We start from the raw sequence: 227,294 nt of genomic DNA on the forward strand, positions 1-227,294 counted from the left end.
ATGCGAGTGGACCTTTTTTATTTGTTTCTCTCTTGCTTATCCCTTTGCTCTTAAAGTTTTAAATGTGGAAACTTATAAATCAGTTTTTGAAAAATATGCAAAACAACCAGTCAGTCAATAAAAAATAATTACATAATATACGCTTTTGTAATATTTCGTTCTGTATAAAAGGAATGGCACCTCGTCTAAACTGAAAAGACGAGGTGTTTTTTATGAAAATCAAACGGAGAATTATCATCACCTTATTATGCTTTACATGCATCATGTTGCTATTGCTTGGAAGATTGGTACAAATACAGCTTATATATACTGAATCATTTACAGATAAACATATAAATTTAATTGAAAAGAGTGTTACCCAGCGTACACAAGCAGTTACAGTGGATGATGGTAGGGGACGTTTTATTGATCGAAATGGAGTAGAACTTGGTGAAGAAAAGTATCCAGTGTTAATTATTTTTCCATTTCTACAAATAAAAAATGACATGTTAGAGAAAATTGCGCATATCATTAGTGTGCCGGGACAAGACATAAATCTGCAAATGAAAGACAAACGAAAACCATTTATATTTCAAAGAGGTGATAAACCGTTTCAATTAACGAAAGAACAGGTGGAAAAGATTAATCGTGCGGATATGTTAGGCATGGTTGCAACTGAAGTAAGGGTGAAACAAATACCAGAAGCAGAACATTTAATTGGTGCAGTAGGAGAAAACGAGAATGAATTTCAAAAGCGATACGGGGAAATGAAGAAGTTACCTATTCAAACACCGATTGGTATTTCAGGACTTCAACAATCATTTGATGAATTTTTAATGACTGATGGTGAAACGAAAGTGTTGTATCCCGTAGACAGACAGGGCGAACCGATTTTTGGGAAACGTGCAAAATATACATCTCCTGGAAATCCTTTTTATCCAGTTACGATTCAAACAACGATAGAAAAGTCTTTGCAACAAAAAGCAGAAGAGCTTGTGCAAATGCATGGAATAAAAAACGGTGGATTAGTACTACTTGATGTGAAGAAGAGTGAAATTTTAGCAATGGTGAGTAAACCATCTTTACAGACGAATGATAAGCGTGCGTATCAAAAAACGATGGAAAACCAAATGCTAATTCCTCATTTTCCTGGTTCTGTTTTTAAAACAGTTATAGCGGCCGCGGCAATTGATAATGATATAATTCAATCTCATCGTATGTTTAACTGTGATACAGATCCGTATGGCGAAAATACTCCGCAGGTTATGATGGGGAAATTAAGCTTCACCGAGAGCTTTGCTAGGAGTTGTAACAGGACATTTGCGGTGCTTAGTGATGAATTGATGCAAAAGGATAAACATGTAATGGAAACGTATTTAGAAGCGCTAGGAGCGGGTGAGACGGTAGGATGGAAAGGGCAAGTGTTTCATACACCTGGATTTAAACAGTTGATAGAAGAGAAAAAAGCAACTGTTTGGAATGGTGAAGAAAATAAGGTGAGTCACAAAGCAATTGCTCAAACAGCAATTGGACAAAAAGATGTAAGAATATCTCCTTTAGCTGTTGCAAATATGATGGCGACGATTGCAAGAAATGGAGAGAAGAAAGAAGTAAAAGCTGTAAAAGAAATACGGTACAAAAATGGCACAAGATTTTTTCATTTTGAAGATCATAAATTGGAGGGGCGGCAACTCTCTTATCATACAGTGAAACAAGTGCAATCACTATTAAGAAAAGTAGTAACGATGGAGAAAGGAACAGGTACTACTTTTCAGTCATTACCGCTATCTGTTGCCGGAAAATCTGGGACGGCACAAACAGGAAAAGGAAATCGTGTAAATCGTTGGTTTGCGGGTTACTTCCCGTATGAAAACCCAAGATATGCGCTAGTAGTTGTTGACTTAGAAACGAATAATGAACAAAATACTGTAACACCGATTTTTAAAGAATTTGTAGAAGAGATTGCTCACTTGGAAAGTAGAAGGTAATCTTGCAATTTATTATCAAATGTTTTCATTTCGTGAAAAAATTACTGTAGTTGTTCAACCTTTTAAGATTTAGTGTTACAATAGCAAGTAGGAAAAACTGCATGGAGGTTTGAAGAATGGCAGGAGGATCTAGATTCCAACAGAAACAACAAAAACGTCGTCAAAACGGTGTTTTAAATATTGCAATTGCTATTGTGCTATTAACAGTACTTGTTGTAGCGTACCAAGTATTCTTTACTTCTGATACAACAGAGCAAGCATCTTCTCCAGACAAGAAAGTATCTCAGCAAACAACGAAAGATAATAAAACTGAGAAAACGAAAGAGAAAGAAGAAGCTAAGAAACAGGAGCAAGCAGCAGCGAAGAAAAAAGAGGACGAAGAGAAACAAAAAGCTGAGGAAGAAGCAAAAGCAAATGAAAAGGTCCCAGCTGAAAAAACACAGCCTAAAGCAACAGATGCTTATACGAAACCTTCTTGGAAGCCAGCTGGTACAACGCAAGGTGCAACACCGGCAATGACATTTCAACAAGGATCAGCAGATTGGAATGAGATGAAACAAGCAATTTCCGCTGCAATCGAAGTTCCAGTGGAACAATTGGTTATTCACCGCATTGGGAATAACGGTAAGCAAAAAGCGTACGGTAATGTTCAAGATAAACAAACTGGTAAAAGGTACTATGTAAATATTGATTGGGTAGAAAATGAGGGTTGGAAACCAGCACTTGTTCAAACGCTAAACTAAAAAAGAGAGAGGTTCTTAGAACCTCTCTCTTTTTTAGTTTAGCGTAATTTTTTTAATTTAAAATGAACAACTGCGCTGTAATAAGGTCTTTTGCTCTCGGGATCCATAACCATTTGATGAGAAATATGATGAACTTCCAGCATAAGTGCTTTGTTATTGTCAATTTGTTCGTTAATTTTCTTTTCTAAGGAAACTAAGTTTGGTGCTTCAAAAAATTCTACTTTATCTTCCAGCATTTCAAACGTAAATGACACAAAAAACGCTCCTCTCCATATAATCATGTTAAGTGTAACAAAGAAAAGAAGGAAATACCATTTCCGTTTCAATTGACATTTTCGTAAAGAAAGCATATCATACTGATAAAACCGATAAGAAAAAGGGGAATTTTATATGGGTATAGAATTTAACGGTTTATTTGATGAGTGGGCTCATACGTACGATTCATTCGTACAAGGCGAAGATATACAATATAAAGAAGTTTTCGCTCGTTATGAGGAGATTTTAGAGGATGTAGTAAATAAATCATTTGGAAATGTATTAGAATTTGGTGTTGGTACTGGCAATTTAACAAATAAATTATTACTTGCCGGCCATACTGTTTACGGCATAGAGCCGTCACGTGAAATGCGTACAATCGCAAAGCAAAAGCTACCAGAAGGATTTTCAATTACAGAGGGAGATTTTCTTTCTTTTGATGTTCCCGATTCTATTGATACAATTGTAAGCACTTATGCGTTTCATCATCTAACAGATGAAGAAAAAGATGTAGCAATTGCGAAGTATAGTCAATTGCTTCATAAAGGTGGTAAAATAGTGTTTGCTGATACGATATTTGCAGATCAAGAAGCGTATGATAAAACTGTTGAAACTGCAAAACAAAGAGGTTTTCATCAGTTAGCAAACGATTTGCAAACAGAATACTATACACGTATTCCGATCATGCAATCTATTTTTGAAAACAATGGCTTCCATGTAACATTTACGAGATTAAATCATTTCGTTTGGGTAATGGAGGCAACTAAGCAATAGAAAGAGGGATTAGATTGAGAATTGCTGTAATTGGAGCAATGGAAGAAGAAGTACGTATTTTACGTGACAAATTAGAACAAGCAGAAACAGAAACCGTTGCAGGTTGTGAATTTACGAAAGGGACATTAGCAGGACATGAAGTAATCTTGTTAAAGTCTGGTATTGGTAAAGTAAATGCAGCTATGTCGACGACAATTTTATTAGAGAGATACCAACCTGAAAAAGTAATTAATACAGGCTCAGCTGGTGGATTCCATCAATCTTTAAATGTTGGGGATGTTGTCATCTCAACAGAAGTTCGCCATCATGACGTGGATGTAACTGCATTTGATTACGAATATGGTCAAGTGCCAGGGATGCCACCAGGATTTAAAGCGGATGAAGCACTAATAGCATTAGCTGAGAAATGTATGAAATCCGAAGAGAACATTCAAGTTGTGAAAGGAATGATTGCAACAGGGGATTCATTTATGAGTGATCCAAACCGAGTTGCAGCAATCCGTGATAAATTTGAAAATCTTTACGCAGTAGAAATGGAAGCAGCAGCGGTTGCACAAGTATGTCATCAATACAAAGTACCATTTGTAATTATTCGTGCACTTTCTGATATTGCTGGTAAAGAATCAAACGTTTCATTTGATCAATTTTTAGATCAAGCAGCTCTTCATTCTACAAACTTTATTATAAAAGTGTTAGAAGAGTTAAAGTAATGTAACAAAAAGGCAACTGTCTCATATAAAGAAGATACATACAGTTGCCTTTTCTTTATTGGCAAATAAGGAGGAGAACACGATGAAGGTGTATCGTGGAGTTCATGAATTAATCGGTCATACACCGATTGTAGAAATTACTCGTTTTTCACTTTCAGAGGGCGTTCGTTTATTTGCAAAGCTTGAATTTTATAATCCAGGTGGAAGCGTGAAAGATCGCTTAGGAAGAGAATTGATTGAAGATGCACTAGTAAAAGGACTTGTAAAGCCAGGGGGAACAATTATTGAACCGACGGCAGGGAATACTGGCATTGGACTGGCACTTGCAGCACTAGAGCATGATTTACATGTAATTGTTTGTGTTCCAGAAAAATTCAGTATTGAAAAGCAAGAGCTGATGAAAGCACTTGGTGCAACAGTTGTGCATACGCCAACTGAACAAGGGATGACTGGTGCGATTGTAAAGGCGAAAGAATTAGTAAAAGAAACGCCCAATTCATACTCTCCAAGCCAATTTGCAAATGACGCAAATCCACGTGCCTATTTCAAAACATTAGGACCAGAGCTGTGGGAAGCGCTAGATGGAGAGATTAACATATTCGTAGCAGGTGCAGGTACTGGTGGTACATTTATGGGAACTGCCTCCTATTTAAAAGAACAAAATCGTGAAATTAAAACGGTGATTGTAGAACCAGAAGGATCTATTTTAAATGGTGGTGAAGCAGGTCCACATGAAACAGAAGGAATCGGTCTTGAATTTATTCCGCCATTTTTAAAATCATCATATTTCGATGAAATTCATACCATTTCTGATCGAAATGCATTCAGACGTGTGAAAGAATTAGCGCAGAAAGAAGGCCTTCTTGTTGGTAGTTCTTCAGGAGCAGCATTTCATGCAAGTTTATTAGAAGCTGAAAGGGCAAAACCAGGTACAAATATTGTAACGATTTTTCCAGATAGCAGTGAGCGTTATTTAAGTAAAGATATATACAAAGGGTGGGAATAAAAATGAGAGCAAAAACAAAGTTAATTCATGGTATTCGCATAGGAGAACCTTCAACTGGATCTGTAAACGTACCGATTTATCAAACAAGTACGTACAAACAAGAAGCAGTTGGTAAACATCAAGGATACGAATATTCACGTACAGGTAATCCAACGCGTGCAGCATTAGAAGAAATGATTGCCGTATTAGAAAACGGTCACGCAGGGTTTGCATTCGGATCAGGGATGGCTGCGATTACAGCAACGATTATGTTATTCTCCAAAGGAGATCATGTCATTTTAACAGATGACGTATATGGCGGAACATATCGTGTGATTACAAAAGTATTGAATCGATTCGGTATTGAACATACATTTGTAGATACAACAAATTTAAATGAAGTAGCAGAAGCAGTTCATCCGAATACGAAAGCAATCTATGTAGAAACACCAACAAACCCATTATTAAAAATTACAGATATTAAGCAAATTTCCGCGTTTGCAAAAGAAAAAGGTTTGCTAACAATTATTGATAACACATTCATGACGCCATACTGGCAGTCACCAATTTCTTTAGGAGCAGATATTGTACTTCACAGTGCAACGAAATATTTAGGTGGACATAGCGATGTTGTTGCCGGATTAGTTGTTGTAAATAGCCCACAATTAGCAGAAGACCTTCATTTCGTTCAAAACTCAACAGGTGGTATTCTTGGACCACAAGATAGCTTCTTGTTACTTCGTGGTTTAAAAACATTAGGAATTCGTATGGAAGAACATGAAATAAATTCACGCGCGATTGCTGAGTTTTTAAATAATCATCCAAAAGTTAATAAAGTATACTATCCAGGCCTTGAATCACATCCGAATCATGCATTAGCAACTGAACAAGCGAATGGATACGGTGCAATTATTTCATTCGATGTAGACAGTGAAGAAACGCTAAATAAAGTACTTGAGAAACTGCAGTATTTTACGCTTGCTGAAAGTTTAGGAGCAGTAGAAAGCTTAATTTCTATTCCAGCTCAAATGACACATGCATCTATTCCAGCAGATCGTCGTAAAGAGCTAGGAATTACAGATACATTAATTCGTATTTCTGTCGGTATTGAAGATGGCGAAGATTTAATTGAAGATTTAGCACAAGCGTTAGCATAATGAAAAAGCACTGCTAAGAGGGCGGTGCTTTTTTAAATTCTTATTGTGAATGTTTTCACAAATTAGACACACACAAATGAAAATATTTCGTGTATATTGAAATCATGAAATAATACTTCACACATAAATATGTGAAACATTTCACAAACGATAGGATTCATGTAGGAAAAGTAACTCTATTTTTTTACGCTAATAGGGACGTATTAAGACCCTTAGGGGCTATTTAAGTCCATATAGCAGAATAGGAGGAAATTACATGGTAGTCAAAGAGAAAGTTGTAAATGAAACGCAAGAAGTGGTAGAAATGATTGAGACGTTAGTAAAGAATGGTAAAAAAGCTTTACAAGCATTAGAAGGTTTTACACAGGAACAAATTGATAAAATTGTACATGAAATGGCACTTGCGGGCGTGGATCAACATATGCCGCTTGCAAAAATGGCTGTTGAAGAAACGGGACGCGGTGTGTATGAGGATAAATGTATTAAAAATATTTTTGCAACTGAATATATTTGGAATAGCATAAAAAATGACAAAACAGTGGGGATTATTCGTGAGGATCCACATGAGGAAGTAATAGAAATTGCAGAGCCGGTCGGTGTGGTTGCTGGGGTAACGCCAGTAACAAATCCAACGTCAACAACGATGTTTAAAGCAATCATTGCGATAAAAACGAGAAACCCAATTATTTTTGCATTCCACCCTTCAGCGCAGCAATGTTCTATCGCAGCTGCAAAAACAGTGCGCGATGCTGCAGTGAAAGCTGGTGCACCAGAGAACTGTATTCAATGGATTGAAAAGCCTTCTGTTGAGGCAACAAAACAATTAATGAATCATGAAGGTGTAGCGCTTGTTTTAGCAACTGGAGGAGCAGGAATGGTGAAATCAGCATATTCTACTGGTAAACCAGCCCTAGGGGTAGGACCAGGTAACGTTCCATGCTACATGGAAAAATCAGCGAACGTGAAACGTGCTGTAAATGATGTGATTTTATCGAAAACGTTTGATAATGGTATGATTTGTGCTTCTGAGCAAGCAATCATTGTAGATAAAGAAATCTATGACGCTGTGAAAAAAGAAATGATAGCAAACAATTGTTACTTTGTAACAGAAGAAGAACGAAAAAAATTAGAGAAGCTTGTTATTAATGAGAATACATGTGCAGTAAATAGTGATATCGTTGGGAAATCCGCACATTATATTGCAGCCTTAGCTGGGATTACAGTACCTGAAGACACAAAGATACTTGTAGCTGAAATTAAAGGAGTCGGCGCAGCCCACCCGTTATCTCGTGAAAAATTAAGTCCAGTATTAGCTTGTATAAAAGCAAATTCATTAGAAGAAGGATTGCAGCATTGTGAAAACATGTTAGAACTTGGCGGTTTAGGACATTCCGCAGTTATTCACTCTACAAATACAGAAGTACAAAAACAGTTTGGTTTACGTATGAAAGCATGTCGTCTTATCGTAAATGCTCCGTCAGCACAGGGCGGAATTGGTGATGTATATAATGCTTTCATTCCGTCTCTTACACTCGGATGTGGATCATACGGAAAGAACTCTGTATCTCAAAACGTAACGGCAACACATTTAATGAACGTAAAGAGACTTGCAAATAGAAAAAAGAATATGCAGTGGTTCAAGTTACCACCAAAAATTTATTTTGAAAAACACGCTACGCAATATTTAGCAAGTATGCCGAACATTTCACGCGCATTCATTGTAACAGATCCTGGAATGGTACAGTATGGATATATTGATGTAGTAACGCATTATTTAGCTCAACATAGAAATGATGTGAAAGTAGAAATATTCTCTGAAGTAGAACCAGATCCGTCAGATGAAACTGTATTTAAAGGTGCAGAAATGATGAGAAGCTTCAAACCGGACGTTATTATTGCTCTTGGCGGCGGATCAGCGATGGATGCAGCAAAAGGAATGTGGCTATTTTATGAGCACCCAGAAACAGAATTCTTTGGTATAAAACAAAAGTTTTTAGATATTAGAAAACGTACATGTAAATATCCAAAACTAGGAAATAAGGCGCAGTTTGTTGCAATTCCGACAACATCTGGAACAGGGTCAGAAGTGACACCATTTGCGGTTATTACAGATAAAAAGAACAATATCAAATATCCGCTCGCTGATTATGAATTAACACCAGATGTTGCCATTGTGGATCCGCAGTTTGTTATGACAGTACCACCGCATATCACTGCTGACACAGGAATGGACGTTTTAACACATGCAATTGAAGCGTACGTATCAATTATGGCAAATGATTATACAGATGGATTAGCCTTAAAAGCAATGGACCTTGTCTTTAAATATTTACCACGTGCATATAAAGATGGCAATGATGAAGAGGCTCGTGAAAAAATGCATAATGCATCAGCAATGGCTGGTATGGCATTTGCAAATGCATTTCTTGGAATTAACCATAGCTTAGCGCATAAACTTGGACCGGAATTCCATATTCCGCATGGCCGTGCAAATGCTATTTTAATGCCACATGTTATTCGCTATAATGCAATCAAACCAAGAAAACATGCACTATTCCCAAAATACGAGTACTTTGTTGCAGATGAGCGCTATGCACATATTGCAAGAATGCTTGGACTTCCAGCGCGTACAGTGGAAGAAGGCGTAGAATCATTAGTACAAGCTATTATTGCCCTTGGAAAAGAATTAAATATTAATATGAGCATCGCTGGCCAAGGTGTTGAAAAAGAAGCATTTGAAGCAGTTGTTGGCACGTTAGCGGAAAGAGCTTTTGAAGATCAGTGCACAACAGCAAATCCGAAATTACCGCTTATTTCAGAGCTGAAAGAAGTGTATACGCAAGCTTATAAAGGTGTATAGAAAATTTGAAAGAGCCGTTTAGCAGCGGCTCTTTTTCTGTTGGAAAACTTCTCCCTCATTGGCTGTATTTACTTGCCTCAGAAATGATTAGAATATGATAGAGTGAGAGGGAGGAGTGGTAGAAGTATGAAAGAATTACAACAGAAAATAGCAGATTATATTCGCTTCGGTCAAGTTCTTCTTGCGCTAGCCACATTTTTAATGATTGGTTTATTAATCCCAAATGGAGGAGGAGAAACTATACAATCCTTTGCGATGATGGGTGTTATTGTTTTATTTTTAGGGATGTCATTTTTCTTCTTCAAACGTGTTAAAGTATTGCGTGACAGGTTAGAGGAGAACCAGTATGAATAAGATTGATAGATGAAACGTTACGAAAAGATAGTATCTTTTTGTAGCGTTTTTTATTATAAGTAAAATTTTGTAGAAAATTTATGTGTTTTATACTGACAATAATAATCTTTATCAATTAAAATGAAATAGAACTAAGTTCTAATCCAATGTCATTTGTGAACGGGAAGTTCTTGTCTGTTGTTAGAACAAGATAAATATCTAGTATATAAGTGAAAAACCTCCCCCCTCAATTGTAGTTTTCGTTGTACTAGTTATAATATGGATGCAGTAGACAAGTCTTTGTCTACTGTCTTTTTTATTAAAAACATCTTATAAAATTCCGGTTCGTGCGGATTGATTAAAGTTACATCCTTATCTAAGGAAACAGCTTTTACTCTAATAAATCCCTTGAATTTTGAATTTTCCCCTTATTTCATATTACCTCGTTTATAATAGATGTAAAAGTTACCATACATTGTACATTCTGAAATGTATTCAGGCAAAGGGGGGAGGATGATATGTTCCATACGGATCGTTTGCAATTTCGCAAATATACAATGGCTGATTTAGAGTTTTATGCTTCTTTATGGGGAAATGAGAAAGTGATGCGTTACATTGGGAACGGAACTCCGAAAACATATATGCAGTGTAAAAAAAGTCTTGAAAGCTGGGTTCTTCCTAGTTATAAAAACGGTTTAGGATTATTTCTAATGATTGAAAAGGAAACAGATACACCAATTGGTCACGCAGGACTCGTTAGGCAACAAGTAGATGGAAGAGAAGAAATTGAAATTGGGTACTGGTTACTTCCAGAGTATTGGGGAAAGGGATATGCAAAGGAAGCAGCAACAGCTTTTCGAGATTATGGTTTTCAAGTGTTAAGTTTGAATAAGCTCATTTCTCTTATTAATCCAGATCATCCTGCTTCTATCTTTGTTGCTCGAAAAACAGGAATGAGTTATGAGAAGACAGCATCATTTCATGGAATAGATGTTCTTGTATATGCAATTAAAAGAACAGGATAAATCCTGCACTTTTAAAGAATGAGACCACTAAATACCATTAATATGTTTAAAATTATATGCCATATAATAGCTGGAATGATGCTATTTGACTTCACAACTATTCCTCCATAAAATATACCAGCTATAATAAAAGCGGTGGAAACACTCCAAGAAAAACCTAAGGAGTAATGCTGCAAACCAAAACCAATGCTTGTAAGCAAAATAGCCCATTTTTCATCAAACTGATTTGTAAACTGATGTAGTAAGATTCCCCGCCAAATACATTCTTCTAATACGCCATTGATAATAGAAAATAATACGGGAACATGATATGTTGTATATAAGATATTTCTTTTTGTAGTAGAAGTAGTAATGTAAGGATCCATAAACAAAAGAATGCTATATTAGTAGTTTGTACAGTAATGACAAGAAGTGTAAAAGAAAATAATAATAATTTCCCCATCTTTTTCTCCTTTTAAAAAGGTAATATTCAACTTTTAAAGAATAGTATATAACAATAAAAGGGGGATTGGGATTGTATATTTATCATAACGGACTCATTATTCGAGAAGGAACGACAGGTGTACCAGCTTATGCGATTAAAAGTTTATTTGAGGATGCAGGCTGGAGTAACAATAGCATTCCATCTTGGCAAATTGAAAAATTTACGATAGCATTTGAAAATTCTACGTGGGCTTTTACGATTTGGGATGAGGAAGAAATGATTGCGATGGTTCGTGTTATTTCTGATCAGATAATGGCTGCCAATATTATGGATTTAGTTGTGAAGTATGAATATAGAGGAAAAGGATTAGGAAAGAAGCTCGTTTCCCTTTGTATGCAGAAACTCCCTCATGGAGATTGGTTTGCTCATACTTATGCGAATAATTTTGATTTTTATCGTAGTTGTGGTTTTGAGGTACGGGATTTATCTCAAAATGGGACGTGTGCTTATTATGGTTATAATGAAGCGAAAAAACAGGGACATAGATAGCCCCATTAGATAATAGAAAGAATGTAGAAAAAGATTGCTAGGCGATAGCAATCTTTTTTCGTTTATACAGATACAATATTTTACTGTACAAAAAAGAAATAGTGGACTGCGAATGAGAGAGTAAACAAGGGGAGTAGGAATATCATTTTCTTTTTTAAATCTTTAAAGAAGGAGTTATTATTGGGAGCAAGCCAAACTTCTAATGTGGAATAGAAGAGTAATGAAACTGCCAATAATATGCTACTAACTAATTCAAATGTCATTATTAAGGCCTCCAATTTCATCAAAGATAATTAAATAATAACATGCAAATGTTAATTATTAACAGTTTGTAACAGCACCTTTAGTGATTAAAATGAAGGAATATTCATTTTGTGGTAAAATAATAAAGAAAATTCGGAATTTTAAAAAGGGGGATGAAATTGAATATTAAAGTAGGAGATACGTTTCGGTATGAAAGAACATTTACAGAAGAAGAGGTTTTGGAATTTGCTCATCTTACAGGTGATAAAGGGAGACATCATATGGAACATGATGAGCAGGGACGTTTAATGGTGCATGGTTTATTAACTGCAAGTATTGGAACGAAAATTGGTGGAGAGGTACATTACATAGCACGGGAATTAGTAAGTGAATTCATCAGGCCTGTTTTTACTGGAGATACAATTACTTGTGATGTAAATCTTACAAGTGTGGAACAAATGGAAGGGTACAAAAAGGTATCGATAGAGTCGATTTATCGTAATCAAAAAGGGAAAGAAGTATTAGTAGGATCAAGCTATGGAATTATACGAGAATAATGCAAAAAGCCTGTTTTTCATTTTTGAAAACAGGCTTTTTGTATTGCATTTTAATATACACGTTTTCGATTTTCAGCATGGCTCGAGATGAGTAATAATGCGGAGTCTTCGCCAATATTACGCACAATATGTGGCACACATGCACTCCAGGAGAAAGAATCTCCTTCTTCCACAATCGCGATATCTTCTCCGTGCTGTACTTCTAATTTACCGCGCAAAACAAGATGGCATTCTTCACCTTCATGAGCATTTGGTATATTTTCTTTTGGGAATCCAGCTGGGATTTCTACTAAAGATAAACGAAGGCCTCCTTGCTCAGCGACATGCTCAATCCTTTGTTCATCTTTTCCATACACACTGTATTTTCGTTCTTCCTTTTTTACAATTTTCATGTGATCTTTTTGCTCAAGCAATAAATAAGGGAGAGGAACGTTCAAAAATTTGGAAATTGTTTCTAAAGTTGAGATAGATGGAGAAGTTTTATTATTCTCGACCTGGCTCATAAAACCTTTAGAAAGTCCTGTTCCTTCACAAATTTGGGCGATAGTGACGCCTCTGCGCTGACGAATTTCACGTATTGCAGAACCGATATTCATAATAATCAAGCTCCTTTTTTGTAGACAACTATTTGTATCATAGCAAAAAAAAACATTTTTTTCTCAAGAAAAATAAATTGACGAATAAAAAAAATTATTGTATGTTTTGTAATGTAAACAAAAGTTTTATATTATAAAACATAAAAGGAGATAACAAAATGAATCAACATATTGGTAATTTAATTATTCGTATCGTATTAGGAGTAACGTTTTTTATGCATGGTTTGGCAAAGTTCCAATCAGGCATTGATAATATTGCAGGATGGTTTACAAGTATCGGTTTACCAGGTGCTCTTGCATACGGCGTAGCGACAGTAGAATTAGTTGGTGGTCTGTTATTGATTATCGGTTTAGGTGTACGTTATATTGGATTATTATTTGCACTTATTTTAGTTGGAGCAATTGTAAAAGTAAAATGGTCTGCTGGTTTATTAGGAGATGGAAAGAATCCAGGATACGAATTAGACCTTGCATTGTTAGCAATGGGTCTTTACTTATTCGTTGTTAAAGCTGAAGGTTTTGTAGATAACTTCTTAAAAGCGACTGTATTCAAAAAAGACTAATCGAAATGGGGGCATAACAATATGGACTTTCGACTTCATCCCAGTACAACACTCGGTACAGTTCATTTATATGTATCGAACTTACAACAGTCTCTAGCATTTTATACAGATGTGTTACGATTGAAAGTGGTAAGAGAAGAGGAGCATATCGTTACACTTGGTAATGAAAGTAATGAACCGCTTCTTATAGTAGAAGAGAAAGAAAATACTCTTCCAAAACAAAGAAATCGCACTGGTTTATATCACTTTGCAATCTTACTACCAAGTAGACAAGATTTAGCAAATATTCTTCTTCATCTTGTGCAGAAAGTGTATCCGTTACATGGCGGGGCAGATCATTACTTTAGCGAAGCAATTTATTTAGCTGACCCAGATGGAAATGGAATCGAAATTTATCATGATCGTCAAAGAGAAGTATGGCGTGATGAAAAGGGAGAGCTTCCGTTTGTTAGCAACCCATTAGATGGAGAAGGATTATTACAACAAGGAAATGAGTGGAATGGATTTCCAAGCGGAACAGTAATGGGACATATCCATTTACATGTTGCTGATTTAGAAGAAGCAAAACGTTTTTATGTAGATGGGCTTGGATTTGAAGTGACGATTCCAGTCCGAAACGGTGCATTATTTGTTTCAGCAGGTGGCTATCATCACCATGTTGGTTTAAATACATGGCAAGGTGAAGGTGTGCCGCCGCAGATGCTAAATTCCGTTGGCTTGAAATATTTCACAATTGTACTAGTAGATGAAAAAGAAAAAGAGCAAGTGTGTGAAAGCTTAAAATATATTGGCGCGATTGCTACGTATAAAGATGGAATAATGCAAGTAGAAGATCCGTTTGGTCACTGTATTCAATTGATTGTAAAAGGAGAAGCCTAAATAAAGGCTTCTCCTTTTTTACTTTCTTATAATTGCTTTTTCATTTTGTAAAAAGAGTTCATTAAACTGTCTTGCTAGCTCGAAATCAAGTTTTGTTAAACCTTTTGCATTCCAGGATGACAAAGTAATAATGACTGCTTTATACTGGATAAGGATAAATGGATGGTGATTGTGTTCTTCTGATAGTTTGGCGGCTTCAGAGACAAATTCGACACCTTTTAAGTAGTCGGAAAACATATATTTTCTTTCAATCCATTTTTCATCTTTCACTATCCATTTATCTAGCTTTGCTAATTCCTCTTGTACTTCTTCATCTGTTAGTCGTTGCATTGTTGTTCACATCCTTTATTGGGAGTAGGGCAAGACCATTGCTAATCAAACGCTTTACAGATTCATTTTCTGTAAAAGTGGAAAGTTGTTGTAATAGAGCATCAGATGCTTCGTTTCCTTTGTTATGCTCTAAAAGTAATTCTAAAATTTCAAGGCGAAGTAACCATTCTTTCGTATAGAACTTATTTAGTACCTCTTGAATTGCTACTAATTGTTCCACATATGAATCTTGTAACACACCTTCATTTCGAATATCACGAACGGTTTGATACATACGATCCAGCTCAGTTAATGTAAGTGGTTCTGGTGTTTCTTCTACTTCTTCATTCACTCCGAAGAATGCGGCTGCATCGGCTGCGCCTGGGAATACAGAAGTGATTTTTGAACCAACTGCCATGTCAAAAGCTCCCCATGAAGCATCAAATAATAGACGATCTTTGTAAACCACTGTGCAATCTGTAAATGAAATAAGAGTGATTTTTTCATCGTTTTTCACAATATCGGTTACTGTTCCTTTTACATGAACACCGCTTGCAAAGGATAGTTCCGTACGATTACCGATGATAATGCCTAATGCTTGTAACTCCTCATCTGTGCAATCTTCGAGTGAAACATTGCCTTCTAATAAACCAACTGGTGTACCAAAGCCATCTTGATGTACAGCTGTAGAATGACTCGGTAGTTGTTTATTGTTTAGTGCTAATGCAGTCGGTGTATTTGTTTTCATGTAAATCACTCTACCCGCATCATTTTGAATCTTTTCTGCAAATGTACCTGTAATTTGTAACCCGCTACTTAATTGAGCAGTTGCATTGTTTTCAGAACGAATTGCTTTTTCTAATCCTTCTGCGCCACCTGTTTTAAAAGCCATTGTTTCAGAGAAGTTCTCAAGTGCCTCTGTTAATTCTTCAAATGACTTGCATACAAATAGCTGTGGCTGCATTTTCGTAACATCATATGTCGTTTGTATGCAAGCTTCAATTGAGAATGGAACTTTTTCTACAGCGTTTGTTAAGCAATGTTTACTTTCGCCAACAGAAGAAAGTAAGCCAGCACCGTAAATTTTCGGGTTATTTATATCTCCAATTAAGCCATACTCGACTGTCCACCAGAAAAGACGAGAAATTTGTTCTGCTTCTGATAAGCCAGAAACAAGCTTTTGCTTTTCGGCAACTTCTTTTTCCGCTGCTACAACTTCTTCTGGTGTAGAAGTTGGGCTTTCTTTCACAATTGTTAAAGTACGCACAGCTTCAAAAGCATCGTGTTCTTCTTTAGTTGAAAATGCTTTTGCTCCAATTTGGCCAAATTGTTTTACATATTTTGCATATGTAGAATCAAGTAAAATCGGTGCATGTCCAGCTGCTTCATGAACGATATCAGGAGCTGGAGTATATTCAATGTTTTCCACTTTACGAATATCTGTCGCGATTGGTAATAAACCATGTCCTTGGAAATCAAAGAACGCTACGCCGGGAATAAGGCCGTCAATCGTTACTGCACCCCAACCACTTGGTGCTAAGCATTCATTCATTTCTTCAACCTTTGGAATTGCATCTATATTAATACCAGATGATTGTAGTCCGTTAACATAGGCTGGATGAGCAACATCTTTTAAAAAGTTATGGTTTTGTCTCATAATGTAACGCCACACAGCGTGATTAACCGGTGTGTACTGATCGTAATGCTGCGTGGATACAAATGGTTTTAAATGTGATGGAATTTCTGTTTTCTTTGTCATTAATACATCCTCCTTTTTATCTGTAAAAACTGCTGTGATTACTTTGGGGTATATCACCCCCTTTTATTTTTTGTAAGCGCTTATAAAATTTTATCATAAGATTCGGAATTATTTAACATTTGTTTTTGTGAGAAATAGAAAAAGCCCCTATCGGAAAATCCGATAGGGGCGAAGAAATCGCGGTACCACCCTATTTGTAAGTGAAAATTCACCTACTTCTCAGTTACTGATAACGGAAAAATCCGTCTTTTCCTTCATGCAAAAATAGCACTACGAAAAAGAAACTCCAGAATTGTAATTCGCACTTGTATATGTACTGATTCGCACCAAACATCAGCTCTCTGAAACAGGGATATAAGTTACTACTGCGATTCTTTCAACGCGTAATATATGAAATTGTTTAAAAGGGGAAGACGCAAAAAAGCCCCTATCGGAAAATCCGATAGGGACGATAGAAATCGCGGTACCACCCTACTTGTAAACAAAAAATTGTTTACCACTTACTTTAAGATAACGGAAAGATCCGTCTTTCTCTTCATGCATAATCGCACTACGGGAAAGAAGCTCCAGAATTGTAATTCACGCTTGTATATGTACTGATTTGCACCAACCATCAGTTCTCTGAGTCAGGGATATAAGTCGCTACTAAGTTTCCTTCAAAGCCGATATATAATTCGTTCAACTAAACTATGTTTTGTATTATAAAACTGTATTTGAAGAGTTGTCAACAATAATTTTATTTAAATATAGTAGATAAGGGGAACGATAAGTGGGAATTATCTATAGGAGGATAGGAAAAGATGTGGAAAAAAATAACTGTTTTGATTGTCTGTATTTGCTGCTTATATGAAGCTGTGCCTACTGTTCAAGCTGAAACAAAAAATATACAAGTAGCTTTTATTCGTAACCATAATCTCTGGATAAAAATCGATGGGAACGAAAAACAAATAACAAAAGGAGAGTACATAACAAAGCCAAAATGGTCACATGATGGAAAATGGATCGCATACGCAAAGGGAGAGGAACAAAATCAGCTTGAATTGTACCGTGTTGCGGATGGAAAAAAAGTTGTTCCGTCTCAGACAGAAGCAACGAATTATCAATGGTCACCGGCAGAGAATATAATTGCATTTGAATTTACAAGCACGTTAAATACATTTGATGCAGAGAAGAAGAATGCAACGTTTGAAAATGTATCATCGGGTGTAGGAGACTATGCATGGTATCCAGACGGAAAGAAATTTCTTGTTTCGACTGAGGCTCAGTTGCTTCCAACAGGTTGGACAGGAGCGCAGTTATATGAAGTACAAAAGGATGCAGGAATGAATCCAAATAAAATGAAACACCTATATACATTACCGAGTATGCAGGAAGATTTCTTAGCTTATATTGCAAGTGATTTCAAGTGGTCTCCAAATCAAAAGTGGATTGCTTTTTTAGCTGTACCAACTGCTTCGTGGTCAGCTGATAGTAATACACTTTGTCTTTTGAAAGCGGACGGAAGTTATTTTGAAAAAGTAGATCAAATGTTATTAAACAGCCAATGGATACAATGGGCTCCATCGAAAAATATATTAGCTTATATTGAAGGAAGTGGAAGATTTGCGTTAGAGAATAAACATTTAAAAGTAAAGGAATTACCCGCTCTCCAGCAAGAAAAATTCACTCCAAAAGGATATGTTGATTGGGATTTTACATGGCAGGATAATGAACTTATTACTCTTTCAAGAGCGAAGGAAATGGAATGGTCAAACGAAGAAGAAAAAAGATCATTGCCTTCTTTATACCAAGTAAATATTCAATCAAATCGACAACGTCAAATTACAACTCCTTCAAAAAAATATGGAGATTACAATCCACTTTATATAAAAAGTGAAAATCAGCTGACATGGATGCGCTCTGACCGTAAAAAGGCAGATATGTTGTTGGCGAATGGAGATGGATCGAAAGCGAAGAAATGGATTGAAAATATTGATGTCCCCCAGTGGTATTATGAAAAATGGAATTGGGAGGAAGTTATTTCTGTAAAAGAAGGTTAAAAAAGGCTGCCTAGAATATTTTTTAGGCAGCTTTTTTATAGTTATTTGTGCGTTTTATTCGGCTTCTTTTTCCCAGGATTTCCATTCCCTTGGCGTTTTCTATTTTGCTCGTCTTTCGCTTGTTTTTCGTGTATTGTGTCTAAAAAATCATTTGAGTTACTCATTGATATATCCTCCTCAGAATTTCGTTTTATCTCTGTTACTATAACCATTTGAGAGGAGAATCATGAATTGGTATTCGGATTAAAAAATGTATAACTCTGTATAGATTTTTCAGCTTTCAAACATTTGTGAATCCCTCCCTAAATATATAAGAATTATAAAGTGAAAGCGTAAACAGTGTGTTATGGGACGAGGGGATAAATACGATTTCCGAGAAGGAATTTGGGGCTAGAGCAGATGAATTTATCAACTGGTGTTATACATTAAAGACAGAAAGAATCTGTATTGTGTCACATGATGGAACGATTACCGCATATAGACAGTATTTACAAAAGCAGGAGTTAACTAGAGAGGACTTTTTAGAAGAGACAGGTATATATAAAATGAACTTATGAATGAAGGTTTTCATTTGAATATTGGGTTAGTAGTTGGTGACAATTCAGATTTAGAAGCACAATCGCTTCGAGCGACTCTTGAGTATTTTGGAGCAAAAGTCGTGACATATTGGATTGATTGGCCACGTGATTTGATGGATGTTCTTTCAGGAAAAAGTTTGTATGAAGATATAGATTATATTGTTTTTTGTTTTCATGGTGAAGAAGGTGGATTTGTAATGGGAGAATTAGGAGAAGCTGTGTATGAAGAAGATGAGCCGAGAGAGAATTCTGGTGTAGATGAAATTAAACAATATGCAAAATTGCATAATATATATTATTAATAGCTCGTGTACTTTAGGAAATCCAAAACTTGTGAAAGCATTTTTAAATAGTGGTGTACAAACCTATATAGGTTCAACAGATTATGTGGATGGAACTGCAGCATTTATGTTTACAATCCGCTTATTTTACGGGATTATCAACCATCAAAAAACAATAGATGGTGCATTTCAAGTTGCAAAATCATTAGATAACGAGACTCTTACATTTGAATTATATAAAGAATAAAACGTATTCATCCGAATATAGGATAAGTACGTTTCACATTTATCACATAATTTTTTCACAAAAAATAATGAAAATCATTATCAATTATGGTATGATATTTTCAAGTTTTTTGCAAGGAAATAAAAGCAACTATATAAATGTTAGTTTTTAACATTCTATGTAATTGTCACAATTTATTCATAATTAACATTTGAAAAGTAAGTAACTAATGTTAAGATATTACCTGTAACTAACTTAATTACATCTTTAGGAGGAAGATATGGTTATTCAATTTTTAAGAGAAAACAAAGCAGTTTCTTTTGTGTTAGCGATTATCCGTGTTTATCTGGGGTACACATGGTTGATGGCTGGAATCGGAAAGTTACAAGGAAAGGGATTTGATGCGACAGGTTATTTGCAGGGGGCTATTGAAAAGTCAAAAGGAGCACAACCAGCTGTTCAATCTTGGTGGGCATCATTCTTACAAGACTTTGCAATTCCGAATGTTGATCTATTTAACACGCTTGTAACATGGGGAGAAATTCTAGTTGGAATAGGTTTAATTGTAGGTTGTTTAACGAAAACAGCTGTCTTTTTTGGTCTTGTAATGAACTTTTCCTATATGTTTAGTGGGTCTCTAGGTGTGAATCCACAAATGGTTATTTTATCTATGTTTGTTTTAGTTGCTGGCATGAATGCTGGAAAACTTGGAATTGATGGTTGGATTGTACCTAAATTACTAGGTTCAAAAACGCAAAAAAGACAGAGGCAAGCTGCTTAATATATGAAACGGGTATCTCAAAAGTGAGATACCCGTTTTTATTACTTTGTCGTTTCGGTTGGATTCTTTTCAAAGAATTCTTTTACATAGCCCATAAATTCTTTCGGTTCTTGGCGGAATGGGGCATGATAACCTTTTTCAATAATATGAAAGGCGCTGTTTTTTAAAAACTGATGATAAGATTCGCCTTCTTTCCATGATACACTACTATCATTTCTGCCCCAAATAATTAAAGTCGGAAGCTTGATTTCACTAGCATTAATCTTAAGACGTCTAGGCCACATTTTCATTTGGTTATAATGTTCTGTATCATCGCGTTTAAATTTCACTTTGCTTTCATCATAATCTGTAATAGAAGAAACAGTATGTAAATCATTCGATAACTGTGGCTTAGGTGAAGCATTTCTATTTGTTAATGATACAGCCCCTGTAGCATCTGTTAAAATGAGATGGGTAACTGCACTTGGATATAAGTATGTTAAATTAAGAGAAATTTCTCCACCCATAGAGTGACCAAGCACTGCAAATGTATCATATCCTAATTTTTTCATTAACTTATAATAAAGATTGGCATGGTTAGGGAAAGAATATGGAAAATCCATCGGCTTGGAAGAATGGCCAAATCCTAAAACATCAACGGAGATAATCGTATGATCTTTTGCTAAGTCTGCATAAATATCGCTAAATCCGTTGGATGATCCACCAAATCCATGAAGCATAAGTAATGGTGGTTTCTTTTTTCCAATTTGTTTAAAGTAAATAGTTTGTCCATCTATTTCGACCATTTTTTCATCTGTTGTTAACTTTGTTTCAATTGTATTTTTTACTTGTTTTACTGTTTCTACTGGTTTTTCTGCCGCATTACAACCCACTAATAATGTAAGAGTAAAACAGCTTACTATATAAGATTTCATTCGTTTCAAGCATTTGACCCCTTTCTAACATAACGCTGCATCCATCATAGCAAATAAATGGTCACGATTTCCAGATAGGTGACTTCCATTTTTTATCATAAGGGGTGAAAGAAGTGTTTCTTGAAATCCTTTCGATTCCAAGTGTGCTCGAAATGTACATTGTGAGTGTGGAACATCTATACGTACAGTTCCATTCCAACCTTTGCAAATGGATTGTAATAATTGGATTGCATCTCCCTCATTTTTTGCGATAAGAGGGGTAATGCACAGTACATCCCCTTTTTGGATACATAATGCAAAAGACTCTATCCTATGGTTTCTTTCAATTTTAAATGTGAGTGCTGCTCTAGCTAGTAATATCGAATAATGGTTTGGACGATGCGTACCTGTTGCGGTTTTATCAAGCTTAATCAGAGAACTAAGATCATCTTGTATAATTTGCTTGAAATGAGAGAGATTCGTAGATGTATTTGTAACAAATTTTTCAAAGCGATGGATTGTTGTAATTGTCGTAAAGCCGTATTTTTGGTACAAGAGCACACCAGCATCTGTTGCGATGAGTATAACAGGGAGAGAAGTAGGCGCTTGGTGCACACAAAAATCGAGTAGAGAATGGCCAAGTCCTTGTTTTTGAAAGTTGGGGTGAACCATTAACATACCGATAGAAGAAAATCCAGATTCGGAAGGGAATACCCCACCAGTAGCAATCAGTTTTTCGTTCTGTGTATAGCCAAATAGACTTCCGATTGACAGGTACATTTCAAATTGCTTTCGCATAAATAATTGAGGCTGTAACCATCCAACAGCTTCGCAAAGAGAAATGAGCTGTGAAATACTAGAATTATTTAGTTTTTGTATTTGCATATTGAATCACCACATTTCTAATCTAGTAGAAATATTTTACCATGAAAAAAATAAATACATAGTCATAAACAGAGAGAATGTAAAGCAGTAATTTTTAATTTTGAAAAATCCACACTAGTTTCTTTTCATTTTGTAAAGGTGATAAAGCTTAATGATATAAGACAAAGATATACAAATTATAACTGAAATTTACATTACTTAACAAAATATTTACATATAACTAACTTTTCCTTAATAGTCTTCCTTTAAATTGGGTATTGGGAACTTAATAACGTATTAGGGGGACAAAAAAAGTGAAAAAGTTTATGAAGAAAGCATGGCCATTTGCAGTTGTCACATCGTTAGCACTTACTTCTGTAGTAACGTGGGGCGTAACACGTTCAGATGTAATTAAAGCGGATGGAAAAGCAAGTGATCCAAAAATTAAGAATGTAATTGTTTTAATTGGGGATGGCATGGGACCTTCGTATATGACTGCTCATCGTTATATGAAAGACAATCCAAAGACGTTTGAAATGGAATCGACAGAATTTGATAATCATCTTGTAGGAACACAAAAGACATATCCAGAAGATGAGCATCAAAATATTACGGATTCTGCATCAGCGGCAACAGCGATGTCAGCAGGTGTGAAAACATACAATGCAGCAATCGCGGTTGATAATGATCAGGCAGAAGTGAAAACAGTACTTGAACAAGCAAAAGAGCAAGGAAAATCAACAGGTTTAGTTGCAACTTCTGAAATTACACATGCAACGCCAGCTGCTTTTGGAGCGCATGATATAAGCCGTAAAAATATGGATGCAATTGCAAATGATTACTTTGATGAGAAAATTAATGGGAAACATAAAGTAGATGTTCTTCTTGGTGGTGGCGTGAATAACTTTGTAAGAAAAGATCGAAATCTTACAGAAGAATTTAAGAAGTCTGGTTATAGCTATGTAACAGATCGTGAACAATTATTAAATGATAAAAGTGATCAAATTCTTGGTTTATTTGCACCAGGTGGCTTAGATAAAATGATCGATCGTAATGAAAAAACACCTTCGTTAGAAGAAATGACAAATGCAGCAATCAATCGTTTAAATAAAAACGATAAAGGTTTCTTCTTAATGGTAGAAGGTAGTCAAATTGACTGGGCTGGCCATGATAATGATGTAGTTGGTGCGATGAGTGAAATGGAAGACTTTGAGAAAGCATTTAAAGCAGCAATTGAATTTGCGAAAAAAGATAAACATACATTAGTGATTGCAACAGCTGACCATTCTACTGGTGGATTCTCTCTTGGTGTAAACGGTGAATATAACTTTAATGCAAATGCAATTAAAGCTGCGAAACGTACACCAGACTTTATGGCAAATGAAATTGTAAAAGGTGCAAATGTAGAAGAAACGTTGAAAAAATACATTGATTTACAATTAACACCAGAAGAAATTAAATCCGTGAATGACATTGCTCCATCAAAAGACGTAACGAAAATTGATAATGCGATTGAAGAAATCTTCAATAAACGTTCATTTACAGGCTGGACAACAGGTGGACATACTGGTGAAGATGTGAACGTATATGCATTTGGACCAGGTAAATATCTATTCTCTGGCGTTCAAGAAAATACAAATTTAGCAAAACGCGTCTTCGATATTGTTGGTGGCGGTGACCCTAATAAAGGTAGACGTTAATTGTGAAGGAAAGCGAGGCATTTCGCCTCGTTTTTTCTTTTTTGGAGGAATAAAGGATGCAAAATTTTGTTAAGAAAATAGGGGCTTCTGCTATAGCTGGGTTATTATTAATGGGTTGTCAATTTCAGCAAGAAACGAAGCAAAAAGATATAGAAAAGAAAGAGGTAACGGTAAAACAAGAAACGAAGGTACATGTAACACCAGAAGAAGAGAAAGAAATTCGGAATGTAATAGAGACGTTTGTACAGACGACAAACGAAAAAAATTTCGATCAACATATGGCTTTGTTTTCGAGCAAAATTGTTGGCGCCGAAGACTTACGGACACAAAAGAAAGCTGCATTTCAAAGAGAAAATAAGAGAATTGAGTTGAATCGTGTTCAAGTGAAAAGTTCAAAAGGCGATTTTGTCATTGTTGAAACAGAAGAAAAAGAAATAGATGGTGGAAGCTCTCTTCAGAAAAAGATCCGGTATGCGCTAGGAAAAGAAGATGAGCATTGGAAAATTGAAGAAGTCCGGACGGTAGAAAAGAAATAAAAAGGTTCTCTTATTAGGAGAACCTTTTTATAATGGTAGTAAAATTTGATTTGAACATGCTTCAATATCATCAATATCTTGGCGGATGGTTGCCATTTTATTATCAAGCTCTTCAGCTTTCATGGCAGCATCGTGGAGTTCATCTTTTAAATAATCGGGGATATTCCCCTCATATTTATAGTAGAGTTTATGCTCTAAACTTGCCCAGAAGTCCATAGCGAGTGTACGTAATTGAATTTCTGCAAAAACTTCTTTTGTACCAGAATTTAGCGCTAGTGGATACTTAATAATCATATGCAAACTTTTGTAGCCGTTTTGCTTTGGATTAGCAATGTAATCTTTTACTTCTACAATTTCCATGTCTTCACGATTTTCAATGACTTGTTTTAAGTGATAAATATCTTCCACAAAGCAACATGTAATCCGAATGCCGATAATATCTTGCAAATGTGTTTGCGCATTTGCAATCGTTGGTGCTAAATTTTTGCGTTCGAGTTTTTTTACGATACTTTCAGGCTGTTTCAATCTTGTTTTTATATGTTCAAACGGGTTGTAGTCCTCTAAGAATTGAGCTTCCCGGTTCATAATTTCGAATTTTGTTTTTAACTCTTCTAAAGCGAATGTATAAGGTAATACAAATGCTTTCCAATAGTTAACAGTTGATTGATTATATTTCATTTATATACACACCTTTTCATATTTGCAAATAAGGTTGCCTATTATACTAAATACCAAATCATATAAGCGCATGCTGCAAATGATGAGATTATAAAACGGTATTTTGCTTTCATTTGTTTTTAACTCCTTTCTAATTAGCTTTCATATATCAATAAATTGGATTGTTAGTAAATTGATTATGTACAATTCTAATAGTAATGGATTGATGTGAATTTCGTATGAACTAATTGTTTCAGTTTTTTGTCTTTTTAGAATGATTGTTAAAAGGATGAATTGACAAAAAGAATAATAGCATTTATTATATAAATCGTAATCATTACGTTTTAGGTGGGATCTTTGGAGAAAAGGAGGTCTACATATGCGTGTAAACATTACATTAGCTTGTACAGAATGCGGTGATCGTAATTATATTACGAAGAAGAATAAGCGAAATAATCCGGAGCGTATTGAACTGAAAAAATATTGTCCACGATTAAAGCGAGTAACATTGCATCGTGAAACGAAGTAAAACAGCTAGAGAAATCTAGCTGTTTTTTTATGCATTTCTATTCTTAAATAGGTACAGACACAAACACCCCACCACCCACATACACATAGTAAAGACCACTATTTTGGCGGAGGTGAAGGGTTTGAGTCTATTCGCCGCAATTGGATACATGATTCGCGAAGTGTTTGTATTTGTTTCTTATGTTAAAAACAATGCGTTTCCACAGCCATTGTCACCAGATGATGAAAAGAAGTACTTAGAGCTGATGGAGCAAGGTGATGCTCATGCGAGAAATCTTTTAATTGAACATAATTTACGGCTTGTGGCTCATATTGTTAAGAAATTTGAAAACACAGGTGAGGATTCGGAAGATTTAATTTCTATCGGAACGATTGGGCTCATTAAGGCAATTGAGAGTTATTCAGCGGGGAAAGGAACGAAGCTGGCGACATATGCAGCTCGTTGTATTGAAAATGAAATTTTAATGCATTTGCGTGTACTGAAGAAAACAAAAAAAGATGTTTCACTTCATGACCCGATTGGACAGGACAAGGAAGGAAATGAAATATCACTTATCGACATTTTAAAATCCGAATCCGAAGATGTAATTGATATGATTCAGCTTAGCATGGAATTAGAAAAAATTAAGGAATATATCGATATTTTAGATGAACGAGAGAAAGAAGTGATTGTAAAAAGGTTTGGACTTGGTCTTGATAAAGAAAAAACGCAGCGAGAAATTGCGAAAGCGCTAGGCATTTCAAGAAGTTACGTGTCCCGGATTGAGAAGCGAGCACTGATGAAAATGTTTCATGAATTTGTTCGTGCGGAGAAGGAAAAGAAGGGAAAAGCGTAAAGGTGTGTGGTACGGTTGCAGCTCAAGTGCAGCCGTTTTTTCTTTTGATGAAAAGGGAATAAAACAAGAAACTCTAAGAAGAAATATACGTTCACTGTTGAAAATGACGGGTTCTATCTGTAATATTAGAAGGTGCTAACGAATTTAAGAATGAAATAGTACTTGCTTTTTCTTTTTATATGACTGGCTCGATGTATGATAAGTGAATATAAAAACCACTTTCTGATATAGAAAGAAAAGAAGGGAAAGCTAAACTTAATTGTTACATTAAGACTTATTAGGAGGTTTCGCGGTTTGCGACGTACATTATATCGACTCATGATCGAACTTACAAACGGGCGTTTTACTTCTTATATATTACGTAAATTTGCACAGTCTCGCTTAAGTTCCATTATTATTTCGTCTTATGCAAAAGCATTTCAATTGAATCAGGATGAGATGGAGAAGGATTTAAAGGAATACCAGACGCTGCATGAATTATTTACACGTAAGTTGAAAGAAGGAAAACGAGAAATAGATGCAGAGGCATCAAGTATTGTTAGTCCTGTTGATGGGGTATCTGCTGATCATGGCCCTATTGAAGAAACGAAAACATTTGATATTAAGGGCAAGCGGTATTCGCTTGTGGATATGCTAGGTAATGAAGAGCGAGCAAGACGCTATGCCGGCGGTACATATATGGTTATTTATTTAAGTCCAAGTCATTATCATCGCATTCATAGCCCGCTCTCAGGTGCTGTGACAGAGAGATTTGTACTTGGGAGAAAATCATATCCAGTAAACGCAGCAGGAATGAAATATGGAAAAGAGCCATTGTCAAAGAATTATCGTTCTGTCACAGAGGTCGATAGTGAAGGGCAACATATGGCGCTTGTAAAAGTAGGAGCTATGTTTGTAAATAGTATTGAGCTTCTTCATGAAAGAAACACTGTTCAAAAAGGTGAAGAGATGGCATACTTTACATTTGGTTCAACGGTCGTTTTACTGTTTGAAAAAGGAATGGTTGAAGTTGTTTCAACATTAACGAGTGGCCAAGAACTTCGCGTTGGTGAAAAAATCGCAACGCGCTTATCTAATGGTAACGGGCAGTAAAAGTTTTATCACAAACTTGTGAGGGCACCAAGAAGTTAGATGGGCTTATGGGATGAGTGAAAAGTTCCCACGGATGGAAGTTTCATTTTATAAAAGAGCCATCTTGAGGATGGCTCTTTTTACAGGCGAAGCAGTAATCTATATGTACTCAAGACGATTTGACAAGCTTGTCCTCTAATGATCGCCGGATGATTTCTTGTTTTATAAGTAAAATGAAGTCAGGATTTAATTTTAGTTCTTTTGCTTTATAATAAGACTCAGTGAGTAACTCAGTAGATAACTGTTCCATATGTTTCGTTTTCAAGGTGAGTCACCTCCGATAATAAGGATAGGTTCTTTGTTGCATCTACTGTATCAAAAAATTATGATAGTCACAAACGACTAGTTATCCACATATCACCGTGGATAAGGTGTGTATGAATTGTTGATAAATTTCGAATTAACTGAAATATTAGTGTGGAAAATGTGTACAATGTTATCCACAAGCTCGCTATCGAAAAATGTTGTCGAAAAATTTTAAGAAAACTCCTCAAAGAGGTGAAAGAAATTGAAATTATTTTTACCTAATGAATACGTAAAAAACGTATATCATGTTCAACCGGAAGATTTAAAAAAGCGCGGGATCAAAGGTATTATTACTGATTTAGATAATACTTTAATTGAATGGGATCGCCCGAATGCAACGCCTAAGCTTGAGCAATGGTTTTTAAACATGAAAGAGCAAGGCATTCAAGTAACGGTCGTTTCAAATAATAATGAGCAACGTGTAAAGGATTTTGCAGATCCACTTGGCATTCCTTTTATCCATAGTGCACGTAAACCATTTGTTCGTGCTTTTAAACGTGCGATACAAGAAATGAATTTAAAAGCGGATGAAGTAGTTGTTATTGGGGACCAATTGTTAACGGATGTATTAGGCGGGAATCGCGTTGGTTTATATACAATTTTAGTCGTGCCAGTGGCACAAACAGATGGACTAGTAACGCGCTTTAATCGAAAAATTGAACGAAGAATTATGAGCAATATGAAGAAAAAAGGTTTAATTAACTGGGAGGAATAAAGTTTGACTGAAACAATTAAATGTATTGGTTGCGGTGTAGAAATTCAAACAGAAAATAAAAATGGAGTTGGATATGCACCAACTTCATCTTTAGAAAAAGAACAAGTGATTTGTCAACGTTGTTTCCGTTTAAAGAACTATAATGAAATTCAAGATGTGTCTTTAACAGATGATGATTTCTTGCGTATTTTAAATGGAATTGGACAATCAGATGCACTTGTTGTCAAAATTGTAGATATTTTTGACTTCAATGGTAGTTGGTTACCAGGCTTACATCGTTTTGTAGGGAACAACAAAGTATTGCTTGTTGGAAACAAATCGGATTTAATTCCAAAGTCAGTAAAGCATGATAAAGTAAAACATTGGATGCGTTATAGTGCAAAGCAACTGGGCCTAAAACCAGAAGATGTCTTTTTAATTAGTGCAGCAAAAGGACAAGGTATTCGCGAGCTTGCTGAGGCGATTGAACAGTACCGCGGTGGTAAGGATGTATACGTTGTAGGGTGTACAAATGTTGGGAAATCTACATTTATTAATCGCATGATTAAAGAATTTAGTGAAGAAACTGAGAATGTGATTACAACGTCTCATTTTCCAGGAACAACACTTGATTTAATTGACATTCCGTTAGATGAAACATCTTCTTTATATGATACACCAGGTATTATTAATCACCACCAAATGGCACATTACGTTGGAAAGCAAAGCTTAAAGCTTATTACACCAACGAAGGAAATTAAGCCAATGGTATTCCAATTAAACGAAGAACAAACATTATTCTTCGGGGGATTAGCACGTTTTGATTATATTAGTGGTGGTCGTCGTGCGTTCACTTGTCATTTATCAAATCGTCTACCAATTCATCGTACAAAACTTGAAAAAGCAGATGAATTGTATGAAAAACATGCTGGGGAGTTATTAAATCCACCAACTCCAGAAGAACTAGAAAATATGCCTGGGCTTGTGAAATATGAATTTAATATTCGTGAGCCAAAAACAGATGTTGTATTCTCTGGATTAGGATGGGTGACTGTAAATGAGCCAGGTGCAAAAATCGTTGCTCATGTACCAAAAGGAGTTAGTGTTTCATTACGTAAATCTTTAATTTAATATGGAGAGGGATTTATGAAACAATTATATGGTGTAATCGGGAATCCAATTGGACATTCATTGTCACCGCTCATGCATAACGATGCATTTGAACACTTGAATATAGATGCTCATTATCATGCGTTTCTTGTAGAAGAAGAAACATTAGGGGAAGCAGTGAAAGGGTTAAAGGCGTTAGGAGTTTCAGGATTTAATGTCACGACTCCACATAAAGTTTCAATTATGAAATACTTGGATGAAATTGATCCGTTAGCAAAGCAAATTGGTGCTGTGAATACGGTAGTTCATAGAGATGGAAAACTAATTGGTTATAATACAGATGGAATTGGTTATGTTCGTTCATTACAATCGATTAGTAAAGAGCCGCTTTATCAAAAGCGTATTTTATTACTCGGTGCAGGTGGAGCGTGCCGTGCTATCTATTTTTCGCTTGCAGACGCAGGTGTAAAGGAAATTGATATTGCCAATCGAACAGTGGAAAAGGCAAATCATCTTCTCTCTGGATGCCAAGCAAAGATTACATCGCAAGCTCTTTCATTAGAGCAAGCAACTGAAGAACAAGGGAATTATGATATTATCATTCATACAACAACGATAGGAATGCATCCGCATATCCAAAATACACCGTTGCAAATTCGATCTTTGAAACAAGGGACGATTGTCTCGGATATTATTTATAATCCATTTGAGACAAAGCTTCTGCAAGATGCAAAAGCTAAAGGAGCAATCGTGCAGAATGGAATAGATATGTTTGTTTATCAAGGAGCACTTGCATTTGAAATGTGGACAGGACGTATGCCGAATATCGAAAAAATGAAACAATTAGTAATGAGAAAGCTTGGAGGCTAACTATATGTTAACAGGAAAACAAAAAAGATTTTTACGTGCAAAAGCACATCACTTAACACCGATTTTTCAAGTTGGAAAAGGTGGCGTAAATGAAAATATGGTAAAACAAATTGCAGAGGCGTTAGAAGCTCGTGAGTTATTCAAAGTGAGCGTACTACAAAACTGTGAATTTGATCGTCGTGAAGTTGCAGAAGAGTTGGCTAAAGGTGCGAGAGCTGAAATTGTCCAAGTAATTGGAAGCACAATTGTTTTATATAAAGAATCAAGAGAAAATAAACAAATCAAACTTCCATAATAGCAAGTTTACTGTGCTCAGGATGTGTATAGGTCGTTTCCATAGCATATGCTTGCTATGTTCGAGATTCGTTCTTGCTAATAGGGTTTAGACCAATTGAGCTTTTACAGGCAGTAATCTCTCCGCATGTTGTTTCGGAAAGATTACTGCTTGTGAATTAAAGGGGGCGTTTCATTTGAAAAAAATCGGAATCATTGGCGGCACGTTTGATCCGCCTCATTATGGACATTTGCTGATTGCAAATGAGGTATATGATGCACTCGCGCTTGATGAAATATGGTTTTTGCCGAATCAAATTCCACCTCATAAACAAGATCGTAGTATTACAAGTGTAGAAAATCGATTGAACATGTTAGAGTTAGCAATTGGGCAAGAGGAGTATTTCTCGGTTTGTTTAGAAGAGTTAAGAAGAGAAGGTCCATCCTATACATATGACACTATGTTACAATTAACTAAGAAGCATCCGGACGCGCAGTTTCATTTTATTATTGGCGGAGATATGGTGGAGTATTTACCAAAATGGTATAACATCGAGAAATTACTTCAACTTGTAACTTTTGTTGGAGTTGCAAGACCGGGGTATACATTAAATACACCTTATGCAATCGTCACAGTAGAAATTCCGGAATTTGCTGTTTCGTCTTCCTTGTTACGTGAGAGATATAAAGAGAAGAAAACGTGCAAATATTTGCTTCCAGAACAAGTACAGGTATATATCGAGAGGAATGGGTTGTATGAATCGTGAGAAAGCACTTGAGATTGTAAAACAACAAATGCATGAAAAACGTTATATACATACAATTGGTGTAATGGAAACGGCAATTGAACTTGCTAAGCTATATGGCGTGGATGAGAAAAAAGCAGAAATGGCTGCTATATTTCATGATTATGCAAAATGTAGATCGATTCAAGAGATGGAAGACATTATTAAGCAGGAAGAGTTGCCAAAAGATTTACTTCACTACAACAAAGAGTTATGGCATGCACCAGTTGGGGCATACTTAGTAGAAAAAGAAGTCGGCATTACGGACTCTGAAATTCTGCAAGCTATTACATATCACACAAGCGGTCATGAAGAGATGACAATGCTTGATAAAGTTATTTATGTGGCAGATTATATTGAACCTGGACGCAAATTTCCAGGTGTGGAAGAAGCACGGAAATTAGCACAGGAAGATATAAATAAAGCTTTATTATTTGCATTAAAACGTACGATTCAATTTTTAATGGAAAAGGATCAAACGATCTATCCGTTAACATTTCAAACATACAATGCGGTCCTGAAGGAGGAAATTACTGAATGAAAGATAAAGAGTTATTAGTATTAGCAGCAAAAGCAGCTGATGATAAAAGAGCAGAAGATATGGTTGTACTAAACATGCAAGGAATTTCACCAATTGCAGATTATTTTATTATTTGTCATGGGAATTCTGATAAGCAAGTACAAGCAATTGCACGTGAAATTAAAGCGAAGGCACATGAATTCCAAATCGACGTACAACGTATGGAAGGCTTCGATGAAGCGCGTTGGGTTTTAGTGGACCTTGGTGATGTAGTTGCGCATGTATTCCATAAAGATGAGCGTGATCATTATAATTTAGAGCGTCTATGGGGCGATGTGCCACGTGAAGATATTACAGAAGAGTTAAGCCAATGAGATATGAGCAATTTGCATTGTTGTATGATGAACTCATGAATGATGTCCCATATGATAAATGGGTAGAATTCACAGAGGAAAGCTTACAGCAGGCAGGCATGAAAGAGGCGAAGATTCTTGATGTAGCGTGCGGGACTGGGAATGTAACACTTCCGCTTGTGCGAAAAGGTTATGACATGATTGGTGTCGATCTTTCAGAAGAAATGCTAACAGTTGCCCAGCAAAAGCTAGGGGGAGAAGGGTATTTTATTCCTTTTTATCAACAGGATATGAGAGAACTGGATGTTCCTGGTGAATTTGATTGTGTGACAATCTTTTGTGATTCATTAAATTATGTATTGCAAGAAGAGGGGATACAAGAAACATTCAGACGAGTATTTCACCATCTGCGTCAAGAAGGTCTGTTCTTATTTGATGTACACTCTTTATATAAAATTTATCATGTCTTTCAAAATGAAACGTACACAGTCAATGGGGAAGAGATAGCTCTCATTTGGAACTGCTTCCCTGGCGAAGAATCAGATAGTGTAGAACATGACTTGTCATTCTTTGTACAGGATCCAGAGGAAGGTGTATATCACCGCTTTGATGAATGTCATATGCAACGTGCCTATTCAGTTGAATTGTTAACAAAATGGCTTGAAGAATCTGGATTTACAGTGCTTCGTGTAACGGGTGATTTTGAACGAATGGAAGTAACTGAACAAACGGAACGTATCTTTTTTATGGCGAAAAAAAATGGATAAAAACAAAAGCAACCGATTAGGTTGCTTTTGTTTTGTTTAGAATACAATGTTTTATTTATAGAAAAGTAGAAAAGTAATACCTATAAAATCTAAAAATAAGTGTTTGATAAAAAATAGGATGAGAAAAAGAGAAGGATTTTTAAGAGGATTCTGTATCATTGTGGCGTATTATTTACGTGTGCTTATTAAATTGTTGTTCAACGCCTTCTAAATCTTCATCGTATTTTTCATGTGTCCGCTCGAATAATTTATGGAACATATCTCCGACGTGATCCTCTAAAATACGAATGCCTTCTCCTGTAACACCGCCTTTTACACATACTTTCTCTTGTAGAGTTGGTAATGTGAAAATTTCTTTTTCTAGTAATTTCCCCATCCCGATAATCATTTCACTTGCTAAAGTAGTTGCTTCTTCATGAGTAATATTTGTTTTATCCACAGCAGCATCAATGAAACATTGTAGTAAGTAGCTGAAGAATGCAGGTCCGCAGCTTGCAATGTCAGATGAAACTCGTGTAATATTTTCTCCAATCACAATAGGTGTAGAAATATTTTTAAACAAACGAAGTAACTTTTGTTCCCATTCTTTCGAACAGTTTTTCCCGAATGTGAATAGTGAGGCGCCAGAGAATGCGCGGTTTGTAATGCTCGGAATAATACGTGCAACGTGACAAGATACAACCTGTTCTAATTGAGCTGCTGATATGGGGCTTGTAATAGAAATTAAACATTTTTCATCAGTAAAGTGGGCAGTGTGTTTTTTTAAAATTGGATAGATGTCTAAAGGTTTAACGCAAATAAAAATAAGCTCTGAACGTTCAATTACCTCTTGCACTGTCTTTGCTATATGAACAGAAGGATACTTCTCTTTTATATGATATGCTTTGGCAGGCGTACGATTAATAATAGTAAGGCACGAAGGTTTGACAGCACGGGTTTCTAAAAATGCATCGATTAGTATATTCCCCATGTTTCCTGTCCCTATAATTCCTATGTTCAATGTTTCATCCCTCCTTCGTAACATCTTTCTCCTAAACAATATGAACCATGTTGTGAATTTATGAATTGGAGGTATTAAAATTATGCAGAATTTTCAAAAGAGGTGGCTCGCTTTATTAGGGACTGTTGCCGTCGTATTTATACTGTTTATGTGGCAGACGAAGCAACAAGCTGTGCAACCGACCGTGAAACTTGATACAAATGTGAAGAGTGAAGAGAGAAAAGGTAAATTGAAAGTAGCAGAATCAAATGAACGGAAAAAAACAATTATGATTGATATAAAAGGTGCTGTGCATCGCGAAGGTGTATATGAGGTAGGAGCGGGTGCACGCGTGAAAGACGGGATTGAAAAAGCGGGTGGTTTTTTACCTGAAGCGGATATGGGAAAAGTGAACTTAGCGCAACTTATGCAAGATCAAATGTTACTCTATGTTCCGAAAAAAGGAGAGCAAGTTCAAGGAGCTAATATACCTTCAGGGCGGCAGGAGGAGAAAATTCAAATTAATGTTGCTTCAAAAGAGCAACTCGAAAAAATAACGGGAATTGGGCCTCGGAAAGCAGAAAATATTTTGAAATATCGAGAAGAACACGGGCCGTTTCAAAAAATGGAAGATTTATTGGAGGTAGATGGCATTGGAGAGAAATCGCTTGAAAAAATAAAAGATAAAATAATTATTCCATAAAGGATTGACGAACTTTTTCTTTTTTCGCTACACTACAAGTAGATGAAAAAGTAGGTGAAAAGATATGGAACGAATTTCTTGGGATCAATATTTTATGACGCAAAGTCACTTATTATCACTACGTAGTACGTGTACAAGGCTTGCAGTAGGAGCGACAATTGTCCGCGATAAGCGAATTATTGCGGGTGGATATAACGGTTCAATCACAGGTGGTGTGCATTGTATAGATGATGGGTGTTATATCATTGATAATCATTGTGTTCGTACAATTCATGCTGAAATGAATGCACTGTTGCAATGTGCAAAATTTGGTGCGAAAACAGAAGGTGCGGAGATTTATGTTACACACTTTCCTTGTTTACAATGTTGTAAAGCCATTATTCAAAGTGGTATTACAGCTGTTTATTACGCACAAGACTATAAAAATCACCCGTATGCTGTGGAACTATTCGAACAAGCAAATGTCACTGTGAAACATGTTCCGTTAGAATATGATATTACATCGTTAGAGCAACAAGAACGTCATTTGCAATTAAAAGAACTGTTTTCATCTTTAGAAAAAGATGATTTAACAATGAATGAATTACAACAAGTATTCGCTAGAGCAAAAGAGATACTGTAAGTGCGTGTTCAAAAAGGAGGATAAAGAGAGCCGGGCATTTCGAGGCGCGGAAGTCAGGAGAGTGCGGAGTGTAGATGGAACTACATGAGTGCCGGATTGGCGAAGCAGACGAAGAAATGTGAAAGATATCTTTCCTGGATTTTTTGAACATACGCCATAAGGGGTGAGTATAAGTTGCGTGGACAATGTGGCTATATTGCAATCTCGTTTGTTATTGGGATTGCGATTGCCTGTTCCTCCTTTAAATTGTTGTATATTGGTTTATTTTGTTGTTATATTCTATTTTGTATATATCGTACTTCACGTCGAATCCTCTTTTTTTGCATACTGGCATGTGCTGGTAGCTTCCTCTATACCTCATATGTTGAATGGAAAAATCAGCATTCAAAAGGGTTAGACTTTGAAATAACAGAAGGTGTGATTCAAACTACACCCCTTATAAATGGTGATCGACTCTCTTTTCAAATGGAGGTCAATGATAGAGATACGTTGCAATTGATGTACAAAATTCAATCAGTTAAACAAAAAGAACAGTTGCAGAAATTACATGCTGGTATGAGTTGTACATTTCAAGGAGAAATGAAAGTGCCGTCAGAAGCACGGAATTTTCACGAGTTCGACTATCGTGACTACTTACATAAGCAAAAGATTCACTTTTTATTTGAAGCAAAAGAGATTTCAAATTGCATCCAAAAATCTTTGACGTTTACACAGTGGGTCTTTTTATTACGTCAAAATGCGGTGTCGATAGTCGCAGAAATGTTTCCCGGGCAATCCGGAGCGTTTATGAATGCGTTGTTGTTTGGAGATCGGCAACTGATGACATTTGAGGTAGAAGAACAATACCAACAGTTTGGTCTTATCCATCTATTGGCAATTTCAGGCTCGCATATTGTGCTGTTAATGGCGATTGGCTACTTTGTTCTGCTTAGGGCTGGGATAACCAGGGAAATGACAACAATATGTCTCGTTGTTTGTATTCCAATTTATATGTTTTTGGCTGGGGCATCTCCATCTGTCATGAGAGCTTCCGTAACGGGTGTTATGTTGTTGCTAGCACTAATGCATTCTATCCGTGTTTCGAGCTTAGATGCGCTTAGTATGACGGCTATATTGATGCTTTTATATGACCCTTATATGGCTTTTGATATTGGATTTCAATTTTCGTTTGTTGGTAGTTTTGCGTTATTACTGTCAGCAAGTCGACTATTACAGCATGATAATGGTCTGATTCAAAACACAATCTATCTTTCTGTTATTTCACAACTTGCTAGTACTCCTATTTTGTTATATCATTTTGGTTATTTTTCTCCATATAGTATTTTCCTCAACCTTCTATATGTCCCGCTTCTATCTTTTGTTGTGTTACCGTGTAGTATTGTAATTTTTGCGTGTATACTATTTGTACCTTTCGTAGCGAAATGGCTCGCACAAATGTTATCAGTATGTTTAACAATTTCTAATGATATCCTTCAGTACTGTGAAAATCTCCCGTTTCTTCGCTTTACCTTTGGCCAAACGCCTTTATTTCTTATAGTTTTATATTGTTTTAGTATCGTTAGTATATTTATTGTGTGGGAAAGAGTGGTTAGAAAAAAGTTTTTATTCCTGACTGTTGGGTTTTTCCTGTTTATGTGTATTTGTCAGTATGTTTCGCCCTATTTCCGTACTAGCGGAAGTGTGACTTTTATTGATGTTGGACAAGGAGATGCGATCTTGATTCGCCTTCCGTATGAAAAGGGGGTCTATCTCATTGATACAGGAGGAACGATTTCTGTGAAAAAAGAAGCATGGCAAAAGAAAAAACATGAATTTTCTGTTGGATACGATATTCTCCTTCCATTTTTGCAAAAAGAGGGTATTCGGAAAATTGATAAGTTGATTGTGACGCATGGAGATACAGATCATATGGGGGCAGCTAAAGAATTGTTATCCTCTATTACTGTAGGGGAAATCGTATTTGGGAAGAAGCGAGAAGATGCTGTGCTCGAAAAAGAATTGAAACAAATTGCAAAGGAAAAAAATATAAGGATAAACATTGTAGGAGAAGGGGACAGATGGCAAGTAGATGAAGTGATATTTACTGTACTATCACCAGATGGAGGAGAGAAAGGGGATAACGATTCGTCTATTGTGTTATGGGCAAAGTTAGGTGGAGTTACATGGCTGTTTACTGGAGATCTAGAAGAGAAAGGTGAGCGGCGAATTGTAGAGCAGTACCCAGAGTTACGAGCGGATATTTTAAAGGCTGGGCACCATGGTAGTAAGACTTCGTCCTCATATGCCTTTTTACAGCTGATTCAGCCCCAAAAGGCAATTATTTCAGCTGGAGAGCATAATCGATACGGTCATCCACATCAGCAAGTGCTAGCGCGTTTGTTAGAACTTGACATTGAAATATGGCGAACAGACAAGCAAGGAGCTATTTCCTATGTTTTTGAAGGTGAAAGAGGAACGTTTCAAAGTAAACTAACATATGATGAAGCACAGAAAAGGTGAAGTGGAAAAAAAGAAGGCCGCAAGCAGCAGCCTTTAAGAACCAATAAATTTAATGATTGTTGCAATAATGAAAAGTGTTGCGAAAAAACCAAATGAGACGATAAAACCTACCCCTGAATCAATAGCGTCATTGCGTTTACTTTGAACGTTTTGCTCAAATTCATTCATTTAGAATCCCTCCCCAACATTCCATTTTAGTATAAAATATTGTCAGAAAAAAATCTACAATTTCCATATGAAGATAAAGTGGAAGTTTAATCAGTGGGTTTTCTCTTCCACTGATGATTAGCCCCCACCAATCGAGTTTTTACGGGCCATTGATCCCATACCTGACTTTTTTGTTTTCGCTGAATTTTGAGATGAGGGTCTTACTGCACGTAAGTAGCGGAGGAGATAGAGAATATGTGTGTAGAAGTAGGCGATAAATCTTATGTGAAAAGAAGATGGAAATTTGATTTCCATGCATGTTAACAGTTAACAATTATACTTATCCGGCAGTTGCGAATAATAACAGTAAAGTGGTTACCGCACACCAATAAGAATCCCGGGACTTATTGCGTGGCGTTTTATATAGATAAAGGGACGGGTTAGTTTAAACCTGTTCCTTTGTACTTGTAAAACAAAAGATACCGCATTAGTATAGAGATATATTGCCAAATTAGGGAGTAGGAAAAAAGCATGAGTGATATACATAAGAAGATTAAAAAAAAACAGTTTGTACCACTTTATTTAATATATGGAACGGAAGCTTATTTTATAAATGAAACAATAAAGCTTATAACAACTGAAGCGCTAGCTGAAGAAGATCGTGAGTTTAATGTTGTAACGTATGACTTAGAAGAAGCGTATTTAGAAGATGTAATAGAAGATGCACGGACGCTTCCTTTTTTTGGAGAACGTAAAATATTACTCGTTAAATCCCCATTGTTTTTAACATCACAAAAAGAAAAACTAGAACAAAATATAAAGGTTTTAGAGGATTATGTTGCAGAGCCATCTCCATTTTCGATTGTTGTATTTGTAGCACCTTATGAAAAACTAGATGAGCGGAAAAAAATCACAAAATTATTAAAGAAAACAGCAGATGTAGTAGAAGCCAATGCGATGCAAGTACAGGACGTTCGTAAATGGATTGTGGCCCGTGCAGATGAAGTGCATGTGCATATTGAGGAAGTAGCTGTTAATTTGCTATTAGAGCTTGTAGGAAGCAATGTAACGATGTTAGCAAAGGAAATGGACAAGTTGACCCTTTATGTTGGTATGGGTGGAGAAATTACAACAGGGCTTGTAGCGGAACTGGTACCAAAATCGGTTGAACAAAATGTGTTTGCGTTAACAGAAAAGGTAGTGAAAAAAGATATCGCTGGGGCTATGCTAATTCTAGATGGACTATTTACGCAACAAGAGGAACCAATTAAATTATTGGCGTTATTAGTGAGTCAATTTCGTTTGCTGCATCAAGTGAAGGAATTACAGCAACGTGGATATGGCCAAAATCAAATTGCTTCGCATATTGGTGTTCACCCGTACCGAGTAAAGTTGGCGATGAATCAAACGAAATTTTTCTCGTTTGAAGAATTGAAAAAAGTTATTTTAGAGTTAGCTGAAGCTGATTATAGTATGAAAACGGGGAAAATGGATAAGAAGCTTGTCTTAGAGTTTTTCTTAATGCGTTTAAATCATATTGGATAAAATAAAAGTGGAGGCAGTTCGCTCAGAATCACAGGTTATTGGAGCCCCCCGCCGAGAAGTGTTTTTGGCTTCAATCGAGAGGGTGAAATGGCCGGAGATTCTAGTTGCTATAGCTGGATAAAATAAAAAAGTTCATGTCATTTGCTGCATGAACTTTTTTGTATATAAAAAAACGATCCAAATGGATCGTTTTTTAAACGCCTTACGCGTTTACTTGTTTCGCTAAGCGAGATTTTTGACGAGCTGCAGCGTTTTGGTGGATAAGACCTTTACGAGCTGCTTTGTCAAGTTTTTTAGAAGCAGTTTTGAAAGCTTCTTTAGCATTTTCAAGATCGTTATTAGTAACTAAAGCTTCTACAGTTTTAACAGCTGAACGCATGTCAGACTTGATAGAAGCGTTATGTGCACGACGCTCTTCGCTAAGTTTAGCGCGTTTGATAGCAGATTTAATGTTTGCCATACTTTTCACCTCCCTGGTGCGATCGAGTGACTCGATACTTACATAGAACAAGTGATATTTTATCAAACGGAGAAGAGAATTGCAATAGCGAGATCAATGAAATTTCATGTAAGGGAAAGAATGACCTTATATAATTTTGGGAAATCTAACGATATTTACTATTAAATGCGGAGGAGATACGATGAAAGAACCATTAGATTTAAGTAAATATAGCGTTAGGACAGACCTTGCAGTAGAAGCGCATCAAATGTTACAAGAACGTCAGCAAAAACAAACGGGAATCGAAGGTGTTGTTGTAAAAGAGCGTGAAGAAGAAGGGATTACGATTACGAAAGTGATAATCGATGAAAGTGCTTCTGAATCGATGGGTAAAAAAGCAGGGAATTATTTAACGCTTGAAGTGCAAGGGATCCGTCAGCAAGATACGGAACTTCAGCAAAAAGTGGAACGTATTTTTGCAAAAGAATTCTCGTACTTACTAGGAGAAATTGGAATAACCAAAGAAGCAAGCTGTTTAATTGTAGGACTAGGGAATTGGAATGTCACACCAGATGCACTTGGTCCGATTGTTGTAGAGAATGTGCTTGTGACACGTCATCTTTTTAAATTACAACCTGAAAGTGTAGAGGAAGGGTATCGCCCAGTTAGTGCAATTCGTCCAGGTGTAATGGGGATTACAGGGATTGAAACAAGTGACGTCATTTACGGTATCATTGAAAAAACAAGGCCGGATTTTGTTATCGCTATCGATGCGCTTGCTGCAAGGTCTATTGAACGAGTAAACAGTACGATACAGATTTCAGATACGGGAATTCATCCTGGATCTGGTGTAGGAAATAAACGAAAAGAACTAAGTAAAGAAACGCTAGGAATTCCTGTGATTGCTATCGGTGTTCCGACGGTTGTAGATGCTGTTTCCATTACGAGCGATACAATTGATTTTATCCTAAAACATTTTGGACGTGAAATGAGAGAAGGAGATAAGCCGTCTCGATCTTTATTGCCAGCAGGTTTTACATTTGGAGAAAAGAAGAAACTAACAGAGGAAGATATGCCGGATGAAAAAAGCCGTAATATGTTTTTAGGGGCAGTGGGCACATTGGAAGATGAAGAAAAACGAAAATTAATTTACGAAGTATTAGCTCCTCTTGGTCATAATTTAATGGTGACGCCGAAAGAAGTAGATGCATTTATTGAAGATATGGCAAATGTAATAGCGAGCGGTTTAAATGCTGCACTTCATCATCAAATTGATCAAGATAATACAGGTGCATATACGCATTGATGAGAAGAGGCGAAAGTAGTTGAGGAGATTTACGCTTCAATGTGTGTGCTGCGTTATTCTGTTTTTGTTTGTGATGCTAATCGGAATTGGAATCGTTAATCATGGCTTAAAAAGCATGAAAGGCTATCGGCAGCCAACATATGAACAAGTTGCACGAATGACGGGAACTGGAAGTGAAAATGTTAATTTGGAAATTTTAGGAGATACATTTTCAGCAAGTGAAAAACAAAAACAGTTAGAAAGTCTCAGAAGTTTTAATGTTGTAGAAGGACTGGGAATGGGAATCGCAGAATTTGCTCGAAGTATCGCTAAGTTTAGTACAGATATAGTAATTGGGAAAATAAAAGATATTTTTAGCCAATTGGGAGAATAAAAAGAGGTTGTCTTATCATTTTGTAAGACAGCCATTTTTTTTGTTATAAAAAGGTTTGTCTCGTTTGATCTGCTCGCATAAGATAAAGAGAGGAAGATTTGTCTTATAAGCAGCACGAGTTTTCATTGAATCTTTGCTGCTCTATTGATATAATCAGTGCTAGTGTATATTGGCGAGACTATTAGGAGTTGAGAACATAGATGAATAAAGAAGAAAGAGCAAAGAGGCAGTCTAACATTCGTAACTTTTCCATCATTGCTCACATTGATCACGGAAAATCAACGTTAGCAGACCGTATTTTGGAGAAAACAAACGCGTTAACACAGCGCGAAATGAAAGCTCAATTACTTGACTCTATGGATTTAGAGCGTGAGCGTGGTATTACAATTAAATTAAATGCAGTACAATTAATGTATACAGCAAAAAACGGTGAAGAATATACTCTTCACTTAATCGATACACCGGGACATGTCGACTTTACGTACGAAGTATCTCGTAGTTTAGCGGCTTGTGAAGGTGCTATCCTTGTTGTTGATGCAGCGCAAGGCATTGAAGCGCAAACGTTAGCAAACGTATATTTAGCACTTGATAATAATTTAGAAATTTTACCGGTTATTAATAAAATCGATTTGCCAAGTGCTGACCCAGAGCGCGTTCGTCAAGAGGTAGAAGATGTAATTGGTTTAGATGCGTCAGAAGCTGTACTTGCTTCCGCAAAGGCTGGCATTGGGATTGAAGATATTTTAGAACAAATCGTTGAAAAAGTACCAGCTCCAGAAGGTGACCCAGAAGGGCCGCTTCAATGTATGATTTTTGACTCTTTATATGACCCATATCGCGGTGTAATTGCGTATATCCGTGTTGTGAGCGGTACAGTGAAAGTTGGCGATAAAGTACGTATGATGGCAACTGGTAAAGAATTTGAGGTAACAGAAGTAGGTGTATTCACACCGAAAACAACACAGCGTGAAGAGTTAGCAGTAGGTGATGTAGGATTCTTAGCGGCATCTATTAAAAATGTAGGAGACACACGCGTTGGTGATACAATCACACATGCGAAACGTCCAGCAGCAGAACCATTACCAGGTTATCGTAAATTAAACCCAATGGTATTCTGTGGTTTATATCCAATCGATTCTGCACGTTATAACGATTTACGTGATGCATTAGAAAAACTTGAATTGAATGATTCTGCTCTTGAATTTGAGCCAGAAACATCTCAAGCATTAGGATTCGGTTTCCGCTGTGGATTCTTAGGTTTACTTCACATGGAAATTATTCAAGAACGTATTGAACGCGAATTCAAGATTGACTTAATTACAACGGCGCCAAGCGTTATTTACAAAGTGTATTTAACGAATGGGGAAGATTTGATTGTTGATAATCCATCTAACATGCCAGATCCTCAAACGATCGATCGTGTGGAGGAACCGTTTGTAAAAGCAACGATTATGGTTCCGAATGATTACGTTGGGGCTGTAATGGAAATTTGCCAAGGGAAACGTGGTGCATTCCTTGATATGCAATACTTAGATGAAACACGTGTTACGTTAACATATGAGATCCCACTTTCTGAAATCGTATACGACTTCTTTGATCAATTGAAGTCTAATACGAAAGGGTATGCGTCATTTGATTACGAGTTAATCGGTTACAAACCGTCTAGACTTGTGAAGATGGATATTTTATTAAATAATGAACAAGTTGATGCTTTATCATTCATTGTACATCGCGATTCAGCTTATGATCGTGGTAAAGTAATTGTAGAAAAATTAAAAGAATTAATTCCAAGACAACAGTTTGAAGTACCAATTCAAGCGACAATTGGGAATAAAGTTGTAGCGCGTTCTACAATTAAAGCGATGCGTAAAAACGTACTTGCAAAATGTTATGGTGGTGACATTTCTCGTAAACGTAAACTTCTTGATAAACAAAAAGAAGGTAAAAAACGTATGAAGTCTGTTGGTTCTGTAGAAGTGCCACAAGAAGCATTCATGGCTGTATTGAAAATGGACGATAACTAATAAAAAAGAAGCCGTTTGTGCGGCTTCTTTTTGTACGTAGGATTACTTTTTTAGACATCTTTTCATCTCTCCTTTACAATGGTGAGGATGCTTTTTATTGTAAGAAACAATAGTGGATATAGAGTTAGGAGACTATTGATGTCTGAAAATATTCGAAAAGATATTCAAGAAAAAATACAAAACGGTGATTTTAATTGTGAAAAAGAATTGACGCTTTCTATTATTAGCGGAAAGTGAAAAGTTGTAATCTTGTGGCATCTAGGTGTAGAAGGGTCGCATCGCTTTAGTGAGTTACAACGACTATGCCCAAACATTTCTCATAAGGTTTTATCTAATCAATTAAAAGAATTAATGGAAGATGAAATCATTGATCGGACAGTATATCCAGAAGTACCTCCGCGGATAGAGTACTTTATGACTGATTTAGGTATGACGCTTTTACCAATCGTCGAAATGATGTATGATTGGGGGAAAATGCGAATGGAACAAATTCGTAACACGTTACAGAAGTAAAGGAGCCTCCGAAGTGCGGAGGTTTTCTTTTTAGAAAGGTAGGAGTCTAGTTTAATGCAAGCTGCATATATTCATATTCCGTTTTGTCAGCATATTTGTCACTATTGTGATTTTAATAAAGTATTTATTGAACGTCAGCCTGTTGATCAATATTTAGAGTATTTAGAGAAAGAAATTATAAATACGGTTCAAAAGGTGCCGTTTGAAAATATGAAAACGATTTTTGTTGGGGGCGGGACACCAACGGCATTAAATATGGAGCAGACAAAAAAGCTGTTAGATATTATTAATCGCCGTTTACGTCCGTTCGCTCCAAACTGTGAATTGACGTTTGAAGCAAATCCTGGAGATTTGCCAAAAGAAAAGTTGAACCTTCTATTAGATGGTGGTGTCAATCGAATTAGCTTTGGTGTGCAAACATTTCGAGATGAATTACTTCAGAAAATTGGACGTAAGCATACGAGGGAAGATGCATTTGTAGCGATTAGTGAAGCGCAGGAAGTGGGCTTTACGAATATTAATGTGGATTTAATTTATGCATTACCAGGGCAAACGATAGAAGATGTGAAAGAAACATTGGACATTGCTTTTACGTTAGGAGTTCAGCATTTTTCTGCATATTCCTTAATTATTGAACCGAAAACGGTTTTTTATAATTTAATGAACAAAGGAAAATTAAGACTTCCAGGGGAAGAGCATGAAGCAAGAATGTATGAAATGGTAATGGATGAGATGGAAAAGCATGGCTATAAACAGTATGAAATCAGTAATTTTTCAAAAGAAGGCTATGAAAGTAGACATAATCTCACATACTGGAATAATGAACAGTATTATGGTTTTGGAGCTGGTGCTCACAGTTATGTAAACGGCGAGCGAATTCAAAATGTTGGCCCGTTAAAGCAATATTTCTCTAAAATTGATGAGACAGGCTTCCCTTATTTAGACGTCCACGAAGTAACAAGAAAAGAAAGAATGGAAGAAGAACTATTTTTAGGGCTCCGGAAAACAAAGGGTGTTTCTAAGCTTACATTCCAAAAGAAATTTGGTGTCGAAATGGATGAGATTTTTGCAAAGCAGTTATTATCCAACAAGGAACATGGATTGCTTCAGGATAAAGGTAACCATGTTTGTTTGACGAGACAAGGTAAGTTATTAGGGAATGAAGTATTTCAGTCATTTTTAATTGATTAATTAAATGTTCAGTAGATATGAAAAAGTTTCTCTATTTTGTGACGTTTCCGTTGACAATTGAATGTCAATTTTGGTAAGTTATTAATAGATTTAGCACTCGAAGACAAAGAGTGCTAACAGAGGTGATGATGAGATGCTTACGGAACGTCAGCTCTTGATTTTACAAACAATTATTGATGACTTTATTGGATCAGCGCAACCTGTTGGGTCAAGAACGTTGGCTAAAAAAGATGAAATTACATTTAGTTCAGCTACGATTCGAAATGAAATGGCTGATTTAGAAGAACTAGGATTTATCGAAAAGACACACAGTTCTTCTGGACGTGTTCCTTCAGAAAAAGGGTATCGATTTTATGTAGACCATCTTTTAGCACCACAACATTTATCGAATGAGGATGTTGTACAGATTAAGGATTTATTTGCTGAAAGAATTTTTGAAGCGGAAAAAATTGCACAGCAATCCGCTCAAATTTTATCAGAACTCACAAATTATACGGCAATTGTTCTTGGACCGAAAGTGAGTGCAAATAAATTAAAGAATGTACAAATTATTCCGCTGGATCCTCAAACAGCAGTCGCCATTATTGTAACAGATACAGGTCATGTACAAAGCAAAACGATTACCGTTCCGGAATCTGTTGATTTATCAGATTTAGAAAAAATGGTTAATATTTTAAACGAAAAGCTATCTGGTGTGCCGATGGCGGAGCTGCATAATAAAATTTTAAAAGAGATTGTGACGGTTCTACGTGGGTATGTCCACAACTATGATAGTGCAATAAAAATGTTAGATGGTACATTTCAAGTTCCTTTGTCGGAAAAGATATACTTTGGGGGGAAAGCGAATATGCTTTCGCAGCCGGAGTTTCATGACATTCAAAAGGTACGCTCCTTGCTGACTATGATTGATAATGAAGCTGAATTTTACGATATTTTGCGTAATAAACAAGTCGGGATTCAAGTGAAAATCGGTCGAGAAAATTCTTCGACGGCTATGGAAGATTGTAGTTTAATTTCTGCAACTTATTCCATTGGAGAAGAACAGATTGGAACAATCGCGATCCTAGGTCCAACGAGAATGCAGTATTCTCGCGTGATTAGTCTGTTACAATTGTTTTCAAGACAATTTACAGATGGGTTAAATGGATTGTATAAATCAAAATAATAAATTCGCTCGAGCGATGAACATTGTCATTGCTTGTGTGTAACATAAAAACTATGCTTGGACGCTCATGTTAAGCATGAGCTCTGGTGCCTTTTAAGGAGGTGAAAGTTGTGGAAGAGCGTAACGAACAAGTAGTTGAAGAAGCGAAAGAAACGCAAACTGAGGAATCTATTACAGCAGAAAACAGTGAAGAAACTGTAGTAGAAGAAAAAAGTGAAGCGGCTCTTTTACAAGAAAAAGTAGATGAATTGCAAGCGAAATTGACGGAAACGGAAGGTCGCACACTACGTCTACAAGCTGATTTTGAAAACTATAAGCGCCGCGTTCAACTGGATAAGCAAGCGGCTGAAAAATATAGATCGCAAAGTCTTGTGTCAGACATTTTGCCAGCTCTTGATAACTTTGAAAGAGCGATGCAAGTGGAAGCAAGCGACGAGCAGATGAAGTCCTTATTACAAGGGATGGAAATGGTATATCGTCAATTGCTAGAAGCGCTGACTAAAGAAGGTGTTGAAGCGATTGAAGCTGTTGGTAAACAGTTTGATCCGCATGAACATCAAGCTGTTATGCAAGTAGAAGACAGCGAGTTTGAATCAAACGCGGTTGTGGAAGAATTCCAAAAAGGTTATAAACTGAAAGACCGTGTGATTCGCCCATCAATGGTAAAAGTAAATCAATAATTTACATAAATGTAGGAGGTTTCGCCATGAGTAAAATTATCGGTATTGACTTAGGTACAACAAACTCTTGTGTAGCTGTTATGGAAGGTGGAGAACCAAAGGTTATTCCAAATCCAGAAGGGAACCGTACAACACCTTCTGTTGTAGCTTTCAAAAATGAAGAGCGTCAAGTTGGGGAAGTAGCGAAGCGTCAAGCGATTACAAACCCAAATACAATCATGTCTGTTAAACGTCATATGGGTACAGACTACAAAGTAGAAGTTGAAGGTAAAAACTACACACCTCAAGAAATTTCTGCAATCATTTTACAAAACTTAAAAGCTTCTGCTGAAGCGTACTTAGGTGAAACAGTAACGAAAGCTGTTATCACAGTACCAGCATACTTCAACGATGCAGAACGCCAAGCAACAAAAGACGCTGGCCGTATTGCTGGTTTAGAAGTAGAACGTATTATTAATGAACCAACAGCAGCTGCGCTTGCTTACGGTTTAGAAAAACAAGACGAAGAACAAAAAGTTCTAGTATATGACTTAGGTGGCGGTACATTCGACGTATCTATTCTTGAGTTAGCAGATGGAACATTTGAAGTTATTTCAACTGCGGGTGACAACCGTCTTGGTGGTGACGACTTTGACCAAGTTATCATCGATCATTTAGTAGCTGAATTCAAAAAAGAAAATAACATTGATTTAAGCCAAGATAAAATGGCACTTCAACGTTTGAAAGATGCAGCTGAAAAAGCGAAAAAAGATCTTTCAGGTGTAACACAAACACAAATTTCATTACCATTTATTAGTGCTGGGGCTGCTGGTCCATTACACTTAGAATTAAACTTAACAAGAGCGAAATTCGAAGAACTTTCAGCTAACCTTGTTGAAAGAACATTAGAGCCAACTCGTCGTGCATTAAAAGATGCTGGTCTTTCTCCAAGTGAATTAGATAAAGTTATTCTTGTTGGTGGTTCTACTCGTATTCCAGCTGTACAAGAAGCGATTAAACGTGAAACTGGTAAAGAACCATATAAAGGCGTTAACCCTGATGAAGTTGTAGCATTAGGTGCTGCAGTTCAGGGCGGTGTACTTACTGGTGATGTAAAAGGCGTTCTATTATTAGACGTAACTCCACTTTCTTTAGGTATTGAAACTATGGGTGGCGTATTCACGAAGTTAATCGAGCGTAACACAACAATTCCAACAAGTAAGTCACAAGTGTTCTCAACTGCTGCTGATAACCAGCCTGCAGTAGACATTCACGTATTGCAAGGTGAGCGTCCAATGTCAGCTGACAACAAAACACTAGGTCGCTTCCAATTAACAGATATCCCACCAGCACCACGTGGTATTCCGCAAATCGAAGTAACATTCGATATTGATGCGAACGGTATCGTAAATGTACGTGCGAAAGACTTAGGGACAAGTAAAGAACAAACAATTACAATCCAATCTTCTTCAGGTCTTTCTGATGAAGAAGTAGATCGTATGGTAAAAGAAGCTGAAACAAATGCTGATGCTGACCAAAAGCGTAAGGAAGAAGTTGAACTTCGTAATGAAGCTGACCAACTTGTATTCCAAACAGATAAAGTTGTAAAAGATTTAGAAGGTAAAGTAGATGCAGCTGAGGTAGCGAAAGCAACAGAAGCAAAAGAAGCATTACAAGCGTCAATCGAGAAAAATGATCTTGATGAAATTCGTGCGAAAAAAGATGCACTTCAAGAAATCGTACAACAACTTACTGTAAAATTATATGAACAAGCTCAAGCAGCTGCTGGTGCTCAGCAAGCAGAAGGTACACAAGGTAACGCTAGTGCAAAAAATGACAACGTAGTTGACGCTGAGTTTGAAGAAGTAAAAGAAGATAAGTAATAAAGTAAAAAAACATAAGTAAGATGACAAAAAGTCAAAGTCAAGCGTGCCTTGGCTTTGGCTTTTTTCATGAATGAAGAAAGTGCTTCGGGCAGGTTAGCTCTTTCATATGGGAGTCTTAAGTTTTTCTTTTTGCATACTGTAAGTGAGGAAACTTTGTTGCAAAGCACTTTCTTTCGGTGTTAAAATTACGTTTATGTGAAAGATTCGGGGGTTACAAATTTATGAATAAAAGAGATTATTATGAGGTGCTCGGCCTTAGCAAGGGCGCTTCAAAAGATGAAATCAAAAAAGCATACCGTCGTTTGGCTAAAAAATATCATCCAGACGTAAGCAAAGAAGAAAATGCAATTGAAAAGTTTAAAGAAGTACAAGAAGCATATGAAGTTTTAAGTGACGATCAGAAACGTGCGCAGTACGATCAATTTGGTCATGCTGATCCAAATCAAGGTTTTGGCGGCTTCGGCGGTGGAGACTTTGGTGGTGGATTCGGATTTGAAGACATTTTTAGCTCATTCTTTGGCGGAGGTGGCGGCAGACGCCGTGATCCAAATGCACCGCGTCAAGGCGCTGACTTGCAATATCAAGTTACTTTAAGCTTTGAAGAAGCGATTTTTGGTAAGGAATTAAATGTTGAAATTCCAGTTGAAGACCCATGTGACACATGTCATGGCAATGGGGCGAAACCAGGAACTTCAAAAGAAACATGTAAACACTGTTCAGGAACAGGTCAAGTGAGCGTAGAACAAAATACACCATTTGGTCGTATTGTAAATCGTCAAGCGTGTAAACATTGTTCAGGAACAGGCCAAATGATTAAAGAGAAATGTACAACATGTCATGGCTCTGGAAAAGTACGTAAACGTAAAAAAATTAACGTTAAAATTCCAGCGGGTATTGATAATGGTCAACAAATCCGTGTGTCTGGTAAAGGTGAAGCGGGTGTAAACGGTGGGCCGGCTGGTGATTTATATGTTGTTGTTCATGTAAGAGACCATGAGTTCTTTGAGCGTGATGGCGATCATATTATTTGTGAAATGCCATTAACATTCACACAAGTAGCGCTTGGTGCTGAAGTGGAAGTTCCAACTGTTCATGGAAAAGTGAAATTGAAAATTCCAGCAGGAACGCAAACAGGAACGGAATTCCGCCTAAAAGGAAAAGGCGCTCCAAATGTACGTGGATATGGCCAAGGTGATCAATATGTAGTTGTTCGTGTTGTTGTACCAACGAAATTAACATCACATCAAAAAGAATTATTGCGTGAATTTGCAGGACAAGAAGATCAGGATGATAGCCTATTTGGAAAGCTTAAACGAGCTTTTAAAGGGGAATAATGGAAATAAAAAATGGAGTTGGTAAATTGTGAAATGGTCAGAAATTAGTATTCATACAACAGAGGAAGCAGTAGAAGCTGTTTCTCATATTTTACACGAAGCAGGTGCTAGCGGTGTAGCGATTGAAGACCCGGCAGAGTTAACAAAAGAGCGTGAGCAACAGTATGGTGAAATTTATGCGCTCAATCCATCTGAATATCCAGAAGATGGTGTGTTAATAAAAGCATATTTCCCACAAACGGATTCTTTACATGAAACAGTTGCGAGTGTAAAATCATCTATTGATGTACTTCCATCTTTCGACATCGAAATTGGTACAGGAAATATTACGATTAATGAAGTCGATGAGGAAGACTGGGCTACTGCTTGGAAAAAATATTACCATCCAGTTCAAATTTCTGATACATTCACAATTGTGCCAACTTGGGAAGAATATACACCTTCTTCTCCAGATGAAAAAATTATTGAATTAGATCCAGGGATGGCATTTGGTACAGGGACACATCCAACAACAACGATGTGTATTCGTGCGTTAGAGAAAACAGTGCAGCCAGGTAATACCGTAATTGATGTTGGAACAGGTTCTGGTGTATTAAGTATTGCTGCAGCAAAATTAGGTGCAGCATCTGTTCAAGCGTATGATTTAGATCCAGTTGCAGTTGAAAGTGCGGAGATGAATGTTCGTTTAAATAAAACGGACGGTATCGTATCTGTCGGACAAAATAGTTTATTAGAAGGTATTGAAGGACCAGTAGATTTGATTGTAGCAAATTTACTTGCAGAAATTATTCTTCTATTCCCTGAAGACGCAGCGAGAGTTGTAAAACAGGGTGGACTATTTATTACATCTGGTATTATTGCAGCAAAAGAAAAAGTAATCTCTGAGGCGTTAGAAAAAGCTGGATTTACAATTGAAGAAGTGTTAAGAATGGAAGATTGGGTAGCAATCATTGCACGAAATGCGTAATATATAATTTATGTTAATAATGAACGAAAGAGTCTCTCGCTATATGAAGTGAGAGACTTGCCGTTTGTTATATTAAAATGATAACGTTTCGTTCTTTTCGTAAGGGAGGACTTACGAAAGGAACGAAACTTTACTAAGGTGATGAGATGCAACGTTATTTTGTAGAAGAGAAGTATGTAAATGATGCAAGTATTCGTATTGTAGGTGATGATGTACATCATATCGTAAGAGTGATGCGCATGTCAGCTGGTGATCACATTTATTGCTGTGTAAAAGGTAAAACAGCAATGTGTACAATTGCTGAAATTACCAGTGAATTTGTGGATAGTGCTATTGTAGAATGGGTAGAGGCGTCAAGTGAACTGCCAGTGTTCGTGACGATTGCAAGTGGACTGCCAAAAGGAGATAAGCTAGAGTTAATTTTTCAAAAAGGAACTGAGCTTGGGGCGGCCGCATTTTTACCATTTCAAGCATCTCGTTCTATTGTAAAATGGGATGCAAAAAAAGCAGATAAAAAAGTTGAGCGCTTGAAAAAAATTGTGAAAGAAGCTGCAGAGCAATCGCATAGAAGTGAAATTCCAGCTGTACATGCTCCGGCATCATTTAAACAATTGCTTGCGATGAGCAGTGATTATGATGTTTGTCTTGTTGCGTATGAAGAGGAAGCAAAGCAAGGCGAAAAAGCTAATTTTGCGAAGGCTTTAACGGCACTTGAACGTGGTCAAAAACTGTTGATTGTATTTGGCCCCGAAGGTGGTTTATCTGAGGAAGAAATTTCTGCGCTTCGTGAACATAAATTTATACCATGTAGTTTAGGGCCGAGGATTTTACGAACAGAAACGGCGCCGCTTTACGCGTTAAGTGCCGCTTCTTATCATTTTGAATTGATGGGGTGATGATCAATGGCAACTGTTGCGTTTCACACGTTAGGTTGTAAAGTAAACCACTATGAAACAGAAGCAATTTGGCAATTGTTTAAACAAGGTGGTTATGAAAGAACTGAATATGAAAAGAAAGCTGATGTGTATGTAATCAATACATGTACAGTAACAAATACTGGAGACAAAAAAAGCCGTCAAGTTATTCGACGTGCTGTACGTCAAAATCCAGACGCTGTTATTTGTGTAACAGGATGTTACGCACAAACATCTCCAGCGGAAATTATGGCGATTCCAGGCGTAGATATCGTTGTTGGTACGCAAGATCGTGAGAAAATGCTAGGGTATATTGAAGAGTTTCGTAAAGAACGTCAACCAATCAATGCTGTCCGTAACATTATGAAAACACGTGTATATGAAGAGCTTGATGTACCGTATTTCACTGACCGTACACGTGCATCTTTAAAAATACAAGAAGGTTGTAATAATTTCTGTACGTTCTGTATTATTCCTTGGGCACGTGGTTTAATGCGTTCTCGTGATGGAAAAGAAGTTATTCACCAAGCGCAGCAATTAGTGGATGCAGGTTATAAAGAAATCGTCTTAACTGGTATTCACACAGGTGGATATGGGGAAGACATGAAAAACTACAATTTAGCTGGATTGCTTCGCGATATGGAAGCAGAGGTAAATGGCTTGAAACGTCTTCGTATTTCTTCAATTGAAGCGAGTCAAATTTCAGATGAAGTAATTGAAGTATTAGATAAATCTGAAGTAGTTGTCCGTCATTTGCACATTCCACTACAATCAGGTTCTAACACTGTACTAAAACGTATGCGCCGTAAGTATACGATGGAATTTTTCCAAGAGCGTTTAGATCGCTTGAAAGAAGCGTTACCAGGCCTTGCGATTACATCCGATGTAATTGTTGGTTTCCCTGGTGAAACGGAAGAAGAATTTATGGAAACATACAATTTCATTAAAGAAAACCGTTTCTCTGAATTGCACGTGTTCCCTTATTCAAAACGTACAGGAACACCTGCGGCTCGTATGGATGACCAAATTCCTGAAGAAGTAAAAAATGATCGTGTTCACCGTTTAATTGAATTATCGAATCAGTTAGCGAAAGAATACGCATCTCAATTTGAAGGTGAAGTTCTTGAGATTATTCCAGAAGAGCCTTTCAAAGACGGTGATCGTGAAGGATTGTATGTAGGTTATACAGATAACTATTTAAAAGTTGTGTTTGAAGGATCTGAAGAATTAATCGGCAAACTAGTAAAAGTGAAGATCACAAAAGCTGGTTATCCATATAACGAAGCGCAATTTGTTCGTGTTCTTGAAGATGATGTAAAAAAAGAATCAGCAAGTGCGTAAGAGAAAAGCATGCAAACGAAAAGGGTTTGCATGCTTTTTTCTTTGCTGGAGAAGTTAAGATATGAAGTTGTAATATTTCATGCTATAATGCTAACCGTTATGGTTGTCAGACAACCGTGTAGTGAAGAAAGGGGCATATAAAAAATGAACTATGCAAAGTTAATTGACCACACATTATTAAAACCGGATACAAAAAAAGCAGCGATTGTTACATTATGTGAGGAAGCAAAGAAACATGACTTCGCGTCTGTATGTGTAAATCCTACTTGGGTTGAAACTGCAGCAGAATTGTTAAAAGGTACAGATGTAAAAGTTTGTACAGTAATCGGTTTCCCTCTTGGAGCAAATACACCAGAAACAAAAGCGTTTGAAACGCAAGATGCAATTGCAAAAGGTGCAACAGAAGTTGATATGGTAATTAATATTGGTGCATTAAAAGATAAAAATGATGAATTAGTAGAGCGCGACGTTCGTGCGGTTGTAGAAGCTGCAAAAGGAAAAGCGCTTGTGAAAATCATTATTGAAACATGCTTATTAACAGAAGAAGAAAAAGTTCGTGCTTGTGAATTATCTGTAAAAGCAGGTGTAGATTTTGTAAAAACATCGACTGGCTTCTCAACAGGCGGGGCGACAGTAGAAGATGTAGCACTAATGAGAAAAACAGTTGGGCCAGAAATCGGTGTGAAAGCTTCTGGTGGTGTTCGTAACGGAGAAGATATGGACGCGATGGTAGAAGCGGGAGCAACACGTATTGGTACAAGTGCTGGTGTTGCACTAGTAAGCGGGAAAACAGCAACAACGGATTATTAATTTAAAAGCGGAGCCGACTGTTTAGTCCTCTCTGATAAGCTTGTTATCTTCTTGTATGGAAGGTAAAAGAAACGAATCCATCTAGCTATTATAGCTAGATGGATTGAATTGTTCAAAAAATAAAATATACATTAGCTGTAATGCATGATTTGAACAAATTTAGATAGAAGAAGGGCATCTACTCTTCTTTTATTCTGTCAAATAGTTGACCTGAAGTAACAAAATGTATTATAATCGTAAAAGACATGCTGAAGAAGTGTTTCTTTTTGCATGCTGAAGTTAGTATGTAAGTGTGATGTTTCGGAGGGAGGGAAAGAGAATGTCAAAAACAGTCGTTCGTAAAAACGAGTCTTTGGAGGATGCACTTCGCCGTTTTAAAAGATCGGTTTCTAAAACTGGTACACTTGCTGAAGCAAGAAAGCGCGAGTTTTATGAAAAACCAAGTGTAAAACGTAAGAAGAAATCTGAAGCGGCAAGAAAGCGTAAATTCTAAGAGAGGGTGTAAGTTATGAGTCTTCTCGGTCGTTTAAACGATGATATGAAACAAGCGATGAAGAATAAACAAAAAGAAAAATTAACCGTTATTCGTATGGTTAAGGCTGCTTTGCAAAATGAAGGAATTAAACTGCAACATACTCTTACTGAAGAAGAGGAATTAACAGTTTTAACTCGTGAAGTAAAACAGCATAAGGACTCCCTCCTTGAATTTAAAAAAGCGGGTCGTGATGACCTTGTTGATAAACTGCAAAATGAAATTCAGATTTTAAATACGTATTTACCTGAACAACTAACAGAAGAAGAGCTAGCGAATGTAGTTAAGCAAGTTATTTCTGAAGTTGGTGCTGCTTCTAAAGCAGATATGGGTAAAGTGATGAGTGCTGTTATGCCGAAAGTAAAAGGTAAAGCAGACGGATCACAAGTGAATAAGCTGGTTGCACAGCTATTAGCATAAAAAAGCGTCTCATGAGAAATGAGACGTTTTTTTATGCTTTTTTCTTTTTGGACGTGATATTACAAGCTCTTTTTTCATACATATGGGATGAGAGGGGGGTCTTGGAGATGAAGAAATTAGTGCAAATGAAAAATTGGTTAACGAAGCAAATAGACCTACCAGTGGATGTACTAATGGATCTACCTCGTATTACCCTTGTCGGGCAAGTACATATTTATATAGAAAATCATCGAGGGTTATTAGTATTTACAGATAAAGAGGTGCGGTTGTTATTAAAACATGGTCAACTATTAATAAAAGGGCAATCGTTTGTTATTAAAACAATTCTTCCAGAAGAGCTTTTGCTTGAAGGGATTATTGAACAAGTAACGTTTTTAGAAAATGAGAAGAAAGATAAATTATAATGAAACTTCCATTAGTGAAGTTTTTCTTCTTATTTCGTTTCGTACGAGCTATTTGAATGTTAAAAGCTGAAGAAAGCACTACGAAAATAGTGGCGTAACATTTGTGCTTTTGAGAAAGGTAGTGGGACGGACGATGAAAAATCAATGGTTCACACGATGGCTTGGGTATGTGAAAGTTCGAATTGAAGGTAGAGGAGCGGAGCGTTTTATTAATGAATGTGTGCGCAGAAATTTAGTTGTATGGGATGTAAAGAAGATTGCAGAAGATACATTAGTATTTTGTATGTTGCTTCGTGATGTGAAGCGACTGAGACCGATCTATCGAAAAAATGAATGTAAGCTATACTTTATTGGACGTTTCGGTTTTCCGTTTTTGAATAAGCGTTTGCTTAAGAATAGTGGTTTTTTAATCGGTTTTCTTATCTTTTTTTTCGGTATGATTGCTTTATCAAATATGGTCTGGAAAATCGAGATTACAGGGGCAAAACCGGAAACGGAATATATTCTTATAAAAGAATTGGATAAAATGGGCATTAAAAAAGGAAGACTGCAATTTCAAATGCCGAATGTAGAAGATGTTCAGCGTCATTTGACAGATAATATTAATGCGATTACATGGGCTGGCCTAGAGATAAAGGGGACAACATATCATTTTAAAATTGTTGAAAAAAATGAGCCGGAGAAGGAGAAAGAGCAAAAACCACAAAATTTAGTTGCCAAAAAAGAGGCGATCATTACAAAAACATTTGTGGAAACTGGAAAACCAGTTGTAATGAAAAATGATTATGTGCAAAAGGGACAACTTCTTGTATCAGGGATGTTTGGAAAAGAGGATAATCCAACGATTGTTTCTGCTAAAGGAATTGTATATGGAGAAACGTGGTATGAATCTGAAGTGACAGTTCCTTTAAAAACAACATTTCAAGTGTATACAGGAAATTCATATAATGAGCATTATCTTCGTCTTGGAAGTGTTAAAATAAAAATATGGGGATTTCAGCATGATAAGTATAAGCGGTCTCGTACTGAAAATGTCAAACATGATGTGAAACTGTTTGGTTTTATATTGCCTATTTCTTATGAAAGGGAAATTGTGCGTGAAGAGGAAGAAGCGAATCGTGAATATACAGAAAAACAAGCAATGCGAGTAGCGAAAGAAATGGCTGAAAAAGAACTAAAGAAAAAATTGGATGAACATGCTATGATTGTAAGTGATAAGATTTTGCACAACGAGGTTGAGGCGAATCATCTAAGAGTAACATTACATTATACAGTGATTGAAAATATTGCAGAGCCACAACCGATATCTGAATCCGATATTCAAGGAGACTGAGTAATGGCAGAACAATTAATAGAAATGAATCAACAAGTGGAAAATCCTAATGAAGCAATTGCTCTATTTGGGGTGAATGATGCACATTTAAAAGTAATTGAACGAGAACTTGCTGTATCTATCGTAACGCGAGGTGAATCTGTTCGTGTATCTGGAACAGATGAAACCGTGGCGCTTGTTGAAAAAATTTTACAGCAATTACTTGCTGTTATTCGTAAAGGTGTATCAATCTCTGAACGAGATGTTGCATATGCAATTCAGCTTGGCCGTCAAGGGAAAATAACTCATTTTGAAGAGCTATATGAAGAGGAGATCTTTAAAACAGCAAAAGGTAAATCCATCCGTGTGAAAACAATGGGTCAAAGACAGTACATTCATGCGATGAAGAAGAATGATATTGTATTTGGAATAGGGCCTGCTGGTACAGGGAAGACATATTTAGCTGTGGTAATGGCTGTACGAGCATTAAAGCAAGGGTATGTAAAAAAGATTATTTTAACAAGACCAGCTGTAGAAGCAGGGGAAAGCTTAGGTTTTTTACCAGGTGATTTAAAAGAAAAGGTAGACCCTTATTTACGTCCTTTATACGATGCGCTTCATGATATTCTTGGGCAAGAATATACACAGCGTATGCTAGAGAGAGGAACGATTGAAATTGCACCTCTTGCATATATGAGGGGACGTACGCTGGATGATTCTTTCGTTATTTTAGATGAAGCTCAAAATACAACTGGTGCTCAAATTAAAATGTTTTTAACTCGCCTAGGTTTTAGTTCGAAAATGGTTGTTACTGGCGATCCGTCGCAGGTTGATTTACCGAAGGGGGTAAAGTCGGGGCTTTCAATTGCTGCGAATGTTCTATCAGGTGTATCAGGGATTTCATTTGTTAAATTAGAGCAATCGGACGTTGTAAGACATCCCCTTGTGCAGCGGATTATCGAGGCATATGATAAAATGGAATGATCCTATTTGTAAGGATCATTTCTTTTTGTATGGTAGAGATAGATGAAAGGGTTGGCGAATAGCCTATTTTTTACTATCATTAAAGGATGGACAAGTAGATTCATTTACTTGTGAATGTGCAGTGCAATTTAGAAGCCTGCTTATAAAAAGCCCGATTGGTGAGGGTTAATCATTAGTGGGGATAAAAAAACTCCCGTTGATTAAAGATTCACTTTATGTCTGGAGAGGAGAAGGTATTGAAATCATGTCAAGATCTCAAGAAATTTCTAGGTGGTTTCGTAATATACAACATTCGAAAAAATTAAGCTGGATTTCTTATATTTTATTAGGAGCGGTACTGTTTTTTGCACTTATGTACAATGTAAAACCAGAACAACTAGATGTTAAAATGCTATCTATTTCTAAACAAACAATCCACTCTCCTATCAAAATTGAAGATAAAGTAACGACGGATAAAAAGAAGAGGGAAGCCACTCAAAAGGTTGAAGATCAATATACATATCGAAGCGAATACAAGCAGAATAAAGTGGAGATTGTAAATTCTGTCTTTTTAGCGATAAATGAAGTGAAGGATGAGACGAAATCTGCCAGTCCTGATGAACAGAAAAAGGTTTCTGCTGCGGAACAATTAGAAAAGCTAAAAAAGAAATTGCCTACTGACTTAACAAAAAGCTTATCTGATTCTGTGCTGTTACAGTTTGTAAATGCCGAGCCAGATCAATTGTCATTGGCAAGAGATGCTGTGGTAACAGCGATTAATAATATAATGAGCGAGCATATTAAAATGAACGAGGAAGACAATGCGAGAGAGCGATTTGTCAATGAAATACGCAATGTTAATGTAAATAGCGATTTAAAAGACGCGCTTAACGCACTTGGGAAATATGCAATTGGAGCAAATTATTTCTATGATTCAACCGCTACAAAAGACCGAAAAAAGGTAACAGAAGACGCAGTCGCGCCAGTTTATATTCTTCAAGGTCAAATTCTTGTGAAGGAAGGCGACACGATTACAAGAGAAGTATACGATCAATTGAAATTAGTGGGACTTCTTGAACAAGGAAATACATTTCAACCATTTGTGGGATTAGCAATCATTATTGGTGTGCTCTTATTCTTTATGCATAAACAATTTGAATCGTTTTTAAAATTGAAAAGAGAAGAAAAGCCATATATTTTAGCATATACAACAATTGTAGCGATTACAGTTGTTTTGATGAAAATTATTAGTTTGTTTCAAAAGCTGGAATACGCAGGTATCGCATATGTTGTTCCGGTCGCGATGGGAACAATACTGGTAAAATTAATGATTGGTGATCGTTTTGTTTTTATAACAAGTATGATTTTCTCGGTATGTGGGAGTATCATGTTTAATGAAGGTGTAACGAGTACACTGAATTATAGTGTAGGTATTTATGTTTTACTAAGTTCGTTATCTGTTAGCATCTTTTTGAGAGAGAAAAACAAACGTACGATGATTTTGCAGGCAGGTATACTTGTTTCTGTTTTAAATGTAGTTGTATTAGCTGCACTGTTACTCTTACGCAATGGTAATTTTTCACCGCTTGAAATTGGTTCACAATTATTAATGGCTGCAGCTTCTGGTATTATCTCGTCCATTTTAGCTATGGGGATTTTACCGTATTTAGAAAGTGGTCTTGGTATTGTATCAAGTATGAAGCTTATGGAGCTTTCAAGCCCGAATCATCCACTCCTTCGTAAAATTTTACTAGAAGCACCGGGAACATATCATCATAGCGTTATGGTTGCTAACCTTTCTGAGGCAGCTTGTGAGGCTGTTGGGGCAAATGGAGTTTTAGCACGTGTTGGTGCGTATTATCACGATATTGGGAAAACAGTGCAGCCTCATTTCTTTATAGAAAACCAAATGGGGATTGAAAACCCACATGATAAATTAGATCCTGAAACGAGCAGAGATATTATTATTGCTCATGTGACAAATGGAGTGAAAATGTTAGAAGAACACCATATTCCGCAAGAAATTATTGATATTGCAGGACAGCACCATGGAACGACGTTACTTAAATATTTTTACTACAAAGCAATTAAAGAAGATAAAGAGAAATATACAGAGGGAATGTTCCGTTATCCAGGATCAAAAGCAACGTCAAAAGAGTCTGCAATTGTTGGGATTGCGGATAGTGTCGAAGCGGCAGTGCGTTCTATGAACCATCCAACACCAGAACAAATAAACAATTTAGTACAAAGTATTATAAAAGATCGTTTGCAGGATGGACAATTTAGTGAATGTAATTTGACGTTTAAAGAATTACAAATTGTTGGGAAAACTTTATGTGAAACGTTAAATGGTATTTTTCATTCTCGTATTAAATATCCGGAACCGCCGGAAGAAAAGGGGACAGAATGAGTTTATTAATAGATTTTTTTGATGAAACAGAAGAAGTGAAAGAAGAATATGTGAATATGATTCACGATTTGCTAGAGCAAGCTGCACGAATGGAGAACGTAGAAGATGGAACAGAGCTTTCTGTTACATTTGTTGATAATGAACGTATTCAAGAAATTAATCGTGATTATCGCGACAAAGATCAACCGACAGACGTTATTTCTTTTGCAATGGAGGATATGGGAGAAGGAGAGATGGAGATCGTTGGCGGGGAAATGCCGCGTATGCTAGGAGATCTTATTATTTCTATTCCAAGAGCGAAAGAACAGGCTGAAGAATATGGGCATTCCTTTGATCGTGAATTAGGATTTTTAGCTTTGCATGGATTCTTGCATTTACTTGGTTATGATCATATGACAGATGAAGACGAAAAAGAAATGTTTGGAAAGCAAAAAGAAATTTTAGAGGCGTTCGGATTAGGTAGATGAAAAAAGGAAAACTTATAAATAGTTTTGGATATGCTATAGCTGGTATATACTTTTGTCTTCGTCACGAACGAAATATGAAAATTCATTTTTGGGCCGCAGTTATTGTTATATGCTGCGGCTTTTATTTCCGTGTAACGAGAACGGAATGGCTCATATTACTCATTACAATTGGAATTGTCATGGGTTTGGAAATGGTCAATACGGCAGTTGAAAAAACAGTTGATTTAGTCACAGCGGATTTTAAACCATTTGCGAAAATTGCAAAGGATGTTGCTGCTGGTGCAGTGCTATTATTTACTGTTATAGCTGTTATAATTGGTGCTATTATCTTTTTACCTTATATGGTATAGTTGCATTCCAAAGCTTTTGTTATGCTTTGGTAGCGTTAAGAACGCCGTTAATGAAAGTTTCATTTTATCTTTTCACAATTGTGAATGGAAAGGATGCGAGAGCATGAACAGCAAAGAATTAATTCAAGAAGCAATCGAAGCGCGTAAACAAGCGTATGTACCATATTCTAAGTTTCAAGTAGGTGCAGCATTATTAACGGAAGATGGAAAAGTATACCGAGGATGTAATGTTGAAAATGCATCATATGGATTATGTAATTGTGCAGAAAGAACAGCTTTATTCAAAGCAGTTTCTGAAGGAGATAAAGCATTTGTAGCCATTGCGGTAGTAGCGGATACAAAGCGTCCAGTACCTCCTTGTGGAGCGTGCCGTCAAGTTATGATAGAATTATGTAAACAGGATACGAAAGTATACTTATCAAATTTACATGGTGACGTTCAGGAGACGACAGTTGGAGAATTGTTACCAGGAGCATTTTTAGCGGAGGATTTACATGAATAGAAAAGGTTATAAATCAGGTTTTGTCTCTATAATTGGAAGACCGAATGTTGGAAAGTCTACATTTTTAAATCGAATTATCGGTCAAAAAATTGCAATTATGAGCGACAAACCACAAACAACTCGTAATAAAATTCAAGGTGTATACACAGAAAATGATTCACAAGTTATCTTTATTGATACGCCAGGAATACATAAGCCGAAGCATAAATTAGGCGATTTTATGGTGAAAATGGCACAAACGACATTAAAAGAAGTTGACATTGTATTATTTATGGTCAATGCTGCTGAAGGTTTTGGTCGTGGTGAAGAGTTTATTATCGAAAAATTACAAGAAACAAAGCAACCGGTATTTCTAGTAATCAATAAAATTGACCAAGTTCATCCGGAACAATTGCTGGAATTAATTGATCAATATCGTAAGTTACATGAATTTGCAGAAATTGTTCCGATTTCTGCATTAGATGGTAATAATATTGAGGCGTTAATCGGTGCGATTAAAAAATATTTACCTGAAGGACCACAATACTATCCAGACAACCAAGTAACGGATCATCCGGAGCGATTTATTATTGCTGAGCTTATTCGTGAAAAGGTACTTCATTTAACACGTGAGGAAGTACCACATTCGGTAGCGGTTGTGATTGATGCGATTCAAAAGCGTGAAGGTGGAGCGGTCTATGTGAATGCGACAATTATTGTAGAGCGTCCATCGCAAAAAGGAATTATTATCGGAAAACAAGGGAAAATGCTGAAAGAAGTTGGAAAGCGAGCTCGCTTTGATATTGAAGCACTTCTTGGTTCAAAAGTATTCTTAGAAGTGTGGGTAAAAGTACAAAAAGATTGGCGTAATAAAATGTCACAACTTCGCGATCTTGGTTTCCGTGAAGATGAGTATTAATAGAAATTAGGAAAATTTTTCTCACATGAAAATGGACAAAATGGGTCATTTTAATAACAACAAAAGAAATTGGTTTATATGCTACGCTTACTGAGAAAGGTGGATTCTTATGCTAGATTTTACCTGGAAGTTTTTCTCCAAGACAGGAAGCATTGAAACGTATTTGCTTTTGAAGGAAATGGAAAAAGACGTAACCGATGAGATGGATCAACATGAAGAGGAGCTAGCGCATCTAGATTCTCCAATTTCTTGACCCGTTTTGTTCAAACCTTGGATGGTGACAAACATGTTTCAAAAAGTTGAGGGAATTGTCATCCGGACAACAGATTACGGAGAAACGAATAAAATTGTTACGATATTCTCCCGTGAGCTTGGAAAGGTAAGTGCAATGGCAAGAGGGGCGAAAAAACCGAAAAGTAGGTTAGCATCTATTTCGCAACTTATGATGCATGGTCACTTTCTGATTCAAATGGGGTCTGGACTTGGGACTTTGCAACAAGGTGAAATAATTTCATCTATGAAAGAAATTCGTGAAGATATATTTTTAACTGCTTATGCATCATTTATCGTGGAATTGACCGATAAAGCAACTGAAGATAAGAAACATAATCCGTATTTATTTGAAATGTTACATCAAACGTTGCACTATATGTGTGAGGGTGTTGATGCTGAAGTATTGTCTTTAATTTATCAAACGAAAATGCTCCCAGTACTAGGGATGCATCCATACTTTGATACATGTGCAATTTGTCACCAAGAAGCAGATTTTGTCGCCTTCTCTGTCCGAGAAGGCGGTTTTCTGTGCTCGCGTCATGCGCAGCAAGATCCATACCGTATTCCGGTGGGAGAGGCTGTTCATAAATTGCTACGCCTCTTTTATCATTTTGATTTAGCTCGCCTTGGTAATGTATCTGTTAAGGATGGAACGAAGCGGCAAATACGTACAGTATTAAATACATATTATGATGAATATTGCGGAATCTATTTGAAATCAAGGCGTTTTCTTGAACAACTTGATAAATTTCAAATATAATGAGGACCATATATAGGTCCTTTTTACATACTTTCTTTTTCAAAAAGCATATTTAGTATATAATATTTAAGAGATAGTATAACTTTTTTCGTTTTGCATTGAAGGTGGTGATTATCATAGAACTGAATAAACGGCAAGAACATATCATTCAGATTGTAAAAGATCACGGTCCTATTACAGGGGAATCAATTGCGGCACAATTAAATTTAACACGTGCAACATTAAGACCTGACTTAGCAATTTTAACGATGGCAGGTTATTTAGAAGCACGTCCACGTGTCGGTTATTTTTATACAGGAAAAACTGGGGGACAGTTATTATCAGAAGCTGTTAAGAAAGTTAAGGTACAAGATTATCAATCTAGACCGGTTGTAATTGATAAAAATATTTCCGTATACGATGCGATTTGTACCATGTTTTTAGAAGATGTTGGTACTTTATTTGTTGTAGATCAAGCGACGCTTCTAGTTGGGGTAGTTTCTCGTAAAGATTTATTACGTGCAAGCTTAGGAAAGCAGGATTTAACATCGCTTCCGGTTAATATTATCATGACAAGGATGCCAAACATCGCAATGTGCCGTAGAGAGGATTCTCTATATGATGTTGCGATGGAATTAATAGAAAGACAGATTGATGCTGTACCAGTTGTAAAAGACACGAAACAAGGGTTAGAAGTTGTTGGTCGAATTACAAAAACAAATATTACGCGTGCGTTTGTAAATTTAGTAAACAATGAATAAGTGTAATTTGTTTAAAGTGAGGTAATGTAATGGATAATAAAATCGTATATGTCGTATCTGACTCTGTTGGAGAGACGGCTGATTTAGTTGTTCGAGCTGCAATGGGACAGTTCCCATTTGCTCCTGATATTAGACGTGTACCGTATGTGGAAGATACAGGGACATTAAAAGAGGTAATTTCAATTGCGAAAAGTAATCGAGCACTTATTTGCTTTACGTTAGTAAAACCAGAAATGCGTCAGTATTTGCTAGCAGAAGCGGCAAAAGAGGGTGTAGAGGCATATGACATTATCGGGCCTCTTATCGATCAAATCGAAGAGATTACAGGACAAGTTCCAAGGTATGAACCTGGTGTTGTTCGTAGATTAGATGAAGAATATTTTAAAAAGATTGAAGCAATTGAGTTTGCTGTTAAATATGATGATGGTAGAGATGCACGTGGGATTTTAAAAGCTGATATCGTTTTAATTGGGATATCACGTACATCAAAGACGCCACTTTCACAATATTTAGCTCATAATAAACGATTGAAGGTTGCGAACGTACCACTTGTACCAGAAGTGGATCCGCCTGAAGAATTATATCAAGTTGCAAAAGAGAAATGTTTCGGTTTGAAAATTACACCGGATAAGTTAAATCACATTCGAAAAGAACGATTAAAATCACTTGGGCTAAATGATGGAGCAACATATGCGAACATCAATCGTATTAAAGAAGAAATTGATCATTTTGAGAAGGTAGTAAGTAAAATAAACTGTCAAGTTATTGATGTGTCAAATAAGGCAATTGAGGAGACAGCGAATATTATTGTGAATGCAGTGCAAAACCAAAAAATGTTTTAGCACATTTACCAAGGGTGAATGTGCTTTTTTCGCTCAAGATAAAGAAAAACTTTAATCAGTGGAGTTCTTCATCCTTTACTATTTGGGCTTTTACGGGTAGGGTGTCCCTCACTTAACCTTTTACTTTAATCTGAATTTTGAAATGGGAGTATTACTGCCCGTGAATAGCTGGATAAAATTTAAAAGGATATGTAGCGAAGTTAGAGAAAATATATTATAATAAAAAATTGTGATAAAAAGGTACATTTTACGTTTAGACTTTAATTTTTCAGAATAAACTAGGGATAGGATTTACGGAAAAGGTATGCATTTACGTAAAATCGACAAAAATCTGGACAAGAAAACGCACATTATGGAAGGATTCACAGAAGGGATGTAGAATACAGAAATATGCAAAACATCAGTAAGATTCTAGTTGATGCAGATGCATGTCCTGTGAAGGATGAAATTGTGCAAGGTGGAACAAAATTCCATGTCGAAATTTTGTTTGTCGCATCCTACGCCCATCGTTCGAAAAAACAGCAAGGGAATTGGATATATGTGGATTCTGAGCAAGATGAGGTGGATTTTTATATCTATAAACACGCCAAAGCTTCAGATCTCGTAATCACACAGGATATGGGACTTGCTGGTCTTCTTGTAAAAAAGGGAGTATATGTATTATCTCCACGAGGTACATTTGTGACTGATGAGCAAATGGATACAATTTTATATAGTAGGTATGTATCTGCGAAGTTACGCAGACAAGGGACCTACACAAAAGGTCCAAAAGCATTTTCAACCCATGATCGACAATGCTTTTTAACAAATTTAGAAAAAATATTGTCGAATTATAAAGGAATCCTTTAATTTGTATCGAATACAAAATACGACACGGAGATGGAGTTATGGGGAACAGAATTCCCGAAGAAGTTGTTGAACAGATTCGGACATCATCTGATATTGTAGAAGTGATTGGTGAGTATGTTCAGCTCAGAAAGCAAGGGCGCAATTATTTTGGGCTTTGTCCATTCCACGGTGAGAATTCACCTTCATTTTCTGTTTCATTAGACAAGCAAATTTTTCATTGCTTTGGATGTGGAGAGGGAGGAAATGTTTTTTCATTTCTCATGAAGATGGAAGGGCTCTCTTTCATAGAAGCTGTGCAAAAGCTAGGAGAAAGAAATAATATTTCGGTTGTAGATTATACATCAGGACAAGATCAACAAGAGAACATATCTGATGACAGTGTCATTATGTTACAGGCTCACGAACTTTTGAAAAAATACTATCACCATCTTTTAGTAAATACTGAAGAGGGAAATGAAGCTCTTTCTTATTTACTAAATCGAGGTATTACAAAAGAGATGATTGCAAAGTTTGAAATTGGTTATGCATCTCCAGGTTGGGATGCAGCAACAAAAATATTACAAAAAAGAGGTTTTTCGTTATCGACCATGGAGCAAGCTGGCTTGCTTGTGCGGAGTGAAAGGGATGGCAGTCATCATGACCGTTTTCGCGGAAGGGTTATGTTTCCCATTCACACACTACAAGGAAAAGTCGCAGCGTTTAGTGGAAGGGCGTTGGGGGATGATACTCCAAAATACTTAAACAGCCCAGAAACACCTATTTTTTACAAAAGTAAATTGCTGTATAACTTCCATCAAGCAAGACCGTTTATCAGAAAACGAGGGCAAGTTGTTCTATTTGAAGGATATGCTGATGTATTAGCTGCTGTAAAAAGCAGGATTGAAGAATCAGTTGCGACGATGGGAACAGCTTTAACAGAAGAACAGGCAAAACTTCTGCGGCGTAATGTTGAAACTGTTGTTCTTTGCTATGATGGTGATAAAGCAGGACGAGAAGCGACGATGAAAGCAGGACAATTGTTATCGCAAGTTGGTTGTCATGTGAAGGTTACTTCATTGCCAGATAAGCTTGATCCTGATGAATATGTGCAACAATATGGAACAGCGGCGTTTGAAAATCTTGTAAAGGCTAGTATAAGTTTTGTTGGATTCAAAATAAATTACTTGCGTTTAGGGAAAAATTTGCAAGATGAGTCTGGTAAAGAAGAATATGTGAAAAGTGTTTTAAAAGAGCTAGCATTATTGCAAGATGCAATGCAAGCGGAGTCGTATTTAAAATCATTATCGCAAGAATTTTCTTACTCAATGGAAACACTTTTAGGTCAATTGCACCAATATCGCAAAGAACAAAAGATACAGCAAAAACAAACGAAACAAATTTCTAAGCCGCCTCAAATTGTTCAGGCAAAACCGAAATTTTCAGGTTTTGAAAGGGCAGAAAGAGAGCTCATTTACCATATGTTACAAAGTGCCGAAGTTGCTTTCCGTATTGAACCTCATATAGAAGATTTTCATACGGAAGAACATAAAGGGATTTTATATGAACTATATGCATATTATGAAAAGGGAAATGAACCTTCAGTCGGGAATTTCTTGAGCTGGCTCTCTGATGAGAAATTGAAAAATATTATCACCAATATTTCAACGGATGAATTCATTAATCCAGAATACAGTGATGAAATATTGCAAGGTCACTTAGAGGCGCTAAGCCGCCATAAGCAAAAGCTTAAAAAGATGGAAACCATTTTTGCATTAAAGCAAATGGAAAAAACAGATCCAGTAGAAGCTGCAAAATTTTATGTAGCATATTTACAAAATCAGAAAGCAAGAAGATAGCTTTTTGTATAAAATTTTATTATAATGAATGTTTGTATCTCGCGTAAGGAGGGGAACAGATGGCTGATAAACCAGCTCGTTCTAAACAAATTGAAACTGATATGACTCTTGAGCAAGTGAAAGAACAACTCACTGAGCTTGGAAAAAAACGTGGCGTTCTTACATATGAAGAGATTGCAGAACGCATGAATGGATTTGAAATTGAATCCGATCAAATGGATGAATATTATGAATATTTAGGTGAACAAGGAATTGATTTAGTTGGCGACAACGATGAAGGTCCGAATAATCACCAAATCACAAAGACAGAAGAAGAATTCGATTTAAATGATTTAAGTGTGCCACCAGGTGTAAAAATCAATGACCCTGTTCGCATGTATTTAAAAGAAATCGGCCGTGTGGATCTACTATCTGCTGAAGAAGAAATTCGACTTGCAACCCGCATTGAAGAAGGTGATGAAGAAGCGAAGCGCCGTCTTGCGGAAGCGAATTTACGTCTTGTTGTAAGTATTGCAAAACGATATGTAGGCCGTGGTATGCTCTTCTTAGACTTAATCCAAGAAGGAAACATGGGTTTAATTAAAGCTGTTGAAAAGTTCGATTATCGTAAAGGTTTTAAATTCAGTACGTATGCAACTTGGTGGATTCGTCAAGCGATTACACGTGCCATTGCAGACCAAGCGAGAACAATTCGTATTCCCGTTCATATGGTTGAAACAATTAATAAATTAATCCGTGTACAGCGTCAATTATTACAAGATTTAGGACGTGAACCATCTCCAGAAGAAATTGGAGAAGAAATGGATCTTGCTCCAGAAAAAGTACGCGAAATCTTAAAGATTGCACAGGAGCCAGTTTCTCTTGAAACACCAATTGGTGAAGAGGATGACTCACATTTAGGCGATTTTATTGAAGACCAAGAAGCAACATCACCTGCGGACCATGCAGCGTATGAATTGCTAAAAGAACAATTAGAAGATGTGTTAGATACACTAACAGATCGTGAAGAAAATGTTCTACGTCTTCGTTTCGGTTTAGATGATGGACGAACTCGTACGCTTGAAGAAGTTGGGAAAGTATTCGGCGTAACGAGAGAGCGTATTCGTCAAATTGAAGCAAAAGCGCTTCGTAAATTAAGACATCCAAGCCGTAGCAAACGTTTAAAAGATTTCTTAGAATAGGGTTCTTTTTAAGTTTACTTCACATTTGTGAAGTAAACTTTTTTATTTTGTTAATTTTTGTTAAAATTTAGCTGTCAGTAACGATTACAATTCTTGTAATTTATTTTACAGAATTGTCTTTTGATTTGCAAATGCTCATTTTTCGATTTTTCGATTAATTTCGTTTATTCTATACAAAAATATATGTAGAAAAACAAAAAATATGATGAGAAGCGTTGATATTTATCAAAATAATATGGGATAAAAGGAAGAGAATCAATAAACTGAATTTATGGAATATTTTTAACAACTGATAGTTTTGTCTTTTCTGATAGAACGTTTTCAAGTACAATAGAAGTAACTGAATCATCTAACTATTTGGGGGTGTAGAGGGGGGAGAAGAAATATGAAACGTAATCCGTTGATTCCATTCGCTCTTATTGCAGCACTGGGCATTATCATTATGTTTGTATTTTCGTTTCAGGGGTTACATAAATCTAAAGAGCTTGCTGATGCAAAAAATGGTGGGAAACCAGCGCAAACGGCATCGAAACCAGAAGATATTGTGAAACAAAGTTGTACGAGCTGCCATGGTGATCAGTTGCAAGGTGCAGTAGGGCCTAACTTACAAAAAGTTGGTGGGAAACTTTCCAAAGATGAAATTAAGGAAGTGCTTACAAAAGGGAAAGGAAATATGCCAGCGAATATAATTCCAGCAGATCAGGCTTCTAAAGTAGCTGATTGGTTATCAAAGAAAAAATAAAGTGAACCTTTAATCCGTGAGAATTGTATGATTCGCATGTAGTGGAATACGACCGATAAAACAAGTTCTTTGCTTATGGCAGGGAGCTTGTTTTTCCTTTTATTCTAAAATACGATGAAATAAATGAATTGTTTTGTTTCTTTACTTGCAACAACTACTGTAAATTCATTATCATGGAGACAGACTGACAAGAGAAGGAGTAATGGAAATAAATGAATGAAGTGAAGCTTTCAAAAAGATTAGAAGAAGTAGTGCGGGAGATTCCAGTAGGATCTACAGTTGCAGATATTGGTTCCGACCATGCGTATTTACCGTGCTATACAATCATAAATAATATTGCTACAAAGGCAGTAGCGGGAGAAGTGGTAGATGGGCCATTCCGTTCTGCACAGGCTACAGTGGCTGAGAGTGGCCTGCAAGAAAAGGTAGATGTTCGTAAAGGAAATGGCTTAGCTGTTATTACACCAGGAGAAGTCGATGTTATTACAATTGCTGGTATGGGTGGAGCACTAATTCGTGATATTTTAGAGAATGGAAAAGAAAAGCTAAATGGTGTAACACGTTTAATTTTACAGCCTAATATTGCTGCACATCATATTCGTGAATGGTTTATTGAAAATGGTTGGGAGCTTATTCATGAAAAAATTATAAAAGAAGACGGAAAGATTTATGAGATTTTAGTTGGGGAAAAAGGAGAACCGCTAACTCCTTATCATGAAAACAAGCAAGCAGAGATATTTATTGGACCATTTTTGATGAAGGAAAAAAGTGATGCGTTTGTAGAGAAATGGGAAAATGAACTGAAAAACTTTCAAAATATCCTGAAGCAAATAGAGCGTGCGACAGAATCAGAAGATACAAAGGCAAAACAAATTGAAGTAGTCGAGAAAATGAAAATGATAGAGGAGGTTTTATCATGAGTAAAATTCCAAATGGGCATGAAGTGATTTCTTTATTTGAAAGTATGTATCCGAAGCATTTAGCGATGGAAGGCGATAAAATTGGTTTGCAGATTGGTGCACTCAATAAGCAAGTCCAGCATGTATTGATTGCACTAGATGTTACAGAAGCGGTTGTAGAAGAAGCGATTCAAATAGGTGCGAATGTAATTATTGCTCATCACCCGCTTATTTTTAGTCCGCTAAAAGCAATCCATACAGATAAGGCGTATGGTCGAATTATTGAAATGTGTATCAAAAACGATATCGCTGTTTATGCAGCGCATACAAATGTCGATGTAGCAAAAGGCGGGGTGAACGACTTGCTTGCTGAGGCGTTGGGATTACAAAATACAGAAGTGCTTGCTCCGACATACTCGGAAGAAATGAAAAAGATTGTTGTATGTGTGCCTGCAACGCATGCTGAAGAAGTTCGCAAAGCTCTTGGGGGTGCTGGAGCTGGTTATATCGGTAACTATAGCCATTGTACGTTTAATAGTGAAGGAATAGGTACATTTATGCCTGGGGAGGGGACAAACCCTTATATAGGCGGAACTGGGCAGTTAGAGCGTGTAGAAGAGGTGAAGATTGAAACGATTATCCCAGCCCCACTAGAGCGGAAAGTAGTAAAAGCAATGTTAACAGCACATCCATATGAAGAAGTTGCCTACGATGTATACCCCCTTGATAATAAGGGAGAAACGTTAGGACTTGGTAAAATTGGATATTTGCAAGAAGAAATGACATTAGGCCAGTTTGCTGAACATGTGAAATCGGCATTAGATGTAAAAGGTACGCGAGTTGTTGGGAATTTAGACGATAAAGTGCGGAAAGTAGCAGTGCTTGGCGGTGATGGGAATAAATATATTACGCAAGCGAAATTTAAAGGGGCAGATGTGTATGTGACGGGCGATATGTATTATCATGTTGCACATGATGCGATGATGCTCGGATTAAATATTGTGGATCCAGGACATAATGTTGAAAAAGTGATGAAACAAGGTGTGCAAAAGCAATTACAGCAAAAAGTAGATGAGAAAAAATTTGCTGTGCAAATTCATGCTTCTCAGTTACATACAGATCCGTTTACTTTTGTATAAGCTCTAAAAAGAAAAATTATAAAATCTTTCTTTTTAGATGGAAGAGAGCATCCGGCTATGCATAGAAGCGGTCAGAGCCTTTTTTTGCCCCATGCCAAGTGAAAACAAAGAGAAAAAAGAGTATAGGTAATTTTCTTGTTCTTCGTAGCAGCGACTTATATGTGAAAAAATCAAAATAGATTTATATTGAATAAAAAAATCCGCTGCTAGTGAGTTAGCAACGGATTTTTTTTATTGTTGTTTTTTTACTTTTACACGTGGCAAGATTTTTTGAAGTGGTACGTTTCGTTTACGTTCCCAAGTTGCTGGGTTCATTGGGTCGTACTGTTCTAAAAAGGCGATTACTTCTTTTGTAATTGGCGTTGGTGTAGAGGCCCCTGCAGTAACAGCGACATTTTCGATCCCTTGCAGCCACTCTAATTGAATTTCGCTTACATCTGCAACGCGGTATGCTTTTGTACCAGCAATCTCTTGTGATACTTGGGCTAAACGGTTTGAGTTATTACTTTTTGGATCACCGACAACAATCGTTAAATCAGCTACATCTGCTTGCTTAGCAACTGCTTCTTGACGTACTTGTGTTGCTAAACAAATTTCTTTGTGAAATTCAGCTGTTGGGAATTTTTTCTGAATGTCTTCCATCAGGTGCTGAACGTCCCATTGACTCATTGTTGTTTGATTTGTTACTAAAATTTTCTCTGTTGGGATTTCTAGTGTCTCCAAATCATTTGCCTTTTCAATAAGATGAACGATGTCAGGTGCAATACCAACGGCACCTTCTGGTTCTGGATGTCCCTTTTTACCAATGTAAATCACATGGTATCCTTCCGCTTTTTTTGTTTCGATAAGGTCGTGTGTTTTCGTAACATCTGGACATGTTGCATCGATTGTCGTTAACCCTTTTTCTTTTGCACGTTGTTTAACTTCTGGAGAAACACCGTGTGCTGTGAAAATAACAGTACCAGAATCAATTTTGTCTAAAATCTCTAATCGACTTGGACCATCTAATGTAATAATGCCATCTTCTTCGAAAGCATCGGTTACATGTTTATTGTGAACAATCATACCTAAAATATAAATCGGTCTCGGTAATGTTTTATCTAGTGCAGCATTGCGTGCAATGACCATTGCATCAACAACACCGTAGCAATAACCACGAGGGGAAATTTTAACAATTTTCATGTGAGTAATCCTCTCCTTCTAAACAAGGAATCCTTTTTGTACATAGTCTTTTCCATTATAAAGGAGGAGCGGACAGAAAACAAAGGATTGTTAGACATATAGTTTTGGTTTTGGTGCCATACGCGGGATATCCTCTTTCGGTAAGGCTCTTTCAATAACTGGTTCTAAAATTATTTTCTTCTTTTTTTTCTTTTTTGAAGGTGGTGGAGGTGTAGTAATTACTTCCACCTCTTCTGCTGATTCTTCAGCAGCACCTTTTCCAGAAGTGAGAATTTTTACGATGCTTGGTATGCTGCGCACAATGGGTCCATACTGCTCGACGACAGGTCCAACAGATTGAGCGACTTGAGCAACTTTTTCAATGTTATTCAACATACCTGTTGGATTGGAGATTAAGTTGGAAAAAAAGCTGCCAATGCCACCGCCACCGCTAGCGCTAGGTATAATCGGTGCTGAGCCACGGATTTCATTCGGATTGTTCATTTGAGGTGGCATCATTTGTTGTGACTGCTGCATATAGGGCTGCTGATGTTGATGCATCATCGGTTGTCCCTCCATTTGTCGATAGGGAGGAACCATTTGCATAAAAGGCTGAGTCGGATCGTGTTTTTTGAATAGCTTCGAGAGAAATCCTTTCTTTTTTTGCATCATAGGAGGTAAATTAGGTATAGGATACGGGGTGTACGGTTGCTGTCCTGTATACATTTGGCCCATAGGAGAGTTCGGATACATAAGAGAACTCCTCCTTTCTTCAGTTAGGTATATACACATACAATATGCAATGAAAAGAAAGAAGGTTAGTTTTTGGAGTGAAAACCTAAACTAAAGATGGATTTTATTATTAGATTTCGATATAATGTAGACTTGACTGATTTGTGCGCGCAGTAGAAATTTTAGAAAGAAGGTGTAACTTATGACACTACCAACATTTACACAATATAATTTTCAACCGTTTTTAATAGATGCAGTTCGTGAACTACGCTTTTCAGAGCCGACAGAAATTCAAAAGAAAATTTTTCCTGTTGTGAAAAAAGGTGTGAGTGTAATTGGACAGTCCCAAACGGGTTCTGGTAAAACACACGCATATTTACTTCCAACATTAAACCGAATTGATGCGAAACGAGAAGAGGTCCAACTTGTCATTACAGCGCCTACTCGTGAGTTAGCACAACAAATTTATCAAGAGATTGTAAAGTTAACAAAGTTTTGTGAAGAAGATCAAATGATTACAGCACGCTGCTTAATCGGAGGAACAGATAAGCAAAGATCCATTGAAAAATTGAAAAAACAACCTCATGTTGTTATTGGGACACCCGGGCGTATTAAAGATCTAGTAGAAGAAAAAGCGCTATTCGTTCATAAAGCTACTACGATTATTGTTGATGAAGCAGACTTGATGCTTGATATGGGATTCATTCAAGATGTAGATAAAATTGCAGCGCGTATGCCTAAAAACTTGCAAATGCTTGTTTTCTCTGCAACGATTCCTCAAAAATTAAAACCGTTTATGAAGAAGTATATGGAGAATCCAGAGCATATTCATATTAATCCAAAACAAGTTGCAGCAGGGAATATTGAGCATTATTTAGTTCCTTCTAGACATCGTAATAAAATTGAATTAGTGAAAAATATGTTACTTCAATTTAAGCCGTATTTAGCAATCGTTTTTACAAATACAAAGAAAAAAGCGGATGAAGTTGCGGACGGATTAGCAGAGCGTGGATTAAAAGTAGGAAGAATTCATGGTGATTTATCACCACGTGATCGTAAAAAAATGATGAAACAAGTTCGTGACTTAGAGTTTCAATACATTGTCGCTACAGATTTAGCCGCACGTGGTATTGATATTGAAGGGATTAGCCATGTTATTAACTATGAACTTCCATCTGATTTAGATTTCTTTGTTCACCGCGTAGGAAGAACAGCTCGTGCTGGATATTCAGGAATTGCAGTGACAATTTATGATCCAGCAAATGAAGAAGCGTTAGATAGCTTAGAAAAACAACGTAATATCATATTTAATCATGTAGACTTACGTGGAGATGAATGGGCTGATTTAGGTGACCGCCGTCGTCGTAAAAGTCGTAAAAAGCCAAATGATGAACTTGATATTATGGCAACGAAAGTTGTCAAGAAGCCGAAAAAAGTAAAACCTAATTATAAGAGAAAACTGGCAACAGAACGTGCAAAAGTGAAGAATAAATACAGTAATAAAAAAAGATAAGGGGAGATCCCTTATCTTTTTTTATCCTTTTATTTACGAATGTGAATCTTTCCTGTAGCAAAAATAAAGGTGTTAGGTGAGGACTAATAACCAGCAGGAATTAAGAAAAACTCCACTAATCTTGATATACTAAGAAGAGTTCCATGCTTTAGAAGCGTGGGAGCGTAACTTGTGAATCTGTTTTAGCAGTATGTTTATTGTTTTGTGAACAAACAATTCACTACATATTTCTACAAATTATGCTATCATTATAGCTATTGTATATTGAAGAGGTGATTATATGTTAAAGATTGGGTCTCATGTTTCTATGAGTGGTAAGAAAATGTTATTAGCAGCAAGTGAAGAGGCTGTTTCATACGGTGCGACAACCTTTATGATCTATACAGGTGCACCGCAAAATACGAGAAGAAAACCAATTGAAGAGTTAAATATAGAAGCAGGGCGTAAACATATGGAGCTCAATGGTATTGAAGAAATTATTGTCCATGCACCTTATATTATTAATGTTGGTAATACGACAAAACCGGAAACGTTTCAATTAGGTGTTGATTTCCTTCGCATGGAAATTGAAAGAACGTCAGCGTTAGGTGTAGCGAAGCAAATCGTACTTCATCCAGGGGCTCATGTTGGCGCGGGAGCTGAAGCTGGTATTCAGCAAATCATTAAAGGCCTAAATGAGGTATTGACGCCAGAACAGACAGTGAATATTGCACTAGAGACGATGGCTGGAAAAGGAACAGAGTGCGGACGCAGCTTTGACGAAATTGCAAAAATTATTGATGGTGTAAAATATAACGAAAAGTTATCTGTATGTTTCGATACGTGCCACACGCATGATGCAGGTTATGACATTGTGAATGACTTTGACGGTGTATTAAATGAATTTGATAAAATTGTTGGGATTAATCGTTTGCAAGTATTGCATATTAACGATAGTAAAAATATACGTGGAGCTGGAAAAGACCGTCATGAAAATATCGGTTTCGGTCATATTGGTTATAAAGCGTTACACCACATCGTACACCATCCACAATTACAGCATGTACCAAAAATTCTTGAAACACCGTATGTAGGTGAGGATAAGAAAGATAAAAAACCACCATATAAGTTTGAAATTGAAATGTTGAAGAGTGGCTCATTTGATGAAGGTCTTCTTGAGAAGATTAAAGAACAATAAGGAGGGGGATTTCCACCTCCTTATTTTAATAGTTTCTGAAATAACGTATTTATTTGTTGAGCGGTAGATGGGGAAGTGACTTTTGCAATCTTTTTTAAAAGTTCTAGTCTTTCTCCTGTATCATAAATGTTGATGTTTTTCCCTTTTATTAAAGGGACAATTTGCTCAGCCTGTTCAGTTGTGATGGGAACTTCATATTCTTTACTATATTTCAATAATTCTTTTGTTGTCATATGATTTAATTTTTTGTTTACAATGTGCTTGATGAGGTTCATGATGTAGTCCTCCTTCAGTTGTTCTTATATCGAAATATATGTGCGGGATGCTTGTATATATTCGCATAGTAGATGCTTTTTTCTATAAGTAAAAGAAGACTATGTTATAATAAAAGAACAAAACTATATAAAAAGTATATAAGGAGGGTTTATGGAAAAAAAACAACATAGAAAAGAAAGTATTATTCACCTATTGTATCGTTTAGTTATGATTGTCTTTGGTGCAACGTGTGCGGCGGTTGCTATTGAACTGTTTTTAATGCCAAATAAAATCATTGATGGTGGTATTATCGGTATTTCCCTCATACTAGATTATCTTACTCCAAACATTTGGTGGTTAAGTTTCTCTACTTTAGTTGTCATCCTCAATTTACCGTTTATGTATTCCGGGTATAAACAAATCGGGAAAACTTTTATGTTATCTTCTGCTTTTGCAATCGTCGCTTTAGCATTTATTGAGTCAACATTACATTCTTTCAAGCCTTTTACGACGGAACCGATTTTGGCAACCGTTTTTGGTGGTCTTATTTTAGGGATTGGTGTAGGGATTGTTATTAGGCATGGTGGTTCATTAGATGGAACGGAAATTATGGGGATTTTATTAACGAAAAAATTACCGTTTTCTGTTGGTGAATTTGTTATGTTTGTGAACTTATTTATTTTTGCTTGGGCAGCATTTGTGTTTGGTGTCGAACAGGCAATGTATTCTGTTATGACATACTATATCGCATTTAAAACAATTGATACGGTTATTCAAGGGTTGGATGAGACAAAGGCAGTACTGATTGTATCAGATCAGTATGAAGAAGTATCAAATGCCATCTTACACCGCCTTGGTCGTGGAACAACGAAACTCGTTGCTAAAGGTGGTTATACAGATAAAGAGAAAGAAGTAATTTATGCAGTTGTTACACGTCTTGAGGTAACAAAATTAAAATCAATTGTTCATGAAATTGATGAAAATGCCTTTATTACAATTATGAGTACGCAAGAGACAAATGGTGGTAAATTTAAATCCGCTATTCATTAAAAGTACGTGTTCAAAAAAGAAGATAAAGAAAGCCAATCAGTTCCAAAGTATGAAGAAATGTGAAAGCAATCTTTGCCGTAATTTTTGAATATCCTTAAAAAGCAGAGAGATTTTCTCTGCTTTTTTGTTATAATAATAAGGTTGTCCGAAATAAAGAATATATTTTTGGGCAGATTGGTTTACAACTATAATAAGTTATACTATAATTCAAATAGAGGTAAATCGGAATCATTCTGAATTAAAATAGGTGAGATGCTATGAAGAATATGTTGGAAATAGAAGGACTAACATTTCGGTATGAAGATCGAAATGTATTAGAAGATATTAATTTGCAAGTTCCTAAGGGAGCTTTTTTAGGTTTGGTTGGACCGAATGGATCTGGTAAATCGACCCTATTAAAGTGTATATTAGGTGTTTTGAAGCCGAAGAAAGGGAGTATTCGGTTATTTGGTATTGATAGCAAGAAGTTTAAAGCGTGGAATAAAATTGGCTATGTTTCACAAAAGGCTAACAGCTTTAACTCTGGTTTTCCAGCAACTGTCTTTGAAGTTGTTTCAATGGGGCTTGTTTCAAAAAAAGGCCTATTTCGTTTCTTGAAGAAAGAAGATAAAGAAAAGGTTACAAAGGCAATCGCAGATGTAGGAATGAGTGAATTTCAAAATCGTAACATCGGAGAGCTTTCCGGTGGACAACAGCAACGTGTGTTTATTGCACGCGCGCTTGTAAGTAATCCAGAATTACTAATTTTGGACGAGCCTACAGTGGGGATTGATGTAAAGAGTGTAGAGAGCTTTTATGAGATACTAGAAGATTTAAATAAAAAACTAGGTATCACATTGATTCTGGTTACACACGATATGGGAGCTGTAACAGAGAAGGTGACGCATGTTGCATGTTTAAATCAGCATTTGCATTTCCATGGAAATGTTGAGAAATTCCGAGAGTTAGAAGATGCAGAAATGTCGATTTTATATGGACATCATGTTCATCGTTTAGAACATGATCATGAGCATCACGGGAGGATATAATGATACAGGATTTTTTACAATATGATTTTTTACGCAATTCTTTATACGCTGGTATTTTAATAGGGCTTGTTGCCCCGTTAATCGGTGTATTTGTTGTCATTCGTCGCATGTCACTGATTGCAGATGCTTTAAGTCATGTGACATTATCAGGGATTGCCGCAAGTTTGTTACTAGAAAAAACGATTTTTACAGGTGGTTTTTTAAATCCGTTATATATGGGAATGATTTTTTCGATAGGTGGAGCACTATTAATTGAAAAATTACGTACTGTATATAAGCATTACCAAGAATTAGCGATTCCGATTATTCTTTCAGCAGGGATGGGAATCGGAGTTGTTTTTATTTCACTTGCGAATGGATTTAATACGGATTTATTTAGTTACTTATTTGGTAGCGTGAGTGCTGTAACAAGCACGGATTTAATTCTTATTGGTATTGTAGCAATCGTAGTTATTGCAATAATTGTTTTATTATATAAAGAGTTATTTTTATTATCATTTGACGAGGAATATGCTGTATCAACAGGTCTTCGTACTAAATGGATTCACTTTATTTTTATTATTTTAGTTGCGCTTGTCATTGCAGTATCAATGCGTGTTGTTGGGGTTCTTCTCGTATCATCCCTAATGACGTTACCAGTTGCCGCAAGTATCCGCATCGCAAAAGGATTTAAACAAACAATTTTCTTTTCCATTTTATTTGGTGAAATTTCCGTGATAGGTGGGCTGTTTGCTTCTTATCAACTTGATTTAGCTCCAGGTGGTACAATTGTTATGCTAGCGGTTCTTATTTTAATCGGTGCAATCTTATGGAAGAAGAAAAAAACTGCATAAAGTAGGGATAGTTATGAATCTGACTGAAGCTTTACGTCTTATGAAAGAAAAAGGCTATAAACACACTGGAAAAAGGGAAGAAATGTTACGTTTATTTGCGGTTCATAATCGTTATTTAACCGCAAAAGACGTTTTAGAGCATATGAAGGATGATTACCCAGGACTAAGTTTTGATACAATCTATCGTAATTTAACGGTATTTGCTGAAATTGGTGTTTTGGAGCAAACAGAATTAAATGGAGAAAAGCATTTTCGTTTTACATGTTCAATTATGGAACATCATCATCACTTCATTTGCTTGGATTGTGGTGGTACGAAAGAAATTACTTCCTGTCCAATGGATTTTATGAATAAAGATTTTAAAGGATACGAAGTAACAGGGCATAAGTTTGAAATATATGGGCGTTGCCCGAAGTGTGCAAAGTAAAAGCTTGTCAGCGTAAAGACTGACAAGCTTTTATTTGTAGTTATAAAACGGCTGCTGGTGACATCCAGGCAGCCGTTTTTATTATTGCTCTTGTTTTTCTTTTTCTTGATTTGCAGCCATTTCAGCAGCAATTACATCAATTTCTTTTTTGAGTTCTTCTACCATTGTTTCTTCTGGTACTTTGCGAACGACTTTTCCTTTACGGAATAATAAACCTTCTCCACGTGCACCGGCAATACCGATATCAGCTTCACGAGCTTCACCGGGTCCGTTTACAGCACATCCAAGTACAGCAACTTTGATTGGTACTTTCAGCGTAGAAATATATTCTTCTACTTCATTTGCAATACTGATAAGGTCAATTTCAATACGACCGCAAGTTGGACAAGAAATAAGTGTTGCAGCATTCGATGCAAGACCGAATGATTTTAAAAGTTCACGAGCAACTTTTACTTCTTCAACAGGATCAGCACTTAATGAAATACGAAGTGTATTTCCGAGACCTTTACTTAAGATTGCTCCAAGACCAGCAGCACTTTTTACCGTTCCAGCAAATAGTGTTCCAGATTCTGTAATGCCTAAATGTAATGGATAATCAAAGGCACGAGCTGCTTTCTCATAAGCTTCGATTGCTAAGTTAACATCAGAGGCTTTCATGGATACGATGATATCGTGGAAATCTAAATCCTCTAAAATTTTAATATGATGCAGTGCGCTTTCAACCATACCATCTGCAGTAGGATAGCCGTACTTTTCTAAAATATGGCGCTCTAATGAACCAGCATTTACACCAATACGAATTGGAATACCGCGTTCTTTTGCAGCAGTTACAACAGCTTCTACTTTATGGCGACGCCCAATGTTTCCTGGATTGATACGTACTTTATCAATGCCGCCTTCAATTGCTTTTAAAGCAAGACGATAATCAAAGTGAATATCAGCAACAAGTGGGATGTTAATTTGTTTTTTAATATCAGCAATAGCATTTGCTGCGCGTTCGTCTGGAACAGCAACGCGGACAATTTGACAACCCGCTTCTTCTAAACGTTTAATTTCAGCAACTGTAGCTTCTACATCATGCGTTTTTGTTGTTGTCATACTTTGTATAATTAATTCATTATTACCGCCAATTGTTAAATTACCGACTTTAACAGGACGTGTTTTTGTACGATGAGTCATTTCATTCACGAATAGATCGCTCTCCTTATAAAAGAAGTTTCTTATTTTGTTGCCTCATATCAAATATAGTATATGTGATATGGAGCGATAGAAACCTATATGCTCGGTTTCACTTTTACTATTGTATCAGCGCCTTTATGTAATTGACAAGGATTAAGTGATGGTTCATTGATATAGCGGAAATTTGTAAGATTTTCCAATCTGAATTTTTGTAGAAGATGTATTTTTATTTAATTGTTTAAAATCATCGATTACTTTTTCAATAGAAGGAACTTTTTTCTTGTTAATCGCTTCTGTAATGGATAAAACAGTATCTCCTGTTTTTACTTCAATCGCTTTATATTGTGCATCCGTTTCTTTTTTGGATTTTGTATCAACATTTTCTTTTTTTACAGTTTGGGCAGCTGATGGTTTTTTGTATGAACTTAACATTGGCAAAGTACCAATTTTTATATCGTAATAAAACACGTAACCGAGAACAAGCACAAGTAAGAGTGTACCAAGTCTTTTCATATTCCTCACTCCTTTGTTAGGAAATATATGCTTGTCCAAAAAAAAAATGCCAAAATGGCATTTTTTATAGTTCGTGTTTTTCTTTAGGTTTTGGTATTTCTTTAATGGTTAAGTACAGAACAATTAAAATGATTGCAGTGTATAAAAGGAATGACCATGGTACATTTATTTTTAATAAATCCATAATCATAAATAAAATTGTTGGAATTGTATAGCTGTAAGCTGTTAATGTCCAAATTTGTGTGTAAGATAACTTCCGCTGATCGCTCATTGCAGAACCAATAAAGGCTAAAATTGTTACCCCTAGGAATGAAATGAATAATTGGAACAAGTAAATGCCTATTCCTACAACAAGCATGAGAATAGGATAAATGCTATCAATGGCTGATATAATATCTTTAATATCTTTTTTCTCAAATGTAAAAGTTTTTGGGATTGTTGCAATTAAACACAATAACGTGATATACAGAATCGTTTTCCCGATTTTTTGAAAACGAAAAAGTGCCATGTCTTTTGGCGAATATAAACTTTTTACTAGCTGCATAAATACGGACATCTATTCACTTCCTTTGCTATATGTATGATAGATTGATGCATAAAATTATTGTAACGTACGAATCTAGAGAACCACAAGTTATATCGTGTGAAGTAAGATTGATACCCCAGTAAGTGGGAGCTATAAAGGAATTTTTGCTATATCAATATAAATTGAAACCTTGACATAAAACCTTTCTTTTAGGTAGGAGAGGGCAACTGGCTATGCATAGAAGCGATCAGATCCTTTTTCCTGTCCCGTCCGATGGTAAAACAAAGAGAGAAAACAAGTGCAGGTCACTTTTTGTTTTGCGTAGTGGGGGATTATTATATATCGAAAAAACAAAATGGATTTATATAATTATTCGCTTGCAGTAAGGTATTTTTTAAGATTTGAAAATAAAAAAGATAGACTTCAGTAAATGTAAAATAGACGAGAGCTCACCATCATTGAGAAATGAGGAAAAGTTTACTGATGGAAGTTTGACTTTAAGAAAAGTAAAAATACAATTGACACTTTTCTTTTTTATATGGTAAATTTATCTTACATTTCTTAATCGATATATCTCGCAGTGACTCAACCATGTAATCATACAGTTTTCAGCTTGTATGAAAGTTCTGTGGAGACTTGGTGGTGTGATTTAAATTTCAGCCACCGATATATACATAATTCTGGACCCTTAGCTCAGCTGGTTAGAGCAGACGGCTCATAACCGTCCGGTCGTAGGTTCGAGTCCTACAGGGTCCATATCCATTTCACATGTTCATCATGTAGACGGGAAGCTTCCTTGTAGAAGGAAGCTTTTTTTACGAAATATATGAGCATTTTATTTGAAAAGAAATGGGGATTTTGCTACGTTAATGATAGCAAGACAATGTGATTTAATTTGTTTTCACCCTATGGCAATTAGGGTAAAATGAAGTTGTATGCCAAGTCATTTTGGCAATACATAAACTGGGAGGAATGTAACAATGGCAAAACATGAATTACCAAATTTACCTTATGCGTATGATGCTTTAGAACCTCACTTTGATAAAGAAACAATGAACATCCATCATACAAAACACCACAACACTTACGTAACAAATTTAAACGCTGCGCTAGAAGGTCATGCAGAACTAGCTGACAAAAGTGTTGAAGAATTAGTTGCAAACTTAAATGAAGTACCAGAAGCAATTCGTACTGCAGTACGCAACAACGGTGGCGGACATGCGAACCATACTTTCTTCTGGACAATTCTATCTCCAAATGGTGGTGGACAACCAGTAGGTGAACTTGCAGCTGCAATTGAAGCGAAATTCGGTAGCTTTGATGCATTCAAAACAGAGTTCGCAAAAGCTGGTGCAACTCGCTTCGGTTCTGGTTGGGCTTGGTTAGTAGTAAACAATGGTGAGCTAGAAGTAACAAGCACTCCAAACCAAGATTCACCTTTAACAGAAGGTAAAACTCCAGTTATCGGTTTAGATGTTTGGGAGCATGCTTACTACTTACATTACCAAAACCGTCGTCCTGACTACATCGGTGCATTCTGGAACGTTGTAGACTGGAACGCAGCTGAAAAACGTTACCAAGAAGCTAAATAATATCGCTTGTTCCGTTTTAGGTAAGTCGATATTGAAGAAGCTAGGGGGATATTCTCCTAGCTTTTTTTGTATGCTTTCTTTTACATAATTGTGCTCGTCTTTGGAAGACTAGAACATGAAGTAAAGGAGAGTTATGTATGAAGTGGAAACATGTAATTGGCGATGTCGAGGTGAATCGTGATTTAATATTGTTACTTGTTATGGGGGGGTTATACACGCTCGCAATTTCTTTATCCAACACGTTTGTTAACATTTATTTATGGAAACAAACACAAAACTATGTGAATCTTGGTTTGTATAATTTAGCAAGCGTTGTATTGCAGCCACTAACATTTCTTTTTGCAGGAAAATTGGCAAAACGGATAGATCGTGCTATTTTACTGCGAATCGGTGTGGGAACATTAGCTGCTTTTTTTATTGTTGTTTTACTCGCAGGAACGCATGCTTCACATTACATTTTATTACTTGGTGGTCTTCTTGGAATTGGATACGGTTTTTATTGGCTTGCATTTAATCTGTTGACATTTGAGATTACGGAACCGGAAACACGTGATTTTTTTAACGGTTTTCTTGGTCTTCTAACATCCTTTTCTGGAATGATTGGGCCAATAGCAGCGGGATATACGATTTCACGTATGGAGAAATGGAGCGGTTATACAGTTATCTTTTTTCTTTCATTAACTTTATTTGCAATTGCTGTTGTCATAAGCTTCTTTTTATCGAAAAGAGAATGTGAGGGGCGCTATGAAATTGTTCAAGTTTTGAAAGAACGTAAGGTTGATAAAAACTGGGGAAGGATTACACGCGCACACTTTTTTCAAGGATTAAGGGAAGGGACGTTTATTTTTGTTATTTCTGTATATGTCTATTTGGCATCAGGGAGCGAATTTGCACTAGGGAAGTATAGTTTAGTCAATTCCGCTGTTTCATTTGTATGCTATTACTTGGTTGCGCGTATGTTAAAAAAGGAGTGGAGAAAAAAGGCGATTTTACTTGGTGGAATTATTTTGTATGTCGTTGTATTTTTAGTTATTTTTCATGTTACATATGTAAAATTACTCATTTATGCAGCATGTATTGCAATAGCTTATCCGATTTTACTTGTTCCGTACGGATCGATGACATACGATGTAATCGGAAGAGCAAAGCAGGCGAGAGAATGGCGGGTCGAGTATATTGTTGTTCGAGAATTATGGTTAAACAGCGGAAGAATTTGTTCGATTTTAAGTTTTTTATGTGCAGTATCATTTTTCCAGCCAGAAAAAAGCTTACCTGTTCTATTATGTATTCTTGGAGCTGGACATTTACTTATTTATTTTGCTGTTAGAAATGTCAAATACGGGGAAGGGAATCCAAATAAACCAAGGATTCCAGCACCTGAAACAACACAAAATCATACCGAACGAGAAGGTTAACTTCTTCTGGATTTTATGCTAGAATAAAAAGACATGTAAAACAGCAGTGAGGACACCTGTAATAAGGTGTCCCTTTCCTATTACATAGCTGTTGGTAGAGGGGGTTCGTATGAGTAAAAAGAAGAAAAAAAAGAAAACCCACGTTCCGTTTCGGCTTAACGTGTTGTTTTTTTGTGTGTTTTTAATGTTTTCAGCGATCATTGTAAAGCTTGGAATGGTACAAATTGTACATGGTGAGGACTATAAAAATGAAGTTGAAAAAAAGGAAAACTCAACAGTAAGTAATCCAGTTCCACGCGGAAAGATCTTTGATAGATATGGTCGTGCGGTTGTGGATAATAACCCAGTTCGTACCATTACGTTTACAAGACTGAAGGGTTCAACTTCGGAAGAGCGTTTAGAAACAGCGAAAAAACTGGCGAAGCTAATTGAAGTATCACCAGATAAATTAACAGAACGTGATAAAAAAGATTATTGGCTTTCTTTACATGAAAAAGAGGCAAAGGAAAAGATTACAAAAAAAGACCAAGCTGAATTTAAAGCAAAGAAAATTGATGATAAAGAAATGGCAGAGCGTCAGCGTAATCGCGTGACAGAGGCAGAAATAAATCAATTAACACCCGAAGATTTAGAAATACTTGCAATTAAGAGTAAAATGGATGGCGGATATGCAATGACACCGCAAATCATAAAAAAAGATGTAACACCAGAAGAATATGCAATCATTAGTGAAAATTTAGCATTGTTGCCAGGTGTAGATACGACAGTTGATTGGGATCGTAAATACACTTATGATGATATGTTCCGTAGTGTACTTGGTGGTGTAACAAGCTCAGATGAAGGGTTGCCAAGAGAACGACTAGATTATTTTCTTGTTCGAGATTATAACCGTAACGACCGCGTTGGTAAAAGTTATATTGAACAACAGTACGAGGATACGCTTCATGGTACAAAAGCAGAAGTGAGAAATATTACAGATAAAGACGGGAATATTTTAGAAACAATAAACGTTTCTAAAGGACAACGAGGAAACGATTTGAATTTAACAATTGATATGGAACTGCAAAAACGTGTAGAAGATATTCTCACGAAGAATTTAAAGCAATATAAAGGTGCAGAACCACTTTTAGATCGTGCGTTTGTTGTGATGATGAATCCGAAAAATGGTGAAGTTTTATCTATGGCTGGAAAACAGCTTGTAGAAGAAAATGGAACAACAGAGGTAAAAGACTATGCATTAGGAACAATGACAAGTGCGTATCCTATGGGCTCAACTGTAAAAGGGGCTACGGTGTTAACAGGATATCAAACAGGAGCAATTACGCCTGGAACAGTACTAGTGGATGAACCAATTCAACTAAAAGGTACACCAGTAAAAGCTTCTTGGAAAACGATGGGCAGCATTAACGACCTTACCGCTTTGAAAATGTCTTCTAACGTATATATGTTTAAAACAGCTATGAATATTGCTGGAGTGCCATATGTTAGAGGTGGTACATTAGATATTAAGAAAAAGGCATTCGATGATATGCGTTATTATTTTGGACAGTTTGGGCTTGGCGTGAAAACAGGAATTGACTTACCAAACGAAATATCTGGTCAGAGAGGTTCAGGTCTTCAACCAGGTTTCTTATTAGACTTAGCAATCGGACAGTATGATACGTATACACCGCTTCAACTTGTACAGTATGTTTCTACAATTGCAAATGGCGGCTATCGTATGCAACCGCAAATCGTAAAAGAAATTCGTCAACCAACATCTAAGCCAGGTGAAGTTGGGAAAGTGATTCAATCGATGGAACCAAAAGTATTAAATCGCATTGATATGCCTGAAGATCAAATCCAGCGAGTGCAAGAAGGATTTAGACAAGTGTTTAATGATTCAGGTGGTACAGGTACAAAATACTTTACAGGTGCAAAATATACAGCTGCCGGAAAAACAGGAACAGCACAAACGTTTTATGGTGGCAATAAAGATATTGGAAGAAATGCAAAAGGTGAACCGGTACCAACTTATAACTTAACGTTAGTAGGATATGCGCCGCTTGATAATCCAGAAGTTGCATTCTCTGTTGTTGTTCCATGGGTACACGATGATAAGTCTGGAATTAACGGAAATATCGGTCGTGAAATTATGGATGCTTACTTTGACTTGAAAAAACAAGAAGTAACAGGTGAAGCACCAAAAGATGAAAAAGGTAAAAAAGGAAAAGAAGAATAAAAATATGTGAATTTGGCACACTATCTTAAAAGATAGTGTGCTTTTTTTTGTATTTTATGCATAGGTTTTAGTAATTGTGGACGAGCATATCCCATACGCGAAATAGGGGGTTGAAAAAGTGAACTCTCTCATAGTATGACCGGTCATATATTTACTTTTGAGAAAAGAAGTGAAAATGAGAAAGAAGTATCGTATTCCTCCACATTATGTTGAACTTTACAAAACTTTTACAAATTATTAAAACCGAATTAATAGTTGGGTATTATTCTTATATCTGTAATCCTGTTACTCCGGGATACTTCTAGGAGGAGCTACACGTGAAATGGACAAAAAAATCTATCAAGATTTTAGCAATATCGACATGTTTCATTTTTTTATATGTGTCTACTCCATCCGCTGCTAATGATGTGAGGGAAGTGAGAATTGATGGATCCTCAACCGTTTTTCCAATTATGGAAGCTATAGCGGAAGAGTACACAAAAAAAGAACCACGTGTGAAAATTTCTATTAGTATATCTGGGACAGGAGGAGGGTTTCATCGTTTTGGCAAAGGCGAAGTAGATATTAATAATGCATCGCGCCAGGTGAAACAAGTAGAAGAAAATTTTATGAAGGAAAATTCCATCCAGTTTACACCATTTGAAATTGCTTATGATGGCCTCACAATCATTGTGAATCGTCAAAATACATGGGCTGATAATATGACAATAGAAGAATTACGTCTATTATGGAGCGAAGATGGGAGAACGAAACGATGGTCACATATTCATCCGAAATGGCCGCACGAAAAGGTGCAATTTTATGCGCCAGGTGTTGATTCCGGTACGTATGATTATTTTCAAAGTGTTGTCTTGCGAAACAATCGTCTTGCAAAAACAGTTGCTTTATCTGAAGATGATCAAGTCATTATGCAAGGGGTAATGAATGATAAAAATGCAATTGCATTTGTGGGATATGCGTACTATATGGCGAATCGGGATAAGGTAAAAGCCGTAAAAATAAATGGTGTACCACCAACGAAAGCAAACATTCAATCTGGTATTTATAAGCCATTGTCTAGGCCGCTATTTGCTTATGTAAACCATGCTTCGATTCGAAATAAAAGCAGTGTGGCAGAGTATGTGGTGTTTATGATGCAACATGCGGGCGGACTTGCTGAAGAAGTCGGATATGTTAAATTACCACAAAAGAAATATAGTGAACAGCTGCGAATGTTAACAGAAATAAAAAGATAATGTCAGGATGGGAAGGGGTTTTCATCTTTGGCTCGAAATGACAAAAGTCAATTTACATTTTCTGTGCAACATTTGATTGAAAGAAATACAATCAAAAGAAAAAAAACGCAGCGAATCAATCGAATGGTTCCGTTACTATTAAAGGCAATTGCTAGCGTATCTATTATAACAACAATCGGTATTGTTATTACGCTAGCGAATGAAACAATTATGTTTTTTCGTGAAATATCAATGTATTCTTTTTTTACTGAAAAAGAATGGTTACCATTTTTTGAAGAGCCTAAGTTTGGGATACTTCCTCTTATATGTGGGACCTTACTTGTAACAACAATCGCTATGATAGTAGCTATTCCAATTGGATTAGGATGTGCCGTATTTTTAAATGAATATGCTTCACACTTTGTTAGAAAAGTGTTAAAGCCCATTTTAGAACTACTAGCAGGTATTCCTACAATTGTATATGGATTTTTTGCTTTAACGATTGTCACACCGGCCTTGCAGCGTGTCATTCCGGATTTACAGTTCTTTAATGCAATCAGTCCAGGCATTGTTATAGGAATTATGATGGTTCCAACAATCGCTTCTCTTTCTGAAGATGCAATGGGAGCTGTATCTAAAGGAATAAAAGAGGCTTCACTTGGGCTAGGTGCAACGCGTTTTGAAACTGTACGAAAGGTTGTGTTTCCAGCTGCATTTACCGGTATTATGGCTGCAATCCTATTAGCGGCTTCACGTGCGATTGGTGAAACGATGATTGTTGTCATTGCAGGAGGTTCAACGCCCAATGTATCTATAGATCCGACGCACTCCATTCAAACGTTAACGGCTTATATTGTGCAAGTAAGCTTAGGTGATGCCCCCCATGGAACGATCGCATACTATAGCATGTACGCTGTAGGCGCGACGTTACTTATGTTTACATTCATGATGAATATGATTTCGCAGCAGATTATGTACCGTTTTAGAAAGGCGATATAAGATGCGAATGCTGAATCATAAGAGAATAAAAGAAAATATGGCATCTCGTTTTTGGAAGGATCAAATATATAAGTCTATTTCCTATATGGCAATGCTATTTTCTATTTGTATACTAATTTTATTACTTTATCAAATTTTTGAAAAAGGTGTAGGTTATCTTTCAATAGATTTTTTTATGAACTTTGCTTCACGTAATCCAAAGCAAGCTGGTATTGTCGCTGCATTGTCAGGAACAATTTTATTTATGAGTATAGTAGTGCCAGTTTCCTTTGTATTTGGAGTAGGTACAGCTCTTTATTTAGAACATTATGCAAAGCACTCTGTATTCACAAGGATCATAGAATTAAATATTCAAACATTAGCGGGTGTGCCATCTGTTGTGTTTGGATTGCTTGGTTTAACAATTTTTGTATACGGTCTTCATTTAGGGGAGAGTATAGCAACAGCAGCGTTTACGATGAGTCTTCTTGTATTACCAACAGTTGTTGTATCGAGTCAAGAAGCGATTCGTATGGTGCCGGCTTCTCTGTTAGAAGCTTCGTATGGCATTGGTGCTACAAAATGGCAAACAATGTATCAGATTGTATTGCCAACTGCCTTGCCAGGAATTTTAACGGGATGTGTTTTGGCTTTATCGAGGGCAATCGGGGAAGCGGCACCATTATTAGTCATTGGGGCACTTGCTTTTGCTAATTATATTCCACTTAACATGTTTGATAGATTCACAGTTTTACCGATTCAAATTTTTAATTGGATGAGTAGACCGCAAGAGGAATTTCAGCATGTAGCAGCAGCCGGTATGATCGTTTTATTAGGATTGTTGCTCATTATAAATGTGGTTGTCTTATGGTTAAGAAATCGTAAGTAGTGGATGAAAGGGGAATTCAAAATGGTAGCAACAGTAGTAAATGTACAGGTGAAAAATGAAGAGAAAATTGAGTCAGCAACGAAGAAGGTTGTATTCGATACAAAAAATTTAAACTTATGGTATGGAGAAGATCATGCATTAAAAGATGTTAATTTAAGTATTCATGAGAATGAAGTAACAGCAATTATTGGACCGAGTGGTTGCGGAAAATCAACATATTTAAAAACGTTAAACCGTATGGTAGAGCTAGTACCTATCGTTCGCACAACGGGAGTAATTGAATATCGAGATCGAAATATTTTTGATAAGTCATATCCTGTTGAGGAATTACGTACGCATGTTGGAATGGTGTTCCAAAAGCCAAATCCATTTCCGAAATCTATCTATGAGAATGTTGCTTATGGTCCAAAGATTCATGGTATTCGTGATAAGAAGACACTTGATGCAATTGTTGAAAAAAGTTTACGTGGTGCAGCGATTTGGGATGAATTAAAAGATCGATTACACGATAATGCATATGGTTTATCTGGTGGACAACAACAGCGTTTATGTATCGCGCGTTGTTTAGCGATTGAACCGGATGTAATCTTAATGGATGAACCGACATCAGCATTGGATCCGATTTCTACATTGAAAGTTGAAGAGTTGATTCAAGAGCTAAAGAAAGATTTTAGTATTGTAATTGTGACGCATAATATGCAACAAGCGGCACGTATCTCTGATAAAACAGCGTTCTTCCTAAGCGGTGAAGTTGTTGAATATACAGATACAAACAAATTATTCACTACTCCTACAGATAAACGAACAGAAGATTATATCACGGGACGATTTGGTTAATGTTTTTGGGAGTAAAAGCCCCTTTATAAGGGGTTTTTATCACTTTATCAAAAATCAAGTAAGAAAACTCCCCACTCAAGGACTATGCTCAGCACAGTCCTTGAGTGGGGAGCTGGATTGCTAGTAACCGCATTCTTGAACGCTTTGTACAATATATTAAAAAGGTGGTTCCAAAGGCGTTTGCCAATGAAATAGAGGGGCATCAGGTCTCCACTCGTGTTACGCATCTGTTAGAGGAGACACATGAGAAACCCCCACTTCAAGATCCAAAGGAGCTAAGTGGTGGGAGTTTTCATATATGTAACAGCTAAAGGGGGAAACAACATGGTAAGGGAGCAATTTCATTATGATTTACACACATTGCAGCAAAAGGTAATTGAACTTGGAGAATTGGCAAGAGAAGCCCTTTCTTGTTCTATGGAAGGGCTTCAGAAGAAAGATGTAGAAAAAGCGCTAGAAGTCATTGATGGTGATTACCGTATGGATAATTTAGAAGAAGAAATTAATGACCTTGCACTTATGCTAATTACAAAACAGCAACCTGTTGCAAGCGATCTGCGAAGAATTTTTGTTTCGATTAAGACAGCAACAGATTTAGAACGTATTGCAGATCATGCCGTAAATATTGCTAAATCAACAATTCGGCTCGGAGAAAAAGATGTATCTGTTAGCTTGCATAGTCTAGAACAAATGTTTACGATTGCCATGGATATGTTAAATTTATCGTTAGAAGCATATCAAGAAGAAAATTTAACTTCTGCAAAACAAATTGCGGAAATGGATGATTCTGTTGACGAAATATATGGGAGAGCGATTCGTGAATTTATTTCCTCTATCCCTGAACATCCTGAAGCAATTACGCAAATTACACAATTATCTTTTATTGCACGTTACATTGAGCGTGTAGCAGATCACATTACGAATATTGCCGAGAATGTTTTTTACTTGGTGAAAGGAAAACATTATTTATTAAATGAATAGGAAAAAATGTTAGCAAGTGATGGAATATCACTTGCTTTTTTAGTCAAAACATGACAAAAAAAGCTCGTTGTCTTGTCCTCTCTATGATGATAAGATGTATCATAATATGATATGGAATAATATAGGAAGCGATTGTTTATCCTGTAAAAAACTCGATTGGTGAAGGTGAACACTCAGTGAAGGACAAGGAAAAACGCCACTGATTAAAATTTCATTTTATTAAGCTATAAAGTAAGCGCTTACTGATGTGATTCAGTGAAGTGAAAAGGTTAATTTCTACATAAGTGACATACATATGATATACAAGGTCGTTCAACATTATAAACGTGGAGGATGAATGTATATGAAGGGGGTTATTTTAGCTGGAGGAAAAGGAAGGCGTCTTAGACCGTTAACATGTAATCTTCCAAAGCCAATGTTACCATTACTTGAAAAACCAGTTATAGAATATAATATTGAGTTACTAAGGCAGCATGGTATTCATGAGATTGCAATTACAGTTCAATATATGAGTACGGCAATTAGGCGATATTTTGGTGATGGAAGTAAATGGGGAGTGAAGTTGCAATATTTCGAAGATTCACCACCGCTTGGTACGGCAGGAAGCATTAAACAAGCAGAAGCGTTTTTAGATGAGCCATTTGTTGTAATTAGTGGAGATGCATTGACGGATTTTAATTTATCAAAAGGAATTGAATTCCATCAATGCAGGAATAGACTGGTCACAATGTTTGTGAAGGAAGTGGAAAACCCACTATCATTTGGTTCAGTCGTTATGAATAGAGAGCATGAAATTATACGTTACATGGAAAAACCGAGTTGGAACGAAGTGATTTCAAATATTGTAAATACAGGCATTTATATTATGGACCCCGAAATTTTTTCTTATATTTCATCAGCGCAGTTTTTTGATTTTAGTCACCATGTCTTTCCTTTGCTGGAAAATAAAAAAGCACTCTTTGGATATGTAGCGCAAGGATACTGGTTAGATATTGGCACATTAGATCAATATCGGCAGGCTCATTTTGACTTACTTACAAAGAAAGTACAGGTACCCATTTCTTATACGGAAGTACTACCGATGGTTTGGATGGGAGAAGGGGTAACGATTGAAAAGGGAACAAAAATTCACGGTCCATCTTTTATCGGAGAAGGAGCGTTCATCGGAGCAGGGGTAATAATTGAGCCATATTCAATTATCGGTAAGTGCAGCACAATATTAGATCATACGCATGTTCAAAAAAGTATTGTTCTTGCCCATACGTATGTAGGAAAACGCTGTGAGCTATTAGAAGCGACCGTTGGAGAAAATGCGATGATTAAAGATGATGTAACTTTATTTGAGAAAAGTGTGGTAGCAGACCGTTGCCAGATTGGAAAAAATACAGTGATACAACACAATGGGAAAATATGGCCTAATAAAGTTGTTGATAGTCATTCTATTATTGCCTCGTCAGGAATTACTGAAAATGAAAAAAACTCAGGTTGGCTGCAAAAAAGCCGGGTAGTAGGTAGGGGCAATATAGAAATGACACCTCAAGTTGTTGTAAAAATAGCAATGGCATATGGCTCTCTTTTTTCAAAAGGGGAGCGTATATTGATAGGGGGATATGATGATGTAAAACTTGATATTTTTAAAAAGCTATTTCTACATGCAATTCATAGTGTTGGCTTGTATACGATGGAATGTCAAGAAATGAACGATTCGGCCTTTCGGTATGCGATCAATGAACTCGAATGTGCAGGGGGCATTTTTATTCGCTTTGAACAAGAAGAAGGAATTGTCATTCAACTATATGGTAAGGAAGGCATAAGGTTATCGTATAAACAGCAAAAAGAAATGGAACACTTGTATATGTCAGAAGCATTTCATTATGTATATGATAAAGACATAGGACGAAATGAAACGGTACATGTTTGTTTAGAGAAATATGTTGAATCTTTATTAGCGTATTTGGATATCGAAACGATACAAAAGCAAACATTTCACCTTCTTATTAATAAAAGAGATGAAATGTTTCAGTTCCTACTCATATCCTTCTTGCGAAAACTAGGTTGCACAATTACATGGGTTTATGCTAATGAGCAAAAAGAACATGTTAAATTGTTAATGAAATCAAGTAGAGCTCATATGGCTCTTATGTTTTATGAACAAGGAAATGAATTTGAATTATATGATAATCATGGTGGGATTTACCAAAGTGCAAATTGTGAAGAAATCGATGTTCCTGATTTATTACTTGAGACGACAGAGAGTGTTTATCCATTATCGTTAAAATTAGGAGAGTGCTATCTTCTTTTTTATATGTATGGTGAACAAAGTAAGTTTCAGATGAGATGGCAGCAAGATATTTTATATCGGATTGGAAAATTATTTGAACTAATTGCTCGGCAAGGAAATACTTTGTCGACGATGTTAGAGCAATCACCACCCCTTTACTTATTATGTGATGAAGTTGTTTGCTCGTGGAAAGAGAAAGGGAAAGTAATGGGAATGTTATTGCAGGATATGGAAAAAAGAGAAGTCGAAGTATTAGAGGGAATCCAATTTAAATATACAGAAAAAGAGTGGTCTTATATTGTTTCTGATGCAAAACATCCTAAATTTCTTGTATATTCACACGCGAGAAACCCAGTAATAGCAAAGGAAAATATGAAAACTCTTATAGAAAAAATTAGACAATATCAAAAGGTGTAGAATTTTTATTTTAAAAGTGGTATTATAGTATAGTCTGATTTAAGTTATTAGTGACTGGAGGGAAATAAGAATGCGTGTGAATATTACTCTAGCATGTACAGAATGCGGAGATCGTAACTATATCTCAAAGAAAAATAAACGTAACAACACGGAGCGCCTTGAGCTTAAAAAGTATTGCAAGCGTGACAAGAAGTCTACGTTACACCGTGAAACAAAGTAAGCAGTAGGAAATTTCCTACTGTTTCTTTTTTTTTACTATGGTTATAACCCTTATTGAAAAGTGATGATACATGAAAAAAATGATAGACTGTTTACAAGAACGTAATTCATTTTTGCGATTAATAATTATAAAGTAAGTAAAGGATCACTTTATAGGGGGAAAAGCGTGTGAAAGAGGAGAAGGTACGTTTACGTAAGAAAATAGTAGAGCAAATGAATTTTTTATCGAAAGAACAGCACAAAACTTTATCAGAACAAATTGTATTTTCTTTATATGAACAAAAAGAGTGGAGAGAAGCGAAAACAATCGGAATTACTCTTTCGATGGAACATGAAGTGAATACATATGTAATTATTGAACAAGCATGGCGAGAAGGAAAAAAAGTTGTTGTACCAAAGTGTAATAGAGAGACAAGAACAATGATCTTTCGTCAAATTACAAATTTTGATCAATTAGAAACAGTATATATGAGCTTGCGTGAACCAATTCCTGCGCTAACAGTAGAAACAGAGGCAAATGAAATTGATCTTCTGTTTGTACCCGGAGTTGCGTATACAAGACGAGGGGAACGTATTGGGTACGGCGGTGGTTATTATGATCGTTATCTGCTGCAGTATGAAGGGAAAACGTTATCATTAGCTTTTGATTTTCAAATTGTAAGTTATATTCCAATAGAGTCGTTTGATCAAAATGTACAAAAAATTATTACAGAAAAAGAAACAATTCTTCAAAATGGACTTGTATAGACAAATAAAAATTGACGAGACTTTTTCTTGTTGATTATAATAAAATATGTGAACGTTTTCTTATTATATTTCCATAATAAGTGGACATAGAGGGTGATGAAATGATATCAATTTATGATATTCAGCAATTGCTAAAAAAATTTGGAACAATCATTTATACAGGTGATCGAATCGCTGATTTACAATTAATGCAAGATGAATTGCGTGAATTAAATCAATCACAGTTGATTGAGCCAAAAGACTATCAAACAGCTTTATTTTTATTGAAACAAGAGATTCAAAAAGAGATGAGCAAGAATTAGATAAAGGTAGGTTAGCAAAAATGGAAGAAAAGTGGTTAGTTGGTGTTGACCTTGGCGGGACAACGATTAAATTAGCATTTATTAATGTATATGGTGAAATTTTACATAAGTGGGAAATCCCAACGAATGCAAGTGAGCAAGGCAAACATATTACATTAGATGTAGCGAAAGCAATTGATAAAAAGTTAGAAGAACTAGGAGAATTAAAGAGCAAGCTAATTGGTATTGGTATGGGCGCTCCTGGACCTGTTCATGTCGCTTCTGGTATGATTTATGAAGCTGTTAATTTAGGGTGGGAAAACTATCCATTAAAAGATTTATTAGAAGTAGAAACAGGCTTACCTGTTGTGGTTGATAATGATGCAAACTTAGCTGCGCTTGGTGAAATGTGGAAAGGTGCTGGTGAAGGAGCAAAAGATCTAGTTTGTATGACGCTTGGAACTGGTGTTGGCGGCGGTGTAATTGCAAATGGTGAGATTGTGCACGGTGTAAGTGGTGCTGCTGGTGAAATCGGACATATTACAGTCGTAACAGAAAATGGATTTCCTTGTAACTGCGGGAAATCTGGCTGTCTAGAAACAGTAGCTTCAGCAACGGGTATTGTACGTGTTGCTATGCAAAAATTACAAGATACAGATGAACCAAGCATACTTCACTCTATGTTAGAAGAAGAGGGACGTATTACATCTAAAGATGTATTTGAAGCGCTTGAACAAGGTGACGCTTTAGCGGAACAAGTTGTAGAAAAAGTAGCTTCTTATTTAGGGTTAGCTGTAGCAAATCTTTCTAGTACGTTAAATCCAGAAAAGATTGTAATTGGCGGTGGTGTATCTAAAGCTGGCGATGCATTGTTACAACCAATTCAGCGCTATTTTGCACAATATGCATTTTCTCGTGCTGTTAAGAGCACGAAGCTAGCAATTGCAACGCTTGGGAATGATGCTGGTGTAATTGGTGGAGCTTGGCTTGTGAAGAAGCATAAATATGAAGTTATGAAGTAAAAAGAATAGAATCAGTCAGGGCGAATCGGAATTAAGGTGAGACTACTGGTATTTGTAAAATAATGAAAAGAGGAAGGGAGATCCCTTCCTCTTTTCATTATGAAAAATCTTGATGGGAAATAGAACTGTAAGTGAATTAATGAGTTGGTGGGTACCCGCTATAAAGGACAGTCATGACTGTAAACCAACCAAAAACAAGTACAGTTGCAACAGCAAAACCGCCTGCTAGTAAATTTTTTTCACGTAACGTTCTAAGGGTTGCGAATACAGCTAACAGAGTGACTAGCGCAAAAATGATAACAAGACCCATATATAATCCCCCTCTGCTCTCTCATTCTTTCGTTTGAGTTTTTGCAATATTTCTTCTTTTTTATTGTACATGTTTTAGAAATGATTGTCGAGATAGCATCGTTTCTTTTCCTAAGGGGAAGAAATGTTGTATCATAAAAGTAAGTTCAATAACTGGAGGAGATTTAAAAATGGAATGGATACAAATGCCATTAGGACCATTACAAACAAATGCATATATTTTAAGTAATGATCAAAAAGAATGTATTATTTTTGATCCAGGTAGTGAAGGAGAGAAGCTTGTAACGTATTTACAAGAAGAACAATTAAAGCCGCTGGCTGTTTTATTAACACATGCTCATTTCGATCATATTGGTGCAGTTGATGCTGTGAGAGATGCTTTTCATATCCCAGTATATGTACATAAAGAAGAAGTGGATTGGTTAGGAGATGCGACTGTAAATGGTTCGCAAATTTTTATGATGAATCGAAGCATTACAGCGAAACCCGCTGATCAAATTATTGAAGGCGAAGGAATGTTAACGATTGGATCCTTTACATTTGAAATGTTTGAGACGCCAGGGCATTCTCCAGGCAGTATTTCATATTATTGCAAAGAGGCAAATGCTGTATTTTCAGGAGATGTATTATTCCAAATGAGTATTGGTCGAACAGATTTACCAGGTGGAAGTTTTGCAGAATTAATTGGAAGCATTGAAGAAAAATTATTTGTACTGCCAGATGACACAGCAGTATTATGTGGACATGGTCCAGAAACAAATATTGGTTCCGAAAAAGAAAATAATCCGTTTTTACAATAAGGAGCTATATGGGGATGGAGCTCGTTTTAAGAAAATGGATGGAAAAAGAAAAGGATTATTCGATTTCATATAGTACATATATGAACCTTGCACTGTATGATGAGGAGTACGGATATTATATGAAAGAACGTGAAAAAATCGGAAGAAATGGTGACTTTTTTACGAGTAGTAATATTTCTTCGGTATTTGCAAGGACGTTCGCTCGTTTTTTTATTCGACTTGTCCAAAATGGAGAGATCCCCCCGAATGTTTGTGAAATTGGAGGGGGAACAGGGAGATTTGCTTATGATGTTTTACAGGAATGGAAACAGTTATCTCCAGTAACCTATGCAGAGTTACGATATTCTATTATTGAAGTGAGTCCTTTTCATAGAAGGTTGCAAAAACGTCAACTTGGTTCATTTCAAAATATTTCGCAGTACAAGTCCTATAAGGAATTAGGGGAGTCTTTTACAGGAATCGTTTTTTCAAACGAATTGTTTGATGCATTTCCTGTTGAAGTGATAGAGAAGCGAGCTGGTATTTTGTATGAAGTTCGTATTACGTATACGGAGCAGCGGGAACTTACAGAAGTATTGCGGCCGTTAGAACAAGAAGTAATACGATGCTATTTACGAAGACATAAGATTGAGCTTTATGAAGGACAGCGCTTTGAAGTACCAATAGCAATGGAAACCTATTTACAAGAGATTATAGGATGGCTCAAGGAAGGCTTATTCATCACGGTTGATTATGGGTATACAAGAGCGGAGTGGATGCATCCTGCGCATCATGAAGGGAGTCTAAGGGGGTATTATGACCATAGGCTCATTCAGAATCCTCTGAAGTATCCAGGTGAAATGGATATTACAGCGCATATTCATTGGGATGAATTGAAGAAAATAGGAGAAGAAAGCAGTCTTCATACAGTGTGGCATACAAAACAAAGGGGGTTTTTACTTGCGGCAGGTATATTAGAACAACTTGCTAGTCATCAAGATTCCGATCCTTTTTCTGAGAAACAGAAACAAAATCGAGCGGTTCGTTCCATGATTTTACATGGGGGAATAAGCGATGCTTTTGATGTTGTTATGCAAAAAAAAGGAATGCCACATTTTGATTTAAAGCATTATTTACATATATAGAAAAAAACAAGACACAGAATGATTCTGCGTCTTGTTTTTTGATACGACTTTAGGATATGTAGTATTGTATATTTTCTCTCATGATATATATTTATATTAAAGATATGAGATAGAAAATATAGAATACGCCCTTTTTGTTTGGTTACCCCTAACCTAGTAATACACGAACAAGTTGGATAATTGTTTCATTTTCTACTTTGTAGTAAATTTCCAATCCTTTTCTTTCACTAGAAACGATTTTAGCGCTTTTTAATTTCGCTAAATGTTGCGAAATTGTGGATTGTGGCATATTTAATCCTGTGTACATTGTCGAAACATTGCTTGGACCGCGTTCGATCAATCCCTTTACAATACATAAACGAACAGGGTGAGCAAGAACTTTCAGTAATTCTGCATTATTTTCGTATAGTTCTAATTCCTTTTGAAAGGTTTCTAACATGTTTTTTCCACCTCCATGCGAGCTGTTATACCCATACTATACATACCAAAAATCTAAAGAAAAGAAAATAGTTGTTGCAGAAAAAATGTTCTAAAGTAAAGAAATTGTAAGAAAAGAGAACATGATGTAAATAACTTTGCAAAATTTGTACGTTTGTAACACAGTATTTTTTGTTAAGAATCGTGAATATACAGATACATTTGTAACACAATTTTATCATGATTTTTTTATTCTTTCAATTAATATACGAAATTTTAAAAATAATAAGAAAAAAGGATTTTATATGTTTCTATAGAATATAATCTTGGATGAAAAGAAGGTAGACAACGGAAGTAAATTAAATATGAAGATGGTTCTTATGGAGAGGATATATTAATGGCTTATTATCTTCAATAGAGGGACTTTGCCTAAGTGCATATGATGAGTTTATGGTGGTCTATCCTTTTTTATTATGTGAAACATTTTATTTCTGTATCAGATGGGAATTTTCTCATGCATTCACAGGTTCCTCTACAAAAGAAAGCGCATTTTCAAAATCGGTAATTAAATCATCTACATTTTCAAGGCCAACTGATAAACGGAGCAATGAATTAGAAATACCTCTTTCATCGCGTGCTTTTTGTGATAATGCTGCATGTGACATTTTTGCAGGATAGGAGAGGATGGATTCCACAGCTCCTAAACTTACTGCAAATACAGGAAGTTTGACTTGTGATAAAAATTTTCGCAAAGCATCTTCAGATTGTAACGTGAAAGATAAAACAGCACCGGCAGATTGTGCTTGTGAGTGTTGTATGTCATAGCCAAGGTGTGATTCTAATCCAGGGTAATACACATTCTGAATTTTCGAGTGTTTTTGTAAATAAAGAGCAATTTTATTCGCGTTTGTTGCTGAGTGTTCGAGACGTACGTGTAATGTTTTCAGACCGCGAAGAACGAGAGAGCAATCTTGTGGGCCTAATATAGCGCCAAATGCATTTTGCAGGAAGCCGAGTTTTTTAGCAAGTTCCTCATCTTTTACAACTGCTAATCCAGCTGTAACATCACTATGACCAGCAATAAACTTTGTCGCACTATGGAGAACCACATCTGCTCCAAGTTCGAGTGGTTTTTGGAATAGTGGTGTTAAAAATGTGTTATCAACAAAAGTAAGAGCTCCAGTAGATTTCGCTAATTCGCAAACAGTACGAATGTCGGTTACTTTTAATAATGGATTGGAGGGTGTTTCAATGTAAAAGACTTTTGTATTCGGTCTAATGTTTTGTTTTACTGCCTCTACATTTGTCATATCAACAAATGTATGTGAAACACCGTAACGAGACAGAACCTCTGTTACAATGCGATATGTTCCCCCGTATACATCTTCTGAAATGAGAACATGATCGCCTTGTGAGAGAAGGAGGAAGGCAGTAGAAATCGCTGCAATTCCAGATGCGAAGGCAAATCCTTTTGTTCCCCCTTCTAATAAAGCGATTATGTCTTCAAGTGCTTCACGTGTTGGATTCCCAGAGCGACTGTAGTCGTATTTTCCAAAGGCATCTACATCAAATTGATGAAATGTTGATGTATTATAAATGGGAACGTTAACAGCTCCTGTTTGTGAATCATGTTTATATTGGTTATGAAGTAAGAGTGTATCTAACGAATAACTCATATTCTTACACCTTCTTTTATATGTTTAATAGCTTGCTTTAAGTCTTGAATTAAATCATCCCCGTTTTCAATGCCAACGGAAAAACGGAGAAGACGATTACATACCCCGCGTGCTGTACGCACTGCTTCCGGGATATCTGCATGTGTTTGTGTTGCTGGATATGTCATTAAACTTTCAACCCCGCCAAGACTTTCTGCAAATGTAATTAACGATAAAGATTGTAAGAAAGGATTTACCCATTTTTCATCGCGAAGACGAAACGAAATCATGCCGCCCCTTCCTGGATAAAAAACATCGGTTACACCATTCTCCTCATTTAAATAAGAAACGATTTTCTTTGCGTTTTCTTCATGTTGATTCATACGAAGAGCCAATGTTTTCATACCACGAATTAATAACCACGAATCAAATGGACTTAATACAGCACCAGAAGCGTTATGATAGTGGGCAAGTGCTTCGCAAAGTGTCTGACCTTTTGCAACGACAAGGCCGCTTAGTACATCGTTATGTCCACCTAAATACTTTGTTGCGCTGTGAAGGACAATATCTGCGCCTTCTGTTAATGGTTGTTGTATATAAGGAGTGTAGAAAGTATTATCGACAATTAGAAGTAGGCCGTGCCGTTTTGCGACAGTTGCGACAGCTGCAATATCAGTGACTTGCATTAATGGATTGGTCGGTGTTTCGATAAAAATAGCCTTTGTTTGAGAAGTGACAGCTTGTTCTATTTGTTTAATAGATTGTGTATCTACGTATCTACATCGAATATTCCACTTTTCCTCATGTTCCGAAAATAAGCGGTAGGTCCCTCCGTATAAATCTTCTGATACGATAAGTTCATCTCCAGAACGGAATAAGGAAAGAATAAGAAGAACAGCTGCCATTCCAGAACTACAGGCATAGCCTTGTTCACCTTCTTCTAAATCAGCAATTGCGCGTTCTAAAAGACCACGTGTTGGATTTCCTGTTCGTGAATAATCAAAGCCTGTTGATTTTCCAATTCCTTCATGACGATAAGCTGTTGAAAAGTAAACAGGGGGATTAACTGTTCCTGTTGTAGTTTCGCTTCGATTTCCGATTTGTGCTAGTTTTGTTTCGATTGTTGACATGTGAAATTCCTCCTTTATAAAAATAAAAAAAGCCTTCTAAGAAGAAGGCTTTCATGCGAATATAGTCTTCTTCTTATCTGTCAAATCTTTTCACAATTTGCTGGAATTAGCACCTTATTAACGAACATGTTAATGGTTGCTGAGGTGTCATAGGGCCAGTCCCTCTACCTCTCTAGATAAGAATATTTTGTATGAAATTTTATTATGCTTTTAACTTTACAACAAAAGATAATTGAATTGCAACTTTATTTTAAACAATTTTTATTCTTCTGATAATTCAATTGACTTTTAGTCTATCCCATGCTAAATTTATGAGAAAATTAACAAAGATTGTTAAAAGGTACACGTATTTCCTTTTAAAACATAGATGAATAATAAAGAAAAACTCTTATTGAGAGCGGTGGAGGGAAAGGCCCTGTGAAACCCGGCAACCTTCAAACGAAATGTTTGAAACGGTGCTAATACCTGCAAAACAATTTGTTTTGCATGATAAGAGGAGGATTGATGATGTCCCCCTCTTCAAGATGAAGAGGGGGTTTTTATATTGATAGAAAAGAGGGAGACAAGTGAAAATTCTAGATTTAGTATCAAAAGGAATTGTTATCGGTGATGGCGCAATTGGTACGTTATTACATTCTCATGGTTTGCAAAGTAGTTTTGAAGAATTAAACTTATCTGATCCAGATCTTATTATATCTATTCATAAACAATATGTAGCTGCTGGGGCAGATATTATTCAAACAAATACATATGGTGCAAATGAAGCGAAATTGCGCATGTATGGTTTGGAAAACCAGGTCACCCAAATTAATAAAGCAGCGGTTAAACTTGCAAAAGCAGCTGTAACAGATAAGAACGCCATTTTAGGGACCATCGGTGGGATGAAGCATATCGGAGCCGTTACAACGACTGATATGGAACGAGAGTTTATGCTACTTGAGCAAGCGGGAGCATTATTAGAAGAAAAGGTTGACGGATTATTATTAGAAACATTTTATGATGAGTTCGAATTGTTACATGCAGTGAAAGTATTGCGAAAACAAACAGATATTCCAATTATTGCACAGCTAGCGCTTCATGAAGCAGGCACAACGCAAAATGGAAATGATGTAAATGGAATATTAACGCAGCTTTTAGATTACGGTGCAAATATAGTCGGTTTAAACTGTCAGTTAGGACCGCTTCATATGACGGAAGCTTTCAAAATGATATCGATTCCTAAAAATGGTTATTTGTCGGCTTATCCAAATGCAGGCCTTCCAAACTATGTAGAAGGATGTTACGTATATGAAGGAAGCCCTGCTTATTTTGAAGAGATGACACCGAAATTTATTGAGCAAGGTATTCGTTTGTTAGGGGGCTGTTGTGGTACAACGCCAGCACATATTGAAGGGATGAAGCGTGTAATTGCGAATGTAACGCCTGTTACAGAAAAACAAATTGTTCAAAGACAACAAGTAGTTCATATCCAAACAAAACGTGCTAGCACTCATGTTACCCTTGCAGAAAAAGCGAGGAAGCAAACAACGGTGGTTGTTGAACTAGATCCCCCAAAAACATTAGATACGCAGCGTTTTTTTGAAGGGGCAAGGGCATTGAAAAGAGCGGGAGCAGATGCCATTACGTTAGCAGATAATTCGTTAGCATCCCCGCGCATTTCAAACATGGCAATGGGGGCATTATTAACGAAGCATGATATTCCAGTACTGACGCATTTAACGTGCCGTGATCATAATGTCATTGGTTTGCAATCTCATTTACTTGGTTTATCAGCTTTAGGAATGGAAGAAGTGTTAGCTTTAACAGGTGATCCAGCGCGAGTGGGGGATTTTCCTGGAGCGACTTCTGTATATGATTTGTCTTCTATTGAATTAATTAAAATGATTAAAGAAATGAATGATGGTCGATCTATTTTAGGAAAATCCATTGGTTCAGCGACAAGGTTTTCTGTTGGAGGAGCTTTTAATCCGCACGTGAGACATTTAAAAGCAGCGGTGAAGCGGATGGAGAGGAAAATTGCAGCTGGTGCAGAGTATTTCTTAACACAGCCAATTTACGATGTAGCCTTAATTGAAGAAATATACGAGGCGACAAAACATTTAGAAAAACCAATTTTTATTGGAATTATGCCTTTAGTAAGTAAACGTAATGCTGATTTCCTTCATTTTGAGGTGCCAGGCATTACATTGCCTGAGGAAGTAAGACAGAGAATGGATGGGCATGAAACGCAGGAGTCTGCAATTGAAGAAGGAATTCGTATTTCTCAAGAATTAATTAATGCCGCAATGAAATACTTTAACGGTATTTATCTTATTACGCCATTTTTGAAATATGAAATTACAGAAAATCTCGTTAAGTATGTGAAAGAAAAGCAAGAAGTGAAAGAGGGAATCAACTGATGAGACCGATAGAAGAGAGATTACAACATGATATTTTAATATTAGATGGCGCGATGGGAACGATGATTCAGCAGGCAGATTTAACTGCAGAAGATTTTGGAGGCGAAGAATACGAAGGTTGTAATGAATACTTAGTAAAAACAAGGCCAGATGTTATTTTAGGTATCCATAAAGCTTACATTGAAGCGGGTGCGGATATTATCGAAACAAATACGTTTGGTGCTACGAATATCGTATTGCATGATTATGAGCTATCTCATTTAGATGAAGAGTTAAATGAAAGAGCGGCGTTTTTAGCAAAGCAAGCGGTAAAGGAGAGTGGTAAAGAAGTATATGTAGCAGGTGCGATGGGGCCAACAACAAAAGCAATTAGTGTAACAGGCGGTGTAACATTTGAAGAACTAATTGAAGCTTATACGAGACAAGCTCGGGGCTTATTACGAGGTGGCGTTGACGTATTGCTTGTAGAGACAAGCCAAGATATGCGTAACGTGAAAGCGGCGTATTTAGGGATTCAGGAAGCGTTTACGGAAGCAAATCATACGGTTCCGCTTATGATTTCAGGAACCATTGAACCGATGGGAACAACGTTAGCGGGGCAAACAATCGAGGCATTTTATTTATCAATTGAGCATATGAAACCATTATCTGTCGGATTAAACTGTGCTACAGGACCAGAATTTATGCGCGAACACATTCGTTCTCTTTCTGACTTATCAGAGTGTTATATTTCTTGTTATCCAAATGCTGGTCTTCCAGACGAGAATGGACATTATCATGAGTCACCGACTTCACTTGCAGAAAAGGTGAAACAATTTGCTGAAGAAGGGTGGATCAATATTATCGGTGGTTGTTGCGGGACAACGCCTGATCATATACGAGCGATAAAAGCTTCACTTGAGTCCCTTAAACCACGTGAGAATCATGAACGAGAAGGCCACGGTATTAGTGGTTTAGAAGCGTTGCAATATGATGATTCTATGAGGCCATTATTTGTTGGAGAGAGAACAAATGTTATTGGATCAAGAAAATTGAAGCGATTAGTAGCTGAAGGGAATTTTGAAGAAGCTGCTGAAATTGCGAGGGCGCAAGTGAAGAAAAATGCCCATATTATTGATATTTGTATGGCGGATCCAGATCGTGATGAAGTGGAAGATATGGAGAACTTTTTGGCAGAAGTAACGAAAGTATTAAAAGTTCCGATTATGATAGATTCAACGGATGATAATGTTATGGCAAAAGCTCTCACGTATATACAAGGAAAAGGGGTTATTAACTCTATTAATTTAGAAAATGGAGAAGAGCGTTTTGAGAAAGTAACACCTCTTCTTCATAAATATGGTGCGGCAATTGTAGTAGGAACGATTGATGAAGCAGGTATGGCAGTTAGTGCAGAAAGAAAGTTAGAAATTGCAAAGAGAAGTTACGAGTTATTAACGAAGAAATATGGTATACGTCCATCCGATATTATTTTTGATGCACTCGTTTTCCCGGTAGGAACTGGTGATGAAGAATATATTGGTTCGGCAGCAGCGACGATAGAAGGGATTCGTCTTATTAAAGAATCACTGCCAGAATGTTTAACAATTTTAGGAGTAAGTAATATATCGTTTGGTTTACCGCCAGCTGGTCGCGAAGTGCTAAACTCGGTCTTTTTATATCATGCAACAAAGGCTGGGCTTGACTACGCAATTGTGAATACTGAAAAGCTAGAGCGCTATGCATCCATTCCAGAAGGGGAAAAGGAACTCGCAGATGCACTATTATTCGAAACAACGAAAGAAACACTGGAAGAATTTACGAACTTTTACCGGGTTGCTAAGAAAAAAGAAGCAGTCATACAAGAAACATTAACACTTGATGAAAGGTTAGCAAATTATATTGTAGAAGGAACGAAGCAGGGTTTACATGAAGATTTAAGTCTCGCACTAACAGAAGAAAGAAAGCCCCTTGATATTATTAACGGTCCGCTTATGATGGGGATGGACGAAGTGGGTCGTTTGTTTAATAACAATGAGCTTATCGTTGCTGAAGTATTGCAAAGTGCAGAAAGTATGAAAGCTGCTGTTGCGTATTTGGAGCCTTATATGGAATCTAGCGATAGTGCGAAAAAAGGAAAAGTATTATTAGCAACTGTAAAAGGTGATGTACATGATATTGGCAAAAACCTTGTAGAGATTATTTTATCAAATAACGGCTATGATATTGTCAATTTAGGAATTAATGTACGCTCTGATCGCATTGTGCAAGAGGTAAAAGAAAAGAAACCAGACATTATCGGACTTTCTGGATTATTAGTAAAATCGGCGCAGCAAATGGTAGCAACTGCCGAAGATTTACAAGCGGCAAATATTGATATTCCCATTGTTGTAGGTGGTGCAGCATTGACAAGAAAGTTTACAGATAACCGTATTTCACCTTCCTATAATGGACTTGTATTATATGCAAGTGATGCGATGACAGGACTCGATCTTATCAATCGATTGCAAAAAGAAGAAGAACGAGAAAAAATGAAGCAGGATAAAAAAAATCGCCACATTCATGTCGTGAAACAAGAGGAGAAAAAAGTGGAGATACCAGCTGTCATTGAACCGTTGCCGAAAGCAAAAGTTATGGTGCCGGACTCAACAAAACGGGTTGTACTTCGTGATATTCCAGTTTCACATCTTGCACCATTTTTAAACAGGCAAATGCTAATTGGTCATCACCTTGGTTTAAAAGGAAATGTGAAAAAATTATTAAAAGAAGGTGATAAGAGAGCGCATGAGTTAAACAATTTAATTGATGAACTATTACAAGAAGGACAATCTTGGCTACGTCCAAAAGCAGTTTATCAATTTTTTCCTGCCCAAAGTGATGGACAAACTATTATTATTTATGATCCAGAAGATCGTACACGTGTGCTAGAGCGTTTTTCATTCCCAAGACAAGGGAAAGCTCCGTACCGTACATTAGGGGATTACTTACGTCCTGTCGGTGATGAAATGGATTATGCCGCCTTTTTATCTGTTACAGTGGGGCAAGGTGTTCGTGATATTGCGGAAGAATGGAAAGAGAAAGGGGATTATTTACGCAGCCATGCGATTCAATCGTTAGCGCTAGAGCTAGCAGAGGGACTCGCTGAAAAAACACATATGTTGATTCGTGATCGTTTTGGAATTCCGGATTCACCGGAGATGACGATGGAAGAGCGATTCCGTACAAAATATCAGGGAATTCGTGTTTCTTTTGGTTATCCAGCTTGCCCAGAACTTGCTGATCAAGAAAAACTATTTCGCTTAATTCAGCCAGAGGAGATTGGAATCTCACTAACAGAAGGATTTATGATGGAGCCAGAAGCATCTGTAACGGCAATGGTATTTGCTCACCCTGAAGCACGATATTTTAGTGTACTATAGTGTAGAAGGGGGAGAGGTATGAAAAGAATAGTCTTTACAGGCGGTGGTTCGGCTGGACATGTGACACCTAATTTAGCAATTATTCCACATTTGCAAAAAAAGGGCTGGGATATTTCTTATATAGGTTCTCATCAAGGGATTGAAAAAACGATTATAGAGAACGAAGGAATTCCATACTATGGTATAGCGAGCGGAAAGTTACGCCGTTATTTTGATTTAAAAAATATAAAAGATCCTTTTCTCGTTATGAAGGGTGTTATGGATGCTTATGTACGAATAAGAAAATTAAAACCTGATGTTATTTTTTCAAAGGGTGGTTTTGTATCTGTACCAGTGGTAATTGGCGGATGGTTAAATCGTGTTCCAGTCTTGTTACATGAATCGGATATGACACCAGGGCTAGCGAATAAAATTGCACTCCGTTTTGCTTCAAAAATATTTGTTACGTTTGAAGAAGCTGCACAACATTTGCCAACAGAAAAGGTGGTTTATACTGGTTCGCCTGTGAGGGGAGAAGTGCTACGTGGAAATCGTGAAAAAGGATTACACTTTCTTCGGTTCCATACTAGAAAACCAGTTATCACGGTTATGGGAGGAAGTCTAGGGGCAAAGAAAATCAATGAAACAGTACGAGAAGCATTGCCACAGCTCCTTAAAAATTATCAAGTTGTTCACCTATGCGGAAAAGGAAATCTAGATGAGACGTTACAAGGTATAGAAGGGTATAGGCAATTTGAATATGTGCACGGAGAATTGCCAGATGTGTTAGGGGCAACTGATTTTGTCATCTCACGAGCTGGATCGAATGCGATTTTTGAATTTTTAACATTGCAAAAACCGATGCTTTTAATTCCATTACCGAAAGCTTCAAGCCGCGGAGATCAAATTTTAAATGCACAATCGTTTGAAAGACAAGGGTATGCAGCGGTTTTATATGAAGAAACTGTAACAGTGACATCCCTTATGAAGCATATAGAAGAGTTAAATCATAATTGTGAGAAGTATAAAAAAGAATTAAAAAAGTATAGTGGAAAAGAAGCAGTACAGACCATTATGAAATATATTACGGAGGCATGATTTCTAAAAAATCATGTCTTTTTTAGTAGAATGAAAGGTTCGAAGAATTACTTTATTTATGTTACAATAACAGAGATTTAATAGGGGAATTCCAGTTCTTTAAGCGTGAAAATACGAATGGATTAGGAGTGACTGTGTTGGAGCTGAGTCTTTATGAAAATACTGCTCTGATTATATGTTTTGTGCTATACGTTGGTAGTGTTATTATTTACATTTCAAGAAAATTTTCACAAGAACGAAACTTAGAAAAATCGGAAATAACAGCTGAGTTAGAAATGTTAGCCGATGAAAGTGATAAAAAGCAAAAAATAAGAGAAGAGCATGAGGCGCCCCACCACTTAAACGCAAAATAAGTTTTGAAGGTGGGGATTTCTTTTGGCGAAATCCTTCTCTATTATTATCATTAACGATAAAAAAGGAGTTTCCCTTTAGTTTTTATAAATATGGGTATGATTCTAAAATGTTTCAAAACTGGGAACAATGGATGCTGTTGGAACAACCACTACCAGCTCTATGCGCAGATCGTATAGATTATACACTTCGCGATTTATATACATATGGAATGATTTCAAAACAAGAAGTTCTTACATTTTTAAATCAATTAATTGTCCATGAAAAACAAATCTGTCTTAGTACGCTAGAGGCGGCAGAGTGGTTTACAACAGTCTATTACAAAGAAACAATTGATTTCTTTCTACATCCATTAGGCTCATATAGTTATCATGTATTAACAAAAGTTTTGCAACTAGCGTTAGAAAAGCATGTGATACATACTGAAGATTTCTTGTGCGATGATGAGGCAGTGCTTCAAAAATTGAAATGTTGTCGTGATGAAGAGATAACGAGTGTATTGGCTACTTTACATCCAAATGTAATAGTAGAAGAGAATAATCAAGAGTATGATATTTGTTACTCGGGTGGGAAGCAACGCTTAATTGATCCACATGTCTATATGAATGGTAAAATATATAAAGCGTCTCGTTTATCTGAACATGTAAGGTTATGCAATCAAAATGCGAAAGAGAACTTCAATCAAAATATATATTTAAAAATAAAGAAAGCATAAAGGAGTTATAAATATGAACTTAGAACAAGGATGGGAAACAAGCTTCTTAGAAGTTATACAAAAAAGTGAATTCAAAAAAGGTGCACTGCGTAGTCAGCTACTTTGTGCAGACGGGGAAGAAGTAGAAGAACTTGCAGACGATTATGGATATGATGAAATTGTAAATCGTGAACATGATGAAGAACTCGCAGAAATTTTAGGTGAAGAACTCTTTAGTGAAATGGAACGTTATGTATTTCTATCTTCACAACCTGAAGAAAAACTTATTTCATTTGTAAATGGTTTAGGATTTCATATCTTAGATTGGATCGTTCTTCTTGAAACAGAATTTGGTATAGATAGTGCAGCGTTTACATCAGATGCAGTGAAAATGCTCGAAAAACGTTTTAGACAGTTTCCATACATAGAGGATAAGACAATTTTTGATATGACAATTGGAGAAGCAATGGATGCATTAGAGATTGTGACGAGTTTACAATTGAAAGAGAAGATGAATATACAATAATGAAAATGAAAAAGAACGTGAGATAATCACGTTCTTTTTTACATAATAATAATTTTGTCAGTTAATTTTTTTTGTCCTGTAAGAAGTGCATTTAAATACTCGACTTTTCGTATACAAGATTGAATGTGTTTTTCAACTTCTTGTAACTCTGCTTGATGATGGGTTTCAATCGGATGAATTTGCACGTTAAACTTTTCAAATTGGCTGCTGTATGTTATTTCTGCATAGCCGCTCATAATATCGGTTTGGTTATGAAATAAGAATTGTTTTGTTTCCTCACAGTATGTTACATCTTGAAATCCATATGATTTTAATGCTTCGATTACTTTTGTAATAATTGTTATATCCATTTTTCTCCCTCTTTACGCAGTTCTGCTTTTCCATTATAACATGAAATAAATTTAAGAAAGCGTTTCCAAGTGCAGTTTTTCCTAATTTTCACGTATAATTTATAAAAATGAAACAAAGAAAAAATAATTGTAATAAAGGAAGGACTCTTTTACTGTTTCATCATATATATACAGAAATAGGTGTAATAAAAGGAAACGTATTTTCAAGTTGAGCGTAGTAAAAGAGGTGAGAATCTTGGATTTTGATATTACAGGGCAAAAAGCATATGTAAAAGATGGGCCGTACCGGAATCGGATTGGAATTGTAAAACAGAAGGAACAGCAAGCAGAACCAAATTTTATCATTGTAATTGACGACCAAAACATCGATGTAGAGTTAAAAGATATTGTTTTAGTAGGGGTAGATGTGCGGCAATTTCATGAATGGTGCGAACACAATGGCTATTTGTAAAAGGGACGGGCTGTGAAGAGGAACTTTTATTTTTACTATGTGCTTGAAAAGGTTATATCAATAGATAATGATGATGGGGATATTATGCTCAATATAGGAGCATATATCCTTTTTCTGTTTATACACTTGGTAACGAAGAAAGTTTTTATCTGTAATATTCAGAAATAAAAGAAAATTACTTGATGTAGTAATAAATTTCCATTAAGCTATAAATAGAAACAGTGTAATAACGCTACAATAAAATGTTCAAATGGGTAATCAACCGTGGGGGAAATCAAATGAACTTAATGCAAAAAGCAATAGACATGGCAGAAATCTATAAACAAAATCCAAAAGTAGAAGCAATTCTTTTGGCAGGATCCGTATCAAGAAACTGGCAAGATGAAAATTCAGATATAGAGTTACATATTTTATGGTCAGCACCGCCAGAAGATGAAGATCGCGGAGGTCCTATTAAAAATATTGGTGGGACCATTTTGTCATATCATCCGTATGAAGAGGAAGAGTGGTCTGAATCCTATTTAACGGGAGATGGAGTTAAGTTAGAAATAAGTAACTTTTTAACTGTAACGGTTAAAAAGTTTATTTCAGATGTAGTCGATAAGTACGAAACGGACTATGAGAAACAATGTATTGTGGCTTCCGTTCAGGATGGTGTGAGCTTGCATGGAGAAGAAATAATTAGAAAGCTAAAAGATAGAATTGCAGAATATCCTTTAGAACTTTCCAAACAGATGATTGAAGAGAATCTGTTGCTAAGTAATCGTTGGAATAACCGCGAAGCACTTTTAAGGCGAAAAGATTGGCTGATGCTATATGATGTGATTTGTGAAGTACAGAAGAATGTATTCGGTGTTTTGTTCGGCCTTAATAAAATGTATGTGAATCACCCTGCATTTAAATGGATGGCTTTTAATATCGAACGAATGATAATAAAACCTGAAAATCTTTATGAGAAAATGACGAATATCCTGATGGGAAATCCAGAAAACAGCGTAAAGGAATTGGAATTATTAATCAAAGAAACATTAATTTTGGCAGAGAAACAAATTCCAGAATTGGATCTTCGGGAGCAAAAGAAACAGATTAGTTATGTGAAGTAATGATGATAGAGTGGTGGTGTTAAATATTATGTTTCATAAAGGGGTGAAGGAAATTAGAAAAAATATGTATTTGTTTATTTTAGTTATAGTGTTTTTGAACTTAATTGGATGTTCTAATATCACAAGTTCTTCAAAATCTTCTTCATCAGCTAAACAAAAGGAGATAAAAGAAACATTAATGGTATTTGAGAAAAAAGAAATAAAAGAAATCACATTAATAAATATAAACGAAGATGATATTTCTAAAGCAGGAACGGATAATGAAGATCTAGTAAATCAAATTGTTACAGCAATCAAAGCTGGTACATCTAAAAAAATATCTTTAGATAAAAAAGCAAGGGATGCTGTACATGCTAATATGGAAGTTATTTTTAAGGATGATTCTAAGGAAAGTTTGTTAGTCTGGGTAGATGATAAAAATAACATTATAATCGCAAAAGATGTAGATAAAGGTTCTGTTCAAGGAATTCAAATAAATGGGGATGTTCCTAAAATAGTATTAAATTTTTTAAAACAGGTATAGGGAATAAAAAAAGGAATGCTATATCAATTAGCATTCCTTTTTATGAGAATTCTTCCTTCTTACGAAGCAACTTCCTTACTTTTTACATCCTCTTGATTATACGTCTCATGATCTAATTCACCAAGCCATTTACTAGAAATAAGACCTGCTGTCATTGATCCGCTTACGTTAAGAGCTGTACGACCCATATCGATTAATGGCTCAACAGAGATAAGAAGAGCAACAATCCCGATTGGTAAGTTCATTGTTGAAAGTACGATTAATGCTGCGAATGTTGCTCCGCCGCCTACACCAGCAACACCGAATGAGCTAATAGCGACAACTGCGATTAAAGTTAAAATAAATTGTGGTTGTAATGGATCAATTCCTACAGTTGGAGCGACCATCATCGCCAGCATAGCTGGATAAATACCTGCGCAACCATTTTGACCGATAGATACCCCGAAGGAAGCAGCAAAGTTTGCAATTCCTTCTGAAACACCAAGTTTTTCTTTTTGTGCTTCAATATTTAGTGGCATTGTACCTGCACTAGAACGAGAAGTGAAGGCGAATGTTAATACTGGGAATACCTTTTTCAAATATTGAATTGGATTTAAACCAGAAAGAGCAATTAATAATAAGTGAATAACAAACATAACGATAAGTGCTACGTAAGATGCTAAAACAAAGTTACCGAGTTTTAAAATGGCACTTACATCACTACCAGCGACTGTTTTTGTCATAAGAGCTAATACGCCATATGGAGTAAGGCGTAAAATTAATGTTACCATACGCATTACAATTGCATAGACAGCATCAAGCATTTTCTTAAATAACTCTGCTTGTTCTGGATATTTTCTTTTCACACCGATAAAGGCGATTCCGATGAACGCTGCAAAGATTACAACAGAAATTGTCGAAGTTGGACGTGCACCAGTTAAATCAAGAAATGGATTTGTAGGTAATAATTCCAATAATTTTTGTGGAACGGGTGTTTGTTCAATTGAACTGAATTTTTCTTCCACTAATTTTAAGCGAGCCGTTTCTGCATCACCTTGTTGTAAGCCAGTTGCTTGAACGTCAAACCCTGCGCTTGCTGCGATACCAACAGCTGCAGCGATTCCAGTTGTAAGAATTAAAATTCCAATAATAAGTCCGCTAATTTTACCAAGATTACTTGTTAATTTTAACTTTGTAAATGCTGAGATAATAGAAACTAGAATAAGTGGCATAACGATCATTTGTAGTAATTTCACGTAACCACTACCAATTAAGCTAAACCAGTTATTCGAATCCACGATGATTTTAGAAGTAGGTTCATAGATAAATTGTAAGATAAGGCCAAATACAATTCCGATCCCTAAAGCAGTAAATACGCGTTTATTAAATGATACATGCTTGCGCTGCATATAATACAATATGCCAACTAATACGAGCATGACCGCTATGTTAATACCGACTAGCAGTGTATGCATGATGATTCCCCCTAATTCCAATCTGTTATATAGAATATATTTCAATAAAACCTATAAGTCAACTAGGTAATTAGAGAAAATAAAAAAAGATGGCAATTTGCCATCTTTTTAATGCCCAGCGCCAGGGACAAGTAGAAATGTTGTATAGTATGTAAACCCAATGAAGAAAACAGTTAAATATGCCCCGAATACGTATATATACATACGCTCTGTTAATTTTAAATAGCTTAAAAGTACGAAGAATCCTGTTTGTCCTAAAAATAATAGTGCAGTTGCGTGCATATCCCCTAAGTAAAACATAACCGAGAAAATTCCAGTCCAAAAGCCGAGAACGCGAAACATGCGCTCCATGCAATCTCCCTCCTTTTCTAAAAAAGTAAACCTCTCTTCATTATAGTTTATTTTTCTTACTATTGTAAATATTTGCGAAAAAAGAAAAGAAGCCAAATCAAATTGACTTCTTTTTGACACAATTTCATATGAAAACAAGTTATAGCTGAACTTTGTAGTTACAAGATTTACATCCGTCTAATAAAGTATCATGTCGTGTTAATTCCATGCTCGGGAATAGGATTCCAAAAATCCCCTTCATCATATCGCTATGCATATGGCAAACTTCTTCAGGATGATGGACAGCAACTTCTTTGAATGGGCAATTGTACACGTCATAGAAAATTTGTGTACCATCTGTGCTTAATTCAAATGAAGGGGATAGGCCAGCAGTTGATAATGCTTCTTTTGCAATTTGTACTTTATGTTCTAATGTTAATGAATCTTCATTGACATTTAAACGCTGCATATGTTGTTCCATTAATTCTTTACCAAATTGTTTGCCTGTTTCGTATAGTACCTTTTCACCGGCCACGCCAAGGCTAAGTAATGAATTGAAAGCGATTTTCGCTAATAATTGATAATCGCGAAATGGGAATTGCAGCTGAATTAAGTCTTCAGATAATACATAGAATCTGCTTGGTCTGCCACCTTTTCCCGTTTTCTTTGTTTCAGATCGCAACATATTGACATCTTCTAATTTTGATAAATGTAGACGTGCTACGTTTGGATGGATATTAAATTCATCTGCGATTTCTTGTACAGTTACGTGACTATGTTTTTGAGAAATATATTTATAAATATAATAACGAGTTGGATCAGATAGTACACCTGTAATTTTTAAAGCTTGTTCCATGAGGATCTCCACCTTTATCACTTTATCCAAGATAATAACATTATAATACAGATAAAGTTGCTTATAGTTAATTTTAGGCAATAATTCAGAAATTGTTCATAATTTCACAAACATATTTTCCCCTTTTTCTCTGTTGAAAATACGAAAGTCGCTATTTTTCTTTTATATTTCCGCATGATATATACATAGTGAGGAGGAGATCATTATGAATGGTGTTGAACATTTTGCCAATACAATTATGAAGGAAGCATGTGCATTACAGGCATCCGATTTACATATCGTGCCGCGACAAGCAGATGCAGTCATACAATTGCGCATTGGAAAAGATTTAGTAACGAAGCATTGTATTGGAAAAGAATTTGGAGAAAGACTTGTTTCGCATTTTAAATTTTTAGCATCTATGGATATAGGGGAGAGACGTAAGCCACAAAATGGATCATTGTATTTACAAATTGATGGGCAAGAAGTGCACTTGCGTCTTTCTACACTACCAACTGTGTATTTAGAAAGTCTCGTCATTCGTTTACACTTGCAAGCGTCGGTTCAACCACTTTCCCATCTCTCTTTATTTCCAAGCTCGGCAAAAACACTTCTCTCTTTTGTACATCATTCTCATGGATTACTCGTGTTTACTGGGCCGACAGGATCTGGGAAAACAACGACAATGTATGCTTTGTTAGAGGTAGCCAAAAAGGGACAAACACGTCGTATTGTTACACTTGAGGATCCGATCGAAAAGAGAAAGGATGGCTTGTTACAAATTCAGATTAATGAAAAAGCAGGTATCACGTATACAACTGGTTTAAAAGCGATTTTGCGCCATGATCCTGATATTATTTTAGTTGGTGAAATTCGTGATGAAGAAACAGCAAAAGTAGCTGTGCGTGCGAGTTTAACAGGCCATTTAGTAATGACAACACTGCATACAAACGATGCAAAAGGAGCTGTGTTACGTTTGATGGACTATGGGATTACGCGGCAAGAAATTGAGCAATCATTGCTTGCTGTGGCAGCACAGCGTCTTGTTGAATTGAAGTGTCCATTTTGCAAAGGGAAATGTTCGCCGTTATGTAAAGCAATGAGGCAAGTGCGGCAAGCAAGCGTTTATGAGTTGTTATATGGCCATGAATTGAAAAAAGCTATTCGTGAAGCGAATGGAGAGCGTGTAACCTATCATTATGAAACGTTGCAATCATGTATAAGAAAAGGATATGCCTTAGGCTTTTTAGAAGAGGATGTTTATGTTTGAACGAAAAGGGTGGCGATTACATGAACAAGTCTTGTTATTAAGAAGACTTGGGGAATTGTTAGAAAAGGGCTATTCACTTTTGCAAGCATTAGAGTTTCTGCAGTTTCAGTTATCTTCTCAAAAACAAATTCAATTGCAACATATTGCAGAAGAATTAAAAAATGGTCAAAGCATTCATGATGCTTTTCACCAACTTATGTTTCATCCAGACATATTAAGTTATTTATTCTATGCACAGCGGCATGGGGATATTTCTTTTGCGTTGCAACAAGGAAGTGTACTACTGCATAGAAAAGATAAACATCAAAAAGATATGATGAAAGTGCTTCGTTACCCGATATTTTTATCTTTTTTTCTATTAGGGATACTTGCTGTATTCAATTTCGTTTTGCTTCCACAATTTGAAACATTATATAGTTCCTTGCGGGCTTCTTCTGTTTCATTTACCGATCATATTATGCTCCTTATTCGAATGCTCCCGTACATGATTGGAGGATTTTTTCTCTGCCTCGTTTTAGGAACATGTATATATGTATTTTATATACAAAAACTTCCCCCAGTTCAAAGAATGAATATTATGATTCGTATTCCTCTTATAAAAATATTTCTTATTTTAACAAATTCTCATTATTTCTCTGTTCAATTAAGCGGCTTATTACAAGGAGGACTATCGGTACTAGAAGCCTTAACGTTAATGGTTGAACAAAAACATCACCCGTTTTTTCAATGTGAAGCCACTCGAATTGAAGAATTATTAATCGCGGGAGAACAGTTGGATTCTATTATTATGAAGAGCGGTTATTACGAGAGGGAACTGTCTTACGTGATTGCGCATGGACAAGCAAACGGAAACTTAGCGACAGAATTAGGAGACTATAGCGAATTAACGATTGAAAAAATGGAAGGAAAGGTTCAACGTATTTTAGTCATTATTCAACCACTTTTGTTTACATGTATTGGCATAATTGTTGTTCTTATGTATTTAGCGATGATTATGCCGATGTTTCAAATGATGAATTCTATTTAGGAGGTAGTTTAAATGAAAAATGAAAAAGGATTTACTCTTTTAGAAATGTTATTAGTGATGGTCGTTATTTCGGTATTACTTTTATTAATTATTCCAAATGTAATTAAACAGCGCTCTTCCGTACAAGGAAAAGGTTGCGATGCATACGTGAAATCTGTCGAAGCGCAAGTGCAAGCTTATCAATTAGAAAAGAATAAGATACCAACAGTAGATGAATTAGTGAAAGAAAAGTACATTACTTCTACAACGTGTCCAAAAGGGGAACCGATTAGTATTTCAAGTGAGGACGGCACAGTATCTGTTGGTAAATCGTGAAACAAAAAGGATTTACATTTTTAGAGATGCTTCTTGTCTTATTCATCATTTCTATATTAAGCGTCGTCACTTACTTTAATGTTGCTCCGTTATATGAAAAGCAAAAGGTAGAGCAGTTTTTGAAGCAATTTTCACAAGATATTTTGTATATGCAGCAGTTAGCTATAAACCGCCGGAATCTTCATATGTTGCGATGGAGTCCTGAGAAACATATGTACAGTATTTGGAAGTCTGGGGATGAGCGTTCCCTTTTTATCCGGGAATATGAACGAGATATAAAAATTGATTTGAATACTTTTCCAAATCCAATGACCTATAATGCAAATGGAAATATAAACAAAGCTGGTACAATTCTACTTTCTTATCGCTCGCGCACCTATGAAATTGTATTTCAACTTGGGAGAGGAAGATTTACGTATCGTGAAGTGTCAAAAAGGGTCGGTTATGCTGGAAATGCTTGTATCGTTAAGTTTATTAATGATGGCTGTGTCGCTATTACTTCCGCAAACACTCCTAATCATGCAAGAAAGAAAAAATATTCAATTTCGGTATAAAGCACATTCATTGTTGAAGAGGGAAGCAGCACTATATATGTATCAAAATCAGCTAAAGCAGCAAAAAGAGGAGGTGATAGATGGCGTTGTGTACTGGATACATTGGCGGGGAGAAGAAGTTTGTACAATTTGGAAAGATACCAAACAAAGAAGGATGGAACAATGTCGTCATGTCAAAAAGTAAAGAGGTAGAAGCAGGATTTACGTTATTAGAAATGATGTTATGTTTATTGTTTTTATCTATTTTCTTTCTTCTTGTGCCGCGCCTCCATAGTTTATTTATCGAGAAACCATATTCAAAGCAAATAAACAGTTGGGAATGGAATGTGTTCCTGGAACAAGTACAATTAGAGTTTCGAGAGAGTAAAGCCGGGAAAGGTGTCGAGTTAGAGAATAAAGAAGCTCTAATACTTTTTCAAATGAGTAACGGTGCGAATGTAACATATGAAATGTTAGGAAATAATATCGTGAGAAAAGTAAATACGTTAGGAATGGAAATTATATTACAAAAGGTAAATTCGGTTTCTTATGACTTAACACCTCATATGTTAATTATACATGTGCAAGATATAAGCGGTAAAATGTATCACGGTGTAGCAACGCGCTACACACCCATTGAGCTGAAGACATGAGAAAACAAGATGGTTTTGCGATGCCAGGAACGTTAATTCTTCTCTTCTTACTATTCTCATTCTTTATATATGAAATAAATATGTTGAAATCTGATCAAAGATTTTATAAGGAGGCGCAGCAAGAATTTTTGTTAGAAGAGATTGCTGATCAAGCAGTCTCCTCTATAAAGGATGATTTGCAGGAAAAAGAACAAAATGCTGTATTTTCGTTTCGATACGAAAATGGTGAAGCGAGCGGGAATTACGTATTTGAAAATGAAATTATATTTGTCGCATTGCAGTGTATGACGAAACAAAATCGCTCTTATAAAGTGAACTTTCAGTACGATAAAATAAATAAAAGAGTTATGAATTGGGTGGAAGAGAGATGAGGGAGAAGTTACATTACCATTACGTTTTGTTCTTGATAACAAATTAAGAACAAAACGTTTTTTATTAATTTGTGCAAGTAGTATATAAAATAAACCACGTTAGCTTATCTTTCGTTATAATACAAATAATTAAACAGACAGAAAAGAGGTAACAAAATGAAATCCATTTACATAACAGGCTTTATGGGAGCCGGAAAAACAACAATTGGGAGGATGCTAAGTGAGCAACTCCATATTCCAGTTGTAGATACAGATCAAAAAATTGAAGAGAAGCAAAGGAAGGAAATTCGCGATATTTTTGCAGAAGAAGGGGAAAATGCATTTCGTCAATATGAAAGTGAAATGCTGCGTTCGTTATTAACGAGTAATGTAATTATTACAACGGGTGGTGGCATCGTGGAACGCGCAGAGAATCGTCAGTGGATGAAAGAGAATGGAACCGTCGTGTATTTATATTGTGATCCATATGTTATTGCAGAGCGCCTTCGTGAAGATACGACACGTCCATTATTTCAAAAAGAAAATATTGAGGCGTTTGTGGAGAAGTTTGAGAACCGCCGGGCATATTATGAAGAAGCGGATATATATATTGATACGACAAATAAAAGTGTGGAAGAGATTATGGGGGAGCTACTGCGTAAGATTAATGCGTAAAAAAGTGGACATACTAATCAAGTAGAGGTGATGATATGTCTACTAATGATTATGTGCGTTTTATGACGCAACAATTTGTATCGTATATGGATGCTCCAAAAGAGGATCGAAAGCAAAAGAAAGAGCAGCGCCGTGCTGAAAAAGCGCCGTTTTTAAATAGATGGTTCGGTATGATGCCGCTTAGCGCTGCTTTGTTCTATCAAAACGTTAAGAAGAAACGAAAAAAATCAAGTTAATAAAAATTGGAATGATTTACCGCTAGTAATGATGCTAGGCGGTATAGTACAATTTTTGCGATGAGTGTATACTTGTCATCGATTCGACAGATAAACCTATAAAAATCCCCCTGTACACATATTGTACAGGGGGATTTTTATTATTTCTTGTGATAGTTTTTAACTTATTGTGTAGATTCTTTCTGTTCAGTTACTGAGTGTATTTTATTATTAACCCATACAAATCCTATCCCAATACATATGGAAATTCCCCAGCCAACAGCGGTCATGATTGCTCTCATTTCACCATATCCTTCTACACCAAAAACAGAAATGAAATAGATTTTTAAAAAGCTTTTTAAAATGAATTGGAGACCAAAAAATAGTGTTAAATATTGCAAGGCTGGATATATGCGTTTGTCACGGTAAAGAGCGCGGCTCTTATCTCGGTCATGTCCTTGCAAGGCTGCGATATCAGCTGCGAAATATAACATGAGTGGTTTTTTAATAAAGATTGTACAGATGACAATGCATCCGAGTACGATATGATAATATGCGTCATTCCATAGCATTCTCTCAGCAGAACCAGATAGTAAGTCTACTGTCGTGTTAGCAATAAGGGTAATAAGAATAAAGAACCCTGTAACGTTGAACTGCTTTTCTTTCTTAAAGCAGTACAGTGTATAAAGAATTCCCGGTACTGAGGAAATAAGCATTGCATAATAAGGATCAATATGTGTTTTTGCAAATTTCCAAATGAGAAAAGGGAAGACGAGATAAAATACAATATCGAATATAGCTTTCTTATTTTGATTCATTTTGTGCCTCCTTAGTTATAGATATATTTTACAATACAATTTCTGAATATTGTACAAGATTAATTGATAATTGCAATCAAATTAAAATTATTTTAATTTAGTGTTGACTTTAATTTGATAACTTATATATAATAAAAATTATAATCATTACAAATTAGAAATTAATCTCAATTAGCTTCGGGAGGATGAATATAGATATGACAAAACGTTTAGTAGGGAAACAAGCACCACGTTTCGAAATGAGTGCAGTAATGCCAAATAAAGAATTTAAAAATGTTAGTTTAGAAGAAAACATGAAAAATGATAAATGGACAGTATTATATTTCTATCCAATGGACTTCACTTTCGTTTGTCCAACAGAAATCATTGCACTATCTGATCGCTACGATGAGTTCGAAGATTTAGATGCGGAAGTAATCGGTGTTTCTACAGATACAGTACACACACATTTAGCATGGATTAACACAGATCGTACAAAGAATGGTTTAGGCGACTTACGTTACCCATTAGCAGCTGATACAAACCATGTTGTATCAAGCGAATACGGCGTGTTATTAGAAGATGAAGGAATCGCACTACGTGGATTATTCATCATTAGTCCAGAAGGCGAATTAATGTACCAAGTTGTACACCATAACAATATTGGACGTGAAGTAGACGAAGTATTACGTGTATTACAAGCATTGCAAACAGGCGGCCTTTGCCCAGCAAATTGGAAACCAGGACAAGAAACTTTATAATTTATAAGTCGTAGGAGGAATAGATAAAATGAAATTACGTGAACAAATGCCATCATTAGAAGGTGCAACAGAAATTTTAAACGACGCAGTAACGCGTGAAGATTTAATTGGAGATAAGCCGACATTAATTCACTTTTGGTCTGTAAGCTGTTACTTATGTAAAGAAGCGATGCCAGAAGTAAATGAATTACGTGACGAGTATGATGATCACTTAAACGTTGTAGCAGTTCATATGCCTCGCTCAGAAGAAGATTTAGACTTAGCAGTAATTGAAAAAATGGCAGAAAGCCACGATATCATTCAACCAATTTTAGTTGATAGTAAACATGCGATTACAGATGCATTTGAAAATAAATATGTTCCTGCTTACTACGTATTTGATAAAGAAGGAAAACTTCGTCATTTCCAAGCAGGCGGCAGCGGTATGCCAATGCTTCGCAAACGTCTTGAGCGTGTACTAAACGAAGCAAACGAAGCGTAAGTTATAGTTTAGTAGAAATAAAAAAGATTGCCTCTAGCATGGTAATCTTTTTTATTATATAATAATTAAAACGCTTTCATTTTTAAGAATTTGTTCACAAAATTGACGAAAAAATACATTATTCCTATCGTCATGTTGTTTTATAATGAAACTAATCATCTATACATGCATACAATATTGTGAAATAAATAACATAAATAATCTATATAAATGTAAACGTTATCAAAGAGAGAGGTGGAGACAATGAGTAAATTTTTCTTCAATCATAATCCAGCAACATTAGAGGACGGAAGGCTTGTAGAATATGCTGAAATTATTTATGGGGAAGGCGGCCGTTCTGTATTAGAAAATTTAATGGTGAAAGCATCTATCAGGTTGCGTGATCGTTATCCACATAAATCTGACGAACAGATCTCTCATCTCGTAAATCAAGGCTTACACGATATGTTTCAGAAATATGTGAAGGAATAAGAGGAGCGAAAAGCTTCTCTTATTTTATTGAATAAGGAATGCTTCTATAGCTGAAAATAAGGGGGGATTTAAAAGAGCAAGGAGTGAAAAAGATGAGTAATGGTGTAGGGCGTTCGAAGAAAAATCTTCCAACAGATGCAAACCATGTGAGTGCAAAAGATAGAGAATATCAAAAGCGAATGACAGAAAAGAAACAACAAGAACATAACGATGGTCGAAAGTATAATGGAAAAATATAAGAAAAGCTCCTTCTCATATGAAGGGGCTTTTCTTATGAAAAAAAATGATTAGCGGTTACATAAAAGAGCCCACCATTTATAATTTGCATTGTAATACGCGGTTCATATTGCTCTTGTAATGCTTGTTTTTCTATTTCGTAGCTTTCGGGGAGTTCCTCACTTTCTTCGTAAAATCGATTTAGAAGCGCTAAATCATGATTCCAGCGTACACGTGCTTCTTCAGCCCATGTATGATCATCAGCTGCAATGAGATTTTTTAATGCATCTTCTATCCGCTGTAATCCACTTTGCGGCTTAATAATGGGAGTAAGTGTAAAACTAAAATCTGGTATTTTTGGCGTGAGTCGAATTTTTGCTAGTGTTTCATGAAAATTTGTAATCATTGTTCCAGAAATAAGATGAATCCCGATGGAATGAAGCATATCTTTCTTTCGATCACATTGATAACATACTTTTACATTGACGCCAAGCCATGGATGAAGTGGTATATGAGTTGTACCACTTGAATTTACTTCTTCGAATAAACGTATGTAGGATCCCAGTTCTTTTGTTGTTTGGAAGATTTGATGCAGACGAGGAGAGCCATAGTGAATAGGCTCACCTTCTTCTTCATCATTCTCTGGATCCGTAATGAGAGTAAGTCGCATCGGATTTGGGATGCCACCCGTTTTCTCAAGGTAGTGCCAGTAAAAAGGGCGATTCATCAATAGTTTATCCATTTCAATTGTTAATTGTACATCTAGTAGATGCGGGGAACGCCCCAAAATTTCACAGTCATTTGCTTGGAAAAAATTCCATAAGTAATTATGAATTTCATGTTGCTGCATAGCCTTGCACCTCAGCTTCGTTTCTCTTCGCAAAGTCGATGATAGATGTTAAATTTTCCATCTTAATTCGAATCTCTCCTTCGCTCTTTGATCCTGCGAAAATCTCTTGAATATGTGCATCGATATTTTTCATATTAATTCTTGTTAAAATCTCATCAAGTTCACCGATGACTCGCTCAAATAAATTGATTTTTTCATATAGAAGTTTCAAAATATGTTCTTCAACTGTATGTTTCGTTGCTAAGTTATAAATATGAACATCATTTTTTTGGCCAAGCCTATGGATACGTCCAATTCGCTGTTCAAGCCGCATTGGATTCCAAGGTAAATCATAGTTAATCATATGGCTACAAAATTGTAAGTTAATCCCTTCACCGCCAGCTTCGGTTGCAATTAACACTTGCGCATGATTTTGGAAGAGCTCTTTCATCCAATCTTTTTTCCCTCGTTTAAACCCACCACGAAAAGGGACTGATGAAATACCGTGCTGTTTTAAAAACCATTGTAAATACATTTGTGTGGCTCTATATTCTGTAAAGATGACGACTTTATCATCAATTTCTTTTATAAGCTCCAGTGCTTGGTTTGCTTTTGTATTAAAAGGAATATGATTGATTTTATCCATTAAAACATCGATATATGGGTCTGGTATATAATTCTCATTTTCTTTTTGTCTTTTTTCTACATGCTTTTTGAGTGAATAATAAACTGCTTCACGGCTGCTACATACTTCTCGTTTCAAAGTTAATGATGAAAAGGCAGAGGTAAAAGCGTCTTGTCCTTTCCAATTTTCAATCGCATTGTATAGAGCCTGCTCTTCCTCATTAAAATCAACAAATATTGTCCGAACGTGCCTTTTCGGCCATTCGATACCTGTACCATTTCGCCGATTTCTTACCATCACTTTATTAATGAGTGCTTTTAAATCTTCATCTGACTCTGCTGAGCGATTTTTCGATGCATAATATTCTTCGAAGTTAGATTGATTGCCTAGATGTCCTGGTTTTAATAAGGAAACGAGATTAAAGATTTCATCAATTTTGTTTTGGACAGGTGTTGCGGTTAGTAATAAACAAAACTTCTTTTTAAGACGTTGTGCAAATTCATAGTTTTTTGTTTTATTATTTTTAAGTTTGTGTGCCTCATCAATAATGATGAGATCGTATTCCAAGTTTAAAACGATGTCACGATGCGGTGAACGCTTCGCTGTATCAATGGATGAAACGATAACGTCAGCTTGTTCCCACGAGTAGCTTTTTCTTTGGGCAACAGCAGAAATAAAAAACTTTGTGTTCAGTTCATATGCCCACTGTGAAACGAGGGAGGCTGGAACGAGTATAAGTACTTTTTTTACAAGACCGCGCACCATGTACTCTTTTAAAATAAGACCTGCTTCAATGGTTTTTCCAAGTCCAACTTCATCTGCTAGTATCGCTTTTCCATTCATTTGTTCAATAACAGTTTGTGCTACTTCTAATTGATGAGGAAGCGGTGTGAAATGCGATAAATGTTTAGGGGCTTGCAAACCATCAAATGTAGGGACAAGCAATGATTTTTCTGTTTTATAGGCTAAATCATATAGTTCCCAATTTGTCCAAGGGCCATCTTCATCAATTCGTTTTAAGAAATTATTTTGCCATGTCCGATCTACGGAAATATCGACATTCATTGAAACTCTCCCACCTTCTGTAAACTAAAACGCTTATTGTTACATCCCTCACCAAAAATCCTGATTTCTAACATTTTAAGGTGAAGTTGTTTTTGCAAGTATAAGGATGAAAAATTCTAAATTATTTTTTATGCTAGAATATTGATGAAATAGATCGAAAAATGTTAGGATAATGGTGTGAAATGTGTGGAATCTTTCGTATTTTATCCAAGAAAGTACTTTTTTATTTACGCTTTCATAAAAAAATACATTGAGATTCCGTATATCCCATCTTTTCTGAATGAAAAATGTTTAGATACGGGAAGCCAACTTTTATTGATTTGTCATAGACAGCATAAGGGGGAAAGAACATGATTACATTACAACGTACACCGCTATTTGATGTATACGCGAAGTATGGTGGAAAAACAATCGACTTTGGTGGTTGGGAATTACCAGTTCAATTTTCAAGCATTAAAGAAGAACATGAAGCTGTTCGTACAGCTGCAGGCCTGTTTGATGTGTCTCACATGGGGGAAGTAGAAGTAACAGGTACAGATAGTTTGGCATTTTTACAACGTGTTGTTACAAATGACGTTTCTACCTTAAAGGTAGGAGGCGCACAATATACAGCAATGTGTTACGAAAATGGTGGTACAGTAGATGATTTATTAATCTACAAACGTGGTGAAGAAGACTACTTATTAGTAATCAACGCATCGAATATCGAAAAAGATTACGAGTGGTTAGCAAGTCATGTCATTGGCAATACGAAAGTAGTCAATGTTTCTAGTGAAATTGCACAACTTGCAATTCAAGGTCCAAAAGCAGAAGGCATTTTACAAAAAGTTGTGTCAGAAGATTTAAAAGAAATTAAGTTCTTTAAATTTAAAAATGATGTTCTTGTAGATGGAACTCCTGCACTTGTATCTCGTACAGGTTACACAGGTGAAGACGGATTTGAAATTTACTGCAAGAGTGAAGATGCTCCAAAACTTTGGGAGAAACTTCTTGAAGTTGGAGCAGAAGACGGCTTAAAACCATGTGGTTTGGGAGCACGTGACACACTTCGTTTTGAAGCGACACTTCCACTTTATGGTCAAGAACTATCAAAAGATATTACACCAATTGAAGCTGGAATTGGTTTTGCAGTAAAAACAAATAAAGAGGCAGATTTCTTTGGAAAAGAAACATTAAAAGAATACAAAGAAAACGGTGCACCTCGTAAATTAGTCGGCATCGAAGTAATTGAACGCGGTATTCCTCGTACGCATTATCCTGTATATGTAGGCGAAGAAAAAATCGGGGAAGTTACAAGTGGTACACAATCTCCAACGTTAAAGAAAAGCATTGGTTTAGCATTAGTTGATGTAAAATACGCAGCAGTTGATACAGAAATAGAAATTGAGATTCGTAATAAACGCGTTAAAGCAGTAGTCGTTCCAACACCATTTTACAAACGTTCAAAGTAACGGGGAGAGGGGTAGATTTCATGTTGCATCGTTATCTTCCAATGACAGAAGAAGACAAAAAAGAAATGTTACAAACGATCGGCGTTCAAACGATCGATGAATTATTTTCTGATATTCCAGAAAGTGTTCGTTTCAAAGGGGATTTAAAGATTAAACAAGCAAAGTCAGAACCAGAGCTTTTAAAAGAACTGTCTGATATGGCTCGTAAAAATGCTAACTTAAAAGAATACGCTTCTTTCTTAGGAGCAGGTGTATACGATCATCACGCTCCAGTAATTGTTGATCATGTTATTTCTCGTTCAGAATTTTATACAGCTTATACGCCATACCAACCAGAAATTTCACAAGGGGAATTACAAGCGATTTTTGAATTCCAAACAATGATTTGTGAATTAACTGGAATGGATGTAGCAAACTCCTCTATGTATGACGGAGGTACAGCGTTAGCAGAAGCGGCAATGTTAGCAGCTGGTCATACGCGCAAAAAGAAAATTCTTGTTTCTAAAGCAGTTCATCCAGAATCAAGAGCAGTACTTGAAACATATGCAAAAGGTCAACATCTTGAAGTTGTTGAAATTGATCATAAAGATGGTGTAACAGATTTAGACGTATTACAAAGTGAAGTAGATGATACAGTCGCTTGCGTAATCGTTCAATATCCAAACTTCTTTGGACAGGTAGAAAGATTAGCTGATATTGAGAAAATTGCTCATCAGCAAAAATCATTATTTATCGTTTCTTCAAACCCATTATCATTAGGCGCTTTAACACCACCAGGTAAATTTGGTGCTGATATTGTAATTGGTGATGCACAACCATTTGGTATCCCAACACAGTTTGGTGGACCACACTGCGGTTATTTTGCAACAACGAAAGCATTTATGCGTAAAATCCCAGGACGTCTTGTCGGACAAACTGTGGATTCAGACGGCAAACGTGGCTTCGTATTAACATTGCAAGCTCGTGAACAACATATTCGTCGTGACAAAGCGACATCTAACATTTGTTCAAACCAAGCGTTAAATGCATTAGCAGCGTCTGTTGCAATGACAGCACTTGGAAGACAAGGTGTGAAAGAAATGGCACGTCAAAATATTTCTAAAGCGCAATATGCAAAACGCCAATTTGAGGGAAAAGGATTTATAGTAACATTTGCTGGACCATTCTTCAATGAATTTGTTGTAGATTGCAAACGTCCAGTACAAGAAGTAAATGATGCATTAGTACAAATGAATATTATCGGTGGTTACGACTTAGGCCGTGATTATAAAGAATTAACAAATCATATGCTTCTAGCAGTAACAGAACTTCGTACAAAAGAAGAAATTGACACACTTGTAAACGAAATGGGGGCTATCCAATGAAGAACCAAGATCAAGCACTTATTTTTGAAATGAGTAGAGAAGGACGCGTAGGATATAGCTTACCCCAATTAGATGTAGAAGAAGTGAAATTAGAAGATGTGTTTGAGAGCGATTATATCCGTACTGAAGATGCAGAGCTTCCAGAAGTATCTGAACTTGATATTATGCGCCATTACACAGCACTTTCAAACCGTAACCACGGCGTTGATTCTGGATTTTATCCATTAGGATCTTGTACGATGAAGTACAATCCAAAAATCAATGAAAACGTGGCTCGTTTCTCAGGCTTTGCACACATTCATCCGCTTCAAGATGAAAAAACAGTGCAAGGTGCAATGGAATTAATGTACGACTTACAAGAACATTTAATCGAAATTACAGGTATGGATACTGTTACACTTCAACCAGCAGCTGGTGCGCATGGGGAATGGACAGGATTAATGTTAATCCGTGCATATCATGAAGCAAACGGTGATTATAACCGTACAAAAGTTATCGTTCCTGACTCTGCGCACGGAACAAACCCAGCATCTGCAACAGTAGCAGGTTTTGAAACAATTACAGTAAAATCAAATGAACACGGTCTTGTTGACTTAGAAGATTTAAAACGTGTTGTGAACGAAGAAACAGCAGCACTTATGTTAACAAATCCAAATACACTTGGTTTATTTGAAGAGAATATTTTAGAGATGGCAGAAATCGTTCATAATGCAGGCGGTAAATTGTATTATGATGGTGCAAACTTAAATGCGGTATTAAGCCAAGCACGTCCTGGAGATATGGGATTTGACGTTGTGCATTTAAATCTTCATAAAACATTTACAGGTCCGCATGGCGGCGGTGGCCCAGGTTCTGGTCCAGTAGGTGTAAAAGCTGATTTAATTCCATTTTTACCAAAACCAATTTTAGAGAAAACAGAAAATGGTTATCACTTTAACTACGATCGTCCACAAGCAATTGGACGCGTGAAACCATTCTATGGAAACTTTGGTATCAACGTTCGTGCTTATACGTATATTCGTTCTATGGGTCCAGATGGACTACGTGCAGTAACAGAATATGCTGTATTAAATGCAAACTATATGATGAGAAGATTAGCGCCGTTCTATGATCTTCCATTTGATAGACATTGTAAGCATGAATTTGTATTATCAGGTCGTCGTCAAAAGAAACTTGGTGTACGTACACTAGACATCGCAAAACGTCTGCTTGATTTTGGTTACCATCCACCAACAATTTACTTCCCATTAAATGTGGAAGAATGTATTATGATTGAACCAACAGAAACAGAGTCAAAAGAAACATTAGACGGTTTCATCGATAAGATGATTCAAATCGCAAAAGAAGCAGAAGAAAATCCAGAAGTTGTACAAGAAGCACCACATACGACGGTAATTAAACGTCTAGACGAAACAATGGCTGCACGTAAACCGATTTTACGTTATCAAAAGCCAGCTCCTGTACAAGTTTGAGTAAATGTAAAATGAAAAGAACTCGCTATATGCGGGTTCTTTTTTTGTGGAGAAATTGTGCAGAGATTATGAAAATAATGTGAAGAATTTTTGTATTTCATGTAACAGTGTGGAAGAAAGTTGTTTTTTAAGCTTTTTTGTTGAAAAAGTAGGTTTGATAAAATTGTGTATTTTTGTTAGAATTTTATTGAAATTAAGAAGGTGTAATGAGGAGAATAACTCATTTTTACGTATATGTGAAAAAACGAACAATTTGGGGTGAAGGAATGGGCTATAAGTGTTATAGGATGGTGTATCATTTAGAAAACGGTAAACAAATTAAAGATATAAAGGAATTTTGTTATCGAGATTATGGAAAAATGTTAGAGTGTGTAGCACATCGGGTAATGGATAACGAAGAAGTGACAGCGATTGATAAACAAGGAACAATTATTTCAATAGCTTGTGATGACATTGTAAAGGTAGAACTTGATTACATAAAAGAAAGTTAGCCTTGAGTCATATCGAATTATTCGATAAAATATACTGTTGAATGGTGAAGTGAGAAGAGAGAAGTGAGAAGAGAGGAGTTTATCATGGGTAGTACAAGACACTTTTATATGTTTATTTTGGCATTTGTACTTGTTGTAGCATTAACGGTATATTTAATTGTTGATAGCAGCTGGTACAATGCAGTGCATCCAGCATTTCTTATTTTCATGTATGTAGGAATCGCGGTTGTTAGTTTTGGGATGAGAGATGAAATGCTAGATCGCTTTGAGAAGTGATACATATATGGAAGACCAACAGGGAAATGTTGGTCTTTTTTTCTTGCCAAAAATAGGACGATGTGTATATACTGTGTATATAAGGTATATACAGTATATATACAGTGGAGGAAAACATGAATATTATTATTTCAAATTCTTCCCCAGACCCTATTTATGAACAAATTAGTAAGCAATTGAGGCAGCTTATTTTAAATGGAGGTCTTAAGGGTGGAGATCGATTGCCGTCTATCCGTAGCTTAGCGAAAGAACTACAGATTAGTGTGATTACGACGAAACGTGCGTATGAAGAGCTTGAAAAAGAAGGGTATATTGAAACCATTGCTGGAAAAGGGACATATGTTTCCATGCAAAATAACGAGCTCTTGCGAGAACAACGATTGCGCTTGTTAGAAAGTAAAGCGGAAGAAATTGTGAATGAAAGTAAGTTTTTGCAGCTTTCACTTGAAGAGTTGCAAAAAATGATTGCGTTTTCATATAAGGGGGAATAAGTGACATGTTAGAGTTAAAAAACGTTTGTAAAAATTATAAAGATTTTTCAGTGAAAAATATAAGTTTTACATTGCCACGTGGGTATATTATGGGGTTTGTTGGGCCAAATGGTGCTGGGAAAAGTACGACCATAAAAATGATCATGAACTTAGTAAGACGAAATAGCGGTGATATTACCATTTTTGGCAAGGATAATAAAAAAGCTGAAAAAGAAATTAAGCAAAACATTGGATTTGTATATGACGAAAATCATTACTATGAAGAGTTAACGTGTGAACAAATGAAACGAATTATCGCACCGTTATATAAAAAATGGGATGAAGAAAAATATCAATGGTATATGGACCGATTACAAGTACCAAAAAATAAGAGGATTAAGCAGTTATCGAAAGGAATGAAAATGAAATTTGCGATTACGATGGCTTTATCGCATCATGCAGAGCTCATTATTATGGATGAACCGACATCAGGTTTAGATCCAGTTGTCCGTAGTGAACTGCTCGATATGTTGCAAGAAATTGTGATGGAAGAAGAAGTAGCGGTATTATTCTCGACACATATTACAACGGACTTAGAGCGTATTGCTGATTATATTACATTTATTCACGAAGGTGAGATTGTTTTTACGGGAGAAAAAGACGCAATATTAGAAAAATATGTACTGGTAAAAGGTAGTAATGACTTATTAGATCCTGAAGGAAAAGAACTCTTTATCGGATTACGCAAAAATAAATTTGGTTTTGAAGGATTGGTGAAAGATAAGCAAGCAATTGAAGATTGGTTTGGAAACGAAGTTGTATTAGAAAAACCGACTTTAGATGACATCGTTGTGTATACGGCGAAGGGGAGGAGTGTTTATGCGTCAACTCGTATATAAGGATTTGCTCTTTTTTACAAAATGTGTATTACCGTTAAACTTTATGAAAAACGTGATCTATAAAAAGGAGAATCTATATGCAGCAGTTAATTTGGAAAGAATTTTTCTTACAGAGAAAGATATGGCCATTGTATAGTTTAATTCCTATTTATTCCTTATTGAGGAATCCTACCGAACCATTAGGAATTGCAATAGGTTGTTTTTTTACATGCGGTATGATTCTATTCATTTCTTTATATTTTGAAGATAAAAGCAAGGTAGAAAAGGTGCTAGCGAGTTTACCGGTGACGAGAAGGGACATCGTTATAGCCAAATACATATCAAACGTGTTTTTTATTATACTGGGGTTGGCTCTAACATATATGATAGCGATATTAGTAAATAGTCTTTTGAATCAGAATGTGCATATCCCGGGATATGTAATATTTTCAGCTGGGATAACGGCGATTATTTATAGTCTAGTAGCACTCCCTATCCAATATATGGGTGATTATTCGGCTGTTAGTATATTGAATATTATTATCATATTTCCGCTTGTCGGAATTATTGGTTTTATGTGTAATGTTCTCGGTGATAAAGCGATTATGCTAAAAGTTTTTCATTCTGAGAATCTTATAGTAGTTATGGGGACAATTGGTATTGGGGTGTTAGTGATATATATGGTATCTGTAGTTTTTTCAATCCAAATGTTTCGAGAAAAAGAGTTATAAGAGCAGTGGTTTGTGCGCTAGGAGGGGGGAGAAGTATGCAACAACTAATCATGAAAGATTTTATTGTGCAAAGGAAAATGCTCATTTGGTATATAATCTATCCTTTTTTATTCTATATGGCGACGCGAGATAACCATAGTACATTCACACTTACGACAGTTATTATTCCTGTTATATTGATGATGAGAACTTTTTATAGTGATGAAAAAAATCAAAGCGAAAAGATGTTTAATAGTTTACCGATATCTAGAAAACAAATGATATTGGCAAAGTATATGTTTGCGCTGATTATTTTAATGACCAGTGTTATCATTGCTTACTTTACAGTAGGTATTCAGTTAAGAAATGAGACAGTGGATTTTATAGAAACGACGGTTGTAACTAGTATGAGCCTCAGTTTTATTGTTTTTAGTTTGATTTTACCAATTTACTTTCTGTTAGGCTATCAGAAAACGTTTATGATAGCTTGTTTTCTATTAATCGCACCTATATTTATTTTAGAAGTTTTCTTTAAAGTAAATATAGAGCAATTGAATTTACATAGTGGGTTCTTATGCATGGGGGCAACTTGCATGTTGGTTTTCTCAATGTTGGCTTGTGTGAAATTATATGAGCGAATGGACATATAGCAGGAAAAAAGGTGTCTCATCACAAGACACCTTTTTCAATAGGGAAAATAACACAGGAGTAACTTATAAACAGAAACGGTGCTCGGCATCTCTTTTGGTGCATGTAATATAAGGCTGAAACATATAACAAAGAAAAGAAATAAGAAAAATAACAATAGGATATGTTTATGTATGGAATTTTGCATATAATCAGCTCCTTGTTGATATTATGTCCGGTTGGATTGGAAATATTATTAGATTTTAAAGAAATTAGGGGGAGATGTAATGATGAGAAAACGGACGCCAATAGGAAGAATATTAATTGGAATTGGATTGATTTTGTTTTCTTTAGGTCTTATGATGCTGAATTTTTACTCGGATATTAACTTATTTAAAAGCTCGAATAAGGGTATTGGGACTGGCGTTTTTATTCTTGGAATACTATGTCTTATTGCATCCAATTTCTTTAGGTTGCCAAGCAACGCGAATCATTAAGTATAAAAAAGACAGTTACTTCTTTTCAGAAGAACTGTCTTTTTTGGTTATTTTATTCCAAAGTTTAGCGATACTCCAAATGATAATAATCATGATGGAAGCGATAATTGACCAAACAATGGATACAACTTCAAGTGCCATGTTGGGAAGGAATGTAAGAATAGAAATTCCTTTATGGAATAACCATTCGATAAAATGAAAGCTCATTTGTAGTAGGAGCACAATTCCAATTATAATTCCAGTTACAATTTGTTTCCCTTTTTCTTTCCACATGACATTCACCTCACGTTAGCTCATTAATTTTAAGCCAACTGCACCGCATAAAATGCAGCTTAAAAAGGCAAGGCGACGCCAATCAGCTGATTCACGGAAGATAAGAATACCTAGAAGCGCACTTCCAGCAGTTCCAATTCCAGTCCAAATCGCGTAAGCTGTTCCCATCGGTAATGAGTCCATTGCAAGTGATAAGAAGAAGAAGCTTACGGCAAAGTTAGCGATTAAAATAAGCTTAGGTGCCCAGCCTTTCTTTTCGGTGGCTACTTTCATAAACAGTACACCAACAATTTCACAAATACCAGCAATAATTAAAAATACCCATGCCATTTTATGCGACCTCCTTCTCTTCTTGTTCACCCGTTACTCGTTTTAATCCAATAACGCCAAAGAAGATTAAACCAATAAATAAGATTTTTACAATTGAAAATGGTTCTCCGAAAATAAAGATTTCTGTAAGAACGATTCCGCCAGCTCCGATTCCTGTAAACACAGCATATACAGTTCCTACAGGCAAATCTTTATAAGCTTTAAATAATAGGACGAAACTAATTGCGATTAAGAGAGCAACACCAACCCATTCAAGTGGAGTAGTTGCGTGCTTTAGTCCAATCACCCAAAAAATTTCAATGATGCCAGCTAAAATTACATAAATCCATGCCATATATTATTTCTCCTTCCTACCAGTCGTTAGGCGAAGGGCTGAAAAACGACGCATTGCTATTTGCAATCCGTCATTGTGAAAGCCCTCGCCAAAACACTTTCCAAGAAGCACTTAAACGGGTCTCAAAGCGATTTAAGCCTGCGTACAATAGTTCAACCATCAGACCGTCAAGTAAGCATAAATAAGCCTCTAAAGCGTCTTGTATTTCAAGGTTATGCAGTTCACCTTGTTCATTTGCTCGTTTGAATACAGGAAATAAAAGTTCTCTGATGTTTTCAATGTGAGCATTTGATTTTTTAATAATTTGTTCGCGAAATGCATCAGGCGGAAAATAGGAAGTGCGTAACCAAAACATCGATTCTTCACTTTCACCAAATCGTTTTGCGTAACCTTTTAACAAGTTTACAAGTAATGCTTCAGTAGATGACTTTGAAAATTTTTTTATATCGTCTGTAAAGCATTGTAAATCTTTTTGAAGTGCAGCTTCTAAGCAGATGAAGTATAATTCTTCTTTTCCCTTAAAGTGTGCGTAAATCGATGGTTTTTTAATCCCGACTTCCTGTGCAATATTTGCTAACGAAGTCCCTTCGTAGCTATAGCGTGCGAAATGAGAAAGTGCTACAGCTTTAATGCGGTTTGCTGTCATTTACATCCCCTACCTACCGTTCGTTAGGGTAATTGTAATAAATAATCAAAATAAAGTCAATAAGTCAGATGTTGAAAAGGAGTGCCAAATTCAGCAGGCACTCTTTACACAGTTTTTCGTTCGACTAAACGGAAAGGGAGTTCTTTGGAGTTCCCGATGATTTGTTCACCAAGTATTTGCTTATGAAATAAAGAAAAAGCAAGAGCTCCCATTGTTAATCCGGGGTGCTCAATCGTTGTAATTTCTAATGCCTCCGAAATCTCATGGTTATCAAAACCGAGAATCGCTAAATCTTCTGGAACGCGTATGCCGTTTTTTCTTGCTTCTGTTAATAAACCAGCGGCTACTTGGTCATTAGCAGTAAAAATAGCAGTTGGACGCTCTTTCATGTTTAACATGCTGTGTAAAGCTTTTGCACCATCTTGCATCGTGTAGCATTGGTAAAACATCCAATCTGGTTGAAGTCTTTTTTTGGCAGTATGGAGAGCATCAGAGAAGGCCTTTTCACGCTGCTTTGTATTTACACTTTTTTGTCTTGCTAAACAAACGCCAATTCGCTCATGTCCTTTGCTTAGTAAATATTCCGTACCAATGCGAAACCCTTCATAATGATCAACATAGACGGAGGAAATAAGGGGATGCTTCATTTTTTCGCATGAGGTGATAGGAGCAAATTTTGCGAATGGTTCAATATGCTCCCAAGAGCTTGTTCGGGAGCATATAATCATGCCATCAAATTGTTTCATCTTCATCATTTCAAGAACTCGAATTTCTTCGATACTATCGTAATTCGTTTGACATAAATTAATGTGATATCCAGCGGCTAGGGCTTCGTTTCCGATTCCCTCAAGAATCGTGCTGAAGTAAGGTAAGTTGATAAAAGGAAGCATGACACCGATTGTAAATGTTTTTCCTTTTATTAAATGAACTGCATTTATGTTTTTTGCATAATTTAATTCTTCAATAGCATTTAAAACGCGTTTTCGTTTTTCATCGCTTACATATGGATGATCGTTTAATACGCGTGAAACGGTCGTTATGGATACTCCCGCAATTTTCGCAATTTGTTTTATATTTGCCATATGTTTCACCTCTCATTTCATTATAAGTGGAAATGGACAGGAATGGAACATTACTAAAAAACGCTTGACCTGAAAAGCTTTTCATAATCTATTTTATAAACAAAGCTTTTCACTATTCGCGTAACCTTGCGTTAGGGCGTAAGGGTAGTGAAAAGTTTTTTTGTCTAAAAAGATACGACATGTCAAAATGTGAGAGATAAACGAGGAAAGTTTTCAAAGGGAGAGTGAACAAGTGAAGCGAATATGAACAACATATTAACGCTTTGTCAGTAAAGAGAGCGGTATGAAGGGCGGAAACAAAGTGAAAAAAAGAATCATTTGTTTCGTGTTTTCTAGTATTTTGCTTAGCTCATGTTCATTCCAACAGACAGTGAAAGAAGAAAAACAATTTGTAGGAAATGCGGATGGAGCTGTAGATCGTGTATCTGGTCCTGTTTCGTTAAAGAATGCAAAAAAATATTTTCCGGAATCATTTAAAGCTCCGACGTATTTACCGTACGATGTTATGAACGATGTAAAGGGAGAAGTAAGAACAATTGGGACGAAGAACGCTGTCTTGACGATAAAATATAGACAACAAGAAAAAGGAAGAAAAGATTATGTAGAATTAACTGTTGCTAATTTTTCCTACAGTTTTCCTTATATTGTGGAACGAAATCGATTTCATGAAAAAATGAAATTGGATAATGGCTCAGCTGCCTATTTTAAAAATAGGGATGAGGGTGAACAGGGGGAAGAATTTGCGACGCTCATATGGAAAGAGAAGGGGTTAGAGTACCAATTGCTATATCGCAATGTAGAATCAAGAAATGAAAAAGTAGTAAAACAAAACTTATTGTATATTGCGAACAATATGGAAGAAAAGAACTAGCCGATGAGTCATGCTAGTTCTTTTCAATATTATTTCTTTTTAATTTTTCCTGTCCAAGATTTAAATCCGCCTTGTAGTTGGTAGAAATCTTTGTAACCTTGTTTTTTTAGATATTGAGCTGCACGTCCTGTACGGAATCCACTTTGGCAGTATAAATAAACAGGTTGGTCTTTACGTAGTTCTTTGTAACGCATACGGATTTGTGATAATGGAATGTTACGAGCACCTAAAATATGACCAGCGTTAAATTCATCTGCTTCACGAATATCGATAAGCTGTGCCTTACGGTAGCCAGCGCGAAATTCTTCTTCTGAAAGTGTTTTAATTAGTCTCTTCTGATAGAAAAACATCCATACAGAGTAGCCGATGAATGCTAGAACTGCGGCTAGTATAATAATTAAGTTTGTTGACACGATTCTATCGCTCCCTTTTTTCTTATCCTACTTTCAATATTATAATGCCCATATGTATTTATGCAACAGGTTCGTTTGGTAAGAAGAAGAAATTTCGTATTCTTTCACAAATTTTGTCGAATTTGTTAGACTAGAGATTGTGAAAAATAATTGGTTATATGAGGTGCAGGATGGGAAAAGAAAAATGGTGTTATATTAACTCTGGTCAATGTTCACCAGCATTTAATATGGCGTTAGATGAATGTTTATTAAATTGGCAAAGCGAAAAGAAAATGCCGCCAACGATTCGTTTTTATGAATGGGAAGTGCCAACATTAACAGTGGGGTATTTTCAACGTGTAGAAAAAGATATTAATATGGATGTAGTAAATGAAAAGAAATATGGTTTTGTTCGCCGTCAAACAGGTGGTAGGGGTGTATTGCATGATAAGGAATTAACGTACAGTGTTATCGTTTCTGAGGATCATCCGAATATGCCGAAAACAGTTACGGAAGCATACCGAGTAATTTCGCAAGGGTTATTAGACGGGTTTAAGGCGTTAGGATTAGAAGCTTACTATGCGGTTCCAAAAACGGAAGCAGACCGTGAGAATTTAAAAAATCCACGCTCAGGCGTATGTTTCGATGCTCCATCTTGGTATGAAATTGTTGTAGAAGGCCGAAAAATTGCTGGAAGTGCACAAACACGTCAAAAAGGTGTTATCCTGCAGCATGGATCTATTCCGCTAGAAATCGATTTAGATGAGCTGTATGATTTATTCTTATTCCCAAATGAGCGAGTGAAAGAGCGTATGAAGAGCATGTTTTCTTCTAAAGCGGTCGCAATCAATGAATTAACAGATCGTACGTTTACAATTGAACAGTTGATTGAAGCGTTCCAAGTTGGATTTGAAAAAGGGTTAGATGTGGAGCTAGTTCCGTATGAACTAACAGAAGAACAGCTTCAGGAAGTGCAAACATTAGCGAAAGAAAAGTACGAAAGTGATGAGTGGAATTATAAAAAATAAGGAGATGGCATTTGCCATCTCCTTATTTTCTTTATAATAAATTAAGTACTTTTTCTACTTTAATTCCTTTGTCTTGTAAAGAACGAAGACGATTTACAACATCCATAATTTCTTTATCAAAAGTCACGCTAATACCTTGGCTTTGTAATTCTTCTTTTAAGTTCTCAATAGAATCATCTATGTCGATGCCAAGCTCGTAATCTTGACATACTTCGATTGTCTTTTTCACAAGCTTCACATAATTCTCTTGTAGTTTAGAATTTGCTTCAGTTGAAGCCACTTGTTTTGGTTTGGTAGGCATAGCCGTAACCGTTTCTTGCTTTGTAACTGGAGTGGGTACTGCTTTTTTTACAGGAGCTGGAGTAGGTGCCGCTACAACTGTCTCTGAACGTACTGGCTTTGGCGCTGGTGCCGAAGTAGGTTTAGGGGTTACAACCGGTTCTTCAACACGTGTAACAGGTTTTGGAGCCGCTGTGACTACTTTAGGTGCCTTTTCTGCCACTACTTCTTTTGGGGGAGCAGTTTCTACAGGTGTTACCTCCTGTTCAGCAGCTTCTTTATTTTCTTTACTCCACATAACGCGTTCAATTTCTAGGGAAACATTGTTTTTGTTCATTGCTGTTAATGTAACTTTACCAACTTCAGCGTTACCTGTGAAATCGACAATCTTATAAATCACACTTTTGTTCCAATCTACGTTTCCGCTCAAAAATAATTCTTCGTTACATTTTGGCGTTAAGCCCTCGATTTTAATTTCTGCGTTTACACCGTTTTCACTATATACCATAATTAGCGAAGCATTTACATCTTCATCTGCTAACATTAGTTCACGTACCATTTTGCCGGTGCGTACTTGCGTTTTCTTCTTAAGTGACATCAAATTTCCCCTCTCAAAAATTCAGTAATAATAAAAAAATCGTATAACGAAAAATAATTGCTCACGAAGAAATATGATACCGATAATAAAAGCATCACGTCAACAATTAACTTTAATTATTTTGCATTTTTCTTATTTTCTTTATGAAATTTTTCAATTTGTAAAATTAGACAGAAGAAAAACAGCCTTTTGGGAGGCTGTTAAAATCTAGAGGTTTTATGTAAAATTTTGTATAAAATGTAAAAGGAAATTGTAATAAGAGCACCTTGCCAAACTGTTAAGTTATAGGATAAATAAGGTTTTGTTTCAAAATAAATGTTTGAAACAAATGATAATCCAAGTGGTATACAAGCTGATAATATGAGTATAATTTTTTGCTTCCAAGACGCTAATATTGTGAAAGAATATCGTCTTAATACGGAAAAAGTTAAAAAAGTACCAGTGGTTAAAATAATAGCTGACAATATTGTGCCTAGGATACTAAATGGAATCCCTGGTTTATTTGCATGATTAAAAAATACATGCGTAAATGTATCATATCCAAATTGGATAGCTAACAATAAACTAACTACAAAGCCAATAACTGCACCTTTTTCGAAAGTAGTTTGGTGCTCAGAGGAATTAATTAATTCATCGCAATACGCTTTTAAATCTTCTCCGAAAATATCGTAAGCATTTTTTCCATCTTTTTGAGCGTCTAAAAGGTGGTCTAATATTTCTAATAATAGATCTTCCATTTGTTTTTGTGGAGTGCTCGTAAACCGTAAATATATAAGCATATCGCCATAAATATTTTCGTTTTCGGGGGTTAGAAGCCTGCGTTTTTTATTGTTTAGCTCAACCATGTCTTTTGCGTTCAATTTTCTCACTCCCTGTATAATTAAAAGTTTACGCGTCTATAAAAAAACTTATAAAAAAGATACAAAATGATGGCAAGGAATGCCCCAATCCAAGGGGAAAGTTGATACTTTATAAATGGACGGTCTATAAAAAATAAAGAAATGACAATGAGTATGAACCATAGACTTTGTTGGAAAATGAATCTCGTTATGCGCTTCCAATTACCCATATGGTTATTGAATAAATCCCCTTTGATAAAGTCAAATACAAAACGGATAGCAAGGTGTATAGCGATAATGATTACAAATACATATATGAAATTTATCTGTACAAATTGAAAGCGTTTGTTGTCAGAGAAAAAGGGTAAAATAATAGCCGCAAGAGAATTAATAGCGAAAAATATAGCGAGTAAATAACTACTCATAAAGGCTGGTGTGGCTATTTTCTGCCATATATTTTGTTTTGGAAGTGCAGTGATTATTTCATCACAGTAAGCTTGTAAGTCATTTCCGAAAATATCATAAGCATTTTTCTTTTCTTCTTGTGCATCAAGCAAGTGATCTAAAATCTCTAATAGCAGTTCTTCTACTTGCTGTTCTGGGATATTAGCTAATCGAATGTAAACGAGCATATCCCCGTAAGTCGCTTTATTTTCCTCTGTCAATAATTTGCGTTTTTTATTATTCAGCTCAATTAAATCTTTCGCTTTCATCGATCTCACTCTCCCTGCAATAAATTATTTACCGTTGTCGAAACTATCCCCCAGCTCTTCTTAAACTCTTCTAGCTGTTCGAACCCTTTATCGGTTACATGATAATATTTTCGCTTTGGTCCAAGGCTAGAAGCTTTTAATGTGCCAGCAATGAGTTTTTCTTTTTGCATTCGTAGCAAAAGAGGATAGATACTACCTTCACTTACGAATGTAAAGCCATGTTGGTTTAATTTCGTACTCAGTTCATATCCATACACTTCTTCTTGCGAAATGATATATAGAATACATCCTTCGAGCACACCTTTTAACATTTGACTATGCAATTGCGTCACCGCCTTCAAGTAACTTGTTGTGCAAGGTAGTTGTTATCTGAATTATAACATTCGGTAACTTGCAACACAAGTTACTGGAGCGGAAAACTTTAAATAGTGTTGTTATCGTTCGTCTGCTCATACTAGAAGCAGGGAGGGAATTCGTATGAAGCCATTTATGCCAAAGCTTGTTTATTTTGAACCAGGGGCAATCCAATATCCACTTGGAAAAAAGTTGCATGAGAAGTTTGCAAAGATGGGTCTAGAAATTCGAGAAACAACATCACATAATCAAATTCGCGATTTACCTGGAGATAATGATTTGCAGAAATATCGTAATGCGAAAACGACACTTGTTGTTGGTGTGAGACGGGTATCGTGAATTATTTGAACGACTTTCTGATGCGTTAAAAGATTTAGCCCTACTAAATTTATCATTCGAATTGATTCAACATCGCTTTACTAGGCCGGCGAAAAAGGTAATACAACAACGTTATCCCAATACGAAACTCGAAATGGATGAGGAGAAACGAAAATATAAATGGGGACGATATGGCATCGGAAAATATGTATATCAGAAAGATGATGCAGTGAGGTTAGAGGAAACGATAAGAAGATATATTGCCGAATATTTTCCGAATACTGAAATTCAATATTTCACATAAAAGAATCTGTATATACATACAGATTCTTTTTATGTTTCATAGCTTTTGGTCTGTTTCCGCCCTTGTCATGATACCCTTTCTGGTGTATCATTTTATTGATTGCTTAGTGCGGAAAACACAAAATGAAATTGGATGGAGGAAACCGATGCCTACCCCTAGTATGGAAGATTATATTGAACAAATTTATTTGTTAATTGATGAAAAGGGATATGCCCGCGTATCTGATATTGCTGAAGCGCTTAGTGTACATCCATCCTCTGTAACGAAAATGGTACAAAAGTTAGATAAAGATGAGTATCTAATTTATGAAAAATATAGAGGGCTTGTATTAACATCAAAAGGGAAAAAAATCGGGGAGCGTCTTGTATATCGTCATGAGTTACTAGAACAATTTATGCGTATCATCGGTGTGGATGAAAGTAAGATCTATAATGATGTAGAGGGAATTGAGCATCATTTAAGTTGGGAAGCTATTGACCGCATTGGTGATTTAGTGCAATATTTTGAGCAAGATGAACTTCGAATTGAAACACTTCGCGGTGTTCAAAAAGCAAATGAAGAGCAGGGGAAGTAAAGGGAACGAGAGGCGTTTCCTTTTTTGTTTAGAAGAGGAATTTACTTTATTTAAGTTGAATGTATAGAGATGTGAAAAATTGTTTTGTAAAAGGCGGGATCGGAATGAAAGCAATTATTTTTGACTTTGATGGATTAATTGTAGATACAGAAACAATTTGGTTCCAAGCTTTTCAGGAAGTAATTCGCGAATATGGTGGAGATTTGTCTCTAGAAGAGTTTGCAAAATGTATTGGAACAACAGATGAAGTGCTTTATACATATATTGAACAACAATTGAAAGAGCAATTTAATAAGAACTTGCTAAAAGAAAAAGTTTCGGCTTTACATCAAGAGAAAATGAAAATACCAGTAGCCCGTGATGGTGTGAAAGAATACTTAGAAGAAGCAAAAGGTCTTGGAGTAAAAATTGGTTTAGCTTCTAGTTCTTCAAGAGAATGGGTTGTTGGGTTTTTAGAAGATTTAGGGATTCGGGAGTATTTTGAAGTTATTAAAACGAAAGAAGATGTGGAGAAAGTAAAACCAGATCCAGCACTGTATAAAGCGGCTATTGAAGAACTGAAAATTGATTCTTCAGAAGCTGTTGTGTTTGAGGATTCAGTAAATGGATTGAAAGCAGCGATTGCGGCAGGATTAAAATGTGTCGTTGTTCCAAATGAAGTTACAAAGGCTTTGCAGTTTGAAAATCACCATCTTCGCTTAGGAAGTATGAAAGAAAAAAGCTTAACAGAAGTACTTCAATATGTGAGGGAGCATAAATAAAAGAAAGACCGCATTTCCTAAAAAGAAGCGCGGTCTTTCTTTTTATTTTTTTTACCTTCAATCACGGTTAAATGAGATTGTTTTCGTTTCCTTTTTAACAATGATGAATTGCCTTTCTTAACTTTGTCATCAGAAGCATTTCGTTTTAATAAAGAATTGCTTAGGGGTGCTACGTTTTGTTTTCCGTATTTTCGGTTCGATTGTTTCGCAGCACGCTTATAAGAGTTTTGCGAATTGGCGGAACCGCTGGAACTTGTAAACATTTTATATAATAAATAAAAGACACCAACAACAAGTAACATGATGACAATGTTTTTTACCATTCCGTATGGATTCGTAATTGCAGATGATACGAGACCGAATATTGCTAACCCAATAATAAGCATGAATAAAGCGAACGTAAACGAACGACCGTTCATAGGGAACACCTCCTAAATAACATATATTAAAATTAGTATATTAGCGACAAGGGAAGGAGTTGAGTACCATTTTAAAAAAATTATTAGTGTTTTTCTTCTAAACGTAATAATTCTTCAAAGGATGCAATTGCAACTTCAACTTGATCATCTTCTGGTTCTTTTGTTGTTAATAGTTGAAGCCATAACCCTGGGTATCCCAATGCGCGCAAAATCGGAATATCTCGTAATCGATTTGTAAACTGCAAGACTTCAAAAGAAATCCCTAGAACAACTGGAATTAATAAAATTCGATTTACCACTCTGACCCAAAGGGGATCAGTTGGAACAAGAAAGTAGACAAACATTCCGATAATGACTGTAAATATAATAAAACTACTACCGCAACGATAATGGAGACGAGTTTGTTTTTGTACATTTGCTACTGTCAGCGGAAGATTGTTTTCGTAAGCATTGATGACCTTATGTTCCGCACCGTGATATTGAAACACACGCTTAATGAGCGGAGTTAGTGACACAATATATATATAGCTCAGTAAAAGGATGAGCTTAATGATGCTTTCGACAATAATTTGCCCAGTGTGAGATGGGAAAATCGGTCGTGTCAATTCCGCTAAAAGTGCGGGAACTGCTGTGAAAATGACTTTGCCGAATATGAACGATAAGACTCCGACGGCGGCTACTCCTAATATCATCGTTAATTTTGATTGCTCTTCTTTCTTGTGTGCGAGTTGTTCATCGTCTGCAGGATGAACGTCAAATCGTTCCGAAGCAAAGTTTAAATGTTTTGCTCCATTGGCACTTGCGTCAACGATAGCGGCGATACCACGTAGAAATGGAACTTTCTTTAGCATAGATAATACTTTATTCCGCACGCGTGGTAATCGATAAAATTCGATTGATTTATCTTTACGACGAACCGCTGTAACAGTATATTCTCTACCACCAAACATAACTCCTTCTATGACCGCTTGCCCACCGTATATTTGTTTTGTCTCCTCTGCCATGTTAACACCAACCTGTATTTGTTTCTCTCTTATGTAGAAAAGAGGCAATTGTCACACTTGGTTCTGTCATTGTGAGATTTGACAATCACCGAGTTTCCTTTATTTTATCGACAAACACAAGCTGCTGACAAGGAAAAATGTTACGGAAGCCAGACATTTCTTATTCTTTTTATAGACAAATTTCGCATGATTTAAACATGCTTCAAAATAGTTTCGGACATACTAGTAAGCGGAGGTGTCGATGTGAAGCAAGAACAATCAATAACAAAAAACATTGTACAGATTGGTTTATTTGGTGGTGTTTTTTGGGGATGCATATGGTATTTTCTTCATATTTTTTCATTTACAGAAGCCGGACCAAACTATTTGCTTTTACCATTTGCGTTTGGATCGTGGAAAGAAGGAGTTTGGGGAAATGTATTGGGTATTGTTTGTATAGGGCTTCTTTCTATTTTAGTGGCATTTCTCTATAGGGCTCTTTTCAAAAGATTTGAAGGGGTACTACCGGGAATACTCTATGGACTGTTTTGGTGGGGCATTTTATTTTTCGGACTGGGTTCTATTGCACCTGTTATCAAAAATGCACTTCATTTACCGAAAGAAACAATTGTCACAACAATATGTATTTTTATTTTATACGGTGTGTTTATCACATATTCTGTTTCATTTGAAGCGAACAATGCGAATCAAGGGGAAGGGCTGGAGTAGACAAACTATTCAAATAAGTGACTCCTGTGTTAGAATGTTGTATAGACATTTTTTATATTAAGGAGTTTAAAGTATATGAAAAAAGTACTCCTCGTTAACGGTCCTAACTTAAATCGTCTCGGTGTTCGAGAGGTAAATGTATACGGAAAAGGAACGTTAGCGACGCTTGAAACAGATATGAAACAAGAAGCAGAGAAAATGGGAGTGGAGTTAGAATGTTTTCAATCGAATCATGAAGGAGCAATTATTGATATTATTCATGAGGCGGATGACATATATGAAGGAATCATTCTAAATCCGGGTGCATTTACGCATTATAGCTACGCGATTCGAGATGCTATCGCAAGTGTTTCGATTCCAGTTATTGAAGTACATATTTCTAACATCCATCAACGTGAGTCGTTTCGTCATGAATCTGTGACAGCGGCTGTTTGTGCGGGACAAATTGTTGGATTTGGTTTTTATGGCTATAAGCTAGCGCTATTTGCATTAATGGAGAAATTGAGGGAGGTATAAAGTAATGGAAAAGATCGAGAGATTAAGAAGTGCGTTTGATGAGGCTGGTATTGACGGTATCGTATTAACGAATGAACATAGCCGTAGATATATGGCGAATTTCACAGGAACAGCTGGTGTTGTATTAATTTCAAAAGAGCGTGCTCTATTTATTACAGATTTCCGTTATGTAGAGCAAGCTAGTAAGCAAGCGGTTGGATATGAAATAGTACAGCATTCAGGATTAATTCTTGATGAGGTTGCGAAACAAGTTAAAGAACTTGGAATTCAAAAGCTAGGCTTTGAGCAAGATACTCTTACATATAGCTCTTACGTAACGCATAATGAAGCGATCGAAGCTGAATTCATCCCAACTTCTGGGCTTGTAGAAAAGTTACGCTTGATAAAGACTGATTCAGAGATTAAGATATTAAAGGAAGCTGCACAGATTGCAGATGCTGCCTTTGAGCATATTCTATCATTCATTCGCCCAGGCGTATCTGAAATTGAAGTGTCAAATGAACTTGAATTTTTCATGAGAAAACAAGGAGCAACATCTTCTTCGTTTGATATTATCGTTGCTTCAGGTCTTCGTTCGGCATTACCACACGGCGTGGCATCTGAAAAAGTGATAGAAAAAGGAGATTTCGTTACATTAGACTTCGGCGCTTATTACAAAGGATATTGCTCTGATATTACTCGTACGATTGCAGTCGGTGAACCATCTGATAAATTAAAAGAAATTTATACTATCGTTTTAGAAGCACAACTACGTGGTGTGAACGGTATTAAAGCTGGTTTAACAGGTCGCGAGGCTGATGCATTAACGCGTGATTACATAACGGAAAAAGGATATGGTGAATACTTCGGACACTCTACTGGTCATGGAATCGGTCTTGAAATCCATGAAGCACCAGGTTTAGCGTTCCGTTCTGATACAGTACTTGAACCAGGTATGGCTGTAACAGTAGAACCAGGTATTTATATTCCAGGTGTTGGCGGGGTACGTATTGAAGATGATATCATTGTAACGAGTGAAGGTAATGAAGTAATTACGAAATCACCAAAAGAACTTATTATTTTGTAATACACAGGAGGATTTTTTTACATGATTTCAGTAAACGATTTTCGTACAGGTTTAACAATTTCAGTGGACAATGCCCTTTGGCAAGTACTTGATTTCCAACACGTAAAGCCAGGTAAAGGTGCTGCGTTCGTTCGCTCTAAACTACGTAACCTTCGCACAGGATCTGTTCAAGAGAAAACATTCCGTGCAGGTGAAAAAGTAGAAAAAGCACATATCGAAAACCGTCGTATGCAATACTTATACGCGAGCGGTGAGTCTCACGTATTTATGGATAACGGAACTTATGAGCAAATCGAACTTGGCGAAAACCAAATCGAGCGCGAACTTAAATTCCTAAAAGAAAACATGGAAGTAGCAATTATGACATACCAAGGCGAAGTACTTGGTGTTGAACTTCCAAACACAGTTGAGTTAAAAGTTGTAGAAACAGAGCCTGGTATTAAAGGTGACACAGCTTCTAACGTAACAAAACCAGCTACATTAGAAACTGGTCTTGTTGTACAAGTACCGATCTTCATTAACGAAGGCGAAATGCTTATCATCAACACTGGTGAAGGTAAATACGTTTCTCGTGCATAGTAGAAAAGCACTCGTGATTACACGAGTGCTTTTTTTATAGGAAGTAGGGAAGATAGTAAATTGCGGTTATAACAAAACTAACTGTGACGAGTGAAAGGGTACCTGCAATATATGGAGTGAACACGATTTGAAACGGGCGTATTTCACCAGTTTCAACACCGGTAAAAGTTTTATTCGTTGCATGATCCATATTGTTATTTCTAAAGTTACTCATAATAATTAACCATGTAATTGCAAATATAGCTAAACTGCCAAGGAAAAAGCTCTCCATAAATGACCAACCGACCATTTTTGAAAAAAGATAAATAATAGCTAATTCTACTACAATTGTTAAACTAATTTTCAATACCTTCATATTTTCCCCCCTCATTTTGTGCTTCCAACCAATTTGAAAATTTCTCACGTGATACAACATGCAGTACGCAAGGTGACTTTACTTCTTTCTCCAATGCAGCATGTTCGTCTGGAAATTGTTTTTCCACATGTAATGAAATGTAAGGTAGTTTTTCTTGTGCTTTTAACGAACGAATGTTAGTCGTTTTAGCACCGGCAAATACGTATGTAAGTTGCAAGTCTAAAAAAGCGATTTTAAAGATCTCTTTTTTAGCAGCTTCGTTATATCCTCTTCCCCAATATTGATAGCCGAGCCAACTTCCAATATGTGAGTACTTTTGTTCGTAATTAATGTGTTTAAGTGTAGTGAGGCCAATTATTTCATTTTCTTCATTTACAACCACTCTTGATACGGAGTGTTTTTTTCGTTCCTCTCCAATTGCAAAAAGAATGAATGTTTTTGTATCTTCCACTGATTCTACTTTTAGCCCTAATGCATTTTTTACATGTGGATTGCTTGATAGTTCAAAAATCACATTTGCATATCGTAAATCGAGTGGTAATAAAGTAACTTGCTTCATCGTCTATGCTCTTTTTCTATTAAATATACCATAAAACAATATGAATATTCAGATTTAAATAAAATCGATAGAGAAAAATTATGTTTTTACTTCTGAAATAGACAACCTCTGCATATGGTTGTACAAATATATTCTTTTTGGAATAAGGGTTTTGTTAGTGAACTGAAAAGTAATTGGTAGGAGAGAAGGTGGGAGAATGAAACAATGGCTGGCGGCAATGGAAACATCCGTGCTTGTCATGGGATTGCTTCGGTTGTTTTCAGGTAGTGCGGAGATATTCGCCGCTTTGCTTATGCTCTATGTGAATGATGCGAAAAAAGCATTGTTCATAAATGGTATGTTGGCATTTGTTGGACCGACTGTATTAATTTTAACGATGTCGATTGGCATTGCGAGCGTTGCAAATGAAATTTCTTTTTTGAAGCTCTTTTTTCTAACTCTCGGAATTGGCTGTATTTTTATTGCAGTGTTGAAATAGTAAGTCAAGTATGGTGGGGAGAAGCAGATGAAAGAAGTATTAGAGGTTTTACCAAAAGCGATGAAACAGTTTATTGAAGGCTGTGAACAATATAGCGCGTTAGAAGAAATTAGGGTTCGGATAGGAAGGCCACTTGAATGTATTGCTCGTGGAGAAGTGTTCTTTTATGACTATGTCGTTACAGCAGAGGATGCAATCTACTTATTAAATAAGCTTAGTCAATATTCTATTTATACGATGGAAGAAGAGTTAAAGCGTGGGTATGTTACTTTGCGCGGTGGTCACAGGATTGGCTTAGCTGGAAAAGTAATTACAGAGAAAAGTGCAGTGAAGATGATTCGAGATGTGTCATCATTTAATATTCGAGTTGCCCGTCAAAAAATTGGGATAGCTGAGCCACTCTTATCTTATTTGTACGACTCACGTTGGTTAAACACAATGGTAATTGGTCCGCCGCAAACAGGAAAAACAACACTTCTCAGGGATGTGGCACGTTGTATGAGTCAAGGAGTTCGTTCTTATAAAATTCCTTCTTGCAAAGTGGGGATTGTTGATGAGCGCTCAGAAATTGCCGGGTGTGTAAAAGGGATTCCGCAATATGAGTTTGGTCCACGTGTTGATGTGCTGGATGCGTGTCCAAAAGCAGAAGGAATGATGATGATGATTCGTTCTATGAGTCCGGATATATTAATAGTGGATGAAATTGGGCGTATGGAAGATAGCGAAGCAATTATGGAGGCAGTCCATGCAGGTGTTCAGCTTTTTATAAGCGCTCACGGATTTTCTTTTGATGATGTAATGAAACGACCATCTTTAAAGGCTGTGATGGAGCTTGGCGTGTTTGATCGCTTTATTGAACTATCAAAAGCGAAGGGACCTGGAACTATTGTTCAAGTCAAGGATGGAGATGGAAAGCCTGTTCAAAGGCGAGGAAAGGTTCAAAGCGTATGGTGAAAATATTTGGTGCGGTGTTAATTGTAGCGGTGAGCACTTTCTTTGGTTTTTCGTATGCCAAAAGATATAGTGAACGCCCGCGTCAACTTAGGCTTTTAAAAGCAGCGCTGCAATCGTTAGAAGCTGAAATCATGTATGGGCATACGCCCTTATCAGAAGCAGCAGAGCGCTTAGTAAAACAAATGCCAAAGCCTTTAAACTGGATATTTCAAAGTTTTTCAAAGCGACTAGAAAGCGGCGAACAAACAGTTAGAGAGGCTTGGCTTGAAAGTTTACAAGAAAATTGGAAACTCACTGCATTTAAACAAACTGAATATGAGATTTTGCAGCAATTTGGTGAAACGTTAGGGCAGCATGACCGTGAATCGCAGCAAAAGCATATTCGCTTATGTATTACGCACCTAGAAAGAGAAGAGGGTGAAGCGAAAGCACTTCAACTTCAATATGAAAAGATGATAAAGAGTTTGGGTGTACTAGCAGGACTACTTATCGTAATTTTACTGCTATAGGGGGGAGAAAGACGATGTCCATCGATGTTGGATTAATATTTCAAATCGCCGGAATCGGCATTGTTTTAGCTTTCATTCATACAGTACTAAAAGAGTTAAAGCGGGAGGATATTGCAAATTGGGTGATTCTTGTCGGTTTTGTCGTTATTTTATTTCATGTTGCATTTTTGATTAATACTTTGTTTGACAAGATTAAAAGTGTCTTTCTCTTCCAGTAAAGGAGGCGGTTCGAATCGAGATTTTACAAATTGTCGGATTGGGCCTCGTCGCGACATTTTTAGCAGCTGTGCTAAATCAACATAAATCTAGTATCACTTCTTTGTTTATTGTGTTCATCGCGAGTGTCATGTTTCTGCTGCTAATCGATCAAATTCATTCTATTTTAAGAATGATTGAGCGAGTTGCAAGTGAGGCGAAAGTAAGCAATGTCTATGTAGAGACACTGCTGAAAATTATTGGAATTGCTTACATTGCTGAGTTTGGGGCACAAATTACAAAAGATGCTGGTCAAGGTGCAATTGCTTCAAAAATTGAATTAGCAGGGAAAATTTTAATTCTTGTTATGGCTATTCCTATTTTAACGGTTGTAATTGAAACAATTCTTGGTTTTTTACCTACGGGATAAGGGGGAGTGAATGTTGCAAAGGTTTGGAGCTAAGCTGCTGTTTGCTTGCTTCCTTTTCTTTTCTTTACCAATTGTCGTACAAGCTTCTCCTGTAGAAAAAACCGTCGTAGATCAACAATTGGATAAACTCGGAATCGAAGATGTGAAGCAGTTTTGGGACGGGCTTGTCACAAAATATGGAGGTTATTTACCAGAGAGTCAAAAGGGAAGTTTTATGGAATTTGTAAAGGGCGAAAAGGAATTTTCTATAAAAGAATGGATGATAGGGCTATTAAAATATTTATTTCATGAGCTTGTTGCAAATGGAAAGCTACTTGGAACGCTCATTATGCTCACAATTTTCAGTGCATTATTACAATCATTACAATCTGCCTTTTCGAAGAGTAGCATAAGTAAAATTGCAGATGCCGTTGTATACATGGTGCTAATTATTTTTGCTTTAAATAGTTTTTATGTAGTAATGACGTATGCAAGAGAAACGATTCAAACGATGGTAGATTTCATATTAGCTTTACTTCCTATTCTCCTAGCACTCATAGCGACCGGAGGTGGGGTTGTATCAGTATCCTTCTTCCATCCGATTATCATTTTTTTAATGAATACAAGTGGGCTGCTTATGAACTATATTGTTCTTCCGCTCTTATTACTTGCGACCATCTTAAGCATTGTAAGTACAATGAGTGATCAATATAAAGTTACGAAATTGTCCAAGCTCCTGCAAAATGTAAGTGTTGGGATTATTGGTATCTTTCTAACAGTATTTCTAGGCGTATTATCTGTGCAAGGGACAGCGACAGCAGTTGCTGATGGTATAGCTGTTAAAACAGCGAAGTTTGTAACGGGGAATTTTATTCCTGTGGTAGGGCGGATGTTTACAGAAGCGGCGGATACTGTTATTAGCGCCTCTGGGTTATTAAAGAATACGGTCGGGATTATCGGGCTTGTTATCTTATGTTTAATCGTTGCTTTTCCAGCGATTCAAATCTTTTGTATCGCGTTTATTTATAAATTCGCAGCGGCAGTACTACAGCCAGTTGGCGGAGGAGCTATTATTAAATGTTTAGATATTATAGGAAGAAGTATCATTTATGTATTTGCCTGCTTAGCTATCGTATCCTTTATGTTCTTTTTAAGCATTACTATTATTATTGCCGCGGGGAACATTACCCTCATGATGCGATAGGAGGTGACGAGTATGCAATTTGTTACAGAGTGGATTAGAAATATTATCGTCTTTTTGCTCTTAGCGACGATGCTGCATCTTATCCTTCCTAATTCAAATTTACAAAAGTATGTCAAATTTGTTGTGAGCTTATTGTTAGTCGTTTTAATCTTGACACCGCTATTTAAGTTATTACAAACGGATGTAAATGAAGTGATTGCGAATTTTAATCAAGAAAAATACGTAGCGGACGGATCGATAAAAAATTCAATTGATACAAAGAAAAAAGAAATACAAGCCCTAACACGTGCATATAGTTTAGAAGAGATGGCTGTCAAAATGAAAAAAGAAGTTGGAAAAGAATTTGAGAAAAAGTATGGCGTGACAGTGTCTGAAATAAAAATAATTGCAGCAGAAACTAAGGGAGAAGTAAAAGCGGCAAAAGATATTCAATCTGTTATTGTGACGCTAAAAGAAGCTGAAGTGAAGAAAAACGATGCAATTGAAACAGTAAAGCCAGTTGAAATTAATACGAGAGCGCCTCGGAAAACTTCGAAAGAAACAAATGTGGAAATGAAACAGTTCTTTTCAAGCAGGTGGCAGCTAGAGGATAAACAAATCCAAGTTCAAATGGAGGGGGGACAGGTAGAGTAAATGGACAATAAAGATAAAAACTCGAAATTCTCATTTTTTCGCAACTTATTGAAAGGGGACGAAAAAGATGATAAGGAGAAAGGGAAAAAAGTAACACCTAAGTTTTTGCTTGTCCTACTCATACTTGGAATGTTGCTTATGTTTTTTAGTAATTTCTTTCAACCGAAAAAAGAAGAAGTGCCTGTGTTTAAAGAAAAGACAAGTCAAGATTCAGAAAAAGAAGTGCCGACTTTTGGACAAAAAAAGAGCGAGAACATGTCAGCTGTAGAAAAATACGAAAAAGCATATGAACAAGAATTGAAAGCGGCATTAGAAGATATAACAGGGGTTAAAGATGTGTCTATTGAAGTGAATTTGGACTCATCAGAAGAAAAAATACTTGAAAAAAATATTGTGAAACGATCGCAAACAACAGGTGAAACAGATAAAACTGGAGGGAAAAGACAAGTTGAAGATGAATCAACTGATGAAAAAACGGTGATTATACGCGAAGGTGATAAAGAAACCCCGATTGTATTGCGAACAGAGAAACCAAAAGTGAGAGGTGTCCTTGTCGTAGCAAAAGGGGTGGATAATATACAAGTAAAAGCAATGGTAAAGGAAGCGGTGACACGTATGCTTGATGTACCATCACACCGCGTAGCAGTACTACCAAAAAAGGGTTAGGGAGGAAATGAAGTGTTGAAAAAACAAACAGTTTGGTTACTAACAATGCTAAGTTTAGTTGTTGTGTTATCTGTTTATTATGTAACAACGCCTGACAAAATGAATACTGCAACACCAACAGCGGGTGAAAAGGTTGGACAAGAAAAGCAAGGTGTTGAAAAAGAAGTGACAAAAGAAACGACAAAAGAAACATCTAATAAAGAAGCTACTCCAAAAGAAACAACGAAAGAAACATCGGGCAAAGAAACAGAGAAAAAAGATGATAGTAAAAAAGAGACAAGCAAAAAAGAAGGCAATGTAACAGTTCAATCAAGTGATGAAAACTTTACAGCACTTCGTTTGAAAATGGAAGATCAACGCAGTGCAGAGAAAGAAAAATTACAAGATGTTATGAAATCAACGAAATCTTCCGCTGAAGAAATAAGTAAAGCGAAAGATGAATTAAACGCAATCGATCAGATGGAAACAAAGGAAGGGTTGCTTGAAACAGTTATTAAATCACAAGGTGGCTATAAAGATGCGCTTGTAAGGGCTGATGGAACTGATATTAAAGTAACAGTAAAAGCTACGAAGCATTCTCAAAAAGAAGCAAATAAAATTATCCAACTTGTTCGTGCTGAGGCAGGATCCAAGGATGTAGGCGTCAAGTTTGATCCAGTAAAATAAAATTTAAATATGTATTACGAGCTATGATAAGCTGGAGGATTACTACTCGCGAACAGCCGGATAGAAAAAGCTATCGTTTTCGATAGCTTTTTTCTATTTCATCTTTTTGTGCTATTTCAATGTTTTCTCCTCGGAAAGGAGAAATGCGCTGAGAGTAAAAAATTAAAGGTTCGTGGTAATGGTGGTTGCTTTTTCCGTATTTTATATGAGTGAAGACAACGATGAGCCAGATTAATACAGCTGGTAAGAACAAGATGAGCCATATCATGTTTCTGCACCTCACTATTAAGATATTTTACTTTACTTTGAACATACTATTCGTATGTGAAGGAAGGATGAACGGCTTGTAAATAAAAAAATAATATTTTGTAAAATATGTTGTTGTACATAGTTAAAATGAGATGAGAATAATAAGTCAGGAGCTCTATATTTTAAATGGAAAAAGAGAAAAAACATGTTTTTTATGAAGTGGTCTTGCCAATTTTGAGTGAAACTTGGTATTATTACTAGGTAATAAATTATTTAGTGGAATAATATTTTTTACAGGAGTTTCGATTTATCGTAAAGAAATATAAATTGGAATGTTGAAAATATTTATCGTAAGATGAGAGTAGCAAAAGTTTCTATTAGTAAATGTTATAGGAATGATTTCTCTAGTAGAATGAATCGTATCTTTACAGACAACATAGTTTGCTTTTATATGTTCAGTATCTGTAAGAACGGGACAAACAAGTGTATGGGAGTGGATTTTATATGTTTAAAATTCAAGAAGTTCGTGAATTAATTAAGTTAATTGATAGCTCTAACATTGATGAATTTGAATACAAAAAAGATGGTACGACAATTAAAATGAAAAAGCGTGGGAATGAAGTTGTGTCTGTACAGACAACACCAGTAGTGAAACAAGCATTACAAACGCAAGCGGTAGAAATGGAAACAGCCGTAGCAGCGGCGCAGGTAGAAGCACCGAAGCAGGAAGAGAAGAAAGCTGTTCAAGATGAGAATTTACATACAATCACATCACCGATGGTTGGAACATTCTATGCCTCTTCTTCACCAGATACGCCTGCATATGTAAGTGTTGGGGATCGCGTTTCAGAAGGTACAGTCGTTTGCATCGTTGAAGCGATGAAGCTTTTTAATGAAATTGAAGCAGAAGTAAATGGAGAAATTGTTGAAATTCTTGTGAACAACGGACAACTTGTTGAGTATGGACAACCGCTATTTCTTGTAAAAGCGTAATAAGGGAGTCTTTGTGATGATAAAAAAAGTATTGATAGCCAATCGTGGGGAAATTGCTGTGCGAATTATTCGTGCTTGCAAAGAGATGAATATTGAAACAGTAGCTATTTATTCAGAAGCGGATAAAGAATCACTTCATGTGAAAATCGCAGATGAAGCGTATTGCGTTGGGCCAACAATGTCGAAAGAAAGCTATTTAAATTTGACGAATATTATAAGCGTTGCAAAATTAACGGGTTGTGATGCAATTCACCCTGGTTATGGATTTTTAGCCGAAAATGCTGATTTTGCAGAACTATGTCGTGAATGTAACTTGATTTTTATCGGACCTAGCCCAGAAGCAATTTCAAAAATGGGTACAAAAGACGTTGCGCGTGATACAATGAAAGAAGCAGGGGTTCCAATTGTACCAGGTTCACAAGGGATTATAAAAAACACAGAAGAAGCGATGGAACTTGCAAATCAAATTGGATATCCCGTTATTATTAAAGCAACTGCAGGCGGCGGCGGAAAAGGTATTCGTGTTGCACGTCATGAAGAGGAGCTTATAAAGGGAATTCAAATTACACAGCAAGAAGCTAGTACCGCTTTTGGAAACCCTGGTGTATACTTAGAAAAGTACGTTGAAGATTTCCGCCATGTTGAGATTCAGATAATGGCAGATGCACATGGCAATGCGATTCATTTAGGAGAGCGTGATTGTACAATTCAGCGCCGTTTGCAAAAACTATTAGAAGAAAGTCCTTCTCCTGTTCTTGATGCAAATATTCGTGAGAAAATGGGTGAAGCGGCAGTAAAAGCAGCGGTAGCGGTTGATTATACAGGTGCTGGCACGGTTGAGTTTATTTATGAATATAAAACGAAAAGCTTTTACTTTATGGAAATGAACACGCGAATTCAAGTAGAACATCCAGTTACAGAGATGGTAACAGGGATGGACTTAATTAAAGAGCAAATTCGTGTTGCTTCAGGAGAAAAGTTATCGCTACAGCAAGAAGAAGTACAATTTAAAGGTTGGGCAATCGAATGTCGAATTAATGCGGAAAACCCTGCCAAAAACTTTATGCCATCTCCAGGGAAAGTGGAAATGTACTTACCACCAGGAGGATTTGGTATTCGCGTCGATTCAGCTGTTTATCCTGGTTATTCAATTCCACCTTTTTATGATTCGATGATTGCGAAATTAATTGTTCACGGAAAAACACGTGAAGAAGCAATTGCAAAAATGAAGCGAGCACTTAGTGAATTTGTCATTGAAGGCGTACATACGACAATCCCGTTCCATTTACAATTGCTAGATCATCCTGATTTTATAAAAGGGGAATTTAATACTAAATTTTTGGAAGAGCATGAACTTGTGACGCAGTGATACATTTAAAGGAGGTTTTTTTCATGGCTGAACATATGTTAGATATGGGTCAAGATACAACCCTTGGAAAAGTAGAAATTGCACCAGAAGTAATTGAGGTAATTGCAGGTATCGCAACTGCTGAAGTAGATGGCGTAGCGGCAATGCGCGGCAACTTTGCTACAGATGTTGTTGAGAAGTTAGGAAAGAAAAATCACGGTAAAGGCGTGAAGGTTGAATTAGTAAACGACGATATTATCGTTGACGTTTATGTTGTCATGTATTTTGGTGTAGCAATACCAGTTGTTGCACAAAAAATTCAAGATAATATTCGCCAAGCACTCTTTACAATGACGGGTCTTGAGCCGAAAGAAGTAAATATTCACATCGTTGGCGTAACATTCGAAACGCAAAAAACAGAAATCGAGCCAGTATAAGAATGAGAAGGTGCCTTGTCAAATGGGCACCTTTTTTCTCGTTTTATCTCTTCTTACACAAAACCTTCGAATTATTATACTATTTTAAAAAATGAGAAATATAAAAAGGGAATGATGCGTTTTTTCAAAAAACGTACATTGTGATAGGATATGGAACTTGAAGTTAATCTTTTTATTATTTTTCAGCCTTGTAACTCGTGTATGAAATGATAAATTGTGTTATTATCATTGTATTATAAGGTTGAAAAATCAATGAAAACTGTAAGAGTAAGTAAATTGACGGCTTATAAATTATAACAATATAACAAAACATAAGGAAAGACTTGAAGTATAAAGGAGAGTTACAATGAAACGTAGGACGGCTAGAGAAAGAGCCATGCAAGCATTATATCAAATGGATATTACTGGAGAATTAGAGCCGAAAGTAGCGGTGGAAAATACGCTAGAAGAAGGCGAAGAAACAAATGAGTTTTTAGAATCACTTGTTGTTGGTTTTGTAGAACATAAAGAAGCAATTGATGAAGCAATTCGTCAAAATTTAAAAAAGTGGAAATTAGAACGTATTAGTATTGTGGATCGTAGTATTTTACGTTTAGCTGTGTATGAAATGAAGTACATGGAAGAAGTTCCACATAACGTAACAATTAACGAGGCAATTGAAATTGCCAAAACATTTGGGGATGAGGAATCTCGTCGTTTTATCAACGGCGTTTTATCTAATATAAAAGATACACTGTAATTTCTTTAAGGGGGAATCTTAAATGGTAGCAGTAATCATCAAAGGAAATGAAGTTGCGGAGAAAAAACGAGCACAATTAAAAGAAGAAGTTGTGAAGTTGAAAGAGCAAGGGATTGTACCAGGATTAGCGGTTATTTTAGTTGGAGAAGATCCAGCATCTCGTTCTTATGTAAAAGGAAAAGAAAAAGGCTGTGAACAAGTTGGGATCTATTCAGAGTTAATTGAGTTTCCAGATACAATTACAGAAGAGCGTTTGTTAGCTGAAATCGATCGCTTAAATGAGGATGACCGTATTGATGGAATATTAGTACAATTACCTTTACCGAAACATATTGAAGAGAAAGCTATCATTGAAAGAATTTCACCTAAAAAGGATGTAGATGGATTCCATCCAATCAGCGTTGGCCGTATGATGACGGGGCAAGATACATTTCTTCCATGTACACCACATGGCATTGTGGAGTTAGTAAAAGAAACAAATCTTGATATTTCAGGAAAACACGTTGTTGTAATTGGAAGAAGTAACATTGTTGGAAAACCAGTAGGACAGTTATTTTTAAATGAAAATGCGACTGTAACATACTGTCACTCCAAAACGAAAAATATAAAAGAATTATCAAAGCTAGCTGATATTCTAATTGTCGCTGTTGGAAGAGCGAAGATGGTAACAGCTGACTATATAAAAGAAGGCGCAGTTGTAATTGATGTTGGTGTCAATCGTCTAGAGACAGGGAAATTATGCGGTGATGTTGATTTTGAGAATGTATTAGATATTGCTGGCTATATTACACCGGTACCAAAAGGAGTCGGTCCAATGACAATTACAATGCTCCTTCATAATACAGTAGAATCTGCAAAACGCGCAGGAGTTGTTTGTAAATAATTTGAATCGGCTATGAGGAGAGAAAGATGGAAAAGCAATATTTAACCGTTACAGCATTAACACGCTATATAAAAACAAAAATAGAGTATGACCCGCATTTGCAGTCTGTTTGGTTAAAAGGAGAAATTTCAAACTTTAAATGTCATAGCCGTGGCCATATGTATTTCACATTAAAGGATGAAAATGCAAGAATAGCAGCGGTTATGTTTGCGGGTCATAATCGCAATATAAAATTCAGACCAGAAGATGGGATGAAAGTACTTGTAAAAGGGAAAATCTCTGTCTATGAAGCAAGTGGTTCATACCAAATTTATGTTCATGATATGCAGCCTGATGGAATTGGTAATCTTCACTTAGCTTATGAGCAATTAAAGGTTAGGCTAGAGGAGGAAGGGTTGTTTTCTCAAGTGTATAAACAGCCAATTCCTGCATATGCAACAACAATTGGTGTCATTACATCACCAACGGGAGCGGCGATTCGTGATATTATAACGACGATTAAACGCCGTTATCCAATTGGGAATGTGATTGTATTTCCGGTACTTGTACAAGGGGAGTCTGCGGCTCCCTCAATTGTACAAGCGATTCAAACAGCGAATGAGATGAAGGATATAGATGCTTTAATTGTCGGTCGTGGGGGCGGTTCCATTGAAGAGCTATGGGCCTTTAATGAAGAAATAGTTGCACGGGCGATTTTTGCAAGTGAAATTCCAATCATCTCGGCAGTTGGACATGAAACAGACTTTACAATTGCTGATTTTGTAGCAGATTTACGTGCACCAACCCCAACGGCAGCAGCAGAACTTGCAGCACCAAATATAATTGAATTACAAGAGAAAGTGTTACAACGAACCCTTCGCCTGCAAAGGGCAATGCGAGAGATGTTACATAAAAAGCAAGAACAACTGCAAACACTTCAAAAATCGTATGCGTTTCGTTATCCAAAGCAAGTGTATGAGCAAAAAGAAGAACAGTTAGATCGTACTCTTGAACAGCTTATTTTAGTGAAAGAACGCTATGTAGAGAAAAAGGTAAATCAGTTAAAACAGCTCTCATTTTATTTGGAGAAGCATCATCCCTCTCAAAAGATTGTACAAACAAAAACAAGGGTAGAAACGTTGCAAAAGCAATTGCAACGTGAAATGCAAACATTACTGCAAACGAAAGAGTTTGCGTTTATGAGGGCGGCTCAAAAATTAGAGGCACTAAGTCCACTTAAAGTAATGATGAGAGGATATGGGCTCGTATATAGTGAAAAAAAGCAAGTGTTAAAAAGTGTGAAAGATGTCGACCTTGGTGATGTTGTTTCAGTACAATTACAAGATGGAGTGTTAGATTGTAACGTATCGGGCATAGAGGAGCGTGAATTGAACAATGGAAAATAAATTAAGCTTTGAAGAAGCAATTTCTCAGCTTGAACATCTTGTTTCTAAGCTCGAACAAGGCGATGTTCCTTTAGAAGAGGCGATTTCATATTTTAAAGAAGGTATGGAGTTGTCTAAGCTATGTGATGAGAAATTGAAAGATGTACAAGAACAAATGGCAGTTATCCTTGGAGAAGATGGAGAACTTAAACCATTTACTGCTGTAGGAGATGAAGCATAGTGGCATATGTAGCTTTTGATGCTTTTGTGAAAGAAAGTAAAACTTTCGTCGAGGAGCAACTTGCACGCTATGCAAATCAATTACAATGTCCAAATGTACTTCGCGAAGCGATGACATATTCATTGGAAGCAGGCGGAAAGCGTCTTCGTCCGTTACTTTTATTTGCAACGTTGCAAGCGTTTGAAAAGGAAAGAGAACTGGGCATAGGAGCAGCTTGTGCTCTTGAAATGATTCATACCTATTCGTTAATTCATGATGATTTACCATGTATGGATGACGATGATTTAAGACGGGGAAAACCAACAAACCATAAAGTGTTTGGTGAAGCGATGGCCGTTTTAGCGGGAGATGGCTTGTTAACACATGCTTTCCAAGTAGTGACAGCGTATCATCATCAAGACATTTCTACAGAAACAAAGCTAAGACTTGCGCTTGAACTTGCAAAAGCAGCTGGACCAGAAGGAATGGTTGCTGGACAGGTAGCGGATATGGAAGCGGAAGGCAAGCGTCTTGAGCTTAGTGAATTAGAATATATTCATAAGCATAAAACAGGGCGGTTATTAGAATATGCCGTGCTTGCAGGAGCGGTACTTGCAGGAGCAACACCAGAACAAGAGAAGAAACTACTTGCATTTGCAAAATATATTGGTCTGGCTTTCCAGATTCGAGATGATATTTTAGATGTAGAAGGTACGGAAGAAGAAATTGGAAAACCAATTGGTAGTGATGCTTCCAATGAAAAAAGTACATATACGACGTTATTTACTATAGATGAGGCAAAATGTATCTTAGAAGAAACAATTGTTAAAGCGAAAGATGCGATAGCATCTTTACAATTACAAGATGAGTATTTATTATCTATTTGTGATTTGATCGCAAAGCGTAATAACTAATGTAAGAACGTTTTCATTTGTTGAGTCATTTATTATTTTGTGGTATAAATGTAGAAAAAGGTTTTTCTTTTCTTGTTATTGGCAAAAATATATCTAGATTACGTTGCCGTTATCACTTTGTGTTAGCGGCTCTTTTTTCATCGGATAGAGGAGCTATGATTCATGTAGGCTTCTTACTTGAAAGGGATACTTCGTTTTCTAAGAACGTAGAGAAAGATGACGAATTGTCTGTTCAAGCAGGATAGAAAATAGGAATGATATTGAAGAATTTCTTGTGTTGTGCAAATATTTTTTGTGATATTTGACATATTGACAGATTATGAAACGAAAGTGAGTGATCCATGTGGATCTAACGCAAATTCAAAACCCTAGTTTTTTGAAAGATATGTCTATCAGCGAACTAGAGGCATTGAGTGAGGATATTCGGAAGTTTTTAATTGAAGAGCTCTCTCAAACAGGTGGACATATTGCTCCTAACTTAGGTGTAGTAGAACTCACAATTGCTCTGCATAAATTATTTGATAGTCCAAAAGATAAATTTTTATGGGATGTAGGACATCAATCCTATGTGCATAAGATTTTAACAGGGCGTGCAAAAGAGTTTGGCACATTAAGACAATATAAAGGTCTATGTGGTTTCCCAAAACGTTGCGAGAGTGAGCATGATGTATGGGAAACAGGTCATAGTTCGACTTCATTATCTGCTGCAATGGGAATGGCTTTAGCACGGGATTTAAAGAAAACGAAAGAGTGTATTATACCAATTATTGGGGATGGTGCTTTGACTGGTGGAATGGCTTTAGAAGCATTAAACCATATCGGGCATGAAAAAACAGATATGATTGTTATCTTAAATGATAATGAAATGTCAATTGCTCCGAATGTTGGAGCTCTTCATAACGTTCTTGGTCGCCTGCGTACAGCTGGAAAATATCAATGGGTGAAGGATGAACTAGAGTATTTACTCAAGAAAATTCCAGCAGTTGGCGGGAAAGTTGCAGCAACCGCAGAAAAAGTAAAAGATAGCTTAAAATATTTACTTGTATCAGGTGTCTTCTTTGAAGAGTTAGGGTTTACATATTTAGGTCCTGTTGATGGGCATAGTTATGAAAACTTATTTGAAACGCTTCAATATGCAAAGAAAACAAAAGGCCCGGTACTTGTTCATGTGATTACGAAAAAAGGAAAAGGCTATAAACCAGCAGAGAGCGATGTGATTGGAACTTGGCATGGAACAGGACCATATAAAATCGAATCTGGTGATTTTGTAAAGCCAAAAGAAGTTGCACCGGCGTGGAGTGCGGTTGTAAGTGAGACAGTTCGGAAGCTTGCAAGAACTGATGAGCGTATCGTTGCGATTACACCAGCAATGCCAGTTGGTTCTAAGCTTGAAAAGTTTCATCAAGAATTTCCAGATCGTATGATTGATGTGGGAATTGCTGAGCAACATGCCACAACGATGGCCGCTGGGATGGCAACGCAAGGAATGAAGCCGTTTTTAGCGATTTATTCAACATTCTTACAACGTGCATATGACCAAGTTGTTCATGATATATGCCGTCAAAATTTAAATGTCTTCATTGGAATTGACCGTGCTGGATTGGTCGGAGCAGATGGTGAAACGCATCAAGGTGTATTTGATATCGCGTTTTTACGCCACTTGCCAAATATGGTGCTCATGATGCCAAAAGATGAAAATGAAGGGCAGCATTTAGTATATACGGCAATGCAATATGAAGATGGTCCAATTGCCCTGCGTTATGCGCGCGGAAATGGACTTGGAGTTAAAATGGATGAAGAACTCAAAGCTATTCCAATTGGTACATGGGAAACCTTAAAAGAAGGTACGCAAGCAGCAATCTTGACATTTGGTACAACGATTTCGATGGCGCTGGAAGCGGCGGAGCGTCTCGAAAAAGCTGGAGTTTCAGTGAAAGTCGTGAATGCTCGTTTTATTAAGCCGATGGATGAATCATATTTACATGAACTCCTAGGCAAGAATATGCCGATTTTAACAATTGAAGAAGCTTGTTTAATCGGTGGATTTGGTACAGGTGTAGTAGAATTTGCTACTGAGCATGGGTATCATAGTGCTTTAATCGAACGAATGGGAATTCCAGATCATTTCATTGAACACGGTAGTGTTACAAAGTTGTTAGAAGAAATTGGTTTAACGACAGATGCTGTTGTAGACCGTATTCATACAATGATTCCATCAAAACAAAAAAGGGCGTAACAAATGAGTGTAAAAAAAGAAAGAGTAGATGTACTATTAGTAGAACGAGGACTTATAGAAACGCGTGAAAAGGCAAAACGCGCTGTTATGGCGGGTCTTGTATATGCAAATGAAATGAGACTCGATAAACCAGGGGAAAAAATCCCGCAAGATACACCGATTACGGTAAAAGGACAAGTTATGCCATATGTGAGCCGTGGCGGTTATAAGTTAGAGAAGGCATTAGAGACTTTTCATCTTGATTTACAAGATAAAATTATGTTAGATATTGGCTCATCAACTGGTGGCTTTACAGATTGTGCGCTGCAAAATGGTGCGAAGTTATCTTACGCTTTAGATGTAGGGTACAATCAACTTGCTTGGAAGCTTCGTCAAGATGAGCGCGTTGTTGTTATGGAACGGACGAATTTTCGTTATGTAACACCGGCTGATTTAGAGCGTGGCTTGCCGCAGTTTGCTAGCATTGATGTTTCGTTTATATCGTTAAAATTAATTCTTCCAGTCTTAAAAACGATATTGACTCCAAATGGTGATGTTGCGGCTTTAATTAAACCACAATTTGAAGCTGGAAGAGAGCAGGTCGGGAAGAAGGGCATCGTTCGTGATCGTAAAGTTCATGAAGCTGTCGTAGAAATGATTGTTGATTTCGCAATAAAAGAAGGGTATGATGTTGAAAACTTAACATTTTCTCCAATTACAGGTGGGGACGGAAATATTGAGTTTTTAATTCATTTAAAGTGGCATGGTGAACGTGAGATTGGCGAAAAACATTCTCTGGTTTCTGTAGAGCAAGTTGTAACAGAAGCTCATGAGGTCTTAAAACAAAAAGGGAAAGAGGAATAACGGTTGTTGTTCCTCTTTTTGCTGGAATTGTATAATGATTGTAAAAACAATTATGTACAAGTAAACGATTATAAGTTAACATAAATAAGTGAAGTATACCAATATTTAAACTATGGTAAGAGATAGTGTGAGGTGCAAATGTATGAATAAAGGTCAGCGCCATATTAAAATCAGAGAAATTATCGCGAATAAAGAAATTGAAACGCAAGATGAACTAGTTGATATTTTGCGTAATGAAGGCTTTAATGTAACGCAAGCAACTGTATCACGTGACATTAAAGAGTTGCACTTAGTAAAAGTGCCATTGCATGATGGTCGCTATAAATATAGCTTACCAGCAGATCAACGATTTAACCCGTTGCAAAAATTAAAACGTAATCTAGTCGATTCGTTTATAAAGTTAGACACAGCAGGACATATGCTTGTGTTAAAAACATTACCTGGTAACGCGCACGCGCTCGGAGCACTTATTGATCATTTAGAATGGGATGAGATTATTGGAACCATTTGTGGTGATGATACTTGCTTAATTATTTGCCGTACGCCTGAGGATACAGGTGTTGTATCAGATCGTTTCTTAAATATGTTGTAACAAAAGAATCTTGTTTACTCCTTTGCTAAAAGCAGAAAGTAAACAAGATATTTTTTATTATAGGAAAAATAGATGAATGTGAAGTGAAATATGGTGTTTTTCTAGAATGAAGTTAGGAAATCGATGGATTGACCCGTAAAACAAATGTTTGGTACAATGGAGCGGGCTAGAAGAGTAATTTATACATACAATATATATGATAAACGCAGAGTGAAAAGCGCTTAGCGAAAGCCCTTTTTAGGGGATTAGTTTATAACGAGGTGAATGGGGCATTGTTATCGGAATTATCGATTAGAAACTTTGCTATTATTGAGTCATTAAATATTTCTTTTCAAAAAGGTTTAACAGTTTTAAGTGGTGAAACAGGTGCCGGAAAATCAATTATTATTGATGCAATCAGCTTACTTGTTGGTGGCCGGGGTTCAGCAGAATTTGTTAGATATGGAACAGAAAAAGCTGAAATTGAAGGTTTATTTTATATAGAGGATGATAAACATCCATGTATTACGAAAGCTGAAGAGCTGGACATTGAAATTGAAGATGGGATGATCATTTTAAAACGTGACATCGCTGCGAATGGAAAAAGTGTATGTCGTGTAAATGGTAAACTTGTTACATTGAGTATATTAAAAGAAATTGGGAAAACACTTGTTGATATTCATGGACAACATGAAACGCAAGATTTGATGAATGAGGAACGCCATTTGTTTATGCTCGATCATTTCGACGGAAATCGTATCGTGAACCAATTAGAAATATATCAAGATGTATATGGTGAATATGAGCAGTTAAAAAAGCAACTCAAATCTTTAACAGAGAATGAACAGCAGATGGCACATCGCTTAGATTTAATTCAATTCCAGCACGAAGAAATTTGTAAAGCGGATTTGAAAGTCGATGAAGAAAATGAATTGACAGAAGAGAGATTAAAAATTTCCAATTTCGAAAAGATTTATAAAGCGCTTGGTGATGCATACCGTTCATTAAGCGAAGATGGTAGTGGACTTGATCATGTACGAAATGCGATGGGACAAATGGAGAGTATTACACACCTAGATGAGGCGTATCAAGAGAACCATGATTCGATTGCAAATAGCTACTACTTATTAGAAGAGGTTGCCTATCAGCTCCGTGAAAAGTTAGATATGATGGAGTATGATCCGAATCGTTTAGACGAAATTGAAACACGTTTGAATGAAATTCGTATGCTAAAGAGAAAGTATGGAAATACTGTAGAAGAGATTTTAGCGTATGCTGATAAAATAGAGCAAGAAATTTTTACAATTGAAAATAAAGATGTACATATTGAAACGACGAAAAAGAAATTAAAAGAATTAGAAAGCGTAATTTTGAAGGAAGCAACGATACTGAGTGATATGCGTCATCAACTTGCAGACCATCTTACAAGCGCAATCCACCAAGAATTAAAAGAACTGTATATGGAAAAAACGAAATTTGAAGTGAGGATTAAGAAAAAAGAAGGAAGCAATGATGATCCACTTGTAGAAGGGGCACCAGTGAAACTTACGGCAGATGGATACAATCATGTGGAATTTTATATTTCAACAAATCCAGGTGAACCATTAAAGCAACTTTCAAAAGTAGCTTCTGGTGGAGAATTATCCCGTATTATTTTAGCTCTGAAAAGTATCTTTTCTAAACATCAAGGTGTTGCATCTGTCATTTTTGATGAAGTAGATACGGGAGTGAGTGGACGAGTGGCACAAGCGATTGCGGAAAAAATTTATCGTGTATCTGTAAACTCGCAAGTACTTTGTATTACGCACTTACCTCAAGTAGCATCGATGGCGGATTCACATTTATTTATTCGTAAACAAGTTGCAAATGATCGGACGATTACATCAGTTACTGTATTAAGTACAGAGGATAAGGTGACGGAGATTGCTCGAATGATTTCTGGCGTGGAAATTACCGATTTAACGACGGAACATGCGAAAGAGTTACTTACGCAAGCACATCGTTTTAAACAGACAGCAGAGGCTATCCAATAATGGATAGCTTTTTTGCTCAAATGACGATTTCTTGATTCTTCCGGTTATAAACAAAGCGTTACAAGGAGAAATTAAAAGATGAAGTCGTTAGGCTGAATGTGGGGTAGGAGCGAGGAGAGTGAACGAATTGAAATTAGAGCAATTCCGAAAAATAATAGGTCTTTGCCTCCTTGTTTCATTAATTTTTATGGGATGTTTTAAACCGCTTCGTACGTTTATTTCATCCCCGAAGCAACTCGTTATTTTTGAGGGTCAACAATCCGAAATAGCATCATTTCCAGTTTTCCAGGCTTCATCGACAAATCATCATGTTTTTACAGTGAGTTCAAATAAAGAACAGAAATCTGAACTTGTAGTAAATTCGCATCAAAATGGTGAAGCGGATATGGTTTTTCAACTTGCTGGATTTCCAGTAAAAAAGGTAAATGTGAAAGTATTAAAAGATTTTAAAGTGATTCCAGGTGGGCAATCAATTGGAGTGAAATTGAATACAAAAGGTGTACTTGTTGTTGGACATCATTTAATTCAAACAGAGAGAGGGAAAGTATCGCCTGGGGAAATGGCTGGTGTACAAGTTGGGGATATGATTACCGAAATTAATGGAAAAACAATTGAAAGAATGAGCGATGTGGCACCTTTTATTCATGATAGCGGAAAAACAGGTGAACCGCTTAACCTCGTCTTATTACGAGATGGTAAGTATATTCGTACGAAACTAACACCAGAAAAAGATAATGGTGAATCGTCTTATCGGATTGGCTTATATATTCGTGATTCAGCTGCTGGTATTGGAACGATGACTTTTGTTCATCCGGATTCGATGAAATATGGAGCGCTTGGTCATGTTATTTCTGATAATGATACGAAGAAACCAATTCAAGTAGAAGATGGACAGATTGTTCGTTCGACAGTTACTTCTATTGAACGCGGTAGTCATGGAAATCCAGGAGAAAAATTAGCAAGATTTTCACCGGATCGTGAAGTGATTGGTAATATTACAACAAATAGTCCTTTTGGTATTTTTGGTAAATTAAATACAGGTATAAAAAATGGCATAATGGATGAAGCAATGCCGATTGCATTGTCTCATCAAGTGAAAGAAGGGCCAGCGAAAATATTAACAGTTATCGATCAAGATAAAGTAGAGGCATTTGATATTGAAATCGTAAGCACGGTACCACAAAAGTTCCCAGCTACAAAAGGAATGGTTGTAAAAGTTACAGACAAACGTTTGTTGGCTAAAACAGGTGGTATTGTTCAAGGGATGAGTGGTAGTCCGATTGTTCAAAATGGAAAAATGATTGGTGCTGTTACACATGTATTTGTGAATGACCCAACTTCAGGGTATGGTGTCCATATTGAATGGATGTTACATGAAGCTGGAATTAATATTTATGAGCAAGAGAAAAAAGCAAGCTGATGTTAGTCAGCTTGCTTTTTTCTTGAGAAATTCGTTGAAATTTTGTAAAAGTTCCGCAAGAGCTGTTTTTTGTTGTAAAATAAAAGAAAAGAGTGAACGTTTCGTTGTAAACCTATGATGGAATGTGTAAAGAAAGAAAATAAATGAACGATAAACATATTTTTTTGTGATTTTATCGGAAATTAAGAAACTTTAAAAGGGAAATTTCACACAATTGTCGAACAATTCATGTAGCCTAGAAGCTTACACATGTCGGGAGAATCGATTCGGTAAGGGAGGAAAAGCTGTGGAGAAAATTAAAGTGTGTCTTGTGGATGATAATAAGGAACTAGTATCAATGCTAGAAAGTTATGTTGCTGCTCAAGATGATATGGAAGTAATCGGAATTGCTTATAATGGTCAAGAGTGTTTGAATTTACTGAGGGAGAAACAACCTGATGTACTTGTTTTAGATATTATTATGCCACATTTAGATGGTTTAGCGGTGCTGGAAAAAATGCGTCATATTGAAAGACTAAGACAGCCGAATGTGATTATGTTAACGGCATTTGGACAAGAAGATGTTACGAAAAAAGCAGTTGATTTAGGCGCTTCTTATTTCATCTTAAAGCCATTTGATATGGAAAATTTAACGGGTCATATTCGTCAAGTAAGCGGTAAAACGAATACTACAATTAAACGTCCACTACCATCTTTCCGATCTGCAACAACAGTAGATGGAAAACCGAAGAATCTAGATGCGAGTATTACAAGCATTATTCACGAAATTGGTGTACCAGCTCATATTAAAGGATATATGTATTTGCGAGAGGCGATTTCTATGGTATATAACGATATCGAGCTTCTTGGCTCTATTACGAAAGTCTTATACCCGGATATTGCGAAAAAATATAATACGACAGCAAGCCGTGTGGAACGCGCAATCCGTCATGCGATTGAAGTAGCGTGGAGTCGTGGGAATATTGATTCAATCTCGTCCTTATTTGGTTATACTGTATCGATGTCAAAAGCAAAACCTACGAATAGCGAATTCATCGCAATGGTTGCAGATAAGTTAAGGCTTGAACATAAGGCTTCATAAACGTTATTGTATTGAGAGTTTCGTAATGTAAAGTTATCAACAAGTAAAGTTAATATATTTCGATCAACACCGTCTTTCATTCGTTTGTAAATCAAACGAATGAAAAACGGTGTTTTTGTTTTGAATGAGTTTTACAGATAGGATAAAAAGAAAAAAATTTAGTGTTGTCGTTAAATTAAAGTATGTCGTTGGACAGTATATTTCAATCTGGGAATTTTAGGAGTTTATGTAAGAATCCGCTTATGATATTATGATATATATGGGCGGAAATATGGTGAATAGAGAAAATAAACAGTCCTGCAAAACAGGACTGGATTATTCTTCATCTTTATTTTGTTTTTCTAGCTCAACTAACTTTTGAACTAAAATGTGCTGCGGCATATGCATAATTTGCTCAAGTGGAACACCTAGAGCTTTTGATAAACGAATTGCAGTATCCGGAGAAATTTGTAATGGTTTCATAGAAGTACCTCCTTTTTCGTATAGTATAGCATAAGATTGGGGGAGTGAGGATGACTCTTATATTCGCGCACCGCGGTGCGGCGGGGGCGTATCCAGAAAATACAATGATTTCATTTAAAGCTGCGGAATCGTTTCAGGCAGACGGGATAGAATTAGATGTTCAATTTACGAAGGATAAAAAAGTTGTTGTGATTCATGATGAAACTGTCAATCGTACAACGAATGGAAAAGGTGCCGTTCGTAATTACTTATATGAAGATTTGCGAAAATTGGATGCGAGTCACCAGTTTTCGGAAAAGGTAGGTTTTTGCAAAATTCCTTTATTAGAAGAAGTGCTAGAATGGCTAAAATCGAATTGTTTGTTGCTCAATATTGAATTTAAAAATAATAAAATTCCATATTGTGGTTTAGAAGAAGAAGTTATAACACTTATACGTAAGTTTGGCCTAGAAGATCGAGTTATTTTTTCTTCTTTTAATCATTACAGTATGAAAAGATGTCATATGATGGCTCCGGATATTCAAACGGCTATTTTGTATCGAGAAGGTTTACATAGCCCGTGGGCGTATGCGCAAAAAATGGGGGCTACTGCGATTCATCCGAACTATCGTTATCTTCAGGATGCAATAGCTGAATTAACAATGGAGAGCGGAGTTGAAGTGCGGCCTTATACAATTAATGATGAAACGGTTATGCGTAAGTATTTTGATATGAACATATCGGCGATTATTACTGATTATCCAGAAACAGCGAGAGTGTTATTACAAGTGGAAAAATGAGACCTTACATTAGAAAGGTCTCATTTTTATGTTCTTTTATCTTCTGAAACGAGCTTGTACTTTGTTTCGTTTACGATCACGATGTACAACAAAGCCTCCAAAGATATAAAAACCGATTGCAAAGCAGAATACACCTATTAAAAATTGTAACCATAATACAGGGATTGGAGATAAAAGAATACCAAATACAGTATCTCTCATCAATTTTATACCTAGCACTGCTAATGAGATAGGGATGAGTGCTAATAGAAGAGCAAGGTAACGCTGCATAGATAACGCTCCTTTTCAGATGATTTTGTATATATCAAATGATGTTATATTGAAAGGGGATTTGTCAAGTGATTGCTGAACGAGTAAGATAAAGGTGTGAAAAATTTTGCAGAGATACTTCGAGAGGAAGTGGGATGTGTGAAACAAAAAGTATTAATTATTGGAGCGGGCGAAGGTGGAAGTACGATTCTTGGTTTGCTGCAAAATTCGAATATATTTAAAGTCGTTGGCGTTATCGATATAAATCCGAATGCAAAAGGATTACAGATTGCGCAAGAACAAGGTATTGCAGTTGGAGAAGATTTAGATTCTTTTCTTACAGTGGATGTGGATGTAATTTTTGATATGAGTGGTGATTACCATTTACATAAGGTTCTATTCGCAAAAAAACAAGAAAATACACTCCTTATACCAGGGGATGTTGCGAAAATCGTTACGAAGTTGGCACATGAGAAAGAGAATTTAATTGAAAAACTGAAAGGCCAAACGCAGCAAGGAAATTTGATTTTAAATTCTACTCATGATGGAATGATTGTCATTGATTCAGAAGGTTATGTGAAATTATTTAACAAAAGTGCAGAACGTATAACGGGTTATAAAGCGAAAGAAGCGACTGGGAAATATATTTTAGAAGTAATTCCGACTAGTAAGTTACTTCGTACTATACGAACGAAACAAATAGAAGTGAATCATGAGTTGACATTAGGGAATGAAAAGAAGATTATTACAACGCGGATTCCAATTTTAAAAGAAGATGGAGAGGTGCAAGGGGCATTTGCAATTTTTAAAGATATTACAGAAGTTGTAGATCTAGCAGAAGAAGTTACGGATTTAAAAGAAATTCAAACCTTATTGGAAGCGATTATTCATTCATCTGAGGAAGCGATTTCTGTTGTAGATGAGAAAGGAAGAGGTCTTGTCATCAACCCTGCTTATACAAAGTTAACAGGCCTTACAGAGGATGACATAATTGGAAAACCTGCAACGACTGATATTGTAGAGGGGGAAAGTATGCATATGAAAGTACTTCGGACGCGTAGGGCGGTACGAGGGATTCATATGAAAATTGGTCAGAAAAAACGAGATGTCATTGTAAATGTCGCACCGGTTATTGTTGATGGTATATTGAAAGGTAGCGTTGGTGTTATTCGTGACGTATCCGAAATTCAAAAATTAACGCATGAATTAAACCGGGCAAGACAAATTATTCGGACGCTAGAAGCGAAATATTCTTTTGAGGATATTGTAGGAACGTCTGATGAAACGATGGCTGCAATAGAGCAAGCAAAGCTTGGAGCAAATACACCAGCAACCGTATTACTTCGCGGGGAGTCAGGGACTGGTAAAGAGTTATTTGCGCACGCTATTCATAACGGGAGTAATCGGAAATACAATAAGTTTGTTCGTGTAAACTGTGCTGCTATCTCGGAAACTTTATTGGAAAGTGAATTATTTGGTTACGAAGAAGGAGCCTTTTCTGGTGCGAAAAGAGGCGGTAAAAGAGGTTTCTTTGAAGAAGCAAATAATGGGAGTGTTTTTTTAGATGAGATTGGGGAACTGTCTGCGAATACGCAAGCGAAATTATTGCGCGTTTTGCAGGAAAAAGAAATTGTAAAAGTTGGAGGAACGAAACCAATTCCTATTAATGTTCGGGTGATTGCAGCGACGCATGTAAATTTAGAAAAAGCAATTTTGGAAGGTGAATTCAGAGAAGATTTATATTATCGCCTAAATAAAATTCCAATTCAAATTCCGTCTCTTCGTCAGCGAAAGGAAGATATTCCGGTTATATCAGAACGATTGATTCAAAAAATTAATCAAGATTATGGTCGGACTGTAGAAGGATTAACGGAAGCGGCTATTGAATATTTGCGATCGTATGATTGGCCAGGGAATGTTAGAGAGCTTGAGAATATTTTGGGGCGGGCGATTATTTTTATGAACTATAATGAGATGTATATTGATGTACATCATTTGCCTTCTTTGCATAAGGAGGACCAAGTGGAATTAAAAGGAAATAATTTGTTGCCGGAATTAGAAGAAAAGCCCCTTGAACATTTGGTTACGGAGTTTGAAGGGAACATCATACATGAATATTTAGAGAAGTTTGGTGGGAATAAAACAAAGACAGCGAAAGTGTTAGGAATCTCAGTTCGAAATTTATATTACAAGTTAGAAAAGTATGACCGTGCAAAAAATAGCATGCAATAAATTGCGTACCGTGCAATTTATTGCATGATACGTAAAAAACAACAAATCAAGACAGAATATTATGTAATTTTCTAAAGTACTGATTTCGCTGTATTTTGTATGCGTTTTCATAATTGGTATGACCAATTTGAAAAGTTGGCACGATATTTGCTTATTAAATAGACGAGGGACGACGGAAAGGGTTGATTACAAGATATGAAGTTAAAACACTTAATTGATCAAGCAGCAGGGCAGCCTAAAAAAACTGTGGCTGTAGCAGTGGCTGAAGATCATGAAGTAATTGAAGCAGTAGCTAAGGCAATTCAATTACAGTTAGCTCAATTTCGTCTATATGGAAATCAAGAAAAAATTATTGGTATGCTACAAGAGCATGACTTACAAGTTTCAGAACACGTTCAAGTGATTGCGACATCATCAAGTGCTGAGGCCGCGGAACTTTCTGTTAAAGCTGTAAGAAATGGTGAAGCAGACGTACTTATGAAGGGGAACATCCCAACAGCAAGTATTTTAAAAGCAGTATTAAATAAAGAGTGGGGACTTCGCAAAGGTAGTGTGTTATCACATGTTGCAGCGTTTGAAGTTCCAAATTACGATCGCTTTATCTTTGTCACAGATGCAGCGATGAACATTGCACCTGATGTAGGGCAAAAAGCTGCTATTATACAAAATACTGTTGAAGTTGCCCGGGCAATAGGAATCGAATTGCCAAAAGTGGCTCCGATTGCAGCGGTGGAAGTTATTAATCCAGCAATGCAGGCGACAATCGATGCAGCGATGTTAACCCAAATGAATCGTCGTGGACAAATTAAAGATTGTATCGTTGATGGACCGCTTGCTTTAGATAATGCTGTATCACAAATTGCAGCAGAGCACAAAGGCATAGTAAGTGATGTAGCAGGTAAGGCAGACATTTTACTCGTCCCAACGATTGAAGCTGGAAACGTGCTATATAAATCGCTTGTCTATTTTGCAAATGCAAATGTAGGAGCGATGATTGCTGGCGCAAAAGCACCGATTGTTTTAACATCTCGTGCAGATTCAGCAGAAACAAAAGTATATTCATTAGCTTTAGCAGTTGCGACTGCTTCTAAATAAACCAAAAGGGTAAAACAATTAGGGGGAAATGACAATGACATTAGAAATCTTCGAATACTTAGAAAAATATGATTATGAGCAAGTAGTATTTTGTCAAGATAAAGAATCTGGATTAAAAGCAATCATTGCAATTCATGATACAACACTTGGACCAGCCCTTGGTGGAACAAGAATGTGGACATATGATTCTGAAGAAGCGGCGATTGAAGATGCATTGCGTCTTGCAAAAGGGATGACATATAAAAACGCAGCAGCTGGTTTAAACCTAGGTGGTGCAAAAACAGTTATCATCGGCGATCCACGTAAAGATAAAAGTGAAGCAATGTTCCGTGCATTAGGACGTTACATCCAAGGTTTAAACGGGCGTTATATTACTGCAGAAGATGTTGGTACAACTGTTGATGATATGGATATTATCCACGAAGAAACTGATTTTGTAACAGGTATTTCACCTTCATTCGGTTCTTCTGGTAACCCATCTCCAGTAACTGCTTATGGTGTTTACCGCGGTATGAAAGCAGCGGCGAAAGAGGCATTTGGTACAGACAGCCTAGAAGGTAAAGTAATTGCTGTTCAAGGTGTTGGCAACGTAGCATATCACTTATGCAAGCATTTACACGCTGAAGGTGCACAACTAATCGTTACAGATATTAATAAAGAAGCGGTACAACGTGCAGTAGAAGAATTTGGTGCAACAGCAGTTGAACCAAATGAAATTTACGGTGTAGAATGTGACATTTATGCACCATGCGCATTAGGTGCAACAGTAAATGACGAAACAATTCCACAACTTAAAGCAAAAGTAATTGCAGGTTCTGCAAATAACCAATTAAAAGAAGATCGTCACGGTGACGCAATCCATGAAATGGGAATTGTATATGCACCAGACTATGTAATTAATGCAGGCGGTGTAATTAACGTAGCAGATGAATTATATGGATACAATAGAGAACGTGCATTAAAACGTGTAGAGTCTATTTATGACACAATTGCAAAAGTAATTGAGATTTCAAAACGTGATGGTGTACCAACTTATGTTGCAGCAGATCGTCTAGCTGAAGAGCGTATTGCAAGCTTGAAAAATACTCGTAGCACGTTCTTACGCAACGGCCATAACATTATTAGCCGTCGCTAATCTATCATATACAACTTCTACAAAAGCTGTGGTTACCTCTTACGAGGTCTCCACTGCCTTTTGAATTTATAGGTGGAGGTAGCAACATTGTCCTTAAATCGAATCCTTGTTATTAATCCGGGTAGTACATCCACAAAAATAGGTGTTTTTGATAATGAAAGACCCGTTTTAGAAGAAACCATTCGTCATGATGTGGATAAAATCGGTAAATATAAACGAATTATTGATCAATATGAATTTCGAAAAGAAACAATTTTAGAAGTTTTACATTCTCACGGCATTAATATTTCGAAATTAAACGCTGTTTGCGGCCGCGGGGGATTACTTCGTCCCATTGAAGGTGGTACGTATACAGTGAACGAAGCAATGTTAGAAGATTTGAAAAATGGATATAGCGGTCATCACGCTTCAAATCTTGGAGGTATTTTGGCGTATGAAATCGCTTCAGGATTAAATATTCCAGCATTCATTGTCGATCCAGTTGTTGTTGATGAAATGGATCCAATTGCTCGTATTAGTGGTATTTCTGGCATGGAGCGAAAAAGTATTTTTCATGCGTTAAACCAAAAAGCTGTGGCGCGTAAAGTTGCAGAGGAACTTGGTCGTAAATATGAAGATTTAAACCTATTAATTGCGCACATGGGTGGCGGGATAACGGTTGGTGCTCATAAGCAAGGAAAAGTTATTGATGTAAATAATGGTTTGAATGGTGAAGGTCCATTTAGTCCAGAACGTTCTGGAACAGTGCCGGTTGGACAGTTAATAGAAATGTGTTTCTCAGGTGAGTATTACCGCGATGAAATGATGAAAAAGATTGTTGGACAAGGCGGATTAGTAAGCCTTATTGGTACAAACGATGCAATTAAAGTTGAAAACATGGTTGAGAAAGGTGACCCTGAGGCAACACTTATTTACAAAGCAATGGCATATCAAGTTGCGAAAGAAATCGGCGGAGCTAGCACGGTTCTTCATGGGAAAATAGATGCAATCGTTTTAACAGGAGGACTCGCATATAGCAAAATTCTTGTTGATGAAATCAAGGAGCGCGTTCATTGGATTGCTGATGTGATTGTGCATCCAGGTGAAGATGAATTACAAGCATTAGCAGAAGGGGCACTTCGTGTATTACGTGAGGAAGAAGCTTCAAAAGAGTATGTTGTACGAGAAAAAGAAACGGTAGCTAGGGGTTGAGATAATGGCAAAAGAATATGATTTAGTCATCGTTGGCGGCGGTACTGGCGGATATGTTGCTGCTATTCGTGCATCACAATTAGGGCTAAAAACAGCGCTTGTTGAAAAAGATAAACTTGGTGGCACTTGTTTACACAAAGGTTGTATTCCTAGTAAAGCATTGCTGCGTAGTGCTGAAGTATATGCAACGGCAAAAAAGAGTGAAGAGTTTGGCGTTGTAACGAGCAATGTAGAATTGAACTTTGCTAAAGTGCAAGAGCGTAAAGAAAAGATTGTAACGCAGCTTCATAAAGGCGTTCAGCATTTAATGAAGCAAGGTAAAATTGATGTGTTTGAAGGTATCGGCCGCATTCTTGGACCTTCTATCTTCTCTCCAATGCCGGGAACAATTTCGGTTGAATTGGCAAATGGAGAAGAGAATGAAATGTTGATTCCTAAAAATGTGCTTATTGCAACAGGTTCTCGTCCAAACTCTTTACCAGGGTTAGAACTAGATGGAGAATACGTAATGTCATCGGATCATGCCCTGAAAATGGAAACGCTTCCTAAATCAATTATCATTGTTGGTGGTGGTGTAATTGGAATTGAATGGGCATCTATGCTTGCTGATTTCGGTGTTGAAGTTACCGTATTAGAATATGCAAAACATGTCTTACCGCTTGAAGATCAAGATGTTTCGAAAGAAATGCAACGTCTCTTGAAGAAAAAGGGAATTAAAGTGGTAACAGGTGCAAAAGTATTACCAGAAACATTGGTAAAAGATAATGGAGTAGCAATTCAAGCCGAACACAATGGTGAAAATAAAGAATTCAAGGCAGAAAAAATGCTTGTATCTGTAGGAAGACAAGCCAATACGCAAAATATCGGCTTAGAGAATACAGATATCATTGTGGAAAAAGGATACATTCAAACAAATGAGTTTTATCAAACGAAAGAATCACATATTTATGCAATTGGTGATGTAATTGGTGGTTTACAACTTGCACACGTTGCTTCTCATGAAGGTATTGTTGCTGTAGAACATATTGCTGGTAAAGAAGTTATGCCAATCGATTACTCTATGGTATCGAAATGTGTATACAGTAGTCCAGAAGTAGCTTCTGTTGGTTTAACAGAACAGGAAGCAAAAGAAAAAGGCTATAAGTTAAAAGTAGGTAAGTTCTCATTCCGTGCAATTGGAAAAGCACTTGTATATGGAGAATCAGATGGCTTTGTGAAACTTGTAGTTGATGAAGAAACAAATGATATTCTCGGTGTTCATATGATTGGCCCACATGTAACGGATATGATTTCTGAAGCGGGTCTTGCAAGAGTACTTGATGCAACACCTTGGGAAGTTGCACATACAATTCATCCGCATCCATCATTATCAGAAGCAATTGGTGAAGCTGCATTAGCAGTAGATGGAAAAGCGTTACACGCATAAAAATGTGGATTTAGGAGGTTATGAAAATGGCAGAAGTAAAAGAAAAGCGCCATGAAGAGCTTGGCTTAAGTGATGAGCAAGTAGTAGAAATGTATCGTACGATGTTGCTTGCACGTAAAATTGACGAACGTATGTGGTTGTTAAACCGTGCAGGGAAAATTCCATTCGTAATTTCTTGTCAAGGACAGGAAGCTGCACAAGTAGGCGCAGCATTTGCACTTGATCGTAAAAAAGATTATGCATTACCATATTACCGTGATATGGGTGTAGTACTAGCGTTTGGTATGACAGCAAAAGAGCTTATGTTGTCTGGCTTTGCAAAAGCAGGAGATCCAAACTCTGGTGGCCGTCAAATGCCTGGTCACTTCGGTCAGAAGAAAAACCGTATTGTGACAGGCTCATCACCAGTTACAACACAAGTGCCTCATGCAGTAGGAATTGCACTAGCAGGGAAGATGGAAAAGAAAGATTTAGTAACGTTTGTTACCTTCGGTGAAGGTTCTTCTAACCAAGGTGACTTCCACGAAGGTGCTAACTTTGCTGGCGTACACAAATTGCCTGTTATTTTCATGTGTGAGAATAACAAATATGCAATTTCTATCCCTGTTGAAAAGCAATTAGCATGTAAAAATGTATCAGATCGTGCAATTGGTTACGGTATGCCAGGATACACAGTGGACGGAAATGATCCACTTGCAGTATATAAAGCTGTAAAAGAAGCAGCGGATCGTGGCCGCCGCGGCGAAGGTCCAACTTTAATTGAAACAGTATCATATCGTTTAACAGCACACTCTAGTGATGACGATGATCTTGTATATCGTGATAAAGAAGAAGTAGAAGAAGCGAAGAAAAAAGATTCCATCTTTACATTTGCTGCTTACTTAAAAGAGGTTGGCGTGTTAACGGAGGAATCTGAAAAACAAATGTTAGATGAAATTATGCATATCGTAAACGAAGCAACAGAATATGCAGAAAATGCTCCGTATGCAGCACCTGAAGATGCATTGAAGCACGTATACGCAGAATAGGGGGGAACGTTTCATGGCTGTAATGTCTTATATTGACGCGATTACATTAGCAATGCGCGAAGAAATGGAACGCGATGAGAAAGTATTTGTATTAGGAGAAGACGTTGGTAAAAAAGGTGGCGTATTTAAAGCGACAAATGGATTATATGATCAATTTGGTGAAGATCGTGCGCTTGATACACCGCTTGCAGAATCTGCAATTGCAGGGGTAGCAATCGGGGCAGCGATGTACGGAATGCGTCCAATTGCTGAAATGCAATTTGCTGATTTTATTATGCCAGCAGTAAACCAAATTGTTTCTGAGGCAGCAAAAATTCGTTACCGTTCTAATAATGACTGGACTTGTCCGATCACTGTGCGTGCACCGTTTGGTGGCGGCGTTCACGGTGCATTGTATCACTCACAGTCTGTAGAAGCAATGTTTGCAAACCAACCAGGTTTAAAAATTGTTATTCCTTCTACACCATATGATGCAAAAGGATTATTAAAAGCGGCAATTCGTGATGAAGATCCAGTACTATTCTTTGAACATAAACGTGCATATCGTTTAATTAAAGGCGAAGTACCAGAAGATGATTATGTATTGCCAATCGGAAAAGCAGATGTAAAACGTGAAGGTGATGATATTACTGTTATCACATATGGATTATGTGTTCACTTTGCTCTTCAAGCTGCTGAAAAATTAGCGAAAGATGGCATTTCTGCTCACATTCTTGATTTACGTACTGTATATCCATTAGATAAAGAAGCGATTATTGAAGCAGCTTCTAAAACAGGTAAAGTTCTTCTTGTAACGGAAGATAACAAAGAAGGAAGCATTATAAGTGAAGTAGCAGCAATTATTGCAGAAAATTGCTTATTTGACCTTGATGCACCAATTGCACGTCTTGCAGGTCCAGACGTTCCAGCAATGCCATATGCACCAACAATGGAAAAATTCTTTATGGTAAATCCAGATAAGGTTGAAAAAGCAATGCGTGAACTTGCGGAATTTTAATCGGGGGGACTATACATGGCTGTAGAAAATATCACAATGCCTCAGCTTGGGGAAAGTGTAACGGAAGGTACAATTAGTAAATGGCTCGTAAATGTTGGCGATCACGTAAATAAATATGATCCGCTTGCAGAAGTAATGACAGATAAAGTAAACGCAGAAGTACCATCTTCTTTCACAGGAATTGTGAAGGAGTTAGTCGCTGCTGAAGGTGATACACTTGCTGTAGGTGAAGTCGTTTGTGTGATCCAAGTAGAGGGCGCAGATGAGGTAGCTGCGACAGCTGTAGAAGAGAAAACAAAAGAGGAACCAAAAACAGAAGTGGCTTTAGCTGAAAAAGCACCAAAAGTGAAGCAACCAACTGATGGCAAACCTCGTTTCTCACCAGCGGTATTAAAACTTGCAGGTGAGCATAATATTGATTTAGATGCAGTAGAAGGTACGGGCGCAAATGGTCGTATTACACGTAAAGATATTCTGAAGCTTGTGGAATCTGGAAACATTCCGGTAGTTGGTGCGAAGAAAGAAGAAGCACCTGTATCTGTGCAGGCATCACAAGAAGCACCAAAAGTGGCTGCACCATCAGCTCCAAAAACAGAAGCGGCAAAACCTGTATCTGTACCGACAGTGCCTGGCGATATTGAAATTCCGGTAACAGGTGTGCGTAAAGCAATTGCTGCGAACATGCTGCGTAGTAAACACGAAGCACCTCACGCTTGGATGATGATTGAAGTAGATGTAACAAATCTTGTATCATACCGTAATTCAATTAAAGGCGAATTTAAAAAGCGTGAAGGCTTCAACTTAACATTCTTTGCATTCTTCGTTAAAGCAGTTGCACAAGCATTGAAAGAATACCCACAAATTAACTCAATGTGGGCTGGTGACAAAATTGTTCAAAAGAAAGATATTAACCTTTCTATCGCTGTTGCAACAGAAGATGAATTATTTGTACCAGTTATTAAACAAGCAGATGAGAAAACAATTAAAGGTATTGCTCGTGAAATTACTGAACTTGCAGGAAAAGTTCGTACAAAATCATTGAAAGCAGACGAAATGCAAGGCGGTACATTTACAATTAATAACACAGGATCATTTGGTTCTGTTCAATCTATGGGTATTATTAACCATCCACAAGCTGCTATTTTACAAGTAGAATCTATTGTAAAACGTCCAGTTATTATGGATAATGGTATGTTCGGTGCACGCGACATGGTTAACCTATGTTTATCCCTTGATCATCGTGTACTGGATGGCTTAATTTGTGGTAAATTCTTAGGACGTGTAAAAGAAATTCTTGAAAATGTATCAGAGAATAATACGTCTGTATATTAATAAAAAGCTCGCGTCTGCGAGCTTTTTACTTTAGAAAAGATATATTTCTTCACTTTTTATCCCACAATAAAAAATGCCTTCCATTAATCTGACAATGAATAATAATGTATTATGAATTTACGAAAATACATTGCTGATATCCAGTATATAGATATACAATAAGAAAAGAATATTTTTTTGGAAAATCTTACTGATGAAACTGTAGTATAATGTATTGTATTGTTTAAAAAAGAAAGTTATTCTATATAAGTATTTTATAGATTAATATGCAATCAGTCGTCAAGATATAAAGAATGTTGACTCCTGGTTTTTTATTTTGCCTTAACAATGTTTCAGGAGGATGTCATGAAGAGAAGTACCGAATTTCTAAAAAGTTTAGATGTAAAATTAATTTTAATTTTGTTTATATTATGTGTCACGAGTATAGCTGCCATATATAGCAGTCAACAAACAGGACAATATGGAAATTCAAATTTTGCAATGAAACAAGGGATTAACTATGTAATCGGTATTGTTTTATTACTACTTGTTGCAAGTATTGATTTAGATCAACTGCAAAAATTAGCGTGGCCATTTTATATTGTTGGGTTTGCTTCGATTATTATACTTAAGATTTCACCATTTAAAGCTTTAACACCTGAAATATTAGGGGCAAAAAGATGGTTTAAAGTCCCAGTTCTTGGGGCGATCCAGCCATCAGAGTTTTTCAAAATTGCGTTGCTTCTTTTAGTTGCTAGTTTAGCAGTCAAGCATAATGAAAAATATATGGTACGGACTTTTCAAACGGATTTAAGATTAATAGGTAAAATTATTTTAGTATCGATTCCACCTGCTCTACTTGTATATAGTCAGCCTGATACAGGGATGGTTTTCCTATATGCTGCAGGGATTGCATGTATTTTGTTTATGTCAGGTATTCAAAAGAAATTAATTGCAATATGTACAGTTATTCCACTGACCATATTGTCCACGTTAATATTTATATTTTTGAAATACCCAGACATTTTTTTCAACAAATTGGTTACTTTACTAAAGCCGCATCAACAGTCACGAATTTTGGGCTGGTTAGACCCATTTGAGCACGTGGATCAAGGTTATCAAACACAACAATCGATTTTAGCGGTTGGTAGTGGGGGAATGGATGGAAAAGGATTTGGATATGGAAGTGTATATATTCCTGAAAAGCATACCGATTTCATTTTTGCTACAATTGCTGAAGAGGGTGGATTTTTAATTGCAGCTTTCGTCGTATTTATGTTTCTGTTACTTCTTTATCGTACAATTATAATTGGGTATTCAGCAGATAATCTGTTTGGTACATTATTATGTGCAGGAGTAATTGGTGTTTTAACATTACAAATCTTCCAAAACGTTGGTATGATTGTTGGATTAATGCCGGTAAAAGGAATTGCGCTTCCGTTTTTATCATATGGAGGAAGTTCCTTGTTTTCGAATATGATGATGATGGGGCTCGTTCTATCGGTACGGAAAACTTATAAAAAGTATATGTTTTCGGTTAGTTGATTTTTATATAAAAAGCTGATTCGTTCACACACGGATCAGCTTTTTTGCATAGAGGATTGTAATCATCACAAACTAAAGGGAGTGTGGAAATTTGTGATGATTAAGGAGTGCAGATTCATGCATATGCATATTTTTGAGGGGGCACATCATCTTTCTTATATAGAATGGATGATTCGAGCTATAACAGCGTATGTTTTTTTAATTTTTGTTGCTAAAGCAATGGGACAACGCTCCATTGCACAGCTTCGTTTTTTAGATGTCGTATTAGTGCTATTGTTGGAAGGAAATCTCTCTAACGCACTATCTGATGAAAGAGTCGGTTTACTGGGATCAATGATTACAACATGTGTGCTCATTGTTCTTCATATTGTAAGTTCGGTTTTAACGTTGAAATGGGATCGATGGAGACGTTTTTTAGAACCATCGCCTATTATACTTATACATAATGGGTCAATTGATTTTAGTAATTTGAAAAAAGCAAGAATTACAGTAGAGTATTTATTCTCTGAACTACGCTTACAAAATGTCAGTGATATTAAAACGATAAGATTAGCATTATGGGAAGCAAGTGGTACCGTCTCGGTGTTTCAATATCCAGAACATGAAACTGTTTCACGGCTTGATATGAAAGTAGCAGGTAGAAAATCACCTATTTCATTTATTCTTGTGAAGAATGGAAATATACAGAAGGATGTCCTTGCTTTATTAGGAAAAACGGAAACATGGGCGCAGGAAGAATTATCAAAAAAAATATCAGTTGAATTGGTACAATTAGCAACTATAGATGAAAATAAACAAATTAATATTTTATTAAAAAAATGAAAAATATAAGCATTTTACCATTTCTTACATATGATACAATAGTGTGGACAACGAAATAAAAAAAGAAGGGTTTGTTTCGATGGGATATGTAGAGGAGTTACGAAAAGTAGTTGGTCATCGCCCTTTAATTTTAGTTGGTGCTGTTGTTCTCGTATTGAATGAAGATGGACATGTTTTATTACAACAACGAACAGAACCGTATGGAAAATGGGGATTGCTTGGTGGTTTAATGGAGCTTGGAGAATCCCCAGAAGAGACAGCTTGCCGTGAAGTATATGAAGAAGCAGGAATTTATGTGAAAAATTTAAGACTCATTAATGTGTTCTCTGGAGCTAATTATTTTATAAAATTAGCGAATGGTGATGAATTTCAATCCGTAACGACTGCCTATTATACAAATGAATATGAAGGTTTGCTAGCTGTCAATAAAGAGGAAGCGGTTCAGCTTAAATTCTTTCCCGTTACAGAATTGCCTGCGTATATTGTAGGATCACATAAAAAAATGATTGAAGCATATGAGAAGATAGAAAAAGAAAGTAGAAATAATATATAATAGCTATAGAAATACAAAAACACAGTTCTGGTTGGTAGTCCAGGCACATACTAGTATGTCAGTAACCTTCCCCTCCGGGATGTCCAGTATTTCTAATTTTTTTTCTAAGGAGGGGCTGTCGATGAAATTGACAGTATATCATGATGGTCAGTTTTTTGTAGGAATGATTGAGGACACACATAAAGGGATTTTGTATGCAGCGAGGTATATTTTTGGTGCTGATCCATCAGACGAAGAGATACTTGTATTTGTAAATAATACGATGCTAACGTATTTTAATCACTTTTCCAAATGTGGTGTTAAAGTGGAAGAGAAAAAGCGTCCGAAAAGTATAAAACGTATCATAAGAGAAGCTGCAAAAGAAATGCATACAAAAAGCTTTACGAAGGCACAAGAGGCAATTAGTTTATCTTATGAATTGCATAAGCAAGAAAAGCGAGTGCAATCTAAGGAACAGCGTGAAGCAGAAAAGCAGAAAAAACGCCTTATCAAAGTGCAAAAAGCAAAACAAAAGCATCGCGGACATTAAGAAAAAACGTCTTAGGACACTTGTTCTAGGACGTTTTTTCTATACATGTAAGAAGAATACAAGTAAGTTTACTTGTATTTCTAAAACGGTAACTGGTAAGATACAGAGAGATAGATCTAGAGGAGGGAAAACATTGATTAACTTTAACTTTTTTATGAATGATGTTGTCCGTCAAGCGCGTGAAGAAATTGTTTCCGCTGGATATACAGAATTAACAACACCATCCGCAGTTGATGAGGCATTTAAGCAAAAAGGTACGACACTTGTAATGGTAAACTCAGTATGCGGTTGTGCAGGTGGTATTGCTCGCCCTGCTGCTGCGCATTCCGTACATTATGATAAACGTCCAGATCACCTTGTAACAGTATTTGCGGGGCAGGACAAAGAGGCAACAGCACGTGCACGTGAATATTTTGAAGGATATCCACCATCTTCTCCGTCTTTCGCATTATTAAAAGATGGAAAGATTGTAACGATGGTTGAACGCCATGAAATCGAAGGCCATGAGCCAATGCAAGTCATTGTAAAATTACAATCATACTTTGAAGAGAATTGTAAAGAGGTTTAATAGAAAATAAAAAAGCGGTACATACACTTATAAGTGTATGTACCGCTTTTTTATTTTGTTCCATTTATTAGGCTATTTGTGGGCAGTAAAATCCTCACAACAAACTTTGGTGAAAGCAAAGAAGTTAGGAGGGGGATTAACAGCTCGTAAAATCCTAATTGGTGAGGACTAATAATCAATAGAAGTTGAAGAAAATCCCCCTCTGATTAAAGTTTCACTTTATTAGGAGGTATAATTAATAACATTTGTTTATAATCATTTGTAATGAGAGGGAATATACATGAAATGCATAGTTTATACAATAATTTATACATTGATTAACCTAGAAAAACCGTTTTAATAGAATTTGTAATTTATTTTTATTTTAATTGTTGCATAAAAATAAAATCACTGCTACAATACAAACATCAAATAAAAATTCTATAAAACTTTTAAATATACATTATTAGGGGGAAGAAACATGAAGAAGTTATTATCAATTTCATTTGCACTTATTTTAATAATAAGTATGTTTAGTGCTTGTAGTAAGGGAGAAACAAAGGAATCGAATACGAAGAAAGATAAGAAAGTACTCGTTATGGGTACTTCAGCAGACTATAAACCTTATGAATATGTGGAAGCTTCAAAAAGTGATGAAATTATCGGTTTTGATGTTGATATTGCAAAGTATATTGGGAAAGAACTTGGTTATGAAGTGAAAGTGAAAGATATGGATTTTGGAGGATTGTTAGCATCGCTTAGCTCGGGAAAAGTTGATTTCGTTATGGCGGGAATGACGCCAAATCCAAAACGTAAGGAAAATGCGGATTTTACAGATATTTATTTTGTTGCTAAAAACATGATCGTTTCGAAAAAGGATTCTGGTATTAAATCATTACAAGATTTAAAAGATAAAAAAGTAGGAGTACAAACAGGTTCTATTCAAGAAGAAAAAGCAGACGACTTCAAAAAACAAGTAAACTTCCAGGCGGAGGGGCGTGACCGTATACCAGAAATCGTACAAGAAATTCAGGCTGGACGTTTTGATGCTGCTATTTTAGAAGATACAGTTGCTAAAAATTATTTAGATAAAATGAAAGATTTACAAGGAATTGAAATTCAGGAAGCTCCAGAAGAAGTAGGAGCAGCAATTGCCCTTCCGAAAAATAGTGACAAAACAGCGGAATTTAATAAAGTGATTAAGAAGATGCAAGAAAATGGTGAAATGGACAAATTAGTGAAGAAATGGTTTGGCAGCAAAAAATAAGCTGCCTTTCTCTTTTCTGTGAGAGGAATGACAAAAGATGAACTTAGATTTTTCGGCAATTACTCCGTCGATACCATATATATTAAAGGGACTAGAAGTTACACTGAAAATTGTAGCAGTATCTGCTTTAGTTGGTTTTATACTTGGAACGCTATTAGCACTTTGTAAAATTGCTAGAGTAAGAGTGTTAAATATCGCTGCTGATTTATATACATCGATATTTCGTGGTACACCACTTGTCTTGCAATTAATGATTATTTATTTCGGTGTTCCGCAAATGATTGGATATGATATACCAGCATTTTTAGCAGCAGTACTTGCATTTAGTTTAAATTCGGGTGCATATATGTCAGAGGTAATTCGTGCAGGAATTCAGGCTGTTGATAAAGGACAGACAGAAGCTGCGATGGCACTCGGTGTTCCATATGGAAAAATGATGAAAAATATTATTTTACCACAAGCATTAAAAAATATATTACCAGCGCTTGTGAACGAATTTGCAACACTTACGAAAGAGTCGGCAGTAGTGACAGTAATTGGTGCGACTGATTTAATGCGCCGTGCATATATTGTAGGCGGTGAAACGTTTAAATATCTTGAACCGTTACTATTTGTCGGACTTGTTTACTATATTCTAGTAATTATTCTTACATTAGTCGGGAAAGCAATTGAAGGGAGAATGAAGAAAAGTGATTAAAATTGAAAACCTTCATAAATCATTTGGACAAAATGAAGTACTAAAAGGAATTACGACAACAATCGAAAAGGGCGAAATTGTTGCGATTGTTGGACCGTCTGGGTCAGGAAAATCAACATTTTTACGTTGTATGAACGTACTAGAAACACCTACAAATGGTCACATTTGGATTGGGAATGAAGAAGTGACCAATCCAAAAACAAATATTATGAGTGTTCGTGAAAATGTGGGAATGGTGTTTCAACATTTTCACTTATTCCCTCATATGACAGTATTAGAAAATATTACGTACGCACCAGTAAATGTAAAAGGTGTGGCAAAACCAGAAGCAGAGAAAAAGGCGAAGGAACTTCTTGAAAAGGTAGGATTGCTCGATAAAAAGGATGCATATCCAAACCGTCTTTCAGGTGGACAAAAGCAGCGTGTAGCCATTGCTAGAGCATTGGCAATGGAACCGGAAGTTATGCTTTTTGATGAACCAACATCGGCACTAGATCCTGAAATGGTAAAAGAAGTATTAGAAGTAATGAAATCTTTAGTGACTACAGGAATGACGATGGCAATTGTGACACATGAGATGGGATTTGCAAAAGAAGTAGCTGATCGTGTGCTCTTTTTAGATAGCGGAAAGCTTGTTGAAGATACAAGCCCGGAGCAGTTTTTTACAGAACCAAAAAGTAAACGCGCACAAGAATTTTTACAAAAAATATTGTAATATGTAAAAGTTACGTGAATAATAAGGAGAAAAGGATGACAGCTTGTCATCCTTTTTTTATACTTATCGTAACTACGTTTATACATATAGGAGCAATGATATGTTTAGAATTGGATATCGTACAGTGAAAACAGCAGTTGGAACAGGTGCGGCAGTTTTTATTGCGCAGCTATTCGGCTTGGAATTTTATAGTTCTGCGGGCATTTTGGTTATTTTGTGTGTGCAAAATACGAAACGAAAATCACTTCAAGTCTCTTTGCACCGATTTTTAGCCTGTTTATTATCAATGGTATTCTCGTTTTGTATTTTTGAAACAATTGGTTATACACCGCTTTCTATTAGTTTGTTACTTCTTACTTTTATCCCAACAGCTGTTATGTTTAAAATTCAAGAAGGCATCGTTACAAGTTCCGTTATTGTTATGCATTTATATTCATTGAAACATATTACATGGTTAGCGATTGGAAATGAAATTGCAGTTTTAACAGTTGGAATTAGCGTGGCTTTATTGGTAAATATGTATATGCCAAGTGCGGAAAAGAAATTAAAAGGGTATCAAGAAAAAATAGAATGGAATTTTAAAACGATTTTATTTGAGATGGCTGTGTATTTACGAAATCGGGATAGTACATGGTCTGGAAAAGAATTAATTGAAACAGAAGAAATATTGAAACAAGCGAAAGATCTATCTTTTAAAAAACTTGAAAATCAATTTATGCGAGAAGATGATTATTATTATCGATATTTTGATATGCGCATGCAACAATTTGAAATTTTAGAGCGGATTATGCCGCTTGCAGCTTCCTTATCGTGGTCATATGAGCAATCAGATATGATTGCGGACGTAATTGAAAACGTTGGGAATTCTATTCGTCCTGAAAGTACGGGTCTTATTTCACTTAGACAATTACAAGAAATGCGAGAGATTTTTAGAGAAATGCCACTTCCTAAGACACGCGAAGAATTTGAAATGCGTGCGAAGCTTGTTCAACTTGTTTATGAAATGGAGCAATATTTACTTATTAAAAGTAGGTTTAAAGGGAAGGATAATGTGAAAGAACTTATATAAATCCAAATTAAAAACCAACACCAAACCATTCTTTTTAGGTAGGCAAGAGCATCCGGCCATGCATAGAAGCGGTCAGTGCCTTTTTTCAACCCATGCCGTGTGAAAATAAAAGAGGAAATAAGTGGAGATTAGTTTTTGTTTTCATAGCCGCAGCTAATATGTCGAAAAATCAAAATGGATTTATATATATAGGGAAGGAATGAATCATGTCGTATTTTCTGTCCTTACTATTATGTTTTTCTCTTTCACCGATATGGCCTCTTGGAGATAATCCGCGTGCTGGAGATCCATTTATTATTGTAAATAAGCAGACGAACAAGCTTGCTTATATTGATGATGGTAAAATACAAAAGGTCTTTCCTGTAGCGACGGGAAAAACAAACGAGTTAACGCCAGAGGGAAGTTTTGATATTGTAATGAAGGCAAAAAATCCTTATTATATTGCGAAGGATATCCCTGGTGGTTCACCAAAAAATCCACTTGGCTCTAGGTGGATGGGGTTTAATGCACGAGATACTGACGGGAGTAAATATGGTATTCACGGTACAAATCAGCCAAGCTCAATTGGAAAATATATTTCACAAGGATGCATTAGAATGAAAAAAAATGATGTGGAATATTTATTTGATCGCATTCCAATTGGAACAAAGGTATGGATTGTAAAATCGAAAAGAACATTTCAGCAGCTTGCAAAAGAAAAAGGAGCTCTGGTTTACGAAAAGGTCAACCGAACAAGTTGGCTTTTTCTTTCCACGAACTTGTCTTGACATGTGTACATATCCATGTATTAATGAGGATATACGAAGATTATTGGAAAAGGAGTTGCTCGTATGTATTTGAATCCAAGGCTTTCTTATATGCAGTTTTTTATTGGCTTTCTATTCATTGTGACTTTCATATTGGCAACTTTTAATGTATGTTCTTTTCTGGTGTCAATTGTATTCATGGCACTTTTAAATGTAACTTTTGTTATAGGAGCGTTTCAGCAAAAACATTATACGAGCTTTGTTATGGCCCTTGTGATGGCTTTTTCATTTAGTATTGTAGCGCTTGTACTAATAATAAAATAAAATATAAATCATTCATTAAAATGATTGTGATTGAACAGGCTGTTTATTTTCTATCCAGGAGAATAAACAGCCTATTTGTGCTAAAAAAGGACGACATTATATATCGTCCTCCTTACCAAAACATACTTGCTCCAGCGAGTAATGTTGTTACAAGCATTGAAATTAGCATAACGTATATCATAACTTTTTGTGCTTTCTTATTCATGTTAAACCTCCTTACAATCATTCCAACTTTCCCCCGCTATTTGCGGACAGTAACACTCCCACTTTAAAATTCAGCAAAAGCAAAGAAGTTAGGTGGGAGATGAACTGTCCGTAAAAGCCCGATTGGTGAGGGTTAATAATTATTGGGGGAATCGAGATCCCCCCAATAATTAAAGTTTCACTTTATTGTATCGAGAAATGGAAACATGGACAAGGGTATAGAGAAGACAAAATTCGAGAAGTGTATCTAAAATATAACAGGAAAACTTGAAATAAACAGAGAATATAAAAAGCATAGGACACAGTTTTTTCGGTGCCTTTTAAAAAAGTTTTGCAAGCTGAAGAATGGAGATACGATAATGAAAGTATATGAAACAGAACGTTTGCAATTAAGAGAAATCGATGAGTCGTATGCAGAGCAAGTTCTTCAATATTACGACAAAAATCGTGAGTTTTTAAAGGCGTGGGAAGAATATCGACCAGATGATTTTTTTACATTGGATTATCAAAGAAAACGGTTGCAAAAAGATGGGAAAGAATTTGTAGAAGGGAAAATTATTCGATTATGGATTTTTAAAAAAGGTGATGATACGAATATTATCGGTTGTATTTCTTTCAATTTAATTGTGCGTGGAATTTATCAGTCCTGTGTTCTTAGTTATAAACTAGATAAAGATGAATTAAATAAAGGTTATACGACAGAAGCGCTTAGAAAAGCAATTGAAGTGGCTTTTCAAGAATTCCAATTACATCGTATAGAAGCCCCGATTATGCCCCGTAACTTAGCATCTATTCAAGTTGTAACGAAGATTGGCTTTCAATATGAAGGGGTGTCCCGGAAGATGTTAATGGTAAATGGGATTTGGGAAGATCATATGCGGTGGGTCCTTTTAAATGAGTAGAAGAAAGCAGGTGGTTATCTAGATGTGTGAACCATCTGTTTTTTAGCTTGTCTTTCGAAACTTTTGCGAAATTCTGTTATAATTAACGATGTTACATACTTAATGCAATGCAGGAGGCGCATTCTCATGATTAATCAAGAACGTTTAGTAAATGAATTTATGGAACTTGTGCAAGTAGATTCTGAAACAAAATATGAAGCAGAAATTTGCAAAGTGTTAACAGAGAAATTTACTGCTTTAGGTATTGAAGTATTTGAAGATGACACGATGGGTGTAACTGGGCATGGTGCAGGTAACTTAATTTGTACTTTGCCAGCGACGAAAGAAGGAGTAGATACAATTTACTTCACTTCTCATATGGATACAGTAGTTCCTGGTAAAGGAATTAAGCCTTCTATTAAAGATGGTTATATTGTATCAGATGGTACTACAATTTTAGGGTCAGACGATAAAGCTGGATTAGCATCCATGTTTGAAGCAATCCGCGTTTTAAAAGAAGAAAATATTCCTCATGGAAAAATCGAGTTTATTATTACAGTTGGTGAAGAATCAGGTCTTGTTGGTGCGAAAGCATTAGATCGTGAACGTATTACAGCAAAATATGGCTATGCATTAGATAGCGATGGAAAAGTGGGCGAAATCGTAGTTGCAGCGCCAACGCAAGCAAAAGTAAATGCGATTATTCGCGGGAAAACAGCTCATGCTGGTGTAGCACCTGAAAAAGGTGTATCTGCAATTACAATCGCAGCAAAAGCAATTGCAAAAATGCCACTTGGTCGTATTGATTCTGAAACAACTGCAAATATCGGTCGTTTCGAAGGTGGCACACAAACAAACATCGTTTGTGACCATGTGCAAATTTTCGCAGAAGCTCGCTCTTTAGTAGATGAAAAAATGCAAGAGCAAGTTGCAAAAATGAAAGAAGCATTTGAAACAACTGCAAAAGAAATGGGCGGTCAAGCAGATGTTGAAGTAAAAGTTATGTACCCAGGATTTAAATTTGCTGATGGCGATCATGTTGTAGAAGTTGCAAAACGTGCTGCTGAAAAGATTGGTCGTACACCTTCTCTTCACCAAAGTGGTGGCGGAAGTGACGCAAACGTAATTGCAGGGCATGGTATCCCAACAGTAAACTTAGCAGTTGGTTATGAAGAGATTCATACAACAAACGAGAAAATTCCTGTTGAAGAATTAGCAAAAACAGCTGAATTAGTTGTGGCAATTATTGAAGAGGTAGCGAAATAATTGTTAGCAAAAAAGAACGTGTAGACCATAATAGGTTCACACGTTTTTTTATTTGGATTCAATTGCTTTTACAAGGCGAATGAGCCAATATAAAAAAATCCAGGGGAGTATATACGTTGTTGCGATGTGCACTACACGAGGGAGAAACGCGAAGGTATTAATATTGAAAATGGGAAGTAACAAGTAGCTAATTGCAATGACTAAAATAATAACGAGAAATATGTAATTGAGCTTATTATGATTGTTCATAACGATCACCTATTTTACAAAAATATCCATATTTAATGTAAGTATATCAAAAATATGATAGGAAAGAACGTGATTTTTGTCATTGAAAGGCTCCACTGTTTTCGTTGAATTTGATATAATGAAAACTAGGAACGAACGTTCTCTTTGAGGGGTGAGAAGTATGAGAGAAATGTATCCGAAAAATGGTCGTGTTATTTTGCACGTTGATATGAATTGTTTTTTCGCGTCAGTTGAAATTGCCCATGATCCATCATTAAAAGGAAAACCATTAGCGGTTGCAGGGAATGAAAAAGAACGAAAAGGAGTTATTGTAACATGTAGTTATGAAGCAAGGGAATACGGAGTACGTACAACAATGCTCCTTTGGGAAGCGAAGCGGTTATGTCCAGAGTTAGTTGTGAAGCACCCGAATTTTAAATTATATCGCGAGGCGTCGTTTGAGATGTTTCAAATTCTTTCACGCTTTACTGAAAAGATTCAGCCAGTTTCTATAGATGAAGGTTACTTAGATATAACAGATTGTTATGGATTAGGTTCACCTCTTGAGATTGCTAAGATGATTCAACAAACATTATTAACAGAATTACAGTTGCCATGCAGCATTGGAATAGCTCCAAATCTTTTTCTAGCGAAGACTGCGTCAGATATGAAAAAGCCGCTTGGTATTACTGTGTTTCGGAGACGAGATATTCAGGAATTACTTTGGCCACGTCCTGTTGAAGCAATGCATGGAATTGGTGAGAAAACAGCAGAAAGGCTAAAAGAAATCCATATACATACAATTGAACAGTTGGCAAAGGGAGAAGCGCATGTGATTCATGCGAAAATAGGAAAGCACGGCGTTGATTTACAAAAACGGGCAAAAGGTATGGATGATAGAGAAGTCGATCCAAATCAAATGGGACAACATAAAAGTATCGGAAATTCAACAACATTTTCGAAGGATATGGATGAAGAGAAGGAATTGCTTGATATGTTAGAGCGCTTATCGAAATCAGTTAGCAAAAGGCTACAAAAACGGACTCTTGTCAGCTATAACATTCAAATTATGATGAAATACTATGATCGGCGTACAGTAACGCGGAGTAAACAATTAAAAAATGCAATTTGGGAAGAACGTGATATTTTTCAAGCTGCTTCACGTTTATGGAAGCAACATTGGGATGGCGATCCGATTCGATTGCTTGGTGTCACAGCTACGGAATTAGAATGGAAAACAGAATCAATTAAACAACTGGATTTATTTTCATTTGAAGAAGATGCGAAAGAAGAGCCACTATTAGCTGTAATTGACCAGATTAATGATAAATATGGAACTCCTGTTTTACAAAGAGGGAGTCAGTTATTTCGAAAGCAGGAGAAATCTTTTCGGCAGAAATTGGAAAATAAATTTATGTAAAAAAAGTGTCATGGCAATTTAGTACTCATGACACTTTTTATATTTAACTCGCTTCTAAATCTAATGAAGTTTTCCAACCTGCAGTCGTTACTCCAGATTCCAAAAGCATTCGACTTACTACTTTCTCGATTAAGGCTGTTTGATTTGTTACCGAGAATTAGGAAATACTCTTCGAACGGTTTCGGTAAATTCTTCAAATAACCCTGTTACTGGTTTACCTTGGTTAATTTTGTCCGCATAGTCTCTCATTCGATCTACAAAATCAGGATTTGAAGATACAAATACATGACGAATATCTGGGTCGGTAGCTCTAACTTGATCTGCAACTTTCTTTTCTAATTGCTTTGTGATTTGTCCTTTTACATTTTCACGTAAAACAACTGCAACATAGGCATTTCTATTTGTGACGATTACATTTGCCTTGTCTATTTCTTCTAGTTCAATGATTCGATCTGCCGCTTTATTTGCTATGTGCAGTCGTGTTTCATTGTTCGTGACACCGTTCGTATTATTTTTTACTCTTTGAAGGTTAGTGTTGTTTCCTTCGTATGTAACATTTTGTACGCCATTGTTTTCGCGATTATCCAATGCTTTCTCCTTTTGCTTTCCTGCACATCCAAGCAATGAAATAATTGCCAAAAAAATGATTGAAAACATCTTTAATTTTTTCAATGATATCTCTCCTTTACAATACTATGTTTTTAAAATGACCAGTTGGCCATTTATTATTCATAGTAAAAAGGGGATGATATTTTGTATATTTTATAAAAACAAAAAAAGCATCGATTTTCGATGCTTTTTTATTTTTATCCCGTTATTTGCAGGCAGTAAGACCCCCATCTCAAATTTCAGTGAAAGCAAAAAAGCTAGATTGGGATCAACTGTCCGTAAAAGCCCGGTTGGTGAGGGCTAATAATCAGTGGGGGATGAAGCCACACTGATTAAAGTTTCACTTTATAGATTATGAGATGGAAGGATTTTCATAAATCACAATCTCTGAATTGTTTGTTGTTGAAATACGTTGTGCATAATATGTGATAGATGAAGAAATGTATTCCGGTAAAGTTCGATTTGTATGCGATGTGGTGTATTCATGAATTAACTCTTTTAAAGTCGTCCATTCTAGTGGTGCTGGGTGATCAGACACGAAAGAACTTACCCAGCGATCAAATGAAGATGAAAAATCAGTTTGTAAACGAAATACTTCTTTCATAGTTAAACGCTCCCTTTATTTGTAATACAATTATTTTACTATAAAACACGAACGATTGCTATTTTTTGATCGTTAACGTTCGTTTAATATAGTTGTCTAGATGAATAGTTCATAGAAATTCATTTGCCATTTGAAATAACATTCCGTAAGATGAAAGATAGATTCTATAAAGAGCTGGAGGAAAGAAAGTGGAATTTGTATTTTTAGGAACTGGTGCAGGCGTCCCTTCAAAAGGAAGAAATGTTTCGGCAATCGCTTTGCAGTTGTTAGAAGAACGAGGTGAAACGTGGTTATTTGACTGTGGTGAAGCAACACAACATCAAATTTTACATACATCAGTGCGTCCACGTCGCATTGAAAAAATATTTATTACACATTTGCATGGAGATCATATTTTTGGGTTACCTGGTTTATTAGGAAGTCGTTCCTTTCAAGGAGGAACAACTCCATTAACAGTATACGGACCAAAAGGGATTAAGCAATTCATTGAAGTCGCATTATCGGTGAGTACAACACATGTTAAATATCCACTTAAAATTGTAGAAATTACTGAGGAGGGTATTGTTTTTGAAGACAAGCAATTTCATGTAGAAACGAAGAGGTTGTCACATGGAGTTGAATGTTTTGGATACCGAATCGTTGAGAAAGACATACAAGGGCATCTCCTTGTTGAGAAGCTGCTAGAAGCTGGCGTAAAACCAGGGCCAATCTTTAAACGTTTAAAAGACGGTGAAGTAGTTGAATTAGAGGATGGAAGGGTTTTACACGGAAAAGACTTTATTGGTCCACCTCAAAAAGGAAGAATCATTACGATTTTAGGAGATACACGTTATTGTGAAGCAAGTAGAATCCTTGCGCAAGATGCAGATATACTTGTACATGAGGCAACATTTGCAGCAGCAGATGAAATCCAGGCACATGATTATTTTCACTCAACAACAGAACAGGCAGCAAGTATTGCATTGCAAGCGAATGTGAAACGGTTAATATTGACTCACATTAGTTCGCGTTATCAAGCAGATACATATAAGGAATTGTTACAAGAAGCTCAGTTGTTGTTTGCAAATACAGAAATAGCTATGGATTTGAAATGTTTTCCAGTAGAACGATAACATTTTACAAACAATGGCAACATAAGTTTGCCATTGTTTTATTTTTTATAAAATTTTTTTCTCTACAAGATAGTTGGAACTGTTATCATTTGATATCTATATGAACTAATACAGGGATTTTAAGATTTTCAGATGGATATGAGAAAAACACAAAACATCGGTCATTTTGAAAAACTGTTATATAGGTAGTTTGTCTTATTGTTAATACAAGAGAAGTAAAAAATAATCAATTCAGAAATTTTAAAATTCAACAAAAGTAAGCGTTTCATAAAAAACAAGCTATAATGAAGGCAAATTACAATTCGTCGTGAGTTACAGCGTGCATTTTAGCCATTTTTCGTAACGAAACGAAATTGACTAAAAGAGAGAGGGCATCCTAGAGATTATTAAGGGAACCGTATTATTATTATTTGTACTCAGTCTTTTTTCACTCTTTAGTTTCAAAGCACCGAATGGTATAAAGGCAATGGGAGCTCTAGCAAATGCTGCAGTTGCAAGTTTCTTAGTTGAAGCATTTCAGCTATATGTTGGTGGGGATTTAATTGGAATACCGTTTTTAAAAGAAGTTGGAGAATCAGCAGGTAGTCTAGGCAGAGTAGCTGGTGCAACTCTTGTTGCGTTAGCAATGGGGGTATCACCTGTTTATGCTATGCTTGTAGGGGCTTCTGTGTTAAAATTTGGATTGCTACCAGGATTTATTGCTGGTGCGATTGCCGGACTTATGGTTATGTATGGTTTTAATGATCCGATGAAAGTAACGCTATGTTTCTTATGTATTATGGTGTCTGGTATTATTGCAGGATATATTGGCTCACTTCTATTCAAAAACTATCCAATTCGTACAGCGGAGCAAATTCGTGGTACGGGAGGAAAGGCAACAGAATCGGCAGCTTAATAGAATAGTAGTAAGCAATTTTTTATAAAAGATTTAGGGGGAATCATGATGAAATATCGCTCAGTATTTGATATTATCGGTCCAGTTATGATTGGGCCGTCCAGTTCACATACAGCAGGTGCAGCAAGAATGGGGCAAGTTGCTCGTCAACTTTTCCGTCATGAACCAAAAAGAGTTACGATTTCGTTATATGGCTCGTTTGCAAAAACATATCGTGGTCATGGAACAGATGTAGCATTGATTGGTGGTATACTAGGATTTGAAACAGATGATACACGTATCCCAAGTGCGCTAGAAATTGCAAAAGAGCGTGGGATTGAAGTGGACTTTATTGAAGAAGAAGCGAATGCACCACATCCGAATACAGCGAGAATTCGTTTGTATAAAGGAGAAGAGGAGATTGAAGTGGTCGCTTGTTCAATTGGTGGTGGAAAGATTGAAGTGGTGGAATTAAATGGGTTTGATTTACAACTATCAGGAACAAGTCCGGCACTTCTTATTGTAAATAATGATCGCTTTGGAGCGATTGCATCTGTAGCTTCTATACTTGCCAAACATGAAATTAATATTAGTACGATGAGTGTTTCACGTAAGGAAAAAGGAAGAAGAGCGCTTATGGTCATTGAAACAGATGAATTGTTGGCAGATGAAGTTATCGAAGAAATTAAAGGACAATCTAATATTTGTCAAGTAACTATTATGGATTAATTGCAGGGGGGACACACCATGTTTCGGAACGCAGCGGAACTAGTGGCGCAAGCTAAAGAACAGAATGTAAAAATTGCAGAAATAATGATTCAATGTGAAATGAAGACAAGAAGTATCTCTCGTGAAGAAGTACTTGCAGGCATGGAGAAAAACTTAGTCGTGATGGAACAAGCGGTAGAGCGTGGTATTAAAGGTGTGAAATCACCGACTGGTTTAACTGGCGGAGATGCGGTGAAAGTACAAGAGTATATGAAGAGCGGAAAAGGTTTATCTGGGCATACGATGTTGGATGCAGTGAGCAAAGCGGTTGCAACAAACGAAGTAAATGCAGCAATGGGAATCATTTGTGCAACACCAACAGCTGGATCAGCTGGGACTGTACCAGGCGTACTATTTGCGCTCAAAGAAAAATTACAGCCAACACGTGAAGAAATGATTGAATTTTTATTTACAGCAGGAGCATTTGGGATGGTTGTTGCCAATAATGCTTGCATTTCAGGTGCAGCTGGAGGTTGTCAAGCTGAGGTTGGTTCAGCAAGTGGAATGGCAGCAGCGGCAGCTGTTGAAATGGCTGGAGGAACACAAGAGCAAGCAGCTACAGCGATGGCGATTGCTTTAAAAAATATGCTAGGGTTAGTATGTGATCCAGTTGCTGGACTTGTAGAAGTACCTTGTGTAAAACGTAATGCAGCAGGTGCTTCAAATGCTATGATTGCAGCGGATTTATCACTAGCTGGTGTAACAAGTACAATTCCATGCGATGAAGTTATTGAAGCGATGTTTAGAATTGGGCAAACAATGCCAGTTGCACTTCGTGAGACAGCTGAAGGTGGACTAGCAGCAACACCAACAGGGCGTCGCCTTCAAGAAGAGATTTTTGGAAAGAGTAGCAAATAAGAGAAGACAATCGTGATAAAAGAACGGAGCTCAGATCTATTTTCTGAGCTCCGTTTATTATTTTTCGTTTGTTAATTGTTCTAATGTTTTTCCAAGTTCATGTGATCGTTTTGTAGCTTGTGTAATACATGCGACGAGTGCTTGTTGAAAATTAAAACTTTGAAGAACCTCGATCCCAGCTTCTGTCGTTCCACCAGGAGAGGTGATTTCTTTTCGTAAGATAGAAGGGTGCTTAGTATTAGCCTTAAGCATTTCAGCGGCACCAATCATTGTTTGCAAAATAAGTGATTTAGCCACAGACTCTTCTAAGCCGATCTGTTTTGCGGCTTCTTCCATTGCTTCAACTACGTAATACACGTACGCAGGGCCACTCCCAGATAGTGCAGTAACAGCATGCATATGTTCTTCTTCCACCACTGAAACAAGGCCAATTGTTTCAAATAAAGATTTAGCAATGTAAATGTGCTGCTCTGTTGCATGCAAGGATGGAGAAATAGCTGTGGCTGATTTTAAAATAGCGGCTGATGTATTTGGCATTGCTCGGATAATCGGAACATTTTTTTGAAGCAGGCTTGTAATAGAACTTGTAGAAACACCTGCTAATAATGAAATAACGAGTTGATTATTCGTTATATATTTTTTTATAGGTTGAAGTGCTTCTGCGACGTCTTTTGGCTTCATTGCAAGGAAAATAATATCTGCATGAGCAAGTAGTTCTTCTTTGTTATGTGTTCCTTTGACACCGTATTTTGTATGTAATTCCTGTAATCTTGTTTCATTTGAGCGGTTACTTACTGTAATTTGTTTACCCGTTACAACCTTCGCATCTAATAAACCGGCGATGATTGCTTCAGCTATAGATCCGGCACCTAGAAAGGAAATATTTTGAATAGACATGATGAAGCCTCCTTAATTTTTGTAAGAAAAACTTATAAATTTACATACATTCGTTTTATTATAGAAAACACCTTCTTTTTATCTGAAAATAATGACAAATTTTTAAAGAAGTTGTAAACTGAAGAGGGATTCATTTTTGAACCGGAGAGAGACGGGGGGCATAAACATGGTAACAATTCATCGAATGGAGATTCCTGTTCCATTTGCAGTTGAGACAGTTAATGTGTTTTTAGTAAAGGGAGAATCATTAACATTAATTGATACAGGGACAAATACAAAAGAGGCCAGGGCAGCATTAGAAAAACAATTAAGGACTTTAGGATATAGGATAGAAGACATTGAAACAGTAGTGATTACACATCATCATGCTGATCATTGTGGGCTTTTAAATACATTTTCTGAGAAGACAAATATTGTAGGCCATCCTTGGAATGAGCCGTGGATTACGCAGGATTCTCAATTTTTGAAACGTTATCAACAATTTTTTAAAGAAGCCGCATTACAGTTCGGAGTTCCAGAAGCATTTTTGAAGGATGAAGCATTACTTACGACGAAAACACTTAAATATTCTTGTAATAGATCGTTAACACATACTGTACGAGAGGGAGACAGTATTGAAGCGTTACCTGAGTTTACAGTTATTGAAACACCAGGGCATGCTTCGACTCATATTTCGTTATACAGGGAGCGTGATGGACTATTAATTGGTGGGGATGCTTTAATCAGTCATATTTCCTCCAATCCGATACTAGAACCGCCATATGAAGGACAGACAGAGCGAGCGCGACCTTTACTACAATATAATCAAACATTAAAACGTTTAAGTAACATGAAGATTTCACGCATTTTATCAGGTCATGGAGAAGACATTGTGAATGTGAAAGAGCTGATAGAGGGAAGGTTGCAAAAACAAGAAACACGTGCTTTCAAAGTGTTAGAATTATTAAAAGAAAAACCGATGACAGCCTTCGAAGTATGTGTGAAATTATTCCCTGTATTATATAAAGAGCAATTGCCACTTACGATTTCGGAAACAGTTGGACAATTGGACTTTTTAGCATATAATCAACAAGTGATGATTGATGAATCGTCGCCACAATTGATTTATTATGCAAAGTAGGTGACAGCGATGACGGGACGTTTACAAGAAAAAGTAATCGTCATTACAGGAGCTTCTAGTGGAATTGGAGAACAAGTTGCGATGCAAGTTGCAGCAGAGGGCGCGATTCCTGTATTAATAGCGCGGACAGAAGAAAAACTACGAGTATTAGCTGGAAAGATTAAAGCGACTTACAATACGCCTTGCTATTATTACGTATTAGATGTAAGTGAAGAAGTAGAGATTGATACTGTTTTTGCAAGAATATTAAAGGATGCAGGGCAGATTGATATATTGGTAAACAATGCTGGTTTTGGTATTTTCAAAACGTTTGAAGAAGCGTCCATGACTGAAGTGAAAGATATGTTTCAGGTCAATGTATTTGGATTAGTAGCTTGTACGAAAGCGGTATTACCTCATATGTTAGAGAGAAATAGTGGACAAATCATTAATATTGCTTCGTTAGCAGGGAAAATTGCAACGCCAAAATCTAGTGCGTATGCAGCAAGCAAACATGCAGTATTAGGATTTACGAATAGCTTACGCATGGAGCTCTCAAATACAAATATTCATGTAACAGCGATTAATCCAGGGCCAATTGACACAAACTTTTTTGATATTGCTGATCAATCAGGTACATATGTAAAAAATATGGGACGTTACATGTTAAAGCCAACATACGTAGCAGAGCAAATTGTAAAAGCGATGCAAACGAAAAAGCGTGAAGTGAATTTGCCAAAATGGATGAGTGTTGGACCAAAATTTTTTGCGTTATTTCCAGGTTTTTTTGAACGTATAGCAGGTAAATCATTAAGTAAAAAATAGGAGATTTCCATTTGGAAATCTCCTGTTTTTTATTTTCCCGTAATATATTCATAAACAATATCCTCAATTGCTTCATATACATCGATATCAGGTTCCGAACCAATGGTTGTTTGGACACTTTGAATTAAAGTTTCCTGATCCTCTTTTGAAATAGGTTTACATTGATATTGCCGAAAACTTTTTATCAACATCTTTTCAATTAATTTTTCATTCATGTTTTTCCTCGCTTGCATGTATAAATGTATTGTTTTTATTGTACTTGAAGTATAGAAAAAATACTAGCACACATCAAAGGTGTATAAAAATTCATTTATAATTATTGTTTTTCTAGAAAAATTACGTTTTTAAAAGTTTTAAAATTAATAAATATTTAATTGACTCTATAAATATACAATATTATAATCATATTTAATTTAAAGAATCGATATAAGGAGGAGCATATGAAAGTCGCGATTATTGGAGCAACTGGATATGGAGGAATTGAGTTAATAAGGTTGTTACATCATCATCCATATTTTTCGATTACATCTGTCCATTCTTTTTCACAAGTAGGGGAACGAATAACAAATGTATATCCGCACTTACAAAATTTTATTGTCCATACGTTACAAGAAATCGACGTGGATGTAATAGCGAAGGAGGCTAGTATTGTATTTTTAGCGACACCGGCAGGGGTTTCGGCGCATATAACGCCACGCTTGCTAGCGTCTGGTTTAAAAGTTATTGATTTATCAGGTGATTTTCGTATGTTGAATCCTTGTACATATGAAACATGGTATAAAAGGCCCGCTGCAAAGGAAGAAATTCTTCAAAAGGCAGTGTATGGATTAAGTGAATGGAAAAAGTTGGCTATTAAGGAAACGGAATTGGTTGCAAATCCAGGATGTTTTGCAACAGCGGCACTACTAGCAGCTGCGCCATTAATGCGGGGCGGGATGATAGAGGAAGACTCACTTATTATCGATGCGAAATCAGGGGTGTCAGGAGCGGGAAAAACACCGACAACAATGACTCATTTTCCAGAGCTGTATGATAATTTCCATATTTATAAAGTGAATGAGCACCAGCATGTTCCAGAGATTGAACAAATGCTTGGTGAGTGGAATAAACAGGCGAAACCAATTACATTTAGTACACATTTAATTCCGATATCGAGAGGGATTATGGTTACTCTCTATGCAAAAGCAAAACGAGATATCCATGCACAGATATTAGAGAAGTTATATGAAGAAACGTATTGTCATGCTCCTTTTGTTCGTATCCGTTCTAAAGGAGAGTTTCCAAGTCCAAAAGAAGTAAGGGGTTCAAATTATTGTGACATTGGAGCGGCTTATGATGAACGAACAGGACGTATTACAGTTGTTTCCGTTATCGACAATATGATGAAAGGAGCAGCTGGGCAAGCAATTCAAAATGCAAACTTATTAGCAGGTCTGGAGGAAACGGCGGGATTACAATATATGCCGCTCTATCCATAAGGGGGAAGAATGATGATTGGAACAGATTCTATTATAAAAGTTGCAAGTGGATCAATTGTAACGCCACAAGGTTTTGCAGCGATTGGTACCCAGGTTGGGTTGAAAAAAGGGAAAAAAGATATGGGAGCAATTGTTTGTGATGTTCCTGCTAATTGCGGAGCTGTTTATACAACAAATCAATTTCAAGCTGCGCCAGTACAAGTTACAAAAGAAAGTATAGCTGTGGAAGGAAAGCTACAAGCAATTGTTGTAAATAGCGGAAATGCAAATGCATGTACAGGTGTACAGGGGTTACAAGATGCGTATGAAATGAAAACGTTGGCTGCGAAACAATTCCAGGTAAAAGAAAATCATGTGGCAGTTGCTTCAACAGGTGTCATTGGAGTTTCTTTACCAATGGAAGCAATTCGTACTGGTATTTCCTATCTCGTACCATCGAAAGAAAAAGAGAAGGCAGCTTCCTTTTATGAAGCGATATTAACAACGGATCTTGTTATAAAGCAATCATGCTATCAGTTTATGATTGAAGGAAAAGAAGTGATGATTGCAGGGGCAGCAAAAGGTTCTGGTATGATTCATCCGAATATGGCAACGATGCTTAGCTTTATTACAACAGATGTAAATATAGAACAAGAAGCACTCCAGCTAGCATTATCACAAGTTACGAATCATACATTTAATCAAATTACTGTGGACGGTGATACATCTACAAATGATATGGTCGTTGTAATGGCAAGTGGGTTATCAGGAACAACTGCTATTCATACGAATCATACGGAGTGGGAGAAGTTTATGTTTGCTTTGCAAAAGGTATGTGAGGACTTAGCGAAGCAAATTGCTAAAGATGGTGAAGGTGCTACTAAGTTAGTTGAAGTAAATGTATACGGAGCACGAACAGTAGAAGAAGGGAATAAGATTGCGAAACAAATTGTTGGCTCAAGTCTTGTGAAAACTGCAATGTATGGTGAAGATGCAAATTGGGGCCGCATTATTAGTGCGATTGGTCAAAGTGGAGTTGTTATTGATCCTATCGCTGTTGATATTGCTGTTCAGTCTATTTCTGTTTTACAAAGCAGCGAGCTACAAGCTTTTTCTCAAGAGGAAATGAAACAAAAATTAAAGGAATCTGAAATTGTTATTGATGCTCATTTGCACCTTGGAGGGGAGAAAGGAAGAGCTTGGGGCTGCGACTTAAGCTATGACTATGTGAAAATAAATGCTTGTTATCGTACGTAAGGAGAGAGAAGATGAGCGAGTATATCGTAGTAAAATGCGGTGGGAGTATGCTAGAACGTTTAGACCATGTGTTTTTTGAATGTATAGAGCAGCTGAAGAAAAAATATCAAGTTATTGTTGTTCATGGCGGTGGACCAGAAATTGATGCAAAGCTAAAGCGATTTAATATTCCAATTGAAAAGAAGAATGGGTTACGTGTGACAACAAAAGAAGTGATGAATGTTGTTCAAATGGTTTTATGCGGAAGCACGAATAAAAAAATGGTGATGAATTTTCAAAAGCATGGCTTGCATGCAATCGGAATCTCTGGTTGTGATGGGAAATTACTTCAAGTTCAGCCTCTTGATGAGGATATTGGATATGTTGGTGAAGTTAGTGGTGTAGAGGCTTCACTATTAAAAGGGTTACTAGATTTGAATTATATTCCGGTTATTGCTCCAATTGGGGTAAGAGGAAACCAGGTTTATAACATAAATGCAGATACAGCCGCAGCTGGAATTGCAGCTACGCTGGGGGCGAAAGAACTTATTTTTATTACGGATGTAGATGGGATATTGTTCGAAGGGAAGTTGTTAACGAAAGCGGATGAAGCTGAGATCCTACGTCTGATAGAAAAAGAAGTTATTACAGGGGGGATGATTCCGAAAGTACAGGCTGCTCTCACCTCAATACAGATGGGAGTCGAGCATGTCAGCATTGTAAATGGTACAAAACATTTTGTAGGAACATCAGGGGAGTGGGTTGGAACGACGGTAACAAAAGGGGTGAATATCGTATGAGTAGTCATATATTTCCGACATATGGGAGACGCAGTGTTGAAATTGTTCAAGGAACCGGAACAAAAGTGATAGATGAAAGTGGGGAAAAGTATTTAGATTTTACTTCTGGAATTGCTGTATGTAATTTAGGACATTGTCATCCTGTACTTGTAGAAGCAGTAAAAAAGCAATTACAGGAAATTTGGCATATATCAAATCTTTTTTCGCACAAGGTACAAGAAAAGGTAGCTGAATTGCTAACAGAGGGGCGTGAGTTAGATTACGTGTTTTTTTGTAATAGCGGGGCAGAAGCCAATGAAGCAGCGCTTAAATTAGCGCGGAAGCATACGGGGAAATCTCTTGTTTTAACATTCCAGCAATCTTTCCATGGAAGAACATTTGGAACGATGAGCGCAACGGGGCAAGAGAAAGTAAAAAAGGGATTTGGTCCACTTCTTCCATCTTTTTCACATATTCTCTTTAATGATATAGCCGCGCTCAGGGAGACAATGAATGAAGAAGTAGCTGCAGTTATGGTGGAAGTTGTTCAAGGTGAGGGTGGCGTCTTACCTGCTGATATTTCCTTTTTGCAAGAGATTGAGAAGTTATGTAGACAATATGGTGCTCTTTATATAATCGACGAGGTGCAAACAGGTATGGGAAGAACGGGAACGTTGTTTGCTTATGAACAGACCGGAACATCCCCAGATATCGTTACAGCGGCAAAGGCGCTTGGAAATGGGATCCCGGTTGGGGCAATGCTTGGAAAGAAAGAGCTTATGACTGCTTTTTCAGCGGGGACTCATGGTTCAACATTTGGCGGAAATTACATTGCAATGACAGCAGCAAAAGAAGTACTACAAATTATAAAACAACCTTCATTTTTACAAGAAGTAAAAGAAAAGGGAGAATACTTCCTGCAAAAATTAAAGAAAGAATTACTTGATGTTCAATGGATTACTGATATTCGAGGGAGAGGACTTATGATTGGAGTCGTTTGTAAGTGTGACGTCACATTCATTATAGAACAGTTAGAAAAAGAGGGGCTTCTTGTATTGCAAGCTGGAACGAATGTTTTGCGACTTTTACCACCACTCATTGTAACGAATGAAGAAATAGACGAAGCAGTAAATATGATAAAAAGAGTGATTTGTACACAAAAATCACCAATATTATAAGGGGGAAATTCTATGTCAACTATACAAGTACCGAAATTACAAACGAAAGATCTTTTAACATTAGAAGAACTGACGCAAGAGGAGATAATTGCGCTAATTGAATTTGCAATGTATTTAAAAAAAGAGAAGCATGAACCTTTATTAGAAGGGAAAATATTAGGGTTAATTTTTGATAAACATTCAACTCGTACGCGTGTTTCTTTCGAAGCAGGAATGGTACAACTCGGTGGACATGGAATGTTTCTAAGTGGAAAAGAAATGCAACTTGGCAGAGGAGAAAGTGTTTCAGACACAGCAAAAGTATTATCTCATTATATTGATGGAATTATGATTCGTACATTCTCGCACGCAGATGTAGAGGAGCTTGCGAAAGAAGCAAGTATTCCTGTTATTAATGGATTGACAGATGATCATCATCCGTGTCAGGCATTAGCTGATTTGATGAGAATTTATGAAGAAGTTCATACATTTAAAGGGATTAAACTTGCTTACCTAGGGGATGGAAATAATGTATGTCACTCTTTACTGCTAGCAAGTGCAAAAGTCGGTATGCATATGACAGTGGCGACTCCCCCAGGGTATGAACCGAATGAACAAATTGTAAAGCGTGCGCTAGAAATTGCAAATGAGACGGGAGCAAATATTGAAGTTTTGAATGATCCGGAGTTGGCAGTGAAAGGTGCTGACTTTATCTATACCGATGTTTGGATGAGCATGGGGCAAGAAGATACGGAAGGGAAATACCAATTATTTCAACCGTTTCAAGTGAACGAAAAACTTGTTCAGCATGCGAAAGCAACGTATCGCTTCTTACATTGTTTACCCGCTCATCGTGAAGAGGAAGTAACAGGAGAAATTATAGATGGATCGCATTCTGTTGTCTTTGAGCAAGCAGGGAATCGATTGCACGCTCAAAAAGCATTATTGGTAAGTCTGCTTCAAAACATCAAAAAACCTTCCTAATCGGGAAGGTTTTTTTGTTACGAAATGTCTGATGTATATTTGGTGAATGTTCTTTGTATCATTTATAATAAGATGAAGTTAGTATAAGTGAAGTTAAATAGGGTTGTTTGTGTCGTAGTATTAAGTTCATACTACGAAGAGAAAAAACTATTAAAGAGATGATAATTGTGCAAACAGGTAAAAAAACATATTCATTTTTTCAACGTATTTGGAGAGTGCTGAAATTTCATTATTATAAGTTGCTCCGTTCGCCAGAAGGAGCGAAGAAAGTGTCACGTGGATTTGCGATTGGATTTGCTTTAGAAATGTTGGTGATTTATACAGCGTCACTTGTTTATCTTATTTTTTATCCAATTGTACGCTTAGCAAAGGGATCCTTTCCAGCAGCGGTTATTGGTAATATTATCGGAAAAATATCATTTCTTCCGGTAATTTTGTTTCCGTTTGCATATGCATTAGGGAAAACTTTATATCCATTTGAAATAAAGGTAATTCAGCATAAACCATATACAATATCTGATCTTTTCTCGAGTAATATTTTTATTATGTTAAAGAGCTTATTACAGAGTGAAGTATATGTATTAATTGGGATGACAATTTTCGGGGTTGTATTTGGAGTAATATCTTATTTTGTTGTGCATTATTTATATGAAAAGAACCGTAAGTTACGTTTGAAAAAAAGAAAAAAACGCGCGAGAGAACCACTTGTACAAATATAAAGAATGTCACATTCATTTTCCGCCTTGAATATGCTTAAAAAAGGAGGGAGAATGAATGTATTATTACTATGTACCTCAAGCATACTCATATGTGCATTATTATCCTGTTCCTTATACAAGGCAACAGTTTGAAGCATATCAGCAAGCGCAGCCTTCTCCGGAGCAAAAACCATACTTAACAACATGGCCGTATTCAAATGTATATTATGGAAACTATTATGAATCATAAAGCTGCTTCCTTTGGAAGCAGCTTTATACGTTTGTTTTCAAAATTAAATTTTGAATCGTTTGAAGCGAGTGAATGAGTTGTTCACGATCGCTTTCCGATAATGTTTGAAAGTTTTCTTTTAGTTTGTCTAAAATGAATTGTTGATATTGATTTACTAACGATTTCCCTTCTAGTGTTAGAGAAATTAAAATGACTCGTCGATCTTTTTCGCTGTAATGACGCTCTATAAGTTCTTCTTGAATCAATTTATTTAATAGAGGTGTCATGTTGGGCCTTGAAATCGCTAATCGCTTTCCGATTTCTGACACTGCTAATGTGCCACGTTCATGCAATAGCAGTAACACCTGTGTATGTGACGGTGGCATGTGCCTTTGTGAAGAAAACTCTCCAGGAAGCATAAATTTGCGATAAAAAAGAGGCACTAACGAAAGAAGATGATCAACAATACGTTCCCATTCGCGTGATTCCATATAAAGGCCCCCTTCCATTATCATTGTAACAAAAAAAGGTACCGTATAAAAATAGAATTGTTCGTTTTTGTTTTAATATTTGTAGGATAGAACTTGTTTAGTAAACGCGTTGGCAATAATTTCATAACCTTTATCATTTGGATGTACTTGATCGTACAGTAATTCTTTTTTATCATTTGGTATTAATTTTCGAATTGGTAAAACAATGGACGGTTGATTCGCTTTTGAAATTGAGTAAACCGCATCATTCCAGCCATCTAAAAACATATCTGCATAAGAAGCAATTGAATCATCGAGTTGTAGAGGGTTATAGAGCTCAGATAGAATGAGTAAAGCATTTGGGTTGAGAGTCCGAACTGTCTTTACAATGTTTTTTACGTCTTCTTCAAAATGAGTTTTTTCTTTATTTAACATTTTAATACCATCTATAACACCTACATCACGATTTAAACGGAATAAATTATTTCCTCCAATATTAATGGTAATTATATTTGCTTCTTTAATTTTTTGCTGCACTTCTTCTGCCTGAATTTTTTGAACGAGACGATCTGTTGTAAGTCCGTTCACTCCAAGGTTTTCTACTCTAATCGGTTTGTGAATTTGTTCCTCTATTTGCTTGGAAGCTAATTCGGCAAACCCTCCTTGTGTCGAGCCATATCCCTTTGCAAGCGAATCTCCTAACACAAGATGATAAAAAGAGTCATTTGTTTGTTTATCAATCCAATGAGAAGTAGATGATACTGATTTTTCTTTTTGTTTTGTTGTCTCATCGTTCTTTTCAAAATGCGAATAAGAAATGATTAGAAGGAGGAGACAAACAATAATTAAGATGACTTTTTTCATAAATTCATCCTCCTTGTAATTGGTAATTGTATCATATTCAACGGTATAAGCAATGGAAGGGCTTATTATATCTTTATGGAAATTTTACAATAGCTTTACAGAAAATTTGTAGAAGTATGTCAAAAAATATTGACGATATGAAAGTAAGTTAGATATGATAATGTCAGATAAATGAATATACGTCACTCTAATATGAGGAAAGAAGAGAATAAAGGTAGAGAGAATACCTTATTAGAGTTTGATGAAAAACTCATTTTATTGTTTTTTTAGGGACAATTTAATAAGGGGGATTTTTTGTGAAGAAATCAAAGAAAGCGCTAGCAGGAGCGACGCTTGCATTAGGTGTTATCGCACCACAAGTAATGCCAACTATTGCTCATGCAGAGGAACAAGCAGGAGAAAGCACAGTTAATTTACGAATATTGGAAACCTCGGATATTCATGTTAACTTAATGAACTACGACTATTATCAAACGAAAACAGATAATAAAGTTGGTTTAGTTCAAACTGCGACTCTTGTAAATGAGGAACGTGCAAAAGCGAAAAACTCTGTACTATTTGATGATGGGGATGCTCTACAAGGGACGCCGCTTGGGGATTATGTGGCGCAAAAAGGATTGGATGGAAACTATGTCCACCCGTTATATCGTTTAATGAATTTAATGAAGTATGACGTCATTTCTCTTGGAAACCATGAGTTTAACTATGGCTTGGATTACTTAAAGAAGGCGACTAGTAAAACGCAGTTCCCAGTTATTAACTCAAATGTGTATATAGACGATCATGATGATAATCCAGAGAACGATAAACACGCTTTTAAACCATATCATGTTTTTGAAAAAGAAGTAACAGATGAATCTGGCAAAACACAAACAGTGAAAATTGGTGTAATGGGCTTTGTACCACCACAAGTTATGGGCTGGGATAAAGCGAATTTAGAAGGAAAAGTAAAAGCAGAAGACATTGTACAAACAGCGAAAAAAATGGTACCGCAGATGAAAGCAGAAGGTGCAGATATTATTGTTGCATTAGCTCACTCTGGTGTCGATAAAAGTGATTATAAACCTGGTATGAAGAATGAGAATGCATCCTATTATTTAGCAACAGAAGTTCCTGGTGTCGATGCAGTGTTAATGGGACACTCACATACGGTAATAACGGACAAGTTTAACGGTGTTCCAGTTGTGATGCCAGGTGTTTTCGGAAGTAATCTCGGTATTATTGATATGGAACTGAAAAAGGTAAATGGCAAGTGGGAAGTACAAAAAGATAAATCGGTTCCAAGTGTTCGTCCGATTTCTGATAGTAAAGGAAATGCATTAGTAGAATCTGATAAAAGACTAGTTGATGAAATAAAAGGTGATCATGAAGCAACGATAAAATACGTAAATACACCTGTAGGGGAAACAACAGCACCAATTAATAGTTATTTTTCACTTGTACAAGATGATCCATCTGTACAGCTTGTTACGAATGCCCAAAAATGGTATGTAGAAAAGCTATTTGCAGAAAATGGACAGTACAAGAAATATAAAGGAATCCCAGTCTTATCAGCAGGTGCACCTTTTAAAGCAGGCGGCCGAAATGGTGCAACTTATTATACTGATATTCCAGCAGGGACTTTAGCGATTAAAAACGTTGCTGATTTATATGTATATCCAAATACTCTATATGCTGTAAAAGTAAATGGTGCACAAGTAAAAGAATGGCTTGAAATGTCTGCAGGTCAGTTCAATCAAATTGATCCAGCTAAAGCAGAAGAACAGTCGTTAGTAAATGTAAACTACCCTACATATAACTTTGATATTTTAGATGGCGTAAAATACGAAATTGATGTGACACAACCAGCAAAATATGATAAAGATGGAAAAGTAGTAAATCCAAATGCGAATCGTATTGTGAACGTATCATATGATGGGAAACCGATAGCTGATAATCAAGAGTTTATTGTTGCTACAAATAACTATCGTGGCAGCAGTCAAACATTCCCTGGTGTAAGTAAAGGTGAAGTTGTATATCAATCTCAAGATGAAACGCGTCAAATCATTACGAAATATATGAAAGAAACACCAGTTATTAACCCGGCAGCAGATCAAAACTGGACATTTAAGTCAATTGTTGCTGAAAAATTAAATACTACATTTGACTCTTCACCAAATGCGCAAAAGTACATTACAAAGGATGGGAAAATCTCTTATGTTGGTCCATCTGAAAATGAGTTTGCGAAATATGCAATTGATTTAACGAAAAAGAACGATGGAGACAAACCAACCACGCCACCAACGACAGGTGAAGGGAATGATGGAGACAAACCAACCACACCGCCAACACCAGGTGAGGAGAACAACGGTGGTAACCCAACAACACCAGGCGGAGAAAACAATGGAGATCCCCAAACAAATCCTGACAATGGAAATAAAGATACGAAAGAACCTACAAATGTAAGTGAAGATAAAGAAACAAACGAAGTAGATCGTGATTTACCAAAAACGGGAGCGAGTGTCTTCTCTACAATTGGAGCGGGACTTGCGTTTGTTGGAGCAGGCGTGTTTATGTTATTTAGACGAAAAAAAGTAAACAGGTAATATCACAAATAGAGGAATAAAGAAAAAAGGGGGTTACTGATAGCGGTAACCCCTTTTTCTTTATACTTCATTTAAGAAACTGTAACAGGCTTTTCTTTCTGCCAGGAAAGACCAAATCCTGTAAATCCAACGATGATTGTAACAATCGGACAAGCTAAGCAGAAGATTGAGTATGGAACGTAATCAAATGTTGGAACACTTAGTACATTTGCTAAGAAGACACCACTTACACCCCACGGAACAAGAGGGTTAATAACTGTGCCCGCATCCTCTAATACTCGTGATAAGTTACGACGCTTTAAACCGACTTCATCGTATTTTTTAGCAAATGCTTGTCCTGTTAAAACGATAGATAAGTATTGCTCACCAAGCAAGAAGTTAACGCCAATTGCTGTTGAAGCAGTAGAAATAATTAAACGTGTACTTGTCTTAACAAAATTAGCAATAATGTTCATAAGCTGAGTAATAATGCTCATTCCTTGTAGTAACCCACCCATAGAAAGAGCAAGAAAAATAAGTGCAATTGACATAAGCATACTTTGTAATCCGCCGCGTGATAATAAGCTATCAATATCTTTTATACCCGTCTTAGCAACATAGCCATCTTGCATAATTTTCATTAAATCAGTAAGTGATGTACTTGGCTTGAAAATAAAGAGGATGATAATTCCAGCTACAATTCCAGCAAGTAAAGTTGGAACAGCTGGTACTTTTTTAAATGCGCATAAGAATAGTAATAGAATTGGAATAAGTGTGACAATTGAAATGATTGTATTCTTTTCTAATGCATTTGTAAAAGTAGAGAAATCAACATCTCCTGAAGACCCGCTTCCTAAAATGAAGAAAGCAATAAAGGCAATAATGAAAGCAGGAATTGTTGTCCAAAGCATGTTACGAATATGTTCAAATAGATCCACCCCTGTTACAGCAGGAGCTAAGTTTGTTGTATCAGATAAAGGAGACATCTTATCTCCAAAGAAAGCTCCAGAAACAATTGCACCGGCAATAAGTGCTGGATCGTATCCAAGAGCAGTTCCCATTCCCATAAAGGCAAGCCCTACTGTTGCTGCTGTTGTAAAGGCGCTGCCGATACTTGTTCCGACAATTGCACAAACAACAAAGACTGTCGGGATGAAAATCTTTGGTGATACAAGCCCGAATCCGTATACCATTAATGTTGGAATTGTCCCAGCAGCGATCCAAACGCTAATTAATACACCGACAAGTAAGAAAATGAAAATGGATGGAATACCAGCTGAAATACTACTTATCATTCCTTTTTCCATAGTAGACCAAGAGATTTTTTTAATAAAGCCAAATGCTAATAATACAATAATGCCAAATAAAATTGGAATGTGTGGTGATGTTCCTAATTGAATAACGCTAAAGCCAATACAGAAAAAGATGAAAAATGTTAAAAGAATAGATTCGATTTTTGAAACCATTGTTTGCCCCTCCTAATAATCTAAAATAGTTCTTTTTTATATAAAATTCGCCAATATTGTATATTTCCTTCTAAAATTTAGAATTTTGCGACAAATTACCGGTAATTGTTTAGCATCATAAAAAAACGTCCCTGCATATAAATATGCAGGGACGAAAAGAATCGCGGTACCACCCTAGCTTGTGAAATGAACGTAGCACAAAATAAAGGGTCGTATAATATGCACCAACAGAAAATAAAAAACGCCCCTGCAGTATATGCAGGGACGAAAAAAATCGCGGTACCACCCTAAATTGTGAAACAGTTTCATTTCACCACTCTGTAGAAATAACGGTCCATAACCGTCTTTCACTACTCCAAACGTTTCGTAAAAGAAGCTCCAGGGGGTAATTCATAATTCGCTCTGTACTGGTTCGCACCGACCACCAGCTCTCTGAAATCAGGAAACGAAATACTACTAAATCCTATCATCGCCGATTCATATGATGTTAGTTAAATTTTTATCATATATTTATCTAATATGTCAATACATATATTTATTATTTTTTTCAAGAAAATAACGAGAGAATGTTTTTTTAAGTTCTTATTTGTGCGTTATAATGAAAATAGAAAGGAGGGGAATGAATGAAGAAAAAATTATTTCTTTTGACAACCTTACTTGTTCTTGGTGGAGGTGCTGGAATTTATACAGTATTTGCGGCATCACCAGATCAACCGAAATTAAAGGTTGAGCAAAAAGTAGAAACAAAGGAATTAGAGAAAGTCAAAGAAGAAAAGAATAGAGAGAAAACAGCTGCTAAATTAGGTGTTTCTCTTGAAGGAAAAACAGAAAAAGAAATTCAAAAAGAGTTAAATACAGCAAGGTTTGAAAAGCGTCATGAGCTGCTTATAGAACATGCAAAACAACTTGGAATTGATACTGATGGGAAAAAAGACGAAGAGATTATTTTGGAAATCGGAAAGATTCAGCATGGAAAATAAAACGACTTATCTTATGATAAGTCGTTCTTTTTTAAGAACATTTACCTTTTAAAATAATTGACAGTATTTTAATTTTAATGTTAACTATATTTATATAAAAGTTAACATTAGGGGTGACAATTGTGACTGTTAGTAGCAATACAAGTAAAAGAACAACCTATACATATGAAGAGTTGGCTGAGAAAAATAAAGCATACGTATGGCATCCATTTACGCAAATGAAGGACTATTTAGCGGAAGATCCAGTTATTATTGAGCGAGGAGAAGGCCGTAAATTATATGACGTAAATGGAAATGGTTATTGGGATGGCGTTTCATCCATTTGGCTTAATGTTCATGGGCATCATGTTCCTGAATTAGATAATGCAATTCGTGAACAATTAAATAAAGTCGCGCATTCTACTATGCTAGGACTTGCCAATGTGCCATCGATTTTACTTGCAGAAAAGATCATTGAAGTTGTTCCGGAAGGTTTGAAAAAAGTATTCTATTCAGATTCTGGTTCTACAGCTGTTGAAATTGCAATTAAGATGGCTTTTCAATATTGGCAGCATAAAGGAAAATCTAAAAAACAAAAGTTTATTACATTAAAAGAAGCGTATCACGGAGATACAATTGGAGCTGTTTCAGTAGGAGCAATTGACTTGTTTCACCAAGTGTACAGTTCGCTCTTATTTGACGCGATAAAAATGCCATATCCATATACATATCGTTCTCCTTATGGGGATGACAAAGAACAAATTGTTCAAAAACATTTGGAAGAAATGGAAGAGTTGTTAAAAGAAAAACATGATGAGGTTGCAGCGATTATTGTAGAGCCGTTAATGCAAGGTGCAGGCGGTATGATTACAATGCCGAAAGGATATTTAAAAGGTCTTCGAGATCTTTGTACAACATATAATGTTTTATTTATTACAGATGAGGTGGCGACGGGGTTTGGTCGTACTGGAAAAATGTTTGCTTGTGAACATGAAAATGTTACACCGGATATTTTAACAGCTGGAAAAGGCTTAACCGGTGGGTATTTACCGTTGGCTATTACTGTGACAACAGATGAAATTTATGATGCTTTTTTAGGTAGCTATGAAGAGCAGAAAACATTTTTCCATGGTCATAGTTATACCGGCAATCCATTAGGTTGCGCAGTTGCAATTGCTAATTTAGAACTTTATGAAAAAACAAATCTAGTAAAAGATGTTGCATACAAAGCAGAATATGTAGGGAAACAATTGGAAGCACTTTATGAATACAAACGTGTTGGAGATATTCGTCAGTGTGGATTGATGGTAGGAATTGAACTTGTAAAAAATAAAGAAACGAAAGAGCCGTTTGAGTGGACGGAGCGAGTAGGCGTGGAAGTGTGTAAGCGATCAAGAGAACTAGGAATGATTTTACGCCCACTTGGTAACACTATTGTATTTATGCCACCGTTAGCATCTCAGATAGATGAGATTGATGAAATGCTGAACATCTTATATCAAGCAATTGCAGATGTTACGGAGGGAGAATAATGAGCGGCTTTTTTATAACTGCAACGGATACGGAAGTTGGAAAAACAGTTGTTACAGGTGCATTAGCAGGAGTGCTTAGAAATCGTGGATATAACATAGGGGTATATAAACCATTGCAAAGTGGTCATATCGATTCGAACCCAGAAGGTGATGCAGCTAGATTGAAGGTTGCATCAGGAGTAATAACAGAGACGAATAGAATTTGTCCTTATTCTATTGAAGAACCTCTTGCGCCAAGACTGGCAATGCAGCGGGCAGGAAGAAATGTGACACTAGCACAAATTACCGCTCATTATAATGAGTTAATGACAGAGTTTGATAGTTTGTTTGTAGAAGGTGCAGGTGGTCTTGCTGTTCCGTATACGGAAGATGCGTTAGTGGTTGATTTTGCAAAGGAATTAAAACTACCACTTATTATTGTCGCGCGTCCGGCGTTAGGTACTGTGAATCATACCGTTTTAACGATTTCGTATGCGAAAGCCCATGGTTTAACAGTTGCGGGTGTTATTTTATCCGGCTGTAAGGAATGTGAGAAGGAACGTGTGCAAGAGAATAAAGAAATGATTGAGGAGTTAAGTGGTATTCCGGTTTTGGGTTTACTACCAGAGCTTCAAGAAGGGTTTACGCGTGAAGAATTATTGAGAGCAGCAGAAGAGAATATTACGATTTCAAATTTAGAGGAGTTCGTCAAACATGGATCAAACGTGGAATCTACACTTTCACTCTAGTTTAAATCGTTTGAAAGAGAAATCACAATATCGACATGTAGTTATGACTGAGCAAGCTGAAGAACCATGGCTTATTAGGAATGGAAAACGTATGTTGAATTTAGCTTCGAATAACTATCTAGGCTTGGCGGGAGATAGACGATTAAAAGAAGCGTCTATTGTAGCGACAAAGGAATATGGAGTAGGAGCGACAGCATCACGACTTGTTGTAGGAAATTATGCACTATATGAAGAGGTCGAACAGAGTGTTTGTGATTGGAAAGAAACTGAAAAAGCAATCATTGTGAACAGTGGATATTCAGCAAATGTCGGGGCAATCTCTTCTTTAGTTGGGCGTCACGACATTGTTTTTAGCGATAAGTTAAATCATGCCAGCATTGTTGATGGGATTATGCTTAGCGGTGCAGAACATAAAAGATATCGACATAATAATTTGGAACATCTGGAAAAATTATTACAAATGACACCTGTCGCAAAGCGAAAGTTAATCGTAACAGACACGGTTTTCAGCATGGATGGAGATGTTGCTCATCTAAAAGAGTTGATTATGCTGAAAGAAAAATACGGAGCGTTATTGATGGTGGATGAAGCACATGCAGGTGGAATATATGGAAGGCATGGTGCTGGTTTAGCGCATGTAGAGCAGGGACTTTCTGAAGGAATCGACATTCATATGGGAACGTTTAGTAAAGCGCTAGGATGTTATGGTGCTTATTTAGCGGGCGATGCACCTTGCATTGATTATATGAAAAATACGATGAGGAGTTTCATTTTTACAACAGCATTACCGCCAGGGACACTTGGCGCAATGAAATGTGCAATTGAAATTGTGAAGAAAGATGAGGGAAGACGGCAGCGGCTCTTAGAAAATGGAGCTTATTTCCGCAATGCTTTAGAAGAAGTTGGTTTCAATATTGGTGATAGTTCAACACATATAGTACCAATTATTGTGGCGTCGAATGAAGCTACGCTACATTTTAGTGAAAAACTGCAGGAGGCAGGAATTGCTGCAATTGCTATCAGGCCACCAACTGTTCCATATAATAGTTCGCGAATTCGATTCGCAGTTACATCTGAACATACAAAAGCTGACTTACAATGGGCTATTGAGCAAATCATTCGAATTGGTAAAGAAGAGGGGGGAATGAGATGAAACAGCCCGAGCTTATTTTCATTCCTGGATGGGGGATGGAAAAACAAGTATGGGATCCATTACTTCCATATTTTCAGGAATATTCTGTCTGGCATGTTGAATGGCGTGGTGTAAAAGAACTTAGTGAGTTTGCAGAACGAGTAGCAGAAGCTGCAAGAGGGCAGGATGTGATTTTGATTGGATGGTCACTTGGTGCATTAGCTGCCCTTCGAGCATGTGATAGAGTGCGGGTAAAAGGGTTGATTTTAATAGGTGGTACAGCAAAATTTACAGTGGATGAAAATTACGAGAGTGGATGGAAACTTCCTTTTGTAGAGCGGATGAAAAGAAGTTTAGTGAAGCGAAAGGACGACACATTGGAGCGTTTCTATAAAAGTATGTTTACAAAACAAGAGATAAAAGATAGTGAACAATTTGAAGACATTGCAGAGCGTTTTCAAGGTGATTCCATTGAATCTTTACAGCTGGGACTTGATTATTTAATAGAGATGGATATGAGAAGTCAGTTAAAGTATGTAAAGATGCCGGTATTGCTTCTTCATGGAGAACAGGATGCGATATGTCCACTATCTGCTGCTCGCTATATACAAGAAAATACGAATGGGGCGCTTAAAGTAATAAATGGAGCTGGGCATGCACTTTGTGTAACAGATTCCGAATATTGCGCAAATGAAATCATCCAGTTTGTAGAGGTGATACAAAATGATCAACAAAACGTTATTACAAAAACGATTTAATGGGGCAGCTGTATCCTATGATCAATATGCAAGTGTACAAAAAAAGATGGCGCAACAATTACTTTCTATAATGAAAAGACACTATCACAAGATGTCGTCCATCCGTATTTTAGAACTCGGATGTGGCACAGGCTATTTGACTGAGCAATTAGCTGTTTCCTTTCCAAATGCAGCAATTACTGCAATTGATTTTGCTGAAAGTATGATTGCTGTTGCGAAAACGAGAAATCACGTGGAATCTGTGACATTTCGGTGTGAAGATATTGAATATCTTACATTAAGTGAGTCATTTGATGTCATTATTTCAAGTGCAACATTTCAATGGCTAAACGATTTGCAAACAACGGTGAAACGTTTATATCATCATCATTTATTTGAGGATGGCTTGTTGTTATTTTCAACATTTGGAGAGCAAACATTTCAAGAACTTCATACGGCATTTCAAAGTGCTAAAGAAGAAAGGAATATGCAAAATGATGCATCTGTTGGACAATATTTTTTAACGAGAGAACAGCTGCAAGATGTATGTGAAAGTGTAACAGGAGATGTACATGTTTCTGAAACATGTTACATAGAGAAGTTTGCTGCAGTTCGTGAGTTTCTGCAATCGATTCGGAAAGTAGGCGCGACGAATAGCAATGCGGAATCTTACTGTCAAAGCCCTTCTATCTTTCGAACTATGCTCCGCATATACGAAAAAGATTTCACGGAAGAAGGGGAAATTGTAGCAACGTACCATGCTTTATTTGCGTATATTGAAAAAGAGGGGAAGAGAAGAAATGAAACAAGTACAAACAAAAGTAGATTGGAAGCAAATTGCATCTGAAGTAGTAGAGGGCAGAAGTATAACGAAAGAAGAAGCGATAGCTATTTTAGAAGCAGATGATACAGAAGTATTAGACATTATGAATGCAGCTTATATCATACGTCATCATCATTTTGGTAAAAAAGTAAAATTAAATATGATTATTAATACGAAATCTGGATTATGCCCAGAAGATTGTGGGTATTGCTCACAGTCTATCGTTTCAGAGGCACCAATCGATAAGTATGCATGGTTAACACAGGAAAAAATTATTGAAGGTGCACACGAAGCAATTCGCCGTAAAGCGGGTACATACTGTATTGTTGCATCTGGTCGTCGTCCAACTGATAAAGAAGTAAATCATGTTATCGGTGCAGTGAAAGAAATCCGTGAAACAACGGATTTAAAAATTTGCTGCTGCTTAGGTTTTTTAAATGAGGATCAAGCAGGACGCTTAGCAGAAGCAGGTGTTCACCGTTATAACCATAACTTAAATACACATGCAAACAATTATGATAGCATTTGCTCAACACATACGTATGATGATCGTGTAGATACAGTAGAAAAAGCAAAGCAAGTGGGTATTTCCCCATGTTCTGGTGCGATTTTTGGAATGGGGGAAACGAAAGAGCAGCGCGTTGAAATTGCGCTTGAATTACACCGTATAGATGCGGATTCTATTCCATGTAACTTCCTTGTTGCTGTAAAAGGAACACCGCTTGAAGGACAGAAAGAATTAACACCAGTAGAATGTTTAAAAGTACTAGCGATGATGCGATTTGTCAATCCATCAAAAGAAATTCGAATTTCCGGTGGCCGCGAAATTAATTTGCGCTCTGTGCAGCCGCTTGGCTTATTCGCAGCGAATTCAATCTTTGTTGGTGATTATTTAACAACAGAGGGGCAAGAGCCAACAGCAGATTGGAATATGATTGAAGATTTAGGGTTTGAGATTGAGGAATGTGCGCTGTGAAAATGAGGGGGAAAGCTCCTTTGTAGATTAGAATAATCGAATAAAGTTTATACAAAACAGCCATTTTTTCATGCAAGTTTTGAACGATGTTACTTAATTAAGCGATGGATAAAAATTGATTGTAGCTTTATGAATGTAGTCTTTCGTGAAATTTTATTGTAAATAAAATGTAATAAAGTACCTTCAAGCCTTCGGATAAGCGGATTTTAGTGAAAAAAATTAATTGTGTGGACGAATTTTCCATCCTGTAATTGTACATAGTAAAGGTGTAATTTATCTCGGGTTGGAGGATTTCACATGCACAAATATATATTAGCTATTATGACTTTTCTTATTTTATTAAAGGCAATAAGTACTGACCCTGTTAAGGCAGCTGGAAATCCGGAACAGAAAGAAATGCAGCAAAGAATCGAACAGCATTTTCGAACAAAAGCTGAGCATTTTGGTATTGAAACTGAAGGGAAAGATCTAAAAGAAGTAAGAAAAGAGCTACATATTGTAGAGGAAGAAAAGAAGCGAGAAAATGTCTGGAAAACAGCTCAAAATCTTCGTATTAAGACAGAAGGAAAAACGATGGCTGAATTGATAAAAGATGTGCGGAAAAAAGTGGAAAAATAAATAGAAGAAAAAAGAGGCGAAAGCCTCTTTTTTTATGCCCATTGTTTTGATAAATGAGCCATTTCAATAGCAGCAACTGCGGATTCATATCCTTTGTTGCCAGCTTTTGTGCCAGCACGTTCAATTGCTTGTTCAATTGTTTCAGTCGTTAATACGCCGAAAATAACTGGAATGTCTGTTTGTAATGATAAAGAGGCAACACCTTTTGCAACTTCATTACAAACATAATCATAATGAGTTGTAGCACCGCGAATGACTGTACCTAGTGTAATGACAGCATCGTATTTGCCGCTGTTTGCCATTTTCTTTGCAATTAATGGGATTTCAAATGCGCCTGGAACCCATGCAACATCAATATCATTTTCTTGTACACCATGTCGTTTTAAACCGTCTAGTGCACCGCCTAGTAGTTTGCTCGTAATAAATTCATTGAAACGTCCAACAACAATCCCTACTTTTAATCCTGTACCAACTAAATGACCTTCGAATACCATAATATATCTCTCCTTTAATTATAATTAATAGATTATAAGTTTAATAGGTGACCTAATTTTTCTACCTTTGTTTGTAAATATGTTTTGTTTTCTTCTTTTGTTGGCATTTGCAATGGTACGCGTTCGACAACTTCTAAATCATAACCTTGCAAACCTGCGATTTTTCTTGGATTATTCGTTAATAAACGCAATTGCTGTAACCCTAGATCTTTTAAGATTTGGGCACCAATGCCGTAATCGCGAAGATCGGCAGGAAATCCTAGTTTTTCATTTGCCTCAACAGTATCTAATCCTTCTTCTTGTAATTTGTATGCACGGAGCTTATTCAGCAAGCCAATCCCGCGGCCTTCTTGGCGCATATAAAGAAGAACACCTTTTCCTTCTCGTTCAATTTGAGAAAGAGCAGCATGAAGCTGTGGACCACAGTCACAGCGGCATGAACCGAAAACATCGCCAGTTAAACATTCAGAATGCACACGAACGAGAACAGGTTCACCAGTAGAAATGTCTCCTTTTACGAGAGCGATATGTTCTTTCTGATCCAGTGAGTTGGAATAACCGATTGCATGAAATGTACCGAAATCTGTCGGTAATGTAATTTCAATCTCCCTTGTTACAAGTGTTTCATGATGGCGGCGATAGGCGATTAAATCTTCAATTGTAATCATTTTTATATTAAATTGTTTTGCAACTTGTACTAAATCAGGAACACGTGCCATCGTGCCGTCTTCTTTTATAATTTCACAAATAACTCCAGCTGGTTCTGCGCCACATAATTTTGCTAAATCAACAGCTGCCTCTGTATGCCCAGCGCGGCGCAGGACTCCACCTTCTTTGGCGATTAAAGGAAAGATATGACCCGGACGATTAAAATCTGTTCCTTTTGAATCCGGATTTAATAATTCGCGCACAGTCGTTGCACGTTCGTAAGCACTAATACCTGTTGTTGTAGAAATATGGTCAACGCTTACTGTAAACGCAGTATGATGAGAATCTGTATTATGAGAAACCATAGGCTCTAACTGTAAGCGTTCCGCATATTGTTCTGTAATCGGTACACAGACAAGGCCACGGCCATGTGTAATCATAAAATTAATTGTTTCTGGTGTAATGTTCTCTGCTAAAGCGATGAAATCTCCTTCGTTTTCACGGCTTTCATCATCACATACGATGACGACTTTTCCTTGTTTTAAATCTTCTAGTGCTTCTTCAATACGATGAAACATTGTGCTTCCTCCTTATAGAAATCCGTTTTCTTGTAAAAAGCTTTCTGTAACTGAAGTGCTTCGCTTTGTTGGCTTTGAAATAAAACGTTCGATATATTTTCCAATCATGTCACATTCAATATTCACAATATCCCCCGCCGCTTTTTTACCAATGATGGATTCGCTTACTGTATGTGGAATGAGCGAGATTGTAATGGAAGATTCATCTATATCAAATATTGTTAAACTTGTGCCATCAACAGCAATGGACCCTTTTTGTAAACAATAACGGAGTAAATCATCTGGAATTCCAATTTTGTAATATATAGCATTGTAGTGCTGTTTTTTATTTAAAATGGTTCCAATTCCATCGATATGCCCTGTGACGAAATGTCCACCAAAGCGTCCGTTTGCAGCCATTGCTCGTTCTAAATTTACTTTAGAACTGGTGCCGAGCATACGTAGTGATGTCGCTCGCACCGTTTCAGGCATCGCATCAACAGTAAAAGAAGACGCTGTAAAAGAAGTGACGGTTAAACAGATCCCATTTACAGCAATACTGTCTCCTAGTTTTACGTCTGACAAGATTGTGTTTGCTGCAATTGTTAGCTTCATCGCTTCTCCGCTTTGCCTGATATTCGAAACAGTTCCAAGTTCTTCTACAATTCCTGTAAACATGCAGGCACCTCATTTCGCACACTAGCAACGATTTTTATATCATCACCAATTTGTTTCATCTCTTGAATTTGCAAGGAAATTGCATCTTGCAATTTTATAAAGCCGGTGCCACCAAACATAGTTGGAGCATCTTTTCCGCCGATTAATTTTGGACTTATATAGGTCACAATTTCATTGAAACACTTTGTTTCTAAAAAGCTCGCGTGTACCGATTGTCCACCTTCAACAAAGAGTGAAAGGATTTGTTTCTGACCGAGAAGGAGGAGAAGGTCGCGTATTTCAATTTGGCTCGTCTTCATTTGAAGTACAGATACCGCCTGAGATTCGTAGCCCGCTATTTTTTCTTTATTTACATCTTTTCCAACAATAATCCATGTTGGTGCCATCTCGTCTGTAATGACACGAGAGGATAGCGGAGTTCGTAAATGTGTATCTAAAATAATACGAATCGGATGCTTGCCGCCGTTTGGAAGGCGTGTTGTTAAAGATGGATTATCAGCTATGACAGTATTCACTCCGATAAGGATGGCATCGTGCGTATGACGATATTGATGGACATCTGTGCGAGCAACTTCACCTGTAATCCATTTGCTTTCCCCGGTAGTAGTTGCTATTTTTCCATCTAAACTCATCGCTGTTTTTATTGTTACAAACGGCAGTTTCGTTTTCATATAGTGGAAAAAGTACCGGTTTAATGCGGTGGCTTCTTCTTCGAGAACACCAGTAGTTACGCTAATACCAGCTTTTTGCAAACGTTTTGCACCGTTACCTGAAACGAGCGGATTGCAATCAAGTGTGGCAATTACAACACGTTTCACCTTTTTTTCAATAAGTAGATCGCAGCACGGTGGAGTTTTCCCAAAGTGACTACACGGCTCTAACGTTACATATACAGTGGAGCCGTTTGCTTTATCACCGGCTATGCGAAGAGCGTGAACTTCAGCGTGTTCTTCGCCTGCGCGCAGATGAGCTCCCATTCCAACGATGTTTCCATCTTTTACAACAACAGCACCGACCATTGGATTTGGACTTGTTTGACCTGCAGTATTTTGTGCTAATTGCAAGGCAATCCTCATATATTCTTGGTCTGTCATTCTTTTCACCTCTCCTAAGAAAAATCAAAAAACCCCAAGGATAATAGTATCCTTGGGGTTTGGGAGACGTGATTTCTAGAAATATAGTTCGAATACGAGAGTATAGGAAAGAAGCCTAACGATAATTGATATTTTTGCACGAGAAAAAAGCCTAGCAAACTATCAATTTTTTATACGCTAGTCGTATCTTTTTATTTCAGCATAGAAAAATAGGTATATGAAATAAAACATATACAGTGATTCAAAACGAATCAGTAAAAATGCGTACGCCAAAATAAAAGTGTATTCGCTATATAAGCACTAGAAAACATATCCTTCTCCCATCCAGACTATACTGTCGGCCCTAGATTTTCACTAGATCCACCGTTTCCGAGTTGGAAACGGGTCACGGACTTAGAAGTGTGCACTTCATCACCGCCGGTTGGGAATTTCACCCGACCCCGAAGGATGCTGTTTGCTCACATTATAGCACAAAAAAGAAAAAAGGATAGTAAAAAATATTTGAATGTGAAGAATTGTATGAAAATGAAGGGTGAAATAAACTTTGTTATACTAGTATGGGAAAGACTTCAATACATACATAAATGAGGTGGAAATATGAAATATATTGCAGTAGGAATCGGTGGTATTGTTGGAGCTTTAGCACGGTACGAATTAGGACAATGGGTTGGTATTCATTCAGTTGATTCTTTTCCGCTGGCAACATGGTCAGCGAATATGATTGGTAGTTTTTTATTGGCATTTTTAACGATGTATTTGTTTCGTATGAAACATGTTTCACAAGTGATAATGAGTAGCATTGGAACAGGAATGATTGGT

Annotated in this window: 254 protein-coding genes, 1 tRNA gene, 6 pseudogenes, 3 riboswitches and 3 other annotated features (1 of these 267 running past the window's edge); of the genes and pseudogenes, 200 read left to right on the plus strand and 61 right to left on the minus strand. The window is 36.5% G+C overall.

The genetic code is table 11. The features are described from left to right. The first annotated feature begins 212 nt into the window (after positions 1-212). Both ACM6HU_RS06670 and ACM6HU_RS06675 read left to right on the plus strand, forming a co-directional pair. Positions 213-1,967 (plus strand): peptidoglycan D,D-transpeptidase FtsI family protein, encoded by a 1,755-nt coding sequence (locus ACM6HU_RS06670; protein WP_016116422.1) that lies wholly within the window; start codon positions 213-215, stop codon positions 1,965-1,967. Between the two features lie 116 nt (positions 1,968-2,083). Then, positions 2,084-2,710 (plus strand): YrrS family protein, encoded by a 627-nt coding sequence (locus ACM6HU_RS06675; RefSeq protein ID WP_016116421.1) that lies wholly within the window; start codon positions 2,084-2,086, stop codon positions 2,708-2,710. Positions 2,711-2,748: 38 nt separating this feature from the next. Here the strand turns inward: ACM6HU_RS06675 and ACM6HU_RS06680 are convergent, their stop codons facing one another. Then, positions 2,749-2,964 carry a YrzA family protein gene (locus ACM6HU_RS06680; RefSeq protein WP_000010988.1) on the minus strand — a complete coding sequence of 72 codons (216 nt, stop codon included), beginning with the start codon at positions 2,962-2,964 and terminating at the stop codon, positions 2,749-2,751. A 136-nt stretch (positions 2,965-3,100) separates the two neighbouring features. Here ACM6HU_RS06680 and ACM6HU_RS06685 point away from each other — a divergent pair, with 136 nt between their 5' ends. From ACM6HU_RS06685 to ACM6HU_RS06715, 7 genes are all read left to right on the plus strand, one after another. Further along, a complete protein-coding gene (locus ACM6HU_RS06685) occupies positions 3,101-3,739 on the plus strand; it encodes a class I SAM-dependent methyltransferase (RefSeq protein WP_016116420.1) in 639 nt (212 codons plus the stop codon). Positions 3,740-3,753: 14 nt separating this feature from the next. Continuing rightward, complete coding sequence (gene mtnN, locus ACM6HU_RS06690) at positions 3,754-4,449, plus strand: 5'-methylthioadenosine/S-adenosylhomocysteine nucleosidase (protein ID WP_016116419.1); 696 nt, start codon at positions 3,754-3,756, stop codon at positions 4,447-4,449. A gap of 82 nt (positions 4,450-4,531) precedes the next feature. Then, positions 4,532-5,455, plus strand: a complete 924-nt coding sequence (locus ACM6HU_RS06695) for an O-acetylserine dependent cystathionine beta-synthase (RefSeq protein WP_016116418.1) — start codon at positions 4,532-4,534, stop codon at positions 5,453-5,455. 2 nt (positions 5,456-5,457) lie between these two features. After that, complete coding sequence (locus tag ACM6HU_RS06700) at positions 5,458-6,591, plus strand: bifunctional cystathionine gamma-lyase/homocysteine desulfhydrase (RefSeq protein WP_016116417.1); 1,134 nt, start codon at positions 5,458-5,460, stop codon at positions 6,589-6,591. Positions 6,592-6,847: 256 nt separating this feature from the next. Then, the gene (gene adhE, locus ACM6HU_RS06705; RefSeq protein ID WP_016116416.1) at positions 6,848-9,451 is read left to right on the plus strand and encodes a bifunctional acetaldehyde-CoA/alcohol dehydrogenase; all 2,604 of its coding nucleotides are present in this window, start codon (positions 6,848-6,850) and stop codon (positions 9,449-9,451) included. Positions 9,452-9,577: 126 nt separating this feature from the next. After that, positions 9,578-9,805, plus strand: a complete 228-nt coding sequence (locus ACM6HU_RS06710; RefSeq protein WP_016116415.1) for a YrhC family protein — start codon at positions 9,578-9,580, stop codon at positions 9,803-9,805. Between the two features lie 497 nt (positions 9,806-10,302). Then, positions 10,303-10,809, plus strand: a complete 507-nt coding sequence (locus tag ACM6HU_RS06715) for a GNAT family N-acetyltransferase (protein ID WP_016116414.1) — start codon at positions 10,303-10,305, stop codon at positions 10,807-10,809. A gap of 11 nt (positions 10,810-10,820) precedes the next feature. Here ACM6HU_RS06715 and ACM6HU_RS06720 read toward each other — a convergent pair whose 3' ends face one another. Beyond that, positions 10,821-11,174: a CPBP family intramembrane glutamic endopeptidase gene (locus ACM6HU_RS06720; protein ID WP_052331349.1), complete on the minus strand. Its 354-nt coding sequence runs from the start codon at positions 11,172-11,174 to the stop codon at positions 10,821-10,823. 149 nt (positions 11,175-11,323) lie between these two features. Here ACM6HU_RS06720 and ACM6HU_RS06725 point away from each other — a divergent pair, with 149 nt between their 5' ends. Together ACM6HU_RS06725 and ACM6HU_RS06730 are read left to right on the plus strand one after the other, a co-directional pair. Then, positions 11,324-11,782 (plus strand): GNAT family N-acetyltransferase, encoded by a 459-nt coding sequence (locus ACM6HU_RS06725; protein ID WP_016116412.1) that lies wholly within the window; start codon positions 11,324-11,326, stop codon positions 11,780-11,782. Positions 11,783-12,204: 422 nt separating this feature from the next. Next, entirely contained in the window at positions 12,205-12,582 is a 378-nt protein-coding gene (locus tag ACM6HU_RS06730) for a MaoC/PaaZ C-terminal domain-containing protein (protein ID WP_016116410.1), read from the plus strand. 50 nt (positions 12,583-12,632) lie between these two features. On the opposite strand, the gene ACM6HU_RS06735 is transcribed toward ACM6HU_RS06730, so the two are convergent. Further along, positions 12,633-13,178 (minus strand): helix-turn-helix domain-containing protein, encoded by a 546-nt coding sequence (locus ACM6HU_RS06735; RefSeq protein ID WP_003200551.1) that lies wholly within the window; start codon positions 13,176-13,178, stop codon positions 12,633-12,635. A 158-nt stretch (positions 13,179-13,336) separates the two neighbouring features. On the opposite strand from ACM6HU_RS06735, the gene ACM6HU_RS06740 reads away from it, so the two are divergent. After that, complete coding sequence (locus tag ACM6HU_RS06740) at positions 13,337-13,741, plus strand: DoxX family protein (protein WP_003200553.1); 405 nt, start codon at positions 13,337-13,339, stop codon at positions 13,739-13,741. 21 nt (positions 13,742-13,762) lie between these two features. Beyond that, positions 13,763-14,620: a VOC family protein gene (locus ACM6HU_RS06745; protein WP_016116409.1), complete on the plus strand. Its 858-nt coding sequence runs from the start codon at positions 13,763-13,765 to the stop codon at positions 14,618-14,620. Between the two features lie 18 nt (positions 14,621-14,638). Here the strand turns inward: ACM6HU_RS06745 and ACM6HU_RS06750 are convergent, their stop codons facing one another. Next, entirely contained in the window at positions 14,639-14,950 is a 312-nt protein-coding gene (locus tag ACM6HU_RS06750; RefSeq protein ID WP_016116408.1) for a 4a-hydroxytetrahydrobiopterin dehydratase, read from the minus strand. Further along, the gene (locus tag ACM6HU_RS06755; RefSeq protein WP_016116407.1) at positions 14,931-16,688 is read right to left on the minus strand and encodes an aromatic amino acid hydroxylase; all 1,758 of its coding nucleotides are present in this window, start codon (positions 16,686-16,688) and stop codon (positions 14,931-14,933) included. Before ACM6HU_RS06755 ends, ACM6HU_RS06750 begins: the two co-directional genes overlap by 20 nt. A 161-nt stretch (positions 16,689-16,849) precedes the next feature. Beyond that, positions 16,850-17,077: a binding site (T-box leader), on the minus strand. A gap of 52 nt (positions 17,078-17,129) precedes the next feature. After that, positions 17,130-17,357, minus strand: a binding site (T-box leader). 131 nt (positions 17,358-17,488) lie between these two features. Between ACM6HU_RS06755 and ACM6HU_RS06760 the strand changes: the two genes are divergently transcribed. Next, positions 17,489-18,727 (plus strand): TolB family protein, encoded by a 1,239-nt coding sequence (locus ACM6HU_RS06760; protein WP_016116406.1) that lies wholly within the window; start codon positions 17,489-17,491, stop codon positions 18,725-18,727. Positions 18,728-18,768: 41 nt separating this feature from the next. On the opposite strand, the gene ACM6HU_RS06765 is transcribed toward ACM6HU_RS06760, so the two are convergent. Further along, a complete protein-coding gene (locus tag ACM6HU_RS06765; protein WP_003200562.1) occupies positions 18,769-18,891 on the minus strand; it encodes a DUF4023 domain-containing protein in 123 nt (40 codons plus the stop codon). Between the two features lie 162 nt (positions 18,892-19,053). Here ACM6HU_RS06765 and ACM6HU_RS06770 point away from each other — a divergent pair. The 3 genes and pseudogenes from ACM6HU_RS06770 to ACM6HU_RS06780 all read left to right on the plus strand — a co-directional run. Beyond that, a pseudogene (locus ACM6HU_RS06770) lies at positions 19,054-19,284 on the plus strand (histidine phosphatase family protein); the annotation flags it as partial. Next, a pseudogene (locus ACM6HU_RS06775) lies at positions 19,281-19,833 on the plus strand (delta-aminolevulinic acid dehydratase). The pseudogenes ACM6HU_RS06770 and ACM6HU_RS06775, both read left to right, overlap by 4 nt. A gap of 259 nt (positions 19,834-20,092) precedes the next feature. Beyond that, a complete protein-coding gene (locus tag ACM6HU_RS06780; RefSeq protein ID WP_016116403.1) occupies positions 20,093-20,593 on the plus strand; it encodes a DoxX family protein in 501 nt (166 codons plus the stop codon). Positions 20,594-20,634: 41 nt separating this feature from the next. Here the strand turns inward: ACM6HU_RS06780 and ACM6HU_RS06785 are convergent, their stop codons facing one another. Both ACM6HU_RS06785 and ACM6HU_RS06790 read right to left on the minus strand, forming a co-directional pair. Continuing rightward, complete coding sequence (locus ACM6HU_RS06785) at positions 20,635-21,507, minus strand: alpha/beta fold hydrolase (RefSeq protein WP_414848128.1); 873 nt, start codon at positions 21,505-21,507, stop codon at positions 20,635-20,637. Between the two features lie 24 nt (positions 21,508-21,531). Beyond that, positions 21,532-22,371: a GNAT family N-acetyltransferase gene (locus ACM6HU_RS06790; RefSeq protein ID WP_016116401.1), complete on the minus strand. Its 840-nt coding sequence runs from the start codon at positions 22,369-22,371 to the stop codon at positions 21,532-21,534. 293 nt (positions 22,372-22,664) lie between these two features. Here ACM6HU_RS06790 and ACM6HU_RS06795 point away from each other — a divergent pair, with 293 nt between their 5' ends. Together ACM6HU_RS06795 and ACM6HU_RS06800 are read left to right on the plus strand one after the other, a co-directional pair. Next, on the plus strand, positions 22,665-24,050 hold the full coding sequence (locus ACM6HU_RS06795; protein ID WP_016132053.1) for an alkaline phosphatase: 1,386 nt from the start codon (positions 22,665-22,667) through the stop codon (positions 24,048-24,050). 56 nt (positions 24,051-24,106) lie between these two features. Continuing rightward, complete coding sequence (locus ACM6HU_RS06800) at positions 24,107-24,586, plus strand: hypothetical protein (protein WP_016116399.1); 480 nt, start codon at positions 24,107-24,109, stop codon at positions 24,584-24,586. A gap of 27 nt (positions 24,587-24,613) precedes the next feature. Here ACM6HU_RS06800 and ACM6HU_RS06805 read toward each other — a convergent pair whose 3' ends face one another. Next, complete coding sequence (locus ACM6HU_RS06805) at positions 24,614-25,264, minus strand: GTP pyrophosphokinase family protein (RefSeq protein ID WP_016116396.1); 651 nt, start codon at positions 25,262-25,264, stop codon at positions 24,614-24,616. A 358-nt stretch (positions 25,265-25,622) separates the two neighbouring features. Between ACM6HU_RS06805 and rpmG (ACM6HU_RS06810) the strand changes: the two genes are divergently transcribed. From rpmG (ACM6HU_RS06810) to ACM6HU_RS06820, 3 genes are all read left to right on the plus strand, one after another. Beyond that, positions 25,623-25,772, plus strand: a complete 150-nt coding sequence (gene rpmG, locus ACM6HU_RS06810; RefSeq protein ID WP_001265619.1) for a 50S ribosomal protein L33 — start codon at positions 25,623-25,625, stop codon at positions 25,770-25,772. A 121-nt stretch (positions 25,773-25,893) separates the two neighbouring features. After that, a complete protein-coding gene (sigK, locus tag ACM6HU_RS06815; protein WP_016116395.1) occupies positions 25,894-26,607 on the plus strand; it encodes an RNA polymerase sporulation sigma factor SigK in 714 nt (237 codons plus the stop codon). Between the two features lie 294 nt (positions 26,608-26,901). Beyond that, positions 26,902-27,699 (plus strand): phosphatidylserine decarboxylase, encoded by a 798-nt coding sequence (locus tag ACM6HU_RS06820; RefSeq protein WP_016116394.1) that lies wholly within the window; start codon positions 26,902-26,904, stop codon positions 27,697-27,699. A 148-nt stretch (positions 27,700-27,847) separates the two neighbouring features. On the opposite strand, the gene ACM6HU_RS06825 is transcribed toward ACM6HU_RS06820, so the two are convergent. Beyond that, positions 27,848-28,003: a sporulation histidine kinase inhibitor Sda gene (locus ACM6HU_RS06825; RefSeq protein ID WP_000850094.1), complete on the minus strand. Its 156-nt coding sequence runs from the start codon at positions 28,001-28,003 to the stop codon at positions 27,848-27,850. 243 nt (positions 28,004-28,246) lie between these two features. On the opposite strand from ACM6HU_RS06825, the gene ACM6HU_RS06830 reads away from it, so the two are divergent. From ACM6HU_RS06830 to ACM6HU_RS06865, 8 genes are all read left to right on the plus strand, one after another. Continuing rightward, positions 28,247-28,759, plus strand: a complete 513-nt coding sequence (locus ACM6HU_RS06830) for a YqeG family HAD IIIA-type phosphatase (RefSeq protein ID WP_016116393.1) — start codon at positions 28,247-28,249, stop codon at positions 28,757-28,759. Positions 28,760-28,762: 3 nt separating this feature from the next. Then, positions 28,763-29,869, plus strand: a complete 1,107-nt coding sequence (gene yqeH / locus ACM6HU_RS06835; RefSeq protein ID WP_003200588.1) for a ribosome biogenesis GTPase YqeH — start codon at positions 28,763-28,765, stop codon at positions 29,867-29,869. A gap of 15 nt (positions 29,870-29,884) precedes the next feature. Continuing rightward, the gene (aroE, locus tag ACM6HU_RS06840; RefSeq protein ID WP_016116392.1) at positions 29,885-30,718 is read left to right on the plus strand and encodes a shikimate dehydrogenase; all 834 of its coding nucleotides are present in this window, start codon (positions 29,885-29,887) and stop codon (positions 30,716-30,718) included. A 4-nt stretch (positions 30,719-30,722) separates the two neighbouring features. Further along, positions 30,723-31,013, plus strand: coding sequence for a ribosome assembly RNA-binding protein YhbY (gene yhbY / locus ACM6HU_RS06845; RefSeq protein WP_003200592.1), 291 nt, complete (start codon positions 30,723-30,725; stop codon positions 31,011-31,013). Between the two features lie 175 nt (positions 31,014-31,188). Then, positions 31,189-31,758, plus strand: a complete 570-nt coding sequence (locus ACM6HU_RS06850; protein WP_016116391.1) for a nicotinate-nucleotide adenylyltransferase — start codon at positions 31,189-31,191, stop codon at positions 31,756-31,758. Next, entirely contained in the window at positions 31,748-32,317 is a 570-nt protein-coding gene (yqeK, locus tag ACM6HU_RS06855; protein ID WP_016116390.1) for a bis(5'-nucleosyl)-tetraphosphatase (symmetrical) YqeK, read from the plus strand. The genes ACM6HU_RS06850 and yqeK overlap by 11 nt, the downstream gene beginning before the upstream one ends. After that, positions 32,314-32,670: a ribosome silencing factor gene (rsfS, locus tag ACM6HU_RS06860; RefSeq protein WP_016116389.1), complete on the plus strand. Its 357-nt coding sequence runs from the start codon at positions 32,314-32,316 to the stop codon at positions 32,668-32,670. The genes yqeK and rsfS overlap by 4 nt, the downstream gene beginning before the upstream one ends. Next, a complete protein-coding gene (locus ACM6HU_RS06865; protein WP_016132052.1) occupies positions 32,667-33,416 on the plus strand; it encodes a class I SAM-dependent DNA methyltransferase in 750 nt (249 codons plus the stop codon). The genes rsfS and ACM6HU_RS06865 overlap by 4 nt, the downstream gene beginning before the upstream one ends. Before the next feature lie 172 nt (positions 33,417-33,588). On the opposite strand, the gene comER is transcribed toward ACM6HU_RS06865, so the two are convergent. Next, entirely contained in the window at positions 33,589-34,416 is an 828-nt protein-coding gene (comER, locus tag ACM6HU_RS06870) for a late competence protein ComER (protein ID WP_016116387.1), read from the minus strand. An 82-nt stretch (positions 34,417-34,498) separates the two neighbouring features. Here comER and ACM6HU_RS06875 point away from each other — a divergent pair, with 82 nt between their 5' ends. From ACM6HU_RS06875 to ACM6HU_RS06885, 3 genes are all read left to right on the plus strand, one after another. Continuing rightward, on the plus strand, positions 34,499-35,098 hold the full coding sequence (locus tag ACM6HU_RS06875; protein ID WP_016116386.1) for a helix-hairpin-helix domain-containing protein: 600 nt from the start codon (positions 34,499-34,501) through the stop codon (positions 35,096-35,098). A gap of 64 nt (positions 35,099-35,162) precedes the next feature. Further along, positions 35,163-35,720 (plus strand): ComE operon protein 2, encoded by a 558-nt coding sequence (locus ACM6HU_RS06880; RefSeq protein ID WP_016116385.1) that lies wholly within the window; start codon positions 35,163-35,165, stop codon positions 35,718-35,720. Between the two features lie 174 nt (positions 35,721-35,894). Beyond that, on the plus strand, positions 35,895-38,219 hold the full coding sequence (locus ACM6HU_RS06885; protein ID WP_414848084.1) for a DNA internalization-related competence protein ComEC/Rec2: 2,325 nt from the start codon (positions 35,895-35,897) through the stop codon (positions 38,217-38,219). A gap of 33 nt (positions 38,220-38,252) precedes the next feature. Here the strand turns inward: ACM6HU_RS06885 and ACM6HU_RS06890 are convergent, their stop codons facing one another. Continuing rightward, positions 38,253-38,387: a YqzM family protein gene (locus ACM6HU_RS06890; protein ID WP_001001652.1), complete on the minus strand. Its 135-nt coding sequence runs from the start codon at positions 38,385-38,387 to the stop codon at positions 38,253-38,255. 510 nt (positions 38,388-38,897) lie between these two features. On the opposite strand from ACM6HU_RS06890, the gene holA reads away from it, so the two are divergent. Then, positions 38,898-39,911: a DNA polymerase III subunit delta gene (holA, locus tag ACM6HU_RS06895; RefSeq protein ID WP_016116383.1), complete on the plus strand. Its 1,014-nt coding sequence runs from the start codon at positions 38,898-38,900 to the stop codon at positions 39,909-39,911. A 202-nt stretch (positions 39,912-40,113) separates the two neighbouring features. Here the strand turns inward: holA and rpsT are convergent, their stop codons facing one another. Then, positions 40,114-40,371: a 30S ribosomal protein S20 gene (rpsT, locus tag ACM6HU_RS06900; RefSeq protein WP_001274011.1), complete on the minus strand. Its 258-nt coding sequence runs from the start codon at positions 40,369-40,371 to the stop codon at positions 40,114-40,116. A gap of 181 nt (positions 40,372-40,552) precedes the next feature. On the opposite strand from rpsT, the gene gpr reads away from it, so the two are divergent. The 33 genes from gpr to ACM6HU_RS07065 all read left to right on the plus strand — a co-directional run bounded on the left by gpr (position 40,553) and on the right by ACM6HU_RS07065 (position 72,351). Next, on the plus strand, positions 40,553-41,656 hold the full coding sequence (gpr, locus tag ACM6HU_RS06905) for a GPR endopeptidase (RefSeq protein WP_016116382.1): 1,104 nt from the start codon (positions 40,553-40,555) through the stop codon (positions 41,654-41,656). Positions 41,657-41,675: 19 nt separating this feature from the next. After that, positions 41,676-42,029: a DUF3679 domain-containing protein gene (locus tag ACM6HU_RS06910; RefSeq protein ID WP_016116381.1), complete on the plus strand. Its 354-nt coding sequence runs from the start codon at positions 41,676-41,678 to the stop codon at positions 42,027-42,029. 200 nt (positions 42,030-42,229) lie between these two features. Then, entirely contained in the window at positions 42,230-44,053 is a 1,824-nt protein-coding gene (gene lepA, locus ACM6HU_RS06915; protein WP_016116380.1) for an elongation factor 4, read from the plus strand. 246 nt (positions 44,054-44,299) lie between these two features. Further along, positions 44,300-44,566 (plus strand): winged helix-turn-helix transcriptional regulator, encoded by a 267-nt coding sequence (locus tag ACM6HU_RS06920; RefSeq protein WP_229166042.1) that lies wholly within the window; start codon positions 44,300-44,302, stop codon positions 44,564-44,566. Positions 44,567-44,620: 54 nt separating this feature from the next. Continuing rightward, positions 44,621-45,757 carry a radical SAM family heme chaperone HemW gene (gene hemW, locus ACM6HU_RS06925; protein ID WP_414848085.1) on the plus strand — a complete coding sequence of 379 codons (1,137 nt, stop codon included), beginning with the start codon at positions 44,621-44,623 and terminating at the stop codon, positions 45,755-45,757. Positions 45,758-45,890: 133 nt separating this feature from the next. Beyond that, positions 45,891-46,922 (plus strand): heat-inducible transcriptional repressor HrcA, encoded by a 1,032-nt coding sequence (gene hrcA, locus ACM6HU_RS06930; protein WP_016116376.1) that lies wholly within the window; start codon positions 45,891-45,893, stop codon positions 46,920-46,922. A 110-nt stretch (positions 46,923-47,032) separates the two neighbouring features. Then, positions 47,033-47,602: a nucleotide exchange factor GrpE gene (gene grpE / locus ACM6HU_RS06935; protein WP_016116375.1), complete on the plus strand. Its 570-nt coding sequence runs from the start codon at positions 47,033-47,035 to the stop codon at positions 47,600-47,602. Between the two features lie 26 nt (positions 47,603-47,628). Then, the gene (gene dnaK, locus ACM6HU_RS06940; protein WP_016116374.1) at positions 47,629-49,464 is read left to right on the plus strand and encodes a chaperone protein DnaK; all 1,836 of its coding nucleotides are present in this window, start codon (positions 47,629-47,631) and stop codon (positions 49,462-49,464) included. Positions 49,465-49,688: 224 nt separating this feature from the next. Then, on the plus strand, positions 49,689-50,801 hold the full coding sequence (gene dnaJ, locus ACM6HU_RS06945; protein WP_016116373.1) for a chaperone protein DnaJ: 1,113 nt from the start codon (positions 49,689-49,691) through the stop codon (positions 50,799-50,801). A gap of 28 nt (positions 50,802-50,829) precedes the next feature. Continuing rightward, positions 50,830-51,768, plus strand: a complete 939-nt coding sequence (gene prmA / locus ACM6HU_RS06950) for a 50S ribosomal protein L11 methyltransferase (RefSeq protein ID WP_016132050.1) — start codon at positions 50,830-50,832, stop codon at positions 51,766-51,768. A gap of 146 nt (positions 51,769-51,914) precedes the next feature. Continuing rightward, positions 51,915-52,664 (plus strand): 16S rRNA (uracil(1498)-N(3))-methyltransferase, encoded by a 750-nt coding sequence (locus ACM6HU_RS06955; RefSeq protein ID WP_097968977.1) that lies wholly within the window; start codon positions 51,915-51,917, stop codon positions 52,662-52,664. Positions 52,665-52,670: 6 nt separating this feature from the next. Further along, the gene (gene mtaB, locus ACM6HU_RS06960; protein WP_003200635.1) at positions 52,671-54,023 is read left to right on the plus strand and encodes a tRNA (N(6)-L-threonylcarbamoyladenosine(37)-C(2))-methylthiotransferase MtaB; all 1,353 of its coding nucleotides are present in this window, start codon (positions 52,671-52,673) and stop codon (positions 54,021-54,023) included. A gap of 144 nt (positions 54,024-54,167) precedes the next feature. Further along, the gene (gene deoC / locus ACM6HU_RS06965; RefSeq protein WP_016116369.1) at positions 54,168-54,833 is read left to right on the plus strand and encodes a deoxyribose-phosphate aldolase; all 666 of its coding nucleotides are present in this window, start codon (positions 54,168-54,170) and stop codon (positions 54,831-54,833) included. 319 nt (positions 54,834-55,152) lie between these two features. Beyond that, complete coding sequence (gene rpsU / locus ACM6HU_RS06970) at positions 55,153-55,326, plus strand: 30S ribosomal protein S21 (protein ID WP_000048061.1); 174 nt, start codon at positions 55,153-55,155, stop codon at positions 55,324-55,326. Between the two features lie 15 nt (positions 55,327-55,341). Next, positions 55,342-55,785 (plus strand): GatB/YqeY domain-containing protein, encoded by a 444-nt coding sequence (locus tag ACM6HU_RS06975; RefSeq protein ID WP_016116368.1) that lies wholly within the window; start codon positions 55,342-55,344, stop codon positions 55,783-55,785. Positions 55,786-55,892: 107 nt separating this feature from the next. Beyond that, positions 55,893-56,189 carry a sporulation protein YqfC gene (yqfC, locus tag ACM6HU_RS06980; RefSeq protein WP_003200641.1) on the plus strand — a complete coding sequence of 99 codons (297 nt, stop codon included), beginning with the start codon at positions 55,893-55,895 and terminating at the stop codon, positions 56,187-56,189. 133 nt (positions 56,190-56,322) lie between these two features. After that, positions 56,323-57,522: a sporulation protein YqfD gene (gene yqfD, locus ACM6HU_RS06985; protein ID WP_016116367.1), complete on the plus strand. Its 1,200-nt coding sequence runs from the start codon at positions 56,323-56,325 to the stop codon at positions 57,520-57,522. Positions 57,523-57,525: 3 nt separating this feature from the next. Further along, complete coding sequence (locus tag ACM6HU_RS06990; protein ID WP_003208528.1) at positions 57,526-58,485, plus strand: PhoH family protein; 960 nt, start codon at positions 57,526-57,528, stop codon at positions 58,483-58,485. Positions 58,486-58,729: 244 nt separating this feature from the next. Continuing rightward, positions 58,730-60,874 carry an HD family phosphohydrolase gene (locus tag ACM6HU_RS06995; protein WP_414848086.1) on the plus strand — a complete coding sequence of 715 codons (2,145 nt, stop codon included), beginning with the start codon at positions 58,730-58,732 and terminating at the stop codon, positions 60,872-60,874. Continuing rightward, positions 60,871-61,341: an rRNA maturation RNase YbeY gene (ybeY, locus tag ACM6HU_RS07000; protein ID WP_016116365.1), complete on the plus strand. Its 471-nt coding sequence runs from the start codon at positions 60,871-60,873 to the stop codon at positions 61,339-61,341. The genes ACM6HU_RS06995 and ybeY overlap by 4 nt, the downstream gene beginning before the upstream one ends. After that, positions 61,338-61,691, plus strand: coding sequence for a diacylglycerol kinase family protein (locus ACM6HU_RS07005; protein WP_016116364.1), 354 nt, complete (start codon positions 61,338-61,340; stop codon positions 61,689-61,691). The genes ybeY and ACM6HU_RS07005 overlap by 4 nt, the downstream gene beginning before the upstream one ends. Positions 61,692-61,794: 103 nt before the next feature. Continuing rightward, the gene (locus ACM6HU_RS07010; protein WP_003200655.1) at positions 61,795-62,193 is read left to right on the plus strand and encodes a cytidine deaminase; all 399 of its coding nucleotides are present in this window, start codon (positions 61,795-61,797) and stop codon (positions 62,191-62,193) included. Next, positions 62,186-63,091 (plus strand): GTPase Era, encoded by a 906-nt coding sequence (gene era, locus ACM6HU_RS07015; RefSeq protein ID WP_016116363.1) that lies wholly within the window; start codon positions 62,186-62,188, stop codon positions 63,089-63,091. The genes ACM6HU_RS07010 and era overlap by 8 nt, the downstream gene beginning before the upstream one ends. Before the next feature lie 109 nt (positions 63,092-63,200). Then, positions 63,201-63,344 carry a YqzL family protein gene (locus ACM6HU_RS07020; RefSeq protein ID WP_016116362.1) on the plus strand — a complete coding sequence of 48 codons (144 nt, stop codon included), beginning with the start codon at positions 63,201-63,203 and terminating at the stop codon, positions 63,342-63,344. A gap of 33 nt (positions 63,345-63,377) precedes the next feature. Further along, complete coding sequence (recO, locus tag ACM6HU_RS07025) at positions 63,378-64,124, plus strand: DNA repair protein RecO (protein ID WP_016116361.1); 747 nt, start codon at positions 63,378-63,380, stop codon at positions 64,122-64,124. A gap of 107 nt (positions 64,125-64,231) precedes the next feature. Next, positions 64,232-64,864: a helix-turn-helix transcriptional regulator gene (locus tag ACM6HU_RS07030; RefSeq protein ID WP_026008574.1), complete on the plus strand. Its 633-nt coding sequence runs from the start codon at positions 64,232-64,234 to the stop codon at positions 64,862-64,864. A 29-nt stretch (positions 64,865-64,893) separates the two neighbouring features. Further along, positions 64,894-65,706: a pyruvate, water dikinase regulatory protein gene (locus ACM6HU_RS07035; RefSeq protein ID WP_016116360.1), complete on the plus strand. Its 813-nt coding sequence runs from the start codon at positions 64,894-64,896 to the stop codon at positions 65,704-65,706. Between the two features lie 390 nt (positions 65,707-66,096). Beyond that, positions 66,097-66,555, plus strand: coding sequence for a YaiI/YqxD family protein (locus ACM6HU_RS07040; RefSeq protein WP_016133258.1), 459 nt, complete (start codon positions 66,097-66,099; stop codon positions 66,553-66,555). A 38-nt stretch (positions 66,556-66,593) separates the two neighbouring features. Further along, entirely contained in the window at positions 66,594-68,390 is a 1,797-nt protein-coding gene (dnaG, locus tag ACM6HU_RS07045) for a DNA primase (RefSeq protein ID WP_016116358.1), read from the plus strand. 59 nt (positions 68,391-68,449) lie between these two features. Next, positions 68,450-69,571 carry an RNA polymerase sigma factor RpoD gene (gene rpoD / locus ACM6HU_RS07050; RefSeq protein WP_003200669.1) on the plus strand — a complete coding sequence of 374 codons (1,122 nt, stop codon included), beginning with the start codon at positions 68,450-68,452 and terminating at the stop codon, positions 69,569-69,571. Positions 69,572-69,956: 385 nt separating this feature from the next. Then, positions 69,957-70,313 carry a cytochrome c550 gene (gene cccA / locus ACM6HU_RS07055; protein ID WP_003200671.1) on the plus strand — a complete coding sequence of 119 codons (357 nt, stop codon included), beginning with the start codon at positions 69,957-69,959 and terminating at the stop codon, positions 70,311-70,313. Between the two features lie 212 nt (positions 70,314-70,525). Continuing rightward, positions 70,526-71,233 carry a tRNA (adenine(22)-N(1))-methyltransferase gene (locus tag ACM6HU_RS07060; RefSeq protein WP_414848087.1) on the plus strand — a complete coding sequence of 236 codons (708 nt, stop codon included), beginning with the start codon at positions 70,526-70,528 and terminating at the stop codon, positions 71,231-71,233. Next, on the plus strand, positions 71,230-72,351 hold the full coding sequence (locus ACM6HU_RS07065; protein WP_414848088.1) for a Nif3-like dinuclear metal center hexameric protein: 1,122 nt from the start codon (positions 71,230-71,232) through the stop codon (positions 72,349-72,351). Before ACM6HU_RS07060 ends, ACM6HU_RS07065 begins: the two co-directional genes overlap by 4 nt. A 231-nt stretch (positions 72,352-72,582) precedes the next feature. On the opposite strand, the gene ACM6HU_RS07070 is transcribed toward ACM6HU_RS07065, so the two are convergent. Next, positions 72,583-73,533, minus strand: a complete 951-nt coding sequence (locus tag ACM6HU_RS07070) for a 4-hydroxy-3-methylbut-2-enyl diphosphate reductase (RefSeq protein ID WP_016116355.1) — start codon at positions 73,531-73,533, stop codon at positions 72,583-72,585. A 90-nt stretch (positions 73,534-73,623) separates the two neighbouring features. Continuing rightward, positions 73,624-74,265 (minus strand): VrrA/YqfQ family protein, encoded by a 642-nt coding sequence (gene vrrA / locus ACM6HU_RS07075; protein ID WP_088093667.1) that lies wholly within the window; start codon positions 74,263-74,265, stop codon positions 73,624-73,626. Between the two features lie 181 nt (positions 74,266-74,446). On the opposite strand from vrrA, the gene ACM6HU_RS07080 reads away from it, so the two are divergent. Next, a complete protein-coding gene (locus ACM6HU_RS07080; RefSeq protein ID WP_016116353.1) occupies positions 74,447-75,757 on the plus strand; it encodes a DEAD/DEAH box helicase in 1,311 nt (436 codons plus the stop codon). Positions 75,758-76,037: 280 nt separating this feature from the next. Continuing rightward, positions 76,038-76,934, plus strand: a complete 897-nt coding sequence (locus tag ACM6HU_RS07085) for a deoxyribonuclease IV (RefSeq protein WP_016116352.1) — start codon at positions 76,038-76,040, stop codon at positions 76,932-76,934. Positions 76,935-76,954: 20 nt separating this feature from the next. Here the strand turns inward: ACM6HU_RS07085 and ACM6HU_RS07090 are convergent, their stop codons facing one another. Further along, complete coding sequence (locus ACM6HU_RS07090) at positions 76,955-77,209, minus strand: DUF2624 domain-containing protein (protein WP_003200331.1); 255 nt, start codon at positions 77,207-77,209, stop codon at positions 76,955-76,957. A 151-nt stretch (positions 77,210-77,360) separates the two neighbouring features. Here ACM6HU_RS07090 and ACM6HU_RS07095 point away from each other — a divergent pair, with 151 nt between their 5' ends. From ACM6HU_RS07095 to ACM6HU_RS07110, 4 genes are all read left to right on the plus strand, one after another. Beyond that, positions 77,361-78,239: a YitT family protein gene (locus ACM6HU_RS07095; RefSeq protein WP_016116351.1), complete on the plus strand. Its 879-nt coding sequence runs from the start codon at positions 77,361-77,363 to the stop codon at positions 78,237-78,239. A 257-nt stretch (positions 78,240-78,496) separates the two neighbouring features. After that, the gene (locus ACM6HU_RS07100) at positions 78,497-79,267 is read left to right on the plus strand and encodes a metal ABC transporter ATP-binding protein (protein WP_414848089.1); all 771 of its coding nucleotides are present in this window, start codon (positions 78,497-78,499) and stop codon (positions 79,265-79,267) included. Beyond that, complete coding sequence (locus ACM6HU_RS07105) at positions 79,267-80,100, plus strand: metal ABC transporter permease (protein WP_016116350.1); 834 nt, start codon at positions 79,267-79,269, stop codon at positions 80,098-80,100. The genes ACM6HU_RS07100 and ACM6HU_RS07105 overlap by 1 nt, the downstream gene beginning before the upstream one ends. Before the next feature lie 13 nt (positions 80,101-80,113). Beyond that, positions 80,114-80,527, plus strand: coding sequence for a Fur family transcriptional regulator (locus ACM6HU_RS07110; protein WP_016116349.1), 414 nt, complete (start codon positions 80,114-80,116; stop codon positions 80,525-80,527). A gap of 81 nt (positions 80,528-80,608) precedes the next feature. Here ACM6HU_RS07110 and ispG read toward each other — a convergent pair whose 3' ends face one another. The 3 genes from ispG to ACM6HU_RS07125 all read right to left on the minus strand — a co-directional run bounded on the left by ispG (position 80,609) and on the right by ACM6HU_RS07125 (position 82,775). Then, on the minus strand, positions 80,609-81,706 hold the full coding sequence (gene ispG, locus ACM6HU_RS07115; protein WP_170927917.1) for a flavodoxin-dependent (E)-4-hydroxy-3-methylbut-2-enyl-diphosphate synthase: 1,098 nt from the start codon (positions 81,704-81,706) through the stop codon (positions 80,609-80,611). A 165-nt stretch (positions 81,707-81,871) separates the two neighbouring features. Then, entirely contained in the window at positions 81,872-82,219 is a 348-nt protein-coding gene (locus tag ACM6HU_RS07120; RefSeq protein ID WP_016116347.1) for a hypothetical protein, read from the minus strand. Positions 82,220-82,283: 64 nt separating this feature from the next. Continuing rightward, positions 82,284-82,775, minus strand: coding sequence for a DUF1189 family protein (locus ACM6HU_RS07125; RefSeq protein WP_016116346.1), 492 nt, complete (start codon positions 82,773-82,775; stop codon positions 82,284-82,286). Between the two features lie 652 nt (positions 82,776-83,427). On the opposite strand from ACM6HU_RS07125, the gene ACM6HU_RS07130 reads away from it, so the two are divergent. The 14 genes from ACM6HU_RS07130 to glcK all read left to right on the plus strand — a co-directional run bounded on the left by ACM6HU_RS07130 (position 83,428) and on the right by glcK (position 97,839). Beyond that, positions 83,428-83,501 (plus strand) — tRNA-Ile (locus tag ACM6HU_RS07130). 224 nt (positions 83,502-83,725) lie between these two features. Then, on the plus strand, positions 83,726-84,337 hold the full coding sequence (gene sodA / locus ACM6HU_RS07135; protein ID WP_016116345.1) for a superoxide dismutase [Mn]: 612 nt from the start codon (positions 83,726-83,728) through the stop codon (positions 84,335-84,337). Between the two features lie 137 nt (positions 84,338-84,474). Further along, entirely contained in the window at positions 84,475-85,752 is a 1,278-nt protein-coding gene (locus ACM6HU_RS07140) for an MFS transporter (RefSeq protein WP_016132035.1), read from the plus strand. A 109-nt stretch (positions 85,753-85,861) separates the two neighbouring features. Then, positions 85,862-87,973: a peptidoglycan D,D-transpeptidase FtsI family protein gene (locus tag ACM6HU_RS07145; RefSeq protein ID WP_414848090.1), complete on the plus strand. Its 2,112-nt coding sequence runs from the start codon at positions 85,862-85,864 to the stop codon at positions 87,971-87,973. Positions 87,974-88,290: 317 nt separating this feature from the next. Continuing rightward, positions 88,291-89,208, plus strand: a complete 918-nt coding sequence (locus tag ACM6HU_RS07150; RefSeq protein WP_016116342.1) for a PstS family phosphate ABC transporter substrate-binding protein — start codon at positions 88,291-88,293, stop codon at positions 89,206-89,208. A gap of 27 nt (positions 89,209-89,235) precedes the next feature. Then, positions 89,236-90,186: a phosphate ABC transporter permease subunit PstC gene (gene pstC, locus ACM6HU_RS07155; protein WP_016116341.1), complete on the plus strand. Its 951-nt coding sequence runs from the start codon at positions 89,236-89,238 to the stop codon at positions 90,184-90,186. Between the two features lies 1 nt (position 90,187). Continuing rightward, positions 90,188-91,054: a phosphate ABC transporter permease PstA gene (gene pstA / locus ACM6HU_RS07160; RefSeq protein WP_016116340.1), complete on the plus strand. Its 867-nt coding sequence runs from the start codon at positions 90,188-90,190 to the stop codon at positions 91,052-91,054. 21 nt (positions 91,055-91,075) lie between these two features. After that, on the plus strand, positions 91,076-91,891 hold the full coding sequence (gene pstB, locus ACM6HU_RS07165) for a phosphate ABC transporter ATP-binding protein (RefSeq protein ID WP_016116339.1): 816 nt from the start codon (positions 91,076-91,078) through the stop codon (positions 91,889-91,891). 324 nt (positions 91,892-92,215) lie between these two features. Beyond that, entirely contained in the window at positions 92,216-92,872 is a 657-nt protein-coding gene (gene phoU / locus ACM6HU_RS07170) for a phosphate signaling complex protein PhoU (protein WP_016116338.1), read from the plus strand. Positions 92,873-93,215: 343 nt separating this feature from the next. After that, positions 93,216-95,570: a sugar phosphate nucleotidyltransferase gene (locus tag ACM6HU_RS07175; protein ID WP_016116337.1), complete on the plus strand. Its 2,355-nt coding sequence runs from the start codon at positions 93,216-93,218 to the stop codon at positions 95,568-95,570. A gap of 70 nt (positions 95,571-95,640) precedes the next feature. Continuing rightward, positions 95,641-95,790 (plus strand): 50S ribosomal protein L33, encoded by a 150-nt coding sequence (gene rpmG / locus ACM6HU_RS07180; protein WP_001265618.1) that lies wholly within the window; start codon positions 95,641-95,643, stop codon positions 95,788-95,790. Positions 95,791-95,957: 167 nt separating this feature from the next. Further along, positions 95,958-96,536, plus strand: a complete 579-nt coding sequence (locus tag ACM6HU_RS07185; protein WP_016116336.1) for a 5-formyltetrahydrofolate cyclo-ligase — start codon at positions 95,958-95,960, stop codon at positions 96,534-96,536. 101 nt (positions 96,537-96,637) lie between these two features. After that, a complete protein-coding gene (locus ACM6HU_RS07190) occupies positions 96,638-96,838 on the plus strand; it encodes a YqgQ family protein (RefSeq protein WP_016116335.1) in 201 nt (66 codons plus the stop codon). A gap of 20 nt (positions 96,839-96,858) precedes the next feature. Beyond that, positions 96,859-97,839 carry a glucokinase gene (gene glcK / locus ACM6HU_RS07195; protein ID WP_016116334.1) on the plus strand — a complete coding sequence of 327 codons (981 nt, stop codon included), beginning with the start codon at positions 96,859-96,861 and terminating at the stop codon, positions 97,837-97,839. 136 nt (positions 97,840-97,975) lie between these two features. Here the strand turns inward: glcK and ACM6HU_RS07200 are convergent, their stop codons facing one another. Then, entirely contained in the window at positions 97,976-98,149 is a 174-nt protein-coding gene (locus ACM6HU_RS07200; RefSeq protein WP_016116333.1) for a DUF2759 domain-containing protein, read from the minus strand. Positions 98,150-98,318: 169 nt separating this feature from the next. On the opposite strand from ACM6HU_RS07200, the gene ACM6HU_RS07205 reads away from it, so the two are divergent. Beyond that, positions 98,319-98,948, plus strand: a complete 630-nt coding sequence (locus ACM6HU_RS07205; protein ID WP_016116332.1) for an MBL fold metallo-hydrolase — start codon at positions 98,319-98,321, stop codon at positions 98,946-98,948. An 8-nt stretch (positions 98,949-98,956) separates the two neighbouring features. After that, positions 98,957-100,072, plus strand: coding sequence for a class I SAM-dependent methyltransferase (locus tag ACM6HU_RS07210; RefSeq protein ID WP_088093666.1), 1,116 nt, complete (start codon positions 98,957-98,959; stop codon positions 100,070-100,072). Between the two features lie 148 nt (positions 100,073-100,220). Here ACM6HU_RS07210 and ACM6HU_RS07215 read toward each other — a convergent pair whose 3' ends face one another. From ACM6HU_RS07215 to ACM6HU_RS07225, 3 genes are all read right to left on the minus strand, one after another. Continuing rightward, positions 100,221-100,511: an ArsR/SmtB family transcription factor gene (locus tag ACM6HU_RS07215; protein ID WP_000894376.1), complete on the minus strand. Its 291-nt coding sequence runs from the start codon at positions 100,509-100,511 to the stop codon at positions 100,221-100,223. 490 nt (positions 100,512-101,001) lie between these two features. Then, positions 101,002-102,165, minus strand: a complete 1,164-nt coding sequence (metC, locus tag ACM6HU_RS07220; protein WP_016133256.1) for a cystathionine beta-lyase — start codon at positions 102,163-102,165, stop codon at positions 101,002-101,004. Next, positions 102,162-103,274 carry a methionine biosynthesis PLP-dependent protein gene (locus ACM6HU_RS07225; RefSeq protein WP_016116329.1) on the minus strand — a complete coding sequence of 371 codons (1,113 nt, stop codon included), beginning with the start codon at positions 103,272-103,274 and terminating at the stop codon, positions 102,162-102,164. The genes metC and ACM6HU_RS07225 overlap by 4 nt, the downstream gene beginning before the upstream one ends. Before the next feature lie 70 nt (positions 103,275-103,344). Continuing rightward, positions 103,345-103,457, minus strand: a riboswitch (SAM riboswitch). A 202-nt stretch (positions 103,458-103,659) separates the two neighbouring features. Then, positions 103,660-103,770: riboswitch (SAM riboswitch) on the plus strand. 70 nt (positions 103,771-103,840) lie between these two features. On the opposite strand from ACM6HU_RS07225, the gene ACM6HU_RS07230 reads away from it, so the two are divergent. The 6 genes from ACM6HU_RS07230 (at position 103,841) to ACM6HU_RS07255 (ending at position 111,719) form a co-directional block, all read left to right on the plus strand. Then, the gene (locus tag ACM6HU_RS07230) at positions 103,841-105,673 is read left to right on the plus strand and encodes a bifunctional homocysteine S-methyltransferase/methylenetetrahydrofolate reductase (RefSeq protein ID WP_016116328.1); all 1,833 of its coding nucleotides are present in this window, start codon (positions 103,841-103,843) and stop codon (positions 105,671-105,673) included. Continuing rightward, on the plus strand, positions 105,673-109,071 hold the full coding sequence (gene metH, locus ACM6HU_RS07235; protein WP_414848091.1) for a methionine synthase: 3,399 nt from the start codon (positions 105,673-105,675) through the stop codon (positions 109,069-109,071). Before ACM6HU_RS07230 ends, metH begins: the two co-directional genes overlap by 1 nt. 18 nt (positions 109,072-109,089) lie before the next feature. Then, positions 109,090-110,148, plus strand: a complete 1,059-nt coding sequence (locus ACM6HU_RS07240) for an undecaprenyldiphospho-muramoylpentapeptide beta-N-acetylglucosaminyltransferase (RefSeq protein ID WP_414848092.1) — start codon at positions 109,090-109,092, stop codon at positions 110,146-110,148. Positions 110,149-110,228: 80 nt separating this feature from the next. Then, the gene (locus ACM6HU_RS07245) at positions 110,229-110,501 is read left to right on the plus strand and encodes a DUF3966 domain-containing protein (RefSeq protein ID WP_033671461.1); all 273 of its coding nucleotides are present in this window, start codon (positions 110,229-110,231) and stop codon (positions 110,499-110,501) included. 107 nt (positions 110,502-110,608) lie between these two features. Further along, positions 110,609-111,214 carry a hypothetical protein gene (locus ACM6HU_RS07250; protein WP_414848093.1) on the plus strand — a complete coding sequence of 202 codons (606 nt, stop codon included), beginning with the start codon at positions 110,609-110,611 and terminating at the stop codon, positions 111,212-111,214. A 13-nt stretch (positions 111,215-111,227) separates the two neighbouring features. Further along, entirely contained in the window at positions 111,228-111,719 is a 492-nt protein-coding gene (locus tag ACM6HU_RS07255; RefSeq protein WP_016116323.1) for a hypothetical protein, read from the plus strand. Positions 111,720-111,757: 38 nt separating this feature from the next. On the opposite strand, the gene ACM6HU_RS07260 is transcribed toward ACM6HU_RS07255, so the two are convergent. Continuing rightward, positions 111,758-112,069, minus strand: coding sequence for a hypothetical protein (locus ACM6HU_RS07260; RefSeq protein ID WP_003200402.1), 312 nt, complete (start codon positions 112,067-112,069; stop codon positions 111,758-111,760). A 235-nt stretch (positions 112,070-112,304) separates the two neighbouring features. Here ACM6HU_RS07260 and ACM6HU_RS07265 point away from each other — a divergent pair, with 235 nt between their 5' ends. The 3 genes from ACM6HU_RS07265 (at position 112,305) to ACM6HU_RS07275 (ending at position 114,146) form a co-directional block, all read left to right on the plus strand. Then, entirely contained in the window at positions 112,305-112,520 is a 216-nt protein-coding gene (locus ACM6HU_RS07265) for a DUF3912 family protein (RefSeq protein ID WP_016116321.1), read from the plus strand. A 278-nt stretch (positions 112,521-112,798) separates the two neighbouring features. Continuing rightward, the gene (locus ACM6HU_RS07270; protein ID WP_088093663.1) at positions 112,799-113,623 is read left to right on the plus strand and encodes a DUF4037 domain-containing protein; all 825 of its coding nucleotides are present in this window, start codon (positions 112,799-112,801) and stop codon (positions 113,621-113,623) included. A gap of 13 nt (positions 113,624-113,636) precedes the next feature. Further along, positions 113,637-114,146: a hypothetical protein gene (locus ACM6HU_RS07275; protein ID WP_414848094.1), complete on the plus strand. Its 510-nt coding sequence runs from the start codon at positions 113,637-113,639 to the stop codon at positions 114,144-114,146. 59 nt (positions 114,147-114,205) lie between these two features. Here ACM6HU_RS07275 and ACM6HU_RS07280 read toward each other — a convergent pair whose 3' ends face one another. The 3 genes from ACM6HU_RS07280 to ACM6HU_RS07290 all read right to left on the minus strand — a co-directional run bounded on the left by ACM6HU_RS07280 (position 114,206) and on the right by ACM6HU_RS07290 (position 116,786). Further along, entirely contained in the window at positions 114,206-115,621 is a 1,416-nt protein-coding gene (locus ACM6HU_RS07280; protein WP_275857152.1) for an L-cystine transporter, read from the minus strand. Between the two features lie 87 nt (positions 115,622-115,708). Continuing rightward, entirely contained in the window at positions 115,709-115,951 is a 243-nt protein-coding gene (locus ACM6HU_RS07285; protein WP_006096019.1) for a DUF2626 domain-containing protein, read from the minus strand. Positions 115,952-116,090: 139 nt separating this feature from the next. Beyond that, positions 116,091-116,786 carry a helix-turn-helix transcriptional regulator gene (locus tag ACM6HU_RS07290; protein WP_016116317.1) on the minus strand — a complete coding sequence of 232 codons (696 nt, stop codon included), beginning with the start codon at positions 116,784-116,786 and terminating at the stop codon, positions 116,091-116,093. Positions 116,787-116,991: 205 nt separating this feature from the next. On the opposite strand from ACM6HU_RS07290, the gene comGA reads away from it, so the two are divergent. The 9 genes and pseudogenes from comGA (at position 116,992) to ACM6HU_RS07335 (ending at position 121,824) form a co-directional block, all read left to right on the plus strand. Further along, positions 116,992-118,035, plus strand: coding sequence for a competence type IV pilus ATPase ComGA (gene comGA / locus ACM6HU_RS07295; RefSeq protein ID WP_016116316.1), 1,044 nt, complete (start codon positions 116,992-116,994; stop codon positions 118,033-118,035). Continuing rightward, a complete protein-coding gene (gene comGB, locus ACM6HU_RS07300; RefSeq protein WP_414848095.1) occupies positions 118,022-119,062 on the plus strand; it encodes a competence type IV pilus assembly protein ComGB in 1,041 nt (346 codons plus the stop codon). Before comGA ends, comGB begins: the two co-directional genes overlap by 14 nt. Positions 119,063-119,074: 12 nt before the next feature. Next, positions 119,075-119,377 (plus strand): competence type IV pilus major pilin ComGC, encoded by a 303-nt coding sequence (gene comGC / locus ACM6HU_RS07305; protein ID WP_003200417.1) that lies wholly within the window; start codon positions 119,075-119,077, stop codon positions 119,375-119,377. After that, positions 119,374-119,817 (plus strand): annotated as a pseudogene (gene comGD, locus ACM6HU_RS07310) (competence type IV pilus minor pilin ComGD); the annotation flags it as partial. The gene comGC and the pseudogene comGD, both read left to right, overlap by 4 nt. After that, positions 119,798-120,115 (plus strand): competence type IV pilus minor pilin ComGE, encoded by a 318-nt coding sequence (gene comGE / locus ACM6HU_RS07315; RefSeq protein WP_229161846.1) that lies wholly within the window; start codon positions 119,798-119,800, stop codon positions 120,113-120,115. The pseudogene comGD and the gene comGE, both read left to right, overlap by 20 nt. Beyond that, on the plus strand, positions 120,012-120,563 hold the full coding sequence (gene comGF, locus ACM6HU_RS07320) for a competence type IV pilus minor pilin ComGF (RefSeq protein ID WP_016116313.1): 552 nt from the start codon (positions 120,012-120,014) through the stop codon (positions 120,561-120,563). Before comGE ends, comGF begins: the two co-directional genes overlap by 104 nt. Continuing rightward, complete coding sequence (gene comGG, locus ACM6HU_RS07325) at positions 120,560-120,934, plus strand: competence type IV pilus minor pilin ComGG (protein ID WP_016116312.1); 375 nt, start codon at positions 120,560-120,562, stop codon at positions 120,932-120,934. The genes comGF and comGG overlap by 4 nt, the downstream gene beginning before the upstream one ends. Positions 120,935-121,090: 156 nt before the next feature. Next, positions 121,091-121,588 (plus strand): shikimate kinase, encoded by a 498-nt coding sequence (locus ACM6HU_RS07330; protein WP_003200427.1) that lies wholly within the window; start codon positions 121,091-121,093, stop codon positions 121,586-121,588. Positions 121,589-121,623: 35 nt separating this feature from the next. Next, the gene (locus ACM6HU_RS07335; protein ID WP_016116311.1) at positions 121,624-121,824 is read left to right on the plus strand and encodes a YqzE family protein; all 201 of its coding nucleotides are present in this window, start codon (positions 121,624-121,626) and stop codon (positions 121,822-121,824) included. A gap of 164 nt (positions 121,825-121,988) precedes the next feature. Here the strand turns inward: ACM6HU_RS07335 and ACM6HU_RS07340 are convergent, their stop codons facing one another. Continuing rightward, complete coding sequence (locus ACM6HU_RS07340; protein ID WP_016116310.1) at positions 121,989-122,621, minus strand: VC0807 family protein; 633 nt, start codon at positions 122,619-122,621, stop codon at positions 121,989-121,991. Positions 122,622-122,818: 197 nt separating this feature from the next. Between ACM6HU_RS07340 and ACM6HU_RS07345 the strand changes: the two genes are divergently transcribed. The 4 genes from ACM6HU_RS07345 (at position 122,819) to ACM6HU_RS07360 (ending at position 124,552) form a co-directional block, all read left to right on the plus strand. Continuing rightward, positions 122,819-123,361, plus strand: a complete 543-nt coding sequence (locus tag ACM6HU_RS07345; protein ID WP_016116309.1) for a peroxiredoxin — start codon at positions 122,819-122,821, stop codon at positions 123,359-123,361. 28 nt (positions 123,362-123,389) lie between these two features. After that, positions 123,390-123,842 (plus strand): TlpA disulfide reductase family protein, encoded by a 453-nt coding sequence (locus tag ACM6HU_RS07350; RefSeq protein WP_016116308.1) that lies wholly within the window; start codon positions 123,390-123,392, stop codon positions 123,840-123,842. A gap of 243 nt (positions 123,843-124,085) precedes the next feature. Next, entirely contained in the window at positions 124,086-124,313 is a 228-nt protein-coding gene (locus ACM6HU_RS07355; protein ID WP_016116307.1) for a hypothetical protein, read from the plus strand. A gap of 92 nt (positions 124,314-124,405) precedes the next feature. Further along, positions 124,406-124,552, plus strand: a complete 147-nt coding sequence (locus ACM6HU_RS07360; RefSeq protein ID WP_016116306.1) for a hypothetical protein — start codon at positions 124,406-124,408, stop codon at positions 124,550-124,552. 32 nt (positions 124,553-124,584) lie between these two features. On the opposite strand, the gene ACM6HU_RS07365 is transcribed toward ACM6HU_RS07360, so the two are convergent. Then, positions 124,585-125,379 carry a YqhG family protein gene (locus ACM6HU_RS07365; RefSeq protein ID WP_016116305.1) on the minus strand — a complete coding sequence of 265 codons (795 nt, stop codon included), beginning with the start codon at positions 125,377-125,379 and terminating at the stop codon, positions 124,585-124,587. Next, entirely contained in the window at positions 125,366-127,048 is a 1,683-nt protein-coding gene (locus tag ACM6HU_RS07370; RefSeq protein ID WP_016116304.1) for a DEAD/DEAH box helicase, read from the minus strand. Before ACM6HU_RS07370 ends, ACM6HU_RS07365 begins: the two co-directional genes overlap by 14 nt. A gap of 350 nt (positions 127,049-127,398) precedes the next feature. Between ACM6HU_RS07370 and gcvT the strand changes: the two genes are divergently transcribed. The 10 genes from gcvT (at position 127,399) to ACM6HU_RS07420 (ending at position 135,284) form a co-directional block, all read left to right on the plus strand. Then, positions 127,399-128,499 (plus strand): glycine cleavage system aminomethyltransferase GcvT, encoded by a 1,101-nt coding sequence (gcvT, locus tag ACM6HU_RS07375; RefSeq protein WP_016116303.1) that lies wholly within the window; start codon positions 127,399-127,401, stop codon positions 128,497-128,499. 20 nt (positions 128,500-128,519) lie between these two features. Then, positions 128,520-129,863, plus strand: coding sequence for an aminomethyl-transferring glycine dehydrogenase subunit 1 (gene gcvPA, locus ACM6HU_RS07380; RefSeq protein WP_016116302.1), 1,344 nt, complete (start codon positions 128,520-128,522; stop codon positions 129,861-129,863). Next, positions 129,860-131,335 carry an aminomethyl-transferring glycine dehydrogenase subunit 2 gene (gene gcvPB / locus ACM6HU_RS07385; protein ID WP_016116301.1) on the plus strand — a complete coding sequence of 492 codons (1,476 nt, stop codon included), beginning with the start codon at positions 129,860-129,862 and terminating at the stop codon, positions 131,333-131,335. The genes gcvPA and gcvPB overlap by 4 nt, the downstream gene beginning before the upstream one ends. 266 nt (positions 131,336-131,601) lie before the next feature. Continuing rightward, positions 131,602-131,826 (plus strand): DUF3929 family protein, encoded by a 225-nt coding sequence (locus ACM6HU_RS07390; protein WP_033671500.1) that lies wholly within the window; start codon positions 131,602-131,604, stop codon positions 131,824-131,826. An 84-nt stretch (positions 131,827-131,910) separates the two neighbouring features. Then, positions 131,911-132,102: a hypothetical protein gene (locus ACM6HU_RS07395; RefSeq protein WP_016116299.1), complete on the plus strand. Its 192-nt coding sequence runs from the start codon at positions 131,911-131,913 to the stop codon at positions 132,100-132,102. A gap of 116 nt (positions 132,103-132,218) precedes the next feature. Then, positions 132,219-132,593, plus strand: coding sequence for a GntR family transcriptional regulator (locus ACM6HU_RS07400; protein ID WP_414848096.1), 375 nt, complete (start codon positions 132,219-132,221; stop codon positions 132,591-132,593). Between the two features lie 5 nt (positions 132,594-132,598). Then, on the plus strand, positions 132,599-133,471 hold the full coding sequence (locus ACM6HU_RS07405; protein ID WP_016116297.1) for an ABC transporter ATP-binding protein: 873 nt from the start codon (positions 132,599-132,601) through the stop codon (positions 133,469-133,471). A gap of 77 nt (positions 133,472-133,548) precedes the next feature. Further along, complete coding sequence (locus tag ACM6HU_RS07410) at positions 133,549-134,181, plus strand: ABC-2 transporter permease (RefSeq protein WP_016116295.1); 633 nt, start codon at positions 133,549-133,551, stop codon at positions 134,179-134,181. Positions 134,182-134,216: 35 nt separating this feature from the next. Then, the gene (locus ACM6HU_RS07415; protein WP_016116294.1) at positions 134,217-134,810 is read left to right on the plus strand and encodes an ABC-2 transporter permease; all 594 of its coding nucleotides are present in this window, start codon (positions 134,217-134,219) and stop codon (positions 134,808-134,810) included. 264 nt (positions 134,811-135,074) lie between these two features. Further along, the gene (locus ACM6HU_RS07420; RefSeq protein WP_016116293.1) at positions 135,075-135,284 is read left to right on the plus strand and encodes a hypothetical protein; all 210 of its coding nucleotides are present in this window, start codon (positions 135,075-135,077) and stop codon (positions 135,282-135,284) included. Positions 135,285-135,299: 15 nt separating this feature from the next. Here the strand turns inward: ACM6HU_RS07420 and ACM6HU_RS07425 are convergent, their stop codons facing one another. The 5 genes from ACM6HU_RS07425 to ACM6HU_RS07445 form a co-directional block, all read right to left on the minus strand. Beyond that, positions 135,300-135,557, minus strand: a complete 258-nt coding sequence (locus tag ACM6HU_RS07425; RefSeq protein WP_003200291.1) for a DUF3975 family protein — start codon at positions 135,555-135,557, stop codon at positions 135,300-135,302. Between the two features lie 15 nt (positions 135,558-135,572). Then, positions 135,573-135,887 carry a DMT family transporter gene (locus ACM6HU_RS07430; protein WP_016116292.1) on the minus strand — a complete coding sequence of 105 codons (315 nt, stop codon included), beginning with the start codon at positions 135,885-135,887 and terminating at the stop codon, positions 135,573-135,575. 1 nt (position 135,888) lies between these two features. Further along, positions 135,889-136,221, minus strand: coding sequence for a DMT family transporter (locus ACM6HU_RS07435; RefSeq protein ID WP_016116291.1), 333 nt, complete (start codon positions 136,219-136,221; stop codon positions 135,889-135,891). Between the two features lie 70 nt (positions 136,222-136,291). Then, positions 136,292-136,867 (minus strand): TetR/AcrR family transcriptional regulator, encoded by a 576-nt coding sequence (locus ACM6HU_RS07440; protein ID WP_016116290.1) that lies wholly within the window; start codon positions 136,865-136,867, stop codon positions 136,292-136,294. Between the two features lie 104 nt (positions 136,868-136,971). Next, positions 136,972-137,949 carry a LacI family DNA-binding transcriptional regulator gene (locus ACM6HU_RS07445; protein WP_016116289.1) on the minus strand — a complete coding sequence of 326 codons (978 nt, stop codon included), beginning with the start codon at positions 137,947-137,949 and terminating at the stop codon, positions 136,972-136,974. A 283-nt stretch (positions 137,950-138,232) separates the two neighbouring features. On the opposite strand from ACM6HU_RS07445, the gene ACM6HU_RS07450 reads away from it, so the two are divergent. After that, the gene (locus ACM6HU_RS07450; protein WP_016133251.1) at positions 138,233-138,820 is read left to right on the plus strand and encodes a hypothetical protein; all 588 of its coding nucleotides are present in this window, start codon (positions 138,233-138,235) and stop codon (positions 138,818-138,820) included. Between the two features lie 29 nt (positions 138,821-138,849). Here the strand turns inward: ACM6HU_RS07450 and ACM6HU_RS07455 are convergent, their stop codons facing one another. Then, positions 138,850-139,233 (minus strand): rhodanese-like domain-containing protein, encoded by a 384-nt coding sequence (locus tag ACM6HU_RS07455; protein ID WP_016116287.1) that lies wholly within the window; start codon positions 139,231-139,233, stop codon positions 138,850-138,852. Between the two features lie 170 nt (positions 139,234-139,403). Between ACM6HU_RS07455 and ACM6HU_RS07460 the strand changes: the two genes are divergently transcribed. Further along, positions 139,404-140,240, plus strand: a complete 837-nt coding sequence (locus tag ACM6HU_RS07460) for a biotin/lipoate A/B protein ligase family protein (protein WP_016116286.1) — start codon at positions 139,404-139,406, stop codon at positions 140,238-140,240. 31 nt (positions 140,241-140,271) lie between these two features. Here ACM6HU_RS07460 and ACM6HU_RS07465 read toward each other — a convergent pair whose 3' ends face one another. From ACM6HU_RS07465 to ACM6HU_RS07480, 4 genes are all read right to left on the minus strand, one after another. After that, positions 140,272-141,117, minus strand: a complete 846-nt coding sequence (locus ACM6HU_RS07465; protein ID WP_016116285.1) for a hypothetical protein — start codon at positions 141,115-141,117, stop codon at positions 140,272-140,274. Positions 141,118-141,317: 200 nt separating this feature from the next. Next, complete coding sequence (locus ACM6HU_RS07470; protein ID WP_016116284.1) at positions 141,318-141,977, minus strand: hypothetical protein; 660 nt, start codon at positions 141,975-141,977, stop codon at positions 141,318-141,320. A 20-nt stretch (positions 141,978-141,997) separates the two neighbouring features. Then, a complete protein-coding gene (locus ACM6HU_RS07475) occupies positions 141,998-142,669 on the minus strand; it encodes a DUF1129 family protein (RefSeq protein WP_016116283.1) in 672 nt (223 codons plus the stop codon). Between the two features lie 5 nt (positions 142,670-142,674). Next, on the minus strand, positions 142,675-142,992 hold the full coding sequence (locus ACM6HU_RS07480) for a PadR family transcriptional regulator (RefSeq protein WP_016116282.1): 318 nt from the start codon (positions 142,990-142,992) through the stop codon (positions 142,675-142,677). A gap of 154 nt (positions 142,993-143,146) precedes the next feature. On the opposite strand from ACM6HU_RS07480, the pseudogene ACM6HU_RS07485 reads away from it, so the two are divergent. The 3 genes and pseudogenes from ACM6HU_RS07485 to ACM6HU_RS07495 all read left to right on the plus strand — a co-directional run bounded on the left by ACM6HU_RS07485 (position 143,147) and on the right by ACM6HU_RS07495 (position 144,980). Beyond that, positions 143,147-143,645: pseudogene (locus ACM6HU_RS07485) on the plus strand (spore photoproduct lyase family protein). A gap of 145 nt (positions 143,646-143,790) precedes the next feature. Then, entirely contained in the window at positions 143,791-144,219 is a 429-nt protein-coding gene (mntR, locus tag ACM6HU_RS07490; protein WP_016116280.1) for a transcriptional regulator MntR, read from the plus strand. A gap of 104 nt (positions 144,220-144,323) precedes the next feature. Further along, positions 144,324-144,980: an HAD family hydrolase gene (locus ACM6HU_RS07495; RefSeq protein WP_016132002.1), complete on the plus strand. Its 657-nt coding sequence runs from the start codon at positions 144,324-144,326 to the stop codon at positions 144,978-144,980. A gap of 17 nt (positions 144,981-144,997) precedes the next feature. Here ACM6HU_RS07495 and ACM6HU_RS07500 read toward each other — a convergent pair whose 3' ends face one another. Continuing rightward, positions 144,998-145,399 (minus strand): SA1362 family protein, encoded by a 402-nt coding sequence (locus ACM6HU_RS07500; RefSeq protein WP_016116278.1) that lies wholly within the window; start codon positions 145,397-145,399, stop codon positions 144,998-145,000. 83 nt (positions 145,400-145,482) lie between these two features. Beyond that, a complete protein-coding gene (locus tag ACM6HU_RS07505; RefSeq protein WP_016116277.1) occupies positions 145,483-146,403 on the minus strand; it encodes a DUF1385 domain-containing protein in 921 nt (306 codons plus the stop codon). 243 nt (positions 146,404-146,646) lie between these two features. Between ACM6HU_RS07505 and ACM6HU_RS07510 the strand changes: the two genes are divergently transcribed. The 4 genes from ACM6HU_RS07510 (at position 146,647) to efp (ending at position 149,272) form a co-directional block, all read left to right on the plus strand. Continuing rightward, a complete protein-coding gene (locus tag ACM6HU_RS07510; protein ID WP_016116276.1) occupies positions 146,647-147,111 on the plus strand; it encodes a YqhR family membrane protein in 465 nt (154 codons plus the stop codon). Positions 147,112-147,186: 75 nt separating this feature from the next. Then, the gene (aroQ, locus tag ACM6HU_RS07515) at positions 147,187-147,627 is read left to right on the plus strand and encodes a type II 3-dehydroquinate dehydratase (RefSeq protein ID WP_016116275.1); all 441 of its coding nucleotides are present in this window, start codon (positions 147,187-147,189) and stop codon (positions 147,625-147,627) included. A 4-nt stretch (positions 147,628-147,631) separates the two neighbouring features. Further along, a complete protein-coding gene (gene pepQ, locus ACM6HU_RS07520; protein WP_016116274.1) occupies positions 147,632-148,693 on the plus strand; it encodes a Xaa-Pro dipeptidase in 1,062 nt (353 codons plus the stop codon). Positions 148,694-148,714: 21 nt separating this feature from the next. After that, positions 148,715-149,272: an elongation factor P gene (gene efp, locus ACM6HU_RS07525; protein ID WP_016116273.1), complete on the plus strand. Its 558-nt coding sequence runs from the start codon at positions 148,715-148,717 to the stop codon at positions 149,270-149,272. Between the two features lie 34 nt (positions 149,273-149,306). Here efp and ACM6HU_RS07530 read toward each other — a convergent pair whose 3' ends face one another. Next, positions 149,307-149,627 (minus strand): hypothetical protein, encoded by a 321-nt coding sequence (locus tag ACM6HU_RS07530; protein ID WP_016116272.1) that lies wholly within the window; start codon positions 149,625-149,627, stop codon positions 149,307-149,309. Continuing rightward, the gene (locus ACM6HU_RS07535; RefSeq protein ID WP_016116271.1) at positions 149,608-150,186 is read right to left on the minus strand and encodes a GNAT family N-acetyltransferase; all 579 of its coding nucleotides are present in this window, start codon (positions 150,184-150,186) and stop codon (positions 149,608-149,610) included. The genes ACM6HU_RS07530 and ACM6HU_RS07535 overlap by 20 nt, the downstream gene beginning before the upstream one ends. A gap of 196 nt (positions 150,187-150,382) precedes the next feature. Between ACM6HU_RS07535 and ACM6HU_RS07540 the strand changes: the two genes are divergently transcribed. The 9 genes and pseudogenes from ACM6HU_RS07540 (at position 150,383) to ACM6HU_RS07580 (ending at position 155,900) form a co-directional block, all read left to right on the plus strand. Next, positions 150,383-150,664 (plus strand): YqhV family protein, encoded by a 282-nt coding sequence (locus ACM6HU_RS07540; protein ID WP_003200251.1) that lies wholly within the window; start codon positions 150,383-150,385, stop codon positions 150,662-150,664. Between the two features lie 27 nt (positions 150,665-150,691). Continuing rightward, complete coding sequence (gene spoIIIAA, locus ACM6HU_RS07545; RefSeq protein WP_016116270.1) at positions 150,692-151,618, plus strand: stage III sporulation protein AA; 927 nt, start codon at positions 150,692-150,694, stop codon at positions 151,616-151,618. Further along, positions 151,612-152,127 carry a stage III sporulation protein SpoIIIAB gene (gene spoIIIAB, locus ACM6HU_RS07550; protein ID WP_016131997.1) on the plus strand — a complete coding sequence of 172 codons (516 nt, stop codon included), beginning with the start codon at positions 151,612-151,614 and terminating at the stop codon, positions 152,125-152,127. Before spoIIIAA ends, spoIIIAB begins: the two co-directional genes overlap by 7 nt. Before the next feature lie 14 nt (positions 152,128-152,141). Continuing rightward, positions 152,142-152,345 (plus strand): stage III sporulation protein AC, encoded by a 204-nt coding sequence (gene spoIIIAC, locus ACM6HU_RS07555; protein ID WP_000020914.1) that lies wholly within the window; start codon positions 152,142-152,144, stop codon positions 152,343-152,345. A gap of 20 nt (positions 152,346-152,365) precedes the next feature. Continuing rightward, positions 152,366-152,752 carry a stage III sporulation protein AD gene (spoIIIAD, locus tag ACM6HU_RS07560; RefSeq protein ID WP_077293892.1) on the plus strand — a complete coding sequence of 129 codons (387 nt, stop codon included), beginning with the start codon at positions 152,366-152,368 and terminating at the stop codon, positions 152,750-152,752. Between the two features lie 10 nt (positions 152,753-152,762). After that, positions 152,763-153,935: a stage III sporulation protein AE gene (spoIIIAE, locus tag ACM6HU_RS07565; RefSeq protein WP_016131996.1), complete on the plus strand. Its 1,173-nt coding sequence runs from the start codon at positions 152,763-152,765 to the stop codon at positions 153,933-153,935. Between the two features lie 12 nt (positions 153,936-153,947). Beyond that, a pseudogene (gene spoIIIAF / locus ACM6HU_RS07570) lies at positions 153,948-154,579 on the plus strand (stage III sporulation protein AF). Further along, positions 154,569-155,234 (plus strand): stage III sporulation protein AG, encoded by a 666-nt coding sequence (spoIIIAG, locus tag ACM6HU_RS07575; protein WP_016116265.1) that lies wholly within the window; start codon positions 154,569-154,571, stop codon positions 155,232-155,234. Before spoIIIAF ends, spoIIIAG begins: the two are co-directional and overlap by 11 nt. Before the next feature lie 12 nt (positions 155,235-155,246). Then, positions 155,247-155,900: a SpoIIIAH-like family protein gene (locus tag ACM6HU_RS07580; RefSeq protein ID WP_016116264.1), complete on the plus strand. Its 654-nt coding sequence runs from the start codon at positions 155,247-155,249 to the stop codon at positions 155,898-155,900. A gap of 70 nt (positions 155,901-155,970) precedes the next feature. On the opposite strand, the gene ACM6HU_RS07585 is transcribed toward ACM6HU_RS07580, so the two are convergent. Next, the gene (locus tag ACM6HU_RS07585; RefSeq protein WP_016116263.1) at positions 155,971-156,168 is read right to left on the minus strand and encodes a hypothetical protein; all 198 of its coding nucleotides are present in this window, start codon (positions 156,166-156,168) and stop codon (positions 155,971-155,973) included. A 485-nt stretch (positions 156,169-156,653) separates the two neighbouring features. Here ACM6HU_RS07585 and accB point away from each other — a divergent pair, with 485 nt between their 5' ends. From accB to spo0A, 15 genes are all read left to right on the plus strand, one after another. Continuing rightward, entirely contained in the window at positions 156,654-157,142 is a 489-nt protein-coding gene (gene accB / locus ACM6HU_RS07590) for an acetyl-CoA carboxylase biotin carboxyl carrier protein (RefSeq protein WP_016116262.1), read from the plus strand. Positions 157,143-157,158: 16 nt separating this feature from the next. Beyond that, positions 157,159-158,511 carry an acetyl-CoA carboxylase biotin carboxylase subunit gene (gene accC, locus ACM6HU_RS07595; protein WP_016116261.1) on the plus strand — a complete coding sequence of 451 codons (1,353 nt, stop codon included), beginning with the start codon at positions 157,159-157,161 and terminating at the stop codon, positions 158,509-158,511. A gap of 23 nt (positions 158,512-158,534) precedes the next feature. Further along, positions 158,535-158,927 (plus strand): Asp23/Gls24 family envelope stress response protein, encoded by a 393-nt coding sequence (locus tag ACM6HU_RS07600; RefSeq protein WP_003208459.1) that lies wholly within the window; start codon positions 158,535-158,537, stop codon positions 158,925-158,927. A 346-nt stretch (positions 158,928-159,273) separates the two neighbouring features. Then, positions 159,274-159,666: a N utilization substance protein NusB gene (gene nusB / locus ACM6HU_RS07605; protein ID WP_016116260.1), complete on the plus strand. Its 393-nt coding sequence runs from the start codon at positions 159,274-159,276 to the stop codon at positions 159,664-159,666. 22 nt (positions 159,667-159,688) lie between these two features. Continuing rightward, entirely contained in the window at positions 159,689-160,549 is an 861-nt protein-coding gene (gene folD, locus ACM6HU_RS07610) for a bifunctional methylenetetrahydrofolate dehydrogenase/methenyltetrahydrofolate cyclohydrolase FolD (RefSeq protein ID WP_016116259.1), read from the plus strand. 26 nt (positions 160,550-160,575) lie between these two features. Continuing rightward, positions 160,576-161,934 (plus strand): exodeoxyribonuclease VII large subunit, encoded by a 1,359-nt coding sequence (xseA, locus tag ACM6HU_RS07615; protein WP_016116258.1) that lies wholly within the window; start codon positions 160,576-160,578, stop codon positions 161,932-161,934. Next, the gene (xseB, locus tag ACM6HU_RS07620; RefSeq protein WP_016116257.1) at positions 161,924-162,154 is read left to right on the plus strand and encodes an exodeoxyribonuclease VII small subunit; all 231 of its coding nucleotides are present in this window, start codon (positions 161,924-161,926) and stop codon (positions 162,152-162,154) included. Before xseA ends, xseB begins: the two co-directional genes overlap by 11 nt. After that, entirely contained in the window at positions 162,154-163,047 is an 894-nt protein-coding gene (locus ACM6HU_RS07625; protein WP_003200224.1) for a polyprenyl synthetase family protein, read from the plus strand. The genes xseB and ACM6HU_RS07625 overlap by 1 nt, the downstream gene beginning before the upstream one ends. Before the next feature lie 20 nt (positions 163,048-163,067). Further along, complete coding sequence (locus ACM6HU_RS07630) at positions 163,068-163,292, plus strand: hypothetical protein (protein ID WP_097969008.1); 225 nt, start codon at positions 163,068-163,070, stop codon at positions 163,290-163,292. Between the two features lie 98 nt (positions 163,293-163,390). Beyond that, a complete protein-coding gene (gene dxs, locus ACM6HU_RS07635) occupies positions 163,391-165,283 on the plus strand; it encodes a 1-deoxy-D-xylulose-5-phosphate synthase (RefSeq protein ID WP_016133250.1) in 1,893 nt (630 codons plus the stop codon). Positions 165,284-165,286: 3 nt separating this feature from the next. Next, positions 165,287-166,126, plus strand: a complete 840-nt coding sequence (locus ACM6HU_RS07640; RefSeq protein WP_016116256.1) for a TlyA family RNA methyltransferase — start codon at positions 165,287-165,289, stop codon at positions 166,124-166,126. 142 nt (positions 166,127-166,268) lie between these two features. After that, complete coding sequence (argR, locus tag ACM6HU_RS07645; protein ID WP_016116255.1) at positions 166,269-166,718, plus strand: arginine repressor ArgR; 450 nt, start codon at positions 166,269-166,271, stop codon at positions 166,716-166,718. Positions 166,719-166,990: 272 nt separating this feature from the next. Then, complete coding sequence (recN, locus tag ACM6HU_RS07650) at positions 166,991-168,730, plus strand: DNA repair protein RecN (RefSeq protein ID WP_016116254.1); 1,740 nt, start codon at positions 166,991-166,993, stop codon at positions 168,728-168,730. A 118-nt stretch (positions 168,731-168,848) separates the two neighbouring features. Further along, positions 168,849-170,150, plus strand: coding sequence for a SpoIVB peptidase (gene spoIVB, locus ACM6HU_RS07655; protein ID WP_016116253.1), 1,302 nt, complete (start codon positions 168,849-168,851; stop codon positions 170,148-170,150). A gap of 286 nt (positions 170,151-170,436) precedes the next feature. Then, the gene (gene spo0A / locus ACM6HU_RS07660; RefSeq protein ID WP_016116252.1) at positions 170,437-171,231 is read left to right on the plus strand and encodes a sporulation transcription factor Spo0A; all 795 of its coding nucleotides are present in this window, start codon (positions 170,437-170,439) and stop codon (positions 171,229-171,231) included. Between the two features lie 315 nt (positions 171,232-171,546). On the opposite strand, the gene ACM6HU_RS07665 is transcribed toward spo0A, so the two are convergent. Continuing rightward, positions 171,547-171,693, minus strand: a complete 147-nt coding sequence (locus tag ACM6HU_RS07665; RefSeq protein WP_003200201.1) for a YycC family protein — start codon at positions 171,691-171,693, stop codon at positions 171,547-171,549. A gap of 50 nt (positions 171,694-171,743) precedes the next feature. On the opposite strand from ACM6HU_RS07665, the gene ACM6HU_RS07670 reads away from it, so the two are divergent. Next, positions 171,744-172,472, plus strand: a complete 729-nt coding sequence (locus ACM6HU_RS07670; RefSeq protein WP_016116251.1) for a glycerophosphodiester phosphodiesterase — start codon at positions 171,744-171,746, stop codon at positions 172,470-172,472. Positions 172,473-172,508: 36 nt separating this feature from the next. Here the strand turns inward: ACM6HU_RS07670 and ACM6HU_RS07675 are convergent, their stop codons facing one another. Further along, complete coding sequence (locus tag ACM6HU_RS07675) at positions 172,509-172,742, minus strand: DUF2627 domain-containing protein (RefSeq protein ID WP_003200204.1); 234 nt, start codon at positions 172,740-172,742, stop codon at positions 172,509-172,511. Between the two features lie 138 nt (positions 172,743-172,880). On the opposite strand from ACM6HU_RS07675, the gene ACM6HU_RS07680 reads away from it, so the two are divergent. The 19 genes from ACM6HU_RS07680 (at position 172,881) to ACM6HU_RS07770 (ending at position 191,950) form a co-directional block, all read left to right on the plus strand. After that, entirely contained in the window at positions 172,881-174,953 is a 2,073-nt protein-coding gene (locus ACM6HU_RS07680; RefSeq protein WP_414848097.1) for a sigma 54-interacting transcriptional regulator, read from the plus strand. A gap of 195 nt (positions 174,954-175,148) precedes the next feature. Further along, positions 175,149-176,048 (plus strand): phosphate butyryltransferase, encoded by a 900-nt coding sequence (gene yqiS, locus ACM6HU_RS07685; RefSeq protein WP_016131990.1) that lies wholly within the window; start codon positions 175,149-175,151, stop codon positions 176,046-176,048. A 34-nt stretch (positions 176,049-176,082) separates the two neighbouring features. Further along, the gene (locus tag ACM6HU_RS07690; RefSeq protein ID WP_016116248.1) at positions 176,083-177,183 is read left to right on the plus strand and encodes a leucine dehydrogenase; all 1,101 of its coding nucleotides are present in this window, start codon (positions 176,083-176,085) and stop codon (positions 177,181-177,183) included. An 87-nt stretch (positions 177,184-177,270) separates the two neighbouring features. Beyond that, positions 177,271-178,374 (plus strand): butyrate kinase, encoded by a 1,104-nt coding sequence (gene buk, locus ACM6HU_RS07695; protein WP_016131989.1) that lies wholly within the window; start codon positions 177,271-177,273, stop codon positions 178,372-178,374. A 4-nt stretch (positions 178,375-178,378) separates the two neighbouring features. Further along, positions 178,379-179,800: a dihydrolipoyl dehydrogenase gene (lpdA, locus tag ACM6HU_RS07700; RefSeq protein ID WP_414848098.1), complete on the plus strand. Its 1,422-nt coding sequence runs from the start codon at positions 178,379-178,381 to the stop codon at positions 179,798-179,800. A 26-nt stretch (positions 179,801-179,826) separates the two neighbouring features. After that, positions 179,827-180,828 carry a 3-methyl-2-oxobutanoate dehydrogenase subunit alpha gene (gene bfmBAA / locus ACM6HU_RS07705; RefSeq protein WP_016116245.1) on the plus strand — a complete coding sequence of 334 codons (1,002 nt, stop codon included), beginning with the start codon at positions 179,827-179,829 and terminating at the stop codon, positions 180,826-180,828. 13 nt (positions 180,829-180,841) lie between these two features. Next, positions 180,842-181,825, plus strand: a complete 984-nt coding sequence (gene bfmBAB / locus ACM6HU_RS07710) for a 3-methyl-2-oxobutanoate dehydrogenase subunit beta (RefSeq protein ID WP_003200187.1) — start codon at positions 180,842-180,844, stop codon at positions 181,823-181,825. Positions 181,826-181,840: 15 nt separating this feature from the next. Beyond that, positions 181,841-183,157 carry a dihydrolipoamide acetyltransferase family protein gene (locus ACM6HU_RS07715; RefSeq protein ID WP_088093659.1) on the plus strand — a complete coding sequence of 439 codons (1,317 nt, stop codon included), beginning with the start codon at positions 181,841-181,843 and terminating at the stop codon, positions 183,155-183,157. A 345-nt stretch (positions 183,158-183,502) separates the two neighbouring features. Further along, a complete protein-coding gene (locus tag ACM6HU_RS07720) occupies positions 183,503-184,681 on the plus strand; it encodes an FtsW/RodA/SpoVE family cell cycle protein (RefSeq protein WP_016116242.1) in 1,179 nt (392 codons plus the stop codon). 117 nt (positions 184,682-184,798) lie between these two features. Next, positions 184,799-185,503, plus strand: a complete 705-nt coding sequence (locus tag ACM6HU_RS07725) for a DUF421 domain-containing protein (RefSeq protein WP_088093658.1) — start codon at positions 184,799-184,801, stop codon at positions 185,501-185,503. 79 nt (positions 185,504-185,582) lie between these two features. Further along, a complete protein-coding gene (locus tag ACM6HU_RS07730) occupies positions 185,583-186,056 on the plus strand; it encodes an NUDIX hydrolase (RefSeq protein ID WP_016131986.1) in 474 nt (157 codons plus the stop codon). A 121-nt stretch (positions 186,057-186,177) separates the two neighbouring features. Continuing rightward, entirely contained in the window at positions 186,178-186,585 is a 408-nt protein-coding gene (locus ACM6HU_RS07735) for a YjdF family protein (protein WP_016131985.1), read from the plus strand. 154 nt (positions 186,586-186,739) lie between these two features. Continuing rightward, the gene (locus tag ACM6HU_RS07740; protein ID WP_170927916.1) at positions 186,740-187,153 is read left to right on the plus strand and encodes a BrxA/BrxB family bacilliredoxin; all 414 of its coding nucleotides are present in this window, start codon (positions 186,740-186,742) and stop codon (positions 187,151-187,153) included. A 460-nt stretch (positions 187,154-187,613) separates the two neighbouring features. Continuing rightward, the gene (locus tag ACM6HU_RS07745; protein ID WP_016116237.1) at positions 187,614-188,399 is read left to right on the plus strand and encodes a transporter substrate-binding domain-containing protein; all 786 of its coding nucleotides are present in this window, start codon (positions 187,614-187,616) and stop codon (positions 188,397-188,399) included. Positions 188,400-188,436: 37 nt separating this feature from the next. Beyond that, on the plus strand, positions 188,437-189,096 hold the full coding sequence (locus ACM6HU_RS07750; protein ID WP_016116236.1) for an amino acid ABC transporter permease: 660 nt from the start codon (positions 188,437-188,439) through the stop codon (positions 189,094-189,096). After that, positions 189,089-189,811 (plus strand): amino acid ABC transporter ATP-binding protein, encoded by a 723-nt coding sequence (locus tag ACM6HU_RS07755; RefSeq protein WP_016116235.1) that lies wholly within the window; start codon positions 189,089-189,091, stop codon positions 189,809-189,811. The genes ACM6HU_RS07750 and ACM6HU_RS07755 overlap by 8 nt, the downstream gene beginning before the upstream one ends. 100 nt (positions 189,812-189,911) lie before the next feature. Beyond that, positions 189,912-190,880, plus strand: coding sequence for an aromatic acid exporter family protein (locus tag ACM6HU_RS07760; RefSeq protein WP_016116233.1), 969 nt, complete (start codon positions 189,912-189,914; stop codon positions 190,878-190,880). 206 nt (positions 190,881-191,086) lie between these two features. Beyond that, entirely contained in the window at positions 191,087-191,647 is a 561-nt protein-coding gene (locus tag ACM6HU_RS07765) for a L,D-transpeptidase (protein ID WP_006095921.1), read from the plus strand. A gap of 63 nt (positions 191,648-191,710) precedes the next feature. Further along, entirely contained in the window at positions 191,711-191,950 is a 240-nt protein-coding gene (locus tag ACM6HU_RS07770) for a DUF3894 domain-containing protein (protein WP_016116232.1), read from the plus strand. 112 nt (positions 191,951-192,062) lie between these two features. On the opposite strand, the gene prli42 is transcribed toward ACM6HU_RS07770, so the two are convergent. Then, positions 192,063-192,155: a stressosome-associated protein Prli42 gene (gene prli42, locus ACM6HU_RS07775; RefSeq protein WP_016116231.1), complete on the minus strand. Its 93-nt coding sequence runs from the start codon at positions 192,153-192,155 to the stop codon at positions 192,063-192,065. A 358-nt stretch (positions 192,156-192,513) separates the two neighbouring features. Between prli42 and ACM6HU_RS07780 the strand changes: the two genes are divergently transcribed. Beyond that, positions 192,514-193,056, plus strand: coding sequence for a GNAT family N-acetyltransferase (locus ACM6HU_RS07780; RefSeq protein ID WP_016116230.1), 543 nt, complete (start codon positions 192,514-192,516; stop codon positions 193,054-193,056). A gap of 126 nt (positions 193,057-193,182) precedes the next feature. Further along, complete coding sequence (locus ACM6HU_RS07785) at positions 193,183-194,301, plus strand: tripeptidase T (RefSeq protein ID WP_016116229.1); 1,119 nt, start codon at positions 193,183-193,185, stop codon at positions 194,299-194,301. Positions 194,302-194,349: 48 nt separating this feature from the next. Here ACM6HU_RS07785 and ACM6HU_RS07790 read toward each other — a convergent pair whose 3' ends face one another. Beyond that, positions 194,350-194,550, minus strand: a complete 201-nt coding sequence (locus tag ACM6HU_RS07790; protein ID WP_077293880.1) for a hypothetical protein — start codon at positions 194,548-194,550, stop codon at positions 194,350-194,352. Positions 194,551-194,710: 160 nt separating this feature from the next. Between ACM6HU_RS07790 and ACM6HU_RS07795 the strand changes: the two genes are divergently transcribed. Continuing rightward, positions 194,711-195,949 carry a DNA polymerase IV gene (locus tag ACM6HU_RS07795; protein WP_088093657.1) on the plus strand — a complete coding sequence of 413 codons (1,239 nt, stop codon included), beginning with the start codon at positions 194,711-194,713 and terminating at the stop codon, positions 195,947-195,949. Between the two features lie 43 nt (positions 195,950-195,992). On the opposite strand, the pseudogene ACM6HU_RS07800 reads toward ACM6HU_RS07795, so the two are convergent. From ACM6HU_RS07800 to ACM6HU_RS07810, 3 genes and pseudogenes are all read right to left on the minus strand, one after another. Then, positions 195,993-196,097: pseudogene (locus ACM6HU_RS07800) on the minus strand (MgtC/SapB family protein); the annotation flags it as partial. Then, entirely contained in the window at positions 196,097-196,621 is a 525-nt protein-coding gene (locus tag ACM6HU_RS07805; protein ID WP_414848099.1) for a YhcN/YlaJ family sporulation lipoprotein, read from the minus strand. The pseudogene ACM6HU_RS07800 and the gene ACM6HU_RS07805, both read right to left, overlap by 1 nt. Positions 196,622-196,910: 289 nt before the next feature. Beyond that, positions 196,911-197,162: a DUF3932 family protein gene (locus ACM6HU_RS07810; RefSeq protein ID WP_003200148.1), complete on the minus strand. Its 252-nt coding sequence runs from the start codon at positions 197,160-197,162 to the stop codon at positions 196,911-196,913. Positions 197,163-197,350: 188 nt separating this feature from the next. On the opposite strand from ACM6HU_RS07810, the gene rnz reads away from it, so the two are divergent. The 4 genes from rnz (at position 197,351) to sdaAA (ending at position 200,774) form a co-directional block, all read left to right on the plus strand. Beyond that, a complete protein-coding gene (gene rnz, locus ACM6HU_RS07815; RefSeq protein ID WP_016116226.1) occupies positions 197,351-198,274 on the plus strand; it encodes a ribonuclease Z in 924 nt (307 codons plus the stop codon). 466 nt (positions 198,275-198,740) lie between these two features. Beyond that, complete coding sequence (locus ACM6HU_RS07820) at positions 198,741-199,169, plus strand: PTS sugar transporter subunit IIC (protein ID WP_016116225.1); 429 nt, start codon at positions 198,741-198,743, stop codon at positions 199,167-199,169. 48 nt (positions 199,170-199,217) lie between these two features. Then, entirely contained in the window at positions 199,218-199,877 is a 660-nt protein-coding gene (gene sdaAB / locus ACM6HU_RS07825; protein WP_016116224.1) for an L-serine ammonia-lyase, iron-sulfur-dependent subunit beta, read from the plus strand. 18 nt (positions 199,878-199,895) lie between these two features. Next, on the plus strand, positions 199,896-200,774 hold the full coding sequence (gene sdaAA / locus ACM6HU_RS07830) for an L-serine ammonia-lyase, iron-sulfur-dependent, subunit alpha (protein WP_016116223.1): 879 nt from the start codon (positions 199,896-199,898) through the stop codon (positions 200,772-200,774). Between the two features lie 57 nt (positions 200,775-200,831). Here the strand turns inward: sdaAA and proI are convergent, their stop codons facing one another. Then, positions 200,832-201,671 carry a pyrroline-5-carboxylate reductase ProI gene (proI, locus tag ACM6HU_RS07835; protein ID WP_016116222.1) on the minus strand — a complete coding sequence of 280 codons (840 nt, stop codon included), beginning with the start codon at positions 201,669-201,671 and terminating at the stop codon, positions 200,832-200,834. A 166-nt stretch (positions 201,672-201,837) separates the two neighbouring features. Here proI and ACM6HU_RS07840 point away from each other — a divergent pair, with 166 nt between their 5' ends. Both ACM6HU_RS07840 and ACM6HU_RS07845 read left to right on the plus strand, forming a co-directional pair. Next, the gene (locus ACM6HU_RS07840; protein WP_016116221.1) at positions 201,838-202,791 is read left to right on the plus strand and encodes an MBL fold metallo-hydrolase; all 954 of its coding nucleotides are present in this window, start codon (positions 201,838-201,840) and stop codon (positions 202,789-202,791) included. Between the two features lie 9 nt (positions 202,792-202,800). Continuing rightward, positions 202,801-203,595, plus strand: coding sequence for an SDR family NAD(P)-dependent oxidoreductase (locus tag ACM6HU_RS07845; RefSeq protein ID WP_016116220.1), 795 nt, complete (start codon positions 202,801-202,803; stop codon positions 203,593-203,595). 29 nt (positions 203,596-203,624) lie between these two features. Here the strand turns inward: ACM6HU_RS07845 and ACM6HU_RS07850 are convergent, their stop codons facing one another. Then, positions 203,625-203,810 carry a YqzH family protein gene (locus ACM6HU_RS07850; protein WP_016116219.1) on the minus strand — a complete coding sequence of 62 codons (186 nt, stop codon included), beginning with the start codon at positions 203,808-203,810 and terminating at the stop codon, positions 203,625-203,627. A gap of 225 nt (positions 203,811-204,035) precedes the next feature. Here ACM6HU_RS07850 and argC point away from each other — a divergent pair, with 225 nt between their 5' ends. From argC to ACM6HU_RS07885, 7 genes are all read left to right on the plus strand, one after another. Continuing rightward, on the plus strand, positions 204,036-205,073 hold the full coding sequence (gene argC, locus ACM6HU_RS07855; RefSeq protein WP_016116218.1) for an N-acetyl-gamma-glutamyl-phosphate reductase: 1,038 nt from the start codon (positions 204,036-204,038) through the stop codon (positions 205,071-205,073). Positions 205,074-205,085: 12 nt separating this feature from the next. Continuing rightward, a complete protein-coding gene (gene argJ, locus ACM6HU_RS07860; RefSeq protein WP_016116217.1) occupies positions 205,086-206,309 on the plus strand; it encodes a bifunctional glutamate N-acetyltransferase/amino-acid acetyltransferase ArgJ in 1,224 nt (407 codons plus the stop codon). Positions 206,310-206,320: 11 nt separating this feature from the next. Beyond that, the gene (gene argB / locus ACM6HU_RS07865; protein WP_016116216.1) at positions 206,321-207,088 is read left to right on the plus strand and encodes an acetylglutamate kinase; all 768 of its coding nucleotides are present in this window, start codon (positions 206,321-206,323) and stop codon (positions 207,086-207,088) included. Further along, positions 207,085-208,245 carry an acetylornithine transaminase gene (locus tag ACM6HU_RS07870; protein ID WP_033671447.1) on the plus strand — a complete coding sequence of 387 codons (1,161 nt, stop codon included), beginning with the start codon at positions 207,085-207,087 and terminating at the stop codon, positions 208,243-208,245. The genes argB and ACM6HU_RS07870 overlap by 4 nt, the downstream gene beginning before the upstream one ends. A 12-nt stretch (positions 208,246-208,257) precedes the next feature. Next, positions 208,258-209,208 carry an ornithine carbamoyltransferase gene (gene argF / locus ACM6HU_RS07875; protein WP_414848100.1) on the plus strand — a complete coding sequence of 317 codons (951 nt, stop codon included), beginning with the start codon at positions 208,258-208,260 and terminating at the stop codon, positions 209,206-209,208. A gap of 167 nt (positions 209,209-209,375) precedes the next feature. Beyond that, complete coding sequence (locus ACM6HU_RS07880) at positions 209,376-209,927, plus strand: DUF2062 domain-containing protein (protein ID WP_003200118.1); 552 nt, start codon at positions 209,376-209,378, stop codon at positions 209,925-209,927. Between the two features lie 55 nt (positions 209,928-209,982). Continuing rightward, entirely contained in the window at positions 209,983-210,156 is a 174-nt protein-coding gene (locus tag ACM6HU_RS07885; RefSeq protein ID WP_016116213.1) for a hypothetical protein, read from the plus strand. A 23-nt stretch (positions 210,157-210,179) separates the two neighbouring features. Here the strand turns inward: ACM6HU_RS07885 and ACM6HU_RS07890 are convergent, their stop codons facing one another. Both ACM6HU_RS07890 and ACM6HU_RS07895 read right to left on the minus strand, forming a co-directional pair. Continuing rightward, entirely contained in the window at positions 210,180-210,626 is a 447-nt protein-coding gene (locus ACM6HU_RS07890) for a MarR family winged helix-turn-helix transcriptional regulator (RefSeq protein WP_016116212.1), read from the minus strand. A gap of 72 nt (positions 210,627-210,698) precedes the next feature. After that, a complete protein-coding gene (locus tag ACM6HU_RS07895) occupies positions 210,699-211,469 on the minus strand; it encodes a GDSL-type esterase/lipase family protein (RefSeq protein ID WP_016116211.1) in 771 nt (256 codons plus the stop codon). 296 nt (positions 211,470-211,765) lie between these two features. Here ACM6HU_RS07895 and cpdB point away from each other — a divergent pair, with 296 nt between their 5' ends. After that, positions 211,766-214,054, plus strand: a complete 2,289-nt coding sequence (gene cpdB, locus ACM6HU_RS07900; RefSeq protein WP_016116210.1) for a bifunctional 2',3'-cyclic-nucleotide 2'-phosphodiesterase/3'-nucleotidase — start codon at positions 211,766-211,768, stop codon at positions 214,052-214,054. Positions 214,055-214,125: 71 nt separating this feature from the next. On the opposite strand, the gene nhaC is transcribed toward cpdB, so the two are convergent. Continuing rightward, a complete protein-coding gene (nhaC, locus tag ACM6HU_RS07905) occupies positions 214,126-215,499 on the minus strand; it encodes a Na+/H+ antiporter NhaC (protein ID WP_414848101.1) in 1,374 nt (457 codons plus the stop codon). A 257-nt stretch (positions 215,500-215,756) separates the two neighbouring features. After that, positions 215,757-215,978 (minus strand) — a binding site (T-box leader). 144 nt (positions 215,979-216,122) lie between these two features. On the opposite strand from nhaC, the gene ACM6HU_RS07910 reads away from it, so the two are divergent. The 8 genes from ACM6HU_RS07910 to ACM6HU_RS07945 all read left to right on the plus strand — a co-directional run bounded on the left by ACM6HU_RS07910 (position 216,123) and on the right by ACM6HU_RS07945 (position 223,004). Beyond that, on the plus strand, positions 216,123-216,479 hold the full coding sequence (locus ACM6HU_RS07910) for a hypothetical protein (RefSeq protein WP_016116208.1): 357 nt from the start codon (positions 216,123-216,125) through the stop codon (positions 216,477-216,479). Between the two features lie 113 nt (positions 216,480-216,592). After that, positions 216,593-217,990 carry an adenosylmethionine--8-amino-7-oxononanoate transaminase gene (gene bioA / locus ACM6HU_RS07915; protein WP_098116723.1) on the plus strand — a complete coding sequence of 466 codons (1,398 nt, stop codon included), beginning with the start codon at positions 216,593-216,595 and terminating at the stop codon, positions 217,988-217,990. Continuing rightward, entirely contained in the window at positions 217,990-218,718 is a 729-nt protein-coding gene (gene bioD, locus ACM6HU_RS07920; protein ID WP_016116206.1) for a dethiobiotin synthase, read from the plus strand. The genes bioA and bioD overlap by 1 nt, the downstream gene beginning before the upstream one ends. Continuing rightward, positions 218,684-219,871 (plus strand): 8-amino-7-oxononanoate synthase, encoded by a 1,188-nt coding sequence (gene bioF, locus ACM6HU_RS07925; protein ID WP_016116205.1) that lies wholly within the window; start codon positions 218,684-218,686, stop codon positions 219,869-219,871. Before bioD ends, bioF begins: the two co-directional genes overlap by 35 nt. After that, complete coding sequence (locus ACM6HU_RS07930) at positions 219,868-220,608, plus strand: alpha/beta fold hydrolase (protein ID WP_016116204.1); 741 nt, start codon at positions 219,868-219,870, stop codon at positions 220,606-220,608. Before bioF ends, ACM6HU_RS07930 begins: the two co-directional genes overlap by 4 nt. Beyond that, positions 220,574-221,434 carry a malonyl-ACP O-methyltransferase BioC gene (gene bioC / locus ACM6HU_RS07935; protein WP_016116203.1) on the plus strand — a complete coding sequence of 287 codons (861 nt, stop codon included), beginning with the start codon at positions 220,574-220,576 and terminating at the stop codon, positions 221,432-221,434. The genes ACM6HU_RS07930 and bioC overlap by 35 nt, the downstream gene beginning before the upstream one ends. Continuing rightward, complete coding sequence (bioB, locus tag ACM6HU_RS07940; RefSeq protein ID WP_016116202.1) at positions 221,388-222,386, plus strand: biotin synthase BioB; 999 nt, start codon at positions 221,388-221,390, stop codon at positions 222,384-222,386. The genes bioC and bioB overlap by 47 nt, the downstream gene beginning before the upstream one ends. A gap of 297 nt (positions 222,387-222,683) precedes the next feature. Next, positions 222,684-223,004, plus strand: coding sequence for a hypothetical protein (locus ACM6HU_RS07945; protein WP_016116201.1), 321 nt, complete (start codon positions 222,684-222,686; stop codon positions 223,002-223,004). Positions 223,005-223,036: 32 nt separating this feature from the next. On the opposite strand, the gene ribH is transcribed toward ACM6HU_RS07945, so the two are convergent. Genes ribH through ribD form a run of 4 tightly spaced genes read right to left on the minus strand, consistent with a single transcriptional unit; the run spans position 223,037 to position 226,475 of the window. Continuing rightward, positions 223,037-223,498, minus strand: coding sequence for a 6,7-dimethyl-8-ribityllumazine synthase (gene ribH, locus ACM6HU_RS07950; protein ID WP_016116200.1), 462 nt, complete (start codon positions 223,496-223,498; stop codon positions 223,037-223,039). Between the two features lie 32 nt (positions 223,499-223,530). Next, on the minus strand, positions 223,531-224,724 hold the full coding sequence (locus ACM6HU_RS07955) for a bifunctional 3,4-dihydroxy-2-butanone-4-phosphate synthase/GTP cyclohydrolase II (RefSeq protein WP_016116199.1): 1,194 nt from the start codon (positions 224,722-224,724) through the stop codon (positions 223,531-223,533). Positions 224,725-224,736: 12 nt separating this feature from the next. After that, a complete protein-coding gene (gene ribE, locus ACM6HU_RS07960) occupies positions 224,737-225,381 on the minus strand; it encodes a riboflavin synthase (protein ID WP_016116198.1) in 645 nt (214 codons plus the stop codon). Next, positions 225,363-226,475: a bifunctional diaminohydroxyphosphoribosylaminopyrimidine deaminase/5-amino-6-(5-phosphoribosylamino)uracil reductase RibD gene (gene ribD, locus ACM6HU_RS07965; protein ID WP_016116197.1), complete on the minus strand. Its 1,113-nt coding sequence runs from the start codon at positions 226,473-226,475 to the stop codon at positions 225,363-225,365. Before ribD ends, ribE begins: the two co-directional genes overlap by 19 nt. A 308-nt stretch (positions 226,476-226,783) precedes the next feature. Continuing rightward, a riboswitch (FMN riboswitch) is annotated at positions 226,784-226,927 on the minus strand. Between the two features lie 145 nt (positions 226,928-227,072). Between ribD and crcB the strand changes: the two genes are divergently transcribed. Further along, positions 227,073-227,294, plus strand: partial view of a fluoride efflux transporter CrcB gene (crcB, locus tag ACM6HU_RS07970; protein WP_016116196.1) — the 5' portion only. Its footprint extends 177 nt past the window's final position; the window shows 222 of its 399 coding nt (coding positions 1-222); its start codon is at positions 227,073-227,075; the stop codon falls past the right edge of the window.

This window comes from Bacillus sp. IT-79MI2 (genome assembly GCF_949768135.1).
Classification (GTDB): Bacteria; Bacillota; Bacilli; order Bacillales; family Bacillaceae_G; genus Bacillus_A; species Bacillus_A pseudomycoides.

What these genes read in the sequence shown, in the direction of transcription:
- sodA (WP_016116345.1), top strand. Translation starts at nt 83,726, where the DNA reads ATGGCAAAACATGAATTACCAAATTTACCTTATGCGTATGATGCTTTA.
- ACM6HU_RS07770 (WP_016116232.1), top strand. Translation starts at nt 191,711, where the DNA reads ATGTATTTGAATCCAAGGCTTTCTTATATGCAGTTTTTTATTGGCTTT.
- ACM6HU_RS07010 (WP_003200655.1), top strand. Translation starts at nt 61,795, where the DNA reads ATGAACAGCAAAGAATTAATTCAAGAAGCAATCGAAGCGCGTAAACAA.
- ACM6HU_RS07070 (WP_016116355.1), bottom strand. Translation starts at nt 73,533, where the DNA reads ATGAAAATTGTTAAAATTTCCCCTCGTGGTTATTGCTACGGTGTTGTT.
- ACM6HU_RS07175 (WP_016116337.1), top strand. Translation starts at nt 93,216, where the DNA reads ATGAAGGGGGTTATTTTAGCTGGAGGAAAAGGAAGGCGTCTTAGACCG.
- ACM6HU_RS06720 (WP_052331349.1), bottom strand. Translation starts at nt 11,174, where the DNA reads ATGGATCCTTACATTACTACTTCTACTACAAAAAGAAATATCTTATAT.
- ACM6HU_RS07085 (WP_016116352.1), top strand. Translation starts at nt 76,038, where the DNA reads ATGTTAAAGATTGGGTCTCATGTTTCTATGAGTGGTAAGAAAATGTTA.
- argJ (WP_016116217.1), top strand. Translation starts at nt 205,086, where the DNA reads ATGATTGGAACAGATTCTATTATAAAAGTTGCAAGTGGATCAATTGTA.
- xseA (WP_016116258.1), top strand. Translation starts at nt 160,576, where the DNA reads ATGGAAAAGCAATATTTAACCGTTACAGCATTAACACGCTATATAAAA.
- ACM6HU_RS07445 (WP_016116289.1), bottom strand. Translation starts at nt 137,949, where the DNA reads ATGGCAAATATAAAACAAATTGCGAAAATTGCGGGAGTATCCATAACG.
- ACM6HU_RS07080 (WP_016116353.1), top strand. Translation starts at nt 74,447, where the DNA reads ATGACACTACCAACATTTACACAATATAATTTTCAACCGTTTTTAATA.
- ACM6HU_RS06975 (WP_016116368.1), top strand. Translation starts at nt 55,342, where the DNA reads ATGAGTCTTCTCGGTCGTTTAAACGATGATATGAAACAAGCGATGAAG.
- ACM6HU_RS06875 (WP_016116386.1), top strand. Translation starts at nt 34,499, where the DNA reads ATGCAGAATTTTCAAAAGAGGTGGCTCGCTTTATTAGGGACTGTTGCC.
- ACM6HU_RS07420 (WP_016116293.1), top strand. Translation starts at nt 135,075, where the DNA reads ATGATGAGAAAACGGACGCCAATAGGAAGAATATTAATTGGAATTGGA.
- ACM6HU_RS06740 (WP_003200553.1), top strand. Translation starts at nt 13,337, where the DNA reads ATGAATCAACATATTGGTAATTTAATTATTCGTATCGTATTAGGAGTA.
- folD (WP_016116259.1), top strand. Translation starts at nt 159,689, where the DNA reads ATGGTAGCAGTAATCATCAAAGGAAATGAAGTTGCGGAGAAAAAACGA.
- adhE (WP_016116416.1), top strand. Translation starts at nt 6,848, where the DNA reads ATGGTAGTCAAAGAGAAAGTTGTAAATGAAACGCAAGAAGTGGTAGAA.
- rpmG (WP_001265619.1), top strand. Translation starts at nt 25,623, where the DNA reads ATGCGTGTAAACATTACATTAGCTTGTACAGAATGCGGTGATCGTAAT.
- ACM6HU_RS07665 (WP_003200201.1), bottom strand. Translation starts at nt 171,693, where the DNA reads ATGAAACCATTACAAATTTCTCCGGATACTGCAATTCGTTTATCAAAA.
- aroQ (WP_016116275.1), top strand. Translation starts at nt 147,187, where the DNA reads ATGAAAAAAGTACTCCTCGTTAACGGTCCTAACTTAAATCGTCTCGGT.
- holA (WP_016116383.1), top strand. Translation starts at nt 38,898, where the DNA reads ATGAGTGATATACATAAGAAGATTAAAAAAAAACAGTTTGTACCACTT.
- aroE (WP_016116392.1), top strand. Translation starts at nt 29,885, where the DNA reads ATGAAACAATTATATGGTGTAATCGGGAATCCAATTGGACATTCATTG.
- bioB (WP_016116202.1), top strand. Translation starts at nt 221,388, where the DNA reads ATGAAACAAGTACAAACAAAAGTAGATTGGAAGCAAATTGCATCTGAA.
- ACM6HU_RS07260 (WP_003200402.1), bottom strand. Translation starts at nt 112,069, where the DNA reads ATGGATATAACAATTATTACAAAAGTAATCGAAGCATTAAAATCATAT.
- ACM6HU_RS07465 (WP_016116285.1), bottom strand. Translation starts at nt 141,117, where the DNA reads ATGTCACTTAAGAAGAAAACGCAAGTACGCACCGGCAAAATGGTACGT.
- spoIIIAA (WP_016116270.1), top strand. Translation starts at nt 150,692, where the DNA reads ATGAAAGAAGTATTAGAGGTTTTACCAAAAGCGATGAAACAGTTTATT.
- comGC (WP_003200417.1), top strand. Translation starts at nt 119,075, where the DNA reads ATGAAAAATGAAAAAGGATTTACTCTTTTAGAAATGTTATTAGTGATG.
- ACM6HU_RS06880 (WP_016116385.1), top strand. Translation starts at nt 35,163, where the DNA reads ATGGAACGAATTTCTTGGGATCAATATTTTATGACGCAAAGTCACTTA.
- vrrA (WP_088093667.1), bottom strand. Translation starts at nt 74,265, where the DNA reads ATGTATCCGAACTCTCCTATGGGCCAAATGTATACAGGACAGCAACCG.
- ACM6HU_RS07845 (WP_016116220.1), top strand. Translation starts at nt 202,801, where the DNA reads ATGACGGGACGTTTACAAGAAAAAGTAATCGTCATTACAGGAGCTTCT.
- ACM6HU_RS07505 (WP_016116277.1), bottom strand. Translation starts at nt 146,403, where the DNA reads ATGGCAGAGGAGACAAAACAAATATACGGTGGGCAAGCGGTCATAGAA.
- ACM6HU_RS07210 (WP_088093666.1), top strand. Translation starts at nt 98,957, where the DNA reads ATGGGGATGGAGCTCGTTTTAAGAAAATGGATGGAAAAAGAAAAGGAT.
- ACM6HU_RS07405 (WP_016116297.1), top strand. Translation starts at nt 132,599, where the DNA reads ATGTTAGAGTTAAAAAACGTTTGTAAAAATTATAAAGATTTTTCAGTG.
- accB (WP_016116262.1), top strand. Translation starts at nt 156,654, where the DNA reads ATGTTTAAAATTCAAGAAGTTCGTGAATTAATTAAGTTAATTGATAGC.
- yqeK (WP_016116390.1), top strand. Translation starts at nt 31,748, where the DNA reads ATGAATCGTGAGAAAGCACTTGAGATTGTAAAACAACAAATGCATGAA.
- ACM6HU_RS06785 (WP_414848128.1), bottom strand. Translation starts at nt 21,507, where the DNA reads ATGAAATCTTATATAGTAAGCTGTTTTACTCTTACATTATTAGTGGGT.
- metC (WP_016133256.1), bottom strand. Translation starts at nt 102,165, where the DNA reads ATGAGTTATTCGTTAGATACACTCTTACTTCATAACCAATATAAACAT.
- ACM6HU_RS07255 (WP_016116323.1), top strand. Translation starts at nt 111,228, where the DNA reads ATGAACTTAGAACAAGGATGGGAAACAAGCTTCTTAGAAGTTATACAA.
- xseB (WP_016116257.1), top strand. Translation starts at nt 161,924, where the DNA reads ATGGAAAATAAATTAAGCTTTGAAGAAGCAATTTCTCAGCTTGAACAT.
- dnaK (WP_016116374.1), top strand. Translation starts at nt 47,629, where the DNA reads ATGAGTAAAATTATCGGTATTGACTTAGGTACAACAAACTCTTGTGTA.
- comGA (WP_016116316.1), top strand. Translation starts at nt 116,992, where the DNA reads ATGAATGGTGTTGAACATTTTGCCAATACAATTATGAAGGAAGCATGT.
- ACM6HU_RS06805 (WP_016116396.1), bottom strand. Translation starts at nt 25,264, where the DNA reads ATGAAATATAATCAATCAACTGTTAACTATTGGAAAGCATTTGTATTA.
- ACM6HU_RS07790 (WP_077293880.1), bottom strand. Translation starts at nt 194,550, where the DNA reads ATGAACAATCATAATAAGCTCAATTACATATTTCTCGTTATTATTTTA.
- ACM6HU_RS07460 (WP_016116286.1), top strand. Translation starts at nt 139,404, where the DNA reads ATGGGAAAAGAAAAATGGTGTTATATTAACTCTGGTCAATGTTCACCA.
- ACM6HU_RS07890 (WP_016116212.1), bottom strand. Translation starts at nt 210,626, where the DNA reads ATGGAATCACGCGAATGGGAACGTATTGTTGATCATCTTCTTTCGTTA.
- bioF (WP_016116205.1), top strand. Translation starts at nt 218,684, where the DNA reads ATGGATCAAACGTGGAATCTACACTTTCACTCTAGTTTAAATCGTTTG.
- ACM6HU_RS07330 (WP_003200427.1), top strand. Translation starts at nt 121,091, where the DNA reads ATGAAATCCATTTACATAACAGGCTTTATGGGAGCCGGAAAAACAACA.
- ACM6HU_RS06710 (WP_016116415.1), top strand. Translation starts at nt 9,578, where the DNA reads ATGAAAGAATTACAACAGAAAATAGCAGATTATATTCGCTTCGGTCAA.
- ACM6HU_RS07360 (WP_016116306.1), top strand. Translation starts at nt 124,406, where the DNA reads ATGAGTAATGGTGTAGGGCGTTCGAAGAAAAATCTTCCAACAGATGCA.
- ACM6HU_RS06890 (WP_001001652.1), bottom strand. Translation starts at nt 38,387, where the DNA reads ATGAATGAATTTGAGCAAAACGTTCAAAGTAAACGCAATGACGCTATT.
- ACM6HU_RS06765 (WP_003200562.1), bottom strand. Translation starts at nt 18,891, where the DNA reads ATGAGTAACTCAAATGATTTTTTAGACACAATACACGAAAAACAAGCG.
- ACM6HU_RS07395 (WP_016116299.1), top strand. Translation starts at nt 131,911, where the DNA reads ATGGGTAGTACAAGACACTTTTATATGTTTATTTTGGCATTTGTACTT.
- ACM6HU_RS07390 (WP_033671500.1), top strand. Translation starts at nt 131,602, where the DNA reads ATGGGCTATAAGTGTTATAGGATGGTGTATCATTTAGAAAACGGTAAA.
- ACM6HU_RS07725 (WP_088093658.1), top strand. Translation starts at nt 184,799, where the DNA reads ATGCATATGCATATTTTTGAGGGGGCACATCATCTTTCTTATATAGAA.
- ACM6HU_RS07110 (WP_016116349.1), top strand. Translation starts at nt 80,114, where the DNA reads ATGAATCTGACTGAAGCTTTACGTCTTATGAAAGAAAAAGGCTATAAA.
- era (WP_016116363.1), top strand. Translation starts at nt 62,186, where the DNA reads ATGAATAGAAAAGGTTATAAATCAGGTTTTGTCTCTATAATTGGAAGA.
- ACM6HU_RS07930 (WP_016116204.1), top strand. Translation starts at nt 219,868, where the DNA reads ATGAAACAGCCCGAGCTTATTTTCATTCCTGGATGGGGGATGGAAAAA.
- ACM6HU_RS06780 (WP_016116403.1), top strand. Translation starts at nt 20,093, where the DNA reads ATGGTTATTCAATTTTTAAGAGAAAACAAAGCAGTTTCTTTTGTGTTA.
- gcvT (WP_016116303.1), top strand. Translation starts at nt 127,399, where the DNA reads ATGATTACATTACAACGTACACCGCTATTTGATGTATACGCGAAGTAT.
- ACM6HU_RS07870 (WP_033671447.1), top strand. Translation starts at nt 207,085, where the DNA reads ATGAGTAGTCATATATTTCCGACATATGGGAGACGCAGTGTTGAAATT.
- ACM6HU_RS07035 (WP_016116360.1), top strand. Translation starts at nt 64,894, where the DNA reads ATGGATAATAAAATCGTATATGTCGTATCTGACTCTGTTGGAGAGACG.
- ACM6HU_RS07060 (WP_414848087.1), top strand. Translation starts at nt 70,526, where the DNA reads ATGAATGAAGTGAAGCTTTCAAAAAGATTAGAAGAAGTAGTGCGGGAG.
- gpr (WP_016116382.1), top strand. Translation starts at nt 40,553, where the DNA reads ATGAAAGAACCATTAGATTTAAGTAAATATAGCGTTAGGACAGACCTT.
- nusB (WP_016116260.1), top strand. Translation starts at nt 159,274, where the DNA reads ATGAAACGTAGGACGGCTAGAGAAAGAGCCATGCAAGCATTATATCAA.
- yqiS (WP_016131990.1), top strand. Translation starts at nt 175,149, where the DNA reads ATGAAGTTAAAACACTTAATTGATCAAGCAGCAGGGCAGCCTAAAAAA.
- ACM6HU_RS07750 (WP_016116236.1), top strand. Translation starts at nt 188,437, where the DNA reads ATGAACTTAGATTTTTCGGCAATTACTCCGTCGATACCATATATATTA.
- ribD (WP_016116197.1), bottom strand. Translation starts at nt 226,475, where the DNA reads ATGACAGACCAAGAATATATGAGGATTGCCTTGCAATTAGCACAAAAT.
- ACM6HU_RS07415 (WP_016116294.1), top strand. Translation starts at nt 134,217, where the DNA reads ATGCAACAACTAATCATGAAAGATTTTATTGTGCAAAGGAAAATGCTC.
- argB (WP_016116216.1), top strand. Translation starts at nt 206,321, where the DNA reads ATGAGCGAGTATATCGTAGTAAAATGCGGTGGGAGTATGCTAGAACGT.
- ACM6HU_RS06750 (WP_016116408.1), bottom strand. Translation starts at nt 14,950, where the DNA reads ATGCAACGACTAACAGATGAAGAAGTACAAGAGGAATTAGCAAAGCTA.
- rpmG (WP_001265618.1), top strand. Translation starts at nt 95,641, where the DNA reads ATGCGTGTGAATATTACTCTAGCATGTACAGAATGCGGAGATCGTAAC.
- ACM6HU_RS07785 (WP_016116229.1), top strand. Translation starts at nt 193,183, where the DNA reads ATGATTAATCAAGAACGTTTAGTAAATGAATTTATGGAACTTGTGCAA.
- ACM6HU_RS06865 (WP_016132052.1), top strand. Translation starts at nt 32,667, where the DNA reads ATGAGATATGAGCAATTTGCATTGTTGTATGATGAACTCATGAATGAT.
- spoIIIAB (WP_016131997.1), top strand. Translation starts at nt 151,612, where the DNA reads ATGGTGAAAATATTTGGTGCGGTGTTAATTGTAGCGGTGAGCACTTTC.
- argC (WP_016116218.1), top strand. Translation starts at nt 204,036, where the DNA reads ATGAAAGTCGCGATTATTGGAGCAACTGGATATGGAGGAATTGAGTTA.
- glcK (WP_016116334.1), top strand. Translation starts at nt 96,859, where the DNA reads ATGGAAGAAAAGTGGTTAGTTGGTGTTGACCTTGGCGGGACAACGATT.
- argF (WP_414848100.1), top strand. Translation starts at nt 208,258, where the DNA reads ATGTCAACTATACAAGTACCGAAATTACAAACGAAAGATCTTTTAACA.
- ACM6HU_RS07270 (WP_088093663.1), top strand. Translation starts at nt 112,799, where the DNA reads ATGAACTTAATGCAAAAAGCAATAGACATGGCAGAAATCTATAAACAA.
- spoIIIAE (WP_016131996.1), top strand. Translation starts at nt 152,763, where the DNA reads ATGTTGCAAAGGTTTGGAGCTAAGCTGCTGTTTGCTTGCTTCCTTTTC.
- ACM6HU_RS07535 (WP_016116271.1), bottom strand. Translation starts at nt 150,186, where the DNA reads ATGAAGCAAGTTACTTTATTACCACTCGATTTACGATATGCAAATGTG.
- hemW (WP_414848085.1), top strand. Translation starts at nt 44,621, where the DNA reads ATGCAAGCTGCATATATTCATATTCCGTTTTGTCAGCATATTTGTCAC.
- ACM6HU_RS07200 (WP_016116333.1), bottom strand. Translation starts at nt 98,149, where the DNA reads ATGGGTCTTGTTATCATTTTTGCGCTAGTCACTCTGTTAGCTGTATTC.
- ACM6HU_RS07435 (WP_016116291.1), bottom strand. Translation starts at nt 136,221, where the DNA reads ATGGCATGGATTTATGTAATTTTAGCTGGCATCATTGAAATTTTTTGG.
- ACM6HU_RS07430 (WP_016116292.1), bottom strand. Translation starts at nt 135,887, where the DNA reads ATGGCATGGGTATTTTTAATTATTGCTGGTATTTGTGAAATTGTTGGT.
- hrcA (WP_016116376.1), top strand. Translation starts at nt 45,891, where the DNA reads ATGCTTACGGAACGTCAGCTCTTGATTTTACAAACAATTATTGATGAC.
- ACM6HU_RS07125 (WP_016116346.1), bottom strand. Translation starts at nt 82,775, where the DNA reads ATGTCCGTATTTATGCAGCTAGTAAAAAGTTTATATTCGCCAAAAGAC.
- ACM6HU_RS07850 (WP_016116219.1), bottom strand. Translation starts at nt 203,810, where the DNA reads ATGAATGAAAAATTAATTGAAAAGATGTTGATAAAAAGTTTTCGGCAA.
- ACM6HU_RS07640 (WP_016116256.1), top strand. Translation starts at nt 165,287, where the DNA reads ATGAGTGTAAAAAAAGAAAGAGTAGATGTACTATTAGTAGAACGAGGA.
- ACM6HU_RS07250 (WP_414848093.1), top strand. Translation starts at nt 110,609, where the DNA reads ATGTTTCAAAACTGGGAACAATGGATGCTGTTGGAACAACCACTACCA.
- ACM6HU_RS07365 (WP_016116305.1), bottom strand. Translation starts at nt 125,379, where the DNA reads ATGCAGCAACATGAAATTCATAATTACTTATGGAATTTTTTCCAAGCA.
- ACM6HU_RS07190 (WP_016116335.1), top strand. Translation starts at nt 96,638, where the DNA reads ATGATATCAATTTATGATATTCAGCAATTGCTAAAAAAATTTGGAACA.
- rpsT (WP_001274011.1), bottom strand. Translation starts at nt 40,371, where the DNA reads ATGGCAAACATTAAATCTGCTATCAAACGCGCTAAACTTAGCGAAGAG.
- ACM6HU_RS07215 (WP_000894376.1), bottom strand. Translation starts at nt 100,511, where the DNA reads ATGTTAGAAACCTTTCAAAAGGAATTAGAACTATACGAAAATAATGCA.
- ACM6HU_RS06700 (WP_016116417.1), top strand. Translation starts at nt 5,458, where the DNA reads ATGAGAGCAAAAACAAAGTTAATTCATGGTATTCGCATAGGAGAACCT.
- bfmBAA (WP_016116245.1), top strand. Translation starts at nt 179,827, where the DNA reads ATGGCAGAAGTAAAAGAAAAGCGCCATGAAGAGCTTGGCTTAAGTGAT.
- ACM6HU_RS07690 (WP_016116248.1), top strand. Translation starts at nt 176,083, where the DNA reads ATGACATTAGAAATCTTCGAATACTTAGAAAAATATGATTATGAGCAA.
- sdaAA (WP_016116223.1), top strand. Translation starts at nt 199,896, where the DNA reads ATGTTTCGGAACGCAGCGGAACTAGTGGCGCAAGCTAAAGAACAGAAT.
- ACM6HU_RS06715 (WP_016116414.1), top strand. Translation starts at nt 10,303, where the DNA reads ATGTTCCATACGGATCGTTTGCAATTTCGCAAATATACAATGGCTGAT.
- ACM6HU_RS07370 (WP_016116304.1), bottom strand. Translation starts at nt 127,048, where the DNA reads ATGAATGTCGATATTTCCGTAGATCGGACATGGCAAAATAATTTCTTA.
- ACM6HU_RS06735 (WP_003200551.1), bottom strand. Translation starts at nt 13,178, where the DNA reads ATGAATATCGGTTCTGCAATACGTGAAATTCGTCAGCGCAGAGGCGTC.
- ACM6HU_RS07425 (WP_003200291.1), bottom strand. Translation starts at nt 135,557, where the DNA reads ATGTGGAAAGAAAAAGGGAAACAAATTGTAACTGGAATTATAATTGGA.
- ribH (WP_016116200.1), bottom strand. Translation starts at nt 223,498, where the DNA reads ATGGTATTCGAAGGTCATTTAGTTGGTACAGGATTAAAAGTAGGGATT.
- bioD (WP_016116206.1), top strand. Translation starts at nt 217,990, where the DNA reads ATGAGCGGCTTTTTTATAACTGCAACGGATACGGAAGTTGGAAAAACA.
- ACM6HU_RS07345 (WP_016116309.1), top strand. Translation starts at nt 122,819, where the DNA reads ATGACAAAACGTTTAGTAGGGAAACAAGCACCACGTTTCGAAATGAGT.
- lpdA (WP_414848098.1), top strand. Translation starts at nt 178,379, where the DNA reads ATGGCAAAAGAATATGATTTAGTCATCGTTGGCGGCGGTACTGGCGGA.
- ACM6HU_RS07020 (WP_016116362.1), top strand. Translation starts at nt 63,201, where the DNA reads ATGCTAGATTTTACCTGGAAGTTTTTCTCCAAGACAGGAAGCATTGAA.
- ACM6HU_RS07675 (WP_003200204.1), bottom strand. Translation starts at nt 172,742, where the DNA reads ATGCAGCGTTACCTTGCTCTTCTATTAGCACTCATCCCTATCTCATTA.
- ACM6HU_RS07715 (WP_088093659.1), top strand. Translation starts at nt 181,841, where the DNA reads ATGGCTGTAGAAAATATCACAATGCCTCAGCTTGGGGAAAGTGTAACG.
- nhaC (WP_414848101.1), bottom strand. Translation starts at nt 215,499, where the DNA reads ATGGTTTCAAAAATCGAATCTATTCTTTTAACATTTTTCATCTTTTTC.
- dnaJ (WP_016116373.1), top strand. Translation starts at nt 49,689, where the DNA reads ATGAATAAAAGAGATTATTATGAGGTGCTCGGCCTTAGCAAGGGCGCT.
- yqfC (WP_003200641.1), top strand. Translation starts at nt 55,893, where the DNA reads ATGAAGAAATTAGTGCAAATGAAAAATTGGTTAACGAAGCAAATAGAC.
- ACM6HU_RS06670 (WP_016116422.1), top strand. Translation starts at nt 213, where the DNA reads ATGAAAATCAAACGGAGAATTATCATCACCTTATTATGCTTTACATGC.
- ACM6HU_RS07780 (WP_016116230.1), top strand. Translation starts at nt 192,514, where the DNA reads ATGAAAGTATATGAAACAGAACGTTTGCAATTAAGAGAAATCGATGAG.
- ACM6HU_RS07945 (WP_016116201.1), top strand. Translation starts at nt 222,684, where the DNA reads ATGCACAAATATATATTAGCTATTATGACTTTTCTTATTTTATTAAAG.
- ACM6HU_RS07600 (WP_003208459.1), top strand. Translation starts at nt 158,535, where the DNA reads ATGGCTGAACATATGTTAGATATGGGTCAAGATACAACCCTTGGAAAA.
- cccA (WP_003200671.1), top strand. Translation starts at nt 69,957, where the DNA reads ATGAAACGTAATCCGTTGATTCCATTCGCTCTTATTGCAGCACTGGGC.
- ACM6HU_RS07760 (WP_016116233.1), top strand. Translation starts at nt 189,912, where the DNA reads ATGTTTAGAATTGGATATCGTACAGTGAAAACAGCAGTTGGAACAGGT.
- argR (WP_016116255.1), top strand. Translation starts at nt 166,269, where the DNA reads ATGAATAAAGGTCAGCGCCATATTAAAATCAGAGAAATTATCGCGAAT.
- pstA (WP_016116340.1), top strand. Translation starts at nt 90,188, where the DNA reads ATGCGAATGCTGAATCATAAGAGAATAAAAGAAAATATGGCATCTCGT.
- ACM6HU_RS07820 (WP_016116225.1), top strand. Translation starts at nt 198,741, where the DNA reads ATGGGAGCTCTAGCAAATGCTGCAGTTGCAAGTTTCTTAGTTGAAGCA.
- phoU (WP_016116338.1), top strand. Translation starts at nt 92,216, where the DNA reads ATGGTAAGGGAGCAATTTCATTATGATTTACACACATTGCAGCAAAAG.
- ACM6HU_RS07450 (WP_016133251.1), top strand. Translation starts at nt 138,233, where the DNA reads ATGAAGGGCGGAAACAAAGTGAAAAAAAGAATCATTTGTTTCGTGTTT.
- ACM6HU_RS07910 (WP_016116208.1), top strand. Translation starts at nt 216,123, where the DNA reads ATGAAGAAAAAATTATTTCTTTTGACAACCTTACTTGTTCTTGGTGGA.
- ACM6HU_RS07120 (WP_016116347.1), bottom strand. Translation starts at nt 82,219, where the DNA reads ATGAAAAGACTTGGTACACTCTTACTTGTGCTTGTTCTCGGTTACGTG.
- ACM6HU_RS07205 (WP_016116332.1), top strand. Translation starts at nt 98,319, where the DNA reads ATGGAATGGATACAAATGCCATTAGGACCATTACAAACAAATGCATAT.
- rsfS (WP_016116389.1), top strand. Translation starts at nt 32,314, where the DNA reads ATGAAAGATAAAGAGTTATTAGTATTAGCAGCAAAAGCAGCTGATGAT.
- ACM6HU_RS07765 (WP_006095921.1), top strand. Translation starts at nt 191,087, where the DNA reads ATGTCGTATTTTCTGTCCTTACTATTATGTTTTTCTCTTTCACCGATA.
- accC (WP_016116261.1), top strand. Translation starts at nt 157,159, where the DNA reads ATGATAAAAAAAGTATTGATAGCCAATCGTGGGGAAATTGCTGTGCGA.
- ACM6HU_RS07720 (WP_016116242.1), top strand. Translation starts at nt 183,503, where the DNA reads ATGAAGAGAAGTACCGAATTTCTAAAAAGTTTAGATGTAAAATTAATT.
- ACM6HU_RS07745 (WP_016116237.1), top strand. Translation starts at nt 187,614, where the DNA reads ATGAAGAAGTTATTATCAATTTCATTTGCACTTATTTTAATAATAAGT.
- ACM6HU_RS07095 (WP_016116351.1), top strand. Translation starts at nt 77,361, where the DNA reads ATGGAAAAAAAACAACATAGAAAAGAAAGTATTATTCACCTATTGTAT.
- ACM6HU_RS07040 (WP_016133258.1), top strand. Translation starts at nt 66,097, where the DNA reads ATGCAAAACATCAGTAAGATTCTAGTTGATGCAGATGCATGTCCTGTG.
- comGB (WP_414848095.1), top strand. Translation starts at nt 118,022, where the DNA reads ATGTTTATGTTTGAACGAAAAGGGTGGCGATTACATGAACAAGTCTTG.
- ACM6HU_RS06790 (WP_016116401.1), bottom strand. Translation starts at nt 22,371, where the DNA reads ATGCAAATACAAAAACTAAATAATTCTAGTATTTCACAGCTCATTTCT.
- rpoD (WP_003200669.1), top strand. Translation starts at nt 68,450, where the DNA reads ATGGCTGATAAACCAGCTCGTTCTAAACAAATTGAAACTGATATGACT.
- ACM6HU_RS07735 (WP_016131985.1), top strand. Translation starts at nt 186,178, where the DNA reads ATGAAATTGACAGTATATCATGATGGTCAGTTTTTTGTAGGAATGATT.
- ACM6HU_RS07005 (WP_016116364.1), top strand. Translation starts at nt 61,338, where the DNA reads ATGAAAAAAGGAAAACTTATAAATAGTTTTGGATATGCTATAGCTGGT.
- ACM6HU_RS06685 (WP_016116420.1), top strand. Translation starts at nt 3,101, where the DNA reads ATGGGTATAGAATTTAACGGTTTATTTGATGAGTGGGCTCATACGTAC.
- ACM6HU_RS06995 (WP_414848086.1), top strand. Translation starts at nt 58,730, where the DNA reads ATGTCAAGATCTCAAGAAATTTCTAGGTGGTTTCGTAATATACAACAT.
- ACM6HU_RS07400 (WP_414848096.1), top strand. Translation starts at nt 132,219, where the DNA reads ATGAATATTATTATTTCAAATTCTTCCCCAGACCCTATTTATGAACAA.
- spoIIIAG (WP_016116265.1), top strand. Translation starts at nt 154,569, where the DNA reads ATGGACAATAAAGATAAAAACTCGAAATTCTCATTTTTTCGCAACTTA.
- ACM6HU_RS07100 (WP_414848089.1), top strand. Translation starts at nt 78,497, where the DNA reads ATGAAGAATATGTTGGAAATAGAAGGACTAACATTTCGGTATGAAGAT.
- gcvPA (WP_016116302.1), top strand. Translation starts at nt 128,520, where the DNA reads ATGTTGCATCGTTATCTTCCAATGACAGAAGAAGACAAAAAAGAAATG.
- ACM6HU_RS07240 (WP_414848092.1), top strand. Translation starts at nt 109,090, where the DNA reads ATGAAAAGAATAGTCTTTACAGGCGGTGGTTCGGCTGGACATGTGACA.
- ACM6HU_RS07895 (WP_016116211.1), bottom strand. Translation starts at nt 211,469, where the DNA reads ATGAAAAAAGTCATCTTAATTATTGTTTGTCTCCTCCTTCTAATCATT.
- ACM6HU_RS07730 (WP_016131986.1), top strand. Translation starts at nt 185,583, where the DNA reads ATGGGATATGTAGAGGAGTTACGAAAAGTAGTTGGTCATCGCCCTTTA.
- yqfD (WP_016116367.1), top strand. Translation starts at nt 56,323, where the DNA reads ATGAAAAATCAATGGTTCACACGATGGCTTGGGTATGTGAAAGTTCGA.
- ribE (WP_016116198.1), bottom strand. Translation starts at nt 225,381, where the DNA reads ATGTTTACAGGAATTGTAGAAGAACTTGGAACTGTTTCGAATATCAGG.
- mtaB (WP_003200635.1), top strand. Translation starts at nt 52,671, where the DNA reads ATGGCAACTGTTGCGTTTCACACGTTAGGTTGTAAAGTAAACCACTAT.
- sdaAB (WP_016116224.1), top strand. Translation starts at nt 199,218, where the DNA reads ATGAAATATCGCTCAGTATTTGATATTATCGGTCCAGTTATGATTGGG.
- ACM6HU_RS07285 (WP_006096019.1), bottom strand. Translation starts at nt 115,951, where the DNA reads ATGGAGCGCATGTTTCGCGTTCTCGGCTTTTGGACTGGAATTTTCTCG.
- ACM6HU_RS07105 (WP_016116350.1), top strand. Translation starts at nt 79,267, where the DNA reads ATGATACAGGATTTTTTACAATATGATTTTTTACGCAATTCTTTATAC.
- ACM6HU_RS07410 (WP_016116295.1), top strand. Translation starts at nt 133,549, where the DNA reads ATGCAGCAGTTAATTTGGAAAGAATTTTTCTTACAGAGAAAGATATGG.
- gcvPB (WP_016116301.1), top strand. Translation starts at nt 129,860, where the DNA reads ATGAAGAACCAAGATCAAGCACTTATTTTTGAAATGAGTAGAGAAGGA.
- ACM6HU_RS07495 (WP_016132002.1), top strand. Translation starts at nt 144,324, where the DNA reads ATGAAAGCAATTATTTTTGACTTTGATGGATTAATTGTAGATACAGAA.
- proI (WP_016116222.1), bottom strand. Translation starts at nt 201,671, where the DNA reads ATGTCTATTCAAAATATTTCCTTTCTAGGTGCCGGATCTATAGCTGAA.
- pstB (WP_016116339.1), top strand. Translation starts at nt 91,076, where the DNA reads ATGGTAGCAACAGTAGTAAATGTACAGGTGAAAAATGAAGAGAAAATT.
- bioC (WP_016116203.1), top strand. Translation starts at nt 220,574, where the DNA reads ATGATCAACAAAACGTTATTACAAAAACGATTTAATGGGGCAGCTGTA.
- ACM6HU_RS06955 (WP_097968977.1), top strand. Translation starts at nt 51,915, where the DNA reads ATGCAACGTTATTTTGTAGAAGAGAAGTATGTAAATGATGCAAGTATT.
- ACM6HU_RS07290 (WP_016116317.1), bottom strand. Translation starts at nt 116,786, where the DNA reads ATGGAACAAGCTTTAAAAATTACAGGTGTACTATCTGATCCAACTCGT.
- ACM6HU_RS07810 (WP_003200148.1), bottom strand. Translation starts at nt 197,162, where the DNA reads ATGAAAGAAGTATTTCGTTTACAAACTGATTTTTCATCTTCATTTGAT.
- ACM6HU_RS07475 (WP_016116283.1), bottom strand. Translation starts at nt 142,669, where the DNA reads ATGAAAGCGAAAGATTTAATTGAGCTGAATAATAAAAAACGCAAATTA.
- ACM6HU_RS06755 (WP_016116407.1), bottom strand. Translation starts at nt 16,688, where the DNA reads ATGACAAAGAAAACAGAAATTCCATCACATTTAAAACCATTTGTATCC.
- ACM6HU_RS06990 (WP_003208528.1), top strand. Translation starts at nt 57,526, where the DNA reads ATGGCAGAACAATTAATAGAAATGAATCAACAAGTGGAAAATCCTAAT.
- ACM6HU_RS07530 (WP_016116272.1), bottom strand. Translation starts at nt 149,627, where the DNA reads ATGAAGGTATTGAAAATTAGTTTAACAATTGTAGTAGAATTAGCTATT.
- spoIIIAC (WP_000020914.1), top strand. Translation starts at nt 152,142, where the DNA reads ATGTCCATCGATGTTGGATTAATATTTCAAATCGCCGGAATCGGCATT.
- comGG (WP_016116312.1), top strand. Translation starts at nt 120,560, where the DNA reads ATGAGAAAACAAGATGGTTTTGCGATGCCAGGAACGTTAATTCTTCTC.
- bfmBAB (WP_003200187.1), top strand. Translation starts at nt 180,842, where the DNA reads ATGGCTGTAATGTCTTATATTGACGCGATTACATTAGCAATGCGCGAA.
- ACM6HU_RS07795 (WP_088093657.1), top strand. Translation starts at nt 194,711, where the DNA reads ATGAGAGAAATGTATCCGAAAAATGGTCGTGTTATTTTGCACGTTGAT.
- ACM6HU_RS07955 (WP_016116199.1), bottom strand. Translation starts at nt 224,724, where the DNA reads ATGTTTCATCGTATTGAAGAAGCACTAGAAGATTTAAAACAAGGAAAA.
- ACM6HU_RS07065 (WP_414848088.1), top strand. Translation starts at nt 71,230, where the DNA reads ATGAGTAAAATTCCAAATGGGCATGAAGTGATTTCTTTATTTGAAAGT.
- recO (WP_016116361.1), top strand. Translation starts at nt 63,378, where the DNA reads ATGTTTCAAAAAGTTGAGGGAATTGTCATCCGGACAACAGATTACGGA.
- ACM6HU_RS07585 (WP_016116263.1), bottom strand. Translation starts at nt 156,168, where the DNA reads ATGATATGGCTCATCTTGTTCTTACCAGCTGTATTAATCTGGCTCATC.
- ACM6HU_RS07140 (WP_016132035.1), top strand. Translation starts at nt 84,475, where the DNA reads ATGAAGTGGAAACATGTAATTGGCGATGTCGAGGTGAATCGTGATTTA.
- lepA (WP_016116380.1), top strand. Translation starts at nt 42,230, where the DNA reads ATGAATAAAGAAGAAAGAGCAAAGAGGCAGTCTAACATTCGTAACTTT.
- ACM6HU_RS07840 (WP_016116221.1), top strand. Translation starts at nt 201,838, where the DNA reads ATGGTAACAATTCATCGAATGGAGATTCCTGTTCCATTTGCAGTTGAG.
- ACM6HU_RS07740 (WP_170927916.1), top strand. Translation starts at nt 186,740, where the DNA reads ATGAATGATGTTGTCCGTCAAGCGCGTGAAGAAATTGTTTCCGCTGGA.
- ispG (WP_170927917.1), bottom strand. Translation starts at nt 81,706, where the DNA reads ATGACTCATCGTACAAAAACACGTCCTGTTAAAGTCGGTAATTTAACA.
- ACM6HU_RS07355 (WP_016116307.1), top strand. Translation starts at nt 124,086, where the DNA reads ATGAGTAAATTTTTCTTCAATCATAATCCAGCAACATTAGAGGACGGA.
- ACM6HU_RS06800 (WP_016116399.1), top strand. Translation starts at nt 24,107, where the DNA reads ATGCAAAATTTTGTTAAGAAAATAGGGGCTTCTGCTATAGCTGGGTTA.
- ACM6HU_RS07885 (WP_016116213.1), top strand. Translation starts at nt 209,983, where the DNA reads ATGTATTATTACTATGTACCTCAAGCATACTCATATGTGCATTATTAT.
- metH (WP_414848091.1), top strand. Translation starts at nt 105,673, where the DNA reads ATGAGACCGATAGAAGAGAGATTACAACATGATATTTTAATATTAGAT.
- ACM6HU_RS07540 (WP_003200251.1), top strand. Translation starts at nt 150,383, where the DNA reads ATGAAACAATGGCTGGCGGCAATGGAAACATCCGTGCTTGTCATGGGA.
- ACM6HU_RS07225 (WP_016116329.1), bottom strand. Translation starts at nt 103,274, where the DNA reads ATGTCAACAATCGAAACAAAACTAGCACAAATCGGAAATCGAAGCGAA.
- prli42 (WP_016116231.1), bottom strand. Translation starts at nt 192,155, where the DNA reads ATGAATAAGAAAGCACAAAAAGTTATGATATACGTTATGCTAATTTCA.
- dnaG (WP_016116358.1), top strand. Translation starts at nt 66,594, where the DNA reads ATGGGGAACAGAATTCCCGAAGAAGTTGTTGAACAGATTCGGACATCA.
- yhbY (WP_003200592.1), top strand. Translation starts at nt 30,723, where the DNA reads ATGTTAACAGGAAAACAAAAAAGATTTTTACGTGCAAAAGCACATCAC.
- ACM6HU_RS07670 (WP_016116251.1), top strand. Translation starts at nt 171,744, where the DNA reads ATGACTCTTATATTCGCGCACCGCGGTGCGGCGGGGGCGTATCCAGAA.
- deoC (WP_016116369.1), top strand. Translation starts at nt 54,168, where the DNA reads ATGAACTATGCAAAGTTAATTGACCACACATTATTAAAACCGGATACA.
- ACM6HU_RS07090 (WP_003200331.1), bottom strand. Translation starts at nt 77,209, where the DNA reads ATGAACCTCATCAAGCACATTGTAAACAAAAAATTAAATCATATGACA.
- ACM6HU_RS06760 (WP_016116406.1), top strand. Translation starts at nt 17,489, where the DNA reads ATGTGGAAAAAAATAACTGTTTTGATTGTCTGTATTTGCTGCTTATAT.
- ACM6HU_RS06675 (WP_016116421.1), top strand. Translation starts at nt 2,084, where the DNA reads ATGGCAGGAGGATCTAGATTCCAACAGAAACAACAAAAACGTCGTCAA.
- ACM6HU_RS07340 (WP_016116310.1), bottom strand. Translation starts at nt 122,621, where the DNA reads ATGAATCAAAATAAGAAAGCTATATTCGATATTGTATTTTATCTCGTC.
- ACM6HU_RS07350 (WP_016116308.1), top strand. Translation starts at nt 123,390, where the DNA reads ATGAAATTACGTGAACAAATGCCATCATTAGAAGGTGCAACAGAAATT.
- pepQ (WP_016116274.1), top strand. Translation starts at nt 147,632, where the DNA reads ATGGAAAAGATCGAGAGATTAAGAAGTGCGTTTGATGAGGCTGGTATT.
- comGF (WP_016116313.1), top strand. Translation starts at nt 120,012, where the DNA reads ATGGCGTTGTGTACTGGATACATTGGCGGGGAGAAGAAGTTTGTACAA.
- ACM6HU_RS07335 (WP_016116311.1), top strand. Translation starts at nt 121,624, where the DNA reads ATGTCTACTAATGATTATGTGCGTTTTATGACGCAACAATTTGTATCG.
- rpsU (WP_000048061.1), top strand. Translation starts at nt 55,153, where the DNA reads ATGTCAAAAACAGTCGTTCGTAAAAACGAGTCTTTGGAGGATGCACTT.
- ACM6HU_RS07145 (WP_414848090.1), top strand. Translation starts at nt 85,862, where the DNA reads ATGAGTAAAAAGAAGAAAAAAAAGAAAACCCACGTTCCGTTTCGGCTT.
- ACM6HU_RS06745 (WP_016116409.1), top strand. Translation starts at nt 13,763, where the DNA reads ATGGACTTTCGACTTCATCCCAGTACAACACTCGGTACAGTTCATTTA.
- ACM6HU_RS06695 (WP_016116418.1), top strand. Translation starts at nt 4,532, where the DNA reads ATGAAGGTGTATCGTGGAGTTCATGAATTAATCGGTCATACACCGATT.
- ACM6HU_RS07440 (WP_016116290.1), bottom strand. Translation starts at nt 136,867, where the DNA reads ATGACAGCAAACCGCATTAAAGCTGTAGCACTTTCTCATTTCGCACGC.
- ACM6HU_RS07500 (WP_016116278.1), bottom strand. Translation starts at nt 145,399, where the DNA reads ATGAACGGTCGTTCGTTTACGTTCGCTTTATTCATGCTTATTATTGGG.
- ybeY (WP_016116365.1), top strand. Translation starts at nt 60,871, where the DNA reads ATGAGTTTATTAATAGATTTTTTTGATGAAACAGAAGAAGTGAAAGAA.
- mntR (WP_016116280.1), top strand. Translation starts at nt 143,791, where the DNA reads ATGCCTACCCCTAGTATGGAAGATTATATTGAACAAATTTATTTGTTA.
- efp (WP_016116273.1), top strand. Translation starts at nt 148,715, where the DNA reads ATGATTTCAGTAAACGATTTTCGTACAGGTTTAACAATTTCAGTGGAC.